This window comes from Shinella yambaruensis (assembly GCF_022899355.1).
GTDB lineage: Bacteria > Pseudomonadota > Alphaproteobacteria > Rhizobiales > Rhizobiaceae > Shinella > Shinella yambaruensis.
The window spans coordinates 171,609-348,706 of the sequence record NZ_JALJCK010000008.1; the positions used below are offsets into that span (position 1 = coordinate 171,609).

General features: G+C 67.8%; 165 protein-coding genes (1 of these 165 only partly in view). 97 read left to right on the plus strand and 68 right to left on the minus strand.

The window, feature by feature from the left end:
- The 3 genes in view from MUU56_RS19705 to MUU56_RS19715 are tightly spaced (at most 15 nt apart) and all read right to left on the minus strand, a layout consistent with a single transcriptional unit that may run on beyond the window.
- Positions 1 to 375: the 5' portion of an acetone carboxylase subunit gamma gene (locus tag MUU56_RS19705; protein WP_244768990.1), read on the minus strand. 135 nt of this gene lie to the left of the window's left edge; the window shows 375 of its 510 coding nt (coding positions 1-375); its start codon is at positions 373 to 375; its stop codon lies beyond the left edge, outside the window.
- 3 nt (positions 376 to 378) lie between these two features.
- Positions 379 to 2,571: a hydantoinase B/oxoprolinase family protein gene (locus MUU56_RS19710; protein WP_244768991.1), complete on the minus strand. Its 2,193-nt coding sequence runs from the start codon at positions 2,569 to 2,571 to the stop codon at positions 379 to 381.
- Between the two features lie 15 nt (positions 2,572 to 2,586).
- Positions 2,587 to 4,716 carry a hydantoinase/oxoprolinase family protein gene (locus MUU56_RS19715; protein WP_244768992.1) on the minus strand — a complete coding sequence of 710 codons (2,130 nt, stop codon included), beginning with the start codon at positions 4,714 to 4,716 and terminating at the stop codon, positions 2,587 to 2,589.
- Between the two features lie 112 nt (positions 4,717 to 4,828).
- Between MUU56_RS19715 and MUU56_RS19720 the strand changes: the two genes are divergently transcribed.
- Entirely contained in the window at positions 4,829 to 5,608 is a 780-nt protein-coding gene (locus MUU56_RS19720; RefSeq protein WP_244769145.1) for a helix-turn-helix transcriptional regulator, read from the plus strand.
- Positions 5,609 to 5,926: 318 nt separating this feature from the next.
- Here MUU56_RS19720 and MUU56_RS19725 read toward each other — a convergent pair whose 3' ends face one another.
- A complete protein-coding gene (locus MUU56_RS19725) occupies positions 5,927 to 6,172 on the minus strand; it encodes a WGR domain-containing protein (RefSeq protein WP_244768993.1) in 246 nt (81 codons plus the stop codon).
- 505 nt (positions 6,173 to 6,677) lie between these two features.
- Here MUU56_RS19725 and repA point away from each other — a divergent pair.
- From repA to repC, 3 genes are all read left to right on the plus strand, one after another.
- Positions 6,678 to 7,931 carry a plasmid partitioning protein RepA gene (gene repA / locus MUU56_RS19730; RefSeq protein ID WP_398432613.1) on the plus strand — a complete coding sequence of 418 codons (1,254 nt, stop codon included), beginning with the start codon at positions 6,678 to 6,680 and terminating at the stop codon, positions 7,929 to 7,931.
- The gene (gene repB, locus MUU56_RS19735) at positions 7,931 to 8,995 is read left to right on the plus strand and encodes a plasmid partitioning protein RepB (RefSeq protein WP_244769146.1); all 1,065 of its coding nucleotides are present in this window, start codon (positions 7,931 to 7,933) and stop codon (positions 8,993 to 8,995) included. The genes repA and repB overlap by 1 nt, the downstream gene beginning before the upstream one ends.
- 261 nt (positions 8,996 to 9,256) lie before the next feature.
- Positions 9,257 to 10,480, plus strand: a complete 1,224-nt coding sequence (gene repC / locus MUU56_RS19740; RefSeq protein WP_244768995.1) for a plasmid replication protein RepC — start codon at positions 9,257 to 9,259, stop codon at positions 10,478 to 10,480.
- 69 nt (positions 10,481 to 10,549) lie between these two features.
- Here the strand turns inward: repC and MUU56_RS19745 are convergent, their stop codons facing one another.
- Positions 10,550 to 10,798, minus strand: coding sequence for a hypothetical protein (locus MUU56_RS19745; protein ID WP_244768996.1), 249 nt, complete (start codon positions 10,796 to 10,798; stop codon positions 10,550 to 10,552).
- 573 nt (positions 10,799 to 11,371) lie between these two features.
- On the opposite strand from MUU56_RS19745, the gene MUU56_RS19750 reads away from it, so the two are divergent.
- The 3 genes from MUU56_RS19750 to MUU56_RS19760 all read left to right on the plus strand — a co-directional run bounded on the left by MUU56_RS19750 (position 11,372) and on the right by MUU56_RS19760 (position 14,397).
- A complete protein-coding gene (locus tag MUU56_RS19750) occupies positions 11,372 to 12,268 on the plus strand; it encodes a DnaJ C-terminal domain-containing protein (protein WP_244768997.1) in 897 nt (298 codons plus the stop codon).
- 2 nt (positions 12,269 to 12,270) lie between these two features.
- Positions 12,271 to 12,552, plus strand: a complete 282-nt coding sequence (locus tag MUU56_RS19755) for a chaperone modulator CbpM (RefSeq protein WP_244768998.1) — start codon at positions 12,271 to 12,273, stop codon at positions 12,550 to 12,552.
- Between the two features lie 228 nt (positions 12,553 to 12,780).
- Positions 12,781 to 14,397, plus strand: a complete 1,617-nt coding sequence (locus tag MUU56_RS19760) for a GMC family oxidoreductase (protein ID WP_244768999.1) — start codon at positions 12,781 to 12,783, stop codon at positions 14,395 to 14,397.
- Positions 14,398 to 14,411: 14 nt separating this feature from the next.
- On the opposite strand, the gene pdxR is transcribed toward MUU56_RS19760, so the two are convergent.
- The gene (gene pdxR, locus MUU56_RS19765) at positions 14,412 to 15,932 is read right to left on the minus strand and encodes a MocR-like pyridoxine biosynthesis transcription factor PdxR (protein ID WP_244769000.1); all 1,521 of its coding nucleotides are present in this window, start codon (positions 15,930 to 15,932) and stop codon (positions 14,412 to 14,414) included.
- A gap of 82 nt (positions 15,933 to 16,014) precedes the next feature.
- Here pdxR and MUU56_RS19770 point away from each other — a divergent pair, with 82 nt between their 5' ends.
- From MUU56_RS19770 to MUU56_RS19795, 6 genes are all read left to right on the plus strand, one after another.
- Positions 16,015 to 17,196: a mandelate racemase/muconate lactonizing enzyme family protein gene (locus MUU56_RS19770; protein WP_244769001.1), complete on the plus strand. Its 1,182-nt coding sequence runs from the start codon at positions 16,015 to 16,017 to the stop codon at positions 17,194 to 17,196.
- A gap of 1 nt (position 17,197) precedes the next feature.
- The gene (locus MUU56_RS19775; RefSeq protein WP_244769002.1) at positions 17,198 to 18,694 is read left to right on the plus strand and encodes an aldehyde dehydrogenase family protein; all 1,497 of its coding nucleotides are present in this window, start codon (positions 17,198 to 17,200) and stop codon (positions 18,692 to 18,694) included.
- Positions 18,695 to 18,867: 173 nt separating this feature from the next.
- The gene (locus MUU56_RS19780) at positions 18,868 to 19,944 is read left to right on the plus strand and encodes an extracellular solute-binding protein (protein ID WP_244769003.1); all 1,077 of its coding nucleotides are present in this window, start codon (positions 18,868 to 18,870) and stop codon (positions 19,942 to 19,944) included.
- A gap of 82 nt (positions 19,945 to 20,026) precedes the next feature.
- Entirely contained in the window at positions 20,027 to 21,100 is a 1,074-nt protein-coding gene (locus MUU56_RS19785) for an ABC transporter ATP-binding protein (protein ID WP_244769004.1), read from the plus strand.
- A 5-nt stretch (positions 21,101 to 21,105) separates the two neighbouring features.
- Complete coding sequence (locus MUU56_RS19790; RefSeq protein ID WP_244769005.1) at positions 21,106 to 21,975, plus strand: ABC transporter permease; 870 nt, start codon at positions 21,106 to 21,108, stop codon at positions 21,973 to 21,975.
- 2 nt (positions 21,976 to 21,977) lie between these two features.
- A complete protein-coding gene (locus tag MUU56_RS19795; RefSeq protein WP_244769006.1) occupies positions 21,978 to 22,835 on the plus strand; it encodes an ABC transporter permease in 858 nt (285 codons plus the stop codon).
- Positions 22,836 to 22,870: 35 nt separating this feature from the next.
- Here MUU56_RS19795 and MUU56_RS19800 read toward each other — a convergent pair whose 3' ends face one another.
- From MUU56_RS19800 to MUU56_RS19825, 6 genes are all read right to left on the minus strand, one after another.
- Complete coding sequence (locus tag MUU56_RS19800) at positions 22,871 to 23,767, minus strand: sugar phosphate isomerase/epimerase family protein (protein WP_244769007.1); 897 nt, start codon at positions 23,765 to 23,767, stop codon at positions 22,871 to 22,873.
- 81 nt (positions 23,768 to 23,848) lie between these two features.
- Positions 23,849 to 24,787: an ABC transporter substrate-binding protein gene (locus MUU56_RS19805; RefSeq protein WP_244769008.1), complete on the minus strand. Its 939-nt coding sequence runs from the start codon at positions 24,785 to 24,787 to the stop codon at positions 23,849 to 23,851.
- Positions 24,788 to 24,852: 65 nt separating this feature from the next.
- Complete coding sequence (locus tag MUU56_RS19810; protein WP_244769009.1) at positions 24,853 to 25,836, minus strand: ABC transporter permease subunit; 984 nt, start codon at positions 25,834 to 25,836, stop codon at positions 24,853 to 24,855.
- 27 nt (positions 25,837 to 25,863) lie between these two features.
- Positions 25,864 to 27,390 carry a sugar ABC transporter ATP-binding protein gene (locus MUU56_RS19815; protein WP_244769010.1) on the minus strand — a complete coding sequence of 509 codons (1,527 nt, stop codon included), beginning with the start codon at positions 27,388 to 27,390 and terminating at the stop codon, positions 25,864 to 25,866.
- Entirely contained in the window at positions 27,387 to 28,781 is a 1,395-nt protein-coding gene (locus MUU56_RS19820; protein WP_244769011.1) for an FGGY-family carbohydrate kinase, read from the minus strand. The genes MUU56_RS19815 and MUU56_RS19820 overlap by 4 nt, the downstream gene beginning before the upstream one ends.
- Positions 28,778 to 29,557 (minus strand): DeoR/GlpR family DNA-binding transcription regulator, encoded by a 780-nt coding sequence (locus tag MUU56_RS19825; RefSeq protein ID WP_244769012.1) that lies wholly within the window; start codon positions 29,555 to 29,557, stop codon positions 28,778 to 28,780. The genes MUU56_RS19820 and MUU56_RS19825 overlap by 4 nt, the downstream gene beginning before the upstream one ends.
- A 190-nt stretch (positions 29,558 to 29,747) precedes the next feature.
- On the opposite strand from MUU56_RS19825, the gene MUU56_RS19830 reads away from it, so the two are divergent.
- Genes MUU56_RS19830 through MUU56_RS19840 form a run of 3 tightly spaced genes read left to right on the plus strand, consistent with a single transcriptional unit; the run spans position 29,748 to position 32,943 of the window.
- Complete coding sequence (locus tag MUU56_RS19830) at positions 29,748 to 30,830, plus strand: class II aldolase/adducin family protein (protein ID WP_244769013.1); 1,083 nt, start codon at positions 29,748 to 29,750, stop codon at positions 30,828 to 30,830.
- The gene (locus MUU56_RS19835; protein WP_244769014.1) at positions 30,827 to 32,104 is read left to right on the plus strand and encodes an FGGY-family carbohydrate kinase; all 1,278 of its coding nucleotides are present in this window, start codon (positions 30,827 to 30,829) and stop codon (positions 32,102 to 32,104) included. Before MUU56_RS19830 ends, MUU56_RS19835 begins: the two co-directional genes overlap by 4 nt.
- Positions 32,101 to 32,943 carry a TIGR01459 family HAD-type hydrolase gene (locus MUU56_RS19840; RefSeq protein WP_244769015.1) on the plus strand — a complete coding sequence of 281 codons (843 nt, stop codon included), beginning with the start codon at positions 32,101 to 32,103 and terminating at the stop codon, positions 32,941 to 32,943. The genes MUU56_RS19835 and MUU56_RS19840 overlap by 4 nt, the downstream gene beginning before the upstream one ends.
- A gap of 166 nt (positions 32,944 to 33,109) precedes the next feature.
- On the opposite strand, the gene otsA is transcribed toward MUU56_RS19840, so the two are convergent.
- The 11 genes from otsA to MUU56_RS19895 all read right to left on the minus strand — a co-directional run bounded on the left by otsA (position 33,110) and on the right by MUU56_RS19895 (position 46,869).
- Complete coding sequence (gene otsA / locus MUU56_RS19845; RefSeq protein ID WP_244769016.1) at positions 33,110 to 34,597, minus strand: alpha,alpha-trehalose-phosphate synthase (UDP-forming); 1,488 nt, start codon at positions 34,595 to 34,597, stop codon at positions 33,110 to 33,112.
- A 221-nt stretch (positions 34,598 to 34,818) separates the two neighbouring features.
- On the minus strand, positions 34,819 to 37,968 hold the full coding sequence (locus MUU56_RS19850) for an efflux RND transporter permease subunit (RefSeq protein ID WP_244769017.1): 3,150 nt from the start codon (positions 37,966 to 37,968) through the stop codon (positions 34,819 to 34,821).
- Positions 37,969 to 37,971: 3 nt separating this feature from the next.
- Positions 37,972 to 39,081: an efflux RND transporter periplasmic adaptor subunit gene (locus tag MUU56_RS19855; RefSeq protein ID WP_263194823.1), complete on the minus strand. Its 1,110-nt coding sequence runs from the start codon at positions 39,079 to 39,081 to the stop codon at positions 37,972 to 37,974.
- 296 nt (positions 39,082 to 39,377) lie between these two features.
- The gene (locus tag MUU56_RS19860) at positions 39,378 to 40,172 is read right to left on the minus strand and encodes an ABC transporter permease (RefSeq protein WP_244769018.1); all 795 of its coding nucleotides are present in this window, start codon (positions 40,170 to 40,172) and stop codon (positions 39,378 to 39,380) included.
- Positions 40,173 to 40,265: 93 nt separating this feature from the next.
- On the minus strand, positions 40,266 to 41,129 hold the full coding sequence (locus MUU56_RS19865; RefSeq protein ID WP_064332940.1) for an ABC transporter permease: 864 nt from the start codon (positions 41,127 to 41,129) through the stop codon (positions 40,266 to 40,268).
- A complete protein-coding gene (locus MUU56_RS19870) occupies positions 41,126 to 42,199 on the minus strand; it encodes an ABC transporter ATP-binding protein (protein ID WP_244769019.1) in 1,074 nt (357 codons plus the stop codon). Before MUU56_RS19870 ends, MUU56_RS19865 begins: the two co-directional genes overlap by 4 nt.
- A gap of 119 nt (positions 42,200 to 42,318) precedes the next feature.
- Positions 42,319 to 43,374: an ABC transporter substrate-binding protein gene (locus MUU56_RS19875; RefSeq protein ID WP_244769020.1), complete on the minus strand. Its 1,056-nt coding sequence runs from the start codon at positions 43,372 to 43,374 to the stop codon at positions 42,319 to 42,321.
- 58 nt (positions 43,375 to 43,432) lie between these two features.
- A complete protein-coding gene (locus tag MUU56_RS19880) occupies positions 43,433 to 44,095 on the minus strand; it encodes an RraA family protein (protein WP_244769021.1) in 663 nt (220 codons plus the stop codon).
- Positions 44,096 to 44,206: 111 nt separating this feature from the next.
- Positions 44,207 to 45,010 (minus strand): carbon-nitrogen hydrolase family protein, encoded by an 804-nt coding sequence (locus MUU56_RS19885; RefSeq protein WP_244769022.1) that lies wholly within the window; start codon positions 45,008 to 45,010, stop codon positions 44,207 to 44,209.
- 104 nt (positions 45,011 to 45,114) lie between these two features.
- Positions 45,115 to 46,011: a LysR family transcriptional regulator gene (locus MUU56_RS19890; protein ID WP_133034093.1), complete on the minus strand. Its 897-nt coding sequence runs from the start codon at positions 46,009 to 46,011 to the stop codon at positions 45,115 to 45,117.
- An 87-nt stretch (positions 46,012 to 46,098) separates the two neighbouring features.
- Complete coding sequence (locus MUU56_RS19895) at positions 46,099 to 46,869, minus strand: HpcH/HpaI aldolase family protein (protein ID WP_244769023.1); 771 nt, start codon at positions 46,867 to 46,869, stop codon at positions 46,099 to 46,101.
- Positions 46,870 to 47,044: 175 nt separating this feature from the next.
- Between MUU56_RS19895 and MUU56_RS19900 the strand changes: the two genes are divergently transcribed.
- Genes MUU56_RS19900 through MUU56_RS19940 form a run of 9 tightly spaced genes read left to right on the plus strand, consistent with a single transcriptional unit; the run spans position 47,045 to position 56,867 of the window.
- Positions 47,045 to 48,595 (plus strand): ABC transporter substrate-binding protein, encoded by a 1,551-nt coding sequence (locus MUU56_RS19900; RefSeq protein WP_244769024.1) that lies wholly within the window; start codon positions 47,045 to 47,047, stop codon positions 48,593 to 48,595.
- 20 nt (positions 48,596 to 48,615) lie between these two features.
- Positions 48,616 to 49,560, plus strand: a complete 945-nt coding sequence (locus tag MUU56_RS19905; RefSeq protein WP_244769025.1) for an ABC transporter permease — start codon at positions 48,616 to 48,618, stop codon at positions 49,558 to 49,560.
- Positions 49,557 to 50,372 (plus strand): ABC transporter permease, encoded by an 816-nt coding sequence (locus MUU56_RS19910; protein WP_244769026.1) that lies wholly within the window; start codon positions 49,557 to 49,559, stop codon positions 50,370 to 50,372. The genes MUU56_RS19905 and MUU56_RS19910 overlap by 4 nt, the downstream gene beginning before the upstream one ends.
- A gap of 4 nt (positions 50,373 to 50,376) precedes the next feature.
- A complete protein-coding gene (locus MUU56_RS19915) occupies positions 50,377 to 52,038 on the plus strand; it encodes an ABC transporter ATP-binding protein (RefSeq protein ID WP_244769027.1) in 1,662 nt (553 codons plus the stop codon).
- Complete coding sequence (locus tag MUU56_RS19920; protein ID WP_244769028.1) at positions 52,035 to 53,603, plus strand: serine hydrolase domain-containing protein; 1,569 nt, start codon at positions 52,035 to 52,037, stop codon at positions 53,601 to 53,603. The genes MUU56_RS19915 and MUU56_RS19920 overlap by 4 nt, the downstream gene beginning before the upstream one ends.
- Positions 53,596 to 54,459 (plus strand): creatininase family protein, encoded by an 864-nt coding sequence (locus tag MUU56_RS19925; protein ID WP_244769029.1) that lies wholly within the window; start codon positions 53,596 to 53,598, stop codon positions 54,457 to 54,459. Before MUU56_RS19920 ends, MUU56_RS19925 begins: the two co-directional genes overlap by 8 nt.
- A complete protein-coding gene (locus tag MUU56_RS19930) occupies positions 54,452 to 55,138 on the plus strand; it encodes an RraA family protein (protein WP_244769030.1) in 687 nt (228 codons plus the stop codon). Before MUU56_RS19925 ends, MUU56_RS19930 begins: the two co-directional genes overlap by 8 nt.
- Positions 55,135 to 56,010, plus strand: coding sequence for an N-formylglutamate amidohydrolase (locus MUU56_RS19935; RefSeq protein ID WP_244769031.1), 876 nt, complete (start codon positions 55,135 to 55,137; stop codon positions 56,008 to 56,010). The genes MUU56_RS19930 and MUU56_RS19935 overlap by 4 nt, the downstream gene beginning before the upstream one ends.
- 23 nt (positions 56,011 to 56,033) lie before the next feature.
- A complete protein-coding gene (locus MUU56_RS19940) occupies positions 56,034 to 56,867 on the plus strand; it encodes an alpha/beta hydrolase family protein (protein ID WP_244769032.1) in 834 nt (277 codons plus the stop codon).
- A gap of 2 nt (positions 56,868 to 56,869) precedes the next feature.
- Here the strand turns inward: MUU56_RS19940 and MUU56_RS19945 are convergent, their stop codons facing one another.
- A complete protein-coding gene (locus MUU56_RS19945) occupies positions 56,870 to 57,742 on the minus strand; it encodes a sucrase ferredoxin (protein WP_244769033.1) in 873 nt (290 codons plus the stop codon).
- 8 nt (positions 57,743 to 57,750) lie between these two features.
- Positions 57,751 to 58,695: a GntR family transcriptional regulator gene (locus tag MUU56_RS19950; RefSeq protein ID WP_244769034.1), complete on the minus strand. Its 945-nt coding sequence runs from the start codon at positions 58,693 to 58,695 to the stop codon at positions 57,751 to 57,753.
- Positions 58,696 to 58,902: 207 nt separating this feature from the next.
- On the opposite strand from MUU56_RS19950, the gene MUU56_RS19955 reads away from it, so the two are divergent.
- Together MUU56_RS19955 and MUU56_RS19960 are read left to right on the plus strand one after the other, a co-directional pair.
- Positions 58,903 to 59,475, plus strand: a complete 573-nt coding sequence (locus MUU56_RS19955) for a hypothetical protein (protein WP_244769035.1) — start codon at positions 58,903 to 58,905, stop codon at positions 59,473 to 59,475.
- A 140-nt stretch (positions 59,476 to 59,615) separates the two neighbouring features.
- Positions 59,616 to 60,947, plus strand: coding sequence for an APC family permease (locus tag MUU56_RS19960; protein ID WP_244769036.1), 1,332 nt, complete (start codon positions 59,616 to 59,618; stop codon positions 60,945 to 60,947).
- On the opposite strand, the gene MUU56_RS32850 is transcribed toward MUU56_RS19960, so the two are convergent.
- Positions 60,948 to 61,721 (minus strand): helix-turn-helix transcriptional regulator, encoded by a 774-nt coding sequence (locus tag MUU56_RS32850; protein WP_244769037.1) that lies wholly within the window; start codon positions 61,719 to 61,721, stop codon positions 60,948 to 60,950.
- A 192-nt stretch (positions 61,722 to 61,913) separates the two neighbouring features.
- Between MUU56_RS32850 and MUU56_RS19970 the strand changes: the two genes are divergently transcribed.
- The 14 genes from MUU56_RS19970 to MUU56_RS20035 all read left to right on the plus strand — a co-directional run bounded on the left by MUU56_RS19970 (position 61,914) and on the right by MUU56_RS20035 (position 77,941).
- Positions 61,914 to 63,365 carry an amidase gene (locus MUU56_RS19970; RefSeq protein WP_244769038.1) on the plus strand — a complete coding sequence of 484 codons (1,452 nt, stop codon included), beginning with the start codon at positions 61,914 to 61,916 and terminating at the stop codon, positions 63,363 to 63,365.
- A 224-nt stretch (positions 63,366 to 63,589) separates the two neighbouring features.
- Positions 63,590 to 64,699 (plus strand): phytanoyl-CoA dioxygenase family protein, encoded by a 1,110-nt coding sequence (locus MUU56_RS19975; protein ID WP_244769039.1) that lies wholly within the window; start codon positions 63,590 to 63,592, stop codon positions 64,697 to 64,699.
- Positions 64,700 to 64,769: 70 nt separating this feature from the next.
- Complete coding sequence (locus MUU56_RS19980) at positions 64,770 to 65,714, plus strand: sugar ABC transporter substrate-binding protein (protein WP_244769040.1); 945 nt, start codon at positions 64,770 to 64,772, stop codon at positions 65,712 to 65,714.
- Positions 65,715 to 65,800: 86 nt separating this feature from the next.
- On the plus strand, positions 65,801 to 66,922 hold the full coding sequence (locus MUU56_RS19985; protein WP_244769041.1) for an ABC transporter permease: 1,122 nt from the start codon (positions 65,801 to 65,803) through the stop codon (positions 66,920 to 66,922).
- The gene (locus MUU56_RS19990) at positions 66,922 to 67,698 is read left to right on the plus strand and encodes an ATP-binding cassette domain-containing protein (protein ID WP_244769042.1); all 777 of its coding nucleotides are present in this window, start codon (positions 66,922 to 66,924) and stop codon (positions 67,696 to 67,698) included. Before MUU56_RS19985 ends, MUU56_RS19990 begins: the two co-directional genes overlap by 1 nt.
- Before the next feature lie 135 nt (positions 67,699 to 67,833).
- On the plus strand, positions 67,834 to 68,955 hold the full coding sequence (locus MUU56_RS19995; RefSeq protein WP_244769043.1) for a Gfo/Idh/MocA family protein: 1,122 nt from the start codon (positions 67,834 to 67,836) through the stop codon (positions 68,953 to 68,955).
- 19 nt (positions 68,956 to 68,974) lie between these two features.
- Positions 68,975 to 69,964, plus strand: coding sequence for a Gfo/Idh/MocA family protein (locus MUU56_RS20000; protein WP_244769044.1), 990 nt, complete (start codon positions 68,975 to 68,977; stop codon positions 69,962 to 69,964).
- Between the two features lie 140 nt (positions 69,965 to 70,104).
- Complete coding sequence (locus tag MUU56_RS20005; protein ID WP_244769045.1) at positions 70,105 to 71,541, plus strand: NAD-dependent succinate-semialdehyde dehydrogenase; 1,437 nt, start codon at positions 70,105 to 70,107, stop codon at positions 71,539 to 71,541.
- An 11-nt stretch (positions 71,542 to 71,552) separates the two neighbouring features.
- Positions 71,553 to 72,368, plus strand: coding sequence for an HpcH/HpaI aldolase family protein (locus tag MUU56_RS20010; protein ID WP_244769046.1), 816 nt, complete (start codon positions 71,553 to 71,555; stop codon positions 72,366 to 72,368).
- Complete coding sequence (locus MUU56_RS20015) at positions 72,369 to 73,358, plus strand: NAD(P)-dependent oxidoreductase (RefSeq protein WP_244769047.1); 990 nt, start codon at positions 72,369 to 72,371, stop codon at positions 73,356 to 73,358. It begins immediately after the preceding gene.
- Positions 73,359 to 73,360: 2 nt separating this feature from the next.
- Positions 73,361 to 74,869 (plus strand): sugar ABC transporter ATP-binding protein, encoded by a 1,509-nt coding sequence (locus MUU56_RS20020; RefSeq protein ID WP_244769048.1) that lies wholly within the window; start codon positions 73,361 to 73,363, stop codon positions 74,867 to 74,869.
- Positions 74,866 to 75,882 carry an ABC transporter permease gene (locus tag MUU56_RS20025; RefSeq protein WP_244769049.1) on the plus strand — a complete coding sequence of 339 codons (1,017 nt, stop codon included), beginning with the start codon at positions 74,866 to 74,868 and terminating at the stop codon, positions 75,880 to 75,882. Before MUU56_RS20020 ends, MUU56_RS20025 begins: the two co-directional genes overlap by 4 nt.
- 30 nt (positions 75,883 to 75,912) lie before the next feature.
- On the plus strand, positions 75,913 to 76,860 hold the full coding sequence (locus MUU56_RS20030; protein ID WP_244769050.1) for a substrate-binding domain-containing protein: 948 nt from the start codon (positions 75,913 to 75,915) through the stop codon (positions 76,858 to 76,860).
- A gap of 169 nt (positions 76,861 to 77,029) precedes the next feature.
- On the plus strand, positions 77,030 to 77,941 hold the full coding sequence (locus MUU56_RS20035; RefSeq protein ID WP_244769051.1) for a MurR/RpiR family transcriptional regulator: 912 nt from the start codon (positions 77,030 to 77,032) through the stop codon (positions 77,939 to 77,941).
- 125 nt (positions 77,942 to 78,066) lie between these two features.
- Here the strand turns inward: MUU56_RS20035 and iolG are convergent, their stop codons facing one another.
- Entirely contained in the window at positions 78,067 to 79,068 is a 1,002-nt protein-coding gene (iolG, locus tag MUU56_RS20040) for an inositol 2-dehydrogenase (RefSeq protein ID WP_244769052.1), read from the minus strand.
- Between the two features lie 129 nt (positions 79,069 to 79,197).
- Here iolG and MUU56_RS20045 point away from each other — a divergent pair, with 129 nt between their 5' ends.
- The 3 genes from MUU56_RS20045 to MUU56_RS20055 all read left to right on the plus strand — a co-directional run bounded on the left by MUU56_RS20045 (position 79,198) and on the right by MUU56_RS20055 (position 82,895).
- Positions 79,198 to 80,373 (plus strand): Gfo/Idh/MocA family protein, encoded by a 1,176-nt coding sequence (locus tag MUU56_RS20045; protein WP_244769053.1) that lies wholly within the window; start codon positions 79,198 to 79,200, stop codon positions 80,371 to 80,373.
- 89 nt (positions 80,374 to 80,462) lie between these two features.
- A complete protein-coding gene (iolD, locus tag MUU56_RS20050) occupies positions 80,463 to 82,304 on the plus strand; it encodes a 3D-(3,5/4)-trihydroxycyclohexane-1,2-dione acylhydrolase (decyclizing) (RefSeq protein WP_244769054.1) in 1,842 nt (613 codons plus the stop codon).
- A gap of 99 nt (positions 82,305 to 82,403) precedes the next feature.
- Complete coding sequence (locus MUU56_RS20055; protein ID WP_244769055.1) at positions 82,404 to 82,895, plus strand: GAF domain-containing protein; 492 nt, start codon at positions 82,404 to 82,406, stop codon at positions 82,893 to 82,895.
- A 52-nt stretch (positions 82,896 to 82,947) separates the two neighbouring features.
- Here MUU56_RS20055 and minE read toward each other — a convergent pair whose 3' ends face one another.
- From minE to MUU56_RS20100, 8 genes are all read right to left on the minus strand, one after another.
- A complete protein-coding gene (gene minE / locus MUU56_RS20060; RefSeq protein WP_064329066.1) occupies positions 82,948 to 83,211 on the minus strand; it encodes a cell division topological specificity factor MinE in 264 nt (87 codons plus the stop codon).
- On the minus strand, positions 83,208 to 84,023 hold the full coding sequence (minD, locus tag MUU56_RS20065) for a septum site-determining protein MinD (RefSeq protein ID WP_244769056.1): 816 nt from the start codon (positions 84,021 to 84,023) through the stop codon (positions 83,208 to 83,210). The genes minE and minD overlap by 4 nt, the downstream gene beginning before the upstream one ends.
- A gap of 31 nt (positions 84,024 to 84,054) precedes the next feature.
- Entirely contained in the window at positions 84,055 to 84,813 is a 759-nt protein-coding gene (minC, locus tag MUU56_RS20070; RefSeq protein ID WP_244769057.1) for a septum site-determining protein MinC, read from the minus strand.
- A 490-nt stretch (positions 84,814 to 85,303) separates the two neighbouring features.
- The gene (locus MUU56_RS20080; protein ID WP_244769058.1) at positions 85,304 to 87,106 is read right to left on the minus strand and encodes an ABC transporter ATP-binding protein; all 1,803 of its coding nucleotides are present in this window, start codon (positions 87,104 to 87,106) and stop codon (positions 85,304 to 85,306) included.
- Positions 87,107 to 87,108: 2 nt separating this feature from the next.
- Positions 87,109 to 87,969, minus strand: a complete 861-nt coding sequence (locus MUU56_RS20085) for an ABC transporter permease (protein ID WP_244769059.1) — start codon at positions 87,967 to 87,969, stop codon at positions 87,109 to 87,111.
- Positions 87,966 to 88,907, minus strand: a complete 942-nt coding sequence (locus MUU56_RS20090; RefSeq protein WP_244769148.1) for an ABC transporter permease — start codon at positions 88,905 to 88,907, stop codon at positions 87,966 to 87,968. Before MUU56_RS20090 ends, MUU56_RS20085 begins: the two co-directional genes overlap by 4 nt.
- 20 nt (positions 88,908 to 88,927) lie before the next feature.
- Positions 88,928 to 90,445, minus strand: coding sequence for an ABC transporter substrate-binding protein (locus MUU56_RS20095; RefSeq protein WP_244769060.1), 1,518 nt, complete (start codon positions 90,443 to 90,445; stop codon positions 88,928 to 88,930).
- A 59-nt stretch (positions 90,446 to 90,504) separates the two neighbouring features.
- A complete protein-coding gene (locus tag MUU56_RS20100; protein ID WP_244769061.1) occupies positions 90,505 to 91,986 on the minus strand; it encodes a M81 family metallopeptidase in 1,482 nt (493 codons plus the stop codon).
- Positions 91,987 to 92,072: 86 nt separating this feature from the next.
- Between MUU56_RS20100 and MUU56_RS20105 the strand changes: the two genes are divergently transcribed.
- Both MUU56_RS20105 and MUU56_RS20110 read left to right on the plus strand, forming a co-directional pair.
- Positions 92,073 to 92,417 carry a hypothetical protein gene (locus MUU56_RS20105; RefSeq protein WP_244769062.1) on the plus strand — a complete coding sequence of 115 codons (345 nt, stop codon included), beginning with the start codon at positions 92,073 to 92,075 and terminating at the stop codon, positions 92,415 to 92,417.
- 343 nt (positions 92,418 to 92,760) lie between these two features.
- Positions 92,761 to 93,624 carry a MurR/RpiR family transcriptional regulator gene (locus MUU56_RS20110; protein ID WP_244769063.1) on the plus strand — a complete coding sequence of 288 codons (864 nt, stop codon included), beginning with the start codon at positions 92,761 to 92,763 and terminating at the stop codon, positions 93,622 to 93,624.
- A gap of 119 nt (positions 93,625 to 93,743) precedes the next feature.
- On the opposite strand, the gene MUU56_RS20115 is transcribed toward MUU56_RS20110, so the two are convergent.
- The 15 genes from MUU56_RS20115 to MUU56_RS20185 form a co-directional block, all read right to left on the minus strand.
- Complete coding sequence (locus tag MUU56_RS20115; protein WP_244769064.1) at positions 93,744 to 94,043, minus strand: DUF6522 family protein; 300 nt, start codon at positions 94,041 to 94,043, stop codon at positions 93,744 to 93,746.
- Positions 94,040 to 94,507: a group III truncated hemoglobin gene (locus tag MUU56_RS20120; protein WP_244769065.1), complete on the minus strand. Its 468-nt coding sequence runs from the start codon at positions 94,505 to 94,507 to the stop codon at positions 94,040 to 94,042. Before MUU56_RS20120 ends, MUU56_RS20115 begins: the two co-directional genes overlap by 4 nt.
- The gene (locus MUU56_RS20125) at positions 94,504 to 95,292 is read right to left on the minus strand and encodes a DUF2189 domain-containing protein (protein ID WP_244769066.1); all 789 of its coding nucleotides are present in this window, start codon (positions 95,290 to 95,292) and stop codon (positions 94,504 to 94,506) included. Before MUU56_RS20125 ends, MUU56_RS20120 begins: the two co-directional genes overlap by 4 nt.
- A 12-nt stretch (positions 95,293 to 95,304) precedes the next feature.
- Positions 95,305 to 95,514 (minus strand): hypothetical protein, encoded by a 210-nt coding sequence (locus tag MUU56_RS20130; RefSeq protein ID WP_244769067.1) that lies wholly within the window; start codon positions 95,512 to 95,514, stop codon positions 95,305 to 95,307.
- Positions 95,511 to 96,389 carry a cytochrome-c oxidase, cbb3-type subunit III gene (gene ccoP, locus MUU56_RS20135; RefSeq protein WP_244769068.1) on the minus strand — a complete coding sequence of 293 codons (879 nt, stop codon included), beginning with the start codon at positions 96,387 to 96,389 and terminating at the stop codon, positions 95,511 to 95,513. Before ccoP ends, MUU56_RS20130 begins: the two co-directional genes overlap by 4 nt.
- A gap of 3 nt (positions 96,390 to 96,392) precedes the next feature.
- Positions 96,393 to 96,563, minus strand: a complete 171-nt coding sequence (locus MUU56_RS20140; RefSeq protein WP_244769069.1) for a cbb3-type cytochrome c oxidase subunit 3 — start codon at positions 96,561 to 96,563, stop codon at positions 96,393 to 96,395.
- 4 nt (positions 96,564 to 96,567) lie between these two features.
- Positions 96,568 to 97,299 (minus strand): cytochrome-c oxidase, cbb3-type subunit II, encoded by a 732-nt coding sequence (gene ccoO, locus MUU56_RS20145; RefSeq protein ID WP_244769070.1) that lies wholly within the window; start codon positions 97,297 to 97,299, stop codon positions 96,568 to 96,570.
- 2 nt (positions 97,300 to 97,301) lie between these two features.
- On the minus strand, positions 97,302 to 98,960 hold the full coding sequence (gene ccoN / locus MUU56_RS20150; protein WP_244769071.1) for a cytochrome-c oxidase, cbb3-type subunit I: 1,659 nt from the start codon (positions 98,958 to 98,960) through the stop codon (positions 97,302 to 97,304).
- 20 nt (positions 98,961 to 98,980) lie between these two features.
- Complete coding sequence (locus MUU56_RS20155) at positions 98,981 to 99,424, minus strand: Rrf2 family transcriptional regulator (protein ID WP_244769072.1); 444 nt, start codon at positions 99,422 to 99,424, stop codon at positions 98,981 to 98,983.
- A gap of 172 nt (positions 99,425 to 99,596) precedes the next feature.
- On the minus strand, positions 99,597 to 100,286 hold the full coding sequence (locus MUU56_RS20160; RefSeq protein ID WP_244769073.1) for an MOSC domain-containing protein: 690 nt from the start codon (positions 100,284 to 100,286) through the stop codon (positions 99,597 to 99,599).
- Positions 100,283 to 100,825 (minus strand): redoxin family protein, encoded by a 543-nt coding sequence (locus tag MUU56_RS20165; protein ID WP_244769074.1) that lies wholly within the window; start codon positions 100,823 to 100,825, stop codon positions 100,283 to 100,285. Before MUU56_RS20165 ends, MUU56_RS20160 begins: the two co-directional genes overlap by 4 nt.
- 146 nt (positions 100,826 to 100,971) lie before the next feature.
- The gene (locus MUU56_RS20170) at positions 100,972 to 101,688 is read right to left on the minus strand and encodes a hypothetical protein (protein WP_244769075.1); all 717 of its coding nucleotides are present in this window, start codon (positions 101,686 to 101,688) and stop codon (positions 100,972 to 100,974) included.
- Positions 101,689 to 101,723: 35 nt separating this feature from the next.
- Complete coding sequence (locus MUU56_RS20175) at positions 101,724 to 102,371, minus strand: MarR family winged helix-turn-helix transcriptional regulator (RefSeq protein ID WP_244769076.1); 648 nt, start codon at positions 102,369 to 102,371, stop codon at positions 101,724 to 101,726.
- A gap of 167 nt (positions 102,372 to 102,538) precedes the next feature.
- The gene (locus tag MUU56_RS20180) at positions 102,539 to 103,933 is read right to left on the minus strand and encodes a DUF4360 domain-containing protein (protein ID WP_244769077.1); all 1,395 of its coding nucleotides are present in this window, start codon (positions 103,931 to 103,933) and stop codon (positions 102,539 to 102,541) included.
- A gap of 204 nt (positions 103,934 to 104,137) precedes the next feature.
- A complete protein-coding gene (locus MUU56_RS20185; RefSeq protein WP_244769078.1) occupies positions 104,138 to 104,734 on the minus strand; it encodes a DUF4360 domain-containing protein in 597 nt (198 codons plus the stop codon).
- A 220-nt stretch (positions 104,735 to 104,954) separates the two neighbouring features.
- Here MUU56_RS20185 and MUU56_RS20190 point away from each other — a divergent pair, with 220 nt between their 5' ends.
- Positions 104,955 to 105,212 (plus strand): hypothetical protein, encoded by a 258-nt coding sequence (locus MUU56_RS20190; protein WP_244769079.1) that lies wholly within the window; start codon positions 104,955 to 104,957, stop codon positions 105,210 to 105,212.
- 9 nt (positions 105,213 to 105,221) lie between these two features.
- Here the strand turns inward: MUU56_RS20190 and MUU56_RS20195 are convergent, their stop codons facing one another.
- From MUU56_RS20195 to mtnK, 5 genes are read right to left on the minus strand one after another with little or no spacing between them, the layout of a single operon-like run.
- Entirely contained in the window at positions 105,222 to 106,340 is a 1,119-nt protein-coding gene (locus MUU56_RS20195) for a RuBisCO large subunit C-terminal-like domain-containing protein (protein WP_244769080.1), read from the minus strand.
- Positions 106,340 to 107,341, minus strand: a complete 1,002-nt coding sequence (locus tag MUU56_RS20200; RefSeq protein ID WP_244769081.1) for a transketolase family protein — start codon at positions 107,339 to 107,341, stop codon at positions 106,340 to 106,342. Before MUU56_RS20200 ends, MUU56_RS20195 begins: the two co-directional genes overlap by 1 nt.
- A 2-nt stretch (positions 107,342 to 107,343) precedes the next feature.
- Entirely contained in the window at positions 107,344 to 108,279 is a 936-nt protein-coding gene (locus MUU56_RS20205; protein ID WP_244769082.1) for a thiamine pyrophosphate-dependent enzyme, read from the minus strand.
- 4 nt (positions 108,280 to 108,283) lie between these two features.
- The gene (gene mtnA / locus MUU56_RS20210; RefSeq protein ID WP_244769083.1) at positions 108,284 to 109,378 is read right to left on the minus strand and encodes an S-methyl-5-thioribose-1-phosphate isomerase; all 1,095 of its coding nucleotides are present in this window, start codon (positions 109,376 to 109,378) and stop codon (positions 108,284 to 108,286) included.
- On the minus strand, positions 109,375 to 110,646 hold the full coding sequence (mtnK, locus tag MUU56_RS20215; RefSeq protein WP_244769084.1) for an S-methyl-5-thioribose kinase: 1,272 nt from the start codon (positions 110,644 to 110,646) through the stop codon (positions 109,375 to 109,377). The genes mtnA and mtnK overlap by 4 nt, the downstream gene beginning before the upstream one ends.
- Positions 110,647 to 110,792: 146 nt before the next feature.
- Here mtnK and MUU56_RS20220 point away from each other — a divergent pair, with 146 nt between their 5' ends.
- The 5 genes from MUU56_RS20220 to MUU56_RS20240 all read left to right on the plus strand — a co-directional run bounded on the left by MUU56_RS20220 (position 110,793) and on the right by MUU56_RS20240 (position 115,162).
- A complete protein-coding gene (locus tag MUU56_RS20220; protein ID WP_244769085.1) occupies positions 110,793 to 112,310 on the plus strand; it encodes a sugar ABC transporter ATP-binding protein in 1,518 nt (505 codons plus the stop codon).
- Positions 112,307 to 113,356 carry an ABC transporter permease gene (locus MUU56_RS20225; RefSeq protein WP_244769086.1) on the plus strand — a complete coding sequence of 350 codons (1,050 nt, stop codon included), beginning with the start codon at positions 112,307 to 112,309 and terminating at the stop codon, positions 113,354 to 113,356. The genes MUU56_RS20220 and MUU56_RS20225 overlap by 4 nt, the downstream gene beginning before the upstream one ends.
- A 46-nt stretch (positions 113,357 to 113,402) precedes the next feature.
- A complete protein-coding gene (locus tag MUU56_RS20230) occupies positions 113,403 to 114,446 on the plus strand; it encodes a substrate-binding domain-containing protein (RefSeq protein ID WP_244769087.1) in 1,044 nt (347 codons plus the stop codon).
- A gap of 117 nt (positions 114,447 to 114,563) precedes the next feature.
- Entirely contained in the window at positions 114,564 to 114,839 is a 276-nt protein-coding gene (locus MUU56_RS20235; RefSeq protein ID WP_244769088.1) for a type II toxin-antitoxin system Phd/YefM family antitoxin, read from the plus strand.
- Positions 114,839 to 115,162, plus strand: coding sequence for a type II toxin-antitoxin system RelE/ParE family toxin (locus tag MUU56_RS20240; RefSeq protein WP_244769089.1), 324 nt, complete (start codon positions 114,839 to 114,841; stop codon positions 115,160 to 115,162). The genes MUU56_RS20235 and MUU56_RS20240 overlap by 1 nt, the downstream gene beginning before the upstream one ends.
- A 49-nt stretch (positions 115,163 to 115,211) precedes the next feature.
- On the opposite strand, the gene MUU56_RS20245 is transcribed toward MUU56_RS20240, so the two are convergent.
- From MUU56_RS20245 to MUU56_RS20255, 3 genes are all read right to left on the minus strand, one after another.
- On the minus strand, positions 115,212 to 117,266 hold the full coding sequence (locus MUU56_RS20245; RefSeq protein WP_244769090.1) for a bifunctional aldolase/short-chain dehydrogenase: 2,055 nt from the start codon (positions 117,264 to 117,266) through the stop codon (positions 115,212 to 115,214).
- Positions 117,267 to 117,326: 60 nt separating this feature from the next.
- Positions 117,327 to 118,298, minus strand: coding sequence for a sugar-binding transcriptional regulator (locus tag MUU56_RS20250; RefSeq protein WP_064329097.1), 972 nt, complete (start codon positions 118,296 to 118,298; stop codon positions 117,327 to 117,329).
- A 179-nt stretch (positions 118,299 to 118,477) separates the two neighbouring features.
- The gene (locus MUU56_RS20255) at positions 118,478 to 119,218 is read right to left on the minus strand and encodes an SDR family NAD(P)-dependent oxidoreductase (RefSeq protein WP_244769091.1); all 741 of its coding nucleotides are present in this window, start codon (positions 119,216 to 119,218) and stop codon (positions 118,478 to 118,480) included.
- 101 nt (positions 119,219 to 119,319) lie between these two features.
- Between MUU56_RS20255 and MUU56_RS20260 the strand changes: the two genes are divergently transcribed.
- Entirely contained in the window at positions 119,320 to 119,943 is a 624-nt protein-coding gene (locus MUU56_RS20260; protein WP_244769092.1) for a TetR/AcrR family transcriptional regulator, read from the plus strand.
- A gap of 3 nt (positions 119,944 to 119,946) precedes the next feature.
- Here the strand turns inward: MUU56_RS20260 and MUU56_RS20265 are convergent, their stop codons facing one another.
- Positions 119,947 to 120,363, minus strand: a complete 417-nt coding sequence (locus tag MUU56_RS20265; protein WP_244769093.1) for a DUF2000 domain-containing protein — start codon at positions 120,361 to 120,363, stop codon at positions 119,947 to 119,949.
- 130 nt (positions 120,364 to 120,493) lie between these two features.
- Between MUU56_RS20265 and MUU56_RS20270 the strand changes: the two genes are divergently transcribed.
- Positions 120,494 to 120,985 carry an Lrp/AsnC family transcriptional regulator gene (locus tag MUU56_RS20270; RefSeq protein WP_244769094.1) on the plus strand — a complete coding sequence of 164 codons (492 nt, stop codon included), beginning with the start codon at positions 120,494 to 120,496 and terminating at the stop codon, positions 120,983 to 120,985.
- A 15-nt stretch (positions 120,986 to 121,000) separates the two neighbouring features.
- Here the strand turns inward: MUU56_RS20270 and MUU56_RS20275 are convergent, their stop codons facing one another.
- Positions 121,001 to 121,921, minus strand: a complete 921-nt coding sequence (locus MUU56_RS20275; RefSeq protein WP_244769095.1) for a GntR family transcriptional regulator — start codon at positions 121,919 to 121,921, stop codon at positions 121,001 to 121,003.
- A gap of 133 nt (positions 121,922 to 122,054) precedes the next feature.
- On the opposite strand from MUU56_RS20275, the gene MUU56_RS20280 reads away from it, so the two are divergent.
- The 7 genes from MUU56_RS20280 (at position 122,055) to MUU56_RS20310 (ending at position 130,380) form a co-directional block, all read left to right on the plus strand.
- On the plus strand, positions 122,055 to 123,239 hold the full coding sequence (locus MUU56_RS20280) for a C45 family autoproteolytic acyltransferase/hydrolase (protein ID WP_244769096.1): 1,185 nt from the start codon (positions 122,055 to 122,057) through the stop codon (positions 123,237 to 123,239).
- Positions 123,221 to 124,162, plus strand: coding sequence for an ABC transporter permease (locus MUU56_RS20285; RefSeq protein WP_244769097.1), 942 nt, complete (start codon positions 123,221 to 123,223; stop codon positions 124,160 to 124,162). Before MUU56_RS20280 ends, MUU56_RS20285 begins: the two co-directional genes overlap by 19 nt.
- Complete coding sequence (locus MUU56_RS20290) at positions 124,159 to 124,992, plus strand: ABC transporter permease (RefSeq protein ID WP_244769098.1); 834 nt, start codon at positions 124,159 to 124,161, stop codon at positions 124,990 to 124,992. The genes MUU56_RS20285 and MUU56_RS20290 overlap by 4 nt, the downstream gene beginning before the upstream one ends.
- Positions 124,993 to 124,996: 4 nt before the next feature.
- Entirely contained in the window at positions 124,997 to 126,667 is a 1,671-nt protein-coding gene (locus MUU56_RS20295) for an ABC transporter ATP-binding protein (protein WP_244769099.1), read from the plus strand.
- A gap of 27 nt (positions 126,668 to 126,694) precedes the next feature.
- The gene (locus MUU56_RS20300; protein ID WP_244769100.1) at positions 126,695 to 127,546 is read left to right on the plus strand and encodes an alpha/beta hydrolase; all 852 of its coding nucleotides are present in this window, start codon (positions 126,695 to 126,697) and stop codon (positions 127,544 to 127,546) included.
- A gap of 33 nt (positions 127,547 to 127,579) precedes the next feature.
- Entirely contained in the window at positions 127,580 to 129,124 is a 1,545-nt protein-coding gene (locus MUU56_RS20305) for an ABC transporter substrate-binding protein (RefSeq protein ID WP_244769101.1), read from the plus strand.
- A gap of 170 nt (positions 129,125 to 129,294) precedes the next feature.
- The gene (locus tag MUU56_RS20310; RefSeq protein WP_244769102.1) at positions 129,295 to 130,380 is read left to right on the plus strand and encodes a C45 family autoproteolytic acyltransferase/hydrolase; all 1,086 of its coding nucleotides are present in this window, start codon (positions 129,295 to 129,297) and stop codon (positions 130,378 to 130,380) included.
- 208 nt (positions 130,381 to 130,588) lie between these two features.
- On the opposite strand, the gene MUU56_RS20315 is transcribed toward MUU56_RS20310, so the two are convergent.
- Positions 130,589 to 130,939, minus strand: coding sequence for a hypothetical protein (locus tag MUU56_RS20315; RefSeq protein ID WP_244769103.1), 351 nt, complete (start codon positions 130,937 to 130,939; stop codon positions 130,589 to 130,591).
- A 729-nt stretch (positions 130,940 to 131,668) separates the two neighbouring features.
- On the minus strand, positions 131,669 to 132,373 hold the full coding sequence (locus tag MUU56_RS20320) for a GntR family transcriptional regulator (protein ID WP_244769104.1): 705 nt from the start codon (positions 132,371 to 132,373) through the stop codon (positions 131,669 to 131,671).
- 145 nt (positions 132,374 to 132,518) lie between these two features.
- Here MUU56_RS20320 and MUU56_RS20325 point away from each other — a divergent pair, with 145 nt between their 5' ends.
- The 10 genes from MUU56_RS20325 to MUU56_RS20370 all read left to right on the plus strand — a co-directional run bounded on the left by MUU56_RS20325 (position 132,519) and on the right by MUU56_RS20370 (position 142,927).
- Positions 132,519 to 132,950, plus strand: coding sequence for a nuclear transport factor 2 family protein (locus tag MUU56_RS20325; RefSeq protein ID WP_244769149.1), 432 nt, complete (start codon positions 132,519 to 132,521; stop codon positions 132,948 to 132,950).
- A 260-nt stretch (positions 132,951 to 133,210) separates the two neighbouring features.
- Positions 133,211 to 133,855 (plus strand): flavin reductase family protein, encoded by a 645-nt coding sequence (locus MUU56_RS20330; protein ID WP_398432715.1) that lies wholly within the window; start codon positions 133,211 to 133,213, stop codon positions 133,853 to 133,855.
- Positions 133,856 to 133,948: 93 nt separating this feature from the next.
- A complete protein-coding gene (locus tag MUU56_RS20335; RefSeq protein ID WP_244769105.1) occupies positions 133,949 to 135,448 on the plus strand; it encodes an amidohydrolase family protein in 1,500 nt (499 codons plus the stop codon).
- Positions 135,449 to 135,598: 150 nt separating this feature from the next.
- On the plus strand, positions 135,599 to 136,954 hold the full coding sequence (locus MUU56_RS20340) for an FAD/NAD(P)-binding protein (protein WP_244769106.1): 1,356 nt from the start codon (positions 135,599 to 135,601) through the stop codon (positions 136,952 to 136,954).
- Between the two features lie 66 nt (positions 136,955 to 137,020).
- The gene (locus MUU56_RS20345) at positions 137,021 to 137,485 is read left to right on the plus strand and encodes an RrF2 family transcriptional regulator (protein ID WP_244769107.1); all 465 of its coding nucleotides are present in this window, start codon (positions 137,021 to 137,023) and stop codon (positions 137,483 to 137,485) included.
- A 69-nt stretch (positions 137,486 to 137,554) separates the two neighbouring features.
- A complete protein-coding gene (locus MUU56_RS20350; RefSeq protein ID WP_244769108.1) occupies positions 137,555 to 138,868 on the plus strand; it encodes an FAD/NAD(P)-binding protein in 1,314 nt (437 codons plus the stop codon).
- A 243-nt stretch (positions 138,869 to 139,111) separates the two neighbouring features.
- Positions 139,112 to 140,137, plus strand: a complete 1,026-nt coding sequence (locus MUU56_RS20355) for a sulfate ABC transporter substrate-binding protein (RefSeq protein WP_244769109.1) — start codon at positions 139,112 to 139,114, stop codon at positions 140,135 to 140,137.
- Positions 140,138 to 140,142: 5 nt separating this feature from the next.
- Positions 140,143 to 141,006 carry a sulfate ABC transporter permease subunit CysT gene (gene cysT / locus MUU56_RS20360; protein WP_244769110.1) on the plus strand — a complete coding sequence of 288 codons (864 nt, stop codon included), beginning with the start codon at positions 140,143 to 140,145 and terminating at the stop codon, positions 141,004 to 141,006.
- Complete coding sequence (cysW, locus tag MUU56_RS20365) at positions 140,996 to 141,856, plus strand: sulfate ABC transporter permease subunit CysW (RefSeq protein ID WP_244769111.1); 861 nt, start codon at positions 140,996 to 140,998, stop codon at positions 141,854 to 141,856. The genes cysT and cysW overlap by 11 nt, the downstream gene beginning before the upstream one ends.
- 18 nt (positions 141,857 to 141,874) lie before the next feature.
- Positions 141,875 to 142,927 carry a sulfate/molybdate ABC transporter ATP-binding protein gene (locus MUU56_RS20370; RefSeq protein ID WP_244769112.1) on the plus strand — a complete coding sequence of 351 codons (1,053 nt, stop codon included), beginning with the start codon at positions 141,875 to 141,877 and terminating at the stop codon, positions 142,925 to 142,927.
- A gap of 39 nt (positions 142,928 to 142,966) precedes the next feature.
- On the opposite strand, the gene MUU56_RS20375 is transcribed toward MUU56_RS20370, so the two are convergent.
- The gene (locus MUU56_RS20375) at positions 142,967 to 143,869 is read right to left on the minus strand and encodes a LysR family transcriptional regulator (RefSeq protein ID WP_064333776.1); all 903 of its coding nucleotides are present in this window, start codon (positions 143,867 to 143,869) and stop codon (positions 142,967 to 142,969) included.
- A gap of 255 nt (positions 143,870 to 144,124) precedes the next feature.
- Here MUU56_RS20375 and MUU56_RS20380 point away from each other — a divergent pair, with 255 nt between their 5' ends.
- Genes MUU56_RS20380 through MUU56_RS20400 form a run of 5 tightly spaced genes read left to right on the plus strand, consistent with a single transcriptional unit; the run spans position 144,125 to position 148,385 of the window.
- Complete coding sequence (locus MUU56_RS20380; protein WP_244769113.1) at positions 144,125 to 144,901, plus strand: 5-oxoprolinase subunit PxpA; 777 nt, start codon at positions 144,125 to 144,127, stop codon at positions 144,899 to 144,901.
- 23 nt (positions 144,902 to 144,924) lie between these two features.
- Complete coding sequence (locus tag MUU56_RS20385; RefSeq protein WP_244769114.1) at positions 144,925 to 145,167, plus strand: acetyl-CoA carboxylase; 243 nt, start codon at positions 144,925 to 144,927, stop codon at positions 145,165 to 145,167.
- The gene (locus MUU56_RS20390) at positions 145,164 to 146,549 is read left to right on the plus strand and encodes an acetyl-CoA carboxylase biotin carboxylase subunit (protein ID WP_244769115.1); all 1,386 of its coding nucleotides are present in this window, start codon (positions 145,164 to 145,166) and stop codon (positions 146,547 to 146,549) included. Before MUU56_RS20385 ends, MUU56_RS20390 begins: the two co-directional genes overlap by 4 nt.
- Complete coding sequence (locus MUU56_RS20395; protein WP_244769116.1) at positions 146,549 to 147,424, plus strand: 5-oxoprolinase subunit B family protein; 876 nt, start codon at positions 146,549 to 146,551, stop codon at positions 147,422 to 147,424. Before MUU56_RS20390 ends, MUU56_RS20395 begins: the two co-directional genes overlap by 1 nt.
- Positions 147,414 to 148,385 carry a 5-oxoprolinase subunit C family protein gene (locus tag MUU56_RS20400; protein WP_244769117.1) on the plus strand — a complete coding sequence of 324 codons (972 nt, stop codon included), beginning with the start codon at positions 147,414 to 147,416 and terminating at the stop codon, positions 148,383 to 148,385. The genes MUU56_RS20395 and MUU56_RS20400 overlap by 11 nt, the downstream gene beginning before the upstream one ends.
- A gap of 326 nt (positions 148,386 to 148,711) precedes the next feature.
- Here MUU56_RS20400 and MUU56_RS20405 read toward each other — a convergent pair whose 3' ends face one another.
- Positions 148,712 to 149,722: a GntR family transcriptional regulator gene (locus MUU56_RS20405; RefSeq protein ID WP_133034877.1), complete on the minus strand. Its 1,011-nt coding sequence runs from the start codon at positions 149,720 to 149,722 to the stop codon at positions 148,712 to 148,714.
- Positions 149,723 to 150,273: 551 nt separating this feature from the next.
- On the opposite strand from MUU56_RS20405, the gene MUU56_RS20410 reads away from it, so the two are divergent.
- From MUU56_RS20410 to MUU56_RS20465, 12 genes are all read left to right on the plus strand, one after another.
- Positions 150,274 to 151,347: an ABC transporter ATP-binding protein gene (locus tag MUU56_RS20410; RefSeq protein ID WP_244769118.1), complete on the plus strand. Its 1,074-nt coding sequence runs from the start codon at positions 150,274 to 150,276 to the stop codon at positions 151,345 to 151,347.
- A 45-nt stretch (positions 151,348 to 151,392) separates the two neighbouring features.
- A complete protein-coding gene (locus MUU56_RS20415) occupies positions 151,393 to 152,298 on the plus strand; it encodes an ABC transporter permease (protein WP_064333784.1) in 906 nt (301 codons plus the stop codon).
- A 3-nt stretch (positions 152,299 to 152,301) separates the two neighbouring features.
- Positions 152,302 to 153,147 carry an ABC transporter permease gene (locus tag MUU56_RS20420; protein WP_244769119.1) on the plus strand — a complete coding sequence of 282 codons (846 nt, stop codon included), beginning with the start codon at positions 152,302 to 152,304 and terminating at the stop codon, positions 153,145 to 153,147.
- A complete protein-coding gene (locus tag MUU56_RS20425) occupies positions 153,147 to 153,881 on the plus strand; it encodes an SDR family NAD(P)-dependent oxidoreductase (RefSeq protein ID WP_244769120.1) in 735 nt (244 codons plus the stop codon). Before MUU56_RS20420 ends, MUU56_RS20425 begins: the two co-directional genes overlap by 1 nt.
- A 226-nt stretch (positions 153,882 to 154,107) precedes the next feature.
- Positions 154,108 to 154,875, plus strand: a complete 768-nt coding sequence (locus MUU56_RS20430; protein WP_244769121.1) for an SDR family NAD(P)-dependent oxidoreductase — start codon at positions 154,108 to 154,110, stop codon at positions 154,873 to 154,875.
- Positions 154,876 to 154,974: 99 nt separating this feature from the next.
- A complete protein-coding gene (locus MUU56_RS20435) occupies positions 154,975 to 156,207 on the plus strand; it encodes an ABC transporter substrate-binding protein (RefSeq protein WP_064333788.1) in 1,233 nt (410 codons plus the stop codon).
- 57 nt (positions 156,208 to 156,264) lie between these two features.
- Entirely contained in the window at positions 156,265 to 157,359 is a 1,095-nt protein-coding gene (locus MUU56_RS20440) for an ABC transporter ATP-binding protein (RefSeq protein ID WP_244769122.1), read from the plus strand.
- Positions 157,360 to 157,390: 31 nt separating this feature from the next.
- Positions 157,391 to 158,272 carry a polysaccharide deacetylase family protein gene (locus MUU56_RS20445; RefSeq protein ID WP_244769123.1) on the plus strand — a complete coding sequence of 294 codons (882 nt, stop codon included), beginning with the start codon at positions 157,391 to 157,393 and terminating at the stop codon, positions 158,270 to 158,272.
- 190 nt (positions 158,273 to 158,462) lie between these two features.
- A complete protein-coding gene (locus MUU56_RS20450) occupies positions 158,463 to 158,795 on the plus strand; it encodes a hypothetical protein (RefSeq protein ID WP_244769124.1) in 333 nt (110 codons plus the stop codon).
- Positions 158,788 to 159,864: a CobW family GTP-binding protein gene (locus tag MUU56_RS20455; protein WP_244769125.1), complete on the plus strand. Its 1,077-nt coding sequence runs from the start codon at positions 158,788 to 158,790 to the stop codon at positions 159,862 to 159,864. The genes MUU56_RS20450 and MUU56_RS20455 overlap by 8 nt, the downstream gene beginning before the upstream one ends.
- A complete protein-coding gene (locus MUU56_RS20460; protein ID WP_244769126.1) occupies positions 159,864 to 161,096 on the plus strand; it encodes an ABC transporter substrate-binding protein in 1,233 nt (410 codons plus the stop codon). The genes MUU56_RS20455 and MUU56_RS20460 overlap by 1 nt, the downstream gene beginning before the upstream one ends.
- A gap of 2 nt (positions 161,097 to 161,098) precedes the next feature.
- Entirely contained in the window at positions 161,099 to 162,460 is a 1,362-nt protein-coding gene (locus tag MUU56_RS20465; RefSeq protein ID WP_244769127.1) for an amidase, read from the plus strand.
- A gap of 35 nt (positions 162,461 to 162,495) precedes the next feature.
- On the opposite strand, the gene lhgO is transcribed toward MUU56_RS20465, so the two are convergent.
- Complete coding sequence (gene lhgO / locus MUU56_RS20470; RefSeq protein WP_244769128.1) at positions 162,496 to 163,689, minus strand: L-2-hydroxyglutarate oxidase; 1,194 nt, start codon at positions 163,687 to 163,689, stop codon at positions 162,496 to 162,498.
- A gap of 402 nt (positions 163,690 to 164,091) precedes the next feature.
- On the opposite strand from lhgO, the gene yghU reads away from it, so the two are divergent.
- A complete protein-coding gene (gene yghU / locus MUU56_RS20475; RefSeq protein ID WP_244769129.1) occupies positions 164,092 to 165,006 on the plus strand; it encodes a glutathione-dependent disulfide-bond oxidoreductase in 915 nt (304 codons plus the stop codon).
- A gap of 5 nt (positions 165,007 to 165,011) precedes the next feature.
- On the opposite strand, the gene MUU56_RS20480 is transcribed toward yghU, so the two are convergent.
- Positions 165,012 to 166,178 carry an MFS transporter gene (locus MUU56_RS20480; RefSeq protein WP_244769130.1) on the minus strand — a complete coding sequence of 389 codons (1,167 nt, stop codon included), beginning with the start codon at positions 166,176 to 166,178 and terminating at the stop codon, positions 165,012 to 165,014.
- Positions 166,179 to 166,201: 23 nt separating this feature from the next.
- Positions 166,202 to 166,405, minus strand: a complete 204-nt coding sequence (locus MUU56_RS20485; protein ID WP_244769131.1) for a DUF1127 domain-containing protein — start codon at positions 166,403 to 166,405, stop codon at positions 166,202 to 166,204.
- Positions 166,406 to 166,537: 132 nt separating this feature from the next.
- Here MUU56_RS20485 and MUU56_RS20490 point away from each other — a divergent pair, with 132 nt between their 5' ends.
- From MUU56_RS20490 to MUU56_RS20525, 8 genes are all read left to right on the plus strand, one after another.
- On the plus strand, positions 166,538 to 168,043 hold the full coding sequence (locus tag MUU56_RS20490) for a winged helix-turn-helix domain-containing tetratricopeptide repeat protein (RefSeq protein ID WP_244769132.1): 1,506 nt from the start codon (positions 166,538 to 166,540) through the stop codon (positions 168,041 to 168,043).
- Positions 168,044 to 168,113: 70 nt separating this feature from the next.
- Positions 168,114 to 169,010, plus strand: a complete 897-nt coding sequence (locus MUU56_RS20495; RefSeq protein ID WP_244769133.1) for a fructose bisphosphate aldolase — start codon at positions 168,114 to 168,116, stop codon at positions 169,008 to 169,010.
- 130 nt (positions 169,011 to 169,140) lie between these two features.
- The gene (locus tag MUU56_RS20500; protein ID WP_244769151.1) at positions 169,141 to 170,424 is read left to right on the plus strand and encodes an NAD(P)/FAD-dependent oxidoreductase; all 1,284 of its coding nucleotides are present in this window, start codon (positions 169,141 to 169,143) and stop codon (positions 170,422 to 170,424) included.
- A 210-nt stretch (positions 170,425 to 170,634) separates the two neighbouring features.
- Positions 170,635 to 171,471 carry a MurR/RpiR family transcriptional regulator gene (locus MUU56_RS20505; protein ID WP_244769134.1) on the plus strand — a complete coding sequence of 279 codons (837 nt, stop codon included), beginning with the start codon at positions 170,635 to 170,637 and terminating at the stop codon, positions 171,469 to 171,471.
- A gap of 24 nt (positions 171,472 to 171,495) precedes the next feature.
- Complete coding sequence (locus MUU56_RS20510; protein ID WP_244769135.1) at positions 171,496 to 172,617, plus strand: ABC transporter substrate-binding protein; 1,122 nt, start codon at positions 171,496 to 171,498, stop codon at positions 172,615 to 172,617.
- A gap of 52 nt (positions 172,618 to 172,669) precedes the next feature.
- Positions 172,670 to 174,415 (plus strand): ABC transporter permease, encoded by a 1,746-nt coding sequence (locus MUU56_RS20515; protein WP_244769136.1) that lies wholly within the window; start codon positions 172,670 to 172,672, stop codon positions 174,413 to 174,415.
- The gene (locus MUU56_RS20520) at positions 174,412 to 175,512 is read left to right on the plus strand and encodes an ABC transporter ATP-binding protein (protein WP_244769137.1); all 1,101 of its coding nucleotides are present in this window, start codon (positions 174,412 to 174,414) and stop codon (positions 175,510 to 175,512) included. Before MUU56_RS20515 ends, MUU56_RS20520 begins: the two co-directional genes overlap by 4 nt.
- Positions 175,509 to 176,114: a histidine phosphatase family protein gene (locus MUU56_RS20525; RefSeq protein WP_244769138.1), complete on the plus strand. Its 606-nt coding sequence runs from the start codon at positions 175,509 to 175,511 to the stop codon at positions 176,112 to 176,114. Before MUU56_RS20520 ends, MUU56_RS20525 begins: the two co-directional genes overlap by 4 nt.
- A gap of 89 nt (positions 176,115 to 176,203) precedes the next feature.
- On the opposite strand, the gene MUU56_RS20530 is transcribed toward MUU56_RS20525, so the two are convergent.
- A complete protein-coding gene (locus MUU56_RS20530) occupies positions 176,204 to 176,788 on the minus strand; it encodes a tyrosine phosphatase family protein (protein WP_244769139.1) in 585 nt (194 codons plus the stop codon).
- Positions 176,789 to 177,098: the final 310 nt, after the last annotated feature.

Genomic DNA, 177,098 nt, shown 5'->3' on the forward strand with positions numbered 1-177,098 from the left:
GGCAGGGCAGAAGAACTCGCGGATCTCCATCCAGTCCGGGTCCGGCAGGTCGGAATTGGGATAGATCTCGCGCAGGCTCGCCTCGGTGTTGCGCACGTTGATCACGGCCTTCAGCTTCCAGTTCTCCCGGTAGTCGCCGAAGGAATGGCCGCATTCGCAGCGGGTCACCCGCCCCTCCCCGCCGTCGCAGATGAACAGCCGGTCGCCGACGGGCAGCAGGATCGGGTCGTCCCATGCCACGCGGTCCTGCAACACACTGATATATTTATCGAATCTGTCGTCGTCCTTGTAGGCGCTCATGATCCGGCGGGTCTGCGGCCAGGGCAAGGTGCCCTCGACCAGCTCGCGGATGACATCCTTGGAATAGGCACTCATGGCTCACGTCTCCCCGGCAAAGGCATAATCGGCGTCAAGACCCCAGAAGCTTTTGAATTCGCTGGCGAATCTCGGTGAAAGCTGCATCGCGCTGCGATACATCCTGGTGACCTCCGGCGCAAAGTCCTGCCGCTTCACGCGCGCGGCCTCCCCGGCGATCCAGTCGGATACGGGAATGGCCTTTTCCAGCCGCGCCCTGCGCATCTCGGCCCGCCGCGCGACGGTGGCGTCGATATCGGCCTGCGGATAGCCGTCCGCGTCGTCCCCGAGGATGATGCCGAAGACCGTCTCCGCCGCCTCGCGGGTGAGGAAGCCGTTTTCCACGTCCAGGGCCGTCTTCACCGGATCGCGCTCCAGCACGTCGCCGAAGCCGCCGCCGCCATTGTAGGCATGGCTGAAGATGTCGCCCGACTTGTGCGGCCGGGTGATGTAGGGCCCCTCCTCGAAGACCTGCTCGCCCTTGTAGGCGCGCTCGAAATCCGAGGTGACGGGATCGGTGCCCGGCCCATGCGCCAGCGCCTCGCCGCGTGCGGCCTTCTCGAAGATGTCCGAGCCGCGCACGGCATGGTGCTTCTCGCAGGTCGGCGCCGGATAGCCGCCGCACAGGCCGCCATTGTCGAAGACGCGGGAGGAGTGTTCCGAGGTGACGAGCCGCAGGTGCTCCGTCTTGTTGATCAGCCAGGTCGAGGAGAAGGCGCAGCCGCCGCGATATTTGCCCGCCCCCCCGGAATTGGGCACGATCGAGCGGCCGATATAGACCATCGGCATGTTCTGTTCCCAGATCTCGATATTGCCCATGTCGGATTCCGGGTTCCAGCCGACATAGGCCGTGTCGAGCCCGTCCTTGATGGCGAGCGCGCCGGAGCCGGCGGCCGCGCATTCGAAATGCGCCATGCCGAACTGCGTGCCGTACTGGCTGATGCCGCCCATCTCGATCATCGGCGAGTTCACCTGCCCGACGAAGGCCTCCTCCACGAAGCCGCGGGCGATGAAGCCGCGCGACAGGAGCCGCTGGAAGACGCCGTAGGCCGGCAGCAGCAGCGCCCAGGAGGTGGCGGTCGCCGCCATCTCGTTGTCGGGGTTGGTCCAGGTGCCGTGCGGGATGTTGATCTCCGTCGCCATCCAGGCGCCGTCATTGACGAGGCCCTCGAAATTCATGTGCTGGGTCAGCGTCACGAACATGCCGCCGTCCATGCCGGCCGGCGTGCAGTTCATCGAGTGGTAGCCCCAGGGCTGGGTGCCGTCGAAATCCATGCGGATCTTGCCCTCCGCGGTGATCTCCATCTCGATCGGGATGTTGTAGAGCCAGTTCGGCGGGCCGAGCGGCTGGAAGCCGGGCTTGCCCTCCGTCACATGGCCGTAGAAGGTGTGGCCGCGATAGATGCCGGGCACGGTGAGCTGGCGGGTGCGGGCGAGCTGCGCCCGCCTGCCCTCCTCGATGAACTCCTTCGACAGCCGCTGCCAGTAGTCAAGGCCGATCTCGGAAATCAGCGTCTTGACGCTCTCGCGCATGTCGATGCAGGCCGCGACCTTGGCCTTCTCGTCCAGCACCCAGTAGATCGGCATGCGCAGGTTGCGCTCGCAGCGGATGACGTAGTCGCGGCGCAGCTCGTCGTTCTCGCCGACCTTCTCCGCGCAGACGAACAGGCCCTCGGTGAAGCGCTCCTGCGCCAGGCACACGTCGCCGCCCGGCGTGATGCCGCCGGCCTCGAGCTCGTGGCAGACCGCGCCCGCCCAGCCGACCAGCGTGCCCTCATGGAAGATCGGCACGACATCCATCACGTCGGGCACCTGCACGGTGCCGATGAAGGCGTCGTTGTTGGCGAAGATGTCGCCGTCGCGGATGGCGGGGTTCTCCTCGTAGCCGTTGCGGATCATCCATTTGATGAAGCGGCTCATCGTGTGCACATGCACCATGATGCCGTTGGACAGCGCGATCGCGTCGCCTTCCGGCGTGTAGATGGCGACGACCATCTCGCCGACCTCGCGCACGCCGGGCGAAGCGGAGATGCGGCGGGCCATTTCGCGGGCCGAGACGCAATAGGCGCGCAGCTTGGTGTGCAGCGTCTCGAACTTCAGCGGGTCCTGCCGGCGCAGCGTCAGTTCGGTGATGCCGTCGTAGCAGCCGGTTTCCTCCATCAGCCGCTCGGATTCGAGAAGGCGCGAACGGAGGGGATTTGCGGTCTTGTCCAGCATGGTCATGTCTCCCGCTCAGGCGTGAATGTAGTGGAGCAGCGTCCATTCATCGATGAAGACGCGGTCGTCCGGATGCACGACCAGCGTCGTTGCCGGGTGCTCGATGATGGCCGGACCGGCCACCTCGTGGCCGGGCTCGAGCAGGTCCATCTCGTAGAGGTTCGCCCTGTGCCAGCGCCCGCCGATATAGGCCTCGCGCACGCCCTTGTGGGCGCTTGCCGGGTTGGCGGTGCCGAGCGGGCGCCGCACGAGCGTCGGCTTGATCTTGTCGGCCGTGGCGATGACGCCGAGCTCCATCAGCGAGAAGCCGGCCTCGCCATATTTCGAGACGCGGTGGTTGGCCTTGGCATAGACCTCCTCGAACCGGGCGAGCACGGTGCGCATGTCGTCGGCCGAGTTGACAGCTGGCAACGGCGCGATGACCTCGACGTCCTCGAGCTGGCCGGTATAGCGCGCCATGAAGAAGGGCACGGTCCTGATCTTCTCGCGCGCATGGCCGTCGGCCAGCATCTCGTCGACCGCCGCCCTTTCGAGGTCCTGCCAAACGCCGGTGATCTGGCTGCCGGCGGCGGCCAGCGCGTCGTCGGAGGCGCGGGCGGCGATGTCGATCTGGGTGGAGACCGAATGGCGGCGCATGTAGTCCGCCGTGGTGCAGCCGAAGGCGGAGAAGCCGGCGGCGAACTGGAAGGTGATGATGTCCTTGAAGCCGATGCCCCTCGCGCAGCCGGCCAGATGCAGCGGGCCGGAGCCGCCATAGGAGAGCAGGGTGAATTCCGAGGGGTGGATGCCCTGGCCGGAGATCACCCGGCGCAGCGCGTTGTTGGCGTCCGCCTCCAGCATCTCGATCATGCCCTCGGCCGCTTCCTCCACGCCGACGCCGAGCACGTCGGCGCATTTCGCCTTGAAGGCGGCGCGCGCCTTCTCCACCTGCAGCTTCACCTTGCCGCCGAGGAAATAGTCCGGGTTCAGCCGGCCGAGGATCGCGTCGCAATCGGCGATGGTCGGCTCGGTGCCGCCGCGGTCGAAGCAGATCGGGCCGGGATCGGAGCCGGCGCTCTCCGGCCCGAGCGAGATCTTCCGCGTCAGCGGATCGACCTTCAGGATCATGCCGGCGCCCGCGCCGATCGTGTCGAGATGCAGCGTCGGCACGTTGAGCTTGAAGCGGTCCATCAGGGGCTCGTTCTCGATGCGCGTCTGGCCGCGCGAGATGACGCCCATGTCGAAAGAGGTGCCGCCCATGTCGGAGCAGATGAGGCTGTCATTGCCGATCAGCTTGCCGATATAGGCCGCGCCCAGGATGCCGCCGATCGGGCCGGAGATCATCGTCTCGTGCAGGCGGGGGTGGTTGATCGAGGTGAGGCCGCCGAAGGAGAGCAGGGTCTGCACGCCGTATTTGAAGCCGTATTTCTTCGAGGCGTCCTCGATGCCGCGCAGCTGCCTGCGGCCGCGCGAGGTGGCATAGGCCTCGATCAGCACCGAGTTCAGCCGCGACTGCTCGCGGATGACGGGGCGCACCTCGTGGCTGGTATAGACGGCGATCTCCGCGCCCGCCCTGTCGATCTCCTGCCGGCAGATCTCGGCGATGCGCTTCTCGTGCACGGGGTTCACATGGGAGAAGATCGTCATGATGCAGATCGCGTCGACCTTGTCCCTTATGAGGGCGCGGGCAGCTGTAACGACATCGGCGTCGTAGAGCGGCAGCACGACATCGCCGAAATGGTCGATGCGTTCCGTCACGCCGTGCGTGCGCCGGCGCGGCACCAGCGGATCGGGATGGGCGTGGGTGACGGCGTGCAGGCGGTCGGCATAGGAATAGTCGGCCCAGGCCTGCAGGCCGCGGCCCATCAGGATCATGTCCTCCATGCCCTTGGTGGTGATGAGGCCGAGGCGCCGGCCGGTGCGCGACAGCAGCGTGTTGAGCATGCCGGTGCCCGAATAGAGCACGACGTCGACGCCGGAGAACAGGCTTTCCAGCGAGATGCCCCAGGCCTCCGCCGCATCGAGCGAGGAGGCGAGGAACCCCTCCGCCTCGTCCTTCGGCGTCGTCGCCGCCTTGCCGATCTTGAAGTGTCCGTGCTTATCGACGAGGATCGTGTCGGTCATGGTGCCGCCCGCGTCGATGCCAATCACAATCGGGTTTTCCAAGTCCTTGCCCTCCTGAGACATTCGATGGGGGAAGACTAGGATCGCGCCGGGGCGCGGCGCCATATGCCGAAAGGCACAATGACGGCGGGGAGGGGACGTGCTAGACGAGGATATGCGCGGAGAAAACGCCTGGCAGACCTTCGCCGCCGCGATCAGCGCGACGGGAACGGACGATCACGTCGACCGGCTGATCGACATGATCGGCACCATCGTCTCGCCCGACCTCATCACCGTCACGCGCTATTCGGCGACCCGCCGGCCGGAATTCGTCAAGCATCGCGGCTATTCCGAGGCGATGGTCGCGCGCTACCTGGAGACCTATTACGTCTTCGACCCCTTCTATGCCCATTGGCGGGGCGAGCGGCGCACCGGCATCGTGCCGCTCAAGAGCCTTGCCGGCGACCGCATGAAGCGCGGCCGCTACATCGCCGAGTTCCTCGCCCAGTCGGAGATCTGCGACGAGATCGGCGTGCTCCTGGAGGATGGCGACGACTGGTGCCTCGGCATCTTCCTCGACCGTTCGCGCCAGCCCTTCCGCGATGCCGATATCGACCTGCTCCGCGAACGCTTCCCGGTCTTCGCCGCCCTGCACGCGCTCGACACGAGGACGCGCCAGCCCTCCTACCGCCGCAGCGCCGCGCCCGCCCTGCCGGGCGCCGTTCCGGCCAACGGCCCGGTGCTGTCCGCCGCCCTCTGGCCGGAGCTTTCCGCCCGCGAGATGGAGCTGGTCGAGCTGGTGCTGAACGGCCACCCGACCGCCACCGTCGCCGCCCGGCTCGGCATTGCGCCCGGCACGGTGAAGAACCATCGCGCCCGCATCTACGAGAAGCTCGACATCACCACCGAGCGCGAGCTCTTCCTGCAGTTCTTCCAGCGCAGCCAGCCCCATTGAGGCCGTTGACAGCTGTCAACGCCGCGCGGCTGCCCATGGCTCTCTGGCTCTCCGGCTCCCTGGCTGTTGTCCGATCTTCCACGCGCCCACCTCCACGTCCACGACCGTCCCGACCTCCCTCCGTCATCCTCGGGCTTGACCCGAGGATCCATGTGCCACCGAGATTGTGGATCCCCGGGTCAAGCCCGAGGATGACGGAGGAGAGGTTGGCGGGCTTGGCGGGCGGCCTTTACCTCCGCGGTCCGTCTCTGTGCCGGCCGCTGCCTTGGCGTTCATTGCCGCCGGCTGGGTTCGACCCCTTTGCCGCCGTTCCACGTTTCACTCCCCGACCGGCACATAGCCGCGCCGGCATTTTTGCGCCGCAAGCCGCTCGGCATCCCGCCATGCGTCCGCAAGGCTTCGCTTCTCCTCCGCGCGCTCGCGCGAGAAGACGCCGATCCGGCCCCATTCGCGCAGCAGGAGCACGGTGCCGAACAGGTCGCGCGTCACCGTCAGGCGATAGAAGCGCTGCATGTTGCGGGCCGCATCGCGGCGTTCGAAATGGCTTGACCGCGTCTCTTCCATGGGGCGAGTCTCGCCGGCGGGGCGAATCCCGTCCAACGACTTTTTGGAATCCGTGGCGGCGCATCGATTCACGATGCTGATGGATCGGGCGGTTGACAGCTGTCAACGCGGGCCACGGTGGGGAAGGGCGGGGAAGAGAATCGGCGGCGGCGGCAGGGGATTTCTCGCCGGCCCGGCGGAACGGCCGTCCGGCGCGCCGCGGGGCGGAGTCAGAATCCGGTGGATGACGCGCCGCGGCAAGCCGCCGGAGTCCTGATTCTCCGGGATTCCGGCCTCTTCCCGTTAAGGTTTCGTTAACCAAAAAACGCTTGACGCGACTCGGAACCTGTCCCACCGTCTGTTACGGAACCGGGCGAAGATTGTGATTTTCGCCGTAACTGCCAGAAGCCTCTGTAGATTTTCCCGCCCGCGCATTTCCCCGGGGTGGAGAATCGGAGAGAGTATAGGCAAGGCGATCCACCGGGCATGAGGGCCCTTCGGATCGGGGAATGAACGGAGACTGCCGATGGCCAAGCCGTCGCACACAGCCCTTGGAGAATCCATGTCGACGCTTCGCCCGGCCGACGAAACCATTGCGGAGGATGCGCAGGCGCTTTCCGTGCAGCTCCAGGCCATGCGCGACCGGCTGTTCCCGCCGACCTCGCAGAAGACGCTGCGCAGCTTCACCTCGGGCGAGGCGGCGCGGCTGATCGGCGTCTCGGACGGCTACCTCAGGCAGATCTCGCTGGCGGGGGAGGGGCCGGAGCTCGCCACCGGCCCGGGCGGGCGGCGCATGTATTCGCTCGCCGACATCGACGCATTGCGCCATCACCTCGCCGAGCAGGCGCGCGCCAAGGGCAATGCGGCAAAGGCCCGCTCCTATGTGAAATGGCGCGATCCGGCGCGCGGCGAGCACCTGCAGGTCATCTCCGTCACCAATTTCAAGGGCGGTTCCGGCAAGACGACCTCGTCCGTGCATCTCGCCCAGCACCTCGCCATGACCGGCCACCGGGTGCTGGCCATCGATCTCGACCCGCAGGCCTCGCTCTCGGCGCTCTTCGGCTACCAGCCGGAGCTCGACCTTGCCGGCAACGACACGATCTACGGCGCGATCCGCTATGACGGCGAGGCCCGCCTCTTGTCCGCCATCGTGCGAAAAACCTATTTCCACAATCTCGACCTCGTGCCGGGCAATCTGGAACTGCAGGAATTCGAGCATGCGACGCCGCGCGCGCTCGCCGAGCGGCGGGCAGGGGAGGCGCACGGCCTGTTCTTCACCCGCGTGCAGGCGGCGCTCGCCTCGGTCGCCGACGACTACGACGTCGTCGTCATCGACTGCCCGCCGCAGCTCGGCTACCTGACGCTGTCGGCGCTGTGCGCCTCCACCTCGGTCATCGTCACCGTGCATCCGCAGATGCTCGACGTCGCCTCGATGAGCCAGTTCCTGTTCATGACCTCGGACCTGCTCGGCGTGGTGCGCGAGGCGGGCGGCCAGCTGAACTTCGATTTCCTGCGCTACCTCGTCACCCGCTACGAGCCGCATGACGGGCCGCAGGCGCAGATCGTCGGCTTCCTGCGCTCGCTCTTCGGCAACCGCGTGCTGACATCGACCATGCTGAAATCCACCGCCGTCTCCGATGCCGGCCTCACCAAGCAGACGCTCTACGAGGTCGGCCGCGAGAATTTCTCCCGCGGAACGTACGACCGGGCGATGGATTCGCTGGAAGCCGTCAACAGCGAGATCGCCCAGCTCGTCCACACCGCATGGGGACGCGCATGATGACCGGCCGCGACCGCAAGAATTCGATCAAGGCGCTGTTCGGCGGGGACATCCTGCCGGCCGGAACCGAGCGGGCGCCCGAGACGAAGTCGCTGCCGCCGTCCGCCGAGACGCCCAGCCCGCCGGGTCGCGCCGCCTCCGGCGCCGTGAAGGCGATGGGCCTGACGCTCTCCTCCATCACCCGCGAGGCGGAGGAGGCGCGCGCGCTGCGCCAGGCCCTGGAGGAGGGCGAGCGCATCGTCGCGCTCGACACCGGCTCGATCGACGCCTCCTTCGTCAGCGACCGGCTCTCCGACGAGGAGCGCGACGATCCGGACTTCCTCGCGCTCGTCGAGAGCATGCGCGCGAACGGCCAGCAGGTGCCGATCCTCGTGCGCCCGGCGGCGGACGGGGCAGGGGAGGGGCGCTACCAGGTTGCCTACGGTCACCGCCGCCTGAAGGCGGCCCGCCGCCTCGGCGTCAAGGTCAAGGCGATCGTGCGGCCGCTCACCGACGACGAGCTGGTGCTCGCCCAGGGCAAGGAGAATGCCGAGCGGCGCAATCTCAGCTTCATCGAGCGCGCGCTCTTTGCCCATACGCTGGTCGCGCGCGGCTTCGAGCGCCGGCTCGTCGGCGATGCGCTGGCGGTGCAGAAGAGCGAGCTGTCGCGGCTGCTCCAGGTGGCCGAGGCCGTGCCGCTGCGCTTCATCTACGCCATCGGCCCGGCGCCGAAGGCGGGGCGCGAGCGCTGGATGGCGCTCGGCGCGCTGTTTTCGGCCGGCAACGGGGCGGAGATCGAGAAGGCGGACGACGAGACGACCTCGCAGCGCTTTGCGGCGGCGGCGAGCGACGAGCGCTTCCAGATGCTGTTCGACCGGCTGCTGCGCCCGGCGCGGAAGGCGGCGCCGGCGGCCGAGGAGATCGTGCGGGCCGACGGCGCGCTGCTCGCCAAGCTCGAGCGGAAGGGCAAGGCGGTGCGCCTTTCCTTCGCGAAGGATGTCGATCCGGCCTTCATTGCGGCGCTGACGGGCCGCCTGCGGGAGGATTATGCGGTCTTTCTTGCCGAAAAGGCGCAGAGGGACTGAGCGGAAAGCCACCTGATTCGGCCGTGTGAGCGGCCGGCAAAGACCTGAGAAACCAGCGAAAGGAAACGCGGAGACAAGAAAAAAGGCCCCCAAAACGTCACCATTTCGGAAGCCCTCTTCTATGTAGCAATTCGAGAGAATCACTTCCGACAGTCAAAGTCAAGAGTCGTCCGGCCGAGGTGCCGCGCGAAACGAAGAACTTCGTCTGCCTGATGGCCGGCGTTGACGGGACCTCCTTGCCTCGGAAAAGGGGACCCGACAATGATGGAGCAGATTGCAACGACGCCTTTCGGCGGCGGACGGATGAGCGCGCGCCTTTTCCTGAGGCAGCGCGCGGCGGCCGAGCGGCAGGAGAAGCTGCGCGCCGGCGCGGGCGGCAATGACGGCGGGCGGGCCGACAAGTGGCAGCTCATGCGCGCCGTGACGGAGGCCCGGCGGGCCTACGGCATCGGCGACCGCACGATCAGCGTGCTGGAGGCGCTCGTCTCCTTCGCCAGCGAGCGCGAGCTCGACGGCACGGCGCCGATCATCGTCTTTCCCTCCAATCGCGAGCTTTCGCTGCGCGCGCGCGGCATGGCCCCGGCGACGATCCGGCGCCATCTTGCGGCGCTCGTCGAGGCCGGCCTGATCTTCCGCCGCGACAGCGCCAACGGCAAGCGCTTCTGCCGCCGCGACGAGACGGGCGGGCTGGAGGATGCCTTCGGCTTCGACCTCGCGCCGCTGGCGCTGCGGGCCGGCGAGATCTTCGAGGCGGCGGAGGCCGTCCGGGCGGAGGACCGGGCACAGCGGGCCCTGCGCGGCGAGGTGACGCTGCACCAGCGCGACATCGCCAAGATCATCGCCACGGCCCTGGAGGAGGGCAGGGGCGGCGACTGGCTCGATTATTCCGCGCGCCTGGCGGCGCTTGCCGCCGGGCTCGGCCGCCGCGCCGCCCTGGGTCTCCTCACGGATCGGCGCACGGCCTTGCAGCGCCTTCGGGCCGAGGTGGAAAACGCTTATCTCTCAAGCCTTTCGGAAGAAGAAATGAGCGGCAGTGACCTTCAGACTGAGCAGCATATACAGAATTCAAACACAGACCAGAATCTTGAATCCTGCGGCCGAGAAACTCAAACGGCGAAGGCCGTGAACGCGGCAAGGCCCGCGCCGGAGCAGAAGATGGCGATCAGCCTCGACCGGCTGATCAGGCTTTGCCCGGATATCGCCGATTACGGGCGGGACGGGGTGACGAGCTGGGCCGATCTCCTGGCGGCGGCCGATCTCGTGCGCGCCATGCTGGGCATTTCGCCCGATGCCTGGCGGAAGGCCAAGGCGGCGATGGGCGAGCAGGCGGCCGCGGTGGTGATCGCCGCCCTCCTGCAACGCGGCGAGGCGATCCGCTCGCCCGGCGGATACCTGCGCGATCTCACGGAAAAGGCCGGCCGCGGGGCGTTCAGCATCTATCCGATGCTGCAGGCGCTGGAACGGGGGGAGGGCAGGCGCATCTAGAGCAGTTTGCCTTTCCTCGGATCGCGGAAAGGCATCCGGATGCCCGTTGCCAGCCTCGGCCCGAGGCGGTCATGCGCGCCAGGCGAGGATCGTCATGACGACAGGTGTGCCGACCACGGTGCCGACGATGGTGAACAGGGGCCCATAGATCAGCGCGCTCAGGACGACGAGGGACGCGCATTGCCCGATCCCGTCCTTCAGGCAGTTGTGCGGATCGCCCTCGAAGAGGCCATAGACGGGAAGAAACAGCCCCGCGACGACCAGGCTGGCGACGAAGGCGAGGATGGCGGACAGGAGCAGGAGACCCAGGGTGCGCATCCTGCCGGGATATAGCGCTTTTGCGCGCCGATCAACGATCGGCCGCCGCCTTTCGAAAGCAAGGCCTCCTGCCGGGCAGCGGCGGTTGCGCGTCAACGGAACGGTAATCTGTTTGGGCAAACATGGCTTCCGGGATTGCGCAAACCGACGCCGGCCCGAAGACGGCAGCCAAGGCCGCTTCCCGCGGCATTCCGCGCTTTGCCTGGCTGTTCCTGCCAATGAAGGATAAGGCAACGTTATCCGCTCTTATTGGGTTTGGACGAGCCGTGCGGAATCTCTCGCTTTTATAATGAAAAGCGCACTACTCGGTACGCCTGGCCGGAAGCGGCCACGGCTGGATTTGCGCGCACCGTCCTCTGCATCGATCGCTTCGCAGACACGGACTGTCCGGATGGGGCTTCGGACTGCCGGTGCCGGAACGTTCGGCATGGGGGCTTTGCGGACGCGACGGGCAGGTCGGCGGTGGCGGGGCGGCCTTCCTGAAAAAAGACGGGGCCGCAGATCCCGTATGTTGCGGGCGGCGCGTTGCGGACCAATATAGAGGGCAAGTTCAACCCGCATTTGGAGCCGGTCGTGACAAGTCCCTATGATGTTCTCGGCGTTTCGCCCGGCGCGACGGCGGCCGAGATCCAGAGTGCGTATCGCAAGCTTGCCAAGAAGCTGCACCCGGACCTCAATCCGGGCGACAAGGCAGCGGAGGACAAGTTCAAGGAGGTCGCCGCGGCCTATGACCTTTTGGGCGATGCGGACAAGCGCAAGCGCTTCGACGCGGGCGAGATCGACGCCGCCGGCGCCGAGCGCCCGCCGCGCCAGGGCTATTACCGCGACTATGCCGGCGGGCCGGCGGACCATCCCTATGCGGATGCCTCGGCCTATGCCGACTTCATGGACGGCGACGACATCTTCGCCGACCTCCTGCGCCGCAGCCAGAAGGGGCGGGCGAACCGGCGCGGCGCGGACCTGCACTACCGGTTGGAGATCGCCTTTGCCGATTCCATTGCCGGGGCGACGCGGCGCATCACGCTGCCGGACGGCGGCACGCTGGACGTGAAGATCCCGCCGGGCCTGGTCAGCGGCCAGGTGATCCGGCTGAAGGGCAAGGGGGCGCCGGGCGGCGGCGGGGCGGGCGATGCGCTGATCGAGGTGGAGGTGCTGGCCGATCCGCGCTTCACGCGGGAGGGCGACGACATCACGCTCGAGCTGCCGGTCTCGCTGGGCGAGGCGGTTCTGGGCGGCCGGGTGCGGGTTCCGACGGCCACGGGCGCGGTGACGATGACGGTTCCGAAGGGCTCGAACACGGGCACGACGCTGCGGCTGAAGGGCAAGGGGGCGCCGCGCCGGGGCGGGGGCTTCGGCGACCAGCTGGTGCGTCTGAAGGTGGTTCTGCCGAGCCCGCCGGACCCGGCGCTGGAGGCCTTCGTGGCCGGCTGGGCGAAGGGGCAGGCGTTCAATCCGCGTGAGGAGGCCTGATCATGGCGATGAGCAAGGAGGCGTTCCTGGAGAGCGCCGGGCTGAAGGGGCAGGTTGTGGACGTGTGGATCGCGCAGGAATGGCTGGTGCCCGAGCAGACGCCGTCGGGCCCGCGGTTCCGGGAGATCGACATCGCCCGGGCACGTCTGATCCTGGAGCTGCGCGCGGGCCTCGGCGCGAACGATGCCGGCATCGACGTCATCCTGCACCTGATGGACCAGCTGCACGGCATGCGCCAGGCGCTCGACGCCCTGCGAAGGCACGTCGGCGAGACTAGGGACTGACGGCGCGCAGCCGCGGCTGACGGAGGGGAGCGGGAATCGAACCCACCCGGGACAGGCGCGCTGCCCCGACCGGATTTGACATCCGGCCCCGCGCGACTTCAGGCAGGGCCTTGCGTCTCCATCCGGCGGATGCAGGGCGGACTGGTCTGTCGATCTGATCGAAATGGACGCTGCCCCGCGGTCCGGTCCGCGATAGGAAGGGCCGAGGCACGGGGAGTGGATCGGCAGATGGATGAATTCGACTATGTGATCGTCGGCGCGGGCTCGGCGGGCTGCGTGCTGGCGAACCGCCTTTCCGACGGCGGGCGCCACCGCGTGGCGCTGCTGGAGGCCGGCGGCAGCGACCTGAACTTCTGGGTGCGCATGCCGATCGGCTACGGCAAGGCCTTCTATCACCGGACGCTGAACTGGAAGTACCTGACGGAGCCGGTGCCGGGCTTCGACGGCCGCCAGTCCTACTGGCCGCGCGGCAAGGTGGTCGGCGGATCCAGTTCGATCAACGCCATGGTGTTCATCCGCGGGCAGGCCGAGGATTTCGACGGCTGGCGCGCGCTCGGCAATCCGGGATGGGGCTATCAGGACGTGCTGCCGCTGTTCCGGCGCATGGAGGACAATGCCGCCGGCGCCGATGAATGGCGCGGCAAGGGCGGGCCGCTGACCGTCACCAATATCGAGGATGTCGTGCACCCGCTCTGCCGGAACTATCTTGCCGGCGGCGTCGAGGCCGGCCTGCCGCGCAATCCGGATTTCAACGGCGCGACGCAGGAGGGCATCGGCATCTACCAGATCACGACGCGCAACGGCTTCCGCTGCTCGGCGGCGACCGCCTATCTCGCCCCCGCCCGCAGGCGGGCGAACCTGCGCGTGATCACGGCCGCGCAGGCGACGCGCGTGCTGTTCGACGGCAAGCGGGCGGTCGGCGTCGAATACCGGCAGGGCGGAGAGACCCGCCAGGTCCGCGCGCGGCGCGCGGTCATCCTGTCGGCCGGCGCGGTCAACACGCCCCAGCTGCTCCAGCTTTCCGGCGTCGGCGATCCGGACCTCCTGAAGCGCCACGGCATCGATGTCGTGCATGCTGCGCCGTCGGTCGGGCGCAACCTGCAGGACCATATCGGCTTCGACCATCTCTACAGGAGCCGCCAGCCGACGCTCAACGACGTGCTGCGGCCCTGGTGGGGGCGGCTGCGGGTGGGGCTGCGCTATGTGCTGACGCGGGGCGGCCCGCTCTCGCTCAGCGTGAACCAGGGCGGCGGCTTCTTCCGCACCGGCCCGGAGCGCACGCGCCCGAACATGCAGCTCTATTTCTCCCCCGTCAGCTATACCCGCGCCCTTCCCGGCCGGCGGGCGCTGATGAGCCCGGATCCCTTTCCCGGCTTCCTCGTCGGCGTGTCCAATTGCCACCCGACGAGCCGCGGGCAGCTCGCCATCCGCTCCGCCGATCCCTTCGCCGCGCCGGAAATCCAGCCGAACTACCTTTCGACGGAAGAGGACGTGCAGGAGCTATTGGAGGCCGCGCATTTCCTGCGGCGCCTTTCGCGGACCGGCCCGATGCGCGAGATCATCGAGGAGGAGATTCGCCCGGGTGCCGGGATTCTTGACGACGAGGCGCTGATCGCCGACATCCGCGCGCGCTCCGGCTCGGTGTTCCATCCCTGCGGCACCTGCGCCATGGGGCCGGATGCGGCGGCGGCCGTGGTCGATCCGCGCCTGCGCGTCCACGGGCTGGAGGCGCTGCGCGTCGTTGATGCCTCGGTCTTCCCGCGCATCACCGCGGGAAACCTCAACGCACCGACCATCATGGTGGGCGAAAAGGGAGCCGACCTCATCCTTGCCGATGCGCGCTGAGGCGCGGGCGCGGTTCAGGCGCCGATGCGGCTGCGGCCTTCCGCCTTGCGCATGTCCTTCAGGACCGCGCCGAGCGTTTGCGCCGCGCCTGCGATCATGCGCGGCGGGGCGGAGCTGAAGCCGAGGACGAGGCCGCGCTGGCGCACCGGCGTGATGGCGAAGCGGCCGATCGGCGAGACGAGCACGTTGCGCTCGGCCGCGCGACGGGCGACGGCAAATTCGTCAAGGCCCTCCGCCAGGCGGCCGATCGTGTGGAAGCCCGTTTCGGTGGGCGCGACCTCCAGGAGGCCCGCCATGTGGCGCGCCGCCCCGTCGAGCAGCGCCTCCAGCCGTTCGGCGTAGACGCGCCGCATGCGGCGGATATGGCTGGCGAAATGCCCGCATTCGATGAAGCTGGCGACGACCGATTGCAGGCTGGCGGGCGAGCCCTGCAGGGTCGCCCCGGCGATGCGGTAGAAGACGTCGACCAGGCCCGGCGGCGCGACGACATAGCCGAGGCGCAGCGCCGCGAACAGCGTCTTCGAGAAACTGCCGACATAGATGACGCGGCCGGACGTATCGACGCTCTTCAGCGTCGGCGGCGGATGGCCGGCATAGTGGAACTCGCCGACATAGTCGTCCTCGATGATCCAGGCGCCGGCCCGTTCGGCGGCGCGCAGCAGCTCGAAGCGGCGCTGCAGGCTCATCGTCACGCCGAGCGGATGCTGGTGGGCCGGCGTCACGAAGGCGAGGCGGAAATCCGGCGCCACCTCCAGCCCCTCGGCGACGTTGATGCCCTCCTCGTCGATGCCGAGCGGCACCAGCCGCGCGCCGGACGAGATCAGGCTGTTGCGCGCGCCGATCGCGCCGGGATTCTCGATCCAGACGGCATCGCCGGGGTCGAGCAGGGTGTTGCCGATGCGGTTGAAGGCGTCCTGCGCGCCGTTGAAGATGAAGACCTGTTCCGGCTCGCAGGTGATGCCCCGGTTGGCGCGCAGATGCATCGCCACGGCCCGGCGCAGCTCCATCAGCCCCTCGGCCGGCGGATAGCCGAGCAGGAGGTTGCGCGGCTGGCGCCAGTAGCGCGCGACCATGCTCGCCCACAGCGCCATCGGGAATTCGTCGAAGGCCGGGATGCCGGTGATGAAGGGGCGCGGGTTCTCCGGATGGGCGAGGCGGGGAAAATAGTGCTCGGAGGCGTCCGCGCTGAGCTGGGCAAGGCGCGGCGGGCTGCGGATCTCGTCTCCGGCCGGGCTTGCCGGGACCGCGGCCGGCCGGCCGTCGCGCAGCGTGTCCGTGACATAGGCGCCGGCGCCGATGCTGGAGCGGAGCAGCCCCTCGGCGGCAAGCTGCTCGTAGACGCTGATCGCCGTGGTGCGCGAGACGCCGTGGTCCTTCGCCAGCGTGCGGCTGGAGGGCAGGCGCTCGCCCGGCTGCAGCTTTCCCGAAAGGATCATGTCGCGCAGCGCCGAAGAGAGCTGGGCGCTGATGGGCGTGCGCGAACCGCGGTCGAACTGCAGCGTGGGCAGCAGCGCGCCGCCCGGATATTTTACCATCTCGCCCTCCGGCCTGTCGTCCCGCCGCAATAATGGTCCGCTACGAAAAGCAAAGTGGACCTTCTCGCCCGAATATTTTCCGATGATTGTCGGACCAGTTCGCGGCGTCAAGGGTCTATCCGCCCAAGGCGCCTTCGCCCACCAGACAGACCGGACCGCCATGAAGATCAAGCGCATCGAGACCTTCTGCAACCGCCATGTCGGCTTCGTCCGCATCACCGACGAGACCGGCGCGACCGGCTGGGGCCAGGTCTCGACCTACAATGCCGACATCACATCCGAGGTGCTGCACCGCCAGGTCGCGCCCTATACGGTCGGCGCCGAGATCGCCGATCTCGACGATCATCTCGACCGCATCTTCGAGCGCGAGCACAAGTTCCCGGGCTCCTATCTCTGCCGCGCCTTCTGCGGCCTCGACACGGCGATCTGGGACCTGCGCGGCAAGCTGGCGGAAAAGCCCGTCGCGGCGCTGCTCGGCGGCTCGGCCGGCCCGCTGCGCGCCTATGCCTCCTCGATGAAGCGCGACATCACGCCGGCCGACGAGGCCGAGCGCTTCAGGCGCCTGCGCGGCGAATACGGCTTCGACGCCTTCAAGTTCCGCGTCGGCGCGGAATGCGGGCGCGACCGGGACGAATGGCCGGGCCGGACGGAGGAGATCATCCCGGCGATCGCCCGGGCCGTCGGCGCGGAGGCCGATCTCCTGGCCGACGCCAATTCCTGCTATTCCCCGGCCCGCGCCATCGAGGTCGGCAGGATCATGCAGGACAACGGCCTCGTGCACTACGAGGAGCCCTGCCCCTACTGGGAGCTCGAACAGACGCGGCAGGTGACCGAGGCGCTCGACATCGACGTCACCGGCGGCGAGCAGGACTGCGACCTCGCCACCTGGCGGCGCATGATCGAGATGCGCGCCGTCGACATCGTGCAGCCGGACATCTGCTATCTCGGCGGCATCAGCCGGACGCTGCGCGTGGTGCGCATGGCCGCGGCCGCCGGCCTGCCGGTGACGCCGCACGCCGCCAACCTCTCTATGGTGACGCTCTTCACCATGCACCTGCTGCGCGCCATCCCGAACGGCGGCAAGTATCTCGAATTCTCCATCGAGGGCGAGGACTACTATCCCTGGCAGGACGGCCTCTTCCGCTCGTCGCCCTATGCCATCGTCGGCGGCAGGGCGACGGTGGGCGAGGAGCCCGGCTGGGGCGTGGAGATCGATCCGGAATGGCTGGCGCGCTCCAGCTACCAGATGAGCGAGGCGAACTGAGATGAACACCGAGACCCTCGTCGGCGAGTATTTCGCCAGCGGCACGCTTTCCGGCCTGCCCACCGGGCATTTCATCGACGGCGCCTTCGTCGCGGCTTCGGGCGGGCGCACGATGGAGACCTTCGATCCCGGCTCCGCCCGCCCCTACCATGCCTTCGCCGCCGGTGACGGCAGCGACGTGGACCGGGCGGTCGCCGCCGCCCGCCGCGCCCAGCGCGCCTGGGGCCGCACCAGGGCGAGCGCCCGCGGCGCGATCCTGTCGCGCGCCGCCGAACTCATCCGGGCGGAGGCGGCGCGGCTTGCCGTGGTGGAAAGCCTCGACAGCGGCAAGGCGCTGCAGGAGGCGGAGGGCGATGTCGCGGGCGCGGCGCGCTGCTTCGACTACTACGCCGGCGCGGCCGACAAGATCCAGGGCGACACCTTCCCGCTCGGCGCCGACCATATCGGCTATTCCATCGAGGAGCCGGCCGGCGTCACCGCCCATGTCATTCCCTGGAACTATCCGCTCTCGACGGCCGCCCGCAGCATCGCGCCGGCGCTCGCCGCCGGCTGCACCGTGGTCGCCAAGCCCGCCGAGCAGACGCCGCTGACGGCGCTGATGCTCGCCGGCATCCTCGCCCGCGCCGGCCTTCCCGCCGGCGTCTGCAACGTCGTCACCGGCACGGGCGCGGAGGCCGGCGGGCCGCTGGTCGCCCATCCGGATGTCCGCCACGTCACCTTCACCGGCTCCGTGCCGACGGGCATCCGCGTGATGCAGTCGGCCGCCGCGCATGTCGCCAGCGTCGTGCTCGAACTCGGCGGCAAGTCGCCGGTCATCGTCATGGCCGATGCGGACATGGACGCCGCCGTGGAGGGCGTGCTCGGCGCGATCTACGAGAATGCCGGGCAGATCTGCTCGGCGGGCTCGCGCCTCGTCGTCGAGCGCGGGGTGCATGCCGAGCTGGTCGGACGCCTTGCCGGGCGCGCGGCCGGCCTCAGGCTCGGCCATGGCCTGCGCCGCCCGCAGGTCGGCGCGCTCTCCTCCGCCGCGCATCTCGACAAGGTGGCCGGCTATGTCGAGGGTGCCCGCGCGCGCGGCGTCACCATTGCCGCCGGCGGCGAGCGGGCGACGGACCCGCAGAGCGGCGCCGGCTGGTTCTTCCAGCCGACGATCCTCGACGCGGTAAAGGCGGACGATCCCGTCATCCAGGAGGAGATTTTCGGCCCCGTCCTCTCCGTGCAGGTCGTCGACGGCGAGGAGGAGGCCGTGGCGGTGGCGAACGGCACCGATTTCGGCCTCGTCGCCGGCATCTACACAGGCGATTTCGGCCGCGCCCACCGCATGGCGCGCGATATCGACGCCGGCCAGGTCTACATCAACGAATATTTCGCCGGCGGCATCGAGGTGCCCTTCGGCGGCAACAAGCTGTCCGGCTTCGGCCGCGAGAAGGGCTTTGCCGCGCTGCGCAGCTACACACGCACGAAAAGCCTGACGGCGAAGATCGGCGGATCGTCATAATGGTCTTACGGCAAGGAGATAATGGACCTTTCGGGGAAGCCAATCTCGTCCTTTGATGCCAGCGGCTAGAAATCGGGAATAGAGCGTCATCGACGGGAGCGAGATGGCCCTCCATGGGGAAGAACGCCGGAAAAACGGCGACTTGCAACAGCCAAACGGAAGAGGAGAACAGCATGAAAACGACATTCGCGCTCGCCGCGACGACGGCGCTTGCCCTGTTCATGGCAGGCAATGCGGCACAGGCCGAGACCCTGCGCCTGCTCACCTGGGGCGGCTATGCGCCGGACAACGTCATCAAGCTCTTCGAGGAGGCGAACCCCGACATCACCGTCGAGGTGACGCTGTCCAACAACGAGGAGATGGTCGCGAAGCTCCGGGCGACCGGCGGCGCGGGCTACGACCTCGCCCAGCCGAGCCATGACCGCATCTTCGCGGCCCAGCAGGAATACAACATCTACAAGCCGCTCGACCTCTCGAAGATCGAGACGGCGAACCTGGCGCCGAACCTGCTCGACGGCGTGAAGGCCAATGCGACGATCGACGGCGCGCTCTACGCCGTGCCGCACCAGTGGGGCACGTCCGGCATCGTCGCCGACATTTCCAAGGCGCCGAACGTCAAGGGCTGGGGCGACCTCTGCAATCCGGAATACAAGGGCCGCACCTCGATGCGCCTGCGCCGCACCATCCTGCTCGGCACGGCCTTCTCGCTCGGCAAGGACCCGTTCGCGCTCTATGGCGACAAGGCGGCCTACCAGACGATGCTCGACGAGGTGACGGAAAAGCTGATCGCCTGCAAGGACAACGTCAAGACCTACTGGAACGGCGGCGACGACCTTTCGACGCTCCTGCTGTCGGGCGAGGTCGTCGTCTCGGAGGCCTGGGATTCCACGGCCTTCAAGCTCTACGGCCAGAACAAGAACCTCGTCTACGTGCCGCCGGAAACCGGCGCGCTCGCCTGGATCGACACCTTCGTCATCCCGCGCAAGGGCGAGGCGGACGATGCCGCCTACAAGTGGATCAACTTCGTCATGAAGCCCGAGATCGTCAAGCTGATGTCGGATTCCACCGGCGCCATCGCCGCCGTCAGCAACGGCATCGACCTCTTGCCGGACGACAAGCAGGCCGCCGTCAAGGCCGCCTTCGACGAGCAGGACCTCACCAACCTCAAGTTCTTCGCCAATATTCCGGCGGGGCTCGAGGACATGGAAGGCAAGGCGCTGGAGCGCATCAAGGCCGCGACGTCCAACTGATCGCCTCCCAAGGCAGTTCCGGCCGGCCGAGGGCGCCCTTGGCCGGCTGTTTTTCCCGATGGCCGCGAGCAACGAGCACTCCATGCACGATCTTCAATGCGAAAGCCTGAGCAAGCGGTTCGGCGCCTATACCGCCGTCGACAGCGTATCCTTCGCTGTCCCGCGCGGGTCCTTCTTCTCCATTCTCGGCCCCTCCGGCTGCGGCAAGACCACGCTGATGCGCATGATCGCCGGCTTCGAGACGCCGACGGGCGGCGACATCCGCATCAAGGGCCGGTCGGTGCTTTCGACGCCGCCGAACAAGCGCCCCGTCAAGATGGTGTTCCAGCATCTCGCGCTCTTCCCGATGATGAATGTCGGCGAGAACATCGCCTACGGCCTGCGCTGCCGCGGCGAGAACAGGGCCGACATCGCCCGCAAGGTGGCGAGGGTGCTCGACCGCGTCGGCCTGCCCGGCGCGGCGGAAAAGCAGGTCTCCCAGCTCTCCGGCGGCCAGAAGCAGCGCATCGCCATCGCCCGCTGCATGGTGCTGGAGCCGGACGTGCTGCTGCTCGACGAACCGCTCGGCGCGCTCGACCTCAAGCTGCGCGAGCGCATGAAGATCGAGCTGAAGCAGCTGCAGCACCAGTTCGAGACGACCTTCCTCTACATCACCCACGACCAGTCGGAAGCGCTGCTGATGTCCGACAATGTCGCGGTCATGAATGCCGGCCGGTTCGAGCAGATCGGCGCGCCGCAGGACCTCTACAACAATCCGAAGACCGGCTTCGTCGCCGGCTTCGTCGGCGACAGCAACCGCTGGCCCGGCCGGGCGCTCTCGGTTTCGGACGGCAAGGTGCGCGTGGCGATCGACGGCGGCGGCGAGGCGATCGCGCTCGCCGGGGACGAGCGCATCGCGGCCGGCGGGCCGGTCGAGCTCTTCGTGCGCCCGGAGGTCATCTCGATCGGCGCCGGCAGCGGGAACGGGCTGGAGGGCACCGTCGAGAGCCTGCTGTTCAACGGTGCGAGCAGCCGCATCCTCGTGCGCATGGCGAACGGCCACCTCGTCGAGGTCGGCCAGGCGGTGATGGACGGTTCGGTCAAGATCGCGCCGGGCGAGACGGTCGCCATCGGCTGGAGCCGGAGCCACGGCCGCGCCTTTTCCGTTGCGGGGTGAGGGCGATGGCGCGCACCGATATCGGAAAACTCTCGCTCATCCTGCTCTTCGCCCCCTTCGCGCTGTGGATCGCGCTGCTGATCATCCTGCCGCAGCTCGGCATCGGCTATATCTCGCTGCGCGAGAAGGTGGGGCCGGGCGAATACACCTTCGGCTTTGCGAACTATATCGCCTTCCTCTCCGAGCCGATCTACTGGAACACGCTGCTGCGCACGGCCTGGATGTCGATCCTCGTCACCGCCATGGCGCTCGCCGTCGGTTTTCCCGTCGCCTACTACATCGCCAAGATCGCCCGGCGCCGCGCGCGCGCCGCGCTCTTCCTGATGTGCCTCATCCCGCTCTGGGTGAGCGACCTCGTGCGGGCCTTCGGCTGGATCGTCATCCTGCGCGAGACCGGCCTCGTCTCGACCTTCCTCCAGAAGATCGGCCTCGTCGGCGGCCCGGTCGAACTGCTCTACAACGACGCCACCGTCGTCATGGGCCTCGTCTACACGGTGGTGCTCTTCATGATCGTGCCGCTCGTCTCCACGCTCGACGGCATGGACAATTCGCTGATCGAGGCGGGCTACAATCTCGGCGGCAGCCGCTTCACCGTGTTCCGCCGCATCGTCGTGCCCTATGCCATGCCGGGCATCGTCGCCGGCTGCATCATCGTCTTCATGCTGACGGCGGGCAGCTACCTCACGCCCATCCTGCTCGGCGGCAAGAACAGCATGTGGTTCACCGAGCAGATCTACGAACAGTTCGTGACGCGCTACAACTGGGAATCGGGGGCGACCTTCGGCGTGCTGCTGCTCGTCTTCACCTCGTTCGTCGTCTGGCTCGGCCTGCGGCTCACCGGCCAGAGCCTCGCCTCCACCGTCGCAAAGGACTGACCATGAACGTCGCGGCCCCGCAATCGCCCTTCCTGCAATGGCTCTACCGCGGCTACATGCTGGCGTTCCTGTTGTATCTCGCCGCCCCGCTCTTTGCCGCCGGCATGTTCGCCTTCAACGATTCCATGTTCCCGGCGCTGCCGTGGAACGGCTTCACGCTCGACTGGTTCTTCAGCAGCACCGAGCCGAAGATCGGCATGTTCCACGACCGGCGCCTGCTGCGCGGCCTTGAGAATTCGCTCTATATCGGCGTCATCGTCTCGGCGCTCGCCGTCGCGGCCGGCACCTGCAACGCCTTCCTCTTCGAGCGCAAGCAGTTTCCCGGCAAGAGCTTCTTCTACATCCTGATGATCGTGCCGCTGGTCATTCCCGGCGTCATCCTCGGCATCTCGATCCTCGTCTTCGCCAGCATGATCGCCAACGGGCTCGAGGAGACCTTCGGCATCGAATGGGATTTCCTGCGCCCGGGCCTCTTCCTCGTCATCCTCGGCCAGTTCTCGTTTCTGACGACCATCACCTCGCTGGTCATCGCCGCGCGCCTGCGCAAGTTCGACATCTCGCTGGAGGAGGCCGCGCTCAATCTCGGCGCGACGCGGCTGCGCGTGCTGGCGACGGTGACGCTGCCCTATCTGATGCCCGCGCTCTTCTCCGCCTTCGTCGTCGCCTTCCTCGTCTCCTTCGAGAACTTCAACACGACGCTGATGCTGGTCGGCTCCGACGCGCCGCTGACCATCACCATGTACGACCGCATGGTGAAGGTCGGCTCGACGCCGGTGCTGAACGCCGTCTCGTTCTTCCTGATGGTGGGCTCGGGGGCGCTGGCGCTGCTGAGCGTCGTGGTGCAGCGCGGCAAGGAGTGAGCCGCGCCCCGGCTTGCCGGGACCCGGCCTCGTTTTCAGGCGGGCAGGTGCGCCTCGCGGACGAGCGCCTGCTTGAGCCGCGCCGTTTCCAGGCCGAGTTCGATGAAGCGGTGGGCGTGGCGGGCGAGCGCGACATTGTCGTCCCACAGATTGCGCCAGATCGCCGTCTTTAGAGAAAGGTCCTTGTCGACGATCGTCGTGGAGAAGGATTCGAAGGTGACATAGTCGTCCCAGCCGATGGCGACGAGCGCATCGAAGATCGCCGGAAAGTCGATCGTGCCGGTGCCGAGATAGCCGCGATGGCTCTCGCCGACATGCAGGTAGCCGATCTTGCCGGCCGCGTGGCGGATGGCAAGGCCCACATCGGCCTCCTCGATGTTCATGTGGAACGTGTCGAGGTGCAGGAAGACGTTCGAGGCGCCGGTGTCGCGGATATAGGCCATGCCCTGCGCGGCGGTGTTCAGCATGTTGCTCTCGAAGCGGTTGACGATTTCGAGATTGAGCGTGACGCCGGCCGCCCTGGCCCGGTCCGCCACCTTGGAGAGCGCGGCAACGCTGGTGTCCCAGCCCTTTCTCGACAGGCTGTGCTCCTGCTTGCCGTGGGCGGAGCTGAGGATGCCGGCGAGCTTCGTGCCGCCGAGGTCGCGCACCAGCGCCACGGCCCGGTCGAGGATGTCGACGCCATGGGCGACGATCGCCGGGTCGGCGCTGGAAATGTCGCCCTCCGGCGGCAGGCCCATGCTGATGGCGACGTCGAGGCCGCGTTCCCTGATACGGCCGGCAAGCCATTTCACATCGACCTGCGCGGGATCGAGATAGGAGAATTCGATGAGCCTGTAGCCGAGCCGCTGCGTGTTATCGAGCGCCGTTTCGAGTTCGCCGCGCGAGGAGCCCGCGCTCCAGACGAAGGAATGGACACCGATTTTCGACATGGCCCGGCCGCTTTCTGACGATGGAGGAAACGAAGATCCGGCCGGGCGCGCTATCGGCGCCCGGCCGTCTGGGAGGCGTGTTTAGCGGGCTGCGGTCCAGCCCTTGTAGTCCTTGACGTTTTCGGCCGTGATGAGCTGCGGGTCGAGCAGCACGACGGGCTCGGCCGGCTTGTTGCCCTTCAGCACCTCGACGCCGAGCTGCAGCGCCTGGCCGGCCATGACATAGGGATCCTGCGAGGCGGAGGCCTTGATCATGGAATTGCCGCTGGCGAGCGAGGTCTCGATGTCCGGCGCGCCGTCGACCGCGGTGAAGAAGAATTCGCTGCGGTTCAGCTGCTTGGCGGCGAGCTCGGCGCCGATCGCCGTCGGGTCGTTGATGGCGAAGACGGCGTCGATCTTGTCGAAGCGGGTGAGCAGGCCCTGCATCACGGCAAGGCCGCCGTCGCGCGAGCCCTGGCCGTTCTGGTCGTCGGAGAGGATCTTGATGTCGGCATGCTTGCCGAGCGCCTCCTTGCAGCCTTGCACCCGCTCGAGGATCGAGGAGGAGGCCGGGCCGTTGATGATGACGACGTCGCCCTTGCCGCCGAGCTTGTCGGCGATGTAGTTGCAGGCTTCTTCACCCGCCTTGACGTTGTTGGTCATGACGGTGACGTCGGCGCCGGGCGCCGACACGTCGAAGGCGGCGACGACGACGCCGGCGGCCTGCGCCTTCTTCACGGCGGGGGCGATGGCCTTCGCGTCGACGGCGTTCAGCATGATGATGTCGACGCCGGCGGCGATGAAGCTGTCGACCTGGGAGACCTGCTTGTTGAGGTCATAGTCGGCCGAGACGGAGATCACCTCGACATTCGGGTTGATCTCCTTGGCGCGGTCCTCGATGCCCTTGATGGTGGCGACGAAGAACGGGTTGCCGAGCAGGCCGACCGAGATGCCGATCTTGTTGAGGTCCTTGGCGGCTGCGGGCATGGCGAGCGCGGCGGCCAGTGCGGTGCCGACGAGCAACTTTGGCATAAGACGCATGTTTTCCTCCTTTGGTGGCGTTTTGCGCCGTTGTTTCCGGTGACGACCGGTTCGTTCAGCCGGGCTCAGGTCCGGCTAATGCCCTTGAGCCTGTAGCGATCGAGGCCGACGGCGACGATGATGACGAGGCCCTTGATGATGTACTGCCAGATGTCGGAGACCCCGACGAGGATGAGGCCGTTGGACAGCACGGCGATGATGAGGGCGCCGATCAGCGTGCCCCAGATGGAGCCGACGCCGCCGACGAAGCTGGTGCCGCCGAGGATGACCGCCGCGATGGCGTCGAGCTCGTAGGCCTGGCCGAGCTGCAGGCCGTTGGCCGCATAGAGCCGGGCCGCCGACATGGCCCCGCCGAGGCCGGAGAGCAGGCCCGACATCGAATAGACGAAGAGCAGCACCAGCGGCACCTTGATGCCGGTGAGCCGGGCGGCCTCCGCATTGCCGCCGACGGCGTAGATCCAGGTGCCGAGCACGGTACGCTTGAGGATGAACCAGGAGACGAGGATGGTCGCGATGGCGATGACGGCGAGCCACGGCACGCCGAACAGCGTGCCGTTGCCGATGAAGTCGAAGGGCAGGTCCGGGTTGAACACCGTCGTGTCGTTGCCGAGCAGGCGCGCCACGCCGCGGATCGCCGTCAGCGAGCCGAGCGTCACGATGAAGGGCGGCAGCTTCAGCCAGGCGATGATGGCGCCGTTGAGGAAGCCGCAGGCAAGGCCCGCGGCGATCGCCGCCGGAATGCCCAGCATGCCGAGGTCCGGCACCAGCGAGACGATGACCGCGATCATCGCCGAGGCGGCAAGGATCGAGCCGACGGAAAGGTCGATGCCGCCGGTCAGGATGACGAAGGTCATGCCGGCGGCCAGCACCGTGTTGATCGAGGCCTGCTGCATGACGATCGACAGGTTGTTGACCGACAGGAAGCGCCCGGAGAGCAGATGGAAGCCGATCGCCAGCAGCACGAGCACCGGCAGCATGCCGAGCGCCGTCAGCGTCGAGCGCAGCTTCAGCCTGTCCATCCGGGCGTCTTCGGTTTCGCTTGCAGCCATGGTTCCGTCCCGTTCCCTTGTTGTCCGTCAGGCGGCCTGGCCGGCCGTGCCGGTCGCCAGCGCCATGATCGCTTCCTGTTCGATCGGCTGCGTCACCTCGCCGGCGATGCGCCCCTCGCGCATCACCAGGACGCGGTCGGCGATGCCGAGGATCTCCGGCAGGTCGCTGGAGATGACGACCACGGCGATGCCGTTCTCGGCGAGCGCGTCGATGATGCGGTAGATCTCCGACTTGGCGCCGACATCGACGCCCCGCGTCGGCTCGTCGAGGATGACCGCCCGCGGCTTCGTCTCCAGGAGGCGCGCCAGAAGCGCCTTCTGCTGGTTGCCGCCCGACAGGGCGCCGACATTGATCTGCGTGCCGGCGGTGCGGATCGACAGGGTCTTGATGGCCGCGAGCGCCCGGTCCCGCGCCTTTGCGAAGTTCAGGACGCCGCCGGCCTTCGCATCCCCGGCGATGACGCCGATATTGATGTTGTCGCTGATCGACATGTCGAGGAAGAGGCCCAGCGCCTTGCGGTCCTCGGTGAGATAGGCGATGCCGGCATCGAGCGCGTCGCGCGGCGTGGCGATGGCGAGCGCCTTGCCGTTCAGCGTCACCGTGCCCGTCGCCCGGCGGTCGGCGCCGTAGACGAGGCGGGCAAGCTCCGTGCGGCCCGAGCCGACGAGGCCGGCAATGCCGAGCACCTCGCCCGCCCGCACCTCGAAGGAGCAGTCGTGCACGCGCACGCCGTCGCCGATGGTGTCCACCGACAGCACGGCGGGGCGCGCGCCCTCGGCCTGCCGGTGTTCCTTCTTGTAGAAAGACGAGAGGTCGCGGCCGACCATCATGGAGACGAGCGTGCCCGCGGAAAGGCCTGCGCGCTCCAGCGTGCCGACATAGGCCCCGTCGCGCAGCACGCTGACGCGGTCGGAGAGCTGGTAGATCTCCTCCATGCGGTGGCTGATATAGATGATGGCGATGCCGTCGGCCTTGAGGCGGGCGATGACGTCGAACAGCCGGTCGGTCTCGCGCGTGGTCAGCGAGGTCGTCGGCTCGTCCATGACGATGATGCGGGCCTTGGTCGTCAGTGCCCGTGCGATCTCCACCATCTGCCGCTCGCCGAGCGAGAGCCCGGCGACGCGGCGGGCGGCGGAAAAGCCGATGCCGAGCTGTTTCAGGATCGGCTCGGCCCGCCGGCGCATCTCGGCGCGGTCGGCAAGGCCGAAGCGCGCGGGCTCGTTGCCGAGGAACATGTTCTGCGCCACCGACAGGTTGGGGGCGAGCGAAAGCTCCTGGTAGATGACGGCGATGCCATGGGCCTTGGCCTTCAGCGGATCGCCGAGCGTCACCGGCTCCCCGTCGATCAGCACCGTGCCGCCGGGATCGGCCGTATAGGCGCCCGACAGGATCTTCATCAGCGTCGACTTGCCCGCGCCGTTCTCGCCCATCAGGGCATGCACCTCGCCGGCATGCACGGTCAGGTTCACATGCGACAGCGCCTTCGACGCGCCGAACGTCTTGCTGATGTCGCGCATCTCCAGAAGGGCAGGGGCGTCCGTCCGTTCCGTCATGCGCGCTTCTCCTTTCGGGTCCCGGCCTGCATCGCCTCGACCTGCCGGCGCCATTCGCGCCTGTAGGCGTCGAGGCCGGCAAGGGCGGCCGGCGCGGCGACCGCGCAATCGTTGACGAAGGGGTTCTGGCCGCGGTCCTCGAAGACGAGGGCCGCCGCGCCGAAGGCGCTGCCTTCCGGGTTGGCGCTGGTGTGCACGGTCTGCCCGGGGCGCAGGGCCGCGAGCACGGCGGCATAGAGCCCCGTCCTGACCAGCCCGCCATCGATGACGATCGTATTGTCGGAGCCGATGAGATCGAGCGAAAGATCGGTCATCAGCGCGACATAGAGGAGGGCGGCGGCGGCGCGTTCCTCGCCCTCGACGGCCGGGCCGGAAAAGCGCCCGGCATGGCCCGGCACCGGGCCGCCGGCGGCAAAGGAGGGCAGGGCGAAGGCGCGTTTTGCGATGACGGATGCCAGCGCCTCCTCGCGGACCGGCCGCGTCCAGCCGCCGCTCGCCACGTCGTATTCCCGCCCGCCCATGAAGCGGATGGTCGCGACCGGCTGGCGGTCGACCGTGACATTCGCCAGCATGTCGCGCGTCTGGTCGAGCCGTTCGAGCGGGCTTGCCGGATTGAAGACGATCACCCAGGTGCCGGTCGAGACCAGCGTGAAATCGGCAAAGCCGAGCGAGCGGTAGAAATAGAGCGCGGCATTGCTGTCGTGCACGCCGTTGTGCACCGCGACCTCCACCGTGCGGCCGTCGCCGAGCGTGACGGCGTGCGTGCCGATCACGGCGCCGGCGCGGGAGAACTCCGGCATCTTGCCGCGCCAGCCCATCCTGTCGACGAGGCTGCTGAAATCGTCCTTAAGCGGCGCCCAGAGGTTGGAATGGCAGCCGAGATAGGAGACTTCGGAGACCTTCCGGCCGGAGAACCTCCAGCTCCAGAACTGCGGATAGGCAAGGATCGCGTCGGCCTTGTCGAGGAGGTCCGGTTCGCGCGCGTCGAGCCAGAGGAGGTGGCGGCCATAGTTGAAGCCGAGCGGCAGCGGCGGCGAGAAGGTCTCGCGGAAATCCGGCGCCATGGCGTCGATGCGCGCGGCGATTTCGGCGGGCGGCTCCTGCTCGTAGTCGAGGATCGGGTGAACGAGCGCATCGCCGGCGGCGAGCGCGAAGGTGCAGCCGTGGCCGGAAAAGGTGACGCTGTCGACGCCATGGGCGGCGGCGACGCGGGCAAGCTCGTCCTTCATCCAGGCAAGGAGGGCCGCGTCGTCCAGCACCCGCAGGTCCTTCTCCTCCCGCCAGACCGGGCGGGTGCGCGCCTCGTCGACGACCTTTCCGCCGGAAGAAACGACGAAGAGCTTGGAATTCGTCTTGCCGAGATCGAAGACGGCGATGGGGGCGGTGCTCAACTGGTCCCTCCCGTCCGTGCGATCAGGATGGTGACGCCGGCATCCTCCAGCATCCGGGCGGCGGCGTCCGTCAGGCCGTCATCGGTGATGATCGTGCCGATGCGCGACAGCGGCAGGGCGACGTTGCGCGGCTGGATGGAGAACTTGCGGCTGTCGGCGAGCAGCACGATCTCGTCGGCGCAGGCCGAAAGCTCGCCGATCACCTTGACCAGCAGCGGATGGGATTCCAGCAGCCCCTTGCTGCTGATGCCCTGCGTGCCGAGGAAGAAGCGCGAGGCGAAGAAGGCGGGCGAGCCGGCGGCGCTGTCATGGATGATGCCCGGCTCGCGATAGAGCTCGCCGCCGGCAAGCGAGAGCTGGCAGGTGCCGTGCTCGCCGAGATGGGCGGCCAGCGGCATGGAATTGGTCCAGATGCGCAGGTTGCGCTGCGCCAGCAATATGCCGAGCTGATAGCAGGTGGAGCCCGCATGCACGATGATGGAATCCCCGTCGCGCACCAGGCCGGCCGCCGTTGCGGCGATGGCCCGCTTCGCCTCCACGGCGATGTCGCGGTTCTCGTCATAGGGTTTTGCCGAAAGGCGCCCGCTGTCGGCCGCCTCGCTGGCGGAGATGCCGCCATAGACCTTCCGGGCCCGGCCGAGGTCGTGCAGCTTGTCGATGTCGCGACGGATCGTTGCGGGCGACACGCCGAGATGCTCCTGGAGATCGCGCACCGAAGCGAAGGGCGTCTCGCGCAGAAGATCGATGATGGCCTTGTGGCGCTCGGTGTCGTTCACGGATGATCCTCCCGGCGTCTCCCTCGCCGATGAATGAAGATAATCACACTAACGCGGAACGATCAAGAACGATGACGAAAATTCTTCACTGTTGACGATATGCGATCATGCAAATACCATTCACAAAAAAGTTCACTCAGTTTCCGGCGGGCCGGAAAGCGGGTGGCGGACTGTCTAGAGGAGGGGCCGCATGGCTTCGGGCATTCGGGCGGAGGACAGGGCGGCCTTCGATGCATTTCTCGCGCTCTCGAGGGAGATCGGCAGCGATATCCTGAAAACGCAGGGTGCCGGCGGCAACACCTCGTTCAAGCGGGACGGCGTGATGTGGGTGAAGGCCTCCGGCACCTGGCTTGCCCATGCCGGCGAGCGCGACATCATGGTGCCGGTGGAGGTCGCGCCGCTGGTGGCGGCGCTCAGGGCGCGCGACCCGAGCGCCGAAAAGGCGACGGATTTCGTCGTGGCGGCGCTCAATGCCTCCGGCCTGCGCCCGTCGATCGAGACCAGCTTCCACGCGGTGCTGCCGCAGGCCGTCGTCGCGCATTATCACTGCGTCAATGCCATCGCCCTTTCCGTGCTGGCCGGGCGGGAGCGCATCCTCGCCGAGCGCATGGCCGCGCTGCCCGATCTGACCTGGGCGGCCATTCCCTACCGCCGCCCCGGCACGCCGCTCGCCCACGAGATCGACCGCGTCGCCGCGCGCCGGCCGGACGTGCTGATCCTCTTCAACCACGGCATCGTCGTCACCGGCGAGACGGTGGAGGAGGTGCGCGCGCGCATCGCCCGCGTGACCGCCGCCCTTTCGGTGGAGGAGCGGGCGACGGCGCCGGGGGACGCGGCGCACCTCCAGGCCCTCGCCGAAGGCGTCCCCTTCCATGCCGCCGAGGATGCCGGCAGCCACAAGACCGCGCTCCATCCCGCCAACCTCGCCGTCGCCACGGGCGGTTCGCTCTATCCCGACCATGTCATCTTCCTCGGCACGGAGATCGGCGTGCTCGGCGCGGGCGAGACCGTGGCGGCCTATGCGCAGGCGCGCGGCGCGCGGGGGCTCGACATGCCGAAGATGCTGCTCGTGCCCGACCGGGGCGTGCTGCTCGCCGACGCGCTCACCGCTGGCGGCCGCGTCATGGCGCGCTGCCTGGCGGAGGTCGTGTCGCGCGTGCCGGAAGGGGCCGCCATCGTCCATCTCGGCAGCGACCAGGAATACGAGCTCACCCATTGGGAGGCCGAGCAATACCGCCAGGCGCTGGACCGCAAGGCGAGCCAGCGGGCATGAGCGCGGCGCCCGGACCCGCCGTCGCGCTCGGCATCGATCTCGGCACGTCCGGCGTGCGCGCCGCCGCCCTTGCCGCCGACGGCACGCTCGTCGACATGGCGTCCTCGCCGTTCCCGGATGCCGCGGCCGGCCGCTCGCCCGCCGCGTGGCGGGCCGGCGTCGGCGCGTGCCTCGGCGAACTTGCCGCGCGCGGGGCGCTTGCCGCCATAACGGGCGTCGCGGTCGACGGCACCTCCGGCACGGTGCTCGCCATCGATGAAGGCGGCGCGCCGATCGGCGATGCGCTGATGTACAACGATCCCTGTCCGGACCGGGCCATCCTCGACCGGATCGCGGCGTCGGCGCCGGCGGACAGCCCGGCGCGGGGCGCGACCTCACCGCTCGCCAAGGCCGTCCATCTTTCGCGCCGGGCCGGCGTTCACGCTATCGTGCACCAGGCGGACTGGATCCTCCTGCAGCTCGGGCTCGCCGCCCCGGCGAGCGACGAGAACAACGCCCTGAAGACGGGCTACGATCTTGCCGCGGAGCGCTGGCCGGACTGGATCGAAGCCTGCGGCATGGATGCCGGCCTCCTGCCTGAGGTGAAACGCGCCGGCGCGCCGCTGGCGACCGTCGGTGCGGCGGGCCGGGCCTTCGGCCTGCCGGACGGCTGCCGCTACCACGCCGGCACGACGGACGGCTGCGCCTCGTTCCTCGCGACGGGCGCCGCGTCCATCGGCGACGGCGTGACCGCGCTCGGCTCGACGCTGGTCGTCAAGCTCGCCTCGGCGGAACCGGTCGATGCGGCGGACTACGGCATCTATTCGCACCGCATCCTCGATTTCTGGCTCGCCGGCGGGGCCTCGAATTCCGGGGGCGCGGTCATCCGCAGCCTTTTCGACGATGCGCAGGTGCGGGCGATGACGCCGCGGCTGCGGCCCGACCGGCCGACCGGCCTTGCCTATTATCCGCTGCTGCGGCCGGGCGAGCGGTTCCCCGTCAACGATCCCGCCCATGCGCCGCGGCTGGCGCCGCGCCCGGCCGACGACGTCTTCTTCTTCCAGGCGATCCTCGAAGGCATCACGGCGATCGAGGCGTCGGGCTATGCGCGGCTGGCGGCGCTCGGCGGCCCGCCCCTGTGCTCGGTGCGCACGGTCGGCGGCGGCGCGGCCAATCCGGCCTGGACCCGCATGCGGGAGGCGGCGCTCGGGGTTCCCTTCCTGCCGTCGAATTCGGCGGAAGCGGCCGTGGGCACGGCGGCCCTCGTCCTTGCCGGAAAGGATCGCTGGCCATGAGCATTGCCCCGAAGACCGACCTTGCGGCGCTGGCGGCCCGCTACGATGCCTTTCTCGTCGACCAGTTCGGCGTGCTGCGGGACGAGGACGGCGCCTATCCGGGGGCGAACGAGGCGCTGCTGCGCCTCAAGGCGCTGGGCAGGACCGTCATCGTGCTGTCCAATTCCGGCCGCAGCGGAGACTACAATGCCGAACGGCTCGTCAAGCTCGGTTTCGACCGGGCGGGTTTCGACCGCTTCCTCACCTCCGGCGACGTCGCCTACGACATCCTTTCCGGGGAGACGGCCGGCTCCGCGGCCGGGACACGCTGCCTGACGATCTCCAGCGGCGGCGACCGCAACCTTGCCGACCGCCTCGGCTTCGAGAGCGTCGAGGACGCGGCCCTGGCCGATATCGTGATCATCTCCGGCAGCGAGGCCGATCGCGTCCCGATGGCGGACTACCGCCGCCGCCTCGCCCCCGCCGCACGGCGCGGCGTGCCCTGCTACTGCACCAATCCCGACCGGCACAAGCTCGCAAGCGGCGGTGCCACGGCGCCGGGCGCCGGCAGCATCGCGCTGGCCTACCAGGATCTCGGCGGGCCGGTGCGCTGGTTCGGCAAGCCCCATCCGGCGATCTACCGGCAGGCGCAGGCGCTGCTCGGGGGGCTTGCAGCCGACCGGATCGTCTGCGTCGGCGACAGCCTGGAGCACGACATCGCCGGTGCCGCCGGCGCGGGGCTCGCCTCCTGCCTCGTCAGGACGGGCATCCTTGCCGAAAGCACCGGGCCCGAGCTTGCCGCCCTTGCCGACCGCTATGGCGCGCGCCCTGGTTTCGTCATGGAGCGCTTCGCCGCCTGAAGCCGCCCCGTCCGGGACACGGGTCACCCAACAGTCGCGTCGAGGGCCGCTGCCGTCGAGCATCCGCCCGGCAACATGGAAATCCTCCTGCGCACGGCGTGCAAACTGTCCGACGGGCACGTGTTCACGGAATGACGCGGCATCGCCCGCATGCGTCGAGGATCGGCTACGACCAGCGTGCGAGGGGTGCCGGGGAGGATTTCCGCAAGGTCTGCGCGCGCGTCTCCGCCGCTCTGGCGGATGCCGACGCGGCGGCGGGGCGCGCCTGCTGCGGCGTGGGGCCGGCGGCGAGATCGTCGAGGAACCCGTCGCACCAGGCGAACACGTCGTTGGTGCGCAGCGTCGTCATCATGGCCGTCCAGCGCTCCCGGCGCTCCTCGACGGGCATGGCGAGGCTTCGGGCGATGGCGTCAGCGGTGCCCTCGACGTCGTAGGGATTGACGAGCACGGCCTCCTTCAGCTCCTGCGCGGCCCCGGCGAAGCGGGAGAGCAGCAGGACGCCGGGATCCTCCCCGTTCTGCGCGGCGACGAACTCCTTGGCGACGAGGTTCATGCCGTCGCGCAGCGGCGTGACCAGGGCGAGCTTGGCCATGCGGTAGAGCCCGGCCAGCGCCGGGCGGCGCAGCGAGCGGTTGATGTAGCGGATCGGCACCCAGTCGACCGTGCCGAGCGCGCCGTTCACGCGGCCGGCCTGTTCGGCGACGGCCCGCTGCATCGCCTCGTATTCCGGCACTTCGGAGCGTGATTTCGGCGTGATCTGCAGCAGCGTCACCTTGCGCTGGCTGTCGGCATGGCGGGTGAGGAAGGATTCGAAGGCATCGATGCGCTGGGTGATGCCCTTGGAATAGTCGAGCCGGTCGACGCCGATGATGAGCTGCTTGCCGTCGAGGCTCTGCAGCATGCGCTTGTGCAGCGCGGTCTCGGCCGCCCGTTTCGCCAGCGCGGCGAAATCGTCCGTCTCGATGCCGATCGGATAGGACCGGGCGGTGAAGGACCGCTCGCCGACGGTGAAGCGAAACGCGTCCAGCCGGTCGCCGAGGCCGTGCCGCGACAGGCAGTCGGCGAAATTCTCGCGGTCATGCTCGGTCTGGAAGCCGAGCACGTCATAGGCGGTCATGCTCGTCAGCAGCGCCTCGTGCACAGGCATGGCGTGGAAGACGTCGGGCGCCGGCCAGGGGATGTGCAGGAAGAAGCCGATCCGGTTGGTCACGCCCTGCCGGCGCAGCTCGGCGGCCAGCGGGATGAGATGGTAGTCGTGGATCCAGATCAGGTCGTCCGGCTCGATGAGCGGCAGGAGGCGGCTTGCGAAGAAGCGGTTCACGCGGAAATAGCCGGCCATCTCGCGCCGGCCGTATTCGGCAAGGTCCAGCCGGTAGTGGCAGATCGGCCAGAGCACCCGGTTGGCAAAGCCCTGGTAGTATTCCTCGACGTCGCGCTCGGTGAGGTCGGTGAGCGCATATTCGATGTTGCCCTCCTTCAGCCTCTGCAGCGGCCCGACCGCATCGTCCGTGCAGGACCGGCCGGACCAGCCGAGCCAGAGCCCGCCGCGTGCCTCCAGCGCTGTCTGAAGGGCGACGGCGAGGCCGCCGGCAGGAGCAGTCCCGCTCTTGTCGGGAATGGGAACGCGGTTGGAAACGACGACGAGACGAGCCATGAATTCGGTACTACCTTGTGGGCCGCGCCCCTCATTGCATGAGGGTTTTGCGAGGGCGCGTTGAACCCGAAAAAGAGGAATTTTGCGCCAGCGGACAGCGCCGGCGGACTTTTTCGCAATGCACCGTAAACGGCCGGGGGCCGGGAAGGTTCCCTAAAACCGGCGATTTTGCCGTCCTGCGGGGCCGTTTTGCGGCCCGCCCCGCCCCGGGACGGGACGCTTCAGGGGCGCTGGAGGGAGGTGTCCTCCCCGGCCTGCCGCTCCCGGTGGCGCGGTCCCTTGGGGAACCATCCGGCGACGCGCGCGCCGACCGGGTCGAGCAGCGTCAGCACCACGGGCACGAAGACGAGCGTCAGGAGCGTGGAGGAGATGAGGCCGCCGATGACGGCATGGGCCATCGGCGCGCGCTGCTCGCCGCCCTCGCCGAGGCCGATGGCCATCGGCAGCATGCCGAAGATCATCGCCAGCGTCGTCATGATGATCGGCCGCAGGCGCACCGCGCCGGCATCCGCCAGGCTGTCCTGCAGGCTCTTGCCTTCCCGCCGGCCCTGGTTGGAATAGTCGACGAGCAGGATCGCGTTCTTGGTGACGAGGCCCATCAGCATGATGAAGCCGATGATCGAGAACATGTTGAGCGTCGAGCCGGTGACGAGAAGGCCGATCAGGACGCCGATCAGCGACAGCGGCAGCGTCATCATGATGGCGACGGGCTGGAGGAAGGACCCGAACTGCGAGGCGAGGATGATGTAGATGAAGATGACGGCAAGGGCGAGCGACTGGAGCGCATAGCCCATGCTCTCCTCAAGGTTTTCCGCATCGCCGCCGAAGCTGATGCGGTAGCCCGCCGGGATCTGCATCTTCGCGATGGCGGCGTTGAGGTCCGCGGTCACGTCGCCGAGCGCGCGCGCCTCGATATTGCTCTCGATCCGGATCTCGCGGGAGAGGTCCTTGCGCGTGATGGCGTCCGGCGCGGTGCTTTCGATGACGTCGGCCACCTGGTCGAGCAGAACGGTGATCGGCTTGCCGTTCTCGTCCGTCCGGCCGGTGGCGATGGTGAGGTCGCGAAGCTGCGCGGCATCGCGCCGGCCCGTCGCCGGCAGGCGCACCACGACGTCGTAGGTCTCCCCGTCCGGCGCGTTCCAGACGGATATGGCATCGCCCGCCACCAGCGGGCGCAGGGTGTCGCCGATCGCCGCGATCGAGACGTCGAGGTCGCTCGCCGCCTCGTGGCGGATCCGCACGGCGAGCGTCGGGCGCTTGTTCTCGATCGACGATTCGACCTCCGTCGCGCCGGGAATGGCGGCAAGGGCGGTGGTGATCTCGTTGGAGATGCGGCGCAGCTCCGCCTCGCCGTCGCCGAGCACGGAAAGCTGGAGCGGCTTTTGCGACGAGCCCATGCCCGTGTTCTGGCCGATGGAGACCTCGAGGCCGGCAATGGAGGCGAGGCGCTTGCGGAACGGCTCCATGCTGGCCGCCGTCGTCACCGAGCGCTCGGTGCTCGGCTTGAGCTGGACGGCCACCGTCGCCTCGTTGAAGCCGCGCGCGCCGCCGGCATTGATGGTGGAATAGATGGTGTCGACATAGTCGAACTCGCGCAGCGCCCGCTCGACCTGGCCGACCTTCGCCGCCATGTAGTCCAGCGACGCGCCCTCGGTGGCCTTCAGCGCGATGGAGACCTCGCCCTGGTCGGCCGGCGGCAGGAATTCCGCGCCGATGCGCGGCACGAGCATCAGGCTTGCGAAGAACAGCGCGATGACCACGAAGACCGTCGTCTTGCGATAGCGGAAGGTCCAGCGGATGAGCCGGCGATACCGGTCGGCGAGGCGCTCGAACCAGCGGTCGAACCGCGCGATCAGCCGCCCGAGCGGGCCTCGCTTCGCGTTCACCTCGGACTGCGGATCGTACCAGACGCTCGACAGCATCGGATCGAGCGTGAAGGACACGAAGAGCGAGATGAGCACCGCGACGGCGACGGTCACGCCGAACTGCAGGAAGAACCGGCCGATGAGGCCGCCCATGAAGGCGACGGGCAGGAAGACCGCGACGATGCAGAGCGTGGTGGCGAGAACGGCAAGGCCGATCTCGTTCGTGCCGTCGAGGGCCGCGTCCACATGGCTCTTGCCCATGTGCAGATGGCGCGTGATGTTCTCGCGCACGACGATCGCATCGTCGATCAGGATGCCGATCGACAGCGACAGCGCCATGAGCGTCATGGTGTTGAGCGTGAAGCCGAGCGCATGGATGAGCGCGAAGGTGCCGATCACCGAGATCGGCAGGGTCAGCCCGGTGATGACGGTCGAGCGCCAGGAATTGAGGAACAGGAAGACGATCACCACGGTGAGCACGCCGCCCTCGATCAGGGTGCGCTGGACCTCCTGCACCTGGGCGGCGATGGGGCGGGAATTGTCGCGCGTCACCTTCAGCTCGATCCCTTCCGGGGCAAGCTCGACATTCAGCGCCGCGATCTCCTTGCGCAGTTCCGCGGCCACTTGCACGGTGTTGGCGCCCTGCACCTTGACGACGTCCAGCCCCAGCGAGGGCATGCCCTGGTAGGTGGCGCGGCTCGTCACCTCGGCGCCGATGTCGAGGATCGTCGCGACGTCGGACAGATAGACCGGATAGCCGCCGCTCTGCGCGACGATGATGCCGTTGAAGCCCGCCACGTCCGGCACGCGGCCCTCGACGGTGACGATCCTCTGGTTGATGCCGGAGATCAGCGTGCCGGCGGCGCGGTCCTGGTTCTCCTTGCGGATGGCGTCCATGACGGAGGTGACCGCGATGCCATAGGCTTCGAGGCGGTCGGGATCGACCATCACGAGCACCTGGCGCTCGCTGCCGCCGACCAGCGAGATCTGGCCGACGCCGGCGATGACGCTGAGCCGGTTGGTGATCACGCGGTTGGCGAGCGTGGTGATCTCCGAAAGCGTGCGCTTCGAGGACGAGGCGGCGATGGAGAGGATGGGCGCGTCGTCCGGATTGAAGCGGGTGACCTGCGGCGTGTCCACCGCGTCGGGGAAGCTCGCCTCCAGCCGCGCGACGCGGTCGCGCACCTCCTGGGCGGCCACCTGCGAATCAACGTCGAGCTCGAACTGCACGACGACGACGGAGCGGCCCTCGTAGGATTCGGAGATGATCGTGTCGATGCCGCCGATCGTGTTCAGCGCCGTCTCGATCGGGCGCGACACCTCGCTTTCCACGGTCGAGGGCGAGGCGCCCGTATAGCTCGCGGTGACGACGACGATGGGAAGGTCGGTCTCGGGGAACTGGTCGACGCCGAGGCGGAAATAGGAGAACAGCCCGATGACCAGGATCGTCACCATCATCATGGTGGCGAAGACGGGATGGCGGACGCTGATGCGCGTGAGGAACATCGCTTACAGCCCCTCGACGACGACCGGCATGCCCGCTTCCAGCGCCGGCAGCGGCGCGGAAACGACGACGTCGCCGGCTTCGAGCCCCGAGACCGCGACGAGGCCCCGGTCCGTCCATGCGGTGCCGAGCACGATCGGCTGGCGGCGCAGCACGCCCTCCGTCACCTTGAGCACGAAGCTGCCCGTCTGGTCCTGGCGGATCGCCGCGTTCGGCAGGGCGATGACGCCCTTCCGCTCGTCGACCTTGAGGATGCCCGTCGTGAACATGCCGCCCTTCAGCGTGCGGTCGTTGTTGTCGATCGCCAGGAAGACCCGCACGGCCCGCGAGCCGGCGACGGCGGTGGGCGAAATGCGCGTGACCGCGCCGGAGAAGGTCCTGTCCGCAAAACCCTCGACCGTGAGCTCGACCGGCTGGCCGACCCGCACCATGGGAATGCGGCTGGTCGGCACGCCCGCGTCCACCTCCATCCTGGAGAGATCGACGATGGTGAGGAGCTCGGTGTTGAGCGCCACCGTCTGGTCCTGCTCGACGGGCCGCGAGGCGACGACGCCGTCGAACACGGCGCGGACCTCCGCATCGGCGAGGTCGCGCTCGGCATCCGCGATCTCGGCCTGCTTCGAGCGGAGCTGGGCGGCGAGATTGGCGACATTGGCCTCGGCCTCCAGGGTCGCCGCCTCCGTGGACGCGCCGCTCTGGCCGAGGCTGGTGGTGCGGCGCAGGACGGATTCGGCAAGCTGCAGCTGCGCGGTCAGGGCCTCCGCCGAAGCCCGGCGCACGGTCAGCGTGGATTCGAGCGCCCGCGTGTCGAAGCGCACGAGAAGGTCCCCCTTCCTGACGACGTCGCCGACCTTGACGGGCAGCTCGACGATCGTCGAGGCGACGCGTGCGGCATGCGTCGACCGGCGGATCGGCGCCAGCGATCCGGAGATCCGCACGTCGCTGGCGATGTCGCGCGGCTCGACGCGCGTGACGTCGACCGCGGCGAGCTCCAGCGGCGCAGTCGACGCGGCGGGCGTCTGCGCCCGCGCGGCCTGCAGGCCCCCCATGGCGATGGCGATCAAAACCCATGCGGCCCCGGCCGCGTTTGACCATGCCTTGTTGCTTGCGAACATTGTTGCTCCGGATCACAGCCGACGACGTTGGAGCGGAACGTAGAGTTCCGGTCCCCTACAATCCAGAAAGGGAGACGGAAAACAGAAAGAATTCTCGACGGCGTTGCAGCCATGCCCCGCATCGCGGCGGTGCGGCCGGGAATGTCGCCGGCATGCCCGGCCCGGCCGGCGACGCCTCCGGAGCGGCGGGTTTCCGGGGATGCGGGCGCCGGCCCCCGGCGCGAAGCACGTCATCGCGGGAGGAGCCGGGGCCTTCCCCCCGCGATGAGGACCGTCCTGCCGGCCCGCGCGGCCGCCTACTTGACGAAGGCCTTGCCGAGGCCCATCGCGCGCTCGACGATCATGATCACGGCGAGCGTCAGCAGGATGAGGAGCGCCGAGGCGGCGGCGACGAGCGGGTCGGCCTGGTTGTAGACATAGTTGTAGAGCTCGACGGGAAGCGTGCTGATGCGCGGGCCGGTGAGGAAGAGCGTGATCACCACCTCGTCGAAGGAGACGAGGAAGCAGAGGGCGGCGGCCGCGACGATGCCGGGCGTCAGCATCGGCACGGTGACGCGGAAGAACACGGTCAGCGGCTTTGCGCCGAGCGTGCGCGCGGCCTCCTCGCAGGCGCGGTCCTGCGTGCTGAGCGAGACGGCGAGCACGCGCAGCGCATAGGGCAGCGTCACCACCAGATGGGCGAAGACGAGGCCGTGCATCGTCGCCAGCAGCCCGAAGGAGGCGAAGACGATGAGGATGGCAAGGCCGAGCACGATGGTGGGCAGCAACAGCGGCGCGGTGAACAGGTTGAACAGGAGGTCCCGCCCGGTGAATTTCAGCCGCGTCATCACCCAGGCGGCCGGCACGGCGATGACGATCGAGAGCGCCGTGACGATCGCCGCCAGCGACAGGCTGGTCCAGAAGGCCTTCAACATCTGGCTGTTGGCGAAGAGCGCCGAATACCACCGCGTCGACCAGAAGGACGGCGGGAAGCGCAGCACCTGGTCGCCGGAAAACGACAGCGGGAAGACCAGGATGACCGGCGCCAGCAGGTAGACGAACAGCACGAAGACGAGGATGCGCATCGGCCAGGAGGTCTTGTGGATTTCCATGGGTATACCTCCGAGAGTTTGTCAGGGAAAAGTGGAAACCGGTTTTCCCGAAAAGACAAACGAAAACAAAAGAATCTAGAGTCTATATAGACTCTAGTCGAGACGCCGCAGCACGGCGGAATAGGCCCAGAGCGCCGCGCCGAACACGATGAGCACGAGGATCGAGAGGGTGGAGGCAAGCGGCCAGTTGAGCGTGACGATCGCCTGGTCGTAGATCTCGGTCGCCAGCAGGAAGACCCGCCCGCCGCCCATCAGCTTGGGCGTGATGAAGGACGAGACGGCCAGAACGAAGCACAGCAGGCAGCCGAGCGCGATGCCGGGCAGCGTCAGCGGCAGGATGACCTTGCGGAAGGTGCGGGCCGGCGTCGCGCCGAGCGTGCGCGCGGCCTCCTCCACCCGCGGATCGAGCCGGCCGAAACCGGCCATCAGCGCCAGGATCATGTAGGGCATCAGGATCTCGGTGAGGCCGATGAAGACGCCCTTGATGTTGAACATCAGGCTCGGCGCCGGCAGGCCGAGCGCCTTGATGGCGCTGACCACAGGACCGTCGTCGGTCAGGATCGCGATCCAGCCATAGGTGCGCACCACGGCGGAGGTGAGCAGCGGCGAGATGACGAGGACGGTGAGGAAGGTCCGCCAGGAGCCGGAGGCGCGGTGCAGGTAGAGCGCGATCGGGTAGGAGACGACGAGCGTCGTCAGCGTGATGGCAAGGCTGATCCAGACGGAATTGAGGACCAATTCCAGATAGAAGGGATCGCTGAGCAGGCCCGCCCAGTTCTCCCAGGTGAAGACCTGCTCGATGCCGCCGCCGATGCGCGACCTGTTGAAGGAATAGCGGGCGAGGTTGAGCACCGGCAGGATGAAGCCGATCGCGTTGATGAGCGCGATGGGGAGCAGGAGGAGGACGGCGAGCTGGCCGTCGCGCCAGGCGCGCGGAAGGGCGGGGGCGGCGCTCATTTCTCGCCCGCCGGATAGATGAGCGTGTCCTCGGCCGACCAGCCGAGCGTGACGCTGTCGCCGGCCGCAAGCGGGCTGCGGCCCCGCCGTGTCGCTTCCTCGACGACGATCTCCTCGCCGCCGACGCTGACGCCGTATTGCACGAGGTCGCCGATGAAGGTGATGGTCGATACGGTGCCCTCGACCTTGTTGTCGGCCTCGCCCGTCTCCTGGAGGCGGATGCGGTGCGGGCGCACGAGGATGTCGACGGCGCCGGCGGGCAGGCGCGTGGCGGAGCGGAGCTGCTGGCCGGCCCCCGTGAGGGTGCCTTGCGCGGTCACCGTGCCCTTGAGGCGGTTCGTGCGGCCGACGAAATTGGCGACGAAGGCCGTCGCCGGGCGCTCGTAGACCTCGGTCGGCGTGCCGAACTGCTCGACGCGGCCGCCGCGCATGACGACGACGCGGTCGCACATCGACAGCGCCTCGACCTGGTCGTGGGTGACGAAGACGGCGGTGATGCCGCTCTCTTGCTGGAGGGCGCGGATCTGTACGCGCATCTCGTCGCGCAGCTTGGCGTCGAGATTGGACAGCGGTTCGTCGAGCAAAAGGATCGACGGTTCGATGACGAGGGCGCGGGCGAGCGCCACGCGCTGCTGCTGGCCGCCCGACAGTTCCTTCGGCTTGCGATGGGCGAGGTGGCCGAGCTGGACCATCTCCAGCGCCTGCGCCGCCCGCTTTTCCGCCTCGCGGGCAGGGACGTTGCGCATCTGCAGCCCGAACTGGACGTTGTGCGAAACGTCCATGTGCGGGAAGAGGGCGTAGCTCTGGAAGACCATGCCCATGTCGCGATCATGGATGGGAAGGTGCGTGATGTCGCGCCCTCCCACCATGATGCTGCCCCGGGAGGGTTTGTTGAGGCCGGCGATGATCCGGAGCGTCGTGGTCTTTCCGCATCCCGAGGGGCCGAGGAAGGCGACCATCTCGCCCTTGCGGACGGAAAGATCGAGCGAGGGGATCACGTTGACGGCGCCGAAGCTGACGCCGATTCCTTCCAGTCTGAGATGCTCGTCGGGAGCGGAAGTCGTGGGCATGAAGAACTCCTGGGGCAATTCCGGCACGGAACGCGGCCTGTCCAAGGGCGGAACTGCGGAAAGACAGACAGATAAAGCGTTTCCGTGATCGGAGAAAACGGAAACGCTTCCGGCCGGCATCAGCGGCTGAGCGGAATGACGCGGCGGCGCCACTGCTCGGTGATGGCGTCGCGGACCTTGGCGACCTCGAGCCAGTTGATGTCGATCATCCTGTCCATGGCGCCGGCGGCGGTGCGCTGCAGCGCCTTTTCCGAGATGAGCGCCGCGGCCTTGGCGTTGGTGGGCGCGTAGAACATCTGCTCGGTGAAGGCGGCCTGCGCCTCCGGGCTCAGCGCGTAGTCGATGAACTTCCTGGCGCTTTCGCTGGCCGGCCCGCCCTTGACGAGGCCGATCACGTTGATCTGGAAGCCGCTGCCTTCCTCCGGCAGCACTACGCCGAGCTTGCCGTCCGACAGGTCGGCATAGACCTGCGCGCGGGCGTTCCAGCCGATGCCGATCGCCGCCGTGCCGCTGGAGATCGGCTGGTAGACGTCGGGCCGCGGCTCCCAGGTCTGGACGAGGGGCGCAAGTTCCTCCAGCCGCTTGAGGCCGGCCTCGACGCTCTCGATATAGTTCGTGCCGCCGGCCATCTTGTCGGTGATGATGGTCAGCGTCGTGCCCTGGATGTCCGGCACGGCGGGAATGGAGACCTGCTTGGCATATTGCGCGTCCCAGAGCGCGTTCCAGGAGGTCGGCGCCTGCTGCACCTTGTCGGTGTTGTAGAGCAGGACTAGGTTGTCGAAGGTGACGCCGGCGGCGTTGACGCCCTCGTAGCGTGCCTGGGGATAGAGGTCGGCGAGATGCTTCGTCACCGTCTCGTCCATCGGCGCGAAGATGCCTTCGTCGGTCGCGGCCTTGGCGACCGAGACGTCCATGATGGCGATGTCGATCTGCGGCGCGCTTGCCTGGGCGCGCAGCGTGCCCAGCATCTGGGCGGAGTTCGGCATGCCGTAGAATTCCACGGTGATGTCGGGATTGGCCTTCATGAAGGGCTCGACGACGGCCTTCACGTAGTTTTCCTGGAAGATGCCGGAATAGGCGGTCAGCACCACCGTATCGGCCATCGCCACGGATGTGGCGAGGGCCATTGCAAGCGCGGCAAGGCCGGCGCGGGTTGCGTTCTTCATTGCGGTCATGAGTTTTCCTCCGCTCTTGAACCGATTGTTCCCATTTGCTTTATCGTATTGAGCCGCTTCAGGCGGCCGAGGCTTCCACGATTTTCGTGGCGCCGGAAATGTCGGGCAGCTTCTCGCCGTTGCGCAGCCGCTCGAGCAGCACGAGCTCGCTTTCCTGCATGCCGAGCGCCTTGTCCGCGGCCCATTCGGCCTTGGAAGGGTCGAGCACCAGGACGCCGCTCTCGTCGGCGATGATGGCGTCGCCCGGGTTCACCGTCTGGCTGCCCACCGAGACGGGCACGTTGATCGCCCCTTCGAGGCCGAGGATCTTCGTGGTGATCGGCGAGGGGCCGCGGCACCACATCGGCAGGTCGACGCGACGGATCTCGGAAAAGTCCGTGGCCGGACCGTCGATGACCGCGCCGACGATGCCGCCGAGCTTCATCGAATGGGTCACGACGCCGCCCCAGCAGGCATGCTTGTCGTCGCCGCAGCGGTCGACGACGATGAAGTCGCCCGGCCGCACCAGCTTGGTCAGATAGTGCAGGATGGTGGAATCGGCATGGGGCAGGCGCACGGTGACCGCGGTGCCGGCGATGCGCTTTTCGGGCAGCACGGCGCGAAGCTCGCGGTTCATGAAGCCGGAATGCAGGAAATGGCCGACCGTGGCGGTCTCGACCTGTTCCATCTTCTTGATGAGGGCCGGGGCGATCTGCTGCGGCATGGGATTGACGACGAACATGACAGGAATTGCTCCATAAGGCAGTTCCGGCAAAAATGCGGTAACACTTCTGCTTCTGGAACTGCGCAAAAACAAAGAGATAGATTTTCCGGCCAAAAGGGCCGGGATGTCCTAGAGGACGTGGTGTTGGGCGACCGGCACGTCGCGGCGCACGGCGCCGATGCGGCTGAGGTCGATCCTGGCCGTGGCGGCGCCGACGCCGTCCGAGCACTGCGCGACCATGTGGCCCCAGGGGTCGATGACCATGGAATGGCCCCAGCACCATTTCTTGCCGTCCGCATGGGCGCCGGCCTGGCCGACGGCGACGAAATAGGTCTGCGTCTCGATGGCGCGGGCCCGGGCGAGCACTTCCCAATGGTCCTTGCCGGTCATCAGCGTGAAGGCGGCGGGAAGCACGATGACGTCGGCGCCCTTGTCGCGCAGGGCCCGGAAGAGCTCGGGGAAGCGGATGTCGTAGCAGATGGCGCAGCCGACGGTCGTGTCGCCGACCTTGTAGGTCACCACGTCCTCGCCGCGGCCGATCGTGTCGGATTCGCGGTAGGAGACGCCGCCGGGCGTGTCCACGTCGAAGAGGTGGATCTTGCGGTATTTCGCGATTTCCTTGCCTTCCGGGCCGAAGACGACCGAGGCGTTGTAGTGGTTGTTGCCGGCCTTCTCGACCATCGAGCCGCAATGCAGCGTCACGCCGAGCTCCTTGGCAAGCGCGGCGAAGCGCTGGTAGGTGCCGCCGTCCGGGAAGCTTTCGCCGCTGCCGTGCACGGCGTCGCGTCCCTCGCCGAGAAAGGCGAAATATTCCGGCAGCACGACGAGGTCCGGCTTCTCCCCGGCCACCACGTCGCGCACCATGCGCTCGGCGTCGTCGAGGTTCTTGGCTTTGTCGGAACCGGAATTCATTTGCACAACACTGATCTTCATCGAAGTCCTCCAAGTCTCAGTGGAGGCATCGTCGGGCCTTGCGACGGGAATGACAAACGATAAAGAATTGTCGTTCCCGATAGAAAAAACTTGTGGCGAAAACGCTAGGCGGTGATCCCCGTCGTGTCGAGCGAGGCCTCCCGGGCGATCACCGAAAGGATTGACGGGATTAGGTTTTCCGGATCGTCGGCATAGACGGCGTGCAGCTTCAAGGCCGGGAAGCGCGGTGTGATCGCGAGCGCCTCCAGCGTGCCGTCGGCGATCATCGGCGCCACCATGGGCACCGGCAGCAGCGCGATGCCGATGCCGTCCCGGGCGAGCCGCAGCATGGCGGAAAGCGAGTTGGAATTGGAAATGACCGGCGGCTGCACGCCCAGCTCCTCGAACTGCCGCAGCAGCCAGATATGCGGCACGCTGTTGCGCGAGAAGGTGAGCACGGGATAGGCGGACAGGTCCTGCAGGCGCAGCTCCCGGCCGCCGAGCCGGAAGGCGGGGGCGGCGACCCAGGCGCATTCCATCGTGCCGAGGTCGATGTTCTTGAGGCCGGGGGTGAGAACCGGCCCCATCAGCAGCGCGAGATCGAGCCGCCTCTCGCTGATGTCGCGGCCGATCGCCAGCGACGTGTCCACGTTGAGGTCGAGGCCGAGCGCGGGAAAGCGTTCCTTCACCCGCTCGATGAAATTCGGCAGCCAGGCATGCACGATGGAATCGATGGTGCCGATCGACACGGTGGCGCGCAGGTGCTGCGGGCTGCCGACCGCCATCTTGAAGCTGGTGGCCGCCTTCAGCAGCTCCTCGGCGGGCTGCATGGCGCGCTGGCCGACGGCCGACAGCCGGACGCCGCCCGGCACCCGCTCGAAGAGCTCGCAGCCCATCTCCGCCTCCAGGCTGGCGATGCGGTTGGAGACCGCGGCCTGGGTGGCGTTCAGCCGGTCGGCCGCGGCGCGGAAGCTTCCGAGCCGGGCGACCCACACAAATGTCTCGACGAAGCGCAGGTTCATTGCCCGTCCATCTCAGGAATTCGTCTTCCTTCGATATACGCGACGACGGGCGATTTCTACGGCTTTGGGACGGGGCGGATGTCGCGGCTACGCGTGGTCCGCGGCGCTCTCCTGCCGGCCGGCCAGCGCGGCCGTCGCAAGCCAGGCGCTCTTCAATCCCAGCATCAGCGCGCCGTGTTCCATCGTCAGGGCGAGCGTGTGCGCGCCGTTTTCCAGGGCGAAGCGTTTCTCCGCGTCGCTCCAGGCCGGCAGCAGCCAGTGCTTGCCGGCCCGCCGGGCGGCCGCCGCGATGGTCCGCAGGTCGTCGAAATCGGCCTCGCTGCGCTTGTAGGAGGCCCGGCCGCGCCTGAGCGACAGGTCGCTCGGGCCGACGAAGACCCCGTCGACGGTGTCGAGGGCAAGGATCGCGGCAATGTCGCGAAGCGCGCCCGCATGCTCGATCATCGGATAGCATCGCGTGCGGCTGTCCTGGTCGGGAAACCATTGGTCGTCGGGGCTGCCATAGGCCACGGTGCGCCCGCCCGCGAAGCTGCGGTCGCCGCGCGGCGGAAACTTGGCGAAGCGGCAGGTTTCCGCGGCGTGCCGGGCATCGACGATATGCGGGATGACGACCGCGTCGGCCCCGAAATCCAGCGCCTGCTGGATAGGCCCCCGCTCCGGGCCGAGGACCTTGGCGAGGACCTCCAGGCCCAGCCCCTTGAGCACCGGGATGAACCGGTCGAGCGCCTCCAGGTCGAAGCTGCCATGCTCGATGTCGAGGACCGCCGACGTATAGCCGATGGCGGCGGCCATCTCGCCGGCCGCAATGTTCGGGCCCGACAGCCAGACGGCGCTCTTGTGGCTCGGATGTGTCGGCATGCTCTCTCCTTTTCGGTTGCGGGAAACGCCGGGCGCAACGGCGGCGGACGGACGGTCGCGCTGCCTGCGGCGGGTCGGGCTGATATGTTTTCATAATACACACAGAAACACGCTTGACTATGATTTTCCCATATGAAATGTTTTTTGCAATATCATAAAACACAAGGGCGAACGCATGTCACTCTCACGGTCCCTCCTCTGCGCCTTCCTTTCCTCGGCCTCCTTCGCCGTGCCCGGCCTTGCCGCCGCCAACACCCTGACGGTGCAGATCACGGCCGACATCCGCAGCTCGCAGCCGGGCATAAACCGCGATGCGGGAACCGATTCCGTCCTGCTCAACGTGGTGGAGGGGCTGGTTGCGGCCGGCGAGGACGGCGAGATCCGTCCCATGCTGGCGAGCGGCTGGACCGTGTCGGAGGACGGCAGGACCTATACGTTCTCGCTGCGCGAGGGCGTCAAATTCCACAACGGCGCGACGATGACGGCCGACGACGTGCGGTGGAGCCTCGAAAAGCTGCTGCGCGACCCGGAATACAGCTGCAAGGCCTTCTTCGACGGCAGCCGCGACGCGAAGGTGGAGAGCATCACGGCGCCCGATGCGAAGACGGTCGTCATCACCCTCGACCGGCCCGATGCCATGCTGCTGAAATACATGGCGCAGGCGCAATGCGGCTCGACGGCCATCGTCCATCGCGATTCCTTCAATCCGGACGGGACCTGGAAGGCGCCGATCGCCACCGGTCCCTTCGTCTTCGGCACGTGGAAGCGCAGCGAGGGGCTGGTGCTGACGAAGTTCGCCGACTACGCGATCACCGGCGACAAGCCGGACGGCTACGGCGGGCGCAAGGAGGTGCTGGTCGACGAGGTGAAATATGTCGTGGTGCCCGATACGGCGACGGCCGTCGCGGGCCTGCGCAGCGGCGCGCTGGACGTCTTGCCCTACCTGCCGCCGAGCGAGGCCGCGAAGCTGAAGGACGACAAGGACTTCACCGTCGTCGCCGCGCCCCATGGCGGCCTCGTCACCATGCTGTTCCAGACCGCCGATCCGCTGATGTCGAACGTCGCGATGCGCCGGGCCGTCGTCGCGGCCCTCGATACGCCGCAGATCGTGGAGTCCGTGACCTACGGCCTCGGCGTGCCGAACAATTCGCTCGTCGCCTCCGCCTCGCGCTACCACACGGCGGCGCAGGACAAGGGCTACATCCATGATCCCTCAGCGGTGCCCGCCCTCCTGCAAGAGGCGGGATACAAGGGCGAGACGATCAACATCCTCACCAACCGGCGCTCGGCGATCAACTACGACACGGCCGTCATCGCCCAGGCCATGCTGCAGGCGGCCGGCATCAATGCCGAGATCGAGGTGCTCGAATGGGCAAGCCAGCTCGACCGCTTCAACAGCGGCAAATACCAGATCATGGCCTTCAACTATTCCAACCGCAGCGACCCGGCGCTCGCCTTCCAGACCGTCGTCGGCTCGAAGGCGAAGAATGCCAATGCCGTGTGGGACGATCCGGCGGTCGGCGAACGGGTGAATGCCGCGCTGCAGGAGGCCGACCCGGCCAAGCGGCAGGCGATCTTCGACGACCTGCATGCCCGCTTCCTTGACCAGGTGCCGCTGGTGATGCTGGCCAACGGCCTCGATGTCGGCGTCTCCGGCCCCAGGGTCACGGGTTACCGCACCTGGCAGGGCTTTGCCCGCTTCTGGGGTGTCAGCCACAGCGAATAGCGCGGCTGCCGGATCGAACCATGTTGAAATTCGCGTTTTCCCGATTGCTGTCGGCAATCCCCACCCTGTTCATCGTCTCCGTCGCGGTGTTCGGCCTCGTCCGGCTCATCCCGGGCGATCCGGCGAGCCTCATGCTCGGCGACCTCGCCGATGCGGACATGCTGGCCGAGGCCCGCAGCGCCATGGGCCTCGACAGGCCCATCCCGGTCCAGTTCGCGCTCTGGCTCGGCAATGTCGTGCAGGGCGATCTCGGCCGCTCGGTGCTGAACGGCCAGCCGGTGCTGGACCTCGTGCTGCAGCGCTTCGCCACCAGCGCCCAGATGGTGCTGATCGCGGTCGGCCTTGCCGTTCTCATCGCCGTGCCGCTCGGCATGATCGCCGCATGGCGGCAGAACAGCGGCCTCGACCTTGCGATCGTCGCCCTGTCGACGCTGCTCCTGTCCGTCCCCACCTTCTGGCTGGGGCTGATGATCCTGCTCGCCCTCGGCCTCAAGCTCGGCTGGCTGCCGGTGCTCGGCTATGTCTCGATCGCCGACAATGCCGCTGCCGGGCTCGTCTACCTGATCATGCCGGTGCTGACGCTGGTCCTGCACGAAGCCGGCATCATCGTGCGCATGGCGCGGGCCTCGACGCTGGACGTGCTGCGGCTCGACTACATCACCCATGCGCGGGCGAAGGGCCTCAGCGAAAGCGCCGTGCTGCTGCGCCATGCCGCGCGCAACGCCTTCGGCCCGACCTGGACGCTGATCGGCCTCATCCTCGGCAACCTGCTCGGCGGCGTCGCCGTCGTCGAGACGGTCTTCACCATACCCGGGCTCGGGCGGCTGATCGTCGATGCGATCTATGCCCGCGACTATGCGGTGGTCCAGGGCTGCCTGCTGTTCGTCGCGTTCACCTATCTCCTGGTCAACCTTCTGGTCGACCTCCTCTATCCCCTCTTCGACCCACGGGTGACCGCGGAATGAAACGCCATCGGCAAAATCGTATCCTCGGGGGCGTGCTTCTCGGCGGTTTCCTCGGTGCCGCCCTCGTCGGGCTGTTCTGGACGCCGTTCGATCCGATGCGGATCGAGCTGCGCGGCAAGTTGCAGGCGCCGGGCGCGGCGCACTGGCTCGGCACGGACGAGTTCGGCCGCGACGTGCTCTCGCGCCTCATGGCCGCGGCCGGCACCAGCGTTTCGATCAGCCTCGTCACCGTGCTCTTCGCGGTGCTGGCCGGCGTCACGCTCGGCGTGGTGGCGGGGTATGCCCGCGGCTGGACCGACCGCGTCATCATGGCGCTCAACGACGCGCTGCTCGCCTTCCCGAGCATGCTCCTGGCGCTGGCGCTGCTGTCGATCACCGGCGCCAACATGTACGGCATCATCCTGGCGCTCGGCATGGCCTATACGCCGTCCATGGTGCGGGTGGTGCGCGGTTCGGTCCTGTCGCTGCGCGAGCGGGAGTTCATCGAGGTCTCGCGCATCATGGGCAATTCGGCGGCCTATACGATGGTCCGCCATATCCTGCCCAACAGCCTGGCGCCGGTCATCGTGCTCGCCACCTCCATGTTCGGCTCCGTGCTGCTCACCGAAAGCGCCCTCAGCTTCCTCGGCCTCGGCGTGCCGCCGCCGGCGCCCACCTGGGGCAACATGCTGGCCAGCGCCCGCCCGCACATCGCCGAGGCCATGTGGCTCGGCATCTTTCCCGGCCTGTGCATCTCGCTCTCGCTCCTCGGCATCAATCTTGCCGGCGATGCCATCCGCGACCGCTTCGACCCCCGCATGAGAGGATTGTAACGCCATGAACCAGCCTCTCGTCGAGGTGGACGGCCTCAGCCTGCGGGTGAGCCTTGCCGGCCAGTCGATCGTCCGCGACGTCTCCTTCCGCATCGGCGCGGGGGAAATCGTCGGCATCGTCGGGGAATCCGGCTCCGGAAAGACCATGGTGGCCCGCAGCCTCATGGGCCTGCAGCCGCCCGCCATCGCCGTTTCCGGCGGCGACATCCGCTTCGAGGGCCGGTCGCTCCGGTCGCTTTCGGCAAGGGAACTGCGCGCCCTGCGGGGCGCCCGCCTCGGCATGGTGTTCCAGGAGCCGATGACCTCGCTCAACCCCTCCATGACCATCGGCAGGCAGCTGGAGGAGCCGCTGCGGCTGCACACGCGCTTGAACGCGGCGGCGCGGCGCGGCCGCATCCTCGACATTCTCCGCCGGGTCGGCATCCACGATCCCGAAGGGGCGCTCACCGCCTTTCCGCACCAGTTCTCCGGCGGCATGCGCCAGCGCATCATGCTGGCCTCGGCCATGCTGCTCAGGCCGTCGCTGCTCATCGCCGACGAGCCGACCACCGCGCTCGACGCGCTGGTGCAGCGGGAAGTGCTGGAACTCATGCTCGAAATGGTGCGCGGCGAGAGCACGGCCCTGCTGATGATCAGCCACGACCTGCCGATGGTGGCGCGCTATTGCGACCGCATCATCGTCATGCGCCAGGGCGAGATCGTCGAGCAGGGGCCGGTGGAGGAGATCATCTCCCGCCCGAAGCACGCCTATACCCGCGAACTGCTGCACTCCATGCCCGTGCGCGGACCCGCGCGCGCCATCGCGCCGACGCTTGAGCCGGTCGTGGAGGTCCGGGGGCTTGCGGTCGAGTATCGCGTGAATGCGGGCCTTCTCGCCCGCAAGGCCGTGAAGAAGGCGCTGCACGGGGTCGATCTCGCCGTTCGCCCGGGGGAGATCGTCGCGCTGGTCGGCGCGTCCGGCTCCGGCAAGACGACGCTCGGCCGCTGCATCGCCGGGCTCGTGCCGGCCTCCGCCGGCCGCATCCTCTTTGGCGGCGAGGAAATAAAGCCGGGCTCGGCCGCCTGGCGGAACTACCGGCTGAATTGCCAGATGATCTTCCAGGACCCGTTCGGCTCGCTCGATCCGCGCATGAAGATCGCCGACCTGGTGGGGGAGGCGCTGCGCCACGAGCGCGAAACGACGGCGGCCGGCAAGGCGGAGCGCGTGCGCGCCATCCTGGACGAGGTGGGGCTCGACGGCCGGTATCTCGACCGGTATCCGCATGAACTGTCCGGCGGCCAGCGGCAGCGCGTGGCGATCGCCCGCGCCGTCATCGGCCGGCCGCGCTTCGTCATCGCCGACGAGGCGGTCTCGGCGCTCGACGTCACCGTCCGGGCGAAGGTGCTCGAACTCATCGCCGATCTCCAGCGCCGCTACGGTTTCTCCTGCCTGTTCATCAGCCACGATCTCGGCGTGGTGGAGCAGCTTGCCGACCGGGTGGTGGTGATGCGGGACGGCGCGATCGTCGAGGAGGGCAGCCGCGATGCCGTCTTCGACGCGCCGCGGTCCGCCTATACCCGCGCCCTGCTTTCGGCCATTCCCACCCTGATCCGCACCGAGACCGGCGTCTCCCTGAACTGGCGTTTCGCGGCGGAGGCCGGCGCACCGGCGGCAGCATTGCAATGAAGAACACCGACATGAACCAGGACCTGCCCCGCGCCACGCCGCAGTCGCGCGGTACCGATCCCGCGGTCCTCGACGCCCTTCTCGACGATGTCGAGCGGCAGGACATCGAGCTGCACAGCCTGCTCGTCTGGCAGGACGGTGCGCTGATCGCCGATGCCTACTGGGCGCCCTATGCCGCCGACCGCCCGCACATGATGCATTCGGTGACCAAGAGCTTCACCTCCATGGCCGTCGGGCTGGCGGTCGCCGACGGCCTGCTTTCGGTGGACGATGCGGTGCTGGGCTTCTTCCCGGCCTATGCCGGGCCGGTCGGCGACAACCTCCGCGCCATGCGGGTGCGCCACCTCCTCACCATGACCAGCGGCCATGCGCGCGGCATTTCCGGCGGCGCCTGGCGCCGGCTCGCCTCCAGCTGGATCGAGGATTTCCTCCGCCAGCCGACGCCCCACGCGCCGGGGGAGGTGTTCGTCTACGACAGCGCGGCGAGCTACATGCTCTCGGCCATCGTGCAACAGGTTGCGGGCCGGACGATCCACGATTATCTCGGCGAGCGCATCTTCCGCCCCATGGGCATGTCGGAGGCGATCACCTGGGATATCGGCACGGACGGCGTCAACACCGGCGGCAACGGCCTCAGCTGCACCACGCAGGACATGCTGAAGCTCGGCATCCTGCATCTGCAGGGCGGCCTGTGGCAGGGCCGGCAGCTCCTGCCGGAGGATTGGGTGCGGCAGGCGACCGGCATGCAGGTCCGCGACGTGGTCCTCGGCGTCTTCACCGGCGATCACTATCTCGGGCCGGACGAGGCGGGCGACGGGGTGCCGGCGAGCCGGCGCGAGGGCTACGGCTACCAATGGTGGCGCGGGCCGCATGGCAGCTTCTCCGCCAATGGCCTGTTCGGGCAATATTGCATCGTCCTGCCCGCCGAGAAGGCCGTCGTTGCCTTCACCGGCGGCCTGGAAGACAGCGACCGGCGCGTCCACACGCTGATCTATGACGGGCTGCGGCCGGCGCTCGGCGCCGGCGTTTCCGGGCGGCCGGGCGCAGAGGCGCTGGAGGCCCGCCTTGCCGGCCTCCGGCTGAAGACCCGCCCCGGCATGGCGCGCCGGCGCGCGCCGGGGGAGGCGCCGCGCCGCAGCTGGCGCATCGCGCCGAACGACCAGGGCGTGGAAGCGATCTCCATCACCGAGGAGGCAAACGCCGTTCGCTTCACGCTGCGCGATGCCGCGGGCAGCCATGACGTGCTTGCCGGCTTCGGCCGCTTCCTCGAAACGGTCACGACCATGCCCGGCGGCCGGCTGCACCATTCCTACCAGCCGGCGGAGGGGCTGACGGTGCTGGCCTGCGCCCGCTGGCTCGACGGGGCGCCGGGCGAGCGCATCCTGGAGATGGACTGGATCTTCCTTAAGACGGCCTTCCGCGACACGGTGCGGCTCCACGTCCGCGATGGCGCCTTGCGCCTGACGCGGGGCGTCAACGTCAACTCCGCCGAGCGGGTCCTGCCGGAGCTGACCGGCCGACCGACGACCGCGATGGAACGGGAAAGGGAGAGGGAGGATGGCTGAGGAGAACGGTGCCGGAGGCGAGCCCGTGGCGATCGCCCGGATGAGCCATACGGCCTTCGCCGAGCGGATGAAGCGTCCCGCCGTCATCCTCATCCCGCTCGCCTCGCAGGAAGAGCAGGGGCCGCATGCGCCGATGGGCGATTTCCAGCTCACCGAGCAGCTTGCGGAACGAAGCGCCCGGGCCGGCGGCGGCCTCTGCGCGCCGACCCTGCCGTTCGGCCATGCCGATTTCTTCCGCGCCGTTCCGGGCGGCATCCAGCTGCGCGCCGACACTTTCCGCCGCGTGCTGGAGGATATCCTCACCTCCTTTCTCGACCATGCCCAGGAGAGGCTGCTGATCTTCAACGGCCACACCGCCAATGCGCCGCTGATCGACCAGGTCTGCCGCAGGATCCGCCGCGAGCGCGGCGTGCTCATCCCCTCGCTCAACATCTGGCAGATCATTCCGGACAGCCTGTGGACGGCGCTCTGGGGGAGCGAGGCCGCCCGGGTGCGCGGCCATGGCGGCGAGCCGATGACCTCCGCCTTCCTGCATCTCTTCCCCGGGCTTGTCCGGCCGGAGCGCATCTGCGATCCCGGCCCGCGCGGCACGGTTTTCGGCCTGCCCGTCGGCGGCGTCTCCGCCAGCCGCTTCGAGGGATTGCCCTTGCAGGTGCCGCTCGATTGCACCGAGGTCGATGCGAACGGCATGCTGGGAGGCCTCGCCTCCAGGGCGAGCGCGCAGAAGGGCCGGGCGATCAGCGAGCATATCGTCGGCCACACCGCCCGGCTCATGCGCCACCTCATGGCCTTCGACCCGCGCAAGGCCGTCATTCCGCCGTCCGCGGCGGCTGGAGAAGGAGAAAACCGTGCCTGAATTCCGCATCGAACCGATGCCCGCCCCGGCATCGCCCGCGCTTCTCGGCGCGCTGGAGAGGATCGAGACCGCCAGCGTCGGCCACCTTCGCTATACCGGCTTCCTCGACGGCGACATCCGCCCCGTCGATCCCGGCCAGAGGGCGCGGGCGGGCGTCGCCGTCACGCTGGCGCTGCCGGCCCTGTGCTCCACCCTGCTGCACCACGCGCTGAGCCATCTCAGGCCCGGCGACATGCTGGTGATCGATCGTCTCGGCGACACCCGCCATGCCTGCCTCGGCGGCGTGGTGGCGCGGGCGGCGCGGCTTGCGGGCATTGCCGGCGTGGTGATCGACGGCCCCTGCACCGATGTGGCGGAAATCCGTGCCGAGGGCCTGCCGGTCTGGTGCCGCGGCGTTTCCGCCGTCACCACGCGCCAGCTCGATCTCGGCGGAACCTTCAACCGGCCGGTCGCCTGCGGCGGCGTGCCGGTGCTGCCGGGCGACATCGTGCTGGGCGATGCCTCCGGCGTCGTCGTGCTGCCGGCCGACGAGGCGGACGGGATCGCCGCCGCCTGCATCGCCCGCGAGGCGCGCGTCGCCCGCACCATGGAGCGGCTGCTGGACGGCGAGCGGCTGGGCGACATAACCCGCGCGAACGAGAAGGTGAAGGCGCGCCTCGATGAAAGGAACGGACCATGACCATGCTCGACGCCATTTCCGACCTGACGATCGACGGCGTTTTGTCGGTCGTCGCTCCCCGCGGGCCGCTGGTGCCCATGGTCTTCGACAGCCCGCACAGCGGGCTCGACATGCCTGCCGGTTTCCGGCCCGCCGTTTCGGCGGAGCGGGTGCGGGTGGCGGCCGACACGCATGTCGACGACCTGTTCGACACCGCGCCCGATCTCGGCGCGCCGCTGCTCAAGGCGCATTTCCCGCGCAGCTTTCTCGACGTCAACCGCGCGCTGCTCGACATGGACACCGAGATCCTCGCCGGTGCCTGGCCGCATCCGGTGCGCGAAAGCCCGACCGCCCGGCGCGGCATGGGCCTGATGTGGCGCTATGCCTGGGGCAACGAGCCGATGCATGCCGCGCCGATCAGCGTCGCGGAGGCGGAGGGCCGCATCCGGACCTACTGGCAGCCCTATCACCGCCATCTCGCGGCGCTGCTGAACGCGGTCTATGCCCGCTTCGGACGCGTCTACCACCTCAACTGCCATTCGATGACGGCGGTCGGCCATGCCATTTCCTCCGATCCGGCCGGCACGCTGCGCGCCGATATCTGCCTCGGTGACCTGAACGGCGCCGCGGCGTCGGCGGAGTTCGTCGCGCTGATCGCCGAGACGCTGCGGGCCGAAGGGCTGGAGGTCGCGCTCAACAGGCCGTTCCGCGGCGCCGAGCTCGTCACCGCCTATTCCAACCCCGCGCATGGCCGCCACAGCGTGCAGTTCGAGATCAACCGCCGGCTCTACATGGACGAGGCGACGCGCGAGCGCACGGCCGGCTACGCCGACCTGAAACGGGTGCTGGCGCGCATGAACCGCGTGCTCGCCCGCTATGCCAGCACGCAATGATGCATGAAAAGGAAGGACCAGCCGTGCCGACACCAGACCAGACCGCGCCCCTCAACTTCTACCGGCGCGGGCGCACGCCGATCTTCGCCTCAAGGATGGACCAGCGCTTCTCCTGGTGCTGCTACATTCCGGACGGCTACGACCCCGCCGGCGACCGGGTGCATCCGCTCGCCGTGCTCGTGCATGGCAGCCTGCGCGATGCCGATATCCTGCGCGACGCGTTCATCGATTTCGCCGAGGCGCATCAATGCCTGCTCCTGGCGCCGCTCTTTCCCGCCGGCATCGACGATGCGGAGGACCTGCACAACTACAAGCACATCGCCTATCGCGGCATCCGCTACGACCTCATCGTGCTCGACATGGTCGAGGAGCTCGCCGGCCGCTATCGCGTGGCGAAGGAGAAGGTGCTGATGCACGGCTTTTCCGGCGGCGCGCAATTCGCCCATCGCTTCTTCTACCTCCATCCCGGCAGGCTGCGGGCCGTGTCGGTCGGCGCGCCGGGCACCGTCACGCTGCCGGACCAGCGCGACTGGTGGGTCGGCGTCAAGGGCATGGAGGAGGTCTTCGGCCGGCCGCTCGACGTCGCGGCGATGCGGGACGTCGCCGTGCAGCTGGTCATCGGCGACCAGGACATCGAGACCTGGGACGTGACCGTCGGTCCGCAGTCGCCCTTCTGGATGGAGGGGATCAACGACAGCGGCGAGACGCGGGTGGACCGCCTGCGCAGCCTCGAGACGGGCCTTCGCTCCATCGGCGTGGATCTTCGCTTCGACACGGTGCCAGGCGTCAGCCATGACGGGACCGGCATCCAGGGGCCGGTAAAGGCGTTCTTCTCGCAGGTTCTCGCCGGCGCCTGACGCTATTCCCCATGCACGGCGGTGGCGACCCAGCGCAGAACCTGCGCCGGCGTCCCGCCGCCGATCGTTTCGCACCGCGTATTGACCGTGAAACCGCGATTCTCGAGGCACACCCGCACGGCCCTTCCGGCGATGCTGGCGCGGTATTCCACCCGTCCGTCGCCGCCAGCCTCTCCCGAAGCATCGCCGAGCAGGACGTTCCCGGAAAGCCCCTCCCTTGCCGCCCAGGTCAGGACCGCGTGTTCGGCGGCCTGCTCCGCCGCACCGAGCGCCGGATCGCCGCGATAGGCCGGCAGGTACGGCACGCCGTCGCGCAGGCAGGCGAGGAAGTCCGCGACCTCGGCGGGGGCGAGCCGGCTGTAGCGGGCCCGCGCGGGCAGCACGACCAGCGAGGCGGCGAAGCGGCAGCCGCCGAGATGGGTGGATTGCAGGATGCGGAAGGTCGCCGGATCGGCGGCCTGCCGCAGCGCCTTCCAGGTGGCGAAGCCGTAGCGGGCGCAGCACGGGTCCTGCTTGCCGTCCGTGCAGCAGACCACGGTGATGCGCGGGTCGCGCTCGCCCTGCCAGGCGCCGCCTTCCGCGACGGTGCGCAGCAGCGCCGCCGCCGCCTCGGGCGTGGCGGTGCGGCAAACGAGGCCGTCATGGCTGAAGGCGATGTCGTCGCCGTCGACCAGCGCCACATGGATGCCCGCCGCATTGGCCTCGCGAATGGCACCCGCGAGCGCTTCCGGCATGAGATGGGAGGATGTCCGCGGGACGCGCCAGTGGCCGCGCGGCCAGTGCAGCAGGGCGTAGCGTCCTGCCGAGGGGCCGAGGCCGGCCGCCGGCTCGCCCCTTGCCATGCACAGATCGCGGCAGAAGGCCCGTGCTGCCATCGCGGTGCTCAATCCTCCAGTCGGGCGGGCTTGGCGTCCGCGCCGGCGGGCGACCGGCTGAGATGGCGAAACAGGATGGCGGAGGCGAGCTTGCGGTCGTCGGCCCTGATCGCCTCGAGGATCGCCAGATGGTCGCGCGCCGCCTTGCGCACCCCCGCTTCGCTGAGCTCGGCGAATTCCGCGTATTCGGTCATGCGCCGCAGGCTGTTCTGCCGGCGGATGGATTGCACGAGAAAGCGGTTGTTCGACCAGGAGACGACCGTTTCGTGGAACCGGGCATTGGCCTCGAACCAGGCCGCCCCGTCGATCGCGGCAAGCGGGGCGTTGAGAAGCGCCACCTGCTCGCGTTCCAGCATGTCCAGGGCCGCGAGGTCGGCGCGAAACGTATCCTCCATCACCGCGCCGCATTCGATGATGGTGCGGTAGGCGTAGCTCTCGTTCACCGCCTGGCGGTTGTCGAGGCATTCGGCGAAGCGCCAGCCGTGCCCGTCGCGCCGCTCGGCAAGCCCCTCGGCCGCCAGCCGCATCAGCGTGCGCCGCACGATGCCGCGCGACGTGTCGAAATGATCGATGAGCTCGGTCTCCGACGCCTCGCCGCCGATCAGGCCGTTGGCGCGCGCATGCATAATGCGCCGGTAGAGCGTGTCCACCTCCGAGGGCGGCACCAGCTCGTCCATCGTCTCCCCTTCCGCAGGCCGGCGGGCCAGCGTGAAGCCGCGGCTGTCCGTCTGGGCGATGATGCCCTTGTCCGCGAGGAACTGCAGGACCTGGCGCACCGGCGTGCGGGAAATGCCGAATTCGCGCGCCAGCGCGGCATCGGAAATCTTCTCGCCCGCCGACCAACGCCCGGCATGGATGATCGGCATGAGCTTGCGGGCCACCTCGACCTGCAGCGCGCTGAGGCCGCTGGTATCCAGTCCTTGAGTTTGCGGAGCGACGGTTCGGGTGGCCAAGATGCGATCTCGATTGCGATTTTTTGAATTATGATCGCTCATAATACAAAAATAAGCCCCCGACAACTCGAAACCTGTTTTTCGCCCGGCCGTGTTCCATGATCAGGCGAGGCATCGCCTTGGCGTAAATGCCCCCGGGCGTTGCCATCGCGTGCCATGCGCCTATGATCGCGATGCATTGCTTTTTCCAACGTCGATGTTGTCGCCGTGAATTGTATCGATTGCAGGCTGATCCATTACGCGAAGGCGTCCTCGCTCTTCAACGGCATCCACAGGCCCTTCGTCTACGTGGTCTATTCGGAATGCGTCGCGCGCGCGGCCTTCCGGCTCGACCCGCAGCTCTCCATCTTCAAGCTGGGCTTTTCCGGCGGCGGCCAGGACAGGTTTCGCTCGCTGATCGAAGGCTGGTCCTTCCGGAACGGCCGCACGCCTCCCTTGGGCAATTGCCGGCGCTGGGAAAGCCTCGGCGTCTGGAAGATGCATACCGCCGAGGCGTTCGAGCGGAAATTCAAGGCCGTGGCGCAGGCACGGGGCCGGATCGTGCCGCCCCATGTCTACGGGTGGGACGAGAACAGCAGCCGGCTTGCGCAGCGAACCAACGGCGAAACCGAGATCTACTGGTTCAACGACACCGATTTTTCCAGCCTGCCCCTGTACCAGGACAAGGTCTGCACGGAGGAGCGCCGGTCCTTCGAGATGCTTGCGGAAATGTTCGGCGCGATAAGGGCCCGCAACGAGGCCTTCAAGGCGAAGATGTCGCGCCCGGACGCCTCCGGTTGAGCAGCCGGACGGAAGGGCCGGCCGGCCGGCGGCTGTCCCATGCACGGCTCGATGCAGGGCGCGCCGCATAATACCCTGGGGTTATTGGCATCGCCGTCCTCTTCCCCGACCCTTCACGGCATCATCTGGAGGAGGGGAGCATGACACGAACGATCAAACTCGACCGGACGCTTGGCCTGTGGTCCGTGGTGCTGTTCGGGCTGGCCTACATGACGCCCATGATCGTGTTCGGCACGTTCGGCGCGCTGGCGTCGGCAAGCCAGGGCACGACGGCGATGGCCTATTTCATCGCGGCGCTCGCGATTTTCCTGACGGCGGCAAGCTACGGCATCATGGCGAAGGTCTATCCGGTTGCCGGGTCCGCCTATACCTATGCCCGCAGGTCGCTGAATTCCGGCGTCGGCTTCCTCGTCGGCTGGGCTGTGCTGCTCGATTACTTCTTCCTGCCGATGGTCATCTGGCTGATCGGCGCGGCCTATCTCGGCGCGGCCTTTCCGGCGGTGCCGGCCTGGCTGTGGATCGTCGGCTTCATCGTCCTGACCACGGCGGTGAACGTTGTCGGCATCGCCTTCGCCAACCGGGTCAATGTCGTGCTCATGCTGGTGCAGCTTTCGGTGCTGGTGGCGTTCGTCGCGCTCGCCGCCCGCTACGTCGTCGCCGTCAACGGGGCCGGCGGGCTCGCCTCGGTGCGGCCGTTCTTCGAGGCCGGGGTGCCGTTCGGCGCTTCCGTGGCGGGTGCGGCCATCGCGGCCTATTCGTTCCTCGGCTTCGACGCCGTCTCGACGCTGACGGAGGAAACGCGCGAACCGACGCGCACCATGCCGAAGGCGATCATGATCATCGCCGTCATCGGCGGCCTTCTCTTCACCGGGTCGGCCTATGTCACGCAGCTTGCCCATCCCGGCGGCGAATTCGCATCGGTCGATTCCGCCGCCTCCGAAATCGCCCTGATGATCGGCGGCGACCTCTTCGTGACGGTGTTCCTCGCCACGCTCGTGGTGGCGCAGTTCACCTCCGGACTTGCCGCGCAGGCGAGCGTCGGCCGGCTGCTCTTCGCCATGGGCCGTGACGGCGTGCTGCCGGCCGGCATCTTCGGCAAGCTGCACGAGAAGTGGCGCACGCCCGTCCTCAACCTCGTCGTCGTCGGCATTGTCGGCCTCCTGGCGCTGACGCTCGACGTGACGACCTCGACGTCCTTCATCAATTTCGGTGCGTTCCTCGCCTTCACCGCGGTCAATGTCTCGGTGATCGCGCTCTATCTGCGGGGCAATGCGGTCGTCAGGCCGCTCGGCCCGCTTCTCGGGCTCGCCGTTCCGGCCGCGGGCGCGGTCTGCGACCTCTTCCTGCTCTGGAACCTCGACGGGCACGCCAAGCTGCTCGGCGTCATCTGGCTGGCGGCGGGCGTCGTCTACCTTGCCTATCTGACGCGCTTCTTCCAGCTTGCGCCGCCGGAGGTGGAGTTCGCCGAATGATCAGCGCCTGCTGAGAAACAGATGGAACAGTTCCGCCTGGCTGGAAATGGTGAGCTTGGCATAGGCCTGGCGGCGATGGACCTTCACGGTATTGGGCGAGACGCCGAGCGTCGCGGCGATGGAATAGGTGGAGTGACCCTTGAGGATGAGGGTCACGATCTCCAGCTCCCGCTTGGAAAGCAGCGGATGGCTGATTGTCGCGGCGGCCGCCTCGCTGCCGCTCGACGGGGTGAACCGGGCATGCCAGTGCCGCTCGGCAAGCGCCCGGACCACCGGCGCGGCGCTTTCGAGGCGGGCGATATCGCGGCGGGAGAAGGCCGGGACCGCCCCGATGCGCGAAAGCGACAGCACCGCATCGACATCGCGGAGCTTCAGGATGAAGCCGACCTCGTCGAGGATGCCCGTCGCCTGGTAGTGGCGGCGGTAGTATTCCGTCTCGGCAAACCGGTCGGGCGCCAGCCGCCGCATCACCAAAAGGCCTTCGGGCGGCAGGGTGCGCACGGCGTCGTAGAACGGGTCGAGGATATAGGCGCCGGCAAGGTAATGGTCGACGATGGTGGTGCGGTCGCCGACGATCCGCGCATTGTCGAGGTCGAAGGCCTTGCCGCCCGGCGCATAGGCAAAGCCGTTCATCATCTGGAAGGGAACGAGATGGCGGAGCGCGCGCTCCAGCGCGGCGGGAAAGCCGTCCTCCCCGATGAGCGACACGGTCTCGGCAAGCCCCGCATGCCAAAGGTCGATGGAGGCGCCTGCCGCGCCCGATCCTGCCGCCACGTTCCCGCCCCTCCTTCTTTCCGCAAGACCCGGAGCGTTTTCCCCGAGCCGGGAGAACGCTCCGCCCCTGTTTCTCCGCAAATCCGCTTCGCGCTCGTGCCGGAATTGCCCCAGCTTTTTGTTTTGCCGCATTATCCGGCGCCGAAGCGATCCCGCGTCGGCTGGAAATGCTCTAGCACGGAGTCCGTGACCATGCAGACAGTTTCTCGCGCCGTCGCGCCGGCCCATCCGCTCGACCTGCCCGCCACGGTGATCGCCGCCGGCATCCGCGCCGGTGAATTCTCGGCCGAGGCGGTCGTCGCCGAATCGCTCCGGCGCGCGCGCATCGTCGGCGAGGCGCTGAATGCCTTCACGCTGCTGCGCGAGGAGGCCGCGCTTGCGGCGGCGCGGGAGGCCGACCGCCGCGCCGCGGGCGGAGGCGCCGCGCCCGCGCTCCTGGGCGTGCCCTTCGCCGCCAAGGACCTGACGCCGACGAAGGATGACCTGACGACGCTCGGCTCCTGGACCCGAGACGACTGGACGCCGGCGCAAAGCGCCCTGTGCATCCGGCGGCTGGAGGCCGCGGGGGCGATCCTCATCGGCAAGACGACGACGCCGGAATTCGCCCATTCCAGCTTCACGGCAAGCCCGCGCTGGGGCATCACGCGCAATCCCTGGAATGCGGCGCGCACCAGCGGCGGCTCGTCGGGCGGCTCGGCGGTCGCGGTCGCGGCCGGCGTCGTGCCCTTCGCGGAGGGCACGGACATGGGCGGCTCGGTGCGCATCCCCGCCGCCTTCACCGGCATTGTCGGCCTGAAGCCCAGCCTCGGGCGCATTCCCATGACGATCCTGCCCAGCGTCTTCGACAACATCTCCCATTTCGGCCCGCTGGCCCGCACCGTGGAGGATGCCGCCGCCTTCATGGCCGCGGCCGCCGGCCCGGATGACGAGGACATCTCCTCGCTGCCTCTCCCCTTCTCGGCGGAAAAGGCACGGACGGGCTCCCTTGCGGGCCGGCGCTTCGCGCTGTCCCTCGACCTCGGTTACTACGGCGTCGACGCATCGGTGGAGGCCGCCATTCTTGCGGCGGCCGATGCGCTTCGTGCCGCCGGCGCCGTCGTCGAGCCCGTGGAGATCGGCTGGACGCGGGCCGTCAACGACCGGTGGTACGACCTGTGGTGCGTGTTCATGGCCGCCTTCTTCGGCGAGGCGCTCGCGGCCCATCGCGGGCGCATGGATCCGCTCGTCGTCGCGCTGATCGAGCGGGGGCTGACGATGAACGCCACCGCCTACAAGAAGGTGGAGCTGCTCCGAACGGAGATGTGGCGCGACCTCGCCGCCGTCCTCTCGCGCTACGACGCCCTGCTTTGCCCGACCTGCGCCATCACCGCGCCCCCGGCCGGGGCCGACGACAACGACTACGTCGCCGACCTGCCGGACGGCCGCTTCCGGGGCCTGGACATGACCTGTCCGTTCAACCTGCTGCCGCAGTGCCCGGCGCTGTCGGTTCCCGCCGGGCTGGCGGGCGACGGCCTGCCCGTCGGCCTGCAGGTCGTCGGCCGGCGTTATGCCGACGAGGCGGTCCTTGCGGCGGGCGGGGCGATCGTGGCCGCGCTTCGCGCGGCGGGCCTCACCGTCGGGCGGCCGGCGGAATGGTCCTGGTAGCCGCCACTCCGTTCTGCCGGTCGCCGGCGCGAGGACCCGCCCTTCGCGACGGAACCGGCCCAGCCATATTGACACCGGCAAATTTTCACAATTAATATTGCAGTCAATTGATGGCTGCAATTTTTGATCTGCGCTTGCGGTTCGCCGTGCCCGGGGAGGGGCGGGGCGAGAGCGACGGCGGCTGCCGTCAGGCCGGCTTTCAGACATCGGACAGGAGGATTTCGATGAACGATATTGCAACGGTGATCGACCTTGCGCAATTCCGGCGCCAGGTGGAGACCGAGACGACCATGGCGATGTGCCCGACGGCGATCGCCATCGAGAAGAACATCCCCATCTATGACGGCGCATCGGTCGATGACGGCATCGGCCCGGAATGGGCCTCGGTCATCGGCGAGGGGCCGGGCGTCTTCGTCGTCAAGCGCGCCTTCACCGATCCGGGCGCCATCGACGCGGCAAGCGAGGTCTTCCGCGCGATCATCGCCGACGAGCGGGCGGCGGGCACGGCGGCCGGCGACCATTTCGCCAAGGCGGGCGCCAACGACCGCATCTGGAACTCGCTGCAGAAGCTCTGCCTGCGCGATCCCGCCGTCTATGCCCGCTACATGGCCAATCCGGTGATCGACATCGCCTGCCGCGCCTGGCTCGGCCCGGGCTACCAGATCGCCACCCAGGTCAACCAGGTCCGCCCCGGCGGCAAGGCGCAGGCGCCGCACCGCGACTATCACCTCGGCTTCATGAAGCCCGAGCAGATGGCGCAATATCCGAGCCATATCCACGCCACCGGCCCGACGCTCATCCTGCAGGGCGGCGTCGCGCATTGCGACATGCCGGTGGAAAGCGGCACGACGAAGCTCCTGCCCCATTCGCAGCGCTACCTGCCGGGCTATGTCGCCGCCACGCGGCCGGAGTTCCGGGATTATTTCGAGGAGAACTGCGTCCAGCTTCCGCTCGAAAAGGGCGACGCGATCTTCTTCTCCCCCGCGCTGTTCCACGCGGCCGGCGAGAACCGCACGGCGGACGTCGTGCGCATGGTCAACCTCATCCAGACGGCCTCGGCCTTCGCCCGCCACATGGAAAGCCTCGACCGCACCGCGATGGTCCGCGCGGTCTATCCGCATCTGGCGGGGCTGTCGCCGGCCGGGCGGCGGGCGGTGATCGCCGCGACGGCGGACGGCTATCCGTTCCCGACCAATCTCGACACCGATCCGCCGCTCGGCGGCCTTGCGCCGGAAAGCCAGCAGGATCTCGTCGCCCGGGCCGTCGAGGAGGGCTGGGATCAGGCGCGCCTCGACGCGGCCCTTGCCGCGCAGGGCGCCAAGCGCGCGGCCTGATGCATGGAGTTACCCGCAAAGGCTTCGGGCGGGGAGCGAACAGGAAGCCAATTTCGGGAGGACGTTAAGCATGAAGAAAATCCTGCAATCCCTGGCCCTCGGTGCGCTGCTGGCGACGACGGCGCTTGCCGGTGCTGCCCATGCGGATGGCGAGAAATTCGTCTGGATCAGCCACGGCCCGGACAGCGACAGCTGGTTCAACGTCATCAAGAACGCGATCAAGGTGACGAACGAGCAGATGGGCGTGACGACCGAGTACCGCAACCCGCCGACCGGCGACCTTGCCGACATGGCGCGCATCGTCCAGCAGAGCTCGGCCGCCGGCGTCGACGGCATTATCGTCACCATCGCCGATTTCAACGTGCTGGAAGGGCCGATCAAGGATGCCGTCGCCAAGGGCATTCCGGTCGTCACCGTCAACTCCGGCACGGTGGAGGAGAGCGAGAAGCTCGGCGCGCTGATGCATGTCGGCCAGCCGGAATATGAAGCGGGCCTCGGCGCCGGCAAGCGCGCGAAGGAGGCCGGCATCAAGAGCTTCCTGTGCGTCAACCACTACATCACCAACCCGGCCTCGGTGGAGCGTTGCCGCGGCTTTGCCGAGGGCATCGGCGTCGAACTCGGCAACCAGATGGTCGATTCCGGCATCGACCCGTCGGAAGTGCAGAACAAGGTGAAGGCCTATCTCACCGCCAATCCCGATACCGGCGCCATCCTGACGCTCGGCCCCAACTCGGCCGAACCCTCGATCCGCGCGGTCAAGGAGATGGGCCTCGACGGCGACATCTATTTCGGCACCTTCGACCTCTCGGCGGAGATCTCCGCCGCCATCAAGGACGGCACGATCAACTTCGCGATCGACCAGCAGCCGTTCCTGCAGGGCTCGATCCCGATCCAGGTGCTGACGAGCTATGTACGCTACGGCGTCGCCCCGGCCAATTCCATCTTCACCGGCCCGGGCTTCGTGACGAAGGACAATATCGCGCTGGTCGAGTCCCTGGCGGGCCAGTACCGTTGATCTGACGGTTTTCGCAGGCGCGGGCGGGCAGCCGCCCGCGTCCCGGCCTTTCGAGGCCCGGTCTTTCGAGGGAGGAGAATGCATTCATGACGGACGTCATTCCAGACGCGCTGAAGGACGAGCGCATCAAGCCCGTCTCGCCGCTCCGGCGCGCGCTGATCCGCCCCGAGCTCGGCGGCATCTGCGGCACCATCCTGGTCTTCCTGCTCTTTGCGGTGGTCGCCGGCGACAGCGGCATGTTCGCCGCCGAGGGCGTGATGAACTGGACGGTGGTGTCAGCCCAGTTCATGGTCATCGCGGTCGGCGCCTGCCTCTTGATGATCGCCGGCGAGTTCGACCTCTCCACCGGCTCGATGATCGGCTTTTCCGGCGTCATGATGGCGATCCTGTCGGTGCATATCGGCGTGCCGCTGTGGCTCGCCATCATCGCGACCTTCGTCTTCTGCATCCTTGTCGGCGGCGTCAACGGCTGGCTGGTCATCCGCACGGGCCTGCCGTCCTTCATCGTCACGCTCGCCTTTCTCTACATCCTGCGCGGCCTGACGATCTGGGGCTCGATCTACTTCACCCGCCAGACGATCATCGGCGGCGTCGCGGAAAAGGCGGCCAGCGACTGGCTGGCGCCGCTCTTCGGCGGCAAGATCCTCGGCGGCCTCTTCACCTGGATGGGCGAGATGGGCTGGATCGCCACCTTCACCCGCGGCAACCGCGCCGGCCAGCCGGTCATTGACGGCATTCCCATGCTCGTCGTCTGGGCGATCGTGCTCGTCGTCTTCGGCCATTGGCTGCTGACCCGCACCAAGTTCGGCAACTGGATCTTCGCGGCCGGCGGCGATGCGCTCGCCGCGCGTTATGTCGGCGTGCCGGTCAACCGGGTGAAGATCCTGATGTTCATGTTCTCCGCCTTCTGCGCCTGCGTCTTCGCCACCTGCCAGGTGATGGAGTTCGGCTCGGCGGCGGCCGACCGGGGCCTGCTCAAGGAGTTCGAGGCGATCATCTGCGTCGTCATCGGCGGGGCGCTGCTTACCGGCGGCTACGGTTCGGTCATCGGCGCGGCGCTCGGGGCGGTCATCTTCGGCGTGGTGCAGCAGGGCCTGTTCTTCGCCAATGCGGAAAGCTCGCTCTTCCGGGTGTTCCTCGGCGTCATCCTTCTGACCGCCGTGATCATGAACACCTACATCCGCCGCATCATCACGGGAGAACGCTGATGTCCGCCATCGTGGAGATGAGAAACATCACCAAGCATTTCGGCCATGTCATCGCGCTGGCCGGCGTCTCCTTCGACATAAGGCCGGGCGAGTGCCACTGCCTGCTCGGCGACAACGGCGCGGGCAAGTCCACCTTCATCAAGATCATGTCCGGCGTCTACAAGCCGAGCGGCGGCGAGGTGCTGGTGGAGGGCGCGCCGACGCTCTTCCAGAGCCCGCGCGACGCCATGACGGCCGGCATCGCCACCGTCTACCAGGACCTCGCGATGATCCCGCTGATGAGCGTCAGCCGCAATTTCTGGATGGGCCGCGAGCCGGAGCGCGGCGTCTGGCCGTTCAAGACCTTCGACACCGGCAAGGCCGACGAGATCACCGTCGCCGAGATGCGCAAGATGGGCATCAACCTGCGCGGCCCCGACCAGGCGGTGGGCACGCTCTCGGGCGGCGAGCGCCAGACGGTCGCCATCGCGCGCGCGGTCTATTTCGGCGCCAAGGTGCTGATCCTCGACGAGCCGACCTCCGCGCTCGGCGTGCGCCAGACGGCGAACGTGCTCAGCACCATCGACCGGGTGCGCAAGCAGGGTATCGGCGTCGTCTTCATCACCCACAATGTGCGCCACGCGCTCGCCGTCGGCGACCGGTTCACGGTGCTGAACCGCGGCCAGACGCTGGGCACGGCCGAGCGCGGCACGGTGGATGCGGCGGCCCTGCAGGACATGATGGCGGGCGGGCAGGAGCTGGCGCTGCTGGAAGCCTCGCTCGGCGGCACGATCTGACAAGACCATGCGCCGGGGCGCCGCCCGCGCCCCGGCAGCGGACCGAACATTCACAGTGCAATGATTCTGCAAGAAATGTTGCAGAAATGGCGCCCGCGGAAAACCCCGTGCGCCATCATCCGGGGAACAGAGAGAATGAAGAAGACGCTTCGCCTTGGCCTCATCGGGTCGGGTTTCATGGGCAAGACGCATGTCTTCGGCTTTGCGGCCGCCGCGCGGGTCTTCGACCTGCCCTACGAGGTGGAGCCGGCCGCTCTTGCCGACGTGACCCTGGCACAGGCGGAGGCCGCCCGCGCGTCGCTCGGCTTCCGGCGCGCCACGGACGACTGGCGCAGCCTGGTGGCGGATCCGGAAATCGACATTGTCGACATCACCGCCCCCAATGCCCTGCACAAGGAAATGGCGCTCGCCGCCATCGCCGCCGGCAAGCATGTCTATTGCGAAAAGCCGCTCGCCCCGCTGGCGGGCGATGCCCGGGAAATGGCCGAGGCGGCGGAACGGGCGGGCGTGCGCACGCAGGTCGGCTTCAACTATCTCTGCAATCCGATGCTGAGCCTTGCCCGGGAGATGATCGCGGGCGGGGAGCTCGGCGAGATCCGAGGCTATCGCGGCCTGCATGCCGAGGACTACATGGCCGATGCCGCCGCGCCCTTCACCTTCCGCCACGATCCGGCCGGCGGCGGGGCGCTGGCCGATCTCGGCAGCCACGCGCTGGCGACCGCCGAATTCCTGCTCGGCCCGATCGTCAAGGTGATGGGCGATTGCGTGACGATGATCGCCAGCCGCCCGGACGGCAAGGGCGGCATGCGCACCGTGGAGACGGACGATGTCGGCCGCGCCTTCCTGCGCTTTGCGAACGACGCCACCGGCTCCATCGAGGGCAACTGGATCGCCACCGGCCGCAAGATGCAGCACGATTTCGAGGTCTACGGCACGAGGGGGGCGCTCGCCTTCTCGCAGGAGCGCTTCAACGAGCTGCATTTCTACTCCACGGACGACCGGAAGGGCCGGCAGGGTTTCCGCCGCATCGAGGCGGGGCCGGATCACGTGCCCTATGGCCGCTTCTGCGTCGCGCCGGGCCACCAGCTCGGCTTCAACGACCTGAAGGCGATCGAGGTCGCCGGCTACCTGGAGGCGATTGCCGGCCTCAGGCCCGAGCCGTTCAATTTCCGCGCCGGCCTGCGCATCCAGACGCTGGTGGAGACGATCCACGCATCCGCGCGCGCCGGGCAATGGCGTGCCGTGGACGGCGGCTGAAACGAAGGAGGAGGGAACGATGAGGACGGTTGGAGTGGGCGTCATCGGCGCGGGCGTGATGGGGGCGGAGCATGCCCGCATCCTTGCCGGCGATGTCGCGGGCGCGCATCTCGTCGCCGTGGCGGACGCCGACCTGTCGCGGGCCGAGGCGGCCGCGCAGGGCGCGCGGGCCACGACGGACGCGCTGGCGCTGATCGCCGATCCCGCGGTCGAGGCGGTCCTCGTCGCCTCGCCCGACGCCACGCATCACCGGCTGGTGCTGGCGGCGATTGCAGCGGGCAAGCCGGTCCTGTGCGAAAAGCCGCTCGCCGCGAGCACCGCCGAATGCCTGGAGATCGTCGCGGCCGAACGGCGCGCGGGCCGGCAACTGGTGCAGACCGGCTTCATGCGCCGCTTCGATCCGGCCTACCGGGAGATGAAGGTGGCGCTCGACAGCAAGGCGCTCGGCGCCCTGCGCATCCTGCATTGCCAGCATCGCAACGCCGCGGCGCCCGCCTGGTTCACCGGCGCCATGGCGATCACAAATTCGCTGGTGCACGAGATCGATGTCTGCCGCTGGCTGCTCTCGACGGAATACAGTGCCGTGACCGTCATTCCCTGCCCGTCGGAGGCCGGGGGCAGCGGCGATCCCGCCCTGTTCGTCTTCGAGACGGAGGCCGGCAGTCTTGTGTCCGTCGAGGTCTTCATGAATGCCGTCTACGGCTATCATGTCCATGCCGAAGCCGTCTGCGCGGGCGGCACGATCGGCATGGCGCATCCGGCGCTCACCCGCACGCGGCGTGACGGCGCGGAGGAAGGCGCCTTTCCGGCAAACTGGGTTCCCCGCTTCCGCGATGCCTATCGCCTGCAGAACCAGGCCTGGATCGACGGCATCCGCAGCGCAACGCCACCCGCCGACGCCTCGACGGCCTGGGACGGTCTCGTCGCCACCTGCCTTGCCGACCAGATCGTCGAGGCGATGGCGACGCGCCGGCGCACGCCGCTCGTGCTGCCGGAGCGGCCGCACTGAACCGCGCATGAAACGGGTGTCCGCACCAAATATTGCGGATTGTTCTTGACTTGCAATAAAAATTGCTTTCTTTCTGGTTCTGGAATTATGCTTGCGGACGCGGCCCCTTCGGGCGGCGCCCCCCGCATGGAGGAGACAGCATGTACGGCTCATACGGTTTGTTCATCGACGGTGCCTGGTCGGGGCCGGCGCAGGGCGCTTCGACGGAGATCACCGATCCCGGCAACGGTGCGGTTCTCGGCAGCGTGCCGGCGGCGGGCGTCGAGGATACGGAGCGCGCGATCTCCGTCGCGGAGCGGGCCTTCCGCGGCTGGAAGGCGACGCCCGCCTGGGCGCGGGCCGACCTGCTGCACAAGGTCGCCGACGTCATGGCCGCCCGCGCGGCGGAAGCCGCCCGCCGGATCACGCTGGAGACCGGCAAGCCGCTCGCCCAGTCCGGGCGCGAATGGGGCCTCGCCGTCGACCAGTTCCGCTGGTACGCCGAGGAGGCGCGCCGCATCTACGGCCGCATCGTCGAGAGCCGCGCGCCGGGCGGCCGGCTGGAAGTGAGCCACGAGCCCGTCGGCGTCGTCGCCGCCTTCACCGCCTGGAATTTCCCGGCGGCGCTGATCGCCCGCAAGGTCGCCCCGGCGCTTGCCGCCGGCTGCGCCGTCATCGTCCGCCCCTCCGTCGAGGTGCCGGGCGTCGCGATGATCCTCTTCGATTGCCTGCGCGAGGCCGGCATTCCCGCGGGCGTCGCCAATCTCCTGATCGGCCCCACCGCCGCCACCTACAAGCCCATCATGGCCGCGGCCGCCGTGCGCAAGGTCTCGCTCACCGGCTCCACCCGCGTCGGCCAGCAGATGATCCGCGACAGCGCCGAGACGGTGAAGCGCGTCAGCATGGAGCTGGGCGGCAATGCGCCGATGATCGTCTTCGACGACGCCGATCTCGACAAGGCGCTCGATCTTGCCGTGCCGACGAAATACGCCAATGCCGGCCAGGTCTGCGTCACGCCCGACCGCTTCTACGTGCACGAGGCGCTGCACGACCGTTTCGCCGAGGGCTTTGCCGCCCGCGCCCGGGCGCTGAAGCTCGGCCACGGCCTCGACGAGGCGACGCAGATGGGGCCGCTGATCAACCAGCGCCGCATCGCCGCCGTCGAGGAGATCGTCGCGGATGCGCGCGACCGCGGCGGCAGGATCCTTGCCGGCGGGCGGCGCCCGGCGGAGATGAATGCCGGCTTCTTCTTCGAGCCCACCGTCATCACCGGCCTGCCGGACGATGCGAAGGCGATCGCGGAGGAGAATTTCGGCCCCATCGCCGCCATCACGCCCTTCGCCGCGGCCGACGAGGTCTTCGACCGCGCCAACGCCTCGGAGATGGGCCTTTCCGCCTATGTCTTCACCCGCGATGCCGGCCGCGCCCGCGAGGCGGCGGCGCGGCTTGAGGCCGGCATGGTCGGCGTCAACAGCTTTGCCCTGGCCGCAGCCGAGGCGCCCTTCGGCGGCATCAAGGCGAGCGGCATGGGTCGCGAAGGCGGCACCGAGGGCATCCTCGACTATTCCAACGTCAAGCTCGCGCAGATGACGGTCTGAGGGAGGCATGCATGATCAGGAACGGTGTCAGGCAGCGCTGGGCGGAAGGCAGGCCGGTGCTCAACGGCTGGCTCTCCATCGCCAATTCCTTCAGCGCGGAGATCATGGCCGCGCAGGGCTACGATTCCCTCACCATCGACCTGCAGCACGGCATCGTCGGTTATGACGGCGCGGTGCCGATGCTGCAGGCCATGCGGGCAAGCGGCGTGACGCCGCTGGTGCGCGTGCCCTGGCTCGATCCGGCCGATATCATGAAGGCGCTGGATGCCGGCGCCTACGGCGTCATCTGCCCGATGATCAACACCCGCGCCGAGGCCGAGCGCCTCGTCTCCTATGTGCGCTATCCGCCCGCCGGCGTGCGCAGCTTCGGCCCGAGCCGGGCCCTGTTTTCCGCCGGCCCCGGTTATGCCGCCGAGGCCGACGACGAGATCATCTGCCTTGCCATGATCGAGACCGCGCAGGCCTACGAGAACCTCGAGGATATCCTCGCCACGCCCGGCCTCGACGGCGTCTATATCGGCCCGGCCGACCTGACGCTCGGCCTGCAGGGCAAGCGCTACGCGCCCGGCTTCGACCGCCGCGAGCCCGAGATGATCGAGGCGATCAGGACCATCCTCCATGCCGCCCACCGGGCCGGCAAGCGGGCGGCGCTGCACAACGGCACGGCCGACTATGCCGCCGAGGCGGTCGGCTGGGGCTTCGATCTCGTGACCGTCTCCAACGACGTGCGGCTGCTCGCCGGCGCCGCCGAGGCGAGCGTCCGGGCCTTCCGCGAGCGCGTGCAGCAGGTCGCCCCCGCCGACACGATCGACACGGGAGGATATTGAATGCCGAGGATCCTGGTGGCCGGCAAGATCCACGCGGACGGCCTTGCCGTGCTCGAATCCGCGCCCGGCATGGTGATCGACTATGTCGAGGAGGTCTCCGCGGCAAGCTACGAGCCCTTCCTGGCGGCGGCCGATGCGCTGCTCATCCGCACCCAGCCGCTCCCCGCGGCCTTCATCGCCGGGGCGCGGCACCTCAAGATCGTCTCGCGCCACGGCGTCGGCTACGATTCCGTCGATGTCGCGGCGCTGAACGGCCGCGGCATCCCGCTTGCCGTGGTCGGCGACGTGAATTCCCGCGCGGTGGCCGAGCACGCCGTCATGCTGATGCTCTCGGCCGCGCGGCGCACCGTGCTCTTCGACCGCAGGATGCGGCAGGGCGACTGGAACTATCGCAACAGCCTCGATGCCGACGAGCTCGATGGGCGTACGCTGCTGATCGTCGGCTTCGGCCGCATCGGCCGGCGGCTGGCGCAGATCGGCGCGGCGCTTGGCATGACGGTGCTCGCCTATGACAAGTACCAGGATGCCGCCGGGATCGCGGCGGCCGGCGTCGTCCCGGTCGGCGACCTGATGGACGGGCTGCGCCGCGCCGACGTCGTGTCGCTGCATGTGCCGAAATCCGGTGCCGAGCCGCTGATCGGCGCGGCGGAGCTGGCGGCGATGAAGCGCTCGGCCATTCTCGTCAACACGGCGCGCGGCGGCCTGATCGACGAGAAGGCGCTGCTGGCGGCGCTGGAGGAGGGGCGGCTTTCGGCGGCGGGGCTCGACGTGCTCGATTGCGAGCCGCCGGCCGGCGACGACCCGATGCTCGCCTGCGAGCGGGTGGTGCTCTCCCCGCACAATGCCGGGCTCACCGAGGCCTGCGCGCGGCGCATGGCGATCGCCGCGGCGGCCAATATCCTCGATTTCTTCAAGGGCACGCTCGACCCGGCGCTCGTCGTCAACCGCGCGGAGATCGCCGCGCACCGTCCCGCGACGATCGGGGCCTGATCATGGCGCTCCTGACCTTTCGCGACATCGCCAAAGCCTACGGCACCGTGCCGGTGCTGAAGGGCATCGACCTCGTGGTCGAACCCGGCGAGGTCCTCGCCCTTGTCGGGGAGAACGGCGCCGGCAAGTCGACCCTCATGCGCATCGCCGCCGGCCTTGCACCGCCTTCCTCGGGCACGATGCTGCTGGACGGAGCGCCCGCGCCGGCAAGCCTCCATGCCGCCGAGCGGGCGGGCATCGTCATGGTGCACCAGGAATTCTGCCTCGCCCCGCATCTGACGGTGGCGGAGAACGTCTTCCTCGGCCGCGAGATCACCCGCGGCCTCTTCACCGATCGCAAGGCGATGGAGACGCGGGCGCGCGACCTTCTCGCCGAGCTCGGCTCGGCGGCGCCGGTGCGCGCGCGGCTTCGCGACCTTCCCGTTTCCGACTGGCAGATGATCGAGCTTGCCAAGGCCTTCGCCCGCCAGCCGAAGCTCATCCTCATGGACGAGCCGACCGCCGTGCTCTCGGCGACCGAGGCCGGCAACCTCTTTGCGCGCATGCGCGCCTTCCGCGCGGCGGGCGGCGCGGTGATCTTCACCTCGCACCGCCTCGACGAGGTGAAGGCGATCGCCGACCGGGTCGCGGTGCTGCGCGACGGCCAGATCGTGCGCGTCGAACGGGCGCATGACATCTCCGAGGACGCGATGGCCGAGGCGATGGTCGGCCGGCCGCTGGCCGAGATCTATCCGCCGCGGCGCGGCGCGGCCGCGCGCAAGCCGCTCCTCAGCGTGGCCGGCCTCACGGCGCCCGGCGCGGTGGAAGAGGCGACGCTGGAAATCCGCGAAGGCGAGGTGCTCGGCATTTCCGGCCTTGTCGGCTCCGGCCGCACCGAGCTCTTCGAGGCGCTGTTCGGCCTGCGCCCGGCGAAATGCGCCTCCTTCATGCTGCGCGGGGAAAAACGCCGGCTGCCGGCGGCGCGCGAGGCCTGGGGGCTGAAGCTCGCCTACCTGACGGAGGACCGAAAGGGCAAGGGCCTGCTGCTCGGCAAGCCGCTGGCGGAAAACGTCGCCCTGACCAGCGGCGCGATCGCCGGCGCGGCCTGGATCGACCGGCGGGCCGAGCGGCGCGGTCTGGAGGCGGCCGTCGGGCGCTACGACATCCGCACCGGCCGGCTCGACGTTACCGCGGGCGCGCTCAGCGGCGGCAACCAGCAGAAGGTGCTGATCGCCAAGACGCTCGGGGTGGAGCCGGACCTCGTCGTCTTCGACGAGCCGACGCGCGGCGTCGATATCGGCGCCAAGCAGCAGATCTACGACATCATCGCGGGGCTCGCCGCCGCGGGCAAGGCGATCGTCGTCATCTCCTCGGAGATGCAGGAGATCGTCGGCCTGTCCGACCGGGTGCTCGTCATGCGGCGCGGCCGCATCGCCGGCGAGCTTTCGGGAGAGGGCATCACCGAGACCGACATCATCCGATTTGCCATGGGCCTCGAAGAGAAGGACCCGCAGGAGGAGGCAAGCCATTGACCGACATCACCGCCACGTCCGCCGGCAGCGCAGCCGCGTCGCCGGGCCGCACCCTCGTCGGCCTGTTCGGGGCCGCCGGCCCGCTCATCGCGCTCATCCTCCTGATGCTGGTCGGCGCGCTGATGAGCGACAGCTTCCTCGGCGCGGAGAACCTTTCGAACGTCTTCACCCGCAGCGCCATCATCGGCATCATCGCGGTCGGCGCCACCTTCGTCATCACGGCGGGCGGGCTCGACCTGTCGGTCGGCTCGCTCTCGGCGCTCGTCGCCGGCATGACGATCATGTTCATGAATTCGGCCGCCGCCACGCTCGGCGACGGCTGGCAGCTCGTCGCCGCCGGCATCCTCTTCTCGCTGGCCATCGGCGCCTTCGCGGGCTTCATCAACGGCTTCATGATCGTGCGCGGCCGCGTCGAGGCCTTCATCGTCACGCTCGGCGCCATGGGCATCTTCCGCTCGGTCATCACCTGGCTTGCCGACGGCGGCTCCATCTCGCTCGATTTCTCGCTGCGCGATGCGGCGCGGCCGATCTATTACGGCCAGGTCCTCGGCATCGCCGTGCCGATCATCGTGCTCGCCGTCATCGCCGTCATCGGCGAGCTGACGCTGCGCCGCATGCGCTTCGGCCGCCATGTCGCCGCCATCGGCTCGAACCGGCACGTCGCCTTCTATTCGGCGATCCCGGTCAGCCGCGTGCGCATCCTCACCTATGTCATCCAGGGCCTCTGCGTCGCCGTCGCCACCGTCATCTACGTGCCGCGGCTCGGCGCCGCCACGCCCTCCACCGGCCTCATGTGGGAGCTGGAGGCGATCGCCGCCGTCATCATCGGCGGCACGGCGCTCAGCGGCGGCTTCGGCCGCATCTGGGGCACCATCGTCGGCGTGCTGATCCTCGGCTTCATCAGCAACATCCTCAACCTCACCGGCTTCGTCAGCCCCTATCTCAACGGCGCCTTCCAGGGGGCGATCATCATCATCGCCGTGCTCCTGCAGCGCGACCGGGCGCAGGGCTGACGCTTCATTTCACAACAGGGAGACAAGTGAATGTTCCATCGACTGAAATCCATGCTCGCCGCAGGTGCGGTGGCCGTTGCCGCCATCGCGGCGCCCGCCCTTGCCGCCGACGCCGTCATCGGCGTCTCGATCCCGGCGGCGACGCACGGCTGGACGGGCGGCCTCAACTACCACACCAAGCGCACGATCGACCGGATGAAGGAAGCCTTCCCGAACATCGACTTCGTGCTGGCGACCTCTTCCAGCGCGACGCAGCAGGTCAACGACATCGAGGACCTGATGGCGCGCAACATCAACGCGCTCGTCGTTCTGCCCTTCGAATCCGATCCGCTGACCGAGCCGGTCAAGGCCGCCAAGGCCAAGGGCGTGTTCATCGCCACCGTCGACCGCGGCCTTGCGGAAGAGGGCATCGAGGACCTTTATGTCGGCGGCGACAACCCGCAATACGGCACGGCGGCCGCCGAATACTTCAAGAAGAAGTTCCCGGACGGCGGCAAGATCGTCGTGATGCGCGGCATCCCGACGGCGATCGACAATATCCGCATCGACGCCTTCAACGCGGCGCTGAAGGACACGAAGATCGAAGTGCTCGACATGCAATATGCCAACTGGAACCCGGACAAGGGCTTCGAGGTGATGCAGGACTACCTGCAGCGCTTCCCTGAGATCGACGGCGTGTGGGCCGGTGACGACGATGCGGCGCTCGGCGCCATCGAGGCGATCAAGCAGGCTGACCGCAAGAACGTCACGGTGCTCGGCGGTTCGGGCATGAACAAGGTCATCAAGCTTGTCATGGACGGCCACGACATGGTCGATGCCGACATCTTCTACCCGCCGACGCTGATCATCCCGGCGATCGAGCTCGTCACGATGAAATACGCGACGCAGGCCCCGATCAACGGCCGTTACGTGCTCGGCAGCCCGCTGATCACCAAGGACAATGCCGCGGAATACTACTTCCCGGACGCGCCCTACTGACAAGCAGGCCCGGAGCACGCCTCCCGGCCTCCCGCCATGCCTCCGGGCATGGCGGGATGCGCCGTTTCCGGGCGAGCGTTGCAGACTTCGGTTTTATGCAATAGTGCAAATATGGACCGGCACCGGCTCATCCCGGGTCCGAGACAGTACCATCCGGGGAGTAGGCCGTATGCCGAGGGTAAAGCAGTCCGATCAGCCGCCGCCGAAGACGGCGAACTACGAGACCTTCGTCAACATCGTCACCGAGGCCTATCCGAACCTGTCCGACCGCTTCCAGCAGGTCGCCCGCTTCATCACGCAGAACCCGAATGTCGTGGCGATGCAGTCGATCAACGCGATCGCAGAACAGTGCGGCGCGCATCCCTCCATCCTCGTGCGCTTCGCCCAGCATTTCGGCTTTTCCGGCTTCAAGCAGCTCCAGTCGGTGTTCCAGAGCCGCCTGTCGACGGCCGCGCCCGGCTACCGCGAGCGCATCAGCGCGCTCGACGTCGACCTGGAAAAGACCAAGCGCAAGGGCAATCTCGGCTTCCTGCACGATCTCGTCGTGCGCGACATCGCCACCCTGCAGGAGCTCCTGAACACCACGACGGAGGAGAGCCTGTCGCAGGCGGCGCGCGCGCTGAAGAACGCCAACACGATCTTCATCGCCGGCCAGCTGCGCTCCGAGCCGATCGCCAAGTTCCTGCGCTACGTGCTGTCCATGCTGCAGTGCCGGGTCATCCTGCTCGACCCCGCCGGCGGCCTTGCGCCCGAGATGGCCAAGGTGATGGGCAAGAAGGACGTGCTGGTCGCCATCGCCTTCCGCCACTATGCCAAGGAGGTGGTGACGATCGCCGATGTCGCGGCCGAGACCGGCACGCCCATCGTCGCGATCACCGACAGCCAGCTCTCGCCGCTCGCCAAGAACGCGGCCGTGCTCTTCACCATCCCGGAAGACGAATATTCCTTCTCGCGCTCGCTCGCCGCGCCGATGTGCCTGACGCAGACCATCGCCGTGGCGCTCGCCGCCCTCCTGCAGGAGGACAAGAAGGGCTCGCCCGAGATCCCGACGGTCACGGGCAGGCAGCGGCGCAAGGGCTAAGGCGGTACGCAGGTCGAAATACCGCATAGCGGCTCTGCATCCTCTCCTCCGTCATCCTCGGGCTTGACCCGACCATGACGAAAGAGAGGCATGCGGCGCTCGGCAGGGTTGCTTTGGGACGCCCTTCAGCCGGTGATCTCATCGACCCTGACGAAGCGGCCTTCCGCCTTGGAGCGGATGGCGGCCTCGGCCAGCACCAGTGCCTTTTCGCCGTCGTCGAAGGTCACGTCCGGCGTAGCGTTGGCGGCGACGCAGCGCAGGAAGGACTTCAGGCCGATCTCGAAGGCTTCGACGTAACGTTCGATGAAGAAGTCGAGATAGGGCTCGCCCGCACCGGTGGCGGCCGCGGTGAAGCGCTCGACCTGGTGGGCGCGCCGGTTGCCGGAGATCAGCATGCCCTTCGCGCCGAACAGCTCGACGCGCTGGTCGTAGCCATAGGCGGCGGCGCGGGAATTGTTGATGTGGCAGAGCTTGCCGCTTGCGGTGCGCAGGATGATCATCGTGGAATCGACGTCGCCGAATTCCGCGAGCGTCGGGTCGACGAGCGTGCTGCCGGTGGCGAAGACCTCGGCGGGTTCCTCGCCCAGCATGAAGCGGGCAAGGTCGAAATCGTGGATGGTCATGTCGCGGAAGATGCCGCCGGAGACCTTGAGATAGTCGCGCGCGGCAAGGCCCGGGTCGCGGGAAGTGATGATCACCTGCCGCAGATCGCCGATCTCGCCGGCGCGCACCGCATCGCGTGCGGCCCGGTGGCCGGGATCGTAGCGGCGGTTGAAGCCGATCTGGACGGGCCGGTCGAAGCCGGCGATGGCCTTGCGGCAGGCGACGACGCGGGCAAGCGAAAGGTCGATCGGCTTTTCGCAGAAGATCGCCTTTCCGGCGCGCGCGGCGGCCTCGATGAGGTCGGCATGGGTGGCCGTGGAGGTGGCGATCAGCACGGCGTCGGCAAGGGCGATCGCCTCCTCGGCGCTGGCGGCGACCGGGCAGCCGTAGCGCCGGCCGATCTCCCCGGCGGCGGCGGTGACCGGGTCGTAGACGGCGGCAAGCGCCGCACCCTCGGCGCGGGCGATGGTGGCCGCGTGCATCTTGCCGATGCGCCCGCAGCCGAGCAGTGCGATCCTCGTCATGGTTCCTCCTCGGAATGTATGGATGGCTTGCAAAAAAAGTTGCGCATATGAAATTTCGTCAATATTAATTCTGCCGGGAGCGCTTTTGCAAGCCCGTTTCGGACGGGACAGAATCTGGAGGAGGAGAGCATGGCGGAATTTCCCTTGGCCGGGCGCCGTTTGCGGCTCGGCGTCATCGGCGGCGGGCAGGGCAGCTTCATCGGCAAGGTGCATGCGCGCGGCGCGCGGCTTTCGGGCCGCTGGGATGTGGTGGCGGGCGCGCTGTCGTCCCGCCCGCAGGTGGCGCAGGAATCCGGCCGCGCCTGGCTCCTTGCGGAGGATCGCATCTATACCGACTACCGCGTGATGGCCGAGCGCGAGGCGGCGCGGCCGGACGGCATCGACGCCGTGGCGATCACCACGCCCAACAATTCCCACCATGCCATCGCCGTCGCCTTCCTGGAGAAGGGCATCGACGTCATCAGCGACAAGCCGCTGACGACGACGCTCGAGGATGCGCTCGACCTGGTGCGCCGGCAGAAGGAGACGGGCCTCGTCTTCGGCGTCACCTATGCCTATGCCGCCTCCGCCATGGTGCGCCAGGCCCGCCAGATGATCGCGGAAGGCGCGCTCGGCAGATTGCAGCAGGTGCATGTCGAGTATTTCCAGGAATGGGCGCTGACCCCGCCGAGCGAGGCCGGTGCCGGCGCCCAGTGGCGCGTCGATCCCGCCATTGTCGGCCCCACCTTCACGACCGGCGACATCGGCACCCATTGCCACCATCTCGGCGCCTTCGCCTGCGGCCGCCCCGTCACCGCCGTGCGGGCGGAGTTCCACACGCTCGGCCCGCCGAAGGCGCTGGAGGACACGGCCTTCATGCATGTGCGCTACGAGGGCGGCATTCCCGGCACCATCATGATCTCGCAGGTCGCGCCCGGCGCCCATTGCGGCCTGCGCATCCGCGTCTTCGGCGACAGGGCGAGCCTGGAATGGAACCAGGAGGAGCCGGAGCTGCTGCACTTCCGCCGTTTCGGCGAGCCGGCCCGCGTGCTGACGCGCGGCGAGGGCGCAGGCATCGGCACGCATGCGGCGCGTTTCGTGCACATGCCGCGCGGCCATCCGGAGGCGCTGAGCGACGCCTGGGGCAATCTCTACGAGGAGTTCGCCATCGCCATCGAGGCGCGCCGTCTCGGCCGGACCCTGCCCGAGGGACTGCTCGCCTATCCGACGGTGGTGGACGGCGCGCTCGGCGTGAAGTTCATCGAGGCGGCGCTCGCCTCCAGCCAGTCGGGCGGCGCCTGGGCGGACTGCACGCTGCCGTCATGAATTGCAATAAGTATTGCAATAAACAATAATGTAGAATAAAAGTTTCAGACAGTGGCCGGCGCGAAAAGGCCGGCCGAGGGAGGTTTACCATGTCCACCATCCGCCTGACCATGGCGCAAGCCCTGGTGCGTTACCTGTGCAACCAGTTCACCGAGATCGACGGCAGGCGCGAGCCGCTGTTTCCCGGCGTCTTCGCCATTTTCGGCCATGGCAATGTAACATGCCTTTCCGAGGCGCTGGAAGCGGTCAAGGACACGCTGCCGACCTGGCGCGGCCAGAACGAGCAGTCGATGGCGCTTGCCGCGATCGGCTTTGCCAAGGCGACGCGCCGCCGCCAGATCATGGTGGCGACCAGCTCCATCGGCCCGGGCGCGCTGAACATGGTGACGGCGGCGGGCGTCGCGCACACCAACCGCCTGCCGGTCCTGCTGCTGGCCGGCGACAGCTTCGTCAACCGCCGGCCCGACCCGGTCATGCAGCAGGTCGAGCATTTCGGCAATCCGACCATCACCGTCAACGACGCCTTCAAGGCCGTGACGCGCTACTGGGACCGCATCGTCCATCCCGAGCAGATCATCGCCTCGCTGCCGCAGGCCGTCGCCGTCATGCTGGACCCCGCCGATTGCGGCCCGGCCTTCCTGGCCCTGCCGCAGGATGTGCAGGAGATCGCCTGGGACTATCCCGAAAGCTTCTTTGCGCCGACGGTCCACAAGGCGCCGCGCCCGCGGCCGGACCGCGACAGCCTCGCGGAGGCCGTGCGCGTGCTGAAGGCGGCAAAACGCCCGCTGATCATCTCCGGCGGCGGCGTGCGCTATTCGGGTGCGGAAACGGCGCTCGCCGCCTTTGCCGAAAAGCACGGCATCCCGCTCTGCGAGACCATTGCCGGCAAGGGCACCGTCACCCATGACCACCCGGCCCATGTCGGCCCGATAGGCATCGTCGGCTCCACCTCGGCCAATGCGCTGGCGGGCGAGGCCGACGTGGTGCTCGCCGTCGGCACGCGCCTCATGGATTTCACAACCGGTTCCTGGACCGCGTTTTCGCCCGACGCCCGCTTCGTCTCGATCAACGCGGCGCGCTGGGATGCCAGCAAGCACCGCGCCGTGGCCGTGGTCGGCGATGCGCTGGAGACGGTCGGCGAACTGGAAGCCGCCATCGGCGATTACAGGGCGGATGCCGGCTGGACGGAGAAGGGCAGGCGGGAATTCGCCAGATGGAACGAGGCGCTCGACGGCTACCAGAAGCCGACCAATGCGCCGGTGCCGACCTATGCCCAGGTCGTCGGCATCGTCAATGCGAAGGCCGGGGAGCGCGACCTCCTGATCACCGCCGCCGGCGGCCTGCCGGGCGAGGTGATGAAGAACTGGCGCGTCAAGGCGCCGAACACCTTCGACTGCGAATTCGGCTTCTCCTGCATGGGCTACGAGATCGCCGCCGGCTGGGGCGCCGCCATGGCCGACCCCACCCGCACGCCCATCGTCATGATCGGCGACGGCACCTACATGATGATGAACTCGGACATCTATTCGACCGTGCTGTCCGGCCACAAGATGATCCTCATCGTCTGCGACAACGGCGGTTATGCCGTCATCAACCGCCTGCAGAACGCCAAGGGCACGCCGGGCTTCAACAACCTCATCAAGGATTGCCGCGTCAAGGAGCCCTTCGCCGTCGATTTCGCCAAGCATGCCGAGGCGATGGGCGCGCTGACGCGCCGCGTCGACAGCCTTGCCGATCTCGGCGAGGCCGTCGAATGGGCGAAGGGCACCGACCGCACCACCGTCATCACCATCGTCTCCGACGCCTTCACCTGGACCCCGGGCGATGCCTGGTGGGATGTCGGCGTGCCGCAGGTGAGCGCGCGGGCCGAGGTCAACGCCGCGGCCGCCAACCAGCAGGCCGGCCGGAGGAAGCAGCGCGTCGGCGTCTAGCCTGCCTGAAGGCGCGGCCGGTCTCCATCGCCATCCTTGCCAGGTCAAGCGTCCGGGTCTATCGACGGTTCCAGGAAGCCATGATGTGCGAGGACGACCATGCATGAGATCGGGAAAATAGAGGCCGCGGACAAGCCCGCCTTCTACCGCGAGCTGCTCGCCCAGGCCGAGGGGCTGCTGCATGGCGAGCGCGATGCCGTTGCCAATGCGGCGAACCTCTCGGCGCTGATCTTTGATGCGGTCGACGATCTCAACTGGGCGGGCTTCTACTTCCTCAAAGGCCCGCAGGAGCTGGTGCTCGGCCCGTTCCAGGGCAAGGTCGCCTGCGTGCGCATTCCGGTCGGCAAGGGCGTCTGCGGCGTCGCCGTGGCGGAGGGGAAAAGCCAGCTCGTGCCGGATGTGCACGCCTTTCCGGGGCACATCGCCTGCGACGCGGCCTCGCGCTCCGAGCTCGTCACGCCGCTCGTGCGCGACGGCGTGGTGTTCGGCGTTCTCGATCTCGACAGCCCGTCGCCCGGCCGGTTCACGGCGGAAGACCAGGCCGGCTTCGAGGCGCTCGCCGCGCTCTACGTCTCGGCGAGCGAGGCCTGAAACGGCGAACGCCCGGCTTTTGCCGGGCGTCCATCTCGCCTTGTCAGCGGCCTTACGCCGCCTTCTTGCCGGCGTCGAAGGGAATTTCGATGTCGACGGCGAGCGTCGAGACCTGCGCGCCGCGTTCCATCTTGATGGAGACCTTCTCGTCGTCCACCTGCATGTGCTTGGAGATCGCCTTCAGGATCTCGTCGCGCAGCTTGTTGACGAGATCGCTGTCGCCGGTGGCGGCCCGCTCATGGGCGAGCAGCACCTGCAGCCGCTCGCGCGCGGCCGGCGCCGACTGGGCGCGGGAGAAGAAACGGAACAGGTTCATGCCGCCTTCCTTCCGAAGATCTTGCCGAGGAACGAGCGCTTGTCGCCGGGAATGGTGACCGGCAGGCTTTCGCCCTTGAGGCGGCGCGTCGCTTCGAAATAGGCGAGCGCCGGGGCCGAGCGGCCGTCGGCGAGCGTCACCGGGGCGCCGACATTGGAGGCGCGCAGCACGTCCATGCTCTCGGGGATGATGCCGAGCAGCGGGATCGAGAGGATTTCCAGCACATCGTCGACCTTCAGCATGTCGCCGCGCTCGGCGCGGGCGGCATCGTAACGGGTCAGCAGCAGGTGCTTTTCGATGCGCTCGCCGTTCTCCGCCTTCAGCGTCTTGGAATCGAGCAGACCGATGATGCGGTCCGAATCGCGCACGGACGAGACTTCCGGATTGGTGACGACGATCGCCACGTCGGCATGGCGCATGGCCAGCGTCGCGCCGCGCTCGATGCCGGCCGGGCTGTCGCAGATCACCCAGTCGAAGGCGTTCTTCAGGGCGGCGATGACCTGCTCGACGCCTTCGGGCGTGAGGTTGTCCTTGTCGCGGGTCTGGGAGGCCGGCAGCAGGTAGAGCGTCTCGACGCGCTTGTCGCGGATCAGCGCCTGCGTCAGCTTGGCCTCGCCCTGGATGACGTTGACGAGGTCATAGACGACGCGCCGTTCCGCGCCCATGACGAGATCGAGATTGCGCAGGCCGACGTCGAAATCCACGACCACGACCTTCTCGCCGCTTTGCGCCAGCGCGGCGCCGAGCGCGGCCGACGACGTCGTCTTGCCGACGCCGCCCTTGCCCGATGTGACCACGATTACCTTGCCCATTGACCTCTCCGTTTTATGAACCGCCTTCGGTTCAGCCAAGTGTTGCCGCCTTGATGGCTTCGCCTTCCAGCCAGATCTGCACGGGCTTGCCGCGCAGCTCCGGCTCCATGTCCTCGGCCGTCTTGTAATAGCCGTCGATGGCGATCAGCTCCGCTTCCAGCGTGCGGCAGAAGATGCGGGCCGAAGCGTTGCCCGTCGTGCCGGCCATCGCACGGCCGCGCAGCGGGCCGTAGACATGGATCGAGCCGCCGGCGACGATTTCCGCGCCCGATGCGACCGAGCCGACGATGGTGACGTCGCCTTCGGGAAAGAAGATGGACTGGCCCGAGCGGACCGGCCGCGCGACGACCATCGACGGTACCGTGTGCATCGGCGGCGGGCTCGCGGGCGCCGCGGCCGTCTCGACGGGCTCGGCCTTTTCGGCCTTGCCGGCCTTCTTCGAAGGCTCTTCCGCCGCCGGTTCCTCGATATCGGCCGCAGGGCGGCCGTCGGTCATGGCCGGCGGCATGTCCGCGCCGAGCAGCGAGGAGCGCGCGCCCTCGATGCCCATGACGCGCACATTGCGGGCGCTCAGCTGGCCGACGAGTTCGCGAAGCTCCGCCTTCTCGATGTCGAGCCCGTCGACATCGAGCACCACCGGCCGCCGCAGGAAGAAGCCGGCGGAGCGTGCCGCCAGATCGTCGAGCCGCACCAGCCAGTCCTCGAAGGGCAGCTCCGGGGTCAGCGCAAGCGCGAGGAAGGATCGCCCCTTGAGGCGGATCGGCCGTGGTTGGGTTAACACGTCAGTCATCTTCGTTAATTTTCGGTTGCTTCGGTGTACCGAGGAAATGGTTAACAAAGGGTTAATTTACAGGTCTGGCTGGCGCGAGGCATGCGTCCTGAGGCGGCCGTGCAACGGTTCGCGCAGAGCGGGAGAAATCGGGGTTTTCGCGTGTGCGTATTCTGTCTGCCAGCCGGTGAATTTCACGCAGGAGGGGTGCGATGCGGCCAGTTCCTCTTCTGTAGGCGGGACGCCTTGGCGCTACCCCCCTCTGCCCTGCCGGGCATCTCCCCCTCAAGGGGGGAGATCGACAAGCGGCGTGAACCTCGCTCAATTCGCGACGTTAAAGACGCGCAGAGCGCTGCTCCATCCAATCTCCCCCCTTGAGGGGGAGATGCCCGGCAGGGCAGAGGGGGGACCTATGCGATCGCCCAGCCCTTGCGCGGTCCGAGATCCCAAAAAAAGCCCGCCGGCGCCTATCGCGACCGGCGGGCAGGCTGGGAGGATCCCCTGGAACGCGTCAGGCCGCCGCCTCCTGGACGAAATGCCCCGGCGACACCTCGCGGTAGGTGCGCTTCGGCGGCACATAGCCGTGCGGGCGCAGCGGGCTCTTGATCTCCTCGTTGAGCGGCGGGTTGAGCTGTCCGCGCCGGGCGGGATCGGGGATCGGCACGGCGGAGATGAGGCGGCGCGTATAGGCGTGCTGCGGATTGTCGAAGATCGCCGCGCGCGGGCCGATCTCGACGATCTCGCCGAGGAACATCACGGCGACGCGATGGCTCATGCGCTCCACCACCGCCATGTCGTGCGAGATGAAGAGATAGGCGAGGCGATGCTGTTCCTGAAGATCGAGCAGGAGGTTGGAGACCTGCGCCTTCACCGACACGTCGAGAGCCGAGACCGCCTCGTCGGCGACGATGAGCTTCGGCTGGAGGGCGATCGCCCGGGCGATCGAGATGCGCTGGCGCTGGCCGCCGGAGAATTCGTGCGGATGCCGGTCGGCCATCGCCGCCGAGAGACCGACCTGCTGCAGAAGCTCGGCCACCCGCTCCTTCGCCTCGCGCCGGCTTATCAGGCCGTGCGCCAGCATGGGTTCGGCAATCGCCGAGCCGATGGTGATGCGCGGATTGAGCGAGGCGAAGGGATCCTGGAAGATCATCTGCGAGGTGCGGCGCATGGCGCGCAGCGCCCCGGAACTGGCCTTGGCCACATCCTGCCCATCGACGGTGATCGACCCGGCGCTCGGATCGACGAGGCGCATGATGGCGCGGCCGGTGGTGGACTTGCCGCAACCCGATTCGCCGACCAGCGCCAGCGTCTCGCCGGGCTTGAGGTCGAAGGAGACGTCCTCGACCGCATGGATCTGCCCCTGCGGCAGCGCGAAGCGCACCGCGAGTTTTTCCACCTTCAGGATCGGCGTCACGCCGCCCGGAACGGGCGACGTCACGCGGCCGTCGCTGGCCTTTCCGGTGGCGGGGTCGACATCCGGGAAGCGGCGGGGCGCGGCGGCGTCGCCCATCGTGCCGAGGCGCGGGATGGAGGCGAGCAGCGCCCTGGTATAGACCGCCTTGGGCGCGGCGAAGATCTGCGGCGTCGGGCCGGTCTCGACCATGTCGCCGCGGAACATCACGAGGGTGCGGTCAGCGACCTCCGCCACCACGCCCATGTCATGGGTGATGAACAGCACGCCCATGTTCTCCTCGCGCTGCAATTCGCGCAGCAGGTGGAGGATCTCGGCCTGCACGGTCACGTCGAGCGCCGTCGTCGGCTCGTCGGCAATCAGCAGTTTCGGCCGGCAGGCCAGCGCCATGGCGATCATCACGCGCTGGCGCATGCCGCCGGAGAACTTGTGCGGATATTCGTTGAGGCGGGATTTTGCCGCCGGAATGCGCACGCGCTCCATCAGCCGCAGGGCCTCGGCCTCCGCCGCCTTCCAGGAGAGGTCTCGGTGCAGCACCAGCGCCTCGGCGATCTGGTTGCCGATGGTGAAGACCGGGTTGAGCGAGGTCATCGGCTCCTGGAAGATCATGCCGATGGTGCCGCCGCGCACGGAGCGCATCTCCGCCTCGCTCGCTTTCAGGAGGTCGCGCCCCTCGAGCAGGATGCGGCCCTCGCAGCGCGCCCGGCCGGCGGGCAGCAGGCGCATGGTGGAGAGCGCGGTGACGCTCTTGCCCGAGCCCGATTCGCCGACGATGGCGACGGTCTCGCCGGCATTCACCTCGACGTTGATGTCGCGGATGACGGCGCGCCAGCCCTCGGCGGTCTTGAAGGAGGTCGTCAGGTTCTCGACCGAGAGCACCGGCCGTTTTGCAGTGTCCGTCATGGTCAGCTTTCCTTCGCAAGGCGCGGATCGACGAGATCCCGCAGCCCGTCGCCGAGAAGTTGCAGGGCGAGGACCGAAAAGACGATGGCAAGGCCCGGAAACACCATCAGCCACGGCGCGTTGTTCATGTATTCGCGGCCGGAGGCGAGCATGGTGCCCCAGGTCGGCATGTCGGTGGAAACGCCGACGCCGAGGAAGGAGAGGCTCGCTTCCGCCAGCATCGCCGAGGCGAAGACGAAGGTCGCCTGCACGAGGATGGGCGAGGCGAGGTTGAGCAGGACGTGGCGCGTCAGGATCTGCCAGGTCGGCAGGCCCATGGCGACGGCGGCCTCGATATAGGGCAATTCGCGCAGCACCAGCGTCGAGCCGCGCACGATACGGGCAAGGCGCGGCGCATAGGTGATGCCGAGCGCCAGGATGACCGTGGTGAGCGACGGCCCGAGCGCGGCGACGAGCGCGATGGCGAGCAGGATGTCCGGGAAGGACATCATGGCGTCGAGCAGCCGGGAGATCGGCGCGTCGAGCTTGCGGAAGAAGCCGGCGGCGACCCCGAGGATGACGCCGAGCACCGTGGAGATGATGATGACGCCGAGGCTGACGAGCAGCGAGATGCGCCCCGCATAGATGGCGCGGGAGAAGATGTCGCGGCCGAACTCGTCGGTGCCGAAGATATGGGCGAGGGACGGCGCCTTCAGCTTGTTGACGATCGACAGCTTGTTCGGCGCATAGGGCGCGACCCACGGGGCGAGGACCGCCGCCACGAGCACGACGGCAAGGATGATCGCGCCGATGAGGATGGCCTTGTTGCGGAAGAGCCGCCGCAGGCTGGAAACGAGCGGCATGGAGAGGGAAGCGGTTATCATAGGCGCACCCGCGGATCGACGAGGATGTAGAGCATGTCGACGATGAAGTTGATCAGCACGTAGATCGCCGCGACGACGAGCAGCGTGCCCTGGATGACGGGATAGTCGCGGCGCAGCACGGCCGAGACCACGAGATTGCCGACGCCCGGCAGGCCGAACACGGTTTCCGTCACCACCGCGCCGGCAACCAGCATGGCGATGGAAAGGCCGATGACGGTGATGATCGGGATCAGGGCGTTCTTCAGCGCATGTTTCAGGATGACGCGCCGCTCGCTCGCCCCCTTGGCGCGGGCGGTGCGCACATAGTCGTCGCCCAGCACGTCCAGCATGGCGGCGCGGGTGAAGCGGGTGATCAGCGCCGAATTGACGATGCCGAGCGCCACGGCCGGCAGCACGAGATGATGCAGCCGCTCGAGGAAGGAGGTGTCCGGCCCGCCATAGCCGGAGGCCGGGAACCAGCCCTGGCCGACGGCGAAGACCTGGATCAGCATGAGGCCGAGCCAGAAGCTCGGCACGCTCGCCGCCACCATGGTCAGCGTCACCACGACCTGGTCGAACAGCGTGCCGCGCTTGACGGCCGAGAGGATGCCGACTGGCAGCGCGATCGCCACCGCGATCAGGATCGAGAACAGCGTGAGGAAGAAGGTCGGCTCCGCCCGTGCGGCGAGCGCCGATGTCACCGGCTGGTCGAGGAAGATCGACTGGCCGAGATCGCCTTGCACTATACCCAGCACGAACTGGCCGTACTGGGCGATCAGCGGCGCGTCGAGCCCCATTTTCGTGCGCAGTTCGGCGATGTCCTCAGGGGTCGCGTCCGACCCCAGCATCACGGCGGCGGGATCGCCCGGCGTCACGCGGACGATGACGAAAACCACCGTCACGACGAGGGCGAGCACGATGGCCATGCCCCCCAGCCGTTTCAACAGTGCCCGGACGATCCTTGCCATGATAACCCCCCTTACTGCTTCGGCGTGACGTTCCAGAAATGCGGCCAGTAGGTCGGCGTGTAGTCGGCTATGCCGGCGCCGACGCCCGTGACCGCGTTGAAATTGCCGACCTTGAAGAGCGGCGCATCGTCATAGATCACGGTCTGGATGCCCTCCCAGGCCTTCTGCTTGTCGGCGTCGGACACGGCGTCCATGTAGGCGGCGACGGCGGCGGCCTTCTGGTCGGAGACGTACCAGCCCGGATAGCTGTCGGTGATCGTGTTGATCGTCGTCGGGTCGCCCGGGAAGTTGGAATGGGTGATGAAGATGTCCCATTCCTTCGGGTCGGCGCGGCGGGTCGTCAGGGTCGCCCAGTCCACCACCTGCAGGTCGACCTTGAAGCCGGCGGCTTCGAGATAGGCTTTCGCGACCTCGCCGATCTTGTAGTGGAACTCGTACTGGCGGCTGGTCATCAGGCGCAGCGGCGTGCCGTCGTAGCCGGCATCCGCAAGCAGCTTGCCCGCTTCTTCCGGGTCGCCCTCGCCGTAGCGCGCGACGCCCGCCTCGGTGTACCAGAGCGAGCCCTTCGGGAAGATCGAGGCATCGACGCTGAAGAAGCGCTCGTCGGAGAAGGCGGCGAGCATCATGTCGTTGGGGTTGAGCGCGGCCTGCACGGCCTGGCGCAACTCCTTGCGGGTGAGCAGGCCCTCCTTCATGTTCATGTTGAGCGAGGCCCAGCCGGTGTTCTCGTAGATCACGGCCTTCGCCTTGCCGCTCGCCTCGACGCGCTCATAGGCGCTGACGGGCAGCGAATCGGCAAAGTCGAACTGGCCGGAGATCAGGCCCTCGACGCGGGTGTTCGCGTCGGGAACCGGCACGAAGCGGATCTCCTTGGCGATCGCCACGCGCTTGCCGGCATAGTTGCTGGGCTCGCCCTCGGGGGATTTGTAGCCGTCGAAGCGGACGAGCTGGGTATACTGGTCGGGCTTGCGCTCCTTCAGCGCATAGGGGCCGGTGCCGACGAATTCGGTCAGCGTGTCGGCGATCTTCTCCGAGGGCATGATGACGGAGGCCTGCGAGAAGGTGGCGAGCAGCGGCGCATAACGCGACTTCAGCTTGACGACGACGGTGTTCGGCCCGTCCTCGGAAAGGCTCTCCACCACTTCGGCGACCTGCTTGCCCTTGGAATTGACGGCCATCCAGCGCGTCAGCGAGGCGGTGACGTCCTTGGCGTCGAGGTCGCTGCCGTCGTGGAACGTCACGCCTTCGCGCAGCGGAATGCGATAGGTGAGGCCGTCCTCGGAAATCTCCGGCATGGCGAGCGCCAGCAGCGGCACGGAGCGCCATTCGTTGTCATAGGTGTAGAGCGTCTCGAAAATGTGCTGGTCGATGGTCAGCACGATGTCGGTCGCCGTCTGTATGACGTCGAGCGTCGGCGGCTCGCCGATGGTCGCGACGGTCAGGACGCCGTCCGTCGTCTGGGCGATGGCGAGGCTGCTGGTGCTGGCGAGCGCCGCCGCCAGCGTCATGAGAGCAAGTGCATTCTTCATCTGTATCCCTCTGGTTTCACATGGTTCATGTCCGCGCCGGCTCCCGTCCGGCGGGTGGTTCAGCTTTCAAGCCCGAGCGGATCCTCCACGCGTGGCCAGAGGTCGAGGCTGGCCTTGCGATAGGCGGTGGTTGCCGGATCGGTCGGGTAGGAGGTCGGCGCGGCGACGTAGACGATCTCGGAGGAGACCGGCTGGAAGCCCGCATGGAAGTGGTTGGTGGACTTCACCAGCAGGAAGGCTTTCCTGGTAAAGTCGATGCCCTGGTTGGCGAAGATGTCGGGCTCGTAGGTCTGCGTGCGGCTGGTGATCAGCACGATGTCGATCGTCGTGCCGAGCGGGCGCACCACGGCCGCGGGGCCTAGCGTCACCCGGCTGTTGCGGAAGCTCTGCCAGCCGGCATCGAACACGGCCGTGACCGTCACGTTGAGGTCGAGCGGCTCGCCGCCCTCCGGCCCCGACTTGCCGCCGAGGCGCAATGCAAGCTCCGCGCCTTCCCCCGCCGCATGGCAGAAGGAGACGGCGATCGGGTCCCAGATCGTCGCCACCGCGACATTGTCAAAGCCCCGCGCCATCATGCGGCGCAGGATATAGGTCGCATCGCCCGCCACTCCGCCGCCCGGATTGTCCCAGACATCGGCGATGACGACGGGCATGTCCAGCCGTTCGTCACGCACGGCAAGCGCCCGGTCGAGCCCGGCCTCCGTATCGAACATCGGCATCGCCGCCTCGCGGCGCAGGCCGTAGAGCTCGTGGCCGAGCCTTTGCGCCAGCGCGTCGCCCTTCGCCCTGTCGCCGTCGGTGACGACGACGATGCGCGTGCCCATGTCCGGCACGTCGCCGGCCATGAAGCCGTGGATGACGGAGATGGAGAGGATGCCGTTCCTGCCCTCCATCGCCTTCAGCCGGTCGACGAAGGCGCGCATCGGCTCGCGGCTCGTCGGGTAGATGGTGATCATGCGGCAGTCGAAGGTGGAGATGACGGGGCGGATCTCGCCGCGCAGCGTGCGCAGCGCGAGCTCGACGACATGCTCGCCGCGCTCCTCGAAGTCGGTGTGCGGGAATTCGAGGAAGGTCGCCATCAGGTCGAGATTGGCGACGCGCCGGGCGGTGAGGTGGCTGTGCGGGTCGAACTCGGCGGCAACCAGCACGTCCGGCCCGACGAGCGCGCGGACCCGCTCCAGGAGGTCGCCCTCCGGGTCGTCATAGCCCTGCGCCACCATCGCGCCATGCAGGCCGAGCACCACGGCATCGACCGGCATAGCGGCCTGCAGTTCGCCGAGGATCCGGTCGCGCAGGGTCTCGAAGGTCCGGCGCTGGATGAGGCCGGCCGGCTCGGCCCAGCAGGACGTGCCCTCGACGACGGCAAAGCCTTCCGCCCGGCCGCGCCGGCGCAGGATCGGCACGACGGAGGAGCAGAGCGTGGGCGTGTCGGGATGCTCGCCCGGGCCGGCATAGAACGCGGCCTTGAAGGCGTTCATGTCCGTGGGGACGGGCGAGAAGGTGTTGGTCTCGGTGGCAAGCGAGGCCGTGAAGATGCGCATGGGCGTCCGTTCCGCTGGCGTCCAGGCCGGCCGCTGCCCGGCCGTCATCGCCCGCCGCCTGTCGCGCCGGTGCCTGGCCGAACGGCGTGAACGCCGTGCTGTTGGATCGCAAAGTTCCCGTCAGTGATCATCGCTGGAGAGATGTAATTTGTTTTCTCGATAATGCGATAATTTCAGGGAAAGTCAATGGAGGGAGGGTGTTTGGCGGGTTATGCAGTAATCTGTTTTCTTGTCGGGCGGAAATGGGAGAAATTTTCATGGTTTGCGCTTCGGCGGATGCGGCGCGGCCCATGGCGGCCGCTCCGAATCCCGCATCGATTTCAATCCGTTCCAGCACCGGTGCGCAGGCGCGGGAAGGGGAGGAAAGCCTGGAAAACCGGGGGAAACGTGAAAATGGCACCGTGTTCGGGAGAGCTGATTTTCATCGATGATGAGCTTCTGTGCCGCGCCTCCCGTCGTTTTTCCCTCCATGCGAAAAAATTTTTCTGAAAAAGCGAGGCCGTCCGCCTGAAAATCCGTGTCGCGACACCCGCCTCGACCCGCCCCTTCGTGAAAATCCGCCGTGCCGCCGGTGGCCGCCGCCGTCAATGCTTGGAGATCCGGGCGGTGCCGTGCAGGAGGATGGGAGGGTACCCCGGAACGGCCCGGCGAATTTCAGGCGCGGATCGCCAAGCCCATTGATGCGCGCCGGCACTGTGTTATGACTGGCAAACAAGAAATTCGTTTTCATTTGCGCGCCGGACCGACGCGCCGTGCAGGGGGAGGCAGCAGCCGATGGACCTTTTTCACGCCTTGTCGGATGAGGATGGCCGGCTGTCGGGGCTCGATCGCAAGCTGGCGCAGCTGGCCCTCGACGACGTCGATTTCGTCGTCAACTCGTCGATCGGCGAGCTGGCCGACCGCGCCGGGGTGTCGCCGCCCACCGTCACGCGCTTCTGCCGCCGGCTCGGCTGCAAGGGCTATCCGGACTTCAAGGTGCAGCTTGCCCGGCTCACTTATGTGGGCCTGCGCTACGTCAAGCCGGAAGTGCCGACCGAAACGCCCGAGGAAGTGGCCGAGGACATCATCGCCAAGGCGCAGAACGCCCTGTTCCAGCTGCATCGCCAACTCGATTTCGCCTCGCTCGACATGGCGGCCCGCCTGCTGCGCGGCGCCGATTTCATCCAGGCCTTCGGGGCGAGCGGCAATTCGGCGATGATCGTCAACGAGCTGCACAACCGGCTCTTCCGGCTCGGATGTCGCATCAACGCCTCGAACGACCACAACATGAACGCGATGATCTCCGCGGCCGCCCAGCCGGGCACGGTGGTGTTCGGCTCCTCCTTCACCGGCCGCGACCCGGCGCTCGTCCACTGCCTCGAACTGCTGCGCCGGCGCGGCATCCCCACCATCGTCCTCACGCAGGGCGGTTCGCCCGTCGCGGCGGCGGCGGATGTGGTGATCGCCGTCGAGCTGCCGGAGGGCAAGAACATCTTCCGGCCCACCTCGACGCGCTATGCCTATCTCGCGGTCATCGACATGCTGGCCAATCTCGTCGCCTATGCCGACCGGACCAAGGCGATGAAGACGCTGCGCAGCATCAAGGAGGAGCTGGTCAGCCGGCGCGACGGCGACGACCGCCAGCTGCTCGGCGACTGACGGGGCCGGCCGTCCTCCTGGAGAATTTCCGCTTTCCCTCGAATCGCGAAAACGCTCTATCTATTTGTTTTTACGCAATTCCGGACGCAAAACCACTTCGCACTTTTGCTGGAATTGCTTTACCGCGAGGGTTTCGGCGCCCCGGCGGAAAGCACCTCGACGCGTTGCGTGCCCACCGTGCCGTCCGCCTCGACGACGGCCTGCCAGCGGCGGTTGCCGCAGCGCACGGACAGCCGCCAGCGCCCGGCATCCTCGCCTTCGCCGCGCTCGACGCGCGAGGCGACGAGGCCGCGGCGCATGTAGTCGCGCAGCGTCTGCGTCGGCCAGCCGAAACGCGCGGCGAGCATGTCCGCCGGCAGGAGGAATTCTCCCGCTTCGTCCCGGCTGAGGACGAGGGGGCTGGCATCGGCTGCGCTCATGAGATTGCGTCCCGCGAAATCGGCGTGACCGCCAGGGAATCCTCGCCGCGGCTGAAGGCGATGGCGAGGCGGAAGGAATGGGCGATGCGCAAGGCCCGGTCGAGGAAGAGATCGGCGACCTCGGGCGGGCAGAGCCGCTCGACGGTCGCGCGGAACAGCGTGAGCCAGCGGCGGAAATGCTGTTCCCCGAGTTCGGGTATGGCAAGGTGCGGCGGCAAGGGTCGGCCCTCGTAGCGGTCGGTGCGCAGAAGCGTTGCAGACCAGAAGTCGCACATCTTTGCAAGATGCACCGGCCATTCCTCCGGCGCGATCGCGCCGTCGAAGATCGGGCCGAGCAGCGCGTCCTTGCGGATCCCGTCGTAGAAACCGTGCACCACGGCATGGATCATCGCTTCGTCGAGCACCTCCGGCAGCGGCTTGCCGTCGATGACGATGGTGCGGTCGGGGGCGGGGCGGCCTCTCATCGGATCGCCCTGTAGCTGTGCCAGGTGCCATGGCCGAGCAGGGGGAAGATGACGATCAGGCCGAGGAACCCCGTCGCGATGGCGAGGACGGTGAGCGCCAGCACGATGGCGCCCCAGGCGAGCATGACCGGCAGGTTGCGGAAGGTGAGCGAAATGCTCGTGCCCATCGCGGTGAAGGCGTCCGTCTTCTCCGCCAGCAGCATGGGAATGGCAAAGGTGCTGATGGCGAAGGAGAAGGCGGCGAAGAGCCCGCCGACCGCCGTGCCGACGACGATCATGCCGAGCCCTTCCGGCGTGGAGACCAGCATGGCGACGACATGGTCGAGGCCGGGAAAGGGCCGGAGCCCGACGAAGAGCGCGTAGATGATGACGGCGGCGCGCATCCAGACCAGCATCAGCAGGCAGAGGATCGCGCCCGTATACCAGACCTGCGCGCCGGATTCGGTTTTCACGAAGATCATGCGCGCAAGGCTCGGCGTCACGCCCTCCTCGAGGTCCCGGCTCTTGCGGTAGAGGCCGATCGCCACCAGCGGGCCGACCACCATGAAGCCGGCAAGCGCGGGGAAGAGGATATAGTCGAGCTCCAGGCGGAAGAGACCCCAGACCACCGCCAGCGACAGGAGGAAGACGGCGAAGCCGTAGGCGAGACTCGGCAGCGGGTTGCGCCAGAGGTCGCGCCAGCCGGCGGCGAGCCAGCCGAGCGCCGCGCCGGCCGGCAGGTGGCGGCGGCGCTGTTCGGCGAGCGGCACGGGCGCGCCACCGGTCTTGTCGGTCGTTCCCATCATGTCCTTCCTCTCTCAGCAGGAGGGCCGCGCGGCGCGATACGCGCCGTCCCGGCCTTCCGTCTTCAGGTGTTGCACGCAATCGGGCTGGGACGTCAGCGCGACATGGACGAGATGCGCATTGGCGCCGGCAAAGAGCGCAAGGCCCGCCGCGACGATGAGGAACGCGGCGATCCGCCAGTTGATGCGCCCGGGCCGGCGCGCCTCGCTTGCCGCGCCGCTCATTGCCCGTCCTCCCCCAGCGTGCCGACATAGAGCGCCAGCAGCTTGATATCGACCGGCGAAAGGCGGCCTTCCCAGTGGGGCATGTGGCCCTGCCGGCCGGAATAGATCGAGGTGAAGACGCTCTGCGCGTCGCTGCCGTAGATCCAGGCGGCGTCGGTGAGGTCGGGTGCGCCGGCCTCCGTGCTGCCGCGGCCGTCCTCGCCGTGGCAGGCGACGCAATTGGCGGCGAAGACCGCCTTGCCCGCCTCGACCTGCGCCCTGTCGGCCGCGCCCATCGGCAGGGCGGAGAGCGAGCGCACATAGGCGGCGACGGCGCGCACCTGCGTGCCGTCGAGGATGCCGTCGCGGCCGAAGGCCATCATCTGCGAGACGCGCGTCTCCTCGTTGGTGGCGTTGATGCCGATGCGGATCGTCTCGGCGATGGTCTCCGGTTCGCCGCCCCACAGCCAGGCCTTCGCCGCAAGGTTCGGGAAGCCCGGCCCGCCGGTGCCGCGCGTGCCGTGGCAGACGGCGCAATTGTCGATGAAGAGCGTGCGGCCGGTCTCGCGCACATGCCGCATCAGGGTGTCGTCCGCGGCGATCTCCTGAAGGCTCGCCCCGGCGATGCGGCTCGTCCAGGCGGCGCGGGCCGCGGCGGCGTCCTCGACCTGCCGCGTCACGACATCGCGCTGGTCGATGCCGAGCAGGCCCTTCGTATAGGTGACGCCGAGCGGCCAGGCCGGCATCAGGATCCAGTAGCCGATGGCGAAGAGCGTGGTGACGGTGAGGAAGAAAACGACGACGCGCGGGATCGGCGTTTCCAGTTCCTCGATGCCGTTCCATTCGTGCCCGGTGGTGGCCCGTCCGGTGGCGGGATCGTGTCTTTCGGTTGCCATGCCCTAGTCCCCCGGCCGGTCGTCTTTGTCGAGAATGCTCTTCTTGGCGCGATCGAAACGCTTCCGGTTGCCCGGCCAGAGCGCGTAGATCACGACGCCCGCGGCGAGCGCGATCAGGTAGAAAAGCCCCCAGCTCTTGGCGAAGGCGACGACGCTGTTGTGCTCGATCTCCATAGCCTCACTCCGCCGTTGCCGTCTGCTGCTGCGCGGCCTGCGTCAGCTGGCCGACGATCTGGAGATAGGCGACCAGCGCGTCCATCTCGGTCAGGAGACCGGGATTGCCGTCGAAGGCGCGCACATTGGTCGCCTCGCCGTAGCGCTCGCTGACGCCGGAGGCGCCGGCATCGTCGGGATTGGCCTGTGCGCGGGCGTCGGCGGTGGCGTTCTCGATCATCGCATCCGTATAGGGAACGCCGACCGCGCGCTGGGCGGCAAGGTGCGCGCCAAGATCGTCGATCCTCAGCGCGTTGCGCTTCAGCCAGCCGTAGCGCGGCATCACCGATTCCGGCACCACGTCGCGCGGATTGACGAGATGGGCGACATGCCAGGCGTCGGAATACTTGCCGCCGAGGCGGGCGAGGTCCGGGCCGGTGCGCTTGGAGCCCCAGAGCATCGGGTGGTCGTATTTCGATTCCACGGCCAGCGAATAGGGGCCGTAGCGCTCCACCTCGTCGCGCAGCGTGCGGATCATCTGCGAATGGCAGGCATAACAGCCCTCGCGGATATAGAGATTGCGGCCGGCAAGCTCCAGCGGTGTATAGAGCCGCATGTCGGGCGCCTCCTCCACCGTCTCGTGGATGGTGAAGAGTGGCGCGATCTCGACGAGGCCGCCAATGGAGGCGACGCCGACGATGGCCAGCACGAAGCCGATGGCGTTGCGCTCGAGCTTGCGGTGGAAGAACTCCTTCATCGTCATTCTCCTGCCGGGGCCGCGCCGGCCTTGCCGTAGAGGGGAACGTCGCCGGCGGGCTCCGCGGCGCGCGCCCTTCGCGCCATGCGGATCGTCATCCAGACGTTGAACGCGCAGACGACGGCGCCGCAAAGGAACAGCAGCCCCCCGAAGGCGCGGGCGATGTAATAGGGATGCATGGCGACGAGGCTGTCGATGAAGGAATAGGCGAGCGTGCCGCTGTCGTTGTAGGTGCGCCACATCAGGCCCTGGATGATGCCCGAATTCCACATGGCGAAGACGTAGACGACGGTGCCGGCAAGCGCGAGCCAGAAGTGCAGCTCGATCAGTTTCGGCGAATACATGCGCTCCTGCTTCCACATCCACGGCACCAGCGCATAGAGCGAGCCGAAGGTGATCATCGCCACCCAGCCGAGCGCGCCGGCATGCACATGGCCGACGGTCCAGTCGGTATAGTGCGAGAGCGAGTTGACGGCACGGATCGCCATGAAGGAGCCTTCGAAGGTGGAGAGCCCGTAGAACACGGCCGCCACCATCATGAAGCGCAGGGTCGCATCGTCGCGCACCTTGTGCCAGGCGCCGTTGAGCGTGGCGAGCGCGTTGCCGGCGGAGGCCCAGGACGGCACCAGCAGCACGATCGAGAAGGTCATGCCGAGGGTCTGCACCCATTGCGGCAGGGCGGTGTAGTGCAGGTGGTGCGCACCCGCCCACATATACATGAAGGTGATGCCCCAGAAGCTGATGATGGAGAGGCGGTAGGAGAAGATCGGTCGCTCGGCGCGCTTCGGCAGGTAGTAGTACATCATGCCGAGGAAGCCGGCGGTCAGGAAGAAGGCGACGGCGTTGTGGCCGTACCACCATTGCGTCATGGCATCCTGCACGCCGGAGAACAGCGAATAGCTCTTGGCATGGCCGAAGGAGACGGGCACGGCGAGATTGTTGACGATGTGCAGCACCGCCACGACCAGGATGAAGGCCATGTAGTACCAGTTGGCGACGTAGATATGCGGTTCCTTGCGGCGCTGCAGCGTGCGGATGTAGATGAGGAAATAGACGACCCAGACGACGACCAGCCAGAGATCGGCATACCATTCCGGCTCGGCATATTCCTTCGACTGGGTCATGCCCATCAGGTAGCCGGTGGCCGCGATCAGACAGAAGAGATTGTAGCCGATCAGCACGAACCACGGGGCGAACTGGCCGGGCAGCCGCGCGCGACAGGTGCGCTGGAGCACGTGGAAGGAGGTGGCGATCAGCGCATTGCCGCCGAAGCCGAAGATGACGCCCGACGTGTGCACGGGCCTGAGGCGCCCGAAGCTCGCCCAGGCGCTGTCGACGAAGGTCAGTTCCGGCCAGGCGAGCAGCGCGGCCACCCAGACGCCGACGAACATGCCGGCCACCGCCCAGGCGAGCGACAGGATGATGCCGGCCCGCGTCGGATCGTCGTAATATTCGGAAAGCCGGCTTTCCGGCGGCTCCGGGTCGAACAGCGCGGACAGCACGGCAAAGCCGAGGCCGACGCTGAAGACCAGCACGATATAGCCGTGCACGGCCAGCGGATCGCCCCGCCCGGCCACCGCCATGGCAAGCCCCGTCAGGGCGAGCGCACCGAGCACGAAGAGGGCCAGATGCCGCTCCGAAACCGTCAATCCCGATATCATCGATCTCTCCCCTCCGTGTCTCACGCCGCTTCGGCAATGCCGAGCAGCGGTCCGAGCGCGGCCCTGTTGCGGACAATATCCTCGAGCGTGTATTTATCGAGAACCGCAAGGAATGCGGCGAGCGCCTCGTGCAGCATGCCCTTCAGCCGACAGGCCGGCGAGATGGCGCAGGCCCGCCCGCCCGCCTGCATGCATTCGGCCAGCGAGAATTCCTCTTCCGTCGCCCGGACCAGCGCGCCGACGGCGATCTCGGCGGGCGCCTTCGCCAGCTTGATGCCGCCCGCCCGCCCGCGCGTCGTCTCGACGAGGCCGAGATCGCGCAGGGTCTGCGCCACTTTCAGGAGATGGTTGCGCGAAAGCCCGTAGGCCTCGGCCACGTCGTTCACCGTGCACACGCGGTCCCGCCGCGTCGCCACGTAGATCAGCATGCGCAGGGCATAGTCCGTGTGAAGCGTCATCCGCATGGCGTCGTCTCCCGGCCGGGGCCTTAAAAAAGTATTCTGGATACCACTTTTAGCGCAAGCCCCGCCCGGTCGAAAGTGCAATAGCGTCGCAGGTGCCGGGATATTGCGTGATCCAACGCCGAAGCGTTGCCGGTTCGGCGGGCAAGGCTGCAGGCAGCGGCGCTGCGGGATGTCAGCCGGCGCCGGTGAGGCGCTTCGCCCAGTCCTCGACCCGGTTGCTTTCCAGCCGTCGGGCGGCATGGGCGCGCCAGCCGTCGGCAAGGCGCTCGAGCGCGGCGATGCCGGCCAGTTCCGCGCGGTTGAGCGGATCGATGTAGAAGGCGCGCCAGATGCGTGCCAGCGTCCATTCCGGCGCGCGGCGCTCGCGCAGGACGAGGCGGTCGGCGGGCGAGACGGTGCCGGGCGTGAGCACCCGGTAGTACCAGCCGGTCCGCCCGCTCGATTGCACAAGGCGCGCCATCTCCGTCCGGCCGAAGCGCTCGTTCAGCTTCCAGCAGGGCTGCCGCCCCTGGCTGACCTCGATGACCGCGGTGCCGAGCTGGAAGACGTCGCCGATCGCCACCATGCGCTCCGTCAGCCCGGCCGTCGAAAGGTTCTCGCCGAAGGCGCCGGGGCCGGCAAGCAGCGGATGCGGCCCGAGATCGCGGGCCCAGTCGGCATAGTGCTCGAAGGGATAGTGGTGCACGGCCTTTTCCGGCCCGCCATGCCGCACCGTATCGCCCTGCCTGTCGCCGGCAAAACCGGTTTCTGAGAGATGGAGCGCATGGTGGACCGGCGCCTTCACGATGCCGCTCGGCACGCTGCGCGCGCCGAGCGGCGCGACGCCGCCGATGCGCAGGCTGAGCAATGCGACCTCCGTCATGGTTCGACGACCGGAGGCATCGGTGCCGCGCAGCGGCCGTCGGCGCAGGCGTCGTCCCCGGCCACGGGCGCGGAAAGCGCCATGGCGATCCGCGCCCCGACGGCGATGTCGTCCTCCACGCCGAAGGCCTGGTGCAGGATGGTGCCGTCCCGGCCGATCAGCACGGAGGAGGGCGTTCCGCGCAGCCCGAAGCGCTGCATCGTCACCGGGATATCCGAGCCCTCTGCGGCCTTGTCGACGCCGACGGGCGATTTCAGCCTGTATTCGTGGAGGAAGGCCCTGAGGGTGACCGGCGACATGGCCGCATGGTGCTCGAAGACCGTGTGGATGCCGATGACCTGCAGGTCGGTGTGGGCGAAGACACGCTCGATGCGCTGGACCTGCGGAAGGGCCTGCGCCACGCAGCCGGGGCAGAGAAGCTGGAAACTGTGCAGGAAGACCGGGCGGCCGCGCAGGCCGGCGAGCGTCAGCGGAACCGGCGTGTTGAACCATTCGCTGACGGCCAGTTCCGGGGCAAGCGGCGTCTCAGGCGCGGTCATCGTCGCCTCCCTGCCGGCAAGCCTCGGCCGGGACCGTTGCATCGCAGGGATGAGTGGGGGTAAATCTCGGCACGTTCTTTCCTTTCATTTGCCTGGAGGGGAGGAATGGCCGGTCCGGCAATGGCAGTTGCCGGACCGGCGCCGGATCATTCGGCCGGCACGACCTTGCCGGGCAGGCTGAGATCGCCCGAGGCGACCTTGAACACGTTGCTGACGCACAGCAGCGGCGCATGCAGGTTGCCGTTGACCTTCAGCCCCGCCGTCACGCCGTCGAAGGCGGCGCCCTTGATGCCGCCGATCAGCGACAGGGGAATGGCGACGTCCACCGTGTCGCCCTTGAAGCTGGTCGGGTATTCCGGGCTGTCGATGAGGAGCGGCACGCCGGGCCAGGTCTCCGGCACCTTCGGCGTGGTGCCTTCCGGAATGTCGATGACCTTGAGGCCGCCGCCGCAGGCCTTGTCCTCGGCCAGCACCACCCAGTGCGGATGCCAGACATGGCGGTTCTTGCCGCCCTTGGCCGCATCGTCGAAATCCGGATGGAAGGTGACGGCGAGCGCGACGATGCCCTGGCCCGCGTCGAAGCCGATCGCGCCGCTGTCGAGGCTCGTCGGCCAGACATAGGCATAGACGCTGGAGCCTTCGAACCTGCCCGTCGCGTCGGGCTTGTCCTTGCCGGCCTCGCCGCGCACGCGGGTGGTGAAGATCGCGCTGTCGCCCCTTGTGACGATCGTCGTCTCGATGATGTCGAAGGCGGCCTCCACCGCTTCCGCAGGCTCCGCCTTGATGGAATGGGCCGAGGCTGTCGTCAGCCAGAACAGGGCCGTTCCGGCGGCGAGCGCGCCGGTTGCAAATCTGCCGAGCATGATGGTCTTCCTTTCGTTTGCCTGGAGGGTTGGAACTATCCCGCTTGGAATGCATCCCAGGTGGCAGCCCGGGATGCGGGATCGGCTTCATCGTGATCGCGGCAATCGACGCGCAGGTCGCGCTGGCCGAAGGCGGCATCGACGAAATGGCAGTGATGGGGGCGCGCGGCATCCGCATGCGCGAAGGGGGAGAAGTGGCGACAGGTCACGCACATGCGCTGGACGGGGATCGCCTCCGCCACCTGCAGGCGGCGGATCATCTTGATCAGCGTGAGGAGCAGGTCCTCCTGCTCGCGGTCATCGAGCGCGCCGAGGGCCGTGGCGGCAAGGCCGTCGCCGGTATCCGAGGCCTTGAGGATTGCAAGACCTTCCGCCGTCGGCACCACGCGCACCGCGCGCCTGTCGCCCGCCTCCGGCCGCTTCTCCAGACAGGCCTTGCGCTCCAGCGCATTGATCGAATCCGTCGCCGTCGGCTGCGAGACGCCGAGATGGGCAGCGATCTCGCGCACGCCGAGGCCGCCCGCCCCGCGTCCTTCTAGCAGCGTCAGGATGGCGAGCTGCGTCGGGTTGAGCCCGCTCGCCTTCGAGCGGTTCCACTCGTCGATGCGCATGGCCATGCCGACGCGGGAAAGGCCTTCGCGAAGGCGCTCGGTGATCGCATGGGGGTTCCTGGGCGTTTCCATGCGAAGAGTATATAGGAGTCCTATATATTTTCAAGTGCCGTGAGGATCGAACCGCCGGGGCGGGCGGCGGCCGATACGGATGAGGGAAGGGTGTTCCTGCCACGGGACGGCGCCGGGCGGTTCCGCCCGGATTATCACGCCACCGTGGGCGCGGCGCCTGGATGGCGTCAGAACGACGCCTTCAGCTGGCCGCCGATGTTCCAGTCCGGCTTGTCGTTTTCGCGGAAGGTGGCGGAAACCGCGGTGTCGAGCTGCCAGCGTTCGTCGAACTTCCAGCCGACGCGCCCGCCGAGCGTCGCGAAGTTCTGGTCGTCCGCCTTGCCCCTGGCATCGCCCACCCAGTCGACCGAGGCCTTTGCGCCATCCTTGCCGGCGAAGGTGCGGCCGACCGCGCCGAGGATCGTGTAGTCCAGCTTCTCGTCCAGCCTGCGGCTCCAGGCGAATTCCGCGCTCACCGTGTCGGAGGCCGAGCGGCCGCCCTTGATATGGCCCGCGAAGAGGTTCTTGCCGGACGCGTCCTCGTCATAGCCGTCGAGGTCGAGCCAGGCGCGGGTGAAGCGGGTGGAGAGCGCGAATTCGTTCGCCGCGTCCGGCGCATAGATCACGCCGGCCCGGCCATAGGCGCTGAACAGCGAGCCGGAGGCGTTGCCGCTGGCAAGGACGATCGAATCGAGGTTCTGGTAGCTGCGCGAGAACGAGGCCGAGATGTCGGGCGATCCCCAGGCGCCGACTTCGCCGAAGGCGCGCCAGGTGGCCTGCGGGCTGGTATAGCGCACCGCGCCGGCGAAAAGGCCGAGCGTGTCGAGCGCGACATCGGTGCGGTTCGCATGCACCACGGCCGCGCCGCCGAGAACGCTGACGCCGCTGCCGGCCTCCCAGCGTCCGTTGAAGCCGGCCGCCGCATCGGAACTTGCGAAGGCGGCGACATAGCTGCCCTCGTCGAACCGGCTCTGCTGGCCGAGCAGGTTCTGCGCGGTGTCCATGAGGTCGAGCGCGATGGACTGCCGCTGGCGGGCGATCTGGTCGAGCGAGGCGACCACCGAGGCGGTGGTGGTGTAGCCGATGCGGGCGAAATCGATGGAATCGATCGCCAGCGTGGATTCGAAGCCGTTCTCGTCGAGCGGCCCGGTCGCGCCGAGGATCACGGCGAGGTCGAGCGTCTCCGAGCCCGAAACGCCCACCCTGTCGGAAATGGCGACATCGTCCTGCAGCGGGCCCTTGATCTCGTATTGCAGGATCTGCTTGCCGTCCTGCATGGTGCGCAGCGAGGCGGTCTGGCCGTCCTCGGTCGTCGCGAAGCCGCGATAGTCCACGGCATAGACCGTGTGCCCGCCCGGTTGGGTGACGGGTACGGAGAGCCTGCAGGTGGTGGTCGTGCGCCTCTTGCCCGATGCGCCGCCCGCCATCGCGGAAAAATCGTCGAAGAGAATGCTCGTCGCATTGCCGTCGGGCGAATGCGTTGCGGAAAACGTTCCGTCTGCACAGCCGTTGGCCGCATGGGCAAGCCCCGGAAGCGGGACCGTGGCGGCGGCGAGGAGGGCGAGGCGGACCGGAAGACGCATGTAAAAACTCCCTGGATGGAGGCCGGGCGGCGCGGGCGCCGCCCGGTTCATGAAGGCGAAGGATAGGGCGTTTTCCCGTTCAGGAAACGCGTCCTGCCGGACTTAGAGCGTTTCCGCTTTTCTCCGAATCGCGAAAACGCTCTAACCCTTTGCTTTGCCGCATTTCCGGACGCAAAACCGCTTCGCACTTTTGCTGGAAATGCTTTAGCGGCACTTGCGCCACTGCAGACGGTAGATGATCGCGGCCTTGACGTCCTGCGTGTCGACCGTCGCCATGGCTTCCTGGCCGCGGTTGGTGTTGACGCGGATGCTGGAATTGGTGCGCAGGTTGACGTCCTCGCCGCAGGCCGACCAGACCAGCGATTCGGCCGTCAGCTTGTTGGAGATCAGGTAGTCCTTCTCCTGCGGGCCGGTGAAGGTCTGGCGGAAAGCCGGGCCGCGCGTGCCGGCGAAGAAATATTCGACGTTGAACTGCGAGCGGGCGCCGCGCGGCAGCTGGTTGAAGCCGCGATAGTCGATGGCGAGCACCGAGACGCTGCGGCCCTGCGGCACATGGACCGGGATCGCGACGTTGCAGGTCTTGCGGTCGAAGGACTTTCCGGTCTCGCCGCCGGCTTCCACGACATATTCGTCGAAGAGAAGGCTGAGCGCCTTGCCGTCCGGGCTCAGCGTCGCCGCGACGCTGTTGGCCGGGCAGCCGCTGCCGCCGTAGCCGGGCGTGCCGAGCGAGATGTCGTCCGTCTGCGCCTGCGCAGCCGTGGCGAGAAGAAGAGATGCAAGCAGGATACCAGCGGTTTTCATGGAATTTCCTCGATTTCGAACCGAACCTGACGTTCGTTTCAATGAATGGCAGCGGCGACCTGAACCGTCCCTGAGCACTGCGTTCATTCTGGAGTCATCCGGCTTGTGCCAATCTGTACGCTGCGCAGTTAACAGCGTTTTAAAGAAAAATGTCCGTAAACGAGCCTTTAGAGGGCAAAACCGTGGCAGGCCCGGCCTGCCCGAGGCGAGGAGAGCCCAGATGCGTATTGTCCCGGCCATTCCAGGAATGCTCGTGATCATGCTGGCCGCCGGCACGGTGCTTGCCGGCTGCACGACGGAGCGTGCGGCGGATGTGCGCCCCGGCTATTCCGGCGCGGTCTCGCCGGCCATGCGCGCGCACCAGCGGCGGCAGGCGATCCGCGCCGAGGAGGGTGGCTACCGGCGGCTCTACCGGCCGCGCGACTGCCGCTACGGCGCGCGCAATTGCGGCGGCTATGCGACGTTCGATCCGTCCTGATCCGCAAGGTCAGGCATAGACCGCTTCGGCGAGACGCCGGCAGCCGTCGACAAGGTTCGGCTCCTGCAGCAGCGCGCCGCCGACAAGATACATGACGTCCTTGCCGTAGACCGCGCGCATCTCCGGCACGCGGGCGAAATTCACGCCGCCGCCCGGCGCCGGGACGCTCGCCTTCGGCCCGTCCATCTCCGCCGCGCAGGCCTGCGCGATCGACCGGCATTCCTCGCGGGTGAAGCCGAAGCGGCCGCCGAAATTCGGAAAGACCACGGCGTCCGCGCCCATCAGCCGGTGCAGCACGCCGTAGAAGGCCCGGTGCGAGAAACCGCAATCCGGCGAAACGACATTCGCGCCGGAAAAGGCGGGATGCGCGACGATGGGCAGGGAAAAATCCGGATCCGCGGCCAGCGTGCGCGCCACGTCGTAGCCGGCAAGCGCCGGGGCGATCATGACGGCGCCCGCGCCGGCGGCCTCCGCTTCCTTCGCCCTTTCGAGGACGGCGTCGGCCGGGCCGGTGATATTGGGCACGAAGCTGGTCCGCCCGCCGCTCTTCGCATTCGCCTCGCCAACGGCCTCGACGCAGGCCTTCAGCCGCTCGGAGAAGGGCGCGGTCCTCTGGTCGACCAGCCCGTGGTCGTCCTTCACGTAGTGCATGCCGCCGAGCGCGAAATCGTGGGCGAGGCGGGCCAGCGCGGCCGTGGAAAGGCCGACGGGCTTGATCGCCGACATGAGGAGCGGGATATCGCCGATGCCCGCGCGGGCGCGAAGCCCCGCAATGCCATGGCGCGGCCCCTTGCAAAGCGAAAGAATGCCCGGCGAAAGGCCGATATCCTCGACCTTGAGGCCCGGCTTGATCGAGCTGTTGCCGAAGACGATGTTGAGGAACTGCAGGAAGTCGCCGCCGACATCGTCCTCGGAATAGGAGATCGTCGCGAGAAAGCCCGCCCGCCCGTCCGGGGCCTGCTCCAGCGTTTCCAGCCTGCCGAGGATCTCGTCCTCCACATAGCCCTTCGGCACCACGTCGCGCGGGATCTCGACCGTCTGCTCCAGCGCGATGTCGAGCGCCCGGGCCCGGGCTTCCGCCGCATCGGCCGCACGGACGAAGTAGCGGACGGTGAAGCGCGGCGCCATCAGAGTGCCTCGGCCTTCTGGGCCGAATGCACATGATCGAGGCGCACCTCCGCCAGTTCCTCCTCGCCGATACCAAGCGTCTTGCCGAGCAGCGCCTCGATGGCGGTGACGAGCGCCCCGGCGTCGAGCCCGTATTTCTTCATGAGATAGGGCTTCGATGCGCCATGCGCGAAAGTGTCGTCGAGGCCGAGGCGCTTGAGGCGGATGCCCAGCCCCTCCTCGGCGAGGATTTCCGCCACCAGCGAGCCGAGGCCGCCGACGATCGTGTGGTTCTCCAGCGTCACGATGCCCTTCTTTCCGCGGGCGGCCTTCAGGAGGCCGTCCCGGTCGAAGGGCTTCAGCGTCGAGGCGTGCAGGTGGTGCACGCCGACGCCGCGGGTCTTCAGCGGCTGGATCGCACGCAAGGCCTCCTCCGTGCAGACGCCCGAGGAGACGACGAGAATGTCGTCGCCCTCCGAAAGCGTGCGCAGCCGGTTGAATTCGAAGGGCGTCGAGAAGAGGCGGGGCACCTCGCCGCGCAGGACGCGCACATAGACCGGCCCGTCTATGCTGTCGGCGACCTCGAGCACGGTCTCGACTTCCGTCGCGTCCCCCGTCTCGAGGATCGTCATGTTCGGCACGGCGCGCAGCACGGCGATGTCCTCGATCGCCTGGTGCGTGATGCCGCCGGGCGTGGTGATGCCGGGCAGGAAGCCCATCAGCCGCACCTTGCGGTTGGAATAGGCGATGGAATTGATCAGCTGGTCATAGGGCCGGCGATAGAGGAAGACCGAGAAGGTGTGCAGGAACGGCCGGAACCCCTGCATGGCGAGGCCGCCGGCGAAGGAGAGCATGTTCTGCTCCGCCATGCCGAGCGACAGGAACTGGTCCGGATGCCGGTCGCGGAACCCGTCGACCTCGCAGGACGAGGTGAGGTCGGCGGAAAGGCACAGAACCTCCGGCCGCGCGCTGGCGAAGGCCTCGAACGCCCTGGCATAGGGACGGTTGACGATCTCGACCATGGTCAGGCCCCTTCCATCGCGTTCACGTCGACGCCGAGTTCGGCGGCGAGCGCCGCCTGCATTTCCAGCCGTTCCTCGGTGCTCTTGAAGCGAACGTAGTGGAGGCGCGGGAAACGCTTCTTCAGAAAATCCATGCCCTGATAGGGCGAGGTGTTGGCGAGGATGACGAGCGGCTTGCCGGCCTCGGCGCTCTCCGCCGCAGCGCGGAGCGCTGCAAGATCGTGGCCGTCCACCGAACGGCAGGTGACGCCGAAGGCGGCGACGCGGGCGGCAAGATCGCCGAGATCGAGCACGGAGGACATCGCCCCGTCGCATTGCTGGCGGTTCACGTCGACGATGACGCGGATATTGTCGATCCCGTGGTAGCTCGTCGCCGCAAGGCATTCCCAGGTCTGCCCCTCCTGGAACTCGCCGTCGGACATGTAGACCCAGACCTTGCCGGGCTCCTTTTTCCTGAGCCGCGCCCAGGCGACGCCGGAGGCCATGGAAAGGCCCTGCGCCAGCGAGCCCGTCGTCACCTCCATGCCGGGGCTGTGCTCGGCGCCGATCATCTCGACCGAACCGCCGTCCTTGTTGAAATGGTCGAGTGCGTGCTCGTCCATGCGGCCCGTCTCGATCAGCGCGGAATAGATGACGAGCGCATAATGGGCGGGCGAGATGAAGAAACGATCGAATTCCGGCCCGGCCGGGCCATGGTAGCCCGCGCCGGTGAAGGCATCGGGATTGTGCGCCGAGGGCACGCCGCGGAACGGCAAGGGCACCTTGGGCAGCGTGGGTTCGCCGAGCGTCAGAAGTTCGTTGTAGAGCAGCGCCAGGCTCTCTGCGGCCGAGCAGGCCTGGCTGAGATAACCGCCATTGTTCTTCATCGTGTGGAAGAAGACGCGCCGGCGGATGCCGAGCGCGATGTCCCCGGTGGATTTTTCGTTCGCAAGGCTCATCGTCTCAGCTCCGTTCGGGAAAGAGCGCCTTCAGGCCCTCGGGCGAGGGCGTGGCGATGCCGCGCTCCGTGATGAGGCCGGTGATGAGGCGCGCGGGCGTGACGTCGAAGGCGGGGTTCGCCGCCGGGCTGCCCTCCGGCGAGATGCGCACGCTGGCGATCGAGCCGTCGCTGGCGCGGCCCTGCACGAAGCTCACCTCGTCGCCGGCCCGCTCCTCGATCGGGATTTCCCGGATGCCGTCCCCTACCGTCCAGTCGATGGTGGGCGAGGGGAGCGCCACATAGAAGGGCACGTTGTTGTCGCGCGCGGCGAGCGCCTTCAGGTAGGTGCCGATCTTGTTGCAGACGTCGCCGTTCGCCGTGGTGCGGTCGGTGCCGACGATCACCAGGTCGACGTCGCCGTGCTGCATGAGATGGCCGCCGGCATTGTCGACGATCAGCGTGTGCGGCACGCCATGGCCGTTCATCTCCCAGGCGGTGAGGTAGGCCCCCTGGTTGCGCGGCCGCGTCTCGTCGACATAGACGTGGACGGGAATGCCTTCCTCGACGGCCATGTAGATCGGCGCGGTCGCGGTGCCGTAGTCGACGGTCGCCAGCCAGCCGGCATTGCAATGGGTGAGGATGCGCACCGGCTCGCCCGGCTTTTTCTTCGCCGCGATCCCGCGGATCACGTCGAGGCCGTTCGCACCGATGGCGCGGTTGAGCTCGACATCCTCTTCCGCGATCTCCGCGGCGCGCGCATAGGCGGCGGCCGCGCGCTCGCCTTCCGGCAGTGGGCGAAGGTGCTCGCGCATCGCGTTCAGCGCCCAGCGCAGGTTGATGGCGGTCGGGCGCGTTTCGTTGAGCTCTTCCCACACGGCGTCGAGATGCGCATCCGACGGGTCCTTCGCCATGGCGATGGCGACGCCATAGGCGGCGGTGACGCCGATCAGCGGCGCGCCGCGCACCCACATGTCGCGGATCGCGGTGGCGATGTCGGCGACGGTCGTGAGCGTCACGACGCGGAACTCGTGCGGCAGCCAGCGCTGGTCGATGATGTCGACCGAACGGCCGTCCTCGTTCAGCCAGATCGTATGGTAGTGGCGTTCTCCGACTTTCACGCGAGGATCTCCTTTTCAAGCCGCTCCACGGTCTCGCGGATGTCGCGGAGGCTGTGGATGCGCTGCCGGTTGACGGCGAGGTGACGCCCGAGCTTCAGCGCCCTGGTCTCGCAGGGCGCGCGGCGGTCGGGGTCGGCGATGGTTTCGAAATCGGCGTTGTGGGCCAGGCCCAGGATGCGGCGATGGATCTCGATGCCGGCGAAACCCAGCATCTCGCGCCAGATCTCGTCGATGACGATGGCGAGCGCCTGCTCGGCGGCGAGCGGGTCGCCACGGTCCTCGAAGAGGCTCGCCTGATAGAGGATGCCCTTGCGCTCCGTGCGCCAGAGATGGGCGAATTCGGCCCGGAACGTTTCCCAGAGCGTCTCGATCGTATCGAGCAGATAGGCGCGCATGCCGTCGCGCGCGCCGGGCGCCGTCTCATGGCCGGCTTGCGAAAAATAGCTCATCCAGAAATTGGCGATCAGCATGCCGACGTCGAAGCTGATCGGGCCGTAGAAGGCGAATTCCGGGTCGATGACGCGCGTCTCGTCGTCCGTCACCATGACGGAGCCGGTGTGCAGGTCGCCATGGCAGAGCGTTTCGGCCTTGGCGGAGAAGAGATGCTTCAGCCGCTGCGCCTCCACCTTGAGGTCGCGGTCGGCGCGCAGTTCCGCCACGATCGGGTCGAGCTGCGGCGTGGTGTGGCGGTTGAGCGCCGCCTCGAAATAGGGATCGGAAAAGACGAGGTTTTCCGTGATGTCGCAGAGCTCGACATTGTCGGCGAAGAGCGCGAGGTCCGCCTTCTTCTCCCGCGTTGCCATGGAAAGGTCCGAGCCGCGGAACAGCGTGCGGGCGGCAAAGAGCCCGAGGTCTCGTCCGATCCTCGGCAGCGCGCGCCCGTCGATCAGCGCGCGGCGCAGGATGACGTGCGGCGTCAGGTATTCCATGACGATGAGCGCCTGCGCCTCGTCGAAGACGTAGATCTCCGGCACCATGCCCGGATCGCGCGCGGCCTGCCGCGTCAGCGCGTGATATTCGAAGAAGGAGCGCTTGAGCGGCAGCGGCCAGCTTTCGCCGACGAGCCGCACATAGGGCAGCGCCTGCTTGACGATCGCCGCGCCCTGATCCCCCGTTACGATGAAGACGAGGTTGAGGTTGCCGTCGCCGACCTCCCTGACGTTCCAATGGGACGAATCCGCCCCGATTTTCGCCTTGAGGACGGCGTTGCCGCCCAGCCGATCCGGCAATGTCTCGACGCTCAGCGCCGTGAAGACCTGGCTTTCCATATGCTTCTCCTCCGCGACGGGACGCGGCCTCCGCCGCCTGTCGTCCCACCATCCTTGCGCACAGCTAAGGCAGCATTCTGTCAAATGTCAATGGCCTTGACATTTGATGAGAGCCTATCCTAACCTGCCGTCATCGGGAGGAAAGAATGAGCGGTGAGGCGGTGTTTCGCATCGAGGGCGTGCGCAAGTCCTTTGGGCCGGTGACGGTGCTCCAGGGGGTGGACCTCGACCTCAGGGCCGGCGCGGTGACGGTTCTGATGGGCGCGAACGGTGCCGGCAAGTCCACGCTCGTGCGCATCCTCTCCGGCGTCTACACGCGCGATGCCGGCGCCATCGCGCTCGCCGGCCAGTCCTTCGAGCCGGCAACGCCCGCCGAGGCGATCCGCGCCGGCGTCGTCACCGTGCACCAGAACATCAATGACGGCGTCGTCGCCGATCTCGACGTCGCCACCAACCTCACGCTCGACCGGCTGAACGGGCGCGGCGCGAAACTGTTCTTCAATCCGCGCCGGGTGCGCCGCGAGGCCGCGGCTGTCGCCGCCCGCATGGGCCTTGCCATCGATCTTGCCGCCAACATCAACGACCTGACGCTCGCCGACCGCCAGATGGTGGCGATCGCGCGGGCCATGGCGCACGAGCCGAAGGTGCTGATCCTCGACGAGCCGACCTCCTCGCTCTCCAGCGCCGAGGCCGACCGCCTGTTCGATCTCGTCGACCGGCTGAAGGCACGCGGCGTCGCCATTCTCTATATCTCGCACCGCATGTCGGATATCCGCCGCCTTGCCGACAGCATCCTCTCGCTGCGCGACGGCCGCATCACCGGCCGTTTCGAAGGGCCGGAGCTCGATTACGAGGGCGCGGTCAACGCCATGCTCGGCCGCAAGGTCTCGGCCGGCGCGGTCGCCGTGCGCGAGGCGGGCGCTCCGGTCTTCAGCGTGCGGGACCTGAAGCTCTCCGAGCAGGCGCGGCCGTTCGATTTCGACCTCGGCGACGGCGAGATCGTCGCCGTCACCGGCCTCGTCGGCGTCGGCAAGACGGCGCTCGCCGAGACGCTCTTCGGCGCCCGCGCGCCGGCGGCGGGCGAAATGACGCTCGACGGCCGGGCCTATGCGCCGCAAAGCACGGGCCAGGCGATCGCCCGCGGCGTCTTCCTCGTCGCCAAGGACCGCGCGATCAGCGGCATCGTGCCGGATTTCAACATCTACGAGAATATCAGCCTGCCGTTCCTGCGCCGGCTCTCGGCCTTCGGCGTCGCGAGCCGCCGGGCGGAGAGGGCGAAGGCGCGCCGGCAGATCGATGCGCTCGGCGTCGTCTGCCGCAGCGAGCGCGACGAGATGCAGACGCTGTCGGGCGGCAACCAGCAGAAGGTCATGGTCGGCCGCTGGCTCTCCGAGCCCTCGCGCCTCCTCATCCTCGACGAACCGTTCCAGGGCGTCGACATCGCCGCCCGCCGCGACATCGGCGAGAAGCTGCGCGCCTCGGCCGCCGGCCGCTCCACCATCCTCTTCCTGACCGAACTCGACGAAGCCTTCGAGGTCGCCGACCGCATCCTCGTGATGTCGGAGCAGACCATCGTCGGCGCGCACCGCAACGCCGATATCGACGTCGAGCGGCTGCTCTCCGAGATCGCCGGGCAATTCTATCAACAGGTCCATGCATCATGAGCAGCGAACAGAGCAAACAGGCGGCCGCCGGCCCCGTCCCGCCGCCGGCCCTCAATGTCAGGGAAGCCGCCATCAAATACGGCTTCCTCGTGCTGCTCGCCGGCATGGTGCTCTATTTCTCGCTGGTGACGGGCGGTTTCGCCTCGCCGCAGAGCGCCGTCTTCATCCTGCAGTCCGTCTCGATCACCGGCATCCTCGCGCTCGGCGTCACGGCGACGCTGGTCGTCGGCGGCTTCGACCTTTCCATCGGCTCCGTCGCCACCACGGCGATGATGGCCTCGTCCTATGTCATGGTGGTGATGGGCGGCGACGCGCTGACGGCGACGCTGGTCTGCCTTGCCGTCGGCGTGCTCGTCGGCCTCGTCAACGGCGTCATCATCGTCTACATGCGCGTGCCGGATCTTCTCGCCACGCTCGGCATGATGTTCCTCCTGCTCGGCCTCCAGCGCATCCCGACCGAGGGCCGCTCCATCGCGACCGGCATGACGCTGCCGGACGGCTCGACGGCGACGGGCGCCTTCAGCCCCGCCTTCCTCGCGCTCGGCCGCCACCGCTTCGATCTGATCCTGCCCAATCTCGTGCCGGTCTCGGTCGTCGTGCTGATCGTGCTCGCCATCGTCATCTGGTTCTTCCTGGAATACACCCGCTTCGGCCGCATGATGTATGCCGTCGGCTCGAACGAGCGGGCGGCGAGCCTCGCCGGCGCCCCCGTCAACGCCTACAAGATCTCGGCCTACATCATTTCCGGCGTCTTCGCCTCGATCGGCGGCATCCTGCTCGCCGCCCGTCTCGGCCGCGGCGACATCGCCTCCGGCAACAACCTGCTTCTCGACGCCGTCGCCGCCGCGCTGATCGGCTTTGCCGTGCTGGGCGCGGCCAAGCCGAACGCCTTCGGCACCGCCGTCGGCGCGCTCTTCGTCGGCATCCTCCTGCAGGGCCTGACGATGATGAACGCGCCCTATTACACGCAGGATTTCATCAAGGGCGCGGTGCTCGTCATCGCCCTGATCTTCACCTTTGCGCTCTCGAAAAGAGGCAAACGCTGAGACCGCTCAGCGGACAACCAAAAGTTCACCAGTGGAGGAGACTGACATGAACCTTACTCGCAGAACCCTGGGCAAATTAACGCTCGGGCTGATGGGCGCGGCGGCCTTCGCCGTGCCGTCCTTCGCCGCCGACATGCCGGCGCCCTTCGACAAGCCCGGCGACGTGAAGATCGCGCTCGTGCGCTACCTTTCGACCGGCGACTTCTTCCAGTCCTATCTCGCCGGCGTCGAGGCGCAGGCGAAAGCCATCGGCGTGGAGTTGCAGGTCTTCGACAGCCGCCAGGACGCGGCCCTCCAGGCCGACATGGTCGACCAGGCGATCGCGCTCGGCGTTCAGGGCATCATCATCCAGCACGGCCTGACGGAATCCATGAAGGAGGCCGCCCAGCGCGCGGTCGATGCCGGCATCAAGGTCGTCGCCTTCGACGTCAACGTCGAGAACGAGAAGATCCCGCAGATCGAGCAGTCCGACCGCGACCTCGCGCGCCTTGCCCTCGAACAGGCGATCAAGGACAATGGCGAGAGCTTCAAGGCGGGCTATGTCTACGTCGCCGGCATCGCGCCGCTCGACCGCCGCGACGAGACCTGGAAGGAATTCAAGGCGAAGTATCCGGGCATCAACGAGGCCGCCCAGTTCGGCACGATGGACAACCCGATCGCCAACTCGGTCGCCAACCAGGCCCGCTCGGTGATCTCCGCCAATCCCGACATCACCGTGATGTTCGCCCCCTATGACGAATTCGCCAAGGGCGTGAAGATCGCCGTCGACGAGGCGGGCCTCTCCTCCAGCGTGAAGATCTACTCGGCCGACATCTCGACCTCCGATATCGCCGCCATGCGCGAATCCGGCTCCGCCTGGGTCGCGACGGCCGCGACGAACCCGGCCGTGGTCGGCCAGGTCTCCGTCCGCTCGCTGGCCATGCTGCTCGCCGGCGAGGATCCCGGCAAGCAGGTCATCGTGCCGCCGACGCTGATCACCCAGCAGGACCTCAACGACCAGGACATCAAGAACATGGAGGAGCTCGGCGCCAAGCTGCCGCAGTTCGCCCATGCCGACGTCGCCATGCCGGCATGGATGCCGAAGCCGTGATTTTTCGGGCACGTTTTGGTTGCGGGAGGGCGGTCCACAAGGCCGCCCTTTCCGTTCGGCCCCAAGGTTGTCCCGGACCATTTAAAGGACTATATCTGGTCCAAAGGAGCCGTCGCGATGAAGCTTTCCGAACAGGTCCGGCCGATCAGCTACTTGAAGGCGCATGCGCCGGAGGTCGTCCGCTCTCTGGCGGAAACCCGCCGGCCCGTGGTGCTGACCGTGCATGGCGAGGCCAAGGCCGTGCTTCAGGACGTCGGCCAATATGAAGAAACCCAGGAGACCCTGGCCCTCCTCAAGGTCCTGGCCCTGACCAATCGCCAGGTGGACGAGGGCAAGGTGCGCCCGGCCGGCGAAGCCTTCACGCAGATCCGGCAGCGCCTCGCCGAACGCTGATGGGCTGGCGCGTTCTTCTCTCCGAGGACGCCGAACGGGATATCGAATACCTCTATCGCTTCATCGCCCGCCGCGACGGGGCGGAAACCGCCGAGCGCATTCTCGGCGAGATCGAGGCGGCCGCGATGAGCCTCGAAGAATTCCCGGAGCGCGGGAGCATCCCGAGGGAATTGGTATCCATCGGGATCGGCGACTATCGCGAGATCCATCACAAACCCTGGCGCATGATCTACCGTATCATGGGATCGGACGTCGTCATCTATTGTGTCGTCGACGGCCGCCGGGACATGCAGTCGTTTCTTGAGCGCCGGCTTCTTCGATAGGGTTTCGGGACGAGCCGCAAGCCGCTCCCTTTGTCTTCTCTTCGATAGCTCAGCGCATCGCGGCCGCGATATTGCCGCCGTCGACGGTGGTCACGTCGGCGGTCGTGCGTTCGGCGAGCGCGTGGTGCACGAAGGCGCGGGCGACGTCCTCGGCGGTCACTTCGAGGCCGAGCAGGTTGCCGCCCATATAGTCCTTGACGGAAAGGCCGCGGGCCGCGGCGCGGCTCTCGATCATCTCGTCGTTGAGCAGGCCCGAGCGGATGCGGTCGGCGTTGACGGCGTTGACGCGGATATGGTCGGCGCCGTGCTCCAGCGCGTATTGCCGCGACAGGAACAGCGTCGCGGCCTTCGGCAGGCCGTAGGCGCCGAATTTCGCACCCGGATTGACCGCCTGCTTGGAGGCGTTGAAGAGCAGCACGCCGCCGGTCTTCTGCGCCTTCATGATGCGCACGGCGTTCTGCGCGACGCTCTGGTGGGCGAAGAAGTTCAGTTCGAAGCTCTTGCGCAGCAACGCGTCGTCCATCGTGGCGATCGGGCTTTCCCATGCCGCGCCCGCATTGGAAACGACGATGTCGACGCCGCCGAAGGTGGCGACGGCCTGATCGAAGGCGGCGCGCACGCAGGCGGGATCGGTGATGTCGGCGGCGATGCCGATCGAATGGTTGCCGGCGGCCTTCGCCACCGCCGCCGCCTTCCCGCCGTCGAGGTCGAGCACGACGGCATGCGCGCCTTCCGCCACGAAGGCCTTGGCGATCGCCGCGCCGATGGCGCCCGCGCCGCCGGTGACGAGCACGACCTGGCCGGTGAACGGCTTCGGCCTGGCGCCCGCCAGCTTCGCCTGCTCCAGCGACCAGTATTCGAGGTCGAAGAGGTCCGGCCGGCTGACCGGCTCGAAGCGGCCGACGGATTCCGCGTCGCGCGCCGCCTCGATCCACATCTCGCCGACATCGACGGCGATCGTCGCGTCCTTGTAGGTGCGGCCATGGCCGAACATGCCGAGGCCGGGCACCAGCGTCAGGCGCGGCATCGGATCGAGCATGACGCGCCTGATGTCGTCGCGGGCGTCGTTGCTGCGGAAATAGTCGGTGTAGGCGGCCGCAAAGGCGGCGACCCTTTCGTCGATCACGGCGCGATAGCCGGCAAGGTCGTCCTTCGCCGGGGCCGGCAGCACCATCGGCCCCGTCTTGATGCGGATCGAGAGGTCGGGCGTCGAGACGCCGCGGGCGGCCATGTCCGCGACTTGCGCCGCGTTGACGAAATCCAGGATCGCCGGGGAGGCGCGGAAGACGCTGACCATGCGGTCGTAGCGCCCTTCGCCCCTGTCGACGGCGACGGCGCCGCGCAGCATCGGCGCGATGTCGCCGGGGTCGGCGAGCGCGGCGGGAAGCGCGGCCGGCGTGAACGGGTTGCGGCCGTTCCGCTTCACATGATCCTCGGCCAGGGTGACATGGTGGATCATCCGGTCATAGGCTTCCTTCGCCGTTTCGCCGAAGGTGAAGATGCCGTGCTTGTCGAGGATCAGGCCCTCGACCGTCGGGTCCCGGTCGAACACCTCGGCGGCCGCCTTGGCGAGGGCGAAGCCGGGCATGATATAGGGCACGAAGCCCATCCTCTTGCCGAAGAGTTCGGCGCACATGCTTGCGCTCTCCGCCTGGTCGGCGATGGCGAGGATGGCGGTCGAATGGGTGTGGTCGACGAATTTGTGCGGCAGGAAGGCGTGCAGCAGCGCCTCGACGGACGGGTTCGGCGCGCCGGGATCGATGAGGTTGGCGCGCAGCAGCGTCACCATGTCCTCGTCCGAGAGTTTTGGCAGCTTGCGGCTCTTCAGCAGCGGGCCGATCTTCACCGCGGGCAGGCCCGGCGGCTCGATCGTGCCCATGTCCCAGCCGCTGCCCTTGACGCAGAGCACGGCATGCACGTCGCCGACGAGGTCGGTCATCTCCGTCTTCACCGAGGTGTTGCCGCCGCCATGCAGCACGAGCCGGGGCTCGCCGCCGAGGAGCCGCGTCGTATAGGTGCGCAGCGCCAGGTCCCGGTTGACGCCCTTCGCGGCATAGCCGGCGACGACCTGTTCCGCCTCGTCGTCGCGCCAGAGATTTTCCATCGTGTTCAGCCTCCCGATAACCGGCCCGGCCGGCATCGGCGGACCGCACATTTTCCTGGCTCAGCGCCCGGCCTTGCCGAGCCCTTCGCGGTTCCAGCGGTCCAGCACCCGCCGTGCCATCGATGCCGTGACGATGAGATGCGAGGCGAAGCCGCCCTTCAGCGCCGCCATCAGCGGTTCGAACTTGCTGTCCTCCTGCACGACGAGCATGCGCTTGCGGATCGCGCGGATGGAGGCGAGGTCGGCGGAGATGCAGCGCCGGTTGTGCTCGCAGTCCATCCACTGGCCGTCGTGGTCGATGAGCTGGCCGGCGATGACGCCGGCCGCGCCCCGCTCGCCCATCGCATGCATGTCGGCGGCCGAGAGCGCGCCGCATTTGACGAGATGGCTGTCATCCTCGATGCCGCCGACGGAATAGAGCGCGAGCTGGCAGTCGGAAATCGTCGCGAGCTGTTCCCTGATGACCGGCTCGCCGCGCAGCTCCTCGGCCAGCCGCTCGGAGGACAGCACGAGCGGCGCATAGAAATTGATGCCCTCCGCATTGAGGCGGCGGGCGATTTCCGTGGTGCACTGGTCGGGACGATAGGAATAGGGCGCGCCGAGATTGCCGCAGAGCTGCACGACGGTGACGCCGCTGAGATCGGCGAAGGGCATGACATCGGCGATGTGATAGACGGTGCGGCCCCAGGCGACGCCGATCCGGTCGCCCTTGTTGATGAGTTCGAGGAAGACCGAGGCGGCGACGACGGGCATTTCGGCGGCCGGGTCCATGGCCTGCCGGTCCTCCGGCACCAGCCAGGCCGTCGTCAGCCCCGTGGCGTCCTCCAGCTCGCGGGCGAGAACGTCGTCGGAAAAGAGGTCCGTCGAGGTGGTGATGGTGACGATGCCCATCTCGCGCGCCTTGCGCAGATACATGGCGATGGAGGCGCGGGAGATTTCCAGCTTCTGCGCCACTTCATCCTGCCGCAGCCCATGCGTATAATAGAGCCAGGCGGCCTTGTGGATGATCTGGTCGTTGGCGCGAATGGGCATAAAGGGTCTCTCGCGAAGGGATTTTGACATTATTCATTGTCGCTGACAAAAGTCAATGCGCTGGAATCGTGCTGCCCCGAAGCCTCGCGACCATCCGTTTTCCTTCACGCGAATACAGCGGAAGGGCATCGGCCGCTTCCGCTGTCCGCGTCTTCCATGAGAGGCGCGCGCCGCGCGTCCTATGCGTTGGTGCCGCCGTCGATGACGTGTTCGGCGCCCGTCACGAAGCGGGCCTCTGGCCCTGCCAGCCAGATGGCGAATGCCGCTATGTCGTCCGGGCTGCCGAAGCGCGGGATCGCCATCGTCGCGCGCTGCGTGTCCGCCGTCTCGCCTGTCGCCGGGTTCATGTCCGTATCGGTGGAGCCCGGGTGGATGATGTTGGCGGTGATCCCCCTTGGCCCGAGGTCGCGGGCGATGCCGCGCGTGAAGCCCGACAGCGCCGCCTTGCTCAGCGCATAGAGGCTGATGCCCGGCCAGGGCACGCGCTGCGCCAGGTTGCTGCCGATGGTGATGATCCGGCCGCCATCGGGCATGTGGGCGATGGCTTGCCGGGTGGCGACGAAGACGGCGCGCACATTGACGTCGATCGTGCGGTCGAAATCCTCCAGCGTCAGGTCGGAGAGCGGCGCGGCATGGAAGATGCCGGCATTGTTGACGAGGATGTCGATGCGGCCCTCGGCCTTCGCCGTTGCGTCGACGGCCGCCGCGAGGGCCGCGGCGTCGCGATTGTCGGCCTTGATGGCAACGGCCCTGCCGCCGGCGGCCTCGATGGCCGCAACGGTGGCCGCGGCCGCGGCCTCCGCGCTGGCATAGGTGAGGGTGACGCGCGCGCCTTCCCGCGCCAGCCGCCGGGCGATCGCCGCGCCCATGCCCCTGCTGCCGCCGGTGACGAGGGCGGTTTTTCCGTCGAGATTTGCCATGTCCTGCCTTTCTGTATTGATCGATACATAACTACTGGCCGTCTTGCCGAAGCGCGTCAAGTGATTTATTTATCGAGCGATACAGAAAAGGAGACTGAGAAATGGCGCCACGTGGCCGACCCCGGGCGTTCGACAGGGACGCGGCCCTGCGCAAGGCCATGGAGGTCTTCTGGGCGAAGGGGTACGAGCGCGCCTCGCTCGCGGACCTCACCGAGGCGATGGGCATCAACGCGCCCAGCCTCTATGCGGCGTTCACCAGCAAGGAAGCGCTGTTCCAGGAGGCGCTGACGCTCTATTCCGCAACGGAAGGCTGCGACATCTGGGAAGGCGTGCCGGCCGCCCCGACCGCGCGAGCCGCCTGTGCGCACCTGCTGCGCGCCACCGCAGAGGCCTTCGCGGGTGACGAAAAGCGCCGCGGCTGCCTGGTCGTGCTGTCCGCGCCGCAGACGGAAGGGTCCAGTCCCTCCATATGCGACGCGCTGAAACACCACCGCGCGGCGACCACGGCCGTGCTGCGGGAGCGCCTGCGGCGGGCGGTCGCGGAGGGCGATCTCCCCGCGACGGCCGATGTCGAGGCCATCACGGCCTATGTCGTCACCGTGCAGCACGGCCTCTCCATCCAGGCGCGCGACGGCGCGTCCCGCGAGACGCTGCTGGCCATCGCCGGCTGCGCCATGGCGGGCTGGGAAAACCTCGTGTCCGTCGCCCACCCGCCGGCGGCGTAGTTGTCAGCGAAGCAGTTTCAGGGAACCCGTCAGGGACTTGATCCATCGGCCTTCGCCGACGAGCCCGAGCCCGTCGATGGTCTCCTCGCCGAGATCGCGCCCGGGGAACGTCGCCTCGTAGTCGGCATAGCTGTGCAGTGCGCGCGCGAAGGACGGGAAGGCGACGATGACGCGGCCGTCCTGCCGCGGCAGCGCCTTGGCCAGCAGCGCGCCGATCGTCCGGCTGTCCGCCTGCAGCACCGGCACGGGCCTGTCGGCGCTGATGTCGATCGTCGCCTGCCGGCGGTCGGTGAGCTGGCGGGCGCCGAGCGCCGGCATGGCTGCCCCCATGCCGATCGAGACGGCCGCGATCGTATTGGCGAGATGGCCCGGCGGCAGGTCGGGATTGACGATGATGGCGAGGCGGACGTCCTGGAGCATGATGGCCTTTCTCCTGTATTGCGGTGCCGGCAAGACTACAGGGGGAAGGCGGGCAGGTTCTTTCTGATCTTGCTGGAAAGGTCGAAAGAAAGGTAGGATCTGCCCATTATAGCAAATATAGAGGCAGGACATGCCGGATACGCTCGCCGCATCGGATGTGAGGATCCTGAAGGCGCTTCAGGAGAACGGGCGCTTGAGCAACCAGGCGCTTTCGGGCGCGGTGGGCATGTCCGCCTCGCCGTGCTGGCGGCGGGTGCGGCAGCTGGAGGACGAGGGGATCATCCAGCGCTACATGGCGGTGCTGGGCCGGCGGGAGATCGGCCTCGGGGTCCTCGCCTTCATCCGCGTCAAGATCGACAGCCACACCGAGGCGGAGGCGGAGGCCTTTGCCAGCGAGGTGATGAAGCTCGATTGCGTCGTCGCCTGCTACAGCATCGCGGGGGATGCGGATTTCCTGCTGCAGGTCGTCTCGCAGGATCTCGACACCTATTCCGACTTCGCCATGCGCGTCGTGCGGCGGCTGCCGGGCATCAAGGAGATGCAGACCACCTTCGTCCTCAAGGAGATCAAGCCCTTCAGCGGCCTGCCCTTGCCTGCCGAGAGCGCCCGCCGCGGCCGGTAAGGTTTTCTCTGGGCGTCAGTCGCGGTCGCCCGTGCCGTATTCCAGCGCCTGCTTCAGGTGCTGGCGCAGCAGGGCCTCGGCCCAGTCGAGGTCGCCGTTTTCCACCGCATCGAGAATGGCGAGGTGCTCGCGGCAGGACTGCTCGATGCGTTCGGCCGGCAGCTCGAAGAAGGCGGCCGATTCCTGCATGCGGCGCAGGTTGTTCTGGTGGCGGATCGCGTCGGTGAGGAACCGGTTGCCGGAAAAGCCGGCAAGGTTCTCGTGGAAGAAGGCGTTGACGCGGAACCACTCGTCGCTGCCCGAGCGGCTGGCGGGATCGCCGAGGATGCGCTCGTGCGCGCGGCGGATCTGCGCGGCGATCTCCCTGTCCACCTTGAAATGCGGCGTGCGCAGCGCCGAACATTCGACGATGGCGCGGAACTCGTAGCTCTCCCGATAGGCGTCGTCGCCGACCAGCGTATCGACGAAGCGCCAGCCATGGCCGGGCAGGCGCTGCGCCAGCCCCTCGGCGGCGAAGCGCATCAGGAGCTTGCGCACGGTGCCGCGCGACACGCCGTAGCGCGGCATGAGCTCGGCCTCCGACACGTCCTGCGGCAGGGCGCCCTGTGCCCGCTCGCGCAGCATGCGCCGGTAGAGGTCCTCGATCGGCGAGACCGGCAGGATTTCGGCAAGGTCGAGCGTCGAGACGTCGCGCGCGACGCGCAGGCCCCGTTTCTCCATCGGCTGCAGCACGCCCTTTTCCACGAGCAGGTCGAGCGCGCCCGCTATCGGCGAGCGCGACACGCCGAAGAGCCGCGCCAGCTCGGGCGCCGAAATGCGGGTGCCGACCGTCAGGTCCGCATCGCGGATCCGGTCGATGATCCGGCGGGCCAGATCGAGCTGCAGGGTGCTGGGGCCGTCCGCCGGCTCGGCGTCCGAAAGGTCCGTATCGTCCATGGGTCCCTCATGTTCATTTGCATTATAGCGCGAACACAACGCAATGCGACCCGATAAATTTCCAAAATTAGTGCTTTTCATATCTATAAAATGCATTAAGCTGCGATCAAAGACGGAACCGAGGCAGCGGCATATGGCAGAGATCACCCCTTTCCCTCTCATCGAGATCAGCGGCCCGCCGCGCGAGCGTGGCCGCCTGTACGGCGAGAAGGCGCGTGAGCGCATCCGCCTCTCGGCCGGCCTCTACACCAGCCAGCTCCACAAGCTCGGCTTCGACGACGCCAATATCGAGCGCCTCGTCGCCGCCTTCCTGCCGCGCATCCGCGACTGGGCGCCGGACCTGGTGACGGAGATGGAGGGCATCGCCGAAGGGGCGGGCACCGGCCTCTCGGCCATCGTTCTCGTCAATGCACGCACCGAGGTGCTGCAGCTTGCAAGGCTGGAGGCGGGCATTGCCGACGAGGAGCCGGACGGCTGCACCGGCGCCGTGCTGCTGCCGGAGGTGACGCGCGACGGCACGGTCATCCACGGCCAGAACTGGGACTGGCGCGCCGAATGCGCCGATACCTCTGTCGTGCTGCGCATCCTGCGCGACGACGGGCCCAACATCCTGACCTTCACCGAGGCCGGCGGCCTTGCCCGCAGCGGCTTCAACGCCGCCGGCATCACGATCACCGCCAACTATCTCGAAAGCGACCGCGATTACCGCGAGATGGGCATTCCGCTGCCCTTCATCCGCCGCCGGGCGCTGGAGGCGCGGCATTTCGCGATGGCGCTGCGCGTCGTCGCCATCACGCCGAAATCCGGTTCCAACAACATGATGCTGAGCACCGCCGAGGGCTATGCGGTCGATCTCGAATGCGCGCCGGACGAGGCCTTCCCGATCTACCCGCAGGACGGCATGATCGTGCATGCCAACCACTGGCAGAGCGCCGTCGCCCTTTCCAAGCTGAAGGAAACCGGCCTTGCCAATGTGCCCGACAGCCTCTACCGCGATCACCGCGTCCTGACGGTCCTGCGGGAAAGCGGCGGCAAGCTCGGCGTCGAGGATTTGAAGCGCGCCTTCTTCGACGATTTCGCCGCGCCCTTCTGCGTCTGCCGCGCGCCGCTCGCCAAGGAGGGCGGCAATCTCTCGGCGACGGTGGCGATGATCCTCTGCGAGCCGGCGAAGGGCGTCATGGAGATCGCCCCGCTGCCGGCGATCAACCGCACCTTCACGCGCTATGAGCTGGCCATGGACGGCGACGCCTTCGCCCGCGCGGCCGGCGCCGACGATGAAACGCTCGGCAGGGGGAAACGATGGTCCGCTTCCTCCTGACCCGCATCGCCACGGCGATCCCCACGCTGTTCCTCGTCTCCGTCACCGTCTTCGCGCTGATGCGGGCGATCCCCGGCGATCCGGCGGCGCTGATGCTGGGCGACCTCGCCCAGCCCGGCCAGCTGGAGGCGCTGCGCGCCGAGATGGGCCTCGACCAGCCGATCGTCGTGCAATATCTCTACTGGCTCGGCGACGTGCTGACCGGCGATTTCGGCCGGTCGATCGCGACGCGACAGCCGGTGCTGCCGCTGATGCTGGACCGCTTCTCCGTCTCGGCCACCATCGTCCTCGTCGCCGTCTTCTTCGCGACGCTGATCGCGGTGCCGGCCGGCATGTTCGCGGCCTGGCGGCAGAACCGCGCCGGCGACATCGCCGTCATCGCCACCTCGACGCTGCTGCTCTCCATCCCCAGCTTCTGGCTCGGGCTGATGCTGCTCTTGATCTTCGGCCTGCAGCTCGGCTGGCTGCCGGTGGTCGGCTACGTGCCGTTCAGCCGCGATTTCGGCAGCGCGCTGCTCTATATCATCCTGCCCGTCGTGACGCTGGTCCTGGTGGAATCCGGTTCGATCACCCGCATGGCGCGGGCGAGCACCATCGAGGTGGCGCGGCTGGAATACATCACCCATGCGCGGGCCAAGGGGCTTTCGGAGGCGACCGTCATGTGGCGCCATGCCTTCAAGAACGCCTTCGCCCCCACCCTGACGCTGATCGGCCTCGTGCTCGGCAGCCTGCTCGCCAACATCGCCGTCATCGAGACCGTCTTCACCATTCCCGGCCTCGGCCGCCTGCTGGTGGATGGCATCTATGCCCGCGACTATCCCGTCGTGCAGGGCTGCATGCTGTTCACCGCCTTCCTCTACGTGGTGGTCAACCTGCTGGTCGATCTCCTCTATCCGCTTCTCGATCCAAGGGTGACGGCATGATCGCGCGGGCATTCGGCCTTCCGGCACTGCGTTTCAACGGCCTGATCGGCATCCTCGTCGTCGGCCTCCTCCTCCTCGTCGCGGTCTTCGGCCCGTGGCTCGCGCCCTACGATCCCCTGAAGCTCGATCTCATGGCCCGTCTCCAGGGCCCGTCCGCGGCGCACCTGCTCGGTGCCGACGAGTTCGGCCGCGATCTCCTCAGCCGGCTGATCCACGGCGCGCGCACCAGCGCCTGGATCGCCTTCGCCACCGTGGTCTTCGCCATCGTCTTCGGCACGGTCGTCGGCGTGCTCGCCGGCTTCCTGCGCGGCTGGACAGACCGCATCCTGATGATGGTCAACGACGCGCTGCTCGCCTTTCCCGGCCTGCTGCTCGCGCTCGGCTTCATGGCGGTGTTCGGCGCCAGCCGCAACGGCATCATCGTGGCGCTCGGCATCGCCTACATGCCCGTCGCCGTGCGCGTGGTGCGCGGCACGGTGCTGTCGATCCGCGAGCGGGAATTCGTCGAGGCCTCGCGGGTGATCGGCAACAGCGGCATCGTCACCATGCTGCGCCATGTGCTGCCCAACTGTCTCGCGCCGATCATGGTGCTGGCGACGACGATGTTCGGCTGGGTCGTGCTGTCGGAAAGCGCGCTCTCCTTCCTCGGCCTCGGCGTGCCGCCGCCAGCGCCGAGCTGGGGCAACATGCTCTCCACCGGCCGCCCCTACATCAACCAGGCGCCGCACATCATCATCCTGCCCGGCCTGTGCATCTCCATCACGCTGCTCGGCGTGAACCTGCTCGGCGATGCGGTGCGCGACTGGCTCGACCCCAAGATGCAGGATTGATCCCATGGCTGGCATCGAGAATGTGCTTTCCGTCGAAAACCTCTCCGTCCGCATGGGGCAGGCCGGCCTCACCGTGGTCGACGGCCTCGACTTCTCCCTGCCGGCCGGCGAGATGCTGGCGCTGGTCGGCGAATCCGGCTCCGGCAAGACCATGGCCGCTCGCTCCGTGCTCGGCCTCCTGCCGCCGCCCTTCGTGGCGACGCCGGAAAGCCGCATCCGCTTCAGGGGCACCGACCTCGTCAGCGCGCCGCCGGAGACGCTGCGGCAGATCCGCGGCGCCGGTATCGGCATGGTGTTCCAGGAGCCGATGGTCTCGCTCAACCCCGCCATGACCATCGGCCGGCAGATGGCCGAGGGGCTGGCGCTGCACAGGAAGCTCGGCAAGGCCGAGATCCGCGACATGAGCCTTGCCATGCTGGAGCGCATCCGCATCCAGGATCCGGCGCGCTGCCTTGCCGCCTTCCCGCACGAATTCTCCGGCGGCATGCGCCAGCGCATCATGCTCGCCTCCGTCATGCTGCTGAAGCCGGCGCTGCTGATCGCCGACGAGCCGACGACGGCGCTCGACACGCTGATCCAGCGCGACGTGCTCGACCTGATGGTGGAGCTGACGCAGGAGAACAACACCGCGGTCCTCCTGATCAGCCATGACCTCGGCATGGTCGCGCACTATGTCCGCAACGTCGTCGTCATGCACAAGGGCAGGGCGGTGGAGCAGGGCGACAGCCGGGCGGTGCTGCACGCCCCGAAACACGATTACACCCGGCGCCTCGTCGACGCCCTGCCGCGCCGCAGCGCCGGCGGCAGCCGGTCGGGGGGCGCGCCGGCCGAGCCGCTGATCGAACTGAAGGACGTGGTCATCGACTATCCCGGCCGCGCACGGCTCTTCGGCCGGGCGGCGGGCAAGCGCGCCGTGCACGGCGTCGATCTTGCCATCAACCGCGGCGAGACGCTGGCGCTGGTCGGCGCCTCCGGCTCCGGCAAGACGACGCTCGGCCGGGCGATCGTCGGGCTGGTGACGCCTTCCGGCGGCACGATGGCCTTCCGCGGCGCGCCGCTCGCCTACCGGCGCGATGCCGGCGGCCGGGCGCTGCGCCAGGCGATCCAGATCGTCTTCCAGGATCCCTATTCCTCGCTCGACCCGCGCCAGCGCATCGCCGGCATCGTCGGCGAACCCTTGAAGCTCGATCCGGCGCTGGACCGGGCGCGGCGGCAGGCGCGGGTGGCGGAGGTCTTCGCCGAGGTCGGGCTTGCGCCGGAACTTGCCGACCGCTTCCCGCACCAGCTTTCGGGCGGCCAGCGCCAGCGCGTGGCGATCGCCCGCGCCATCGTCAGCCGCCCCGCCTTCGTCGTCGCCGACGAACCCGTCTCCGCGCTCGACATGACCGTGCAGAAGCAGATCCTCAAGCTCTTCCGCGATCTTCAGGCCCGCTACGGTTTTGCCTGCCTGTTCGTCTCGCACGATCTCGGCGCGGTGGAGCAGGTGGCCGACCGGGTGGCGGTGATGGAGAACGGCCGCATCGTCGAGACCGGCACGCGCGACGACGTCTTCGACCGGCCGCAGCACGCCTATACCCGCCGCCTGCTCGACGCCGCTATGCTGCTCGACCGCACCTTCGCGGGCGCGGACGGCGCCGGTGGTCCCCGCCTCCTGTCGGGTGCGGCGGGCTCATAGATTTTCGATACGGAGAGGAGACCATCCATGCGCAATGTCAGCGGTCACGGCCGGAAACTGTCCTACTACGATTTCGGCCACACGACCGTCTATGCCTCGCGACTCGACCCGCGTTTCCCCTATTGCGCCTATGTGCCCGACGACTACGAGGAGGACGGCGGGAAGACCTATCCGCTCGCCGTCATCGTGCACGGCACGGAGCGCGGCATGCAGGCCTATCGCGATGCCTTCGCCGATTTCGCCGAGGCCAACGGCGTCATCGTGCTGTGCCCGCTGTTTCCCGCGAACATCTGCTTTCCGGGCGATCTCTCCTCCTACAAGATGCTGCGGGACGGCGACCTGCACTATGACGCCGTCATGCTCGATATGATCGCCGAGATGCAGGAAAAGTACCGCATCGCGGGCGACCGGGTGATGATGTACGGCTTTTCCGGCGGCGGGCATTTCACCCACCGGTTCCTCTACCTCCATCCCGAGCGCCTGCTCGCCGCCTCGATCGGCGCGCCCGGCGTCGTGACGCTGCTCGATTTCGACCACGATTTCTGGGTCGGCCTGCGCGATTTCGAGAAGGTCTTCGGCAAGCCGGTCGATCTCGACGCAATCCGCAAGGTCGCCGTGCAGATGGTGATCGGCGGCGACGACCGGGAGACCTGGGAGATCACCATCACGCCCGACGACGCCTGGTACATGCCCGGCGCCGACCTTGCCGGCGCCAACCGCAACGACCGCATGCGCGCGCTGAAGAAGAGCTTCGAGCAGCACGGCATTGCCGTGCGTCACGACATCGTGCCGGGCATCACCCATGACGACCGCCAGCTCATAAGCAAGGTCAAGGACTTCTTTGCAGAAACGCTGGGCGCAATCCGCGAGCGCTCCTGACGATAACGAAGCGGGGAACGATCGGAGATCACCATGAAACGCACATTCCTGATTTCGACGGCGCTGGCCGCGGGCCTGCTGCTCGGCGCCTCGGCCGAGGCGGCAACGCTGAACATCCGCATCAACGCCGATATCCGCGGCACGGAAGGCATCGACCGCGACGCCAATACCGACACCGTGCTGCATCACATCTTCGAGACGCTGGTCGGCTTCCGCGCCGATCTCAGCATCGGCCCGGCGCTCGCCGAGAGCTGGACGGTGTCGGAGGACGGCAGGGCCTACACCTTCATCCTCCGCGAGGGCGCGACCTTCCACAACGGCGATCCCGTCACGTCGGCGGATGTCAAATGGAACTGGGACCACCGCGTCGCGGCCGGCGCAGAATGGTTCTGCAACGGCTTCTTCGACGGTTCGCAGGGCCTGAAGGTCGAGGCGCTGGAAACGCCCGATCCGCGCACCGTCGTCTTCCGCATCAACGAGCCGAACGCGCTCTTCCTCGCCCAGCTCGCCAACATCCAGTGCAACGGCTGGGTCGCCAGCCCCAAGAATGCCGGGCCGGACGGCAAGTGGATCGACGGCAGCGCGATCGGCAGCGGCTCCTTCAAATTGAAGGAATGGGTGAAGAGCCAGTACATCACGCTGGAGAAATACGACGGCTACACGCCGCCGAAGGAGAAGGCGAGCGGCTATGCCGGCGACCGCACGGCGCTGGTCGACGAAGCGAAATTCCTGATCATCCCCGACACGTCGGCCGCCGAGACCGCGCTCTTCGCCGGCGAGATCGACGTGCTGCCGAACTTCGAATCCCAGCGCATCGAGGATGCAAAGGGGCGCGGCCTGAAGGTGATGACGACGCCGGGCCTTTCCCTGACGCCGCTCTTGATCCAGACGACCGACCCGCTGATGTCGAACGTCAAGCTGCGCCAGGCGATCGCCCATGCCATTGATTTCAAGCAGATCGCCGCCGCCCGCACGGCCGGCCTGTCGGAGTTCAATCCCTCCGGCGTGCCGCAGGCAAGCGCCTTCTTCGATGAGGATTTCCTGAAATGGCCGGAATACGACCCGGAGGCCGCCAAGGCGCTTTTGGCTGAAGCCGGCTACAAGGGCGAAGTGATAAAAATCCAGACCAACACCCGCTACCAGGGCATGTATGAGAACAGCATCCTGGTGCAGGCCATGCTGGCCGGCGCCGGCATCAATGCCGAGCTGGAAGTGCTGGACTGGGCCGCGCAGCTCGACAATTACCTCGCCGGCAAGTTCCAGATGCAGTCCTTCGGCTATTCCGCCCGCCTCGATCCCTCGCAGTTCTACGGCGTCATCATCGGCGACAAGAAGGCCGAGCCGACGGCACAGTGGGACAATCCCGAGGCCTGGCAGCTCTACCTGAAATCGACCAAGACGACGGATTTCGAGACGCGCAAGGCCGTCTTCAAGGACATCCACGCGCTGATGGCGAAAGACCTGCCGATCTTCGGCCTCTACTACGAGCCCGTCGTCGCGGCGGTCGGCGCCAGGATCGAAGGCTTCGAGGTCTGGGCCGCCGACAAGGAACGGGCCTGGGGCGTGAAGAAGGACTGATCCCGCCCGTCGGGCGAGGGCGGCAATCCCGGAGCAGGTCCGGCGGAAGGGCGCGGCGGTTTTGCATCCGGACCTGCGGCGACGCGCTCCATGCACCGCCTTCGCCCGTCCTTCCCTTGCGTCTGGGCGCTTTCGGCGCCCCGACGGCCGTGTCCTGTCTGGAGGAAACCATGCGTACCGAAGATCTTCCCGTCATCGATTGCCCGAAGGCGCCGCTTGCCCGCGGGCGGGCGCATGGCGAGGCGCTGCGCGGCACGATCGCGGGCAAGGTCGAGCGCTGGCAGGCGGCGATCGGCAAGGCCTATGGCCGGCCGGCGGCGGCCTTCCTGCCGGTCTTCCTGTCGGTGACGGATTTTCGCACGGCGATCGCCGCCCGTGTGCCGGACCTCCTGGAGGAGGTGCGCGGCATTGCCGAGGGCGCCGGCATTTCTAAGGAGACGGCCTATGCCCTCCAGCTGATGGACGAGGAATGGTGGTTCGGCGGCTTCGACGGCGAGGGCCATTGCAGCAGCCTTGCCGTCGCGCCGGTGGCGGGGCGCGGCACGCTCGTCGGCCAGACCATGGACCTGCCGCGCTGGCACGATGGCGCGCAGGCCGTGCTGCGGCTCGATGACGGCGGCAGCGAAACGCTGGTCTACACCTCCGCCGGCCTGATCGGCCTGATGGGCGTCTCCGGCCACGGCCTCGGCATCTGCGTCAACACGCTCGCCCAGCTCGCCTACAGCCCGCGCGGGCTTCCCGTCTCCTTCGCCATGCGCGGCGCGCTGGCGCAGGAGAACGCGGCCGCGGCCGCGGACTTCCTTTCCCGCGTGCCGCATGCCTCCGGCCAGACCTACCAGATCGGCGACCGACACGGCATCCGCACGCTCGAATGCGCGGCGGGCGGCGTGACCGAGATCGCCATTGCCGGCGGCCTCTCGCTCCACACCAACCATCCGCTCGCCAACACGCGCGCTGCGCCGAACGCGCGGCTGGAGGGCAGCGGCGATTCGCGGACCCGCCTTCGCAGCCTGCACACCGATTTCTCGCGCGGGCCGGCGGATATCGAGACCGCCAAGCGCGCCCTCGCGGCCCGGCGCAAGGGCGGCGCGGTGTCCATCGTGCCCAAGGGGCCGCCCCGCCCCGACACCAAGCTCGGCCTCCTGCGGCAGATGACGATCGGCGCCGTCGTCTACGAGATCGGCGAGACGGTATCGCTCTGCGTTGCAGCCGGGCCGCCGAGCGCCGAAGGATGGCGGCAGATGGCGGTGCGCTGAGGCGCGTCACCGCATGCCGCGAGGCCGCGCGTCTCCCCTCCCGAGGGGCCACGCCCCGGTTCCTTCCGGTCGCGAAGGGCGGCGTTGCCCCGCCACCCGCGCGGACGCTCCACCCTGCCGTCAAATCGGCAGCGCCGATATCGAAGGGTGGAGCCTTCTTCCGAAACATCGAAGGCGACCGGCGCGGGACGCCGTCACCGGCGAGGCGTCAGAGGCATTGAATGATGCATATGCCTGCGCACGCCAGCCAGCACTGGTAGTCCGCGCCGCAGTAAATGCATTGCGGCGCGCATCGCTTGATGCAATCCCAGTTTATCAAGGGCTGGATTTCCGAAGGTGTCTTGTCGTAATCCAGGATGACTTCACAACCTATGGGTTTGGTGATGTCGTTGCATCTGATGGTCAGCGTCGCCTCGAACTTGAAAGGCACATTGTCAAAGGGTTCGAATTTGATGTGGGCGACCATTTCGACTTTTGGATATTGGACGTCGAGCTTGATTATTTTTATGTCGAAAGCGCCGAAGCTGCCCATTTTCTGGCAGACGATCACGCTATGCATGTCGTCCTTCTTAAGGCTCAGGAATTCTATCGCCGTAACATTATCCGAGCTTAGGATAGACGCCTTCATTTTGTCGTTTTGCAGAAGGTCTACTCTGTTGTCCGCCACTTTCTGGCGGAGAGTGTCCAATGATTCCGGGCTTAATCTTCTGATGCCAGGCTGCGTTGTTCCGCAGCATCCTCCGGTTCCACACATTTCAGTTCCTCCCTACACCCTCTGATTGGGGTGATATATATTTACCACCTTTGGTTAAGTTGTAAACAGGATGCAACGTTAAATTGTTTGAGTTTTGGCGTGAGTGAACGCGGAAAAGCGCAGCCAGAATTCGTGGCGCGACGCTTCCCGTCGCAACGGGTGAGGCAGAGCATGGAACGGAACAAGGGGTGCACGGCGTGCGGCGCCGTCTTGCAGGTCGCCTCGACGGGGAGAGGGACGTATACTTTTGAATGCGGGGATCTGGACGGCAGCGCCGATACCCCTGTTGCCGCCGGCATTGTGGACGGGCTCGCGGTCGCGCCGGATCCTCTCCCGGTCCCAGGCATCATTGGCGCGGGCGAGGCAGGGCGCGCGCAATCGGCATGGCCCCCGGGGCATGCCGGACATCGCCGGTTTCAGGCCGGCGAGGGGATGCCGGCGGCTCTCGGGATGCTTCCGCTTTTCTCCGGATCGCGAAGGCGCGCCAGGCTTTCGCTTCGCCGCAATCGCGGACGTACCTCTGCCGGGATGGCTCTAGGCAAGGCCCTCGGCCGCCGCATAGGCACTGAGCACGTCCTTAATGTTGCGGTCCTCCTCGCGCGGCAGCAGGGCGCGCGTGGTGATGGAATCGAGATGGTGCGCCATCAGCTTCGAGGCGTCCTCGGCCTTGCCGGCGATCAGGCTGTCGAGCAGTTCCTGGTGCTCGGAGACGGCGCATTCGGAGGAGTGCGGGCGGCCGTAGAGCGCCAGGATCAGCGAACTGCGCGCGACGAGCTCGTTCACGTAGCGGATCAGGCTGGCATTGTTGGTCATCTGCGCCAGCAGGGTGTGGAACTCGCCGGCAAGACGGATGGAGGTCGCGTGTTCCTTGCGGGCGGCGTCCTCCGCCGCGATATGGGCGGAAAGCGTGTCGATCTGCTCCTGCGTCAGCTTGCCGGCGAGCGTTTCCACCACCAGGCGTTCCAGCGCCGCGCGCGTCAGGAAGAGGTTGCGGCCCTCCTCGAGCGTCGGCCGCGCCACGGTGGCGCCCTTGTTCGGCCGCAGGTCGACGAGGCCTTCCTCGCTAAGGCGCACCAGCGCCTCGCGCACCAGCGTGCGGCTGACGCCTAGCCGCTCGCCGATCGAGTCCTCCGGCAGCTTGGCGCCGGGCGAAAGGGCCTGGTCGAGGATGGCGCGCTTGAGTGCCCGGTGAACCGCCTGGGAGCGACCGCGGCCGGAATCGCCAACTGTCTTTGCCATGCACTCGCCTCCAGAATCGCAAAAGCAGCGAGCAAATTGCACACAAAGGACGATCCTGTCCACCGGAGCGGGCTTTGGGTAGTGTCTCAGTTTGAATTTCCACTTCCACCCACCCAAGCTAGGGTCTTCGCTAGGAGAGCAGATGATGGAAACCAGCGTAAGGAGACTATTCGAGCGATACGAGAGCTTTTTCAATCGGTCCCTCGCCGGCAAGGTCGATATGAACGAGCTCGCATCGCTGTATGCTTCCGAGTTTATAGGTGCTGCGCCCGCCGGAGTGAAAGCCGGAAAGAACGACGACCAATTCAAGCAGCTCATGGCGCAAGGCTATGAGCACTATCGAGCGATAGGAACCAAGGAGATGCGGATACGCAATGTCCGCCTCTCCCAGATAGACGAGCTTCATTGCGTGGCTCATGTTGCTTGGATCGCCACCTATGCCCGGAAGGATCAACCGGACGTGACGATAGATTTCGACGTTCATTATCTGGTTCAGATGTTGAACGGGGAGCCGAAGGTTTTCGGCTGGGTGTCGGGCGACGAGCAGGCTCTTCTAAAGAAGCACGGCATAATCTGAAATTGCCGTCGCGCCTGGTGAGAATTCAAACTGAGGCACTACCGGGTTTTGGCGCCCGCGATCCGGCCGGTTTGGACGGCCGGCGGCGGCACCCGGCCACGGTCCGGTTTCCGCGAAGGCTTGAGATTTTTCAGGGTGCAGGAAGGCGGATATATTGCATACAATAATTGCATTCTATAAATAGGGATCATTGCATGCGTGCCTAGGCGGGTGAAGCGCCGCCCTCGGCGCCGGGGCGCGAGAGCCGGGGAGGAATGCCGATGGACACCTGCAGCACCGAGATCAAGGCCGGCGAGAGGACCGCCTTCGACTTCACGACGCTCAGCGCGCGCGAGCGCTACAAGCTGATGATCGGGACGATCATCCCGCGCCCCATCGCGCTGGTGACGACGGTCGACGAGCACGGCCGCTACAACGCCGCCCCGTTCAGCTTCTTCAACTGCCTTTCGGCCGATCCGCCGATCCTCGCCATCGGCGTGGAGCACAACCCGGACATGTCCTTCAAGGACACCGGTCACAACATCCGCATGACGGAGGTTTTCACCGTCAACATCGTCTCCCACGCCATTGCCGAGGCGATGCATGTCTGCGGCGCCAGGTATCCGCGCGGCATGGACGAATTGAAGAAGGCGGGCCTCACCGCCATGCCGGGCGAGAAGATCGCGGCGCCCTGGATCAGGGAGGCGCCGGCCGCCTTCGAATGCCGCCGCCACGTCACGCTGGAGCTTGGCCGGACGCGCCAGATCATCATGGGCGAGATCCTGTTCGCCCATTACCGGGAAGGCGCGGTGGACACCGCGATGCATGTCGATCCTGACGTCATCGACGCCATCGCGCGCCTTGGCGGCGATACCTGCGCCACCATCCGCGACCGGTTCGAGATGCTGACCCCCGCGCCCGTCTGAGCGGTGGCGCCGCAACCGTCCGGCCGGGCCTTGCGGGTTTTCTGAGCCGCCCGGGCGCGGCTCCGGCATGATCGATGAAAGATGGGACGCACCATGACGACACTTCCGCCCTCCGGCCGCATCGACGGCCCGGTCCTTCTCACCGCCCGCTGGGTCGTCGGCCATCGGGACGGCCGCCATGTGATCCTTGACGACGGCGTCGTCGTCTTCGAGGGGGACAGGGTCGTCTTCGTCGGGCACGACTATCCGGGCGCGGTCGCCGCGCGCATCGACTACGGCAACGCCATCCTTTCGCCCGGCTTCGTCGACCTCGACGCGCTCTCCGACCTCGACACGACGGTGCTCGCCTTCGACAACCAGCCTTCCTGGAGGAAAGGCCGGGTCTGGCCGAGGAGCTACATGGAGCGCGCCTACGAAATGTACACGCAGGAGGAGCTCGCCTTCCAGAAGCGCTACGCCTTCGCCCAGCTCATCCGCAACGGCGTGACGACCGCGCTGCCGATCGCCTCGCTGTTCTACCGCGCATGGGGCGAGACGGACGCGGAATTCTCCGCCGCCGCCGATGCCGCGCATGAGCTTGGCCTGCGCGTCTATCTCGGCCCGGCCTATCGCACCGGCAACAGCTATGTCGACGACGACGGCCGGATCGCCTTCTTCTACGACGAGGAACGCGGCTTTCGCAGCTTTGCCGATTCGCTCGCCTTTGCCGAGCGCATCGAGGGGCTGGCCTCGCCGCTGGTGCGCGCCATGCTGGCGCCCGACCGCATCGAGACCTGCACGCCGGACCTCGTGCGCCGCACGGCGGATGCCGGCCGCGACCTCGACATCCCGGTCCGCCAGCACTGCTGCCAGTCGGACCTCGAGTTCACCCGCATCACCGCGACCTACGGCATGACGCCGCTCGAATGGCTCGATTCGCTCGGCGCGCTCGATGAGCGCGTGCTCCTGCCGCATGGCGAGCTCGTTGCCGGCACGCGCCATGTGGACCGGCCCGGCCGCGATCTCGACATCCTGAAGAATGCCGGCGCGACGCTGGTGCATTGCCCGCTCGTCTCGGCCCGTCACGGCGGCTTCATGGACAGTTTCTCGAAGTTCCGCGCCATGGGCGTGCGCATCGGCCTCGGCACGGATACCTGGCCGCCGGACGTCATCCAGAACATGCAGGTCGGCGTCATGATCTCGCGCGTGATGGACGGCTCGATCGACAGCGTGCGTTCGGAGCACTATTTCGACGCGGCGACGCTCGGCGGCGCGGACGCCCTCCGGCGGCCCGACCTCGGCCGCCTGCAGGCCGGCGCGAAGGCCGACATCATCGTCATCGACATGGGCCACGACCGCATCGGCCATGTCATCGATCCGATCCAGACCCTGATGATGGCGAGCTCCGGCCGCGACGTCACCGACGTCGTCATCGACGGGCGGTTCGTCATGGTCGACGGCCAGATCCCCGGCTTCGATGCGACGGCGGGGCAGGCGCGGGCGCAGCGCCAGTTCGACGGCCTCGTCGCCCGCTATCCGGAGCGCACCTACGGCCATCCTCCCGTCGGGGAGATCTTTTCCTCGGCCTATCCGCGCCTCGGCCGGAACGCCTAGCGCCGCCTTCGGCTCCGGCAGGAAAAGGCCTGCCGGAACCCGCACCGCACGCCCGCCGTTTCCTTCCGCAGGTCATGCTTGATAATAGTCTATAGATTTAATGGATAAATCTCGCTAGAGTATCGGCACGGTCCTGGCAGGAGGGAGTGCATGACGCTGGAAACGGATGTGGCCATCATCGGTTCGGGCTATTCGGCCGTCGCGCTCGCGCTGAACCTCGTCGACCTGCTGCCCCCCGCAGTGAAGATCAGCCTCGTCGGCAAGGCGGCCGCGCAGGGGCGGGGCATCGCCTATGCCACCAAGGCGGAGTGCCATCTCCTCAACGTGCCGGCCGGGCGCATGAGCCTTTTCGCCGACCGGCCGAACCATTTCCTCGCCTGGCTTGCCGCGCAGGGCTATCCCTGGTCGGCCGAGGATTTCGTGCCGCGCCGCATCTACGGCGCCTATGTGCGAGACAGCCTCGACGAGGCAATGAAGCGCACCGGCAACCGCGCCGCGCTCACCCTCGTCGACGCCGAGGCGCTGGGCGCCGCGGCCGGGCAGGATGGCGGGCTGGTCTTCGCGCTTTCCGACGGCGGGCGGCTTTCCGCCCGTGTCTCGGCGCTCTGCACCGGTGCCGGCACGCGCCGCCTGCCGCTGCCGGAGGCGGCGATCCCGGCCGCGGCGCGCCCCTTCGTCGTGGAGGATCCCTGGGCCGACGCCTGGTGGGAGCGCCTGCCGGCGGATGCGGACGTGCTCTTCGTCGGCACGGGCCTCACCACCGTCGACCAGCTGCTGCTGCTGAAGCGTCGCGGCTTCCGCGGCACCATGCATGCCCTGTCGCGGCACGGCCTGCTGCCGCAGCCGCATCTCGCCCGCCGGGCCGATCCTGTGGAGACGGCGCTCGTTCCGGGCGGGGGCGAGGTCAGCGCCATGCTGGCGGCATTGCGCCGGCAGGCCGCGGCCACGCCGGACTGGCGCGCCGTCATGGACGGCCTGAGGCCGGTCACGCAGGCCCTCTGGCAGGGCTGGAGCGCGGTCCAGCGCCGCCGTTTCCTGCGCCACGCCGCCTCCTTCTGGAATGTCCACCGTCACCGCATGGCGCCGGCCGTCGCCGAGGAGATCGAGGCGCTGCGCCGGTCCGGCCAGCTCGTCATCCACCGCGGCCGGCTGGAGGCGCTGTGTCTCAGGGACGGCCGGCTTGCCGCCGTTCTCAAGGACGGTACGCCGCTGGCGGCCCATCTGGTCGTCAACTGCACCGGCCTCGACCGATGTACGGTCGCCGCCTCGCCGCTTTTGACGAGCCTTGCCGAGCGTGGCCTCGTCCGGCCCGATCCGCACGGCCTCGGCATCCTCGTCGACGACGCGGCGGCGGTCCTTGCCGGCGACGGCGCCCGCACGGCGGGCCTCTACGCCCTCGGCCCGCTCACCGCCGGCCATAGCTGGGAGATCACCGCCGTTCCCGATATCCGTGTCCAGGCGCGCGCGGTCGCGGCGCGCATCAATGCCGAGGTCGCCGCCGGATGAGGAGGCCCTCCGGCGCCCCGAGCGGCGTGCCGGTTCCGCGCCCGCACCGCGTGGCCCGCTGACGCCATGGTCGCGCTGAAATCCAAATATGCCCTGCGTGCCCTCATCGCGCTGGCGCGCGCCGGCCCGGGCGAGACCCTGCAGATCGGCACCATCGCCGCCCGCGAGGCGATCCCGAAGAAGTTCCTCGAACAGATCCTGCTCGACCTCAAGCATGCCGGCCTCGTGGCCAGCCGGCGGGGCCAGCACGGCGGCTATCACCTGCTGCGCGCACCGGAGGAGATCGCCGTCGGCGAGGTGCTGCGCATCCTGGAAGGCCCCTTCGTGCCGCTCGCCTGCCTTGCCGATGGCGGGCACCGGCGCTGCGCCGATTGCCGCGACGAGCGGCTTTGCGCCGTGCGCCGCGTCTTCGTGAAAGTGGCCGTGGCATCCGGCGAAATCCTCGACGGCACGACGCTGGCGGACGTGCTGTCCGACCCCGCCGACAGGCTGGACGGCGAGCGGCCGCCAATTATTCTAGTAAAAAGGTAGAAAATTATCGCACGCTGCGCTATCATGGCGATCAGGCGTCTCGGTTCATCGTGAGGGAAGGGACAGCGCATGTTCTTCGAAAGGGCCGTCGGGGAAGAGGGCGCGCGGCCGGCAGGGCAGCCGGTGATGCGCATCGCGGTGATCGGCGCCGGACCGTCGGGGCTTGCCACGGCCATCGCGCTGATGCGGCGGCTCCATCGCCCCTTCGAGGCCTGGCTGATCGATGCCGAGGATGCGCCGGGTGCCTTCGCCGACGGCGCGGCCGGCCGGGCGCTGACGACGGAGCCGGCGCGCGACCTCTCCGTCGTGCCGGATCGCCCGGAGGATTTCTGCGACTGGCTGAAAACGGGCCTGTTCTCGGGCGGTGCCGTCGCGGCGTTGCGCGGGGCGCAGGACCTGCACGTGCCGCGCAGCCTGTTCCGCGATTATGTCATGGCCCGCTTCGCCGAGGCGCTGGCCCTCCGCCGGGACGTGCGCATCCGCACCTTCCGCGGCGCCGTGCGCCATATCGGCCTGCGCGCGGAGGGCCTGCGCATCGGCTTTCGCGACGGGGAATATGCCGACTTCGACCATGTCGTCGTCGCCACCGGATTCGGCATCGCCCAGCGCGAGGCCGCCTCCTGGCGCGCCGCGCGGGCCGCCGCCGAGCGCTTGTCGCAGGCGGAAGCGCCGCCGCCGCTGACGCTGGTCGGCAACGGGCCTCGCCTTGCCGCCATCCTGCTCGACCTTCGGGCGGGCGGTTATGCCGGGGAGATCCGTGTCGCCGCCGCAGCAGGCCGCCTGCCGCAGCCGCATGGCCGCGGCGAGGGCGGCATGACGCTCGGCGTGCCGCCCGCCACCCGGTCCCTGAAGGACGCCTTCCGCTATATCCGCAGGGAGTGTAGGGCCGCGGAGGCCCAGGGCGGCGGATGGCAATCCGTCGTCGATGCCGCCTCCGCCCGCCTTTCCGTCGTCTGGCGCCACCTGCCCCAGGCCGAGCGCAACCACTACCGGCGGCATCTCCTCGGCCTGCACCGGCACTTCTCCATCCGCATCGCGCGCGACATCCACCGCCGCCTCGCCGGCGAGTTCGAGACCGGCCGCACCCGCTTCGTGCCGCCCTGCGATCCGAAATCCTCCGGCGAAAACACCATCGATTGCCGCGAGACGCCGTCTGCCCGCGCGCTGGCCGGCCTGCTCGGCCGCGACGCCGCCGCGCTCACCGTCAACGAGTGCGGCCGTCTCGCCAGCCACGAGGCGGTATTGGGCGGCCTGTCCGTGGTGGGCGCCGTCGCCTCCAGCCTGCGGCCCGGCCCGTTCACCTTTGCCGAAACGGTGCGGCAGGCCTACAGGGCCGTGCTCGATATCCAGACGCAGGGCCTTGCCCGCGTCTCGCAGCGCTGAAGACGTATCTGCCGCGAAAAAAGGTCGGGCGCGGCGGCGGAAACGGCGGTTTTTCGTGGATGCATTTTGCGTGCGAAGTTGGATTAGCGGAATGAAATGTTCGGCTCTTGCGGGTATCCACAGGTTGTCCGTTGCGCGCTTCCGGCCTGTTTGAAACCCGTTTTGCGAGTTGCAGAGGCATTGTTGACTAACTCTACTAATTCACTAGGGTTTGTGTGGGATAGAAATCCAAGGAGGTTGGAGATGTCGATATTGGCCAAACGGTTCGGGGCTTTGATCGTGGGTGTCGGGCTTGCGCTCGGCGGGGTGACGGGGGCGTTCGCACAAACGACGCTGCTCAACGTCTCCTATGACCCGACGCGCGAGCTCTACAAGGATTACAACGCGGCCTTCGCCAAGCACTGGAAGGCGCAGACCGGCGAGGACGTCACGATCCAGCAGTCGCATGGCGGCTCGGGCAAGCAGGCCCGCGGCGTGATCGACGGCCTGGAAGCCGACGTGGTGACGCTGGCGCTCGAAAGCGACATCAACGCGATCGCCGAGAACACCGACAAGATTCCCAAGGACTGGCGCACCCGCCTGCCGAACAATTCCTCGCCCTACACCTCGACCATCGTCTTCCTGGTGCGCAAGGGCAACCCCAAGGGCATCCAGAACTGGGGCGACCTGGTGAAGGACGACGTGCAGATCGTCACCCCGAACCCGAAGACCTCGGGCGGCGCCCGCTGGAACTACCTTGCGGCCTGGGCCTGGGCGAACGAGGAATTTGCCGGCGACCAGGACAAGATCAAGGCGTATATCGCCGAGCTCTTCAAGCGCGCGCCGGTGCTCGACACGGGTGCACGCGGTTCGCTCACCACCTTCGCGCAGCGCCAGATCGGCGACGTGCTGCTTGCCTGGGAGAACGAGGCCTATCTCGCGGGCGCCGAGTTCGGTGCGGATTCCTTCGACATCGTCTGGCCGCCGATCTCGATCCTCGCCGAGCCGCCGGTCACCGTCGTTGACGGCAATGTCGACGCCAAGGGCACCCGCAAGCAGGCGGAAGCCTATCTGGAATACCTCTATTCGGACGAGGGCCAGAACATCGCGGCCAAGCACTACTATCGCCCGTCCAAGCGCGATGTGGTAGCACCCGAGTTGCTCAAGCAGCTTCCCGACATTAAGCTGGTCACCATCGACGACCCGATCTTCGGCGGCTGGGTGAAGGCACAGCCCGAGCATTTCGGTGACGGCGGCGTCTTCGACCAGATCTACAAGCCGGGGAACTAACAGTTTTGACGACTTCTGCTGCTGCTTCCGGGCGGTGGCGACTGAGACAACCGAGCGTCATTCCAGGATTCGGACTGACGCTCGGTTTTTCGCTCGCCTATCTGACCCTCATCATCCTCATCCCGCTCGCCGGCCTCGTCTGGCGTTCGGCCGGGCTATCGGGCGCGGAATTCCTCGCCATCCTCTCGGACCAGCGCACCCTCAATGCGCTGAAGGTCTCCTTCGGCACGGCCTTCATCGCCGCGCTCGTCAATGTGGTCTTCGGCGTCATCGTCGCCTGGGTCATCGTGCGCTACGAGTTCCCCGGCCGGCGCATCGTCGATGCCATCGTCGACCTGCCCTTCGCGCTGCCGACGGCCGTCGCGGGCATCTCGCTCGCCGCGCTCTATGCGCCGAACGGCTGGATCGGCCAGATCCTCAACCTCTTCGGCATCAAGGCGGCCTTCAACCCGACCGGCATCGTCATCGCGCTCGTCTTCATCGGCCTGCCCTTCGTGGTGCGCACGGTGCAGCCGATCATGGAGGAGATCGACCGCGAGGTGGAGGAGGCGGCCGCGACGCTCGGCGCCGGCCGCTTCCAGACCATTTCCCGGATCCTGCTGCCGGGCCTCTCCCCGGCGATCCTGACGGGATTCGCGCTCGCCTTCGCCCGCGGCGTCGGCGAATACGGCTCGGTCATCTTCATCGCGGGCAACATTCCCTACGTCTCGGAAATCGCGCCGCTGCTCATCGTCATCCGCCTGGAAGAGTTCAACTACGGCGCGGCGGCGGCGATCGCCACCATCATGCTGGGGCTGTCCTTCGCCATGCTGCTGTTCATCAACCTCGTCCAGGCCTGGAACCGCCGGAGGTACGGCCATGGCGCATAAGTCCTTTCGCCTGCGCTCCCCGACGACGGAGGCGCCGCTCGCACGCTATACGCTGATGGCGGTCGCCTTCCTCTTCCTGGCGCTCTTCCTCATCCTGCCGCTCGTCGCCGTCTTCATCGAGGCCTTCCGCAGGGGCGCGGGCGAGTTCTTCGCTTCGCTCGACGACCCCGATACGCTGGCCGCGATCCGCCTGACGCTCACGGTCGCCGGCATCGCCGTGCCGCTCAACCTCGTCTTCGGCGTGGCGGCGGCCTGGGCCATCGCCAAGTTCGAGTTCAAGGGCAAGGCGTTCCTGACGACGCTGATCGACCTGCCGTTCTCCGTCTCGCCGGTGATTTCAGGCCTCGTCTACGTGCTGCTCTTCGGCGCCGGCAGCGCGCTCGGGCCCTGGCTCAAGAGCCACGGCATCGAGATCCTGTTCGCCGTGCCGGGCATCGTGCTCGCCACCGTCTTCGTCACCTTCCCCTTCGTCGCGCGCGAGCTGATCCCGCTGATGCAGGAGCAGGGCACGGGCGACGAGGAGGCGGCCCTGTCGCTCGGCGCCTCCGGCTGGCAGACCTTCTGGTACGTGACGCTGCCCAACATCAAGTGGGGCCTGCTCTACGGCGTGCTGCTCTGTAATGCGCGCGCCATGGGCGAGTTCGGCGCGGTCTCGGTGGTCTCGGGCCATATCCGCGGCCTCACCAACACGATGCCGCTGCATGTGGAGATCCTCTACAACGAGTACAACTTCGTCGCCGCCTTCGCGGTGGCCTCGCTTCTCGCCGCGCTCGCCCTCGTCACGCTCGTCGTCAAGACGGTGCTCGAACTTCACTACGGCGCGGAAATCGCCGCCGGCCGCAAGCATTGACCTGAAAGGCACGCCCGTATGGACGTCAGTGTAAAAAACATCCGCAAGGAATTCGACCGATACCCGGCGCTCAACGATGTCTCGCTCGACATCCGCTCCGGCGAGCTGATCGCGCTTCTCGGTCCCTCCGGCTCCGGCAAGACGACGCTCCTGCGCCTCATCGCCGGCCTGGAGCAGCCGACCCTCGGGAAGATCTATTTCGGCGCCGAGGACGCCTCGCACCGGACGGTGCAGGAACGCCATGTCGGCTTCGTCTTCCAGCACTACGCGCTCTTCCGCCACATGACCGTCGCCGACAACATTGCCTTCGGCCTCACGGTGCGCCCGCGCGGCGAGCGGCCGGATAAGGCGGAAATCCGCCGCCGCGTCGGCGAGCTCCTGGAGATGGTGCAGCTCTCCGGCCTCGAGAAGCGCTATCCGAACCAGCTCTCCGGCGGCCAGCGCCAGCGCGTCGCGCTCGCCCGCGCCATGGCGATCGAGCCGAAGGTGCTGCTGCTCGACGAGCCCTTCGGCGCGCTCGATGCCAAGGTGCGCAAGGAACTGCGCCGCTGGCTGCGCGAGTTCCATGACCGCACGGGCCACACCACCGTCTTCGTCACCCATGACCAGGAGGAGGCGCTGGAACTTGCCGACCGCGTGGTGGTGATGAGCCAGGGCGCGATCGAGCAGGTCGGTTCCTCGGACGATGTCTACGACCGCCCGAACTCGCCCTTCGTCTTCTCCTTCATCGGCGACAGCGCCAGCCTGCCGATCCGCGTGGCCGATGGCGCGGTCCACTTCCAGGATACGCCGCTCGGCATCACCCCGCGCGCCAGCGACATCGCGTCCGGCGCCGGCACGCTGTTCTTCCGCCCGCAGGATGTGGTCCTCATCGAGGATCCCGCCGCGCCGGCGCTCGAAGGCCGCGTCGCCACCTCGCGCCGCCTCGCCGGCACCCGCATAGCCGACCTCGACATCGGCAAGCCCGGCGCGCCGCACCACGTCGAGATCGAGGTGCCGCTGGAGGCGACCGCCGCGACCGGCACGGCGATCCGCTTCCGCCCGACGCGCTGGAAGACCTTCGCGGAATAGAGGCCGCCCGGCGGCCATGGCGATGCCCGTAAGGGCCGCTCATCGTTCCGGCAGGTGGAAGGCCTGCTGGAAATAGGAGCGGAAGGCGAGCATGGGCGGGGAAAGCTCCATGTTGCGCCGCCAGGCGAGGCCGACATCCATGGCGGGCACGGCATCGCTGATATTGACCGTCTCGATGCGCCGGCCCTCCAGCGACCAGGGCCGGTGCACCATGTCGGAGAGGATCGCCACGCCCTGGCCGTTGGCGACGAGCGAGCGCACCGCCTCCACCGAGGAGGTGCGCAGGATGACGCGGGGCTGGTAGGGCGTCGTGCTCCAGTATTTGAGGGCGGAATGCGCCGCCTCGTCCACCGTCAGCATGATGTAGGGTTCCTCCGCGATCTCCTTCAGCCCCACCGTCTCGGCCTGCAGCAGCGGATGCTGCGCCGGCAGCCAGAGGCGGCGCGTCGAGCTCAGCACCTTCTCCGTCACCAGCGCGGGATTGAGGATGTTGGAGGTGAGCAGCACGGACATGTCGTAGCGGTTGCTCAAAAGCCCCTCCTCGATCGACTCGCGATTGAGCTCGAAGAGCTGGATGTCGAGCTTCGGGAAGAGGCGCCGCAGCCGCTCGATATGCAGCGGCAGGAAATAGCCGATGACCGTATAGGTCGCCGCGACCGTCAGCGTGCCCTCGATCTCGCTGCTGACGGCATTGAGGTGCACCGCCTCGTCGACCTTCTTCAGGATCTCGTAGGCATGCGACAGGAACTGCCGGCCGGCGGGCGTCAGGTCCATGCCGTGCGGCGTGCGCAGGAACAGGCCGACGCCCACCGTGCGCTCCAGCTCCTTGATCGCCGTCGTCACCGCGGACTGCGAGATCGACAGGTCGACGGCGGCCTGCGAGATCTGCCCGAGCTCGGCCGTCGCGACAAAGTAGCGGATCTGTCTGAGGCTGATCGTCAAGGCTGTGCCGTCCCTTCTGATTTATTGCGGCAAGGTATCGGAAAATCAGAAGGAGCGATATCGAAATGGGCATGACGTCGCGCCATTGCGGGCATTCCGCGCATATCCATTTGATTTCCCATATTTTTGCGCCGCAACAAAAAGAGGCAACGGGTTCTGATTTTCAGAATTCATATATGGAAAAATAGAATTTTTCAAAAGGCGGAAAACGACCTAGCGTTTCCCCATCGGGAAAAGCAGGCGAGGGAAGAGACAGTGCGCGAGGTCGTCGACATCAATTGCGACATGGGCGAGGCCTTCGGCCGCTGGCGCGTCGGCGACACCGACGATGCCTCCCTGATGCCGCTGATCAGCTCGGCCAATATCGCGGCCGGTTTCCACGCCGGCGACCCGAACCTGATGGACCAGACCGTGCGGCTTGCCGCCGAACACGGCGTCGGCATCGGTGCCCATCCGGGCTACAACGACCTGCAGGGTTTTGGCCGCCGCAAGATCGCCGGCACGGCCCGGGAACTCGTCAACGACATCATCTACCAGGTCGGCGCCATCCGGGAATTCGCCCATCGCCACGGCGTGCGCCTGCAGCACGTCAAGCCGCATGGCGCGCTCTACATGGAGATGGCCGCCAATCCGGAACTGTCGCGGATCTTCGTGCAGTACATGCGTACCGTCGAGCCGAATGCCTACATCTTCTGCATGGGCGGCTCGGCCACCTGGCGCGCGGCCGGGGAGGCCGGCCAGCCGGTCGTGCGCGAATTCTATGCCGACCGGGACTACGACGACAGCGGCTCCATCGTCTTTACCCGCGATGCCGGCCGGCCCGATCCGGCGGCGATCGCCCGCAAGGTCCTGCGCGCCTGCAAGGAGGGCAAGGTCAGGACGGTGACGGGGAACGACATCGCCATCGACTTCGAGTCCATCTGCTTCCATTCCGACACGCTCGGCGCCTTCGACATCGTGCGCCAGATGCGCGAGGCGCTGGTGGGGGCGGGCATTCGCATTGCGCCGGTCTCGGACGTGGCCGGGCGCTGACGTCATAAAGTGGAGAGAGAACCATGAGCAAGATCGAGATCAGATCGCCCCTGCCGGGCACCTTCTACCGGGCATCCTCGCCGGACGTCCCGCCGTTCAAGGCGGATGGCGACGCCGTGGCGAGCGGCGATGCGATCGGGCTCATCGAGGTGATGAAGACCTTCCAGGAAGTGCCGGCCGGCGTCGAGGGCAGGAACATCACCTTCCTCGTCGACAACGAGGAGCCCGTCATGGCGGGCCAGGTCATCGCCGAGGTGGAGGCATGACCATCCGCTCGATCCTCGTTGCCAACCGCGGCGAGATCGCGGTGCGCATCATCCGGGCGGCCAGGGCGCTCGGCATCCACACCGTGCAGGTTCACAGCGCGGCGGATGCCGATATGCTGGCGGTCAAGCTCGCGGATGCCGCCGTCGACATCGGCTCGCCGGCGCCGAAGAAGTCCTATCTCAACATAGCGGCGGTGGTGGACGCGGCGAAGGCCGCCGGCGTCGATGCGGTGCATCCCGGCTACGGCTTCCTCTCGGAAAATGCCGATTTCGCCGATGCCGTCGAGGCGGCGGGCATGGTCTTCATCGGCCCGAAGGGCGACGCGATCCGCCTGCTCGGCGACAAGGTCGCGGCGCGGGAAGTCGCGGCGAAGGCCGGCGTGCCGACGGTGCCGGGCAGCGCAGGGCGCCTTTCGACGATTGAGGAAGCGCGGGCCGTGGCGGAAAGAACCGGCTTTCCGATCATGATCAAGGCGGCGGCAGGCGGCGGCGGCCGCGGCATCCGCATCGCGGCCGACCTTGCCGACCTGGAGCGCCATTTCCCGCAGGCCTCCGCCGAGGCGCTCGCCGCCTTCGGCGATGGCGGCCTCTATCTGGAGAAGGTCATCACCCGGGCGCGCCATGTCGAGGTGCAGATCCTCGGCGACGGGCAGGACTTCATCCATTGCTTCGAGCGGGAATGCTCGCTGCAGCGCCGCCGCCAGAAGGTGTGGGAGGAGGCGCCGTCCTTCCTGCTGCCGGCGGATGTGCGGGCGCGGCTTTGCGAGAGTGCCGTGGCGCTTGCCCGCGCGGTCGGCTATCGCGGCGCCGGCACGGTGGAATATCTCTATGACGAGGCGACGCGGGAATTCTACTTCATCGAGGTGAACACCCGCATCCAGGTCGAACATCCGGTGACGGAGATGATCACGGGCATCGACCTCGTCGAGGAGATGATCCGCATCGCCGGCGGCGCGCCGCTGTCGATCCGCCAGGCGGATGTCGCGGCCGAGGGCCACGCCATCGAATGCCGCATCAATGCGGAAGACCCTGCCAGGGGGTTCATGCCCGCGCCGGGAACGATCACGAGGCTCGTCGTGCCTGAGGGCGAGGGCATCCGCTTCGATACGATGCTCTACGAGGGCTACACGATCCCGCCCTTCTACGATTCGCTCGTCGGCAAGCTCGTCGTCTGGGCCGAGACGCGCGAGGCTTGCCTCGCACGGCTGAAGGGCGCGCTGGAGGGGCTGGCGATCGAGGGCATCCCGACGACGATCCCGCTGCATCTGGCGCTCGCCGCGGACGACAGCGTCCGGCGCGGGGCCTTCGACACCCGCTTCCTCGAACACTGGCTTGAAACCGAATTCGCCGCAAGGGCCGGCGCGACTGCGGAGGTTGCCTGATGAGCATCCGATACACATTTGGCGGCGACGAGCACCTCTTCGTCGAATGCAGCGAGGAGATGTCGCTCGAAGCCTTCTTCAAGAGCCTTTCCATGGCGAAGGGCGTGCGCGAGAGCGGCATCAGGGGCGTGACGGAGATCTGCCCGGCCAACGCCTCCTTTCAGGTGAAGTTCGATCCCGACCTCATCCATCCCGACGACATCCTGCGGGAAGTGAAGGCGATCGAGGGCGCGGCGGAAAAGGCCGAGCCCGTGCTGAAGACCCGCATCGTCGAGATCCCCGTCTTCTACAACGATCCCTGGACGCACGAGACGCTGATGCGCTTTCGCGAGCGCCACCAGGACCCGTCGGGCACCGACCTCGACTATGCCGCGCGCATCAACGGCTACGGCTCGGTCGAGGATTTCGTCGCCGCGCATTCCGGCTCGCCCTGGTTCGTCTCCATGGTCGGCTTCGTCGCGGGCCTGCCCTTCATGTACCAGATGGTCGAGCGAAAGCGGCAGATCCAGGTGCCGAAATACCTGCGGCCGCGCACGGACACGCCGAGGCTGACGGTCGGCCATGGCGGCTGCTTCGGCTGCATCTATTCGGTGCGCGGGGCGGGCGGCTACCAGATGTTCGGCATCACGCCCATGCCGATCTTCGACCCGGCGCAGACGACCAGTTATCTCCGCGATTTCATGGTCTTCTTCCGCCCCGGCGACATCGTCAAGTTCAAGCCGATCGATCGCGACGCCTATGACCAGGCGGTGGAGGATGTCGACCGGGGCCGTTTCGCCCCGCCCATCCGCGAGGTGCGGTTCGACCTCCGGGACTTCCAGAAGGATATCGACGGCACCAACGCCAAGCTGGAGGGCATGCTCCATGGCCATTAAGGTTCTCCACCACGGTCTTGCGACCACCGTCCAGGATCTCGGCCGGCCCGGCTATTTCCACCTCGGCATCCCCGTCGGCGGGGCGATGGACCGTTTCGCCATGCGCGCGGCGAATTTGCTGGTCGGCAATGACGAGGGCGCGGCAGGGCTCGAGGCCGTCTTCATCGGCCCCAAGCTGGAATTCACCGAGGATGCGCTGGTCGCCGTCACAGGTGCGGACATGCCGGCCAAGGTGGACAGTGTTGTCCAGCCCGGCTGGACGGCCTTCAAGGTGAAGGCGGGCCAGACGCTGACCTTCGACTTCCTGAAGTCCGGCGCGCGCATCTTGATCGCGGTCTCCGGCGGCATCGATGTGCCGGAAGCGCTCGGCAGCCGCTCGACCTATCCGATCGGCGCGCTCGGCGGCTACAAGGGCCGGCCGCTTGCCGCGGGCGACGAATTGCCGGTCGGGAAGGCAAGCCTTTCCAGCGAGGGAAGAACGGTGCCCGAGGCGCTGCGCCGCACGCCGGGCCTGCCGGCGGCGCTGCGCGTCGTGCCGGGCCTCTACTGGCATCGCCTGACCGAGGCGTCGCAGGAGAACTTCTTCGCCGACGAATGGAAGGTGGCGAACGAGGCCGACCGCATGGGTTATCGCTTCAAGGGCGGGCGCAAGCTGGATTTCGTCGCGCGCGACCAGCCCTTCGGGGCGGGTTCCGATCCGTCGAACATCGTCGACAGCTGCTATCCCTATGGCTCGATCCAGGTGCCCGGCGGCACGGAGCCGATCATCCTGCATCGCGACGCCGTCTCCGGCGGCGGCTATTTCATGGTCGGCACGGTCATCTCCGCCGACATGGACCTGATCGGCCAGCTCCAGCCCCACACGCCGACCCGTTTCGTCAAGGTGACGATGGAGGAGGCGCTGGCGGCCCGGAAGGCCCGGCAGGCGAGCCTCGCGCAGCTGCGCGAAGCGCTGGCATAGGGGGAGGGGCGATGCGACCGGCCACCGCGCTCAGGACGAGACATGGCCCGCCCGGCGGGGCGGGGTCATTGTCCATGCAGCGAGGGCGGCCTGGTCGTGGCGTTACGAGGCACCCCCCTCTGGCCTGCCGGCCATCTCCCCCTCAAGGGGGGAGATTGGATGGGGCACCGTTCCGCCAATCTCCAAAGTTGCTGGTTGCGCAAGGTTTTCGCCTCTTGCCGATCTCCCCCCTTGAGGGGGAGATGGCCGGCAGGCCAGAGGGGGGTGGATGGCATGATCCAGCCTCTTCCCAAGGGGCGGGCGGCCACCCTGCGATCCGCTGCTTCTCAATCCAGCACGGGCGTCAGATACGCTGCCGTGACGCCCGGCCCGGGGATGATCGCGACGATCTTCATCTGGGCGATGGTGCGGTTCAGCGAGGCCTCCAGATGGGTCTCCATCATCGAGACGGCCGCCTCCGTCGCCCCGCGCAGCAGAAGCTCGCCGACCAGCCGCAGCTCCGTGATGATCGCGGGATCGCCCGGCAGGCCGAGGCGGCGCAGCAGCCGGTCGGTGGCCGTGACGGGCAGGAGGTTGTTGCGCACGAGATCCTTCAGCCGCTCGTTGGGCGCGGCGAGCACGCAGCATTCGATGAATTCGGTCTGGATCGCCTCGCTTTCGCGCAGGGAGCCGGCGGCGCTCGCCTCCTCGGCGGCGCGCAGGCGCTTCAGCAGCGCCTCCAGCCGCGCCTGGTTGACGGCCCGCGCGCCAAGGCGGATCGCCGGCGGCTCCAGCATGGTGCGCAGCACGAAATGGTCTTTCACCGTCTGGGCGGTGAGCGGCCCGGCGATCCAGTGCGAGCTCTGGTTCTTGCGCACGAGCCCCCGCTCGCGCAGGCGCGTCAGCACGTCGCGCACCACGGTGCGGCTGACGTTGAAATGGGTGGCGAGCTCCATCTCGATGATGCGGTAGCGGCCGAACACCACGCAGCCGGCGACGTCCGCCTCGACCTGGTTGTAGATGCGCTCCCAGGAGGAGCGGCTTTGCAGCGCCTCGTCCGCATGGCGCGGCACGATGAGCCCGAGCGCCTTGATGTCCGTGCGGTTCGGCTCGATGCCGGCGCCCGGCGGGCCGACCAGGAAGCCGCGGCCGGAAAAGCGGTGCACCAGCCCCTCCGCCTCCAGCGCCTGCAGCGCCCTTTGCACCGGCGCGCGCGAGGTCTGCAGGATGTCGGCGATCGGGCCTTCCAGGAGCACCAGGCCGGGCGGCAGCGTGCCCGCCTCGATATTGCTGCGCAGCACGTCCTCGGCGATCGCATAGCGTCGCTGGGTGCCGGTGGCTGCCTGCTCGTCCTTCATGGGGTCCCTGATCCGTCGGCCTCGTGGAGGGCAGCACTCTGCCGCATTCTCCGCCGCAAGGAAAGGATGGCATAAATGATTATTGAATACAAAATTTGAAGATAGCCTAGACGGTTCTTCGAGCGTGAAAGAGGAGGGCGCGCTATCGCTGGTCGCGCCGCCATGGCGGTCCGGCCGCCGAATTTATTGGCGAAAGCGGTGAATTTTGCGCATAATGCGCGGAAATTCGCCAGAAGACGTGGGAAGTCCTGGTGCGAAGACGACGTCTCCGCGGCCGGAAATTCATGAGCAAAAGGCCGGGACGGCCCCGCGATAGAAATTTCTAAAAAGTCTATTGAATACAAAAATCATTTATGCCATGGTTTTGACAACAAGGCGCCCGGAAGAGGCGTCGGCAGTGGAACAAAACGAAATGCTCAGGATCGACGCTGCGCCGTGCATCTGACCGATGCGCGAACGGGAGCCTCTTGCCCTCTCCGAAGGCCTCTTCGTGCCCGGGGGTGCGGAGCCCCGTGCGCCGAGGGTCCTGGCCGGAACTGGTGGGAACGAAGGTGTCAGCCGTCCTCCAATTGAAGAATGTGCACAAGGCCTTTGCCGGCGTGCCGGCGCTTGCGGGCGTCGATGCGGCGCTCATGGACAATTCCTATGTCTCGCTGCTCGGGCCGTCGGGCTCGGGCAAGACGACGCTGCTGCGCGTCATCGCCGGCTTCGAGCAGCCGGACGGCGGGGAGATCCTCTTTGCCGGCAGGCGCATCGACGGCGTGCCGCCGCATGAGCGCGGCATCGGCTTCGTCTTCCAGAATTTCGCGCTCTTTCCGCATCTGAGCGTCGCGCAGAACATCGCCTTCGGCCTCGAGAACCGCGCCGTCGCCCCGGTGACGGACGCGAAGGCCGTCGCCGCCCGGGTGCGCGACATGATCGGCCTCGTCGGGCTCACGGGCCTCGAAGATCGCGCGGTCACGCAGATCTCCGGCGGCCAGAAGCAGCGCGTGGCGCTCGCCCGCACGCTGGTGACGGAGCCGAGCATGGTGCTGCTCGACGAGCCGCTCGGCGCGCTCGACGCCAACCTGCGCACGCGCATGCGCGGGGAGCTCCGCACCATCCGCGAGCGCTGCGGCGTCACCTTCCTCCACGTCACCGGCTCGGAGAGCGAGGCGCTCGCCATGGGCGACACCGTGCTGGTGCTCGACCGCGGCCGCATCGCGCAAGCGACGGATGCCGGCACGCTCTACAGTCGCCCGGCCTCCGCCGACGTCGCGCGTTTCCTCAATTGCTACAACATCTTTTCCGGCGCGGTCTCGGGCGATGTCTTCGAGAGCCCCGTCGGCCGCCTGGCGCTCGGCGGGGTGCGCCAGGCATCCGGCAGGCCGGCCTACGCCATCCGCTACGACCGTGTTGCGATCCGCCCGAGGGATGCGGCGGCCGCTGGCGACGAGGTGCGCATCGAGGCGAGCTTCGTCGCCAGCGAGTATTCCGGTGCGGCGATCAACTCCTTCTTCACGCTCGACGACGGCCGCGTCTTCGAGGTGGAGACGCATCTCAGCCATGCCGCGCCCGAGGCCTTCGAGGAGAAGGCCCGCTACGCCCTCGTCTGGAAACGGGAGGACGCCCTTGTCTTCGTTTGAGAACCCCGTCGCCGGTCCCGCCCCTGTCCACCCGGAGAATGAGAGATGACGATGGCCGCCACCAGCCATGACACGCCCGTCGAAACGGCGGCGCCTTCCACCCGCAGGCAGCCGGACCGCACCTATTGGCTGCTCGCCCCCGGCGTCCTGTGGATGCTGCTCTTCCTCGTGGCGCCCATCCTGATGATGGTCTACGTCTCCTTCTGGACGCAGACCACCTTCAAGATCGAGCCGACGCTGACGCTGAAGAGCTGGATCACCTTCTTCTCCTCCGACACCTATCTCGGCGCACTCTGGACGACGGTCCGCATCTGGCTGATCGTGCTCGTCTCCACCCTCCTCGTCGGCTATCCGGCGGCGCTCTTCGTCGGGCTCTTCGTCAAGAACAAGACGCTCTCGACGGCACTCCTGGTGCTCTGCGTCATCCCGTTCTGGACCTCCTTCCTCATCCGCGTGCTCGCCTGGCGGCCGATGCTCGGCAAGGAGGGCGCGATCAACATGATCCTGATGAAGCTCGGCATCGTCACCCAGCCGATCGAGGTGCTGCTGTTCTCCGAGCTCTCCGTCATCATCGGCATGACGCAGATCTACTGCGTCTTCATGGTCGGGCCGATCGCCTTCATGCTCGGCCGCATCGACCCTTCCGTCATCGAGGCGGCGCAGGATCTCGGGGCGAGCTTCTGGCGGATTTTCAGAACCATCATCCTGCCGCTCTCCATGCCGGGCGTGGTGGTGGGCGCGATCTTCGTCTCCGTGATGGTGCTCGGCGAGTTCGCCACCTCGGCCGCGCTTTCCGGCCGCAAGGTCAACCTCCTCGGCAACATCATCGTCACCCAGGTGGGGTCGCTGAAATGGGCCTTCGCCGCGGTTGCCGGCGTGGTGCTGACCATCCTGATGGGCGCGGTCGTCGCCGCGCTGCTCCGGGTCGTCGATCTCAGGAAGGAGCTCTGAGCCATGAACGCTTCCGGCATCAAGCTCGGCCTCGGCCTCTATACGACGCTGTTCATCGTCTTCCTCTACGGCCCGCTCGCCGTGCTCGCCATCCTCTCCTTCCAGACCGGGCCGGAAGGCGGGCCGCAGTTCCCGATCATCGAATGGTCGACCTACTGGTACAAGCACCTCTTCGGCCTCACCCCGCCCTCGCGCATCGCGCCGCTGCCGATCGAACAGGCGCTGGTGCGCTCGCTGGCGCTCGCCGTCATGACGATGATCGTCTCGACCGTGCTCGGCGTCACCGCCGCCCAGGCGTTCCGCAAGAGGTTCCGCGGCTCGGGCGTCGTCTTCTATCTCATCGTGCTCGGCATGATGGTGCCCGGCGTGCTCGTCGGCCTCGGCATGGCGCTGGTCGCCAACACGCTCGGCGTCGACCGCCACTGGTGGGGCACGGCCTTCGTGCTGCATGTCGTCTACACCTTCCCCTTCGCCTTCCTCGTCATGCTGGCGATCTTCAACCGCTTCGATCCGAGCGTGGAGGAGGCCGCCTGGTCGCTCGGCGTCACCCCGGCGCGCACCTTCCGCAAGATCACCTTCCCGCTGATCTTCCCCGGCGTTCTCTCGGCCATGCTCTTCGCCTTCACGCTCTCCTACGACGAGTTCTCGCGCACGCTCTTCGCCTCGGGCCGGGACCTGACGCTGCCGCTCGCCATCTACGGCACCTTCTCGGTGGAAGTGCATCCGAACGTCTTCGCCTTCGGCGTGCTGACCACGCTGTTCTCCTTCGCGCTGCTCGGCACCTATGCCGTGCTGATGGGCCTGTCGGTGCGCCGCGCCAAGCGCATGGCGATCCAGGAGGAGGCGTGATGGCGGGCGCTGCTCTTATCACCGGCGCAGGCTCCGGCATCGGCCGCGCCATCGCGCGAAAGCTCGCGGCGGACGGTTACGCCGTGACGGTCAACGACCTCTCGCCCGAGCGCGCCGAGGCGGTGGCGGACGAGATCCGCGCGACGGGCGGCAAGGCCGTCGCGGTGGCGGGCGATGTCTCCGGCGAGGCGGATGTCGCGGCCATCCATCTTGCCGCCGTCGCGGCGCATGGCGATGTCACGCTGCTCGTCAACAATGCCGGCATCGCCCATCAGGCGCTGTTCGAGAACCTCGATGTCCGCGATTTCGACCGCATGTTCGCCGTGCATGTGCGCGGCACCTTCCTGATGACCAGGGCCGTGCTGCCGGCGATGCTCTCCGCCGGGGCGGGCGGCATCGTCAACGTCGCCTCGCAGCTCGGCCAGATCGGCGGCGTCGAGCTCGTGCACTATTCCGGCGCCAAGGCCGCGATCATCGGCATGACCAAGGCGCTCGCCCGCGAGGTTTCCGCCCGCGGGGTACGGGTCAACGCCGTCGCGCCCGGCCCGATCAACACGCCGCTCGTCATGCAGCTTTCGGAGGACTGGCGGGCCGCCAAGCGGGCGGGCCTGCCGCTCGGCCGCTTCGGCGAGCCGGAGGAGGTGGCCGAGACCGTCGCCTTCCTCGCATCCCCCGCCGCCAGCCTCTTCGTCGGGCAGACGCTCGGGCCGAACAGCGGGGACGTGATGCTGTGACCCCGACGACGCTTGCCCATCGGATGGACCGGTCGCCGCACCTCCCCTTCTCCCCCACGGGGAGAAGGTGCCGGCAGGCGGATGAGGGGGATGCCGGAAGCAAGCATCCCCGCTGCAAAACCCCCTCATCCGACCCTTCGGGCCACCTTCTCCCCACGGGGGAGAAGGGCAGATGCGGCGATGTCCCGTCCCATGCGATCGCCCCCTTTTGACTTCGGAGACAGCCATGAGCGCAGACAAGAAACGCATCGTCATCGTCACAGGGGCCGGCATCGGCATCGGCGCGGCCACCGCGAAGGCGTTTGCGGCCCTGGGCGACCATGTGGTCGTCACCGACATTCTTGAAAGGGAAGGCCGGGAGACGGTGGCGGCGATCTCGGCCGCGGGCGGCGCGGCGGAGTTCCACCTCTATGACGTGCGCTCGACGAAGGCGACCGACGCGCTGGTCGCCGATGTCGAGGCGCGGCACGGCCGCATCGACGTCGTCGTCGCCAATGCCGGCATCGCGCACCGCACGAAGCTGGCCGACCTCACCGACGAGAAGTGGGACCTCACCTTCGACATCGACCTCAAGGGCATCTTCCGCCTCGTGCGGGCCGCAGCGCCCGGCATGCGCGCCCGCCGGTCGGGATCGGTCGTCGCGCTCTCCTCCATCATGGGCGTTGCCTATGGCTGGGACGAGCACGTGCACTATTCGGCGGCCAAATCCGGCGTCGTCGGCCTGGTGCGGGGCCTTGCCGTCGAGATGGCGCGCGACGGCGTGCGGGTGAACGGCATCGCGCCCGGCTACATCCGCACCGCGCAGCTTCTCTCGGAGGAGAACTCGCTCGGGCCCGCGGGGGCGGAGAAGGCGGCGGAGTTCATTCCGATGGGGCGGCTCGGGACCGGGGAGGACATCGCCGATGTCGCCGTGTTCCTCGCCTCCGACAGCGCGAGATACATGACCGGCCAGGTGCTGGTCGTGGATGGCGGCCTCCTGGTGGGCCGGTACTGAGCAATCCCGGCAAGCATGTGCAGCGGTTTATGCCCGGAATTGCAGACAAAAAGGAGCCGCGGGGCGGCTCCGGGGAACGATAACAACTGGAGAAGAGACATGTTCAAGTCGGAAATCAATCGCCGCTCGCTCCTCAAGCGCTCGGCCGGGGTGATGGCGCTGGCGATGGGCGGCGGCACGCCGTTCCTCTCCTCGCGCATGGCCTTCGCGCAGGCCGCTGACCTCGCCGGCCAGCAGCTGCGCACCATCGGCCTTTCCGTGACGGTGCAGGAGCGCATCCTCGAGGAGTTCAAGAAGGCCTCCGGCGTCGGCGGCACCTCGGGCACCGCCGCCACCTTCCCGGACGCGCAGACGAAGATCCTCTCGGGCTCGAAGGACTACGACTGCTGGGAGATCATCGCCGAGCGCCTGCCCTCCATCGTCATGACCGACAATGTCGAGACGATTCCGGCCGCCTCGCTGAAGAACTGGGCCAATATCCGTGACACCTTCACCACGGCGAGCGACAAGTGGGACCGCGCCGCGCAGATTGTCGGCCAGATTTGGGCGGACGAGGGCCAGACCGTGCTCAACATGGTGCCCGCCGTCTACAACTACGATTCCATCGGCTACAATCCGGATGTGCTCTCCGATGAGGAGGCCAACACCTGGACGGCGATCTTCGATGCGAAGTGGAAGGGCAAGTCGGGCCTCAACACCGACCCGCTCATCGCCTTCGGCCAGGCCATCATGGCGATGAACACGCTCGGCCTGTCGGATGTGAAGAACCCCGGCAACCCGACCGCCGCCGAGATCGACGAGGCCGCCGCCTTCCTCGTCTCCAAGAAGAAGGAAGGCCAGTTCCGCGCGCTCTGGGGCGATTTCGGCGAGCTGGTCAACCTGATGGCCTCGGGCGAGATGGTCGTCTGCGATGCCTGGCAGCCGGCCGTCATGGCCGTCAAGGCGCAGGGCAAGGCCTGCAAATACGCCGTGCCGAAGGAAGGCTATCGCGGCTGGGCGATCGGCCCGTCGATGATCGCCGGCACGGCCAACCGCGACGCCGTCATCGCCTATGCCGACTACTGGCTCTCGGGCGAGCCCGGCATCACGGTCTCCGAACAGGGCTATTATTCGCCCTCCACCAACATCAAGGACGTCATGTCCCCGGAGAAATACGCCTTCTGGTACGAGGGCAAGCCCTGGGTCGGCGCGGAGGAGCGCGGCATCAAGGAGGGGGACCTGCGCGACGGCGGCTCGCTGGAGGAGCGCGCGAAGAACGTCGCCTACTGGCACCAGTGGCCGGACGAATACGACCACCTCATCCAGAAGTGGGACGAGTTCCTCAACGCCTGATCCCAAGACGAAGGACCGGGGCGCGCGTGGCCCCGGTCCGCGACCGGAGATTTCCTGATGCTGTTCGACCTCGAACTCAACAATGTCGGCAAGGTCTATGACAATGGCACGCCCGCCGTCATCGACTTCAACCTGTCCGTCCGCAAGGGCGAGTTCATCGCCTTCCTCGGCCCGTCCGGCTGCGGCAAGACGACGACGCTGCGCATGATCGCCGGCTTCGAGGGCATTTCCTCCGGCGACATGCTGATCCGCGGCGAGCGGATGAACGACGTGCCGCCGCAGCGCCGCCCGACCTCGATGATCTTCCAGAACTACGCGCTCTTCCCGCATATGAGCGTGCGCCGCAATGTCGGCTACGGGCTGGAGGTCAAGGGTGTTCCCAAGGGCGAGCGCGAGGCGAAGGTCGACCGCATCCTTGCGACGCTCGGCCTTGAGGACATCGCCGAGCGCAAGCCGGAGAAACTCTCCGGCGGCCAGCGCCAGCGCATCGCGCTCGCCCGCGGCCTCGTCGTCGAGCCGGATATCCTGCTGCTCGACGAGCCGCTCGGCGCGCTCGACGCCAATCTGCGCAAGGCCATCCAGAACGAGCTGAAGCTCCTGCAGAAGAGCCTCGGCGTCACCTTCATCTTCGTCACGCACGCCCAGTCGGAGGCGCTGGCGCTCTCCGACCGCATCGTGGTGATGAACCAGGGCCGCGTCGAGCAGGTGAGCCCGCCGCACCAGCTCTACACCCGCCCGAACACGCCCTTCGTCGCGCAGTTCATCGGCCGCAACACCGTGCTTGCGGGCGAGGTCGCCGGCAGCGAGGGCGAGGACGTGGTGGTGACGACGGGCATCGGCACGCTGTCCGGCCGCGCCAACGGCGCGCTCGCCGAGAAGGGCCGCGTCAATCTCGTCGTGCCGGCCGAGGCGATCGAGGTGCATGCGGCGGGCGAGGGGGCGCTGTCCGGCGCGAAGAACCGGGTGGACGCCCGCATCGAGCGCTCCGAGGTCGTCGGCCATATCGCGCATCTGACGGCGCGGCTTCAGGACGGGCGGGTGGTCGCGCTCGAAGCCCATGTCGACAAGTACCGCCCGGGCGCGTTCCCGGCCGGAACCCCCGTTCTTTTGAGCTGGAACCCCGCCGAGGCGACGGTCATCCCGGCCCATTGATCCTTTTTTGAGGGAACCAAGGAGATACAAAATGGCAAAAGAGATTTTGTGCAGTTTCGGCGTCGACGTCGACGCGGTGGCCGGATGGATCGGCTCCTATGGCGGCGAGGATTCGCCGGATGACATCTCGCGCGGCATCTTCGCCGGCGAGGTCGGCAGCCTGCGCCTCCTCAAGCTCTTCGAGCGGTTCGGCGTCAAGACGACCTGGTTCATCCCCGGCCACTCGATCGAGACCTTTCCCGAGCAGATGCAGGCCGTCGCCGAGGCCGGCCATGAGATCGGCATCCACGGCTATACCCACGAGAACCCCATCGCCATGACGCGCGAGCAGGAGACGGAGGTGCTCGACAAGAGCATCGATCTCGTCTCGAAACTCTCGGGCAAGCGCCCGACCGGCTATGTCGCGCCGTGGTGGGAGTTCTCCAACGTCACCAACGAGTTGCTTCTGGAGCGGGGTATCAAGTACGACCACTCGCTGATGCACAACGACTTCACGCCCTATTACGTGCGCGTCGGCGACAGCTGGACCAAGATCGACTATTCGAAGAAGCCGTCGGACTGGATGGTGCCGCTGAAGCGCGGGCACGAGACCGACCTCATCGAGATCCCGGCCTCCTGGTATCTCGACGACCTGCCGCCGATGATGTTCATCAAGAAATCGCCGAACAGCCACGGCTTCGTCAATCCGCGGCATCTGGAGGAGATGTGGCGCGACCAGTTCGACTGGGTCTATCGCGAGATGGACTATGCCGTCTTCCCGATCACCATCCACCCCGACGTCGCCGGCCGGCCGCAGGTGCTGATGATGCTGGAGCGGCTTTATGCGCATATGATCAAACATCCGGGCGTGAAGTTCGTGACGATGGACGAGATCGCGGATGATTTTGCGCGGCGGTCGCCGCGGAAGAAGTAGGGGCGAGCACCCCCCTCTGGCCTGCCGGCCATCTCCCCCCCAAGGGGGGAGATTGGCAGGGGGCGGGACTCCTGATCCAAGAGCGACGTTGGAGATGGGCGAAACGGTGCTCCATCCGATCTCCCCCCTTGAGGGGGAGATGGCCGGCAGGCCAGAGGGGGGTGCACCAAGGAAGAAAGGACGAAACCCCATGTGCTCCCTATGCGGTGTCATCGGCGGAGACCAGCACTGGACGGACGCGGCCGCGCGGCCGGGCGTCTACACGCGCAATGTCGAGCGGCTCGACCGGCGGCGCGAGCGCGCCCGGCGGGTGACAGCTGTCAACCGCGTGCTCGCCGCCTTCGGCATGGGCCTTTCCGACTGGCAGGGCTCGTCCTTCGTGCTGGCGACGCGCACCGGCAAGAGCGAGATGATCGAGGACCTCGGCCACCTCTGGCCGGCCGCCGAGCGCCTTGCCGGCCGTCCCTGCGATCCACTCGATCCCGTGCTGATCGCGCGCATGGAGAGCGTAAGCGATGGCTGACATTCCCGCCTTCACGCCCGTCCATCTGCTGACCGGCTTCCTCGGCTCGGGCAAGACCACGCTGCTGAAGCGCCTGCTTGCCGATCCGGCGCTCGCCGATACCGCCGTCATGATCAACGAATTCGGTGCGGTCGGCCTCGACCATCATCTCGTCGAGCGCATCGACGACACCATGGTGCTGCTGCAGTCGGGCTGCGTGTGCTGCACCGTGCGCGGCGAGCTGGCCGAGGCGCTGCGCGATCTGCATTCGAAGCGCGAACGCGGCCTCGTGCCGCCCTTCACCCGCGTCGTCATCGAGAGCACGGGCCTTGCCGATCCCTTCCCGGTGCTCTCGACGCTGAAATCCGATCCCGTGCTGCGCCATCATTTTCGCGCCGGCAGCGTGGTGACGACCGTCGATGCCGTCAACGGCCTCGCCCAGCTCGACACCTATGTCGAATCGAACCGGCAGGCGGCCATCGCCGACCGCATCGTCGTCACCAAGGCGGATCTTTGCCCGGGCAATGCCGCTCTGGTGCGCCTGCTTTCGCGGCTCGCCGAACTCAACCCGGACGCGGTTCGCCACATCGCGGCGGCCGACGGGCCGGGCGCCGACGCGCTCTTCGGCGATGACACGGCGCAGCGCGCGGCAAGACTGCAATCGGCGAGCGGCTTCTACTGCGATGCCCCCGCCGGTCTGGTGACGGCGGACGGCACGCCGCACCAGGCGGCCATCTCCTCCTTCGTGATCACCGTCGATACCCCGGTCGACTGGACCGGCTTCGGCGTCTGGCTCACCATGCTGCTCAACCGCCACGGCGAGCGCGTGCTGCGGGTGAAGGGCATGCTCGACATCGCGGGCGAGGACCGGCCGGTGGCGGTGCATGGCGTGCAGCATCTCGTCCATCCGCCCGTGCATATGGACGCCTGGCCGGCGGGGGAGCGCTCCTCGCGCATCGTCTTTATTGTTGACGGTCTCGATCCGAACCTGTTGAAACGGTCCTTCAACGCCTTCGCGCTTGCCGGGAAGGCCGCAGACAGTCCGCAGCCAGAGGCAGCCGCACCGGTTCGCAACGCCCAGAGCCCTTGATGAACAAGCATTCCCCGAAACCGGAACCGGCAGCACCGGCCGTCCATACGGCCGGCAAGCCGAAGCTGCGCGTGCTCGGCACGGCCATCTCGCTTCTGGAGGAGCTGCGCGTGAAGGCCGAGGCCGATCTCGGCATCGAGGTCAGCTTCGACAACAACGATTTCATCGTCACCCAGCACAAGGCCGCGCAGGAGCCCGACCGCTACGACATCTACGACCAGTGTTTCCACAATCTCGACATCGTCTGGTACTGGCGCGCCATCCAGCCGATCGAGATTGCCCGCATTGCGCTCTGGGACGAGATCAACGACCTGACGAAGACCGGCCAGATCGGCCCGAGCGCCCGCATGGGCCAGGGCGACGTGCCGGCGCGCAAGCTCTATGTCCAGCCGAGCCTCGCGCTCGGCGACACGCCGACCGGCCGGATCTCCATGTTGCCGACGACGCACAATTTCGACAGCTTCGCCTATCGCAGCGATGCCGCCGATCCCCTTGCGCCGATGAACAGCTGGGCCGCGCTGCTCGACGAACGCTGGAGCGGCCGCGCCGCGCTCGTCGACGAGCCGGCGATCGGCATTTTCGATGCCGCGCTCGCCGCGCAGGCGGCCGGCCTGATGAGCTTCGGCAATATCGGCAACATGACGGTGGCGGAGATCGACGAGCTGATGGATATCCTGGAGGCGCGGCGCAAGGCGGGCTTCTTCCGGGGGTTCTGGCGCACGGCGGAAGAGGCCGCGGGGCTGATGGTGGCCGGCGAAACCGACATCCAGAGCATGTGGTCGACGGGCATCGGCATCCTCAACGGCCGGGGCTTTCCCGTCGAGCAGGCGACCCCGGTGGAGGGCTATCGCGCCTGGCACGGTGGCCTGTGCCTTTCCCGGCGGCTTTCCGGCCGCATGCTCGATGTCGCCTACGACTATCTCAACTGGTGGATTTCCGGCTGGCCGGGCGCGGTCGTCGCCCGGCAGGGCTACTATATCTCCACCCCGGAGCGCTCGCGCCGCTACATGAGCGCCGCCGAGTGGGACTACTGGTATGAAGGCCTCGCCGCGCGGGAGGACCTGCCGGGTCCCGACGGCGCCGTCCGCGTCAAGCGCGGTGCGGTGCGCAGCGGCGGTTCCTACTGGCAGCGCGCCAACGGCATCGCCGTCTGGAACACGACCATGGATGAACACAACTATCTCGTCCGCCGCTGGATGCAGCTCGTCGGGCGCGCAGAGAAGGACATTTGACGATGACGACAGAGCCGCGGTCGATCGCCCAGCTTTCCGTGCTCCTGCAATCGGGCGCGCTCGATCCCGTCGCGCTCGCCGAAGAGACGCTTGCCGCCATCCGGTCCCATCCGGACGCCGCGATCTTCACCGTTCTTCTGGAGGAGCGGGCGAAGGCGGAAGCGGAGGCCGCGCGGCGGCGCCTGCGCGAAGGGCGCTCGCGCGGCGTGCTGGACGGCGTGCCGATCGCCTGGAAGGACCTTTTCGATATCGCGGGCCTGCCGACCACCGCCGGCTCGCGCGTGCTGAAGGATGCGGCGCCCGCAGGCCGCGACGCGGCCGTGGTGCAGGCGCTCGCCGGCGCCGGCATGGTCAGCGTCGGGCGGGTGAACATGAGCGAGTTCGCCTTTTCCGGCCTCGGCATCAATCCGCACTACGGCACGCCGCGCAACCCGGCCTCGCCGGCCGGCGAGCACCGCATTCCGGGCGGCTCCTCGTCCGGCTCGGGCGTCGCGGTCGCCGCGGGGCTCGTGCCCGTCTCCATCGGCACCGATACCGGCGGCTCGGTGCGCATCCCCGCCGCCTTCAACGGCATCGTCGGCTACAAGGCGACGCGCGGGCGCTATGCCATGGACGGCGTGTTCCCGCTGGCCAAAAGCCTCGATTCGCTCGGCCCGCTCTGCCGCACCGTGCAGGATGCGGTGTGGATCGACGCCGCCATGCGCGGGCAGGCGGCCGCCGGCCCGCTGCCGCGCCTCAGCCCCGCCGATCTCTCCTTCGTCATTCCCGAGACCGTGTTCTTCGACGGGGCCGAGCCGGAGGTCGCCGCCGCCTTCGAAGCGTCCGTCGAGCGGCTGGCGCGGGCGGGCGCCCGCATCCGCCGGCAGGCCTTCCCGGAATTCTCCGCGGTCTTCGACGTGATGGCGCGGCACGGCGCGCTGGTGACCGCCGAGGCCTTCGCGCTCCACCGCGCGCGCATCACCGGCCCGGCGGCGGCCGAAATGGATCCCCGCGTCGTCAAGCGCACGCTTCTCGGCGAGAAGATCGCGCTGTCCGACTATCTCGAAACGCTGGCCGCCCGCGAAAGGCTGACGGCCGCCTTCGAGGCGCGGCTCGGCACGCAGGATATCCTCATCAGCCCGACGCTTCCCCATGTCGCCCCGGCGGTCCAGCCGCTGCTCGACGACGAGGACCTGTTCTTCCAGACCAACGGCAAGACGCTGCGCAACACGCTCGTCGGCAATTTCCTCGACTGGTGCGGCGTCTCGCTGCCCTGCGGCACGGGGGCCGACGGCATGCCCGTCGGGTTCCTTCTCTCGCGGCCGAAGGACAGCGACGAGCGGGTCCTTGCCGCCGCCGCCGCGGTGGACGGCTGGCTTCGCTAGGGCGCAGCCGAAGCGGCATCGCTCCGGCGTGCCCGTCACGGCTCCCGCATCAGGCGGCGGGCGATCATCCTGGCGATCGGGATGGCGGAGGTGGCGGCGGGGGAGGGCGCGTTGCAGACATGCAGCATGCGTTCCGTCTCGACGAACAGGAAGTCGTGGATGAGGGCGCCGTCCCTCCCCACCGCCTGGGCGCGGATGCCGGCCTCGTGCGGCAGGAGGTCGGCAAGCTTGAGGCCCGGGCAGTATTTCCGGCATTGCGCGAGATAACCCGGTTTCCAGAGCGAGTTGCGCAGCTCCGTCACGGCCGATTTCCGGTTGGCGAACACGGTCTTCCAGAAGCCGGGGAACAGCGCGTAGTCGGCCATGTCGGACAGGTTGACGGAAAGGCGTGGATAGCCCTCGCGGGCAAAGCCGATCACGGCATTGGGCCCGACCGTCACGCTGCCGTCGATCATCCGCGTCAGGTGGACGCCGAGGAAGGGCAAGGCGGGATCGGGGACGGGATAGATCAGGTGGCGGACGATGTCGTTCCTGTCGGCGGGCAGGCGGTAATATTCGCCGCGGAAGGGCACGATGCGATGCGTGATCGACAGGCCGGCGAGAAGGGCGAGCCGGTCAGACTGGAGGCCGCCGCAGACCACCAGCTTGCGCGCCTGCCAGCTTTCGCCGTCCGACCCGATGGTCACCGCGTCCGGTGCCTCGCGAAGGCCGGTCACGCGGGTGGACAGGCGGATCTCTCCGCCGAGGGCCGCAATGCGGCGTCCCATGGCCTCGCACATCTCGGCATAGCTGACGATGCCGGTCGAGGGCACGAAGAGCGCCCCGCGGCCGCGGATATTCGGCTCGCGTTCCTTCAATTCGTCCGCGCCGAGGCGGTGCACCTCGATCGTGTTCTGCCTCGAGCGTTCGTAAAGCGCGTCCATGCGCTGCATTTCGAGATCGGAGGTGGCGACGAGAAGCTTGCCGCAGGTCTCGAAGCGGATGCCGTTCTCGGCGCAGAAGGCCTTGGTGGCGGCGGCGCCCTCGCGGCACAGCTCGGCCTTCAGGCTGCCGGGCGGATAGTAGATGCCGGCATGGATGACGCCGCTGTTGTGGCCGGTCTGGTGCCGGCCGAGCGCCGCCTCCTTCTCCAGGAGGACCAGGCTGCTGCCGGGACGATCCTCCAGAAGCCGCATGGCCGTTGCCAGCCCGACGATGCCGCCGCCGATGACGCAGTAATCGTATTTCATGTGTCTTGCCTCTCGGCGGCGGACTATGCGCCAACCGCCCGGCATCCGCCATAGCCCCACGCCATTCCGTGATCCTGCCCCGTTGAAGGCGGGCCATTGCCTATGGAAGGAAACCGCTGCCTTCTTCCCCTTCTCCCCCGCGGGGAGAAGGTGCCGGCAGGCGGATGAGGGGGGGTGTCGAAGGCGCAAACGATCCGCATGAGCCACCCCCTCATCCGACCCTTCGGGCCACCTTCTCCCCGCGGGGGAGAAGGGGGTGGGGCAACGGTTTCCCTCCATAGGCGATGACCCTGCGTTGCACCGGAACCGCGGGAGGGGATAAGAAACTGCGATCGCCTTCCTATATGGAGCAAGGTGCATCCGGCAGGCCGGATGCGTTCGCGCAAAGACAAGGATTGATTCATGACCGAGAAATCCCCTGCCGACAATTTCCCCGCCGGCTACGAGCCCCCGAAGGTATGGACCTGGGAAAAGGGCAATGGCGGCGCCTTCGCCAATATCAACCGCCCCATTGCCGGCCCGACGCACGACAAGGACCTGCCGGTCGGCAAGCATCCCCTGCAGCTCTATTCGCTTGCCACGCCCAACGGCGTGAAGGTCACGATCATGCTGGAGGAGCTTCTGGCCGCGGGCCACGCGGGCGCCGAATACGATGCCTGGCCCATCCGCATCGGCGATGGCGACCAGTTCGGCTCCGGCTTCGTCGCGGTCAATCCGAATTCCAAGATCCCGGCGCTGATGGACCACGCGCCGGCGGGCGGCGGCGCGCCGGTGCGCGTCTTCGAATCCGCCTCCATCCTGCTCTATCTCGCCGAGAAGTTCGGCGCCTTCCTGCCGAGCGCGCTGCGCGCCCGCACGGAAACCTTCAACTGGCTGTTCTGGCAGATGGGCTCGGCGCCCTTCCTCGGCGGCGGCTTCGGCCATTTCTATGCCTATGCGCCGATGCGCATCCAATATGCCATCGACCGCTATGCGATGGAGGTGAAGCGCCAGCTCGACGTGCTCGACCGGCATCTGGCGGACAACCTGTTCATGGCCGGCGACGACTACACGATCGCCGACATGGCCATCTGGCCGTGGTACGGCAACCTCGCGCTCAACCAGGCCTATGGCGATGCCGGCACCTTCCTCGATGTCCGGAGCTACGGCAACGTCCAGCGCTGGACGGCCGAGATCGCGGCCCGCCCGGCGGTCAGGCGCGGCCGCATGGTGAACCGGTTGAGCGGCGATCCGTCCGAGCAGCTGCACGAACGCCACGACGCCGCCGACTTCGACACGAAGACGCAGGACAAGCTGGAGGCGAACGGGACCGCATAGAGCGATCAGGCCCGCCGTCGCCGCGCCATCAAGAGGAGGGCCAGCACGGCGCACAGGAGGCCGAGCGCGGCCGGCAGGCCCTGGTGGCCGATCAGCTGCATGGCGAGGCCCGTCGCGGGCGAGCCGGTCATGCCGCCGATGCCCCAGACGAGGGCGAAGGCGGCATTGCCGGCGATCAGCGCCTGGCCGGTGAAGCGCTCGCCAAGCTGGATCAGCGCCATGGTGTAGATGCCGAACGAGACCCCGCCCCAGACGAAGAGCAGCGGCCAGACGGGCCAGGCGGCAAAGGCCTGCGGCAAAAGCAGGCAGAAGAAAAGCGCGGCAAGCGCACAGGCCAGCATGGTGCGCGCCGCCCCGCAGCGCTCGGCGATGCGCCCGAGCACGACCTGCAGCACGGCGTTGCCGGCGATGAACACGGTGATGAGCGCGGCGATGCGGGCCTCGCCGCTGCCGAGCGCCGCGCCATAGACCGCAAAGAGCGACACGAAGGTCTGCTCGAAGGCCGCCGCGGTGAAGACCGCGAAGAGGAGGAGCGGCGCGCGCGAGAAAATGCCGCCGACCGATGCCGTTTCGCCTTCCCGCGGCAGGTCCGGCAGGCGCCGGGCGACGGCGAAAACGATCAGGCTGCAGAGGACGAAGGCGGTGATGCCGACGAGGAACGGCGCCCAGCCCGCCGTGCCCACAAGGCCGAGCGACAGCGGGCCGATGGCGAAGCCGCCCGAGACGACCGAGGAATAGAGGCCGAGGATGCGGCCGCGGCGCGGGGCGGGCGTGAGCGCGATCAGCCAGGTCTCGCTGATCACATAGAGCGGATTGGCGAAGACGCCGAGGAGAAGACGCAGCGGCATCCAGGCCCGCACGTCCTGCACGAGCCCGATGGCCGCAAGCGTGAGCGCGGCGAGGAGCGCACACAGGACCGCCAGCCGCGCCGCGCCGACGCGCCGCGCGAGCGCCGGAATGAGCGGCGCCGAGACGATGAAGCCGAGCGGCGTCATGGCGGCCGACAGGCCGATGAGGCCGGGCGTCGTGCCCTGCCGTTCCAGGATGAAGCTGAGCAGCGGATAGGTCAGCCCCTGCGCCAGGGCGAAGACCGAGACGGTCGCGATGATGCCGGCCATCGCGGCCCACGGAATGCCGCGCTCCTCACCTGCTGTCGTGCTTTCGGCCGTCATGCAAACCTCGACATGGTCCCGTCTTATACCTGCCAGAACGGCTTGGCGATCTCCGCGGCGACCTCGTCGCGCGTGAGACCGATATCGTCGATCAGGTGCGGGGTCTCCGCCGCCTTGCGCGCGAGGTCCCAGCGAAAGCGCAGGCGGGCGTCCCAGGCGGCCAGAAGCGCGCCGAGGTTTGCAAGGCCGGGCGGGGCGGGCAGTCTTGCCGTGCGAATGTGGGTCATGGCAACCTCCATCGGATTTTCGGGGAAAACCCGGTCCTGAAGGCTGGATTGTGCGGGAGGCGGACGGGAACCGTCCTTAAACCTTCCCAAAAAGTTCTCAAAAACTTCCAAAACCGGTTATAGATGCGCCCTATGCAGGGATCGCGCTTTGCCTTTGGTCCGTTCGTGCTTGATTCCGGTGCGGGAACGCTTCTTCGGAACGACGACCCCGTTGCCGTCGGCCATCGCGGGCTGAAGCTGCTTGCCGCGCTCGTCGGGCGGCCCGGCGAAATCCTCGGCAAGGCCGAGCTGATGGATGCGGCCTGGCCCGGCACGGCCGTCGAGGAGGGCAACCTCACCGTCCAGATCGCCCAGCTGCGCAAGCTGCTCGGCCCGGCCGAAGGCGGCGGCGAATGGATCTCGACGGTGCCGCGCGTCGGTTATCGCTTCACCGGGGCCATCGCGCCGCATCGGGTGGATCGCATGCCCCGTCCGCTGCCCGACAGGCCGTCGATCGCCGTGCTGCCCTTCGTCAATGTCAGCAGCGATCCGCAGCAGGAGAGCTTTTCCGACGGGCTGACGGAAGATCTCATCACGGACCTTTCCCGCATGCCCGGCCTCTTCGTCATCGCCCGCAACTCGGTCTTCGCCTACAAGGGCCGGGCGGCGGATGTGCGCGCCATCGCCGAGGACCTCGGCGTGCGCTACCTGCTGCAGGGCAGCGCGCGGCATGCCGGCGGGCGCGTGCGCATCAACGCGCAGCTGGTCGATGCACGGAACGGCGACCACCTGTGGGCCGAGCGTTTCGACCGCAGCCTGGACGACATCTTCGCCGTGCAGGACGAGGTCGCCGGCAAGATCGTCGAGGCGCTGCTCGGGCGCCTGCGCGCCCCGCCGCCGCGCAACCGGCCGAACAACCTCGAAGCCTACGACCTGTGCGTGCGGGCGCGCAAGCTGATCGACGATTCGCCGCAGACGGCGCGCGAGGCGCACCTGATGCTGACGCGCGCCGTCGCGCTCGACCCTCACTATGCCGAGGCCTATCGCTGGCTCGCCATGAACCACTGGATGGGCTGGGTGCACTGGGGCGAGCCGGAGGAGCCGGCCCGCCGCCTTGCCCTTGCCCTTGCGGAAAAGGCCGTCGCGATCGATCCCAACGACGCGGGCTGCCGCTGGGTGCTGGCAAACCTGCTCGCCTACGAGCGCCGCTTCGACGAGGCGGATGCGGAATTCGCAAGAGCCATCGCGCTCGATCCGAACGAGGCCGACACCTTCGCCACCCTCTCCGACATCTTCGTCCTCGCCGGGCGCATCGAGGAGGGGCTGGAGCAGATCCGCAAGGCGTTCCGGCTCAATCCCTATCCGGCGAGCTGGTACTATCTGACGCTCGGCCAGGCGCAATATGCCGCCGGCGCCTATGAAGCCGCCGTCGAGACGCTGACCCGGGACGAGACCTATCGCACGGGCTCGCGCCGTTTCCTGGCGGCAAGCCTTGCCCAGCTCGGCCGGCTCGACGAGGCGCGGGCGGAGGTCGAACTGTTCCTGGTCGCGAACCCGCATTTTTCGACCAGCCAATGGGCCGAGACGGAGCCGTTCCGCGATGCTGCGACGCGGGCGCATTTCGTCGAGGGCTACCGCAAGGCCGGCCTTCCGGCATGAGGCCGGGCGGCGGGGAAGACGAGATCAGGGCAGGGCGCGCCGCGTCCCGGCCCGCAACAGGGAGGAAACCATGGCCGATGCAAGGATGATGGCGCAGATGACCGGCAAGGAGGGCTTTATCGCCGCCCTCGACCAGAGCGGAGGATCGACGCCCGGCGCCCTCCGGCTCTACGGCATCGCCGAGACCGACTATGACGGCGAGGAGGCGATGTTCCGCCTGATGCACGAGATGCGCGTGCGCATCATGACGGCGCCCGCCTTCACCGGCGAAAAGGTGATCGGCGCCATCCTGTTCGAGAAGACCATGGACGGCGAGGCCGGCGGCAGGCCGGTGCCGTCCTATCTGTGGGAGGAGCGCGGCGTCGTGCCCTTCCTCAAGGTGGACAAGGGCCTTGCCGCCGAGGAGGACGGCGCGCAGGTGATGAAGCCGATGCCCGATCTCGACGCCCTGCTTGCCCGCGCGGTGAAGAAGGGCATCTTCGGCACCAAGATGCGCTCGGTCATCGCCCATGCCGACAGGGCCGGCATCGCCGCCGTGGTGAAGCAGCAGTTCACGGTCGGCCGGCAGATCCTCGGCCACGGCCTCGTGCCGATCATCGAGCCGGAAGTCTCGATCAAGAGCCCGAGCAAGGAGGAGGCCGAGACGATCCTGCGCGACGAGATCGCCCGGGAGCTCGATGCACTGCCGGCGGGCGAGAAGGTGATGCTCAAGCTCACCATCCCGACGGTCGCGGATTTCTACAGGCCGCTCGTCGACCACAAGGCGGTCATCCGCGTCGTCGCCCTTTCGGGCGGATACAGCCGGGCGGATGCCTGCGAGAAGCTCAGCCGCAACCACGGCATGATCGCCAGTTTCTCGCGCGCCCTCACCGAGGATCTGCGCGTGACGATGAACGATGCCGAGTTCAATGCCAGCCTCGGCAGGACGATCGACGAGATCTACACCGCCAGCGTGGTGAAGGTCTGACGGCAGGGCCGTGGCCGCGCCGGTGCGGGCGCGGCGCTTGCCCTGAAACAGCATGAAACGCACGCCGCGAACGGGGCGCCGCCTCGTTCGCGGCGTCTGCGTGTGGAAGAGGACAAGCGGGATGACGAACATGCAGGATGTGCCTTCCTCCAACACCCACCACCTCGTCGTCGTCGGTGCGGGCTTTGCCGGCCTCGCGCTGGTCAAGGCGCTGCGGTTTCCGGGGCTGCGCATCACGATCGTCGACCAGCGCAACCACCACCTCTTCCAGCCGCTGCTCTACCAGGTGGCGACGACGATCCTGCCCACCTCGGACGTCGCCTGGCCGATCCGCAACCTCTTCAAGACGCGCGCGGACGTGACGACGATCCTCGGCGAGGTGGTCGGCATCGACGAGGCGGCACGGCTCGTCCGCCTCAAGGAGGGCGCGCCGCTTGCCTACGACACGCTGGTGCTTGCCACCGGCGCCCGGCATTCCTATTTCGGCCATGACGAATGGGAGGGCGCGGCACCGGGCCTGAAGTCGCTCGAGGACGCGACGACGATCCGCCGCCGCGTGCTCCTCGCCTTCGAGAAGGCCGAGGTCTCCGGGAGCGCCGAGGAGCGCGCGGCGCTGTTGACCTTCGTGGTGATCGGCGCCGGGCCGACCGGAGTCGAGCTTGCCGGCATCATCGCCGAACTGGCGCAGCACATCCTGCCGAAGGAATTCCGCACCATCGATACGCGCACCGCCCGCGTGATCCTGGTCGAGGCGGGGCCGCGCGTCCTGCCGGCCTTTCCCGAGAGCTTGTCGGCCTATGCGCAGGCGGCGCTCACCCGGCTCGGCGTCAGCGTGCAGACGGGCGAGGCGGTGACGAACATCACGGACGAGGGCGTGCGCATCGGCGAAAACGAGATCGCCGCCCGCACGGTCATCTGGGCGGCGGGCGTGAAGGCGTCTCCCGCCGCGGCCTGGCTCGGTGCCGAGGCCGACCGGGCGGGGCGCGTGCGGGTCGGGCCGGATCTCAGCGTGCCCGGCCATCCCGAAATCTTCGTCATCGGCGACACGGCGAGCGTGCTCAACGAGGACGGCACGCCGGTGCCGGGCATCGCGCCGGCGGCCAAGCAGCAGGGGCGCTTCGTGGCCGGGCTGCTGCGCGCGCGCCTCTCCGGAAAACCGCCGCCGGCGCGCTTCCGCTACCGCCATTCCGGCAATCTCGCGACGATCGGCAGGAGCGCGGCGGTGGTGGATTTCGGCCGCATCCAGCTGAAGGGCGCGCTGGCCTGGTGGTTCTGGGGCATCGCCCATATCTTCTTCCTGATCGGCACCCGCAGCCGCATCGCCGTGGCGCTGAGCTGGCTGTGGTCCTATGCCACCGGCCGCAACAGCGCCCGCCTGATCACCCAGCGCGACATTCACCGGAACGAGCGGTAGCAAGGCCGCCGGCGCCCCTGCATGCCCGGTCGCGGCTCCGCGTTTCGGAGCCGCTGGTTCCCGTGCCTTGTTTTTCCTGCCGAATTGCCTGTCGCGGCCCTGCCCGGGGCGCGGCCTTGCAGAGCCTTGCAAGGAATCTTGCGGTGGCCGTCTTGACTGCAAGGTGCTTTGCCAACACCATCGGCGCTGCAAACAACCTTGTCGAGCGCCATGACCCTTCTCGATCGCATAAAGGCCAAGTCCAGGAAGCTGACGGAGGCGGACCAGAAGCTGATCGCCGCCATGCTGGAGAACCGCGCGGAGGCGGCGTTCCTGTCCGGCCCGCAGCTGTCCCGGCGCGCCAGCGTGCATGAGGCGACGGCGACGCGGCTGGCGCAGAAGCTCGGCTACAAGGGCTTTCCGGACCTGCGGGCCGAACTGCAGCGCGAGGTGCTGCTCGACCAGGACGCGGCCAACCGCATGCGCCGCTCGGTCGCCAAGGTCGAGCACGGCGACTACCTTTCCGACCTCATCACGGCCGAGATCGCCGCGCTGGAGACGCTGGCCCGCGCCGTGCCGCAGGCCGATGTCGACCGTGCCGCCGACATGATCTTCGAGGCGCGCCGCGTCTTCGTCTTCGGCCAGGGCCATGCCCAGTCCGTCGCCGGCTTCCTGCAGCGCCGGCTCGACCGGTTCGGCATGACGACCATCGCGCTGACGGGCCGCGGCCGCGACATTGCCGAACGGCTGGTCGGCATGGAGGCGGGCGACCTCGTCGTCGCGCTCGCCTTCCGCAAGCAGCCGCAAAGCTACGGGCCGCTGGTGCGCCATGCCGCGCGGGTCGGCGCGCGCACCATCCTCGTCTCGGATCTTGCCGGGCCGCTGATGGAGCCCGCCGCCGATCTGATGCTCGCCGCCCCGCGCGGGCGCTCGGGAAGCGAATTCCAGACCCCGACGATCCCCTTCGCCATCGTCAACGGCATCGTGCTGACGATCGCCGGACGGCATGAGCGGGAGGTCATCGGGCGATTGGAGAAACTGTCGGAGCTGTTCAACGACTTCGACTGACGTGAGAAAATGGAGGAGGAAACCATGTTGAAATGCGTATACGCATCCGCCCTCGTGGCGTGTCTCGCCCTGCCGGGCATCGCGTTTTCCGAGGATCTCGACAGCCTGACGCCGGAGCAATTGCTGCCGCTCGCCCAGAAGGAGGGCAGCGTCACGGTGTTCTCGCTGTCGAGCCGCATCGCCAGGATCGAGGCGGCCTTCGAGGCGGCCTATCCGGGCATAGACCTGATCGGCGTCGACATGAGCTCGACCAAGCAGATCGCCCGCGTGGAGGCCGAGCAGCAGGCCGGCGTCCATGCCGTCGACGTGCTCTACATCGCCGATACGCCCGTCGTCTTCACGAAGCTTGTGGAGGCAAAGCGTGTCGTGAACTACGTGCCGCCGCGCGTGGCGGACGAGCTGGAGGACCGCTACAAGGCGCCGCTGCTCACCCAGCGCCTCTCCACCAAGGTGCTGATGTACAACGAGAAGGCCTTCCCGGACGGTTCGCCCGTGACCAATCTCTGGCAGCTCACCGAGCCGGAATGGCAGGGCCGGGTGCTGATGGTCGACCCGAGCCAGCGCGGCGAACTGCTCGACCTCTTGACGGAGATCGCGCTGCATCCCGACGAGATGGCGGCGGCCTACAAGGCGCAGTACGGCAAGGACATCGAGGTCGAGGACGGCCTCGAGGGCGCCGGCGAGCAGTTCATCAAGGCACTGTTCGAAAACGACCTCATCCTTCTGCCCAACAGCGACGTGCTCAACAAGTCGATCGGCGACGTCAACGCCAAGAACCCGCCCGTCGGCTTCGGCACCTATTCGGACCGCCGCGACAACGAGAAGGAAGGCTGGGCGCTGCAGGTCGCCAACAATGTCGAGCCGGCCAACGGCATCCTCTTCCCGGCGGTGCTGACGATCGCCGACAAGGCGCCGCATCCGGCCGCCGCGCGCCTCCTGATCGACTTCATGTTCGGCGACGACACGCCGACCGGCGGGCCGGGCTTCGAGCCCTTCAACGTGCCGGGCGACTATGCGGTGCGCAAGGCGATCGCCGACCATCCCGATTCCGTCAAGCTCGGCGAGCTGAAGGCCTGGACGATCGATCCGGCGAAGACGGCGGCCGCGCGCGGCCGCATCGCCGACCTCATCATCACGCTTCAGTAACGGACCCGTCCACCGGCGCGCTTTCGGGCGCCGGTGGACGCGGAGGATCACCATGACATCCACGTCGCTTTCCGTGCCATCGGGCAGGCGCCTGCTCCGATCGGGCTTTCTCCTGCCGGCGCTGCTCATCGCCATCGTCGCCGTCCTCGTCGTCGCGCCGCTCCTGCGCATTCTCCTGTCCACGCTGACGCCCGAGGGTCTGGAAGCCTGGCAGGCGGTGCTCGCCAGCCGGCTCTCCGCCAATCTGTGGTGGCGCCCGCTCCTCAACACGATGATCCTCGGCTTTTGCGTGGCCGGCGGCTGCCTCCTGATGGGCGGCTTCCTTGCCTGGCTGGTCGTGCTCACCGACGTGCCGGGCCGGCGCTTCCTCGCCCTGATGGCGACGCTGCCCTACATGATCCCGAGCTTTGCCGCCGCGCTCGCCTGGGGCACGCTGTTCCGCAATTCCCGCCTCGGCGGCTCGGCCGGCTTCTTCGAGACGAACGGCCTTGCCATTCCCGACTGGCTCGCCTGGGGCCTCATCCCCACGGCGATCGTGCTCATCGCGCACTATTATTCGCTCGCCTACACGATCATCGCCGCCGCGCTCAGCTCCGTCGGGGCCGATCTCGTCGAGGCCGGGCAGATGGCCGGCGCCAGGCGCCCCCGCATCTTCTTCGGCATCATCCTGCCGGTCGTCACGCCCGCGCTGGTCGCCGCCGCCTCGCTCACCTTCGCCGGCGCCGTCTCCAACTTCGCCGCGCCCGCGCTGCTCGGCCTGCCGGTGCGCATGCAGACGCTTTCCACCCGCCTCTTCGGCATGATCGAGACGGGGCAGAACGAGCGCGGCTTCGTCATCGCGCTGCTTCTGATCGCCGTCTCGGCGCTGTTCCTCTTCCTCTCCGACCGCATCGTCTCCGGCCGCAAGGCCTTCATCACGGTCACCGGCAAGGGCGGGCGCACCAAGCGCTTTCCGCTCGGCGGCTGGCGCTGGCCGCTCTTCGCGCTCGCCGTGCTCATCGGCTTCGCCACCACCGTCCTGCCCGTTCTGGTGCTCGCGGCCTCCAGCCTTGCCCCGCAGAGCGGCGCGCTGTTCTCCAACTGGACGCTGCATTTCTGGATCGGCGAGGGCGGCGGCCAGATGGCGCAGGGCCAGGCCGGCATCTTCCGCAATCCCGTGCTGCTCGATGCGCTCTGGACCACGATCCGCCTTGGCCTCGTCGTCGCCTTCACCACCATGCTGCTCGGCCTTGCGCTCGCCTATACGATCGTGCAGCGCCGCGGCAGCCTCATCGCCACCGTGCTCAGCCAGCTCGCCTTCCTGCCGCTGCTGATCCCGAGCATCGCCTTCGCCGCGGCCTATATCGCGCTCTACGGCGCGCCCATCGGTCCGCTGCCCTCGCTCTACGGCACCTTCGCGCTGCTGGTCATCGCGGCCTCGGCGCACAACCTGCCCTTCGCCGTGCAGTCCGGCCGCTCCGTGCTCGGGCAGATCTCGGCCGATATCGAGGAAAGCGCCCGGCTGACCGGCGCGAGCCTCGTGCGGCGCCTCTTCGCCATCATCTTCCCGCTGGCGATCCGGGGCCTGTTCGCCGGGGCGATCCTCGTCTTCGTGAAGATGGTGCGCGACCTCTCGCTGGTCGTGCTGCTCTTCACCGCCACCTCGCCGGTGCTCAGCATGGTCGCCTACCGCTATGCGGCCGAAGGCTTCATGCAGTTCGCCAATGCCATCACCCTCGTCATCCTCGTGGTCTGCCTTGCGGCCTCCTTCCTCGCCCATGGCCTGCAGAACCGCGTCCAGAAATGGAAAGAGACATGAACGCCCTTGCCACAGGCGCCGCGGACGCCATCCAGATCCGCAATCTCGTCAAGCGGTTCGGTGCCTTCACCGCCGTGAAGGACGTCGACATCTCCGTTCCGCCCGGTGCCTTCCTGGTCCTCGTCGGCCCGTCGGGCTGCGGCAAGTCGACCCTGCTGCGCATGCTGGCCGGCTTGGAAAGCCCGAGCGAGGGCGAGATCGCCTTCGTCGGGCAGACCGTCTCCAGCGGCGCGGGCGGCGTCATCGCCGATGCCGGCCGGCGCAATGCCGGGCTCGTCTTCCAGAGCTACGCGCTCTGGCCGCACATGACCGTTGCCGGCAACATCGCCTGGCCGCTGAAGGTCGCGAGATGGCCGCGCGAAAAGCGCGAGCGGCGGGTGAGGGAGGTGCTCGCCCTGCTCGGCATCGACGCGCTTGCCGAGCGCTATCCGGCCGAGATTTCCGGCGGCCAGCAGCAGCGCGTGGCGATCGCCCGCACCATCGCACCCGAGCCGAGCATCCTGCTTTTCGACGAGCCGCTGTCGAACCTCGACGCCAAGCTGCGCATCGAGATGCGCAGCGAGCTGATGCGCATCCACCGGGCGACGGGCGCGACCTCGGTCTACGTCACGCATGACCAGGTGGAGGCGATGACGATGGCGACCCATGTCGCCGTGCTCAACAATGGCCGCGTCGAGCAGTTCGGCAAGCCGATCGACCTCCTGCGCAACCCTCAGACCACCTTCGTCGCCACCTTCCTCGGCACGCCGCCGGCCAATCTCCTGCCGGTGCGCCGGGAGGGCGACGCCCTCCTCTTCAACGACCTCGCCCTCGCGCCGGCCGCGCTCGCCGGCGGGCGGGCGGAAGTGCAGCTCCTCTACCGCGCCGAGGATGTCGGTGTCGGCGTCGTTGCCGGCATGCCCTCGCTGACGGCGCGCTTTGCCGAGGCCGCGCCGATCGCCGGGCGCACCATGGTGACGGCGATGATCGGCGAGCTGCGCATCACCGGCATGGCGGACGGCTATTTCACGGCAACGCCCGGCGAGCCGATCCCCCTCTCGTTCATTCGCACACCCGATGCGGTCTTCGCCGCCACTGGAGAAAGGATACATCAATGAGGCTGATCCTCATGCGTCACGGCGAAACGGAATGGAACGCCGAGCAGCGGCTGCAGGGCCAGGACAATTCGCTGTTGTCCGAGCGCGGCGTCGCCCAGGTCAAGCGCTTCCGTCCCTATGCCAGGGCGCTGAAGCCGGCCCGCATCATCGCCTCGGATCTCGGCCGCACCCGCCAGACCGTCGCGCTCATCGGCCATCCCGACGCCCCCTCCGACGAGCGGTTCCGCGAACTCGACATGGGCGCGTGGACGGGCCTTCGCAAGCCGGACCTGATCGCCGACCATCCCGAGGACTACGTCGCCTGGCGCGCCGGCACCTTCACCCCGACGCGGGGCGAGACGTGGAGCGCCTTCCGCGGCCGCGTCGCCGACGGCGTGCACGACTGGATGTCCCGCACGGAGGGCGATCTGCTGATCGTCGCCCATGGCGGCGTCATCCGTGCCGTCTGCCACGAATTCCTCGACCTGCCGCCCTCGCGCGTCGTTCCCGTCACGCCGGGCACCGCGACCATCCTCAACTTCCCGCAAAAGAACGGCGCGGCCGCCCAGCTCGAAGGCTACAATATCGGCTCCGTCGCGCCGGACGTTTCCGTCGCCGATTGAGACGGGGCAGCGGGCATCCAGCCCGTCGGTGCCGCGCGTTTTCCGCGGCACCCTAGCCGGTCACCGGCCGCTGGCGGGGGAGGCGCCGCTCAGTCGAGCACGGCCATGCGCAGCTCGGCCTCGCGGCCGAGCTTGGTCATCCATTCGGTATATTGCGGGCGGCTCCTGATCTGGCGGCCGTAGTGCCGGCCGAGCGCGGCCGTCAGCTCGCCCCCGCGGCCGAGCTGCGCGTCGGCAAAGCCCACCATCTGCGAATTCGGCCAGGCCTGCGGACGGATGGCGACGAGGCGGGTGAAGAGGTCTTCGGCCGGCTCGTCGGGGCTGGCCTGCGCCATCAGGGCCAGCATGGCGGCCGTCGAGCGCGACACGCCCATGTGGCAATGGACGAGGAGGTGGCTCGGCGCCGCGCGGTCCTGCCGCGCCTGGAAATCCGCGCCGAACTCAAGGATCGCCTCGACATGGTCCGGGCGGGGCATCACCTGGTCGGGCAGCGCGGCGATGATGTCGTGGAAGCGCAGCGTCGTGCGGTGGTGCCGCCCATAGGTGGCGAAGGTCTCGAGCTCGGGAAGGTCGGGGTCGACGATGGACAGCACATGGGTCACCTTGCGGTCACGCTGGCTGGGCAGTTCCTCTATCCCGCAAACCGTCAGTTCCGGGGTGAAAATCACGTCCATGGTCTTTCCTTCCAATCCTGTCTGCCTTGGCGCGCCGCCTCTCCCGCGCCTTGCACGAAGGCAGGGTGGAAGCGTGGCGCCCGCCGCCTGTTTGTACGACAGCCGCGAGCGGGCCGATAGAGCCAAATTCCCGGGGCTTGCGCGGAAGATCGGGCGGTGCGGCCGGCTGCCGCCATCGTGCGGGACGGCGCCTATGATCCGGCGGAGTAGAGGTCGGCATAACTCTCGCGCAACACGTTCTTCTGCACCTTGCCCATCGTGTTGCGCGGCAGGTCCTCGACGAAGAGCACGCGCTTGGGCTGCTTGTAGC

Excerpts from the sequence above, each read along its gene's own strand:
- MUU56_RS19935 (WP_244769031.1), top strand. The coding sequence starts at position 55,135 with ATGACCATGCTCGACGCCATTTCCGACCTGACGATCGACGGCGTTTTG.
- pdxR (WP_244769000.1), bottom strand. The coding sequence starts at position 15,932 with ATGGTAAAATATCCGGGCGGCGCGCTGCTGCCCACGCTGCAGTTCGAC.
- MUU56_RS20315 (WP_244769103.1), bottom strand. The coding sequence starts at position 130,939 with ATGCATAGCGTGATCGTCTGCCAGAAAATGGGCAGCTTCGGCGCTTTC.
- MUU56_RS20500 (WP_244769151.1), top strand. The coding sequence starts at position 169,141 with ATGCAGGATGTGCCTTCCTCCAACACCCACCACCTCGTCGTCGTCGGT.
- MUU56_RS19960 (WP_244769036.1), top strand. The coding sequence starts at position 59,616 with ATGACACGAACGATCAAACTCGACCGGACGCTTGGCCTGTGGTCCGTG.
- MUU56_RS19725 (WP_244768993.1), bottom strand. The coding sequence starts at position 6,172 with ATGGAAGAGACGCGGTCAAGCCATTTCGAACGCCGCGATGCGGCCCGC.
- MUU56_RS20220 (WP_244769085.1), top strand. The coding sequence starts at position 110,793 with ATGAGCGGTGAGGCGGTGTTTCGCATCGAGGGCGTGCGCAAGTCCTTT.
- MUU56_RS19760 (WP_244768999.1), top strand. The coding sequence starts at position 12,781 with ATGGATGAATTCGACTATGTGATCGTCGGCGCGGGCTCGGCGGGCTGC.
- MUU56_RS20490 (WP_244769132.1), top strand. The coding sequence starts at position 166,538 with ATGCAGGGATCGCGCTTTGCCTTTGGTCCGTTCGTGCTTGATTCCGGT.
- MUU56_RS19915 (WP_244769027.1), top strand. The coding sequence starts at position 50,377 with ATGAACCAGCCTCTCGTCGAGGTGGACGGCCTCAGCCTGCGGGTGAGC.
- MUU56_RS20165 (WP_244769074.1), bottom strand. The coding sequence starts at position 100,825 with ATGACCGCGCCTGAGACGCCGCTTGCCCCGGAACTGGCCGTCAGCGAA.
- MUU56_RS20260 (WP_244769092.1), top strand. The coding sequence starts at position 119,320 with ATGGCGCCACGTGGCCGACCCCGGGCGTTCGACAGGGACGCGGCCCTG.
- lhgO (WP_244769128.1), bottom strand. The coding sequence starts at position 163,689 with ATGAAATACGATTACTGCGTCATCGGCGGCGGCATCGTCGGGCTGGCA.
- MUU56_RS20290 (WP_244769098.1), top strand. The coding sequence starts at position 124,159 with ATGATCGCGCGGGCATTCGGCCTTCCGGCACTGCGTTTCAACGGCCTG.
- MUU56_RS20445 (WP_244769123.1), top strand. The coding sequence starts at position 157,391 with ATGGCAAAAGAGATTTTGTGCAGTTTCGGCGTCGACGTCGACGCGGTG.
- MUU56_RS19815 (WP_244769010.1), bottom strand. The coding sequence starts at position 27,390 with ATGACGGAACGGACGGACGCCCCTGCCCTTCTGGAGATGCGCGACATC.
- cysW (WP_244769111.1), top strand. The coding sequence starts at position 140,996 with ATGGCGCATAAGTCCTTTCGCCTGCGCTCCCCGACGACGGAGGCGCCG.
- MUU56_RS20295 (WP_244769099.1), top strand. The coding sequence starts at position 124,997 with ATGGCTGGCATCGAGAATGTGCTTTCCGTCGAAAACCTCTCCGTCCGC.
- MUU56_RS19890 (WP_133034093.1), bottom strand. The coding sequence starts at position 46,011 with ATGAACCTGCGCTTCGTCGAGACATTTGTGTGGGTCGCCCGGCTCGGA.
- MUU56_RS20385 (WP_244769114.1), top strand. The coding sequence starts at position 144,925 with ATGAGCAAGATCGAGATCAGATCGCCCCTGCCGGGCACCTTCTACCGG.
- MUU56_RS20285 (WP_244769097.1), top strand. The coding sequence starts at position 123,221 with ATGGTCCGCTTCCTCCTGACCCGCATCGCCACGGCGATCCCCACGCTG.
- MUU56_RS20455 (WP_244769125.1), top strand. The coding sequence starts at position 158,788 with ATGGCTGACATTCCCGCCTTCACGCCCGTCCATCTGCTGACCGGCTTC.
- mtnK (WP_244769084.1), bottom strand. The coding sequence starts at position 110,646 with ATGGAAAGCCAGGTCTTCACGGCGCTGAGCGTCGAGACATTGCCGGAT.
- MUU56_RS20520 (WP_244769137.1), top strand. The coding sequence starts at position 174,412 with ATGAACGCCCTTGCCACAGGCGCCGCGGACGCCATCCAGATCCGCAAT.
- MUU56_RS19780 (WP_244769003.1), top strand. The coding sequence starts at position 18,868 with ATGAAAACGACATTCGCGCTCGCCGCGACGACGGCGCTTGCCCTGTTC.
- MUU56_RS20265 (WP_244769093.1), bottom strand. The coding sequence starts at position 120,363 with ATGCTCCAGGACGTCCGCCTCGCCATCATCGTCAATCCCGACCTGCCG.
- MUU56_RS20035 (WP_244769051.1), top strand. The coding sequence starts at position 77,030 with ATGCCGAGGGTAAAGCAGTCCGATCAGCCGCCGCCGAAGACGGCGAAC.
- MUU56_RS19980 (WP_244769040.1), top strand. The coding sequence starts at position 64,770 with ATGAAGAAAATCCTGCAATCCCTGGCCCTCGGTGCGCTGCTGGCGACG.
- MUU56_RS19755 (WP_244768998.1), top strand. The coding sequence starts at position 12,271 with ATGGCGATGAGCAAGGAGGCGTTCCTGGAGAGCGCCGGGCTGAAGGGG.
- MUU56_RS20230 (WP_244769087.1), top strand. The coding sequence starts at position 113,403 with ATGAACCTTACTCGCAGAACCCTGGGCAAATTAACGCTCGGGCTGATG.
- MUU56_RS20305 (WP_244769101.1), top strand. The coding sequence starts at position 127,580 with ATGAAACGCACATTCCTGATTTCGACGGCGCTGGCCGCGGGCCTGCTG.
- MUU56_RS20185 (WP_244769078.1), bottom strand. The coding sequence starts at position 104,734 with ATGAAAACCGCTGGTATCCTGCTTGCATCTCTTCTTCTCGCCACGGCT.
- MUU56_RS20400 (WP_244769117.1), top strand. The coding sequence starts at position 147,414 with ATGGCCATTAAGGTTCTCCACCACGGTCTTGCGACCACCGTCCAGGAT.
- MUU56_RS19860 (WP_244769018.1), bottom strand. The coding sequence starts at position 40,172 with ATGGAAATCCACAAGACCTCCTGGCCGATGCGCATCCTCGTCTTCGTG.
- MUU56_RS19785 (WP_244769004.1), top strand. The coding sequence starts at position 20,027 with ATGCACGATCTTCAATGCGAAAGCCTGAGCAAGCGGTTCGGCGCCTAT.
- ccoP (WP_244769068.1), bottom strand. The coding sequence starts at position 96,389 with ATGGCAACCGAAAGACACGATCCCGCCACCGGACGGGCCACCACCGGG.
- MUU56_RS20240 (WP_244769089.1), top strand. The coding sequence starts at position 114,839 with ATGGGCTGGCGCGTTCTTCTCTCCGAGGACGCCGAACGGGATATCGAA.
- repA (WP_398432613.1), top strand. The coding sequence starts at position 6,678 with ATGGCCAAGCCGTCGCACACAGCCCTTGGAGAATCCATGTCGACGCTT.
- MUU56_RS20190 (WP_244769079.1), top strand. The coding sequence starts at position 104,955 with ATGCGTATTGTCCCGGCCATTCCAGGAATGCTCGTGATCATGCTGGCC.
- MUU56_RS20465 (WP_244769127.1), top strand. The coding sequence starts at position 161,099 with ATGACGACAGAGCCGCGGTCGATCGCCCAGCTTTCCGTGCTCCTGCAA.
- MUU56_RS20115 (WP_244769064.1), bottom strand. The coding sequence starts at position 94,043 with ATGAGCGCAGCCGATGCCAGCCCCCTCGTCCTCAGCCGGGACGAAGCG.
- MUU56_RS19810 (WP_244769009.1), bottom strand. The coding sequence starts at position 25,836 with ATGGCTGCAAGCGAAACCGAAGACGCCCGGATGGACAGGCTGAAGCTG.
- MUU56_RS20530 (WP_244769139.1), bottom strand. The coding sequence starts at position 176,788 with ATGGACGTGATTTTCACCCCGGAACTGACGGTTTGCGGGATAGAGGAA.
- MUU56_RS20320 (WP_244769104.1), bottom strand. The coding sequence starts at position 132,373 with ATGGCAAAGACAGTTGGCGATTCCGGCCGCGGTCGCTCCCAGGCGGTT.
- MUU56_RS20005 (WP_244769045.1), top strand. The coding sequence starts at position 70,105 with ATGTACGGCTCATACGGTTTGTTCATCGACGGTGCCTGGTCGGGGCCG.
- MUU56_RS20055 (WP_244769055.1), top strand. The coding sequence starts at position 82,404 with ATGCATGAGATCGGGAAAATAGAGGCCGCGGACAAGCCCGCCTTCTAC.
- ccoO (WP_244769070.1), bottom strand. The coding sequence starts at position 97,299 with ATGAAGGAGTTCTTCCACCGCAAGCTCGAGCGCAACGCCATCGGCTTC.
- MUU56_RS19920 (WP_244769028.1), top strand. The coding sequence starts at position 52,035 with ATGAAGAACACCGACATGAACCAGGACCTGCCCCGCGCCACGCCGCAG.
- MUU56_RS20480 (WP_244769130.1), bottom strand. The coding sequence starts at position 166,178 with ATGACGGCCGAAAGCACGACAGCAGGTGAGGAGCGCGGCATTCCGTGG.
- MUU56_RS20355 (WP_244769109.1), top strand. The coding sequence starts at position 139,112 with ATGTCGATATTGGCCAAACGGTTCGGGGCTTTGATCGTGGGTGTCGGG.
- MUU56_RS20505 (WP_244769134.1), top strand. The coding sequence starts at position 170,635 with ATGACCCTTCTCGATCGCATAAAGGCCAAGTCCAGGAAGCTGACGGAG.
- MUU56_RS19865 (WP_064332940.1), bottom strand. The coding sequence starts at position 41,129 with ATGAGCGCCGCCCCCGCCCTTCCGCGCGCCTGGCGCGACGGCCAGCTC.
- minD (WP_244769056.1), bottom strand. The coding sequence starts at position 84,023 with ATGGGCAAGGTAATCGTGGTCACATCGGGCAAGGGCGGCGTCGGCAAG.
- MUU56_RS19840 (WP_244769015.1), top strand. The coding sequence starts at position 32,101 with ATGAGCATTGCCCCGAAGACCGACCTTGCGGCGCTGGCGGCCCGCTAC.
- MUU56_RS20405 (WP_133034877.1), bottom strand. The coding sequence starts at position 149,722 with ATGAAGGACGAGCAGGCAGCCACCGGCACCCAGCGACGCTATGCGATC.
- MUU56_RS20370 (WP_244769112.1), top strand. The coding sequence starts at position 141,875 with ATGGACGTCAGTGTAAAAAACATCCGCAAGGAATTCGACCGATACCCG.
- MUU56_RS20095 (WP_244769060.1), bottom strand. The coding sequence starts at position 90,445 with ATGAAGAATGCACTTGCTCTCATGACGCTGGCGGCGGCGCTCGCCAGC.
- MUU56_RS20250 (WP_064329097.1), bottom strand. The coding sequence starts at position 118,298 with ATGCCCATTCGCGCCAACGACCAGATCATCCACAAGGCCGCCTGGCTC.
- MUU56_RS20425 (WP_244769120.1), top strand. The coding sequence starts at position 153,147 with ATGGCGGGCGCTGCTCTTATCACCGGCGCAGGCTCCGGCATCGGCCGC.
- MUU56_RS20010 (WP_244769046.1), top strand. The coding sequence starts at position 71,553 with ATGATCAGGAACGGTGTCAGGCAGCGCTGGGCGGAAGGCAGGCCGGTG.
- MUU56_RS19830 (WP_244769013.1), top strand. The coding sequence starts at position 29,748 with ATGGCTTCGGGCATTCGGGCGGAGGACAGGGCGGCCTTCGATGCATTT.
- MUU56_RS20300 (WP_244769100.1), top strand. The coding sequence starts at position 126,695 with ATGCGCAATGTCAGCGGTCACGGCCGGAAACTGTCCTACTACGATTTC.
- MUU56_RS20460 (WP_244769126.1), top strand. The coding sequence starts at position 159,864 with ATGAACAAGCATTCCCCGAAACCGGAACCGGCAGCACCGGCCGTCCAT.
- MUU56_RS20245 (WP_244769090.1), bottom strand. The coding sequence starts at position 117,266 with ATGGAAAATCTCTGGCGCGACGACGAGGCGGAACAGGTCGTCGCCGGC.
- MUU56_RS20175 (WP_244769076.1), bottom strand. The coding sequence starts at position 102,371 with ATGGAAACGCCCAGGAACCCCCATGCGATCACCGAGCGCCTTCGCGAA.
- MUU56_RS20155 (WP_244769072.1), bottom strand. The coding sequence starts at position 99,424 with ATGCGGATGACGCTTCACACGGACTATGCCCTGCGCATGCTGATCTAC.
- MUU56_RS20030 (WP_244769050.1), top strand. The coding sequence starts at position 75,913 with ATGTTCCATCGACTGAAATCCATGCTCGCCGCAGGTGCGGTGGCCGTT.
- MUU56_RS20440 (WP_244769122.1), top strand. The coding sequence starts at position 156,265 with ATGCTGTTCGACCTCGAACTCAACAATGTCGGCAAGGTCTATGACAAT.
- repC (WP_244768995.1), top strand. The coding sequence starts at position 9,257 with ATGATGGAGCAGATTGCAACGACGCCTTTCGGCGGCGGACGGATGAGC.
- MUU56_RS19895 (WP_244769023.1), bottom strand. The coding sequence starts at position 46,869 with ATGCCGACACATCCGAGCCACAAGAGCGCCGTCTGGCTGTCGGGCCCG.
- MUU56_RS20110 (WP_244769063.1), top strand. The coding sequence starts at position 92,761 with ATGGACCTTTTTCACGCCTTGTCGGATGAGGATGGCCGGCTGTCGGGG.
- minC (WP_244769057.1), bottom strand. The coding sequence starts at position 84,813 with ATGACTGACGTGTTAACCCAACCACGGCCGATCCGCCTCAAGGGGCGA.
- MUU56_RS20180 (WP_244769077.1), bottom strand. The coding sequence starts at position 103,933 with ATGCGTCTTCCGGTCCGCCTCGCCCTCCTCGCCGCCGCCACGGTCCCG.
- MUU56_RS20020 (WP_244769048.1), top strand. The coding sequence starts at position 73,361 with ATGGCGCTCCTGACCTTTCGCGACATCGCCAAAGCCTACGGCACCGTG.
- MUU56_RS20420 (WP_244769119.1), top strand. The coding sequence starts at position 152,302 with ATGAACGCTTCCGGCATCAAGCTCGGCCTCGGCCTCTATACGACGCTG.
- MUU56_RS20160 (WP_244769073.1), bottom strand. The coding sequence starts at position 100,286 with ATGACGGAGGTCGCATTGCTCAGCCTGCGCATCGGCGGCGTCGCGCCG.
- yghU (WP_244769129.1), top strand. The coding sequence starts at position 164,092 with ATGACCGAGAAATCCCCTGCCGACAATTTCCCCGCCGGCTACGAGCCC.
- MUU56_RS19775 (WP_244769002.1), top strand. The coding sequence starts at position 17,198 with ATGAACACCGAGACCCTCGTCGGCGAGTATTTCGCCAGCGGCACGCTT.
- MUU56_RS20485 (WP_244769131.1), bottom strand. The coding sequence starts at position 166,405 with ATGACCCACATTCGCACGGCAAGACTGCCCGCCCCGCCCGGCCTTGCA.
- MUU56_RS20330 (WP_398432715.1), top strand. The coding sequence starts at position 133,211 with ATGGACACCTGCAGCACCGAGATCAAGGCCGGCGAGAGGACCGCCTTC.
- MUU56_RS20390 (WP_244769115.1), top strand. The coding sequence starts at position 145,164 with ATGACCATCCGCTCGATCCTCGTTGCCAACCGCGGCGAGATCGCGGTG.
- MUU56_RS20350 (WP_244769108.1), top strand. The coding sequence starts at position 137,555 with ATGTTCTTCGAAAGGGCCGTCGGGGAAGAGGGCGCGCGGCCGGCAGGG.
- MUU56_RS20200 (WP_244769081.1), bottom strand. The coding sequence starts at position 107,341 with ATGGTCGAGATCGTCAACCGTCCCTATGCCAGGGCGTTCGAGGCCTTC.
- MUU56_RS19835 (WP_244769014.1), top strand. The coding sequence starts at position 30,827 with ATGAGCGCGGCGCCCGGACCCGCCGTCGCGCTCGGCATCGATCTCGGC.
- MUU56_RS20430 (WP_244769121.1), top strand. The coding sequence starts at position 154,108 with ATGAGCGCAGACAAGAAACGCATCGTCATCGTCACAGGGGCCGGCATC.
- MUU56_RS20415 (WP_064333784.1), top strand. The coding sequence starts at position 151,393 with ATGACGATGGCCGCCACCAGCCATGACACGCCCGTCGAAACGGCGGCG.
- repB (WP_244769146.1), top strand. The coding sequence starts at position 7,931 with ATGACCGGCCGCGACCGCAAGAATTCGATCAAGGCGCTGTTCGGCGGG.
- MUU56_RS20435 (WP_064333788.1), top strand. The coding sequence starts at position 154,975 with ATGTTCAAGTCGGAAATCAATCGCCGCTCGCTCCTCAAGCGCTCGGCC.
- MUU56_RS19720 (WP_244769145.1), top strand. The coding sequence starts at position 4,829 with ATGCGCGGAGAAAACGCCTGGCAGACCTTCGCCGCCGCGATCAGCGCG.
- MUU56_RS20085 (WP_244769059.1), bottom strand. The coding sequence starts at position 87,969 with ATGATAACCGCTTCCCTCTCCATGCCGCTCGTTTCCAGCCTGCGGCGG.
- MUU56_RS20140 (WP_244769069.1), bottom strand. The coding sequence starts at position 96,563 with ATGGAGATCGAGCACAACAGCGTCGTCGCCTTCGCCAAGAGCTGGGGG.
- MUU56_RS20325 (WP_244769149.1), top strand. The coding sequence starts at position 132,519 with ATGGAAACCAGCGTAAGGAGACTATTCGAGCGATACGAGAGCTTTTTC.
- MUU56_RS20205 (WP_244769082.1), bottom strand. The coding sequence starts at position 108,279 with ATGAGCCTTGCGAACGAAAAATCCACCGGGGACATCGCGCTCGGCATC.
- MUU56_RS20255 (WP_244769091.1), bottom strand. The coding sequence starts at position 119,218 with ATGGCAAATCTCGACGGAAAAACCGCCCTCGTCACCGGCGGCAGCAGG.
- MUU56_RS20450 (WP_244769124.1), top strand. The coding sequence starts at position 158,463 with ATGTGCTCCCTATGCGGTGTCATCGGCGGAGACCAGCACTGGACGGAC.
- MUU56_RS19800 (WP_244769007.1), bottom strand. The coding sequence starts at position 23,767 with ATGTCGAAAATCGGTGTCCATTCCTTCGTCTGGAGCGCGGGCTCCTCG.
- MUU56_RS19710 (WP_244768991.1), bottom strand. The coding sequence starts at position 2,571 with ATGCTGGACAAGACCGCAAATCCCCTCCGTTCGCGCCTTCTCGAATCC.
- MUU56_RS19745 (WP_244768996.1), bottom strand. The coding sequence starts at position 10,798 with ATGCGCACCCTGGGTCTCCTGCTCCTGTCCGCCATCCTCGCCTTCGTC.
- MUU56_RS19880 (WP_244769021.1), bottom strand. The coding sequence starts at position 44,095 with ATGTTCGTCGTCAATCCCATGCCGCAGCAGATCGCCCCGGCCCTCATC.
- MUU56_RS20275 (WP_244769095.1), bottom strand. The coding sequence starts at position 121,921 with ATGGACGATACGGACCTTTCGGACGCCGAGCCGGCGGACGGCCCCAGC.
- MUU56_RS19975 (WP_244769039.1), top strand. The coding sequence starts at position 63,590 with ATGAACGATATTGCAACGGTGATCGACCTTGCGCAATTCCGGCGCCAG.
- MUU56_RS19855 (WP_263194823.1), bottom strand. The coding sequence starts at position 39,081 with ATGTTCGCAAGCAACAAGGCATGGTCAAACGCGGCCGGGGCCGCATGG.
- MUU56_RS20340 (WP_244769106.1), top strand. The coding sequence starts at position 135,599 with ATGACGCTGGAAACGGATGTGGCCATCATCGGTTCGGGCTATTCGGCC.
- MUU56_RS20270 (WP_244769094.1), top strand. The coding sequence starts at position 120,494 with ATGCCGGATACGCTCGCCGCATCGGATGTGAGGATCCTGAAGGCGCTT.
- MUU56_RS20395 (WP_244769116.1), top strand. The coding sequence starts at position 146,549 with ATGAGCATCCGATACACATTTGGCGGCGACGAGCACCTCTTCGTCGAA.
- minE (WP_064329066.1), bottom strand. The coding sequence starts at position 83,211 with ATGAACCTGTTCCGTTTCTTCTCCCGCGCCCAGTCGGCGCCGGCCGCG.
- MUU56_RS19995 (WP_244769043.1), top strand. The coding sequence starts at position 67,834 with ATGAAGAAGACGCTTCGCCTTGGCCTCATCGGGTCGGGTTTCATGGGC.
- MUU56_RS20495 (WP_244769133.1), top strand. The coding sequence starts at position 168,114 with ATGGCCGATGCAAGGATGATGGCGCAGATGACCGGCAAGGAGGGCTTT.
- MUU56_RS19850 (WP_244769017.1), bottom strand. The coding sequence starts at position 37,968 with ATGTTCCTCACGCGCATCAGCGTCCGCCATCCCGTCTTCGCCACCATG.
- MUU56_RS20280 (WP_244769096.1), top strand. The coding sequence starts at position 122,055 with ATGGCAGAGATCACCCCTTTCCCTCTCATCGAGATCAGCGGCCCGCCG.
- iolG (WP_244769052.1), bottom strand. The coding sequence starts at position 79,068 with ATGACGAGGATCGCACTGCTCGGCTGCGGGCGCATCGGCAAGATGCAC.
- MUU56_RS20195 (WP_244769080.1), bottom strand. The coding sequence starts at position 106,340 with ATGGCGCCGCGCTTCACCGTCCGCTACTTCGTCCGTGCGGCCGATGCG.
- MUU56_RS19790 (WP_244769005.1), top strand. The coding sequence starts at position 21,106 with ATGGCGCGCACCGATATCGGAAAACTCTCGCTCATCCTGCTCTTCGCC.
- MUU56_RS19805 (WP_244769008.1), bottom strand. The coding sequence starts at position 24,787 with ATGCGTCTTATGCCAAAGTTGCTCGTCGGCACCGCACTGGCCGCCGCG.
- MUU56_RS20015 (WP_244769047.1), top strand. The coding sequence starts at position 72,369 with ATGCCGAGGATCCTGGTGGCCGGCAAGATCCACGCGGACGGCCTTGCC.
- MUU56_RS19910 (WP_244769026.1), top strand. The coding sequence starts at position 49,557 with ATGAAACGCCATCGGCAAAATCGTATCCTCGGGGGCGTGCTTCTCGGC.
- MUU56_RS20045 (WP_244769053.1), top strand. The coding sequence starts at position 79,198 with ATGGCGGAATTTCCCTTGGCCGGGCGCCGTTTGCGGCTCGGCGTCATC.
- MUU56_RS20125 (WP_244769066.1), bottom strand. The coding sequence starts at position 95,292 with ATGATGGGAACGACCGACAAGACCGGTGGCGCGCCCGTGCCGCTCGCC.
- MUU56_RS20225 (WP_244769086.1), top strand. The coding sequence starts at position 112,307 with ATGAGCAGCGAACAGAGCAAACAGGCGGCCGCCGGCCCCGTCCCGCCG.
- MUU56_RS19905 (WP_244769025.1), top strand. The coding sequence starts at position 48,616 with ATGTTGAAATTCGCGTTTTCCCGATTGCTGTCGGCAATCCCCACCCTG.
- MUU56_RS19970 (WP_244769038.1), top strand. The coding sequence starts at position 61,914 with ATGCAGACAGTTTCTCGCGCCGTCGCGCCGGCCCATCCGCTCGACCTG.
- MUU56_RS20335 (WP_244769105.1), top strand. The coding sequence starts at position 133,949 with ATGACGACACTTCCGCCCTCCGGCCGCATCGACGGCCCGGTCCTTCTC.
- MUU56_RS20170 (WP_244769075.1), bottom strand. The coding sequence starts at position 101,688 with ATGCTCGGCAGATTTGCAACCGGCGCGCTCGCCGCCGGAACGGCCCTG.
- MUU56_RS19990 (WP_244769042.1), top strand. The coding sequence starts at position 66,922 with ATGTCCGCCATCGTGGAGATGAGAAACATCACCAAGCATTTCGGCCAT.
- MUU56_RS19795 (WP_244769006.1), top strand. The coding sequence starts at position 21,978 with ATGAACGTCGCGGCCCCGCAATCGCCCTTCCTGCAATGGCTCTACCGC.
- MUU56_RS20100 (WP_244769061.1), bottom strand. The coding sequence starts at position 91,986 with ATGCGCATCTTCACGGCCTCGCTTGCCACCGAGACCAACACCTTCTCG.
- MUU56_RS20525 (WP_244769138.1), top strand. The coding sequence starts at position 175,509 with ATGAGGCTGATCCTCATGCGTCACGGCGAAACGGAATGGAACGCCGAG.
- MUU56_RS19900 (WP_244769024.1), top strand. The coding sequence starts at position 47,045 with ATGTCACTCTCACGGTCCCTCCTCTGCGCCTTCCTTTCCTCGGCCTCC.
- MUU56_RS20080 (WP_244769058.1), bottom strand. The coding sequence starts at position 87,106 with ATGACGGACACTGCAAAACGGCCGGTGCTCTCGGTCGAGAACCTGACG.
- MUU56_RS19870 (WP_244769019.1), bottom strand. The coding sequence starts at position 42,199 with ATGCCCACGACTTCCGCTCCCGACGAGCATCTCAGACTGGAAGGAATC.
- otsA (WP_244769016.1), bottom strand. The coding sequence starts at position 34,597 with ATGGCTCGTCTCGTCGTCGTTTCCAACCGCGTTCCCATTCCCGACAAG.
- MUU56_RS20000 (WP_244769044.1), top strand. The coding sequence starts at position 68,975 with ATGAGGACGGTTGGAGTGGGCGTCATCGGCGCGGGCGTGATGGGGGCG.
- ccoN (WP_244769071.1), bottom strand. The coding sequence starts at position 98,960 with ATGATATCGGGATTGACGGTTTCGGAGCGGCATCTGGCCCTCTTCGTG.
- MUU56_RS20120 (WP_244769065.1), bottom strand. The coding sequence starts at position 94,507 with ATGAGAGGCCGCCCCGCCCCCGACCGCACCATCGTCATCGACGGCAAG.
- MUU56_RS20130 (WP_244769067.1), bottom strand. The coding sequence starts at position 95,514 with ATGAGCGGCGCGGCAAGCGAGGCGCGCCGGCCCGGGCGCATCAACTGG.
- MUU56_RS20235 (WP_244769088.1), top strand. The coding sequence starts at position 114,564 with ATGAAGCTTTCCGAACAGGTCCGGCCGATCAGCTACTTGAAGGCGCAT.
- MUU56_RS20510 (WP_244769135.1), top strand. The coding sequence starts at position 171,496 with ATGTTGAAATGCGTATACGCATCCGCCCTCGTGGCGTGTCTCGCCCTG.
- MUU56_RS20310 (WP_244769102.1), top strand. The coding sequence starts at position 129,295 with ATGCGTACCGAAGATCTTCCCGTCATCGATTGCCCGAAGGCGCCGCTT.
- MUU56_RS19925 (WP_244769029.1), top strand. The coding sequence starts at position 53,596 with ATGGCTGAGGAGAACGGTGCCGGAGGCGAGCCCGTGGCGATCGCCCGG.
- MUU56_RS19875 (WP_244769020.1), bottom strand. The coding sequence starts at position 43,374 with ATGACCGCAATGAAGAACGCAACCCGCGCCGGCCTTGCCGCGCTTGCA.
- iolD (WP_244769054.1), top strand. The coding sequence starts at position 80,463 with ATGTCCACCATCCGCCTGACCATGGCGCAAGCCCTGGTGCGTTACCTG.
- MUU56_RS19770 (WP_244769001.1), top strand. The coding sequence starts at position 16,015 with ATGATTGTCGGACCAGTTCGCGGCGTCAAGGGTCTATCCGCCCAAGGC.
- MUU56_RS19945 (WP_244769033.1), bottom strand. The coding sequence starts at position 57,742 with ATGGCAGCACGGGCCTTCTGCCGCGATCTGTGCATGGCAAGGGGCGAG.
- MUU56_RS20345 (WP_244769107.1), top strand. The coding sequence starts at position 137,021 with ATGGTCGCGCTGAAATCCAAATATGCCCTGCGTGCCCTCATCGCGCTG.
- MUU56_RS19985 (WP_244769041.1), top strand. The coding sequence starts at position 65,801 with ATGACGGACGTCATTCCAGACGCGCTGAAGGACGAGCGCATCAAGCCC.
- MUU56_RS19885 (WP_244769022.1), bottom strand. The coding sequence starts at position 45,010 with ATGAAGATCAGTGTTGTGCAAATGAATTCCGGTTCCGACAAAGCCAAG.
- MUU56_RS20515 (WP_244769136.1), top strand. The coding sequence starts at position 172,670 with ATGACATCCACGTCGCTTTCCGTGCCATCGGGCAGGCGCCTGCTCCGA.